The organism is Dyella lipolytica (assembly GCF_030160075.1).
Lineage (GTDB): Bacteria > Pseudomonadota > Gammaproteobacteria > Xanthomonadales > Rhodanobacteraceae > Dyella_B > Dyella_B lipolytica.
The window spans coordinates 1,645,635-1,868,571 of the sequence record NZ_BSNQ01000003.1 but is presented as its reverse complement, the minus strand read 5'-3'; the positions used below and the strand labels follow the sequence as shown (position 1 = coordinate 1,868,571).

At 60.2% G+C, this 222,937-nt stretch carries 228 protein-coding genes (2 of these 228 only partly in view); 113 read left to right on the top strand and 115 right to left on the bottom strand.

The annotated features are described in order from the left end of the window. Positions 1-33: the start of a P-II family nitrogen regulator gene (locus QQL64_RS09915; protein ID WP_284398769.1), read on the bottom strand. It extends 306 nt beyond the left edge of the window; 33 of the gene's 339 nt are visible here — the first part of the coding sequence; its start codon is at positions 31-33; its stop codon lies beyond the left edge, outside the window. A gap of 254 nt (positions 34-287) precedes the next feature. On the opposite strand from QQL64_RS09915, the gene QQL64_RS09910 reads away from it, so the two are divergent. From QQL64_RS09910 to QQL64_RS09885, 6 genes are all read left to right on the top strand, one after another. Next, positions 288-749 carry an SUF system Fe-S cluster assembly regulator gene (locus tag QQL64_RS09910; RefSeq protein WP_284398767.1) on the top strand — a complete coding sequence of 154 codons (462 nt, stop codon included), beginning with the start codon at positions 288-290 and terminating at the stop codon, positions 747-749. After that, entirely contained in the window at positions 746-2,212 is a 1,467-nt protein-coding gene (sufB, locus tag QQL64_RS09905; protein ID WP_284398764.1) for a Fe-S cluster assembly protein SufB, read from the top strand. The genes QQL64_RS09910 and sufB overlap by 4 nt, the downstream gene beginning before the upstream one ends. Continuing rightward, complete coding sequence (locus QQL64_RS09900; protein WP_284398761.1) at positions 2,209-2,685, top strand: lysozyme inhibitor LprI family protein; 477 nt, start codon at positions 2,209-2,211, stop codon at positions 2,683-2,685. Before sufB ends, QQL64_RS09900 begins: the two co-directional genes overlap by 4 nt. Before the next feature lie 64 nt (positions 2,686-2,749). Further along, positions 2,750-3,523 (top strand): Fe-S cluster assembly ATPase SufC, encoded by a 774-nt coding sequence (sufC, locus tag QQL64_RS09895; RefSeq protein ID WP_284398760.1) that lies wholly within the window; start codon positions 2,750-2,752, stop codon positions 3,521-3,523. Next, on the top strand, positions 3,520-4,833 hold the full coding sequence (sufD, locus tag QQL64_RS09890) for a Fe-S cluster assembly protein SufD (protein ID WP_284398758.1): 1,314 nt from the start codon (positions 3,520-3,522) through the stop codon (positions 4,831-4,833). The genes sufC and sufD overlap by 4 nt, the downstream gene beginning before the upstream one ends. An 8-nt stretch (positions 4,834-4,841) precedes the next feature. Then, positions 4,842-6,089 (top strand): cysteine desulfurase, encoded by a 1,248-nt coding sequence (locus QQL64_RS09885; protein ID WP_284398755.1) that lies wholly within the window; start codon positions 4,842-4,844, stop codon positions 6,087-6,089. 17 nt (positions 6,090-6,106) lie between these two features. Here QQL64_RS09885 and QQL64_RS09880 read toward each other — a convergent pair whose 3' ends face one another. From QQL64_RS09880 to QQL64_RS09870, 3 genes are read right to left on the bottom strand one after another with little or no spacing between them, the layout of a single operon-like run. Continuing rightward, positions 6,107-6,556 (bottom strand): hypothetical protein, encoded by a 450-nt coding sequence (locus tag QQL64_RS09880; RefSeq protein ID WP_284398754.1) that lies wholly within the window; start codon positions 6,554-6,556, stop codon positions 6,107-6,109. Further along, the gene (locus QQL64_RS09875) at positions 6,553-7,125 is read right to left on the bottom strand and encodes an RNA polymerase sigma factor (RefSeq protein ID WP_284398752.1); all 573 of its coding nucleotides are present in this window, start codon (positions 7,123-7,125) and stop codon (positions 6,553-6,555) included. The genes QQL64_RS09880 and QQL64_RS09875 overlap by 4 nt, the downstream gene beginning before the upstream one ends. Positions 7,126-7,175: 50 nt before the next feature. After that, positions 7,176-7,511 carry a hypothetical protein gene (locus QQL64_RS09870; protein WP_284398751.1) on the bottom strand — a complete coding sequence of 112 codons (336 nt, stop codon included), beginning with the start codon at positions 7,509-7,511 and terminating at the stop codon, positions 7,176-7,178. 208 nt (positions 7,512-7,719) lie between these two features. Here QQL64_RS09870 and QQL64_RS09865 point away from each other — a divergent pair, with 208 nt between their 5' ends. From QQL64_RS09865 to QQL64_RS09855, 3 genes are read left to right on the top strand one after another with little or no spacing between them, the layout of a single operon-like run. Further along, positions 7,720-8,076, top strand: a complete 357-nt coding sequence (locus QQL64_RS09865; RefSeq protein ID WP_284398749.1) for a hypothetical protein — start codon at positions 7,720-7,722, stop codon at positions 8,074-8,076. Between the two features lie 58 nt (positions 8,077-8,134). Continuing rightward, entirely contained in the window at positions 8,135-8,683 is a 549-nt protein-coding gene (locus QQL64_RS09860) for a GNAT family N-acetyltransferase (protein ID WP_284398747.1), read from the top strand. Then, positions 8,680-8,997 (top strand): Rieske (2Fe-2S) protein, encoded by a 318-nt coding sequence (locus QQL64_RS09855; protein ID WP_284398744.1) that lies wholly within the window; start codon positions 8,680-8,682, stop codon positions 8,995-8,997. The genes QQL64_RS09860 and QQL64_RS09855 overlap by 4 nt, the downstream gene beginning before the upstream one ends. Before the next feature lie 13 nt (positions 8,998-9,010). Here QQL64_RS09855 and QQL64_RS09850 read toward each other — a convergent pair whose 3' ends face one another. Genes QQL64_RS09850 through QQL64_RS09835 form a run of 4 tightly spaced genes read right to left on the bottom strand, consistent with a single transcriptional unit; the run spans position 9,011 to position 13,300 of the window. After that, positions 9,011-9,931, bottom strand: a complete 921-nt coding sequence (locus tag QQL64_RS09850) for an efflux RND transporter periplasmic adaptor subunit (RefSeq protein ID WP_284398741.1) — start codon at positions 9,929-9,931, stop codon at positions 9,011-9,013. Further along, positions 9,928-10,692 (bottom strand): ABC transporter ATP-binding protein, encoded by a 765-nt coding sequence (locus tag QQL64_RS09845; RefSeq protein WP_284398739.1) that lies wholly within the window; start codon positions 10,690-10,692, stop codon positions 9,928-9,930. Before QQL64_RS09845 ends, QQL64_RS09850 begins: the two co-directional genes overlap by 4 nt. A gap of 2 nt (positions 10,693-10,694) precedes the next feature. Continuing rightward, positions 10,695-11,828, bottom strand: a complete 1,134-nt coding sequence (locus QQL64_RS09840) for an ABC transporter permease (protein ID WP_284398738.1) — start codon at positions 11,826-11,828, stop codon at positions 10,695-10,697. Then, on the bottom strand, positions 11,828-13,300 hold the full coding sequence (locus QQL64_RS09835) for an efflux transporter outer membrane subunit (RefSeq protein ID WP_284398736.1): 1,473 nt from the start codon (positions 13,298-13,300) through the stop codon (positions 11,828-11,830). The genes QQL64_RS09840 and QQL64_RS09835 overlap by 1 nt, the downstream gene beginning before the upstream one ends. 193 nt (positions 13,301-13,493) lie before the next feature. Here QQL64_RS09835 and QQL64_RS09830 point away from each other — a divergent pair, with 193 nt between their 5' ends. Further along, a complete protein-coding gene (locus QQL64_RS09830; RefSeq protein ID WP_284398734.1) occupies positions 13,494-14,195 on the top strand; it encodes an HAD-IB family phosphatase in 702 nt (233 codons plus the stop codon). A gap of 77 nt (positions 14,196-14,272) precedes the next feature. Then, positions 14,273-15,682 carry an aspartate aminotransferase family protein gene (locus QQL64_RS09825; protein ID WP_284398730.1) on the top strand — a complete coding sequence of 470 codons (1,410 nt, stop codon included), beginning with the start codon at positions 14,273-14,275 and terminating at the stop codon, positions 15,680-15,682. 109 nt (positions 15,683-15,791) lie between these two features. On the opposite strand, the gene QQL64_RS09820 is transcribed toward QQL64_RS09825, so the two are convergent. Together QQL64_RS09820 and QQL64_RS09815 are read right to left on the bottom strand one after the other, a co-directional pair. After that, positions 15,792-17,195 carry a sensor histidine kinase gene (locus QQL64_RS09820; RefSeq protein WP_284398727.1) on the bottom strand — a complete coding sequence of 468 codons (1,404 nt, stop codon included), beginning with the start codon at positions 17,193-17,195 and terminating at the stop codon, positions 15,792-15,794. Further along, the gene (locus QQL64_RS09815) at positions 17,192-17,866 is read right to left on the bottom strand and encodes a response regulator (RefSeq protein ID WP_284398721.1); all 675 of its coding nucleotides are present in this window, start codon (positions 17,864-17,866) and stop codon (positions 17,192-17,194) included. Before QQL64_RS09815 ends, QQL64_RS09820 begins: the two co-directional genes overlap by 4 nt. A 238-nt stretch (positions 17,867-18,104) precedes the next feature. Here QQL64_RS09815 and QQL64_RS09810 point away from each other — a divergent pair, with 238 nt between their 5' ends. Together QQL64_RS09810 and QQL64_RS09805 are read left to right on the top strand one after the other, a co-directional pair. Beyond that, entirely contained in the window at positions 18,105-20,330 is a 2,226-nt protein-coding gene (locus QQL64_RS09810; protein WP_284398719.1) for a M1 family metallopeptidase, read from the top strand. After that, positions 20,330-21,241, top strand: coding sequence for a hypothetical protein (locus QQL64_RS09805; protein WP_284398717.1), 912 nt, complete (start codon positions 20,330-20,332; stop codon positions 21,239-21,241). The genes QQL64_RS09810 and QQL64_RS09805 overlap by 1 nt, the downstream gene beginning before the upstream one ends. Before the next feature lie 2 nt (positions 21,242-21,243). Here QQL64_RS09805 and QQL64_RS09800 read toward each other — a convergent pair whose 3' ends face one another. From QQL64_RS09800 to QQL64_RS09785, 4 genes are all read right to left on the bottom strand, one after another. Beyond that, on the bottom strand, positions 21,244-21,816 hold the full coding sequence (locus tag QQL64_RS09800) for a HutD/Ves family protein (protein ID WP_284398715.1): 573 nt from the start codon (positions 21,814-21,816) through the stop codon (positions 21,244-21,246). Next, a complete protein-coding gene (locus QQL64_RS09795) occupies positions 21,813-22,352 on the bottom strand; it encodes a GNAT family N-acetyltransferase (RefSeq protein WP_284398713.1) in 540 nt (179 codons plus the stop codon). The genes QQL64_RS09800 and QQL64_RS09795 overlap by 4 nt, the downstream gene beginning before the upstream one ends. A 6-nt stretch (positions 22,353-22,358) precedes the next feature. Next, positions 22,359-22,829: an SET domain-containing protein-lysine N-methyltransferase gene (locus tag QQL64_RS09790; RefSeq protein ID WP_284399731.1), complete on the bottom strand. Its 471-nt coding sequence runs from the start codon at positions 22,827-22,829 to the stop codon at positions 22,359-22,361. An 88-nt stretch (positions 22,830-22,917) separates the two neighbouring features. Then, positions 22,918-23,268, bottom strand: a complete 351-nt coding sequence (locus QQL64_RS09785; protein ID WP_284398710.1) for a ComEA family DNA-binding protein — start codon at positions 23,266-23,268, stop codon at positions 22,918-22,920. 233 nt (positions 23,269-23,501) lie between these two features. Here QQL64_RS09785 and QQL64_RS09780 point away from each other — a divergent pair, with 233 nt between their 5' ends. From QQL64_RS09780 to QQL64_RS09760, 5 genes are all read left to right on the top strand, one after another. Beyond that, complete coding sequence (locus QQL64_RS09780; protein ID WP_284398708.1) at positions 23,502-24,926, top strand: M20 family metallopeptidase; 1,425 nt, start codon at positions 23,502-23,504, stop codon at positions 24,924-24,926. Positions 24,927-24,933: 7 nt separating this feature from the next. Beyond that, complete coding sequence (locus QQL64_RS09775) at positions 24,934-25,623, top strand: YggS family pyridoxal phosphate-dependent enzyme (RefSeq protein ID WP_404601024.1); 690 nt, start codon at positions 24,934-24,936, stop codon at positions 25,621-25,623. A 270-nt stretch (positions 25,624-25,893) separates the two neighbouring features. Next, positions 25,894-26,592, top strand: a complete 699-nt coding sequence (locus QQL64_RS09770) for a C40 family peptidase (protein ID WP_284398702.1) — start codon at positions 25,894-25,896, stop codon at positions 26,590-26,592. 101 nt (positions 26,593-26,693) lie between these two features. Beyond that, positions 26,694-27,347, top strand: coding sequence for a rhomboid family intramembrane serine protease (locus QQL64_RS09765; RefSeq protein WP_284398698.1), 654 nt, complete (start codon positions 26,694-26,696; stop codon positions 27,345-27,347). 70 nt (positions 27,348-27,417) lie between these two features. Beyond that, positions 27,418-28,785, top strand: coding sequence for an amino acid permease (locus QQL64_RS09760; RefSeq protein WP_284398696.1), 1,368 nt, complete (start codon positions 27,418-27,420; stop codon positions 28,783-28,785). Positions 28,786-28,796: 11 nt separating this feature from the next. Here QQL64_RS09760 and rapA read toward each other — a convergent pair whose 3' ends face one another. The 12 genes from rapA to QQL64_RS09700 all read right to left on the bottom strand — a co-directional run bounded on the left by rapA (position 28,797) and on the right by QQL64_RS09700 (position 47,303). Further along, a complete protein-coding gene (rapA, locus tag QQL64_RS09755; RefSeq protein ID WP_284398693.1) occupies positions 28,797-31,637 on the bottom strand; it encodes an RNA polymerase-associated protein RapA in 2,841 nt (946 codons plus the stop codon). An 80-nt stretch (positions 31,638-31,717) separates the two neighbouring features. Beyond that, positions 31,718-32,215, bottom strand: a complete 498-nt coding sequence (locus tag QQL64_RS09750; RefSeq protein ID WP_284398687.1) for a type IV pilin protein — start codon at positions 32,213-32,215, stop codon at positions 31,718-31,720. A gap of 17 nt (positions 32,216-32,232) precedes the next feature. After that, the gene (locus QQL64_RS09745; protein ID WP_284398685.1) at positions 32,233-36,510 is read right to left on the bottom strand and encodes a PilC/PilY family type IV pilus protein; all 4,278 of its coding nucleotides are present in this window, start codon (positions 36,508-36,510) and stop codon (positions 32,233-32,235) included. Between the two features lie 17 nt (positions 36,511-36,527). Then, positions 36,528-37,100, bottom strand: coding sequence for a pilus assembly PilX family protein (locus QQL64_RS09740; protein WP_284398683.1), 573 nt, complete (start codon positions 37,098-37,100; stop codon positions 36,528-36,530). A 31-nt stretch (positions 37,101-37,131) separates the two neighbouring features. Next, the gene (locus tag QQL64_RS09735) at positions 37,132-37,875 is read right to left on the bottom strand and encodes a PilW family protein (RefSeq protein ID WP_284398680.1); all 744 of its coding nucleotides are present in this window, start codon (positions 37,873-37,875) and stop codon (positions 37,132-37,134) included. Between the two features lie 3 nt (positions 37,876-37,878). Next, positions 37,879-38,412 (bottom strand): type IV pilus modification protein PilV, encoded by a 534-nt coding sequence (gene pilV / locus QQL64_RS09730; RefSeq protein WP_284398678.1) that lies wholly within the window; start codon positions 38,410-38,412, stop codon positions 37,879-37,881. Further along, complete coding sequence (locus tag QQL64_RS09725; RefSeq protein WP_284398676.1) at positions 38,409-39,020, bottom strand: GspH/FimT family pseudopilin; 612 nt, start codon at positions 39,018-39,020, stop codon at positions 38,409-38,411. The genes pilV and QQL64_RS09725 overlap by 4 nt, the downstream gene beginning before the upstream one ends. 227 nt (positions 39,021-39,247) lie before the next feature. Further along, the gene (locus QQL64_RS09720; protein ID WP_284398674.1) at positions 39,248-39,934 is read right to left on the bottom strand and encodes a Fe2+-dependent dioxygenase; all 687 of its coding nucleotides are present in this window, start codon (positions 39,932-39,934) and stop codon (positions 39,248-39,250) included. 14 nt (positions 39,935-39,948) lie between these two features. Next, positions 39,949-42,129: a TonB-dependent receptor gene (locus QQL64_RS09715; RefSeq protein ID WP_284398673.1), complete on the bottom strand. Its 2,181-nt coding sequence runs from the start codon at positions 42,127-42,129 to the stop codon at positions 39,949-39,951. Positions 42,130-42,414: 285 nt separating this feature from the next. Then, on the bottom strand, positions 42,415-44,541 hold the full coding sequence (locus QQL64_RS09710; protein WP_284398668.1) for a M13 family metallopeptidase: 2,127 nt from the start codon (positions 44,539-44,541) through the stop codon (positions 42,415-42,417). Positions 44,542-44,832: 291 nt separating this feature from the next. Further along, on the bottom strand, positions 44,833-46,593 hold the full coding sequence (locus QQL64_RS09705) for a M14 family metallopeptidase (protein ID WP_284398666.1): 1,761 nt from the start codon (positions 46,591-46,593) through the stop codon (positions 44,833-44,835). Between the two features lie 44 nt (positions 46,594-46,637). Further along, a complete protein-coding gene (locus QQL64_RS09700; protein WP_284398664.1) occupies positions 46,638-47,303 on the bottom strand; it encodes a DUF502 domain-containing protein in 666 nt (221 codons plus the stop codon). Between the two features lie 161 nt (positions 47,304-47,464). On the opposite strand from QQL64_RS09700, the gene QQL64_RS09695 reads away from it, so the two are divergent. Next, positions 47,465-48,271, top strand: a complete 807-nt coding sequence (locus QQL64_RS09695) for a glucose 1-dehydrogenase (protein ID WP_284398661.1) — start codon at positions 47,465-47,467, stop codon at positions 48,269-48,271. Here the strand turns inward: QQL64_RS09695 and QQL64_RS09690 are convergent. Beyond that, positions 48,268-48,720, bottom strand: a complete 453-nt coding sequence (locus QQL64_RS09690) for a DUF4442 domain-containing protein (RefSeq protein WP_284398657.1) — start codon at positions 48,718-48,720, stop codon at positions 48,268-48,270. The two genes, QQL64_RS09695 and QQL64_RS09690, sit on opposite strands and share 4 nt — an antisense overlap. A gap of 88 nt (positions 48,721-48,808) precedes the next feature. Continuing rightward, positions 48,809-49,672 (bottom strand): thioredoxin, encoded by an 864-nt coding sequence (gene trxA / locus QQL64_RS09685; RefSeq protein ID WP_284398654.1) that lies wholly within the window; start codon positions 49,670-49,672, stop codon positions 48,809-48,811. 95 nt (positions 49,673-49,767) lie between these two features. Here trxA and QQL64_RS09680 point away from each other — a divergent pair, with 95 nt between their 5' ends. The 8 genes from QQL64_RS09680 (at position 49,768) to nadD (ending at position 58,326) form a co-directional block, all read left to right on the top strand. Continuing rightward, a complete protein-coding gene (locus tag QQL64_RS09680) occupies positions 49,768-50,415 on the top strand; it encodes a paraquat-inducible protein A (RefSeq protein WP_284398651.1) in 648 nt (215 codons plus the stop codon). Beyond that, on the top strand, positions 50,412-51,035 hold the full coding sequence (locus QQL64_RS09675) for a paraquat-inducible protein A (RefSeq protein WP_284398648.1): 624 nt from the start codon (positions 50,412-50,414) through the stop codon (positions 51,033-51,035). Before QQL64_RS09680 ends, QQL64_RS09675 begins: the two co-directional genes overlap by 4 nt. Then, a complete protein-coding gene (locus tag QQL64_RS09670; RefSeq protein ID WP_284398645.1) occupies positions 51,028-52,707 on the top strand; it encodes a PqiB family protein in 1,680 nt (559 codons plus the stop codon). The genes QQL64_RS09675 and QQL64_RS09670 overlap by 8 nt, the downstream gene beginning before the upstream one ends. Next, positions 52,704-53,321, top strand: a complete 618-nt coding sequence (locus tag QQL64_RS09665; protein WP_284398640.1) for a PqiC family protein — start codon at positions 52,704-52,706, stop codon at positions 53,319-53,321. The genes QQL64_RS09670 and QQL64_RS09665 overlap by 4 nt, the downstream gene beginning before the upstream one ends. Positions 53,322-53,437: 116 nt before the next feature. Continuing rightward, entirely contained in the window at positions 53,438-56,071 is a 2,634-nt protein-coding gene (leuS, locus tag QQL64_RS09660) for a leucine--tRNA ligase (RefSeq protein WP_284398638.1), read from the top strand. A 4-nt stretch (positions 56,072-56,075) separates the two neighbouring features. Then, positions 56,076-56,666: an LPS-assembly lipoprotein LptE gene (locus QQL64_RS09655; RefSeq protein WP_284398635.1), complete on the top strand. Its 591-nt coding sequence runs from the start codon at positions 56,076-56,078 to the stop codon at positions 56,664-56,666. A 5-nt stretch (positions 56,667-56,671) separates the two neighbouring features. After that, positions 56,672-57,682: a DNA polymerase III subunit delta gene (holA, locus tag QQL64_RS09650; RefSeq protein WP_284398633.1), complete on the top strand. Its 1,011-nt coding sequence runs from the start codon at positions 56,672-56,674 to the stop codon at positions 57,680-57,682. Continuing rightward, a complete protein-coding gene (gene nadD, locus QQL64_RS09645) occupies positions 57,679-58,326 on the top strand; it encodes a nicotinate-nucleotide adenylyltransferase (protein ID WP_284398630.1) in 648 nt (215 codons plus the stop codon). Before holA ends, nadD begins: the two co-directional genes overlap by 4 nt. Positions 58,327-58,330: 4 nt before the next feature. On the opposite strand, the gene msrB is transcribed toward nadD, so the two are convergent. Next, positions 58,331-58,957, bottom strand: a complete 627-nt coding sequence (gene msrB / locus QQL64_RS09640; protein WP_284398627.1) for a peptide-methionine (R)-S-oxide reductase MsrB — start codon at positions 58,955-58,957, stop codon at positions 58,331-58,333. Between the two features lie 36 nt (positions 58,958-58,993). Continuing rightward, the gene (locus QQL64_RS09635) at positions 58,994-60,718 is read right to left on the bottom strand and encodes a cytochrome c biogenesis protein DipZ (protein WP_284398624.1); all 1,725 of its coding nucleotides are present in this window, start codon (positions 60,716-60,718) and stop codon (positions 58,994-58,996) included. 298 nt (positions 60,719-61,016) lie between these two features. On the opposite strand from QQL64_RS09635, the gene QQL64_RS09630 reads away from it, so the two are divergent. The 7 genes from QQL64_RS09630 (at position 61,017) to QQL64_RS09600 (ending at position 65,502) form a co-directional block, all read left to right on the top strand. Beyond that, on the top strand, positions 61,017-61,541 hold the full coding sequence (locus QQL64_RS09630) for an RNA polymerase sigma factor (RefSeq protein ID WP_284399729.1): 525 nt from the start codon (positions 61,017-61,019) through the stop codon (positions 61,539-61,541). Between the two features lie 5 nt (positions 61,542-61,546). Then, complete coding sequence (locus QQL64_RS09625; RefSeq protein ID WP_284398622.1) at positions 61,547-62,197, top strand: NrsF family protein; 651 nt, start codon at positions 61,547-61,549, stop codon at positions 62,195-62,197. 75 nt (positions 62,198-62,272) lie between these two features. Continuing rightward, on the top strand, positions 62,273-63,343 hold the full coding sequence (locus tag QQL64_RS09620) for an NAD(P)H-dependent flavin oxidoreductase (RefSeq protein ID WP_284398620.1): 1,071 nt from the start codon (positions 62,273-62,275) through the stop codon (positions 63,341-63,343). Between the two features lie 138 nt (positions 63,344-63,481). Next, positions 63,482-63,826: a ribosome silencing factor gene (gene rsfS / locus QQL64_RS09615; protein WP_404601025.1), complete on the top strand. Its 345-nt coding sequence runs from the start codon at positions 63,482-63,484 to the stop codon at positions 63,824-63,826. A 13-nt stretch (positions 63,827-63,839) separates the two neighbouring features. Then, complete coding sequence (gene rlmH, locus QQL64_RS09610) at positions 63,840-64,310, top strand: 23S rRNA (pseudouridine(1915)-N(3))-methyltransferase RlmH (protein WP_284398616.1); 471 nt, start codon at positions 63,840-63,842, stop codon at positions 64,308-64,310. A gap of 61 nt (positions 64,311-64,371) precedes the next feature. After that, positions 64,372-64,845: a GNAT family N-acetyltransferase gene (locus tag QQL64_RS09605; protein ID WP_284398615.1), complete on the top strand. Its 474-nt coding sequence runs from the start codon at positions 64,372-64,374 to the stop codon at positions 64,843-64,845. Positions 64,846-64,923: 78 nt separating this feature from the next. Next, complete coding sequence (locus QQL64_RS09600) at positions 64,924-65,502, top strand: Maf family protein (RefSeq protein ID WP_284398613.1); 579 nt, start codon at positions 64,924-64,926, stop codon at positions 65,500-65,502. Between the two features lie 4 nt (positions 65,503-65,506). Here the strand turns inward: QQL64_RS09600 and QQL64_RS09595 are convergent, their stop codons facing one another. Continuing rightward, on the bottom strand, positions 65,507-66,322 hold the full coding sequence (locus QQL64_RS09595) for a CPBP family intramembrane glutamic endopeptidase (RefSeq protein WP_284398612.1): 816 nt from the start codon (positions 66,320-66,322) through the stop codon (positions 65,507-65,509). 11 nt (positions 66,323-66,333) lie between these two features. After that, on the bottom strand, positions 66,334-66,726 hold the full coding sequence (locus QQL64_RS09590) for an MAPEG family protein (RefSeq protein ID WP_284399728.1): 393 nt from the start codon (positions 66,724-66,726) through the stop codon (positions 66,334-66,336). Between the two features lie 113 nt (positions 66,727-66,839). On the opposite strand from QQL64_RS09590, the gene ypfJ reads away from it, so the two are divergent. Together ypfJ and QQL64_RS09580 are read left to right on the top strand one after the other, a co-directional pair. After that, a complete protein-coding gene (ypfJ, locus tag QQL64_RS09585) occupies positions 66,840-67,703 on the top strand; it encodes a KPN_02809 family neutral zinc metallopeptidase (protein ID WP_284398611.1) in 864 nt (287 codons plus the stop codon). Between the two features lie 51 nt (positions 67,704-67,754). After that, a complete protein-coding gene (locus QQL64_RS09580) occupies positions 67,755-68,120 on the top strand; it encodes a YkgJ family cysteine cluster protein (protein WP_284398609.1) in 366 nt (121 codons plus the stop codon). A gap of 7 nt (positions 68,121-68,127) precedes the next feature. Here QQL64_RS09580 and QQL64_RS09575 read toward each other — a convergent pair whose 3' ends face one another. Both QQL64_RS09575 and QQL64_RS09570 read right to left on the bottom strand, forming a co-directional pair. Next, positions 68,128-68,910 (bottom strand): anti-sigma factor family protein, encoded by a 783-nt coding sequence (locus tag QQL64_RS09575; protein ID WP_284398607.1) that lies wholly within the window; start codon positions 68,908-68,910, stop codon positions 68,128-68,130. Further along, complete coding sequence (locus tag QQL64_RS09570; RefSeq protein ID WP_284398605.1) at positions 68,897-69,469, bottom strand: sigma-70 family RNA polymerase sigma factor; 573 nt, start codon at positions 69,467-69,469, stop codon at positions 68,897-68,899. The genes QQL64_RS09575 and QQL64_RS09570 overlap by 14 nt, the downstream gene beginning before the upstream one ends. 128 nt (positions 69,470-69,597) lie before the next feature. Here QQL64_RS09570 and QQL64_RS09565 point away from each other — a divergent pair, with 128 nt between their 5' ends. Next, positions 69,598-70,533, top strand: a complete 936-nt coding sequence (locus QQL64_RS09565; RefSeq protein ID WP_284398603.1) for a metallophosphoesterase family protein — start codon at positions 69,598-69,600, stop codon at positions 70,531-70,533. Beyond that, positions 70,530-70,892: a cupredoxin domain-containing protein gene (locus QQL64_RS09560; RefSeq protein WP_284398601.1), complete on the top strand. Its 363-nt coding sequence runs from the start codon at positions 70,530-70,532 to the stop codon at positions 70,890-70,892. Before QQL64_RS09565 ends, QQL64_RS09560 begins: the two co-directional genes overlap by 4 nt. On the opposite strand, the gene QQL64_RS09555 is transcribed toward QQL64_RS09560, so the two are convergent. Together QQL64_RS09555 and QQL64_RS09550 are read right to left on the bottom strand one after the other, a co-directional pair. Beyond that, positions 70,879-71,688, bottom strand: a complete 810-nt coding sequence (locus QQL64_RS09555; RefSeq protein ID WP_284398600.1) for a DODA-type extradiol aromatic ring-opening family dioxygenase — start codon at positions 71,686-71,688, stop codon at positions 70,879-70,881. The two genes, QQL64_RS09560 and QQL64_RS09555, sit on opposite strands and share 14 nt — an antisense overlap. A gap of 108 nt (positions 71,689-71,796) precedes the next feature. Next, a complete protein-coding gene (locus QQL64_RS09550) occupies positions 71,797-73,653 on the bottom strand; it encodes a DEAD/DEAH box helicase (RefSeq protein ID WP_284398599.1) in 1,857 nt (618 codons plus the stop codon). Positions 73,654-73,761: 108 nt separating this feature from the next. On the opposite strand from QQL64_RS09550, the gene QQL64_RS09545 reads away from it, so the two are divergent. After that, complete coding sequence (locus tag QQL64_RS09545) at positions 73,762-74,511, top strand: SDR family NAD(P)-dependent oxidoreductase (RefSeq protein ID WP_284398597.1); 750 nt, start codon at positions 73,762-73,764, stop codon at positions 74,509-74,511. A gap of 43 nt (positions 74,512-74,554) precedes the next feature. Here the strand turns inward: QQL64_RS09545 and QQL64_RS09540 are convergent, their stop codons facing one another. Continuing rightward, complete coding sequence (locus QQL64_RS09540) at positions 74,555-75,880, bottom strand: DEAD/DEAH box helicase (protein WP_284398596.1); 1,326 nt, start codon at positions 75,878-75,880, stop codon at positions 74,555-74,557. 182 nt (positions 75,881-76,062) lie between these two features. Between QQL64_RS09540 and QQL64_RS09535 the strand changes: the two genes are divergently transcribed. Together QQL64_RS09535 and QQL64_RS09530 are read left to right on the top strand one after the other, a co-directional pair. Beyond that, on the top strand, positions 76,063-77,295 hold the full coding sequence (locus QQL64_RS09535) for an MFS transporter (RefSeq protein WP_284398594.1): 1,233 nt from the start codon (positions 76,063-76,065) through the stop codon (positions 77,293-77,295). Positions 77,296-77,332: 37 nt separating this feature from the next. Then, the gene (locus tag QQL64_RS09530) at positions 77,333-77,818 is read left to right on the top strand and encodes an FKBP-type peptidyl-prolyl cis-trans isomerase (protein WP_284398592.1); all 486 of its coding nucleotides are present in this window, start codon (positions 77,333-77,335) and stop codon (positions 77,816-77,818) included. Positions 77,819-77,888: 70 nt separating this feature from the next. Here QQL64_RS09530 and QQL64_RS09525 read toward each other — a convergent pair whose 3' ends face one another. The 6 genes from QQL64_RS09525 to QQL64_RS09500 all read right to left on the bottom strand — a co-directional run bounded on the left by QQL64_RS09525 (position 77,889) and on the right by QQL64_RS09500 (position 82,687). Next, positions 77,889-78,320, bottom strand: coding sequence for an organic hydroperoxide resistance protein (locus tag QQL64_RS09525; protein ID WP_284398591.1), 432 nt, complete (start codon positions 78,318-78,320; stop codon positions 77,889-77,891). A gap of 4 nt (positions 78,321-78,324) precedes the next feature. Further along, on the bottom strand, positions 78,325-78,783 hold the full coding sequence (locus tag QQL64_RS09520) for a MarR family winged helix-turn-helix transcriptional regulator (RefSeq protein ID WP_284398590.1): 459 nt from the start codon (positions 78,781-78,783) through the stop codon (positions 78,325-78,327). Positions 78,784-78,865: 82 nt separating this feature from the next. Next, positions 78,866-79,435, bottom strand: a complete 570-nt coding sequence (locus tag QQL64_RS09515; RefSeq protein ID WP_284398589.1) for a C40 family peptidase — start codon at positions 79,433-79,435, stop codon at positions 78,866-78,868. Positions 79,436-79,497: 62 nt separating this feature from the next. Further along, a complete protein-coding gene (locus QQL64_RS09510; RefSeq protein ID WP_284398587.1) occupies positions 79,498-80,802 on the bottom strand; it encodes a TonB family protein in 1,305 nt (434 codons plus the stop codon). Between the two features lies 1 nt (position 80,803). Continuing rightward, positions 80,804-81,190, bottom strand: a complete 387-nt coding sequence (locus QQL64_RS09505; RefSeq protein ID WP_284398585.1) for a BlaI/MecI/CopY family transcriptional regulator — start codon at positions 81,188-81,190, stop codon at positions 80,804-80,806. Positions 81,191-81,277: 87 nt separating this feature from the next. Continuing rightward, a complete protein-coding gene (locus QQL64_RS09500; RefSeq protein WP_284398583.1) occupies positions 81,278-82,687 on the bottom strand; it encodes a hypothetical protein in 1,410 nt (469 codons plus the stop codon). A gap of 33 nt (positions 82,688-82,720) precedes the next feature. Between QQL64_RS09500 and QQL64_RS09495 the strand changes: the two genes are divergently transcribed. The 4 genes from QQL64_RS09495 to QQL64_RS09480 all read left to right on the top strand — a co-directional run bounded on the left by QQL64_RS09495 (position 82,721) and on the right by QQL64_RS09480 (position 86,612). After that, positions 82,721-83,980, top strand: coding sequence for an NAD(P)/FAD-dependent oxidoreductase (locus tag QQL64_RS09495; protein WP_284398581.1), 1,260 nt, complete (start codon positions 82,721-82,723; stop codon positions 83,978-83,980). A gap of 40 nt (positions 83,981-84,020) precedes the next feature. Next, a complete protein-coding gene (gene gorA, locus QQL64_RS09490; protein ID WP_284398578.1) occupies positions 84,021-85,367 on the top strand; it encodes a glutathione-disulfide reductase in 1,347 nt (448 codons plus the stop codon). Between the two features lie 24 nt (positions 85,368-85,391). Then, positions 85,392-86,171, top strand: a complete 780-nt coding sequence (hutG, locus tag QQL64_RS09485; RefSeq protein ID WP_284398576.1) for an N-formylglutamate deformylase — start codon at positions 85,392-85,394, stop codon at positions 86,169-86,171. A gap of 186 nt (positions 86,172-86,357) precedes the next feature. Further along, positions 86,358-86,612, top strand: a complete 255-nt coding sequence (locus QQL64_RS09480; RefSeq protein WP_284398573.1) for a hypothetical protein — start codon at positions 86,358-86,360, stop codon at positions 86,610-86,612. A gap of 63 nt (positions 86,613-86,675) precedes the next feature. On the opposite strand, the gene QQL64_RS09475 is transcribed toward QQL64_RS09480, so the two are convergent. The 7 genes from QQL64_RS09475 to asnS are packed head-to-tail and all read right to left on the bottom strand — an operon-like array spanning position 86,676 to position 92,620. After that, positions 86,676-87,104 (bottom strand): RidA family protein, encoded by a 429-nt coding sequence (locus tag QQL64_RS09475; RefSeq protein ID WP_284398571.1) that lies wholly within the window; start codon positions 87,102-87,104, stop codon positions 86,676-86,678. Continuing rightward, on the bottom strand, positions 87,101-87,769 hold the full coding sequence (gene can / locus QQL64_RS09470; protein ID WP_284398568.1) for a carbonate dehydratase: 669 nt from the start codon (positions 87,767-87,769) through the stop codon (positions 87,101-87,103). Before can ends, QQL64_RS09475 begins: the two co-directional genes overlap by 4 nt. 10 nt (positions 87,770-87,779) lie before the next feature. Next, positions 87,780-89,231 (bottom strand): aldehyde dehydrogenase, encoded by a 1,452-nt coding sequence (locus QQL64_RS09465; RefSeq protein ID WP_284398566.1) that lies wholly within the window; start codon positions 89,229-89,231, stop codon positions 87,780-87,782. A 55-nt stretch (positions 89,232-89,286) separates the two neighbouring features. Continuing rightward, the gene (locus tag QQL64_RS09460; protein ID WP_284398563.1) at positions 89,287-90,078 is read right to left on the bottom strand and encodes an SDR family oxidoreductase; all 792 of its coding nucleotides are present in this window, start codon (positions 90,076-90,078) and stop codon (positions 89,287-89,289) included. 8 nt (positions 90,079-90,086) lie between these two features. Further along, positions 90,087-90,413, bottom strand: coding sequence for a hypothetical protein (locus QQL64_RS09455; protein ID WP_284398562.1), 327 nt, complete (start codon positions 90,411-90,413; stop codon positions 90,087-90,089). After that, positions 90,410-91,207, bottom strand: a complete 798-nt coding sequence (locus QQL64_RS09450; RefSeq protein WP_284398561.1) for a MalM family protein — start codon at positions 91,205-91,207, stop codon at positions 90,410-90,412. Before QQL64_RS09450 ends, QQL64_RS09455 begins: the two co-directional genes overlap by 4 nt. A 12-nt stretch (positions 91,208-91,219) precedes the next feature. Further along, the gene (asnS, locus tag QQL64_RS09445) at positions 91,220-92,620 is read right to left on the bottom strand and encodes an asparagine--tRNA ligase (protein ID WP_284398560.1); all 1,401 of its coding nucleotides are present in this window, start codon (positions 92,618-92,620) and stop codon (positions 91,220-91,222) included. Positions 92,621-92,728: 108 nt separating this feature from the next. Here asnS and QQL64_RS09440 point away from each other — a divergent pair, with 108 nt between their 5' ends. The 7 genes from QQL64_RS09440 to radA all read left to right on the top strand — a co-directional run bounded on the left by QQL64_RS09440 (position 92,729) and on the right by radA (position 98,819). Next, positions 92,729-93,055, top strand: coding sequence for a HesB/IscA family protein (locus QQL64_RS09440; protein WP_284398557.1), 327 nt, complete (start codon positions 92,729-92,731; stop codon positions 93,053-93,055). A 183-nt stretch (positions 93,056-93,238) separates the two neighbouring features. Beyond that, positions 93,239-93,667, top strand: coding sequence for a 30S ribosomal protein S6 (gene rpsF / locus QQL64_RS09435; RefSeq protein WP_284398555.1), 429 nt, complete (start codon positions 93,239-93,241; stop codon positions 93,665-93,667). A gap of 14 nt (positions 93,668-93,681) precedes the next feature. Beyond that, complete coding sequence (gene rpsR, locus QQL64_RS09430; RefSeq protein WP_074552179.1) at positions 93,682-93,912, top strand: 30S ribosomal protein S18; 231 nt, start codon at positions 93,682-93,684, stop codon at positions 93,910-93,912. A gap of 140 nt (positions 93,913-94,052) precedes the next feature. Then, positions 94,053-94,502, top strand: coding sequence for a 50S ribosomal protein L9 (gene rplI, locus QQL64_RS09425; RefSeq protein WP_284398553.1), 450 nt, complete (start codon positions 94,053-94,055; stop codon positions 94,500-94,502). Positions 94,503-94,719: 217 nt separating this feature from the next. Further along, on the top strand, positions 94,720-96,111 hold the full coding sequence (locus QQL64_RS09420; protein ID WP_284398551.1) for a replicative DNA helicase: 1,392 nt from the start codon (positions 94,720-94,722) through the stop codon (positions 96,109-96,111). 164 nt (positions 96,112-96,275) lie between these two features. Beyond that, the gene (gene alr / locus QQL64_RS09415) at positions 96,276-97,364 is read left to right on the top strand and encodes an alanine racemase (protein ID WP_284398548.1); all 1,089 of its coding nucleotides are present in this window, start codon (positions 96,276-96,278) and stop codon (positions 97,362-97,364) included. 75 nt (positions 97,365-97,439) lie between these two features. Further along, positions 97,440-98,819, top strand: coding sequence for a DNA repair protein RadA (radA, locus tag QQL64_RS09410; protein ID WP_284398545.1), 1,380 nt, complete (start codon positions 97,440-97,442; stop codon positions 98,817-98,819). A 9-nt stretch (positions 98,820-98,828) separates the two neighbouring features. Here the strand turns inward: radA and QQL64_RS09405 are convergent, their stop codons facing one another. Next, the gene (locus QQL64_RS09405; RefSeq protein ID WP_284398542.1) at positions 98,829-99,638 is read right to left on the bottom strand and encodes a cytochrome C assembly family protein; all 810 of its coding nucleotides are present in this window, start codon (positions 99,636-99,638) and stop codon (positions 98,829-98,831) included. 199 nt (positions 99,639-99,837) lie between these two features. Between QQL64_RS09405 and ffh the strand changes: the two genes are divergently transcribed. The 5 genes from ffh (at position 99,838) to rplS (ending at position 103,308) form a co-directional block, all read left to right on the top strand. Further along, positions 99,838-101,220 carry a signal recognition particle protein gene (gene ffh, locus QQL64_RS09400; protein WP_284398539.1) on the top strand — a complete coding sequence of 461 codons (1,383 nt, stop codon included), beginning with the start codon at positions 99,838-99,840 and terminating at the stop codon, positions 101,218-101,220. A gap of 129 nt (positions 101,221-101,349) precedes the next feature. Beyond that, complete coding sequence (gene rpsP / locus QQL64_RS09395) at positions 101,350-101,604, top strand: 30S ribosomal protein S16 (protein ID WP_284398536.1); 255 nt, start codon at positions 101,350-101,352, stop codon at positions 101,602-101,604. 2 nt (positions 101,605-101,606) lie between these two features. Then, positions 101,607-102,122, top strand: a complete 516-nt coding sequence (gene rimM, locus QQL64_RS09390) for a ribosome maturation factor RimM (RefSeq protein WP_284398535.1) — start codon at positions 101,607-101,609, stop codon at positions 102,120-102,122. A 13-nt stretch (positions 102,123-102,135) separates the two neighbouring features. After that, a complete protein-coding gene (gene trmD / locus QQL64_RS09385) occupies positions 102,136-102,924 on the top strand; it encodes a tRNA (guanosine(37)-N1)-methyltransferase TrmD (protein WP_284398534.1) in 789 nt (262 codons plus the stop codon). Positions 102,925-102,942: 18 nt separating this feature from the next. Continuing rightward, positions 102,943-103,308, top strand: coding sequence for a 50S ribosomal protein L19 (gene rplS / locus QQL64_RS09380; RefSeq protein WP_284398532.1), 366 nt, complete (start codon positions 102,943-102,945; stop codon positions 103,306-103,308). A gap of 92 nt (positions 103,309-103,400) precedes the next feature. Here rplS and QQL64_RS09375 read toward each other — a convergent pair whose 3' ends face one another. Continuing rightward, positions 103,401-105,455 (bottom strand): GGDEF/EAL domain-containing response regulator, encoded by a 2,055-nt coding sequence (locus QQL64_RS09375; RefSeq protein WP_284398531.1) that lies wholly within the window; start codon positions 105,453-105,455, stop codon positions 103,401-103,403. 137 nt (positions 105,456-105,592) lie between these two features. Further along, on the bottom strand, positions 105,593-106,663 hold the full coding sequence (gene epmB, locus QQL64_RS09370) for an EF-P beta-lysylation protein EpmB (protein WP_404601026.1): 1,071 nt from the start codon (positions 106,661-106,663) through the stop codon (positions 105,593-105,595). Between the two features lie 221 nt (positions 106,664-106,884). Here epmB and efp point away from each other — a divergent pair, with 221 nt between their 5' ends. From efp to QQL64_RS09330, 8 genes are all read left to right on the top strand, one after another. Next, on the top strand, positions 106,885-107,451 hold the full coding sequence (gene efp / locus QQL64_RS09365) for an elongation factor P (RefSeq protein WP_284398528.1): 567 nt from the start codon (positions 106,885-106,887) through the stop codon (positions 107,449-107,451). A 142-nt stretch (positions 107,452-107,593) separates the two neighbouring features. Then, positions 107,594-108,925: a TRZ/ATZ family hydrolase gene (locus tag QQL64_RS09360; protein WP_284398526.1), complete on the top strand. Its 1,332-nt coding sequence runs from the start codon at positions 107,594-107,596 to the stop codon at positions 108,923-108,925. Between the two features lie 29 nt (positions 108,926-108,954). Beyond that, complete coding sequence (locus QQL64_RS09355; protein ID WP_284398525.1) at positions 108,955-109,209, top strand: YciI family protein; 255 nt, start codon at positions 108,955-108,957, stop codon at positions 109,207-109,209. Between the two features lie 27 nt (positions 109,210-109,236). Then, positions 109,237-109,989, top strand: coding sequence for a bifunctional 2-polyprenyl-6-hydroxyphenol methylase/3-demethylubiquinol 3-O-methyltransferase UbiG (gene ubiG / locus QQL64_RS09350; RefSeq protein WP_284399727.1), 753 nt, complete (start codon positions 109,237-109,239; stop codon positions 109,987-109,989). Further along, positions 109,986-110,660, top strand: a complete 675-nt coding sequence (locus tag QQL64_RS09345) for an HAD family hydrolase (protein ID WP_284398523.1) — start codon at positions 109,986-109,988, stop codon at positions 110,658-110,660. The genes ubiG and QQL64_RS09345 overlap by 4 nt, the downstream gene beginning before the upstream one ends. Beyond that, a complete protein-coding gene (locus tag QQL64_RS09340) occupies positions 110,657-111,514 on the top strand; it encodes a squalene/phytoene synthase family protein (RefSeq protein ID WP_284398522.1) in 858 nt (285 codons plus the stop codon). Before QQL64_RS09345 ends, QQL64_RS09340 begins: the two co-directional genes overlap by 4 nt. A 110-nt stretch (positions 111,515-111,624) precedes the next feature. Then, positions 111,625-112,575 carry a GTP cyclohydrolase FolE2 gene (gene folE2 / locus QQL64_RS09335; RefSeq protein ID WP_284398519.1) on the top strand — a complete coding sequence of 317 codons (951 nt, stop codon included), beginning with the start codon at positions 111,625-111,627 and terminating at the stop codon, positions 112,573-112,575. Between the two features lie 81 nt (positions 112,576-112,656). After that, the gene (locus tag QQL64_RS09330; protein WP_284398516.1) at positions 112,657-113,106 is read left to right on the top strand and encodes a YbaY family lipoprotein; all 450 of its coding nucleotides are present in this window, start codon (positions 112,657-112,659) and stop codon (positions 113,104-113,106) included. A gap of 43 nt (positions 113,107-113,149) precedes the next feature. On the opposite strand, the gene QQL64_RS09325 is transcribed toward QQL64_RS09330, so the two are convergent. After that, positions 113,150-114,487 carry a dihydroorotase gene (locus tag QQL64_RS09325; protein ID WP_284398514.1) on the bottom strand — a complete coding sequence of 446 codons (1,338 nt, stop codon included), beginning with the start codon at positions 114,485-114,487 and terminating at the stop codon, positions 113,150-113,152. Further along, positions 114,477-114,692, bottom strand: coding sequence for a membrane protein insertion efficiency factor YidD (gene yidD, locus QQL64_RS09320; RefSeq protein ID WP_284399725.1), 216 nt, complete (start codon positions 114,690-114,692; stop codon positions 114,477-114,479). The genes QQL64_RS09325 and yidD overlap by 11 nt, the downstream gene beginning before the upstream one ends. Before the next feature lie 170 nt (positions 114,693-114,862). Between yidD and dksA the strand changes: the two genes are divergently transcribed. Next, complete coding sequence (gene dksA / locus QQL64_RS09315; protein WP_284398511.1) at positions 114,863-115,930, top strand: RNA polymerase-binding protein DksA; 1,068 nt, start codon at positions 114,863-114,865, stop codon at positions 115,928-115,930. Positions 115,931-116,021: 91 nt separating this feature from the next. Here the strand turns inward: dksA and QQL64_RS09310 are convergent, their stop codons facing one another. Next, complete coding sequence (locus tag QQL64_RS09310; protein WP_284398509.1) at positions 116,022-116,450, bottom strand: SufE family protein; 429 nt, start codon at positions 116,448-116,450, stop codon at positions 116,022-116,024. A gap of 41 nt (positions 116,451-116,491) precedes the next feature. After that, positions 116,492-117,868 carry a cysteine--tRNA ligase gene (gene cysS / locus QQL64_RS09305; RefSeq protein WP_284398507.1) on the bottom strand — a complete coding sequence of 459 codons (1,377 nt, stop codon included), beginning with the start codon at positions 117,866-117,868 and terminating at the stop codon, positions 116,492-116,494. 235 nt (positions 117,869-118,103) lie between these two features. Between cysS and QQL64_RS09300 the strand changes: the two genes are divergently transcribed. The 12 genes from QQL64_RS09300 to QQL64_RS09245 all read left to right on the top strand — a co-directional run bounded on the left by QQL64_RS09300 (position 118,104) and on the right by QQL64_RS09245 (position 130,738). Continuing rightward, entirely contained in the window at positions 118,104-118,664 is a 561-nt protein-coding gene (locus QQL64_RS09300; protein ID WP_284399724.1) for a glycine zipper 2TM domain-containing protein, read from the top strand. A gap of 304 nt (positions 118,665-118,968) precedes the next feature. Then, complete coding sequence (locus QQL64_RS09295; protein ID WP_284398506.1) at positions 118,969-119,976, top strand: N-acetylornithine carbamoyltransferase; 1,008 nt, start codon at positions 118,969-118,971, stop codon at positions 119,974-119,976. Positions 119,977-119,998: 22 nt separating this feature from the next. Next, a complete protein-coding gene (locus QQL64_RS09290; protein WP_284398504.1) occupies positions 119,999-120,631 on the top strand; it encodes an FMN-binding negative transcriptional regulator in 633 nt (210 codons plus the stop codon). Beyond that, a complete protein-coding gene (locus QQL64_RS09285; RefSeq protein WP_284398502.1) occupies positions 120,621-121,097 on the top strand; it encodes an OsmC family protein in 477 nt (158 codons plus the stop codon). The genes QQL64_RS09290 and QQL64_RS09285 overlap by 11 nt, the downstream gene beginning before the upstream one ends. A gap of 41 nt (positions 121,098-121,138) precedes the next feature. After that, entirely contained in the window at positions 121,139-122,335 is a 1,197-nt protein-coding gene (locus QQL64_RS09280) for an argininosuccinate synthase (RefSeq protein ID WP_284399721.1), read from the top strand. Next, positions 122,332-123,432 carry an acetylornithine deacetylase gene (locus QQL64_RS09275; RefSeq protein WP_284398499.1) on the top strand — a complete coding sequence of 367 codons (1,101 nt, stop codon included), beginning with the start codon at positions 122,332-122,334 and terminating at the stop codon, positions 123,430-123,432. Before QQL64_RS09280 ends, QQL64_RS09275 begins: the two co-directional genes overlap by 4 nt. A gap of 37 nt (positions 123,433-123,469) precedes the next feature. After that, positions 123,470-124,735, top strand: a complete 1,266-nt coding sequence (locus QQL64_RS09270; RefSeq protein ID WP_404601027.1) for an acetylglutamate kinase — start codon at positions 123,470-123,472, stop codon at positions 124,733-124,735. Between the two features lie 6 nt (positions 124,736-124,741). Continuing rightward, on the top strand, positions 124,742-125,695 hold the full coding sequence (gene argC, locus QQL64_RS09265; RefSeq protein ID WP_284399719.1) for an N-acetyl-gamma-glutamyl-phosphate reductase: 954 nt from the start codon (positions 124,742-124,744) through the stop codon (positions 125,693-125,695). A 39-nt stretch (positions 125,696-125,734) separates the two neighbouring features. Then, positions 125,735-127,039, top strand: a complete 1,305-nt coding sequence (gene argH / locus QQL64_RS09260) for an argininosuccinate lyase (protein ID WP_284398497.1) — start codon at positions 125,735-125,737, stop codon at positions 127,037-127,039. Then, positions 127,036-128,208 carry a glutamate 5-kinase gene (gene proB / locus QQL64_RS09255; RefSeq protein WP_284398496.1) on the top strand — a complete coding sequence of 391 codons (1,173 nt, stop codon included), beginning with the start codon at positions 127,036-127,038 and terminating at the stop codon, positions 128,206-128,208. The genes argH and proB overlap by 4 nt, the downstream gene beginning before the upstream one ends. After that, complete coding sequence (locus tag QQL64_RS09250) at positions 128,205-129,461, top strand: glutamate-5-semialdehyde dehydrogenase (RefSeq protein ID WP_284398495.1); 1,257 nt, start codon at positions 128,205-128,207, stop codon at positions 129,459-129,461. Before proB ends, QQL64_RS09250 begins: the two co-directional genes overlap by 4 nt. Before the next feature lie 197 nt (positions 129,462-129,658). Further along, a complete protein-coding gene (locus tag QQL64_RS09245) occupies positions 129,659-130,738 on the top strand; it encodes an acyltransferase family protein (protein WP_284398493.1) in 1,080 nt (359 codons plus the stop codon). A gap of 18 nt (positions 130,739-130,756) precedes the next feature. Here the strand turns inward: QQL64_RS09245 and kynU are convergent, their stop codons facing one another. From kynU to QQL64_RS09215, 6 genes are all read right to left on the bottom strand, one after another. After that, positions 130,757-132,046, bottom strand: a complete 1,290-nt coding sequence (gene kynU / locus QQL64_RS09240) for a kynureninase (protein WP_284398490.1) — start codon at positions 132,044-132,046, stop codon at positions 130,757-130,759. Between the two features lie 62 nt (positions 132,047-132,108). Beyond that, a complete protein-coding gene (locus QQL64_RS09235; RefSeq protein WP_284398489.1) occupies positions 132,109-132,630 on the bottom strand; it encodes a hypothetical protein in 522 nt (173 codons plus the stop codon). Then, the gene (locus QQL64_RS09230; RefSeq protein WP_284398488.1) at positions 132,627-133,661 is read right to left on the bottom strand and encodes an amidohydrolase family protein; all 1,035 of its coding nucleotides are present in this window, start codon (positions 133,659-133,661) and stop codon (positions 132,627-132,629) included. The genes QQL64_RS09235 and QQL64_RS09230 overlap by 4 nt, the downstream gene beginning before the upstream one ends. A gap of 79 nt (positions 133,662-133,740) precedes the next feature. Beyond that, entirely contained in the window at positions 133,741-135,846 is a 2,106-nt protein-coding gene (locus QQL64_RS09225) for an FUSC family protein (RefSeq protein ID WP_284398487.1), read from the bottom strand. Between the two features lie 120 nt (positions 135,847-135,966). Then, complete coding sequence (gene efpL, locus QQL64_RS09220; RefSeq protein WP_284398486.1) at positions 135,967-136,530, bottom strand: elongation factor P-like protein EfpL; 564 nt, start codon at positions 136,528-136,530, stop codon at positions 135,967-135,969. A gap of 59 nt (positions 136,531-136,589) precedes the next feature. Continuing rightward, the gene (locus QQL64_RS09215; protein ID WP_284399717.1) at positions 136,590-137,357 is read right to left on the bottom strand and encodes an SDR family NAD(P)-dependent oxidoreductase; all 768 of its coding nucleotides are present in this window, start codon (positions 137,355-137,357) and stop codon (positions 136,590-136,592) included. A gap of 252 nt (positions 137,358-137,609) precedes the next feature. On the opposite strand from QQL64_RS09215, the gene QQL64_RS09210 reads away from it, so the two are divergent. Next, positions 137,610-137,951, top strand: coding sequence for an RcnB family protein (locus tag QQL64_RS09210; protein ID WP_284398485.1), 342 nt, complete (start codon positions 137,610-137,612; stop codon positions 137,949-137,951). A gap of 65 nt (positions 137,952-138,016) precedes the next feature. Here QQL64_RS09210 and QQL64_RS09205 read toward each other — a convergent pair whose 3' ends face one another. From QQL64_RS09205 to QQL64_RS09175, 7 genes are all read right to left on the bottom strand, one after another. After that, entirely contained in the window at positions 138,017-138,592 is a 576-nt protein-coding gene (locus QQL64_RS09205) for a GNAT family N-acetyltransferase (RefSeq protein WP_284398484.1), read from the bottom strand. Then, positions 138,589-139,182, bottom strand: a complete 594-nt coding sequence (locus QQL64_RS09200) for a YdeI/OmpD-associated family protein (RefSeq protein WP_284398482.1) — start codon at positions 139,180-139,182, stop codon at positions 138,589-138,591. Before QQL64_RS09200 ends, QQL64_RS09205 begins: the two co-directional genes overlap by 4 nt. 12 nt (positions 139,183-139,194) lie before the next feature. Then, positions 139,195-139,680: a GNAT family N-acetyltransferase gene (locus tag QQL64_RS09195; protein WP_284398481.1), complete on the bottom strand. Its 486-nt coding sequence runs from the start codon at positions 139,678-139,680 to the stop codon at positions 139,195-139,197. A 67-nt stretch (positions 139,681-139,747) separates the two neighbouring features. Continuing rightward, positions 139,748-140,644: a hydroxymethylglutaryl-CoA lyase gene (locus tag QQL64_RS09190; protein WP_284398479.1), complete on the bottom strand. Its 897-nt coding sequence runs from the start codon at positions 140,642-140,644 to the stop codon at positions 139,748-139,750. Positions 140,645-140,671: 27 nt separating this feature from the next. Continuing rightward, on the bottom strand, positions 140,672-142,669 hold the full coding sequence (locus tag QQL64_RS09185; protein ID WP_284398478.1) for an acetyl/propionyl/methylcrotonyl-CoA carboxylase subunit alpha: 1,998 nt from the start codon (positions 142,667-142,669) through the stop codon (positions 140,672-140,674). Positions 142,670-142,769: 100 nt separating this feature from the next. Then, positions 142,770-143,279 (bottom strand): cupin domain-containing protein, encoded by a 510-nt coding sequence (locus QQL64_RS09180; RefSeq protein ID WP_284398476.1) that lies wholly within the window; start codon positions 143,277-143,279, stop codon positions 142,770-142,772. Between the two features lie 17 nt (positions 143,280-143,296). Next, positions 143,297-144,091: an enoyl-CoA hydratase-related protein gene (locus QQL64_RS09175; RefSeq protein ID WP_284398474.1), complete on the bottom strand. Its 795-nt coding sequence runs from the start codon at positions 144,089-144,091 to the stop codon at positions 143,297-143,299. Positions 144,092-144,228: 137 nt separating this feature from the next. On the opposite strand from QQL64_RS09175, the gene QQL64_RS09170 reads away from it, so the two are divergent. Genes QQL64_RS09170 through QQL64_RS09160 form a run of 3 tightly spaced genes read left to right on the top strand, consistent with a single transcriptional unit; the run spans position 144,229 to position 146,608 of the window. Next, the gene (locus QQL64_RS09170) at positions 144,229-144,471 is read left to right on the top strand and encodes a FeoA family protein (RefSeq protein ID WP_284398472.1); all 243 of its coding nucleotides are present in this window, start codon (positions 144,229-144,231) and stop codon (positions 144,469-144,471) included. After that, positions 144,468-146,309 (top strand): ferrous iron transporter B, encoded by a 1,842-nt coding sequence (feoB, locus tag QQL64_RS09165; RefSeq protein ID WP_284398470.1) that lies wholly within the window; start codon positions 144,468-144,470, stop codon positions 146,307-146,309. The genes QQL64_RS09170 and feoB overlap by 4 nt, the downstream gene beginning before the upstream one ends. Continuing rightward, entirely contained in the window at positions 146,306-146,608 is a 303-nt protein-coding gene (locus QQL64_RS09160) for a DUF6587 family protein (RefSeq protein ID WP_284398468.1), read from the top strand. Before feoB ends, QQL64_RS09160 begins: the two co-directional genes overlap by 4 nt. Positions 146,609-146,646: 38 nt before the next feature. On the opposite strand, the gene QQL64_RS09155 is transcribed toward QQL64_RS09160, so the two are convergent. From QQL64_RS09155 to QQL64_RS09145, 3 genes are all read right to left on the bottom strand, one after another. Next, positions 146,647-148,254: a carboxyl transferase domain-containing protein gene (locus tag QQL64_RS09155; protein ID WP_284398466.1), complete on the bottom strand. Its 1,608-nt coding sequence runs from the start codon at positions 148,252-148,254 to the stop codon at positions 146,647-146,649. A 158-nt stretch (positions 148,255-148,412) separates the two neighbouring features. Beyond that, a complete protein-coding gene (locus QQL64_RS09150) occupies positions 148,413-148,784 on the bottom strand; it encodes a hypothetical protein (protein WP_284398464.1) in 372 nt (123 codons plus the stop codon). A 147-nt stretch (positions 148,785-148,931) separates the two neighbouring features. Then, positions 148,932-150,116, bottom strand: a complete 1,185-nt coding sequence (locus tag QQL64_RS09145) for a thiolase family protein (RefSeq protein ID WP_284398462.1) — start codon at positions 150,114-150,116, stop codon at positions 148,932-148,934. A 229-nt stretch (positions 150,117-150,345) separates the two neighbouring features. On the opposite strand from QQL64_RS09145, the gene QQL64_RS09140 reads away from it, so the two are divergent. Further along, the gene (locus QQL64_RS09140; RefSeq protein ID WP_284398460.1) at positions 150,346-153,207 is read left to right on the top strand and encodes an autotransporter serine protease; all 2,862 of its coding nucleotides are present in this window, start codon (positions 150,346-150,348) and stop codon (positions 153,205-153,207) included. 71 nt (positions 153,208-153,278) lie between these two features. Here QQL64_RS09140 and QQL64_RS09135 read toward each other — a convergent pair whose 3' ends face one another. The 22 genes from QQL64_RS09135 to QQL64_RS09030 form a co-directional block, all read right to left on the bottom strand. Further along, on the bottom strand, positions 153,279-154,436 hold the full coding sequence (locus QQL64_RS09135; RefSeq protein WP_284398455.1) for an isovaleryl-CoA dehydrogenase: 1,158 nt from the start codon (positions 154,434-154,436) through the stop codon (positions 153,279-153,281). 136 nt (positions 154,437-154,572) lie between these two features. Then, positions 154,573-155,007, bottom strand: a complete 435-nt coding sequence (locus tag QQL64_RS09130; protein ID WP_284398453.1) for an excinuclease — start codon at positions 155,005-155,007, stop codon at positions 154,573-154,575. Between the two features lie 93 nt (positions 155,008-155,100). Beyond that, on the bottom strand, positions 155,101-155,829 hold the full coding sequence (gene fabG, locus QQL64_RS09125) for a 3-oxoacyl-ACP reductase FabG (protein WP_284398449.1): 729 nt from the start codon (positions 155,827-155,829) through the stop codon (positions 155,101-155,103). Further along, positions 155,822-156,289 carry a hotdog family protein gene (locus QQL64_RS09120; protein WP_284398447.1) on the bottom strand — a complete coding sequence of 156 codons (468 nt, stop codon included), beginning with the start codon at positions 156,287-156,289 and terminating at the stop codon, positions 155,822-155,824. The genes fabG and QQL64_RS09120 overlap by 8 nt, the downstream gene beginning before the upstream one ends. Further along, the gene (locus tag QQL64_RS09115; protein WP_284398446.1) at positions 156,286-157,476 is read right to left on the bottom strand and encodes a beta-ketoacyl-[acyl-carrier-protein] synthase family protein; all 1,191 of its coding nucleotides are present in this window, start codon (positions 157,474-157,476) and stop codon (positions 156,286-156,288) included. Before QQL64_RS09115 ends, QQL64_RS09120 begins: the two co-directional genes overlap by 4 nt. Then, positions 157,473-158,192, bottom strand: a complete 720-nt coding sequence (locus QQL64_RS09110) for a class I SAM-dependent methyltransferase (protein ID WP_284398444.1) — start codon at positions 158,190-158,192, stop codon at positions 157,473-157,475. The genes QQL64_RS09115 and QQL64_RS09110 overlap by 4 nt, the downstream gene beginning before the upstream one ends. Beyond that, a complete protein-coding gene (locus QQL64_RS09105) occupies positions 158,189-158,650 on the bottom strand; it encodes an acyl-CoA thioesterase (protein ID WP_284398442.1) in 462 nt (153 codons plus the stop codon). Before QQL64_RS09105 ends, QQL64_RS09110 begins: the two co-directional genes overlap by 4 nt. Further along, the gene (locus QQL64_RS09100) at positions 158,640-159,608 is read right to left on the bottom strand and encodes a lysophospholipid acyltransferase family protein (protein WP_284398436.1); all 969 of its coding nucleotides are present in this window, start codon (positions 159,606-159,608) and stop codon (positions 158,640-158,642) included. Before QQL64_RS09100 ends, QQL64_RS09105 begins: the two co-directional genes overlap by 11 nt. Further along, positions 159,605-160,240: an ApeI family dehydratase gene (locus QQL64_RS09095; RefSeq protein ID WP_284398434.1), complete on the bottom strand. Its 636-nt coding sequence runs from the start codon at positions 160,238-160,240 to the stop codon at positions 159,605-159,607. Before QQL64_RS09095 ends, QQL64_RS09100 begins: the two co-directional genes overlap by 4 nt. Beyond that, entirely contained in the window at positions 160,237-160,782 is a 546-nt protein-coding gene (locus QQL64_RS09090) for a COG4648 family protein (protein WP_284398432.1), read from the bottom strand. The genes QQL64_RS09095 and QQL64_RS09090 overlap by 4 nt, the downstream gene beginning before the upstream one ends. Continuing rightward, positions 160,770-161,039, bottom strand: a complete 270-nt coding sequence (locus QQL64_RS09085) for a phosphopantetheine-binding protein (protein ID WP_284398430.1) — start codon at positions 161,037-161,039, stop codon at positions 160,770-160,772. Before QQL64_RS09085 ends, QQL64_RS09090 begins: the two co-directional genes overlap by 13 nt. Beyond that, the gene (locus tag QQL64_RS09080; RefSeq protein WP_284398428.1) at positions 161,036-161,842 is read right to left on the bottom strand and encodes a lysophospholipid acyltransferase family protein; all 807 of its coding nucleotides are present in this window, start codon (positions 161,840-161,842) and stop codon (positions 161,036-161,038) included. The genes QQL64_RS09085 and QQL64_RS09080 overlap by 4 nt, the downstream gene beginning before the upstream one ends. Continuing rightward, positions 161,803-162,549, bottom strand: coding sequence for a beta-ketoacyl synthase chain length factor (locus tag QQL64_RS09075; protein ID WP_284398427.1), 747 nt, complete (start codon positions 162,547-162,549; stop codon positions 161,803-161,805). The genes QQL64_RS09080 and QQL64_RS09075 overlap by 40 nt, the downstream gene beginning before the upstream one ends. Before the next feature lie 163 nt (positions 162,550-162,712). Further along, complete coding sequence (locus QQL64_RS09070; protein WP_284398425.1) at positions 162,713-163,936, bottom strand: beta-ketoacyl-ACP synthase; 1,224 nt, start codon at positions 163,934-163,936, stop codon at positions 162,713-162,715. A 31-nt stretch (positions 163,937-163,967) separates the two neighbouring features. Further along, complete coding sequence (locus QQL64_RS09065; RefSeq protein WP_284398422.1) at positions 163,968-166,331, bottom strand: MMPL family transporter; 2,364 nt, start codon at positions 166,329-166,331, stop codon at positions 163,968-163,970. Then, positions 166,328-166,939, bottom strand: a complete 612-nt coding sequence (locus QQL64_RS09060) for a LolA family protein (RefSeq protein WP_284398421.1) — start codon at positions 166,937-166,939, stop codon at positions 166,328-166,330. Before QQL64_RS09060 ends, QQL64_RS09065 begins: the two co-directional genes overlap by 4 nt. Next, positions 166,927-167,709, bottom strand: a complete 783-nt coding sequence (locus QQL64_RS09055; protein ID WP_284398419.1) for a glycosyltransferase family 2 protein — start codon at positions 167,707-167,709, stop codon at positions 166,927-166,929. Before QQL64_RS09055 ends, QQL64_RS09060 begins: the two co-directional genes overlap by 13 nt. A gap of 20 nt (positions 167,710-167,729) precedes the next feature. Continuing rightward, positions 167,730-167,987, bottom strand: a complete 258-nt coding sequence (locus QQL64_RS09050; RefSeq protein WP_284398416.1) for an acyl carrier protein — start codon at positions 167,985-167,987, stop codon at positions 167,730-167,732. A gap of 323 nt (positions 167,988-168,310) precedes the next feature. After that, entirely contained in the window at positions 168,311-169,414 is a 1,104-nt protein-coding gene (locus QQL64_RS09045; protein WP_284398414.1) for a Glu/Leu/Phe/Val dehydrogenase dimerization domain-containing protein, read from the bottom strand. A 234-nt stretch (positions 169,415-169,648) separates the two neighbouring features. Continuing rightward, on the bottom strand, positions 169,649-170,617 hold the full coding sequence (locus tag QQL64_RS09040) for a TraB/GumN family protein (RefSeq protein WP_284398412.1): 969 nt from the start codon (positions 170,615-170,617) through the stop codon (positions 169,649-169,651). A gap of 250 nt (positions 170,618-170,867) precedes the next feature. Beyond that, on the bottom strand, positions 170,868-171,224 hold the full coding sequence (locus QQL64_RS09035) for a hypothetical protein (RefSeq protein ID WP_284398410.1): 357 nt from the start codon (positions 171,222-171,224) through the stop codon (positions 170,868-170,870). A gap of 144 nt (positions 171,225-171,368) precedes the next feature. After that, positions 171,369-171,698 carry a hypothetical protein gene (locus tag QQL64_RS09030; protein ID WP_284398408.1) on the bottom strand — a complete coding sequence of 110 codons (330 nt, stop codon included), beginning with the start codon at positions 171,696-171,698 and terminating at the stop codon, positions 171,369-171,371. On the opposite strand from QQL64_RS09030, the gene QQL64_RS09025 reads away from it, so the two are divergent. The 3 genes from QQL64_RS09025 to QQL64_RS09015 are packed head-to-tail and all read left to right on the top strand — an operon-like array spanning position 171,688 to position 173,525. Then, on the top strand, positions 171,688-171,972 hold the full coding sequence (locus tag QQL64_RS09025) for a hypothetical protein (protein WP_284398407.1): 285 nt from the start codon (positions 171,688-171,690) through the stop codon (positions 171,970-171,972). The two genes, QQL64_RS09030 and QQL64_RS09025, sit on opposite strands and share 11 nt — an antisense overlap. Further along, positions 171,969-172,574 carry a TetR/AcrR family transcriptional regulator gene (locus QQL64_RS09020; RefSeq protein ID WP_284398405.1) on the top strand — a complete coding sequence of 202 codons (606 nt, stop codon included), beginning with the start codon at positions 171,969-171,971 and terminating at the stop codon, positions 172,572-172,574. The genes QQL64_RS09025 and QQL64_RS09020 overlap by 4 nt, the downstream gene beginning before the upstream one ends. Positions 172,575-172,592: 18 nt before the next feature. After that, positions 172,593-173,525 carry an alpha/beta hydrolase gene (locus QQL64_RS09015; RefSeq protein WP_284398402.1) on the top strand — a complete coding sequence of 311 codons (933 nt, stop codon included), beginning with the start codon at positions 172,593-172,595 and terminating at the stop codon, positions 173,523-173,525. A 124-nt stretch (positions 173,526-173,649) separates the two neighbouring features. Here QQL64_RS09015 and QQL64_RS09010 read toward each other — a convergent pair whose 3' ends face one another. Next, positions 173,650-174,915, bottom strand: a complete 1,266-nt coding sequence (locus QQL64_RS09010; RefSeq protein ID WP_284398399.1) for a dicarboxylate/amino acid:cation symporter — start codon at positions 174,913-174,915, stop codon at positions 173,650-173,652. 187 nt (positions 174,916-175,102) lie between these two features. Between QQL64_RS09010 and QQL64_RS09005 the strand changes: the two genes are divergently transcribed. The 4 genes from QQL64_RS09005 to QQL64_RS08990 all read left to right on the top strand — a co-directional run bounded on the left by QQL64_RS09005 (position 175,103) and on the right by QQL64_RS08990 (position 182,686). After that, a complete protein-coding gene (locus QQL64_RS09005) occupies positions 175,103-178,723 on the top strand; it encodes a methylmalonyl-CoA mutase family protein (protein ID WP_284398396.1) in 3,621 nt (1,206 codons plus the stop codon). Positions 178,724-178,815: 92 nt separating this feature from the next. After that, positions 178,816-181,002: an ATP-binding protein gene (locus tag QQL64_RS09000; protein WP_284398393.1), complete on the top strand. Its 2,187-nt coding sequence runs from the start codon at positions 178,816-178,818 to the stop codon at positions 181,000-181,002. A gap of 95 nt (positions 181,003-181,097) precedes the next feature. Continuing rightward, positions 181,098-181,784, top strand: a complete 687-nt coding sequence (locus QQL64_RS08995) for a hypothetical protein (protein ID WP_284398390.1) — start codon at positions 181,098-181,100, stop codon at positions 181,782-181,784. Positions 181,785-181,987: 203 nt separating this feature from the next. Beyond that, positions 181,988-182,686 carry a hypothetical protein gene (locus QQL64_RS08990; RefSeq protein WP_284398388.1) on the top strand — a complete coding sequence of 233 codons (699 nt, stop codon included), beginning with the start codon at positions 181,988-181,990 and terminating at the stop codon, positions 182,684-182,686. Positions 182,687-182,806: 120 nt separating this feature from the next. On the opposite strand, the gene QQL64_RS08985 is transcribed toward QQL64_RS08990, so the two are convergent. The 5 genes from QQL64_RS08985 to QQL64_RS08965 all read right to left on the bottom strand — a co-directional run bounded on the left by QQL64_RS08985 (position 182,807) and on the right by QQL64_RS08965 (position 188,338). Further along, positions 182,807-184,219, bottom strand: coding sequence for a short-chain fatty acid transporter (locus QQL64_RS08985; protein ID WP_284398384.1), 1,413 nt, complete (start codon positions 184,217-184,219; stop codon positions 182,807-182,809). A 132-nt stretch (positions 184,220-184,351) separates the two neighbouring features. Then, positions 184,352-184,642 (bottom strand): hypothetical protein, encoded by a 291-nt coding sequence (locus tag QQL64_RS08980; RefSeq protein ID WP_284398382.1) that lies wholly within the window; start codon positions 184,640-184,642, stop codon positions 184,352-184,354. 250 nt (positions 184,643-184,892) lie between these two features. Then, entirely contained in the window at positions 184,893-185,876 is a 984-nt protein-coding gene (locus QQL64_RS08975; protein WP_284398379.1) for a plasmid partitioning protein RepB C-terminal domain-containing protein, read from the bottom strand. Next, positions 185,873-186,751, bottom strand: a complete 879-nt coding sequence (locus QQL64_RS08970) for a plasmid partitioning protein RepB C-terminal domain-containing protein (protein ID WP_284398377.1) — start codon at positions 186,749-186,751, stop codon at positions 185,873-185,875. Before QQL64_RS08970 ends, QQL64_RS08975 begins: the two co-directional genes overlap by 4 nt. 18 nt (positions 186,752-186,769) lie before the next feature. Further along, a complete protein-coding gene (locus tag QQL64_RS08965) occupies positions 186,770-188,338 on the bottom strand; it encodes a recombinase family protein (RefSeq protein WP_284398375.1) in 1,569 nt (522 codons plus the stop codon). A gap of 401 nt (positions 188,339-188,739) precedes the next feature. On the opposite strand from QQL64_RS08965, the gene QQL64_RS08960 reads away from it, so the two are divergent. The 3 genes from QQL64_RS08960 (at position 188,740) to QQL64_RS08950 (ending at position 190,153) form a co-directional block, all read left to right on the top strand. Beyond that, on the top strand, positions 188,740-188,946 hold the full coding sequence (locus tag QQL64_RS08960) for a hypothetical protein (RefSeq protein WP_284398372.1): 207 nt from the start codon (positions 188,740-188,742) through the stop codon (positions 188,944-188,946). Between the two features lie 67 nt (positions 188,947-189,013). Next, entirely contained in the window at positions 189,014-189,727 is a 714-nt protein-coding gene (locus tag QQL64_RS08955) for an XAC2610-related protein (protein ID WP_284398370.1), read from the top strand. 135 nt (positions 189,728-189,862) lie between these two features. Continuing rightward, a complete protein-coding gene (locus tag QQL64_RS08950; protein WP_284398368.1) occupies positions 189,863-190,153 on the top strand; it encodes a HigA family addiction module antitoxin in 291 nt (96 codons plus the stop codon). Between the two features lie 118 nt (positions 190,154-190,271). On the opposite strand, the gene QQL64_RS08945 is transcribed toward QQL64_RS08950, so the two are convergent. Then, complete coding sequence (locus QQL64_RS08945; protein WP_284398367.1) at positions 190,272-190,715, bottom strand: DUF2141 domain-containing protein; 444 nt, start codon at positions 190,713-190,715, stop codon at positions 190,272-190,274. A 359-nt stretch (positions 190,716-191,074) separates the two neighbouring features. On the opposite strand from QQL64_RS08945, the gene QQL64_RS08940 reads away from it, so the two are divergent. Further along, positions 191,075-191,575, top strand: coding sequence for a hypothetical protein (locus QQL64_RS08940; protein ID WP_284398363.1), 501 nt, complete (start codon positions 191,075-191,077; stop codon positions 191,573-191,575). 138 nt (positions 191,576-191,713) lie between these two features. Here the strand turns inward: QQL64_RS08940 and QQL64_RS08935 are convergent, their stop codons facing one another. Further along, positions 191,714-192,010, bottom strand: coding sequence for a hypothetical protein (locus QQL64_RS08935; protein WP_284398360.1), 297 nt, complete (start codon positions 192,008-192,010; stop codon positions 191,714-191,716). A 504-nt stretch (positions 192,011-192,514) separates the two neighbouring features. Between QQL64_RS08935 and QQL64_RS08930 the strand changes: the two genes are divergently transcribed. Then, on the top strand, positions 192,515-193,252 hold the full coding sequence (locus tag QQL64_RS08930; RefSeq protein WP_284398357.1) for an rRNA pseudouridine synthase: 738 nt from the start codon (positions 192,515-192,517) through the stop codon (positions 193,250-193,252). 22 nt (positions 193,253-193,274) lie between these two features. On the opposite strand, the gene QQL64_RS08925 is transcribed toward QQL64_RS08930, so the two are convergent. Both QQL64_RS08925 and QQL64_RS08920 read right to left on the bottom strand, forming a co-directional pair. After that, positions 193,275-194,129 (bottom strand): PA4780 family RIO1-like protein kinase, encoded by an 855-nt coding sequence (locus QQL64_RS08925; RefSeq protein WP_284398354.1) that lies wholly within the window; start codon positions 194,127-194,129, stop codon positions 193,275-193,277. Positions 194,130-194,353: 224 nt separating this feature from the next. Then, positions 194,354-195,256: a hypothetical protein gene (locus tag QQL64_RS08920; RefSeq protein ID WP_284398352.1), complete on the bottom strand. Its 903-nt coding sequence runs from the start codon at positions 195,254-195,256 to the stop codon at positions 194,354-194,356. Positions 195,257-195,512: 256 nt separating this feature from the next. Here QQL64_RS08920 and QQL64_RS08915 point away from each other — a divergent pair, with 256 nt between their 5' ends. Then, entirely contained in the window at positions 195,513-196,067 is a 555-nt protein-coding gene (locus QQL64_RS08915) for a hypothetical protein (RefSeq protein WP_284398349.1), read from the top strand. A 90-nt stretch (positions 196,068-196,157) separates the two neighbouring features. On the opposite strand, the gene QQL64_RS08910 is transcribed toward QQL64_RS08915, so the two are convergent. After that, on the bottom strand, positions 196,158-196,706 hold the full coding sequence (locus QQL64_RS08910) for a hypothetical protein (RefSeq protein WP_284398346.1): 549 nt from the start codon (positions 196,704-196,706) through the stop codon (positions 196,158-196,160). Positions 196,707-197,041: 335 nt separating this feature from the next. On the opposite strand from QQL64_RS08910, the gene QQL64_RS08905 reads away from it, so the two are divergent. Continuing rightward, complete coding sequence (locus QQL64_RS08905) at positions 197,042-197,965, top strand: M14 family metallopeptidase (RefSeq protein WP_284398344.1); 924 nt, start codon at positions 197,042-197,044, stop codon at positions 197,963-197,965. Between the two features lie 120 nt (positions 197,966-198,085). After that, a complete protein-coding gene (locus QQL64_RS08900) occupies positions 198,086-199,078 on the top strand; it encodes a Gfo/Idh/MocA family protein (RefSeq protein ID WP_284398343.1) in 993 nt (330 codons plus the stop codon). Between the two features lie 78 nt (positions 199,079-199,156). On the opposite strand, the gene QQL64_RS08895 is transcribed toward QQL64_RS08900, so the two are convergent. Beyond that, on the bottom strand, positions 199,157-199,555 hold the full coding sequence (locus tag QQL64_RS08895) for a carboxypeptidase-like regulatory domain-containing protein (RefSeq protein WP_284398342.1): 399 nt from the start codon (positions 199,553-199,555) through the stop codon (positions 199,157-199,159). A gap of 593 nt (positions 199,556-200,148) precedes the next feature. Between QQL64_RS08895 and QQL64_RS08890 the strand changes: the two genes are divergently transcribed. From QQL64_RS08890 to QQL64_RS08875, 4 genes are all read left to right on the top strand, one after another. Next, positions 200,149-201,378: an alkaline phosphatase family protein gene (locus QQL64_RS08890; protein ID WP_284398340.1), complete on the top strand. Its 1,230-nt coding sequence runs from the start codon at positions 200,149-200,151 to the stop codon at positions 201,376-201,378. After that, complete coding sequence (locus QQL64_RS08885; protein ID WP_284398337.1) at positions 201,375-201,623, top strand: hypothetical protein; 249 nt, start codon at positions 201,375-201,377, stop codon at positions 201,621-201,623. The genes QQL64_RS08890 and QQL64_RS08885 overlap by 4 nt, the downstream gene beginning before the upstream one ends. A gap of 116 nt (positions 201,624-201,739) precedes the next feature. After that, positions 201,740-202,474 (top strand): hypothetical protein, encoded by a 735-nt coding sequence (locus QQL64_RS08880; protein WP_284398335.1) that lies wholly within the window; start codon positions 201,740-201,742, stop codon positions 202,472-202,474. 120 nt (positions 202,475-202,594) lie between these two features. Beyond that, on the top strand, positions 202,595-203,887 hold the full coding sequence (locus tag QQL64_RS08875) for a hypothetical protein (protein ID WP_284398333.1): 1,293 nt from the start codon (positions 202,595-202,597) through the stop codon (positions 203,885-203,887). 79 nt (positions 203,888-203,966) lie between these two features. On the opposite strand, the gene mddA is transcribed toward QQL64_RS08875, so the two are convergent. Further along, the gene (gene mddA / locus QQL64_RS08870; protein ID WP_284398329.1) at positions 203,967-204,743 is read right to left on the bottom strand and encodes a methanethiol S-methyltransferase; all 777 of its coding nucleotides are present in this window, start codon (positions 204,741-204,743) and stop codon (positions 203,967-203,969) included. A 256-nt stretch (positions 204,744-204,999) separates the two neighbouring features. On the opposite strand from mddA, the gene QQL64_RS08865 reads away from it, so the two are divergent. Together QQL64_RS08865 and QQL64_RS08860 are read left to right on the top strand one after the other, a co-directional pair. Then, positions 205,000-205,530 carry an OsmC family protein gene (locus tag QQL64_RS08865; protein WP_284398327.1) on the top strand — a complete coding sequence of 177 codons (531 nt, stop codon included), beginning with the start codon at positions 205,000-205,002 and terminating at the stop codon, positions 205,528-205,530. Between the two features lie 11 nt (positions 205,531-205,541). Beyond that, positions 205,542-206,516, top strand: coding sequence for an AraC family transcriptional regulator (locus tag QQL64_RS08860; RefSeq protein WP_284398325.1), 975 nt, complete (start codon positions 205,542-205,544; stop codon positions 206,514-206,516). Between the two features lie 66 nt (positions 206,517-206,582). Here QQL64_RS08860 and QQL64_RS08855 read toward each other — a convergent pair whose 3' ends face one another. The 3 genes from QQL64_RS08855 to QQL64_RS08845 all read right to left on the bottom strand — a co-directional run bounded on the left by QQL64_RS08855 (position 206,583) and on the right by QQL64_RS08845 (position 209,918). Further along, positions 206,583-207,785 (bottom strand): serine hydrolase domain-containing protein, encoded by a 1,203-nt coding sequence (locus QQL64_RS08855; RefSeq protein WP_284398323.1) that lies wholly within the window; start codon positions 207,783-207,785, stop codon positions 206,583-206,585. A 481-nt stretch (positions 207,786-208,266) separates the two neighbouring features. Beyond that, entirely contained in the window at positions 208,267-209,121 is an 855-nt protein-coding gene (locus tag QQL64_RS08850; protein ID WP_284398322.1) for an alpha/beta fold hydrolase, read from the bottom strand. 104 nt (positions 209,122-209,225) lie between these two features. After that, positions 209,226-209,918: an alpha/beta fold hydrolase gene (locus QQL64_RS08845; RefSeq protein ID WP_284398320.1), complete on the bottom strand. Its 693-nt coding sequence runs from the start codon at positions 209,916-209,918 to the stop codon at positions 209,226-209,228. Positions 209,919-210,073: 155 nt separating this feature from the next. On the opposite strand from QQL64_RS08845, the gene QQL64_RS08840 reads away from it, so the two are divergent. Together QQL64_RS08840 and QQL64_RS08835 are read left to right on the top strand one after the other, a co-directional pair. Beyond that, positions 210,074-210,703 (top strand): CGNR zinc finger domain-containing protein, encoded by a 630-nt coding sequence (locus QQL64_RS08840; RefSeq protein ID WP_284398319.1) that lies wholly within the window; start codon positions 210,074-210,076, stop codon positions 210,701-210,703. Between the two features lie 96 nt (positions 210,704-210,799). After that, entirely contained in the window at positions 210,800-211,342 is a 543-nt protein-coding gene (locus QQL64_RS08835) for a hypothetical protein (RefSeq protein WP_284398317.1), read from the top strand. Between the two features lie 31 nt (positions 211,343-211,373). On the opposite strand, the gene QQL64_RS08830 is transcribed toward QQL64_RS08835, so the two are convergent. Together QQL64_RS08830 and QQL64_RS08825 are read right to left on the bottom strand one after the other, a co-directional pair. Beyond that, positions 211,374-211,586: a DUF3820 family protein gene (locus tag QQL64_RS08830; protein WP_284398315.1), complete on the bottom strand. Its 213-nt coding sequence runs from the start codon at positions 211,584-211,586 to the stop codon at positions 211,374-211,376. A 70-nt stretch (positions 211,587-211,656) separates the two neighbouring features. Then, complete coding sequence (locus QQL64_RS08825) at positions 211,657-212,457, bottom strand: class I SAM-dependent methyltransferase (protein WP_284398313.1); 801 nt, start codon at positions 212,455-212,457, stop codon at positions 211,657-211,659. A gap of 153 nt (positions 212,458-212,610) precedes the next feature. On the opposite strand from QQL64_RS08825, the gene QQL64_RS08820 reads away from it, so the two are divergent. Next, positions 212,611-213,183 carry a 2'-5' RNA ligase family protein gene (locus tag QQL64_RS08820; RefSeq protein WP_284398311.1) on the top strand — a complete coding sequence of 191 codons (573 nt, stop codon included), beginning with the start codon at positions 212,611-212,613 and terminating at the stop codon, positions 213,181-213,183. Positions 213,184-213,255: 72 nt separating this feature from the next. Here QQL64_RS08820 and QQL64_RS08815 read toward each other — a convergent pair whose 3' ends face one another. Together QQL64_RS08815 and QQL64_RS08810 are read right to left on the bottom strand one after the other, a co-directional pair. Further along, a complete protein-coding gene (locus tag QQL64_RS08815; protein WP_284398309.1) occupies positions 213,256-214,065 on the bottom strand; it encodes a restriction endonuclease in 810 nt (269 codons plus the stop codon). 329 nt (positions 214,066-214,394) lie between these two features. Next, positions 214,395-214,865, bottom strand: a complete 471-nt coding sequence (locus QQL64_RS08810; protein WP_345782635.1) for a winged helix-turn-helix transcriptional regulator — start codon at positions 214,863-214,865, stop codon at positions 214,395-214,397. A gap of 314 nt (positions 214,866-215,179) precedes the next feature. On the opposite strand from QQL64_RS08810, the gene QQL64_RS08805 reads away from it, so the two are divergent. The 6 genes from QQL64_RS08805 to QQL64_RS08780 form a co-directional block, all read left to right on the top strand. Continuing rightward, positions 215,180-216,052, top strand: coding sequence for an NmrA family NAD(P)-binding protein (locus QQL64_RS08805; RefSeq protein WP_284398308.1), 873 nt, complete (start codon positions 215,180-215,182; stop codon positions 216,050-216,052). 123 nt (positions 216,053-216,175) lie between these two features. Continuing rightward, entirely contained in the window at positions 216,176-216,553 is a 378-nt protein-coding gene (locus QQL64_RS08800) for a DoxX family protein (protein WP_284398306.1), read from the top strand. Positions 216,554-216,893: 340 nt separating this feature from the next. Then, positions 216,894-217,607: a hypothetical protein gene (locus tag QQL64_RS08795; RefSeq protein ID WP_284398303.1), complete on the top strand. Its 714-nt coding sequence runs from the start codon at positions 216,894-216,896 to the stop codon at positions 217,605-217,607. Positions 217,608-217,917: 310 nt separating this feature from the next. Continuing rightward, positions 217,918-220,866 carry a TonB-dependent receptor plug domain-containing protein gene (locus QQL64_RS08790; RefSeq protein WP_284398301.1) on the top strand — a complete coding sequence of 983 codons (2,949 nt, stop codon included), beginning with the start codon at positions 217,918-217,920 and terminating at the stop codon, positions 220,864-220,866. 504 nt (positions 220,867-221,370) lie between these two features. Next, entirely contained in the window at positions 221,371-222,078 is a 708-nt protein-coding gene (locus tag QQL64_RS08785) for a YceI family protein (RefSeq protein WP_284398300.1), read from the top strand. 51 nt (positions 222,079-222,129) lie between these two features. After that, positions 222,130-222,937, top strand: the 5' portion of a protein-coding gene (locus QQL64_RS08780) for an SPFH domain-containing protein (RefSeq protein WP_284398298.1). The gene runs 62 nt beyond the window's last position; 808 of the gene's 870 nt are visible here — the first part of the coding sequence; its start codon is at positions 222,130-222,132; its stop codon lies beyond the right edge, outside the window.

Here is a 222,937-nt window from a genome sequence, read left to right as displayed (position 1 = left end):
GAAGGGCTTGATGATCGCGGTAATCCACTTCATGCGCAGTTGCTCCCCTTAGGACGGCTTTGTTGCGATACAGCAGAATGCATGCCAGCGGCGGCGTTACGTGAAGGAACCGCGCTGTTGAGCCATTCCATGGGAAGCGCCGGACTCGGCATAGACTTCGATAGCGGCCAATCTGGTGCGGTCTTCGTTCCATCATGGTGCAAAGGCCTGCGCTGAATCCGAGGTCGGATTGACCGCCCCGCGCATAATCTGTACCATTTTAGTCTGGATTAACGCGGTGCCTCCCCATGTTCCGTGTCAGCCGACTGACGGATTACGCCACCGTGGTGATGACCTGCATCGCCGCGCACCCTGACGACGTCCTCAGCACAGCTCAGATCGCCGAAGAAGCCCACCTGGAATTGCCCACTGTCAGCAAATTGCTGAAGTCGCTGGGGCACGCCGGGCTGGTGGATTCCTTCCGTGGCGTCAACGGCGGCTATCGCCTGGCGCGGCCGGCGCACGAGATCAGCGTGGCCGAGATCGTGGAAGCGATGGAAGGTCCGCTCGGCATGACCGAATGCAGCATCAGCGAAGGCCAGTGCGAGCGCGAAGCGCAATGCAGCGTGCGCGGCAGCTGGCAGCGCATCAACAACGTCTTGGATAACGCTCTGCGCACGATGAGCCTGGCCGACATGCTGCACCCCGCTGCGCACCCGACCGTCACCACCGTCGCGCTTACCGAAGTGAAAGGCAGGACCGCATCATGACCATCGAAAACGATAGCCCCGCCGTGCTGCGCGACAACGCCGATGTCGCGGCCGCGCTCGGCCGTCGCTACGAAGCCGGTTTCATCACCGACATCGAAACCGACAGCCTGCCGCCGGGCCTGTCCGAGGACATCGTGCGCCAGCTGTCGGCGCTGAAAGGCGAGCCGGAGTGGATGACCGAGTGGCGCCTCAAGGCATATCGCCACTGGCTCACCATGCCGACACCGCATTGGGCGAAGCTCAACATCGGCGCGATCGACTTCCAGGCGATCAGCTACTACGCCTCGCCGAAGAATCGACCGAAGTCGCTGGACGATGTCGATCCCAAACTGCTGGAAGCCTACGACAAGCTAGGCGTGCCGTTGCACGAGCGCGCCAAGCTTGCCGGCGTTGCCGTCGATGCCGTGTTCGATTCGGTCTCGGTGGGCACCACCTTCCGCAAAGAGTTGGCTGAAGTGGGCGTGATCTTCTGCTCGATGAGCGAAGCGATTCGCGAATATCCGGAACTGGTGCAGAAATATCTTGGCAGCGTGGTGCCGACCGGCGACAACTACTTCGCTGCATTGAACTCGGCGGTGTTCTCCGACGGCTCGTTCGTGTTCATCCCCAAGGGTGTCCGTTGCCCGATGGAGCTGTCCACTTATTTCCGCATCAACGCCGGCCACACCGGCCAGTTCGAGCGCACGCTGATCATCGCGGAAGAGGGCGCTTACGTGTCCTACCTCGAAGGCTGCACCGCGCCGATGCGCGATGAGAACCAGCTGCATGCCGCGGTGGTGGAACTGGTCGCGCTGGAAAAAGCGAACATCAAGTATTCGACGGTGCAGAACTGGTATCCGGGCGACGAGGAAGGTCGCGGCGGCATCTACAACTTCGTCACCAAGCGTGGCGATTGCCGCGGCGATGATTCCAAGATTTCGTGGACCCAGGTGGAAACCGGTTCGGCGATCACCTGGAAGTATCCGAGTTGCGTGCTGCGTGGCGATCGTTCGGTGGGTGAGTTCTACTCGGTGGCGCTGACCCATCATCGCCAGCAGGCCGACACCGGCACCAAGATGATCCACATCGGCAAGGGCACCAAATCCAAGATCGTGTCCAAGGGCATCAGTGCGGGTCGCAGCTCAAACAGCTACCGCGGCCTGGTGAAAGTGGAGAAGGGTGCCGAGGGCGCGCGCAACTACACACAATGCGATTCGCTGCTGATCGGCAAGAAGTGCGGCGCGCATACCTTCCCGTATATGGAAGTGAAGAATCCCACCGCCATCGTGGAACACGAGGCGACCACGTCGAAGATTTCCGACGACCAGCTTTTCTACTGCCGCTCACGCGGCATCGGCGAGGAAGACGCCGTGTCGATGATCGTCGACGGTTTCTGCAAGCAGGTGTTCCGCGAGCTGCCGATGGAGTTCGCGGTCGAAGCGAAGAAACTTCTCGAAATCTCACTGGAAGGGGCGGTCGGATGAAACGTTCGATAGCGATGTGGGTAGTCGTTTCTGCGCTGGCAATGAGCGGCGTGGCTACTGCCGGTACTGCGCCGGCATCGGCCGCAACAGCGGCGTCCGCTTCGAGCGGCGACACGTGCATGGATCATGCGCAGTCGCAGGCGGATATGACCGGGTGCGCCATGAAGAGCCTGGACGCCGCGGACAAGGAACTCAATCAGGTCTACCAACAGGTGCTTCGCAAGTACGCCAAGGACACGGTGTTCATCGCCAAGCTCAAAACCGCACAGAAAGCGTGGCTGGCGTTTCGCGATGCCGAGCTGGCGGCGCGTTATCCCGATAACGACAAGAGCAACTACGGCAGCGTGTACCCGATGTGCGCCGACAACGAACTCGAAGGGTTGACGCGCAAGCGCATCGAGGAATTGCGCGGATGGCTCAAAGGTACGCAGGAAGGCGATGTCTGCGCCGGCTCGTATCAGGCAAACAGTTAAGACTGAATCTCAAGGCACGGCGATGGCCGGTGCCCAACAGAAAGCGACATGCTCAGGAAGCGACATGCTGAAGATTGAAAACCTGCACGCCCGCGTCGAGGGCAAGGACATTCTCAAGGGACTCAGCCTCACGGTGAACCCCGGCGAGATGCACGCCATCATGGGGCCGAACGGCGCCGGCAAATCGACGCTAGGCAATGTGTTGTCCGGTCGCGAGGGTTATGAAGTGACGGCAGGTTCCGTGACCTTCGAAGGGCGCGATCTGCTGGCACTGGAGCCGGAAGAACGTGCCGCCGCTGGTGTGTTCCTCGCGTTCCAGTATCCGGTCGAAATTCCCGGCGTCAACAACACGTACTTCCTGCGCGCGGCCCTCAATGCGCAACGCAAAAAGCGCGGTGAAGCAGAGCTGGATTCCATGCAGTTTCTCAAGCTGGTGCGCGAGAAGCTGAAAATCATGCAGATTTCCGACGAGCTGCTGCATCGCGCCGTCAACGAAGGCTTCTCCGGTGGCGAGAAGAAGCGCAACGAGATTTTCCAGATGGCGGTGCTGGAGCCGAAGCTGGCGATTCTCGACGAGACCGACTCCGGCCTCGACATCGACGCGCTCAAGCAGGTGGCACAAGGCGTGAACGCATTGCGTTCGCCGGATCGCGCCTTCCTTGTCATTACGCACTATCAGCGCCTGCTCGACTACATCGAGCCGGACTTCGTGCACGTGCTTTCCGACGGCCGCATCGTGGAAAGCGGCGACAAGACGCTGGCGCTGAAGCTTGAGGAACACGGCTATGCCTGGGTCGCGGAGCGCGATCCGGCACTCGCTTCCGAGGCGCGTGCATGAGCCAGTCCCCGGCCCCGGTACCTTTTGTCGACGGGCTGCGCGCCGCCGCTGATCTGCGTCTGCCCGGCAGCGGTCATGCCTGGTTGGACGCTGCGCGGCGCGAAAATCTCGACGCTTTCATTGCGGCTGGTTTACCCGATACACGCGCGGAGGCATGGAAATACACCGCGTTGCGTGCGCTGAGTCAGCGTCGCTTTGCATGGGGCGACCACACGGCCACATCACGCGCCATCGACCCGAAAATACTGACGCTCCCGGGCGTCGACGGTCCGCGACTGGTATTCGTCAATGGTGTGTTTCGCGCCGATCTGTCGCGGCTCGACACACTTCCCGCTGGCCTTACTCTTCAGCCACTTTCGCAGGTGCTGGAGCAGGACCCGGAGCCGCTGCGTTTCGCGCTGAGCCGCCATTACCGCGAAGCGAGCGATGCTTTCGCCCGGCTCAATGCTGCGCTGGCGGGTGATGGCGTGGTGCTGCGCGTTGCCGCGGGCGCAAGGATTGGCAAGCCGGTGCATCTGTGTTTCGTGGGCGCGTCGGCCGATGGCGATCTTGCGTGGCATGCCCGCAACGTCATCGAGCTCGGCGAAGGCGCCGAACTGGATCTCGTCGAACACCACCTGTCGAACGCCCCGCAGAAGCACCTGGCGACCTTGGTCAGCGATATCGTTTTGCAGGACCGCGCCAAACTGCAGCACATGGTGTTACAGCATGCGTCCGAAGACAGTACGCTGATTCGGCACGGCAGCCTGCATATGGGTGCGAAGTCGCACGCCGCACTGCATGTGTTGGAACTCGGGGGCGGGTTGGTTCGCCACGATGTGCATGCCGAGCTGCGCGGCGACGAGGCGCGCCTGGATACGCGAGGCGTCTTCGTGTTACGTGGACGTCAGCACGTCGATACGCAGCTGGCGATTCGTCATCAGGCGCTCAATACGGCGTCGGAATCGATCTGGCGCGGTGTCGCCGATGAGCGTGCACGCGGCGTGTTCCGTGGCGCCATCGTGGTCGCGCAAGGTGCCGACGGTAGCGATGCGAGCCTTAGCAACAAGAATCTGCTGCTTTCGTCGCAAGCCGAAATCGACACCAAGCCGGAACTGGAAATCTACGCCGACGAAGTGAAGGCCGCCCACGGTGCCACGGTGGGTCAGCTCGACGAGCGCGCGTTGTTTTACTTGCGTTCGCGCGGCTTGCCGCATGCCGAAGCGCGTGCGCTGCTTACGACGGCATTTTGCCGCGCCGTATTCGCATCGCTGCCGAACGAAACCCTGCGCGAACACTTCTCTAGCGCCCTGCTCGCGCATCTGCCGTGAACCCTGTCATGAATGCCAAGCCACTCCAGCCTTCCGCCGATTTCGATGTGCAGCGCATACGCAGGGATTTTCCGTTGCTGGCGCGCACAGTGCACGGCAAGCCGCTGGTGTATTTCGATAACGCCAACACCAGTCAAAAGCCGTTGCAGGTGATCGAGGCGGTCGACAACCACTACCGCGAACACAATGCAAATGTGGCTCGCGCTGTGCATCAGCTGGGCGAAGAAGCTACGGCCGCCTACGAAAATGCGCGCGACAAATTGGCTACTTTTATCAACGCTGGATCGCGCGAAGATGTGGTGCTGACTTCGGGCACTACACAATCGATGAACCTGGTGGCTTACAGCTACGCGTTGCCGCGCCTGAAACCAGGCGATGCGATTCTGACTACGGTAATGGAACACCACGCCAATATCGTTCCGTGGCAGCTGGTTGCGGCACGCAGCGGCGCCACCGTCAAGGCGGCGCCGATCGATCAACGCGGTGAGCTGATCGTCGAGAAATTCTTTGACATGCTGACGCCGGAAGTGAAACTGGCCTGCGTCACGCATGTCTCCAACGTGCTCGGTACGGTGAATCCGGTACGCGACATCGCGCGCGAATGCCGCCGACGCGGCATTCCTTTGCTGGTAGACGGTTCGCAGGCCTTGCCGCACCGCCCCGTGGATGTGCAGGCGCTGGGCTGCGATTTCTACGCACTGACCGGACATAAGATGCTGGCGCCGACCGGTACCGGTGTGCTGTGGGCGAAGCGGGAGCACTTGCAGGCGATGCCACCATTCTTCGGCGGTGGCGAGATGATTCGCGAAGTGCGCTTCGATGGCACCACCTTTGCCGAGCCGCCGCACAAGTTCGAAGCGGGAACCCCGAACATCGCCGGTTTCGCCGGCGTAGGCGCGGCGATCGATTACTACCAGTCGCTTGGCTTTAGCGCGATCCGTGCGTGGGAACACGAACTACTCATCTACGCCACCGAGCGTTTGCGAGAGATTCCAGGCCTGCGCATCTTTGGTGAGGCGGCGGAGAAAGAGCCGGTGATCTCCTTCCTCATCGAAGGTGCACAGGCCACCGACATGGCCACGTTGCTGGACCTGGAAGGCGTGGCAGTGCGTTCGGGACATCATTGCGCGCATCCGCTGATGCAGTTCTACGGTGTTCCTGCCACATTGCGGGCATCGCTGGCCTTCTACAACACGCGCGAAGAAGTCGATGCTTTCGTTGCTGCCTTGTTGAAAGTGCGCAAACTGCTGATGTAACCGCGCAGGCTCTCCCGTCAACGTGGAGTGGATCCTCGTGCGAGAATGAGCCTGTCCAAAGCGGCTGACAAGGCAATGCAGACAGCCAGTAGCAGCAGCCAGGGATTCATCAACGCATGCGTCGGTAAGACGGCGCGGATGAGCTGCAGCCATTCCTGACCATGGAACGCGGTAAGCACGACCAGCACCGCTGCCAGCAGACCCAGCAGCGTCACGCTCAGGCATAACTCGAGCCGCATGTCGACTGCATTACGGCGGCGAGCCTGAGCAGCGACCTGGTCGGCGAAGTCGAGCGGCAACGATTCGTCTAACGGTTGCCGCAGCATACGGGCGACGATGCGATAACGTGAAACGGCCGCGTCATCGGTGGGGTCGAGGCTGAGCCGTTCCGCGTTGACAGCCTGTTCCTGCAGTGCCCATTCGCGTTCTGCGGCTTCATCGTGCGGTGATCGTGGTTCGTGGTTCATGACGGCACTCCGTTCACAGACTCGAGCATTTCACGCAGGCGCAGACGTGAGCGAAACAGGTGGCTCTTGATCGTGCCTGCTGCCAATCCTGTGATGTTGGCGATCTCGCCGATTGGCAATTCATCGAGATGATAGAGCGTCAGCACAGTGCGTTGCAGAGGCGGCAGCGCCTCGATGGCAGTGTGAAGACGCGAGGCGATGTCGCTGTCAGCGTAAGCGGTCTCGAGATCGAAGCCGTCGCCGATATTTTCGACCAGGCAGGGCGAATCGTCATCCGATGGAGGGTCGACCACGGCAATACGTTTGCGTTCCAGATAACGCAACGCAACGGTGTAGGCGATGCGGCCGATCCAGGACTTTAACGCGCTTTCGTAACGATACTGTCGCAGGTTCTGGTGCACGCGCAGGAAGGTGTCCTGGCACAACTCGCGGGTATCCTCGGGGTGGTGAACCATGCGATAGATAATGTGCCAGCACAGCTGCTGATGCTCGCGCACGAGCCGCTCGAACGCGCCAGGCGCGTTCGCCAGTACGGCATCGACGATCGGGCGATCGGAGAAGTGGTTCATGCAGTGCGTAGGTTCGGCAACACTCGGCTGGCCGGATGCGGACCGATCGATTAGCTGAGACGTTGGGCGATCAGGAAATAGATCAGTGAGCCCAACCCGAAGGCGCCGATTAGTACGGCTATCGCGCCGGGGGTAATGGTCGTCCAACCCGAATACTGAATGGCTCCAAAGCCCAATCCCTCCAGCAAAAGTACTAGCCCCCAACGCAAGGATGCCATTCGGCCGAGATGATCCTCGCCTCGCACGATGGACTCGATCAGCTCTTTCGAGTCACAAGCCTGCAACATCTTGATGCGCACTCGCGCGTTGACCAGCAATTTGATGGCATACGTAATGCCGAAAGTGATGCAGACGAAAAGCGTCAGTGGGACCAAATCGTGTTCCATGATGTCCTCCCGGATTCTCAAGCGCCGCTATGGGCGTCTATAGGGACATAGATACGCCCAGCCGCGCAACGGTTGCAGCCGAGGGCTATGCAACTGGATTCCGTTTTCCTGCATCTATCTAGTTGCGTCTCTCTAAATCGAGGTGCCGAACGATGGCGTGATGTCATGCCATCGCGGGCCTTGCTGCGCCTTTTAAAAGGAGAACATCATGCGCTCGTGGACACTTGTCGTTTTACTCGCGTGTCTTCCGATGATTGCGACCGCTGAATCCCGTCACAGCATCAAGGTTATTAACGATACGCGGAACAGGATTGTCGCCTTTGCTATCGCACCTACCGGCAGCAGTCGCTGGATCAATGTAGATTTTGGGGATCGTCCGTTCGACTCTCAGCTTGCCGTCATGCTCGAGTGGCACGACGACGACGTTTGTTTGCGCGATTTCCGCGCGATGTTGTCGGATGGCCGCATGATCGTCGCCCAGGGCTTCGATGTGTGCCGCTTGCACGTCTATCGTCCGGGGTTCTGGTTCTATAACGGTAGGCAGGGCGGTATGCGCTTGCCGTGAGTGGTGCTTGGGTGGGGGCTATCTATGGCTGGTTGCGTAGGCGGATTATCATTGACCGATGATCTCCGATATCGCTCCTGTCTTCCGTGCGGCCGATCAGGCCGATGTAGCGGCCGTAGTTACGCTGGTCGAGTCCGCCTATCGCGGTGAATCCGGCCGTCGTGGGTGGACCACCGAGTCCGATCTGCTCGACGGGCGGCGCACCGATGCCGAACTGGTAGCCGAACTGCTGACCAAACCCGACAGCATGGTGCTGCTGGCGACTATCGATGGCGCGCTGCGCGCCTGCTGTCACATCGAACGGCACGAGGATTCGGCCTACTTCGGCATGTTCGCCGTCGATCCACCCTGGCAGGGCAGCGGCCTCGGCCGGCGGGTGTTGGCGGAAGCAGAACGAATAGCGCGCGAAACCTGGCACTGTCGCACCATCCATATGACGGTGATCGACCTGCGCAGCGAGCTGATCGCATGGTATGAACGGCGTGGTTATCGCCGTACCGGCCAATACAAGCCGTTTCCTTATGGGGAGGAACGCTTTGGTGTTCCGCGCCGCGACGATCTACGCTTCGAATTGCTGATCAAGGATTTCCCGGGAGCTGCCGCATGAGTGAGGCGTGGGTGGAAGTAGGCACGCGTTCGGAGCTGTTGCCGGGCGAATACAAAGTGGTTTGGGACGGTGATACGGCTATCGCCGTGTTCAACATCGACGGCGATCTGTATGCGGTGGAAGACATCTGCACGCATGACGGCGGTGAACTGGCCGGAGGCGACGTCGTTGGTTTCGAAGTGGAATGCCCACGCCATGGTGCGCGGTTCGACCTGCGCACGGGCGCACCGACTTGTCCGCCCGCCTATGAGCCAATCGCCCGTTTTCCGATTCGTGAAAGCGATGGATTGATCTGGACGCGCGACGATCGCTGATGTGCGACGTCGCTCAGTGCGACGCAGTCGTCTGCTTGGGATCGAATTTCACCATGACACGCTGCCCAATGCGCAGCGTCGTCGCAGGCGGTTGATCGAACGACAGCACACATTCCACTGTGCGCGAATTGGCGCGCACCTGCGGGTCGTCTTCCAGCGTGCTGGCGCCGAACACGTCGCCGATACGCAGTACATGTGCCTTCAACGGGGCCAGGCCGCTACCGCTGTCGTCATCCACTTCGGCCGGCATGCCGTCATGCACGACACCGACGAAGGATTCGTTGAGCTCGGCGCGCACGATGCGCGGCGAATCCGGTAGCAATACGAAGATCGGTCCGGCCGCCGGCGATACGGAAGCACCGGGTTGCACCATGCGTTGCACGATCTGGCCGTCGATCGGAGCGCGCAAGCTGCGTAGATCGAGCTGATAGCGCGCGCCGGCGACTTTCTGCGCGGCAAGCGTAGCGGCGGCGTGTGCATTGTCGAGCTCGGCCTGTATTTGTTGCGCATTTTCCGTCGCGTCATCCGCGCTCTGGACGTCGCCTGCACCGGCCTTGGCGGCCTGCTGCAGTCGGGATGCGCGCAAGTTGGCGGATTTCACCCGTTCTTCCAGTGCACTGGCCTGGGCACTGGCTTGCTGTTGTTCGGCTAGCGCAGAGTCGAGCGCCAGCTTGGCCGGCTCGACGTTGAGTTGGACGAGTAACTGTCCTTTGTGCACGTGATCGCCTTCGTGTGCGCCAACGCTGACGACAATGCCTTCACTAGGCATGGCGAGCTTGAGTAGGCCGCCTTCGATGTCGATGCGTCCGCGTGCAACGGCGACATAAGCCGGCGTCGTCGTGCTAGTGGTCGCCGGCGCGTCGTCATGCGAGCAGCCGGCCAGCAACGTGGCCGCGAGCAGGGCGAGCGGAAGGCGAAGATCACGCGGATTCATGCAGAGGGCTCCTTGGCCTCGAGCGTGGTGGATAACGATGCCGGCGGGACATGGTCGCTCAGAATCCGGCCATCTTCCATCGCTAGCACCCGATCGGCATGGCCGACCAGGCGCGGGTCGTGACTTACGCAAAGCACGGTGGTGCCGTGATTGCGGGCGATGCGATGCAAGATATCAATCACGATCTGGCCGTTCGCGGAATCCAGTGAGCTGGTCGGTTCGTCGGCAAACAGCAATTCGGGCTCCTTCGCCAACGCACGCGCGATGGCCACGCGCTGCTTTTCGCCGCCGGACAGTTCGGCGGGAAGCAGTCGCATGCGCGGCCCAAGGCCGACCTCGTCCAGTGATTCGATGGCGCGTTTGCGTGCGACGCCTTTGGGTAGGCCCATGTAGCTCAGCGGCAGCTCCACTTGTTCCAGCGCGGTCAGTGCGGGGAAAAGGTTGAACCCTTGGAACACGAAGCCGGTGTGCTGCAGGCGAAAGTTTTCCAGCTCGCGCATGCCCATGCCGCCGAGTTCGTGTCCCAACGCGCGCACGCCACCGGCATCGGCCGGTTGCAGACCGCTCAGGATCGCCAGCAACGTACTCTTGCCGCAACCCGATGGACCTGAGATCAACGTGAGTTCGCTCGCGCGCACGTCCAGCCACAGATCGTGCAGGACGACGCTCTGGAGACGCCCGGAGACGAACGACTTGCGTACGCCGCAGGCTTGCAGCGTCGTCGATGTCGAAATGGAGGGCGTGTTGGTGGCCGTGGACATGCTTATCTCAGCAGACTCGCCGGATCGGCGCGCCGTAGGCTGCGCATCGCAGCGAGTCCCGACACGATCGCCAGCGCCATGCTGAGCGCCATGCAGAGTGCGGCGGTGATCGGATGCAGTTCCATCGGCACGCTGCGGTTGCGCGCAATGATCAGCATCAATGCTCCGATCACGATGCTGCAGATAAGCCCCAACGCACCGACCCAGAAAGCCTGTTCCATGACGACCTTGCGCAATGAGCCGCGGCCGACACCGAGCGCATTCAAGGTGGCGTATTCCCGGATCGAGCCGATCACGGCAGCGATCAAGGTCTGGCTGGTGATCACCGCGCCGACCAGGAAGACAATGCCAGCGAGGAAGAGCACGCCCGCACCGGCGCCGGTATCGAACATCCAGTACAGCTGCGACTGGCGCGCAAAATCTTTGGCCGTCCAAACGGTGTAAGGCCCGAACGTATCCTGTCCGCTCAGGCGCTTGGCGATCATTTTCGCCTTGGATGGATCGCGCAGCTTGGCGACGAAGTAGGTCGTCATGCCCGCGGCTGCGGGATCCAGGTCGAGCACGCGCGCGGTGTCGAGCGAAGCGACGATGTTTACGCCGCCCAGCGCGCGCAGTCCACTGCTGACGCCGACCACACGCACGCGCTGGCCGTTGATGGCTGCAGTATCGCCGATATTCACGCCGAGGCTGTCGAGGTCCGCCTTGTCGACAATCACCGCGCCTGGCTCATTCAAAAGAGCACGCAGTGCTGGGGGTAGGGCGTGCGAGAACATCATGCCGTCGGGACGCGGATCGATGCCGGATACGAACACAGAGACACCGCCGGTGTCCCGCGGGCCGCGCCAGTCGGCATCGACCCAACGGAAGGGTTCTACCTTGGTGACGTCCGGATCCATGCGAAGTCGCATCGCGACGTCCTCGCTGATCGGACGTCCGAGGTTGACGCTCTGCGTACCCGGATAGCTCGCCCACAAATCGGCGGAGGAGCCGGTAATATAGACGCTGGCGCTTCCAAAAATGCCCAGCACCAATGCCGCTTGCAATAGCTGCAGCAGGCCAGCGAATCCGACGGCGAGAATCGCCGGCAGGAAGCGGCGCCATTCGTGGATCAGTGTTTTGCGCGCCAGGGCGACCATTACCGGGCGTCCTTCGCGTGCTTGGGGGCGTCGTAGTCTGCAGCGACGTCGACGGGCGGCAAGGGCGCGCCACCCAGTGCCTTGTAGAGCGATACATAGGCGAGATCGCGTTCGGCCCGGGCCGAAACCAGTGCGAGCTGCGCATTCTGCTGCGCAATCACTGCATCCTGCAGTTCTAGCGTGCTGCTAAGGCCTAGGCTGCGACGCTTGTCTAGCGCAGCGGCGTTGCCATCGAGTGCTTGCGTCACTTGTTCGGCAGCGGTTTCGCGCAGATGCAATTGCTGCAAATCACCCATGGCGGTTTCGGTTTCGGCCACGCCTTGCAGTACCGCTTGCCGATAGGCATAGACCGCCGCTTGCAACTCATGATCTTTGGCGTGCGCCTGAGCTATACGCATGCCCCAGTCGAACAGGGGCATGTCCACGACCGGGCCGATGGAGAAGATGCCTTCGCCGGAGTGGATCACGCGGCGGTGGGCCAAAATGTTCAGCGACCAGTCCAGCGAACTGCCGAGACCGATATGCGGATAAACGTCGGCGCGACTGATGCCCGCTTCGCCTGCGGCACGCAGCACGTCGGCTTCGGCGAGGGCGATTTCGGGACGCGTCCTGAGCAAATCAGCAGGTGCGCTGGTCATTTGCCAGCTGCCCAGCTGGGGCTGCTGGCCACCTTCTTCCAGCCATGCCGGATCGGGTTCACTCTGACCTAGCAGCACGGCCAGTTGCTGGGCGTTGGCGTTGATGGCGCGCTGAGGATCGGTAAGCGCGGCGTCGGCGCGGGCGACTTCTGCTTGCGCGTTAGCGACGTCGACCGGCGACACCAACTTGAGGCCAGCGCGGACCTGTAACAGCCGCAGCTTTTCGCGGTCCGCATCGCGCACGGCCACTAGCAGCCGCGCTTGTTCCTGCGCAGTGCGTAATTCAACCCAGCAGCGCACGACTTCGGCGACCAGCGTGACATACGTCCCCTGCAACTGCGCGCTTGCCGCATCGAGATTGCCGTTAGCAAGGCGGTGGGTGCTCTTGAGAGCGCCGAATAACGGCAGTTCCCACAAGGCGTCGAATCCAGCGATGAAATACGACGCGCTCGCGTCGGGCTGGATGACTTGGTTGGTATCCGCCCGCAGATTAGGGAGGTACTTGTCGTTGGTGTGCTTGTAAAGCGTACGCACGGCCAGCAGGCGTTCGGAAGCGGCGGCCACGTCCAGATTGCCATCCAGAGCGCGTTCGACGAGGGCATTCAAGGCCGGATCATCGAAGGCATGCCACCAGTTGTGCAGGTCCGGTTGCGCCGGGTTCGCGGTGGCAGCCGAAGCGTTGCGCCAGGTTTGCGGCACCGGCGGCTTCAAGGCCGGCAGCGGCGCGGCAGAACAGCCCACGAGCAAGGTCAGGACCAGCGCAGGGAGCAGACGTAGGCCAGCCATCGGCAAGTGGCTGATACGGATGGGATGGCGCAGGGTGGAATCGTGCACGGGCTAGGAAACCGTTTATGAAGCGTGCAAACCGTAAGCATAGCCGGTCAAGCCAAGCTTTGGCTTACCTGGGCCAAGAGCCTGCCTAAGGTCTCAACGCGGGCTACTCGGAGACCTTAGGCAGGCCCTAAGAAAGGGGACCGAAAGGGGTCACTTGCAAAGATGCTCGTTACCTATTGCCGGAGTGGCGTGCGTGACTGCCTGGAACATCCTCTGCGACTTTGACGGCACCATTTCCGTCGAAGACGTGATCGACTCGCTGCTAGACCGTTTCGGGCGCCCCGGATGGGAAGCGCTGGAACAGGACTGGCGTGCGGGCCGCATCGGCTCACGCGAGTGCATGAGCGGGCAGGTGGCCTTGCTGGACATGCGTCAGCAGGAGCTGGACGCGCACCTGGACGGCCTGTGGATCGACCATGCGTTTCCTGCGTTCGTCGCCCGCGCCCGTGAACTGCAGACGCCGATCCGGGTCGTCAGCGATGGCCTGGATTACGCCATTCACCGCATTCTGGGTCGCTATGATCTGGACAATCTTCCGCTGGCGGCCAATCACCTGGCCCCGGCCACGCCGCCGCGTCAATGGCAGCTGACTTCGCCGTTCCAGGCCGAAGGCTGCCGCAGCGGCACCTGCAAATGTGCCTGCGTGGCGCAAGCTCGCACGGGTGGCGCGAAGACCTTGCTGATCGGCGATGGTGCGTCGGACTTCTGTGCTGCCGACCAGGTCGATTTCGTGTTTGCCAAGCATCGCTTGATCGAGCATTGCCGCGCGGCGGGCATTCCTTATGTGCCGATCACCGGCTTCGAGGATGCGCTTGAACTGTTGCCTCGCCTGCTCGACGGCAGTCTGTTGGCCGAGCATCAGCCGCACGTGCTGCCTGCTGCTGCAGGCTTTTAATGCGTTGATCCATGAACGCGAAGATCAAAAAGCGGCCATGCACGGCCGCATTCTTTAGTTAACCAGGCCTTGTCCCCATGAACGCTTACGACCCCAACGCCGCAACCGGCGTGATTCCTGACGCCCAGCTGCTGGCCGACGAAGCGCAATACAGCTCTTTCGGCGATACCGTGCACTACGTCGATCCGCCGAAGATCTTCCGTCACGGCGAAGGCAGCTGGATGTACGACACCGCCGGTGTGCCTTTCCTCGATCTGCAGATGTGGTATTCGGCCGTCAATTTCGGGTACGGCAACAAGCGCCTCAACGACACGCTGAAGCGCCAGATTGACGTGCTGCCTCAAGTGGCCAGCCAGTACCTGCACCAGACCCGCATCGAGCTGGCCAAGACGATTGCCGTCGACGCGCAGCAGAAGTTCGGTCTGAAGGGCCGCGTGCACTTCAACGTGGGCGGTGCGCAGGCGGTCGAGGATTCGCTGAAGCTGGTGCGCAACTTCAAGAACGGCAAGAGTCTGATGTTCGCCTTCGAGGGCGGCTACCACGGCCGCACGCTGGGTGCATCGTCGATCACTTCCAGCTATCGCTATCGCCGCCGCTTCGGCCACTTCGGCGAGCGCGCGATGTTCATCCCGTTCCCGTATCCGTTCCGTCGCCCGAAGGGCATGACGCCGGAAGAATATTCGGATGCCTGCGTGCGCCAGTTCGAGCGCTTGTTCGAGACCGAATACAACGGCGTGTGGGATCCCAAGGTCAATCAGGCCGAATACGCTGCGTTCTACGTCGAACCGATCCAGGGCACGGGCGGTTACGTGATCCCGCCGAAGAACTTCTTCCGCGACTTGAAAAAGGTGTTGGACAAGTACGGCATCCTGATGGTGGTCGATGAAATCCAAATGGGCTTCTGGCGCACCGGCAAGCTGTGGTCGATCGAGCACTTCGGCGTGACGCCGGACATCATCGTGTTCGGCAAGGCGCTGACCAACGGCCTGAATCCGCTCTCCGGCCTGTGGGCGCGTGAAGAGATGATCAACCCGACCATCTTTCCGCCGGGCTCGACGCACTCCACGTTCAATTCTAATCCGCTTGGCACGTCGCTCGGCCTCGAAGTGATCAAGATGGGTTACGAGCTCAACTACGAGAAAACCGTCGCCGAGAAGGGTGCGCACTTCCTCGATGCGCTGAAAGATCTACAGAAGCGCCACAAGGAAATCGGCGACGTCGATGGTCTGGGTCTGGCACTGCGCGCCGAGATTTGCACTGACGACGGCTTCACGCCGAACAAGGCACTGTTGGACAAGATGGTCGACATCGGTCTGGCCGGGGATCTCCAGCATAACGGCAAGAAGATGGGCCTCGTGCTGGACGTGGGTGGCTGGTACAAGAACGTGATTACGTTCGCGCCGTCACTCGACATCACGCACGAAGAGATCGACCTGGCTGTCGCATTGCTAGATCAGCTGCTGACCAAGGCAAAGAAGGGGATGTAATTCCACGGGTGCGGGCGTCTGGACGTCCGCATTCGGAAAACGGTTGTTGTCGATTTTCCCATGCAGGGGAAGCTGGCAAACCCGGCGGCGCTTAGGCGCCGCCGCTTTTTTATGCGACGCGCATCGACGGGAAAACGACTTCAACCCGCAGGCCGCCCTGGCTGCCGGTCATGTAGCGGACGCGCGCGTTGTGCCACTCCGCTATGCGTTGCACGATAGCAAGCCCAAGGCCGCTACCTTCCTCTTTGCTGCCGGGAACGCGGAAGAAGCGTTCGCCCAAACGTTCGATCCACGATGGTGGAACGCCTGGCCCGTTGTCTTCGACAGCGAGACATATCTCAGTACTTTCCCGCGTCAACGACACTGTCATCAGGCTGCCGCGTCCGGCGTAGCGCAGACCGTTGTCGATGAGGTTGTCCAGCATTTCCTGCAGGCGGTGACGATCGCCATCGACCCATAACGGCCCCGCAGGGCCGTCGTAACCTAAATCGACGTCGGCGGCCAAGGCTTCGTGCACGCGCTGACCCACCAGTTCGGGAATGAGGGTCGCCAGATTGAGCGGTGCAGAGTCGCCCGCTTCATGCACGGTGGTTTGCGCGCGGGTCAGAGCAAGCAACTGACTGGATGTGCGATTCGCGCGCTGTATCAATCGCTGGATATGAGTCAACGCGTCCGAGATCGTCTCGGGGTCGGAGCTGGCCTTGGCGCGTTCGGCATGTACGCTAAGGCCGGCCAATGGTGTACGCAGTTGATGTGCGGCATCGGCGATGAATCGTTCGTGCAAGGCCAGCATGCTGCGCAGACGCGCGAACAGACCGTCGATGGTACGTGTCAGCGGCAGAATTTCCACCGGCACATTGGCATCGCCGATCGGTGCGAGATCGTGTTCGCGATTCGCGAGCTGGGTGGTTAGCGGATCGAGCTGACGCAAGCCGGTACGTACGCCAAACCAAACCAGCATGAAAGCCGCAAGAATCAGCAGCGTTTGCGCGGGAATGCTAAGCAGAAGGATCTGCCTCGCTTCCTTGTGACGATCCCGCAAGGTTTCGGCGACGGTGACTTCCAGTTGGTCGCCTGGATCACGCGTATTGGTCATCAGCAGACTTGCCGCGCGCAGAGAGCGCTTATCGATCTGCACGTCGTAGAGCTGCGGTTGCTTACCGTCGCCGGTGAATAATCCCCCCGGTGGTTTCAATACGGGATTGCCGGCAATCAAGCCATGCTTGGCGCTGAAGACGCTGAAGTAGTTGCGCCCCTCCGGTTCGTATTCCAGCAGGAACTGCGCCTGAGACGTGACGCGGCCATCCGGACTTTCGGTGGCCATCATCTGCACCAGGGTCTGGGTGTCGTTGATGAGGTTTTCGTCGTGCACGTGATTGGCATAGATCAACGCGCCGACGTAGGTGATGAGACTGTTGAACAGCAACAGCATCGTCAGCGGTACCAGCAAGGTAGTCAGCAGGCGCCTGCGCAGACTTTGGCGTCCCTCGCGCCACAGCATGCGCTGGTTCATGCTTCCTTGACCTCTTCCAGCAGATAGCCGAGGCCGCGGATGGTACGTACTTGTGTGCCGGAGTCGACCAGTTTGCGGCGCAGCCGGTAAATGGCGATATCCAAGCCGTTGTCGGTGAGTTCTTCGTCCCAGCTGCACAAGGCTTCGATCAGCTGCGCGCGACTGGTGACGCGGTCAGGACGCGCTGCCAGTGCTTCAAGCAGGCCGAATTCGCGTGCGGTGAGTTCGAGCGCGGTGTCGTCGACCCAGGCGCGGTGACCGGGCAGGTCGAGGCGCAGGCGCCCCAGTGTCAATTCCGGAGCACCCTGTGTGGTATAGCGGCGCAGCAACGCGCGCACGCGCGCTTCGAACTCCGCCAGGGCGAAAGGCTTGACCAGATAGTCGTCTGCGCCGAGATCCAACACACGCACCCGTTCGCGCAAGCCTTCGCGCGCGGTGATGACTAGCACTGGCAGGCCGCTTCCACGCCGACGCACCCGCTGCAGTACTTCACTGCCGTCCAGTCCCGGCAGGCCCAGGTCGAGCACCAGCAAGTCGTAAGGCGTGTCTTTCAGCGCCGCGTCTGCGCGAATGCCATCGGCCACGTGATCGACGGCATGGCCGCCCTGGCGCAACGCAGCACTGACGCCTGCGGCAATGGAAGGATCATCTTCGGCAATCAAAATACGCATGATTCGCTGGTCTCTTCAGGCCCGGTCCACCGAGGCTTGTATTTCCATAGTTTTCAGCATCTTCCATTGTGCTGCATGAATGCCGCTCGCCGGGTGCTGGCAGCTTAGCGCCTACGGCCAAGAATGCATGAAGTTGTGGGCAAGTCGGCATGTCCGATGCCATGGCCGTGACCTATGGCCGATGCTCCATCAGTATGCTTGGCTCAGGCTCGGCAATCATCTTGAGGGGAGAGGACGGATGAGGTTAGCAACGAATAGAGGCGGCCCATGGCTCGCCGCGTTGATCGTGTTGTGTTCCTGGGGAGCAGGCGCTCAGGCGCGGACACCCGATACGAAGCCACAGCCGGCTGCCGCGGCGACGGTTGCGGTGGCGGAGGATATTCCGTTCGCCCCGGCGCACGACACCATCATCACCCAGCAGAGCGCTACCAACGCGTGGGGTGGCGAACGCACCGGCAATGAGCCGACGCTTTCCGACCGCGTCGTGAGTTACACCATCGATGCCGATCTGGATGCCGCGAAGCACGCGGTGACCGGCAAGGAGCACATGACCTGGCGCAATCGCAGCGATCGCGATGTGCGCAGCGTGTACTTCCATCTTTATCTCAACGCTTTTCAGAACGAAGGCAGCACCTTCTTCACCGAGCGCAAGGTGCTGACTGCCCATGGTCAGTCGCGCGGCGCGGCGGTACTCGAGAAAGGGCAATGGGGCTGGGTCCGCTTGCAGCAGGTGCAGCAGGGTGGCACCGCACTGAAGTGGAGCTTCGTGCACCCCGATGGCGGCCCCGATACCGACCAGACCGTGGTGCGGATCGACCTGGCGCAGCCAGTGCCTGCGGGCGGCACGCTCGCGCTGGATATCGATTTTCTTAGCCAGTTGCCGCGTGTTGTGGAGCGCACGGGGTGGTGGGGCGATTTCAATCTGATTGGACAATGGTTCCCGAAAATCGCCGTGCTGGAGTTGCCTGGCGAACGCGGCGCCACACAGGTGCGTTGGAATGCGCATGAATTCCACTTCAGCAGTGAGTTCTTCGCCGACTTTGGCCTGTACGACGTGCATCTGACCGTGCCGAGCGATTACACAGTCGGCGCTGTCGGCAAGTTGCAGGGCACCCCGGAACAGAAGGACGGTAAAACGACCTATCACTTCGTGCAGGGCGATGTGCACGATTTCGCCTGGGTGGCCGCCAAGGGCTTCAAGACGCTGGATGGCACGTATGAAGGACCGGGCAGCCCGAAAGTGGCAGTGCGGGTGATCTATCCGCCGGAATACGAAGGCAGCGCCGCGCCGACCTTAAAGTCGAGCATCGATGCCATCGGCTATTTCTCCAAGACGCTGGGGCCGTATCCGTACGAAACGTTGACGGCGGTCGTTCCGCCCTACAACGCGGACGAAGCGGGTGGCATGGAATACCCGACCTTCTTTACGTCCGAGGGATTCAAGAAGGTTGAGCCCGACACCTATACCCAGATGCTCAGCGATTTCGTCAACATCCACGAATTCGGTCATGGCTACTTCTACGGCATTCTCGCCTCCAATGAATTCGAGGAGCCCATTCTTGACGAGGGCCTCAACGAATACTGGGACAACCGCATGTTGCGGGAGCGCAAGCAGGATCTCGTCGTCGCCACGCCGCTCATGAAATGGCTGGGTATTACGCCGCACATCAGCGGTTTCGACTTCGAGCGCATGACCGCGACCCTGAAACATCCCGCCGATCCGCTGGCACAGAACAGTTGGGACCGCCTCTCGGGCACCAGCTACGGTACGGTGTATTCGCGCACCGCCACAGCGATGCATGATCTGGAAGAACGGTTGGGTACACCCGCGTTGGAGAAGGCATTTCGCCTGTATTACCAGCGCTGGCGCTTCCGTCACCCTTCGGTCGCCGATCTTCGCGCTGCGCTGATCGACAGCTCCGGCAATGCCAAAGATGTGGATGCCATCTTCAACGAATACGTTTACGGCACCGGCGTCATGAAAGACAGCGTTGCGGATATCGACACCTATGAAGTACTCCCTCAGGCAGGCGTCACCTGGAAAGACGGAAAGCAGGTCGAGATCGTTGGGAGCGATCTGGACAAGCAGGTCGACAAGCAGCGCAGCGATTGGAACAAGGCGCATCCGAATGCGAAGCCCGGCGCGCCCGGACCTTTCCCCTGGCACAGCACGATTACGGTGACGCGTGACGGTGTGCCCGCGCCGGAGTTGCTGCGAGTGAACTTCGAAGATGGCACGCATGAAGATGTGTCATGGAACGACGATCGCCGCTGGGCACGTTTCGATTTCGTCAAACCCAGCAAAGCGGTATCGGCCGAACTCGATCCCAACCAGCATAACTATCTGGACATCAAGCTCAGCGACAGTCTAACGACCCATTCCGATGGTGCAGCCTCACGGCGCTGGACGGCGGATGTAGCAGCCGTACTGCAGACCCTCTACTCCATGCTGGTGACCCTGTGATGGCCAACAACACATCCCGTTCTGCGGGCCTTGGTGCCCTGCTGTCCGCCATGCTTGCCGCTGTGCAATGGCGCCTGTTGTTGCTGTGGTTGCTGATCATGCTGATACCGGCGACGGTGGTGGCGTGGCCGTTGCTGCATATGCTTGGTGGCATGCTCGATTCCTCCGTGCATGCGGCGCAATGGGCGCAGCACTTCAGCGCAGCGATGTTTACCGATGTGATGTTCTCGCTGAGCGATCATGCCGAGTGGTTCGGCGCAACGGCGATGATCGGCTTGGTGCTGACCTTGCTGCTGTCGCCATTCCTGGATGGCATGATCGTAGGCAGTGGCCGCGCTGAACGCGTGTTGGGCTTCGGCGCGTTGCTGCAGAACGGTCTGATCGAATACGGCCGCATGTTTCGCCTGATGCTCTGGTCGCTGCTGCCGTACGCGCTGGTGGCAGCGGTGGCGGGATTGGGCATGCACCTGGCCGACAAGCATGCCGAAAAAGCGGTGCTGGAATCACAGGCCGATAGGTATGCCAGTGTCGCGCATTGGGTCTTGCTGGTCGTGTTTGTGTTGATTCAATCGATCGTGGAGTCGGCGCGAGCGGCCTTCATCGCCGATACCACTTTACGGTCGGCGATGCGTGCGCTGTGGCGAGGTATTCGGCAGTTGTTCCGACGCCCATTGCGAACGCTGTTGTTCTATGTGGTCGTAACGCTGATCGGTTTGGTGCTGGCGTCGGTGTTCGGCGTGGCACGTGTCCACGTCACCGCGTTTGGCCTCTTCGGCTTCGTGCTGGCGATCGTGCTTGGTCAATTGATCGTGCTCGCGATCGGCTGGATGCGGACGGCACGCTTGTTCGCGCTGGCTGACGTGGCTCGGTCCGTAGTGCCCGGTCCCGGTCCGCAAGCGGAATATCGATAAGCTCAGTGCGCGGTGGCAAGTTGGATCAGCACCAGCTCGCCACCGCCTTCGATGCGTACCCGTTCGCCGGGCTGCGCATCGATCCATAGGCTCGATCCGGCATCCATGGCGATGCGTTCATCGTCGGCGTGCACGTCGGCGCGGCCACTCAGCAAATGCACGAACCAGCGCCATTGCGCCCGTAACGGTAGCCACATGCTGCCGTTCAAGGGGCGCGCGATTAGCGCGCCTTCAGTCGCACCGCGCAGCATCAGATTGAATGCGCGGGTAGGGCCTTCCGGTAATGAGGCATGCGGCGCATCGGCGCCGTCGAAATGCGTGACGGACAAGCGCAAAAGCAAAACGTCGCGGCCATCGTCAAAGTGCAGCTGTAGTGGTGCATCCAGTGCAACGAACTGGCGGCGAGTGTCAGGGTAGGGAGAGAACGTACACGCCTGTGCGATATCGGCAATGCTCAGTCGCCATTGCCAGTGCGTGTCGTCCGGTCCATTGGCGATAACCGTGGTGGTACCGGCGCCATTGGCCCATGCCTGCGTGCGCAGGGATGTGACTGGCACCAGGCTCAGTCTGCTCACGCGAAGGCGCGACGGGACTCGCGATGCGGCGGATAGTAAGCGAAAACGTGGTTGTCGCTGCCGAAGAAATCGATGTCTTCGATATGTTCGCCGCCCAAGCGCTCGGCGACGCGATCGGACGCATCGTTGCCCACACGGACCATGCTAATCACGCGCTGCACGTGCAGTTGTTCCCAGGCGAAATCCAGTACCGCAGCACCGGCTTCGGTGGCGTAGCCGTGATGGCGGTGTTTGGGCTTGAGCATCCAGCCCATTTCGATATCCGGCCAGCCTTCGGGGTGCAGCAACCCTGCGCGTCCGATGAACTCGCCTGTCGATTTCAGTTCCAGCGCCCACATGCCGTAGCCGCGCAGTTGCCAGTGGCCGATCAGCATAGCCAGCGAACGCCATGCGTTGGTGCGGTCTAGCGGCAGACCGTCGCCGATCCAGCGGGTGCTCTCCGGGTCGGCGAGCATCGCGGCGTAGTCATTGAAGTGGCGTTCGGTGAGCGCCGTCAGACGAAGGCGCGCGGTTTGCAGGGTGGGAATGTTGATCATTGCGGATCAGTCAGCGAGGTTTGCGCTATCCAGCACACGGGCCAGTGCGCGGGTCGTCGTCATCAGACTCTCGTACCAGGGCAGACCTACGATTCTCTCACCACTGGCGGTGTCGATAAAGTCTTCGGCCTGGCCAGGGGGTAGCAGGTGCCGGTAGTCCACCGTGATCTCCGTGCCGGCGGGCAGGTCGTGTAGAGCGAAGACGAAACCCAGATGCCACAGGCCGGTGGGTTCGAAGCTGTGATTGATGAAGCACTCGTCGGGCCAATCCGGCGAGAAGGTGTAACGGTCTTCGAACCAACGGGCGCTGGCATACATCTGCTCGGGCTTGGACAGCAGGTCGTCCAGCCGGTACGTGTGTTCGATGGTGTCGGGGGCAGTGATGATCCGGCCTGCGCTGACGGGTTCGTCCAAAAATAGGCCTTTGCCGGCACCGCTAATGCGGGAGGCGTCGATACGGTAGCGCGGAACGATCATGGCGACGGGCATGGCAGGCGGTGGAATCCGCGCGGAGTGTAGCGCAAGCGGTACGGCCCGCCATGGGCCGTACCGGCAAAGTGCTCGATCAGTCTTCCGCTGGCGCCGTGGCGGGTTTCGGTTTCTTGGCGTGCTTGGGCTTGGCAGGTGTCTCCGCGCTTGGCTTTGCGCCTTCGCCGGAAAGCAGGATGGCGTCGTGGTTGCGCTGTAGCGTGGCCGGGCCGATTCCCTTGACCTGAGTCAGGTCATCGACGTTCTTGAACGGGCCATGCTCCTCGCGAAAGGCCACGATGGCTTTCGCCTTGCTTAGTCCGACGCCATCGAGCGCATTGGCGATGGTGGCGGCGTCCGCCGTGTTGATATTGACCGGCGTGGCAGCGAAAGCCGGCAGAGCAAGCGCCAGCGTCAAGCCGACGATGGCGGCGATTCTACGAAACATAACGGTGTCTCCCTGGATGAATGAAGGCGGCGTTTCCGGCGCCGCGATATCACTTTGCGCCGCGTGTCCCATCGCGGCACAGTCGGCGCAGCGCGTGTGGCTGCACTCGCATAACGCCAGCGCGAGCGTGGGCATCGGGCTGCAGACATTGTGGGTTGTGGCCTGAGGTCGCTCACGGGCTCGACAAGCCGGGGCTGTTAGAATGGCTTTTTGACCTTTTCGATGGAGTCCGTATGGATACTGCGCGTATTACCCGCTACATCAGCGATCTGTGGGATGCCGAAATCGTGCCCCAGCTGATGGATTACATCCGGATTCCCAACAAGTCCCCGATGTTCGACAAGGATTGGGTGGCGCACGGCCATATGGATGCCGCCGTGAAGCTGATGGAGACCTGGGCGCGCACCAAGCTGCCGCTGTTGCCCGGTGCCACGCTCGAAGTGGTGCGGCTGGAAGGGCGTACGCCGCTCATCTACATCGAAGTGCCCGGACAAAACGACGACACCGTGGTGCTGTACGGCCATCTGGACAAGCAGCCCGAAATGACCGGTTGGTCCGACGGTTTGGGTCCGTGGACGCCGGTGCTCAAGGGCGACAAGCTCTACGGCCGCGGGGGTGCGGATGATGGCTATGCCATCTTCGGTTCGCTCGCTGCGCTGCTTGCGCTGCGGGAGCAGGGCGTGCCGCATGCGCGCTGCGTGATCATGATCGAAGCCTGCGAAGAATCGGGCAGCTACGACTTGCCCTATTACGTGGATCATTTGGCCCAGCGCATCGGCAACCCCTCGCTGGTGGTGTGCCTGGATTCCGGCTGCGGCAATTACGATCAGCTATGGCTGACTACCTCGCTGCGCGGCATGACCGGCGGCGAGCTGACGGTGCAGGTGCTGGAGGAGGGCGTGCATTCGGGTGATGCGTCCGGTGTCGTGCCGTCCAGCTTCCGTATCCTGCGTGACTTGCTGTCGCGCCTGGAAGATCAGGAAACGGGCCGGATCAAGCCGAAGGAGCTGTATGCGGAGATTCCGCAGCAGCGCATCGACCAGGCCAAGATCTCGGCCGAAGTGCTAGGCAAGGCCGTCTACGAGAAGTTCCCCTTTGTCGAAGGCATGCAGCCTGTGACGGAGGATCTCACCGAGCTCGTGCTCAATCGAACCTGGCGTCCGCAATTGGCGGTAACCGGCGTCGATGGCATGCCGCCTCTAGAGAGCGCCGGCAACGTGTTGCGTCCCAAGACGTCGGTCAAGCTCAGCCTGCGTGTGCCGCCTACGCTCAATGGCGCCAAGGCAGGTGAGTTTCTGAAAGAGCTGCTGGAGAAAGATCCGCCCTACGGCGCCAAAGTCAGCTTCAAGCTGGAAAAAGATGGCAGCGGCTGGAACGCACCGCAGCTGTCGCCGTGGCTGGAACAGGCCGTAGCCGATGCGTCGCAACACTATTTCGGCGCGCCGGCGGCGTACATGGGCGAGGGTGGCTCGATTCCCTTCATGGGCATGTTGGGCGGCAAATTCCCACAGGCGCAGTTTCTGATTACTGGCGTGCTGGGGCCGCATTCCAACGCGCACGGCCCCAACGAGTTCATCCATATCCCGACCGGCAAGAAGGTGTCGATGGTGGTGGCCGAAGTGGTGGCGCGGCATTTCCAACAGGCCGCGCGAGGCTGAGACATTGATCGACGCCACGCAACTGGCCGCGAATTGGACGACAGTCCGCCGGCGGGTCGATGAGGCTTGCCGCGCCGTCGGACGCGATCCCGCGGAAGTAAGCGTGCTGCCGGTCAGCAAGACCTTCGGGCCCGACGCCGTGCGTGTGGCCGTGGCGTTGGGTTTGCGCCGTTTCGGCGAGAACAAGGTGCAGGAGATTCGCGACAAGGCCGCGGCGCTCGCTGATGACAGCATCGAGTGGGTGGTGATCGGCCACCTGCAAACCAACAAGGCCAGGGACGTCGCGCGACTGGCCAGCGAGGTGCAATCGCTGGATCGGCTGGAGCTGGCCGAGGCTTTGCATCACCGGCTGCAGATCGAGGGTCGAACCTTGGATGTGTTGGTGCAAGTGAAAACCGCGCGGGAAGAGACCAAGTACGGCCTGCCTGGGGCGGAGCTAGCCGCTTTCCTGGAGCGTTTGCGGGCCTTTCCCACCCTTCACGTGCGCGGTTTGATGACTCTTGCGACGCTTTCCGAAGACGCCGGAGAGGTACGGTCCTGCTTTCGACAATTGCGCGAACTGCGCAACCGCTGTGCTGCTGCTGGGCATGACTTGCCACGGCTTTCAATGGGTATGAGCGCAGATTTCCCGCTGGCTATTGCCGAGGGAGCCACCGAGGTACGTATCGGAACGGCCATTTTTGGCAGCCGCTCCTAAGACCCGGCTTGTGCGTTTTGTCTCAATTCGGCGTAAAGATTGCGAAAATTTTAAAATGGCCTTGGTCGGCAATCTTCGGCAAAGCAAAATTTACTGTTTAAATTCAATGTATTGTGCTTATATCTTGTGACCATTGGACTTTCCAAACGATAGAGTTCAGTTAACTTCATCCGAACATGCGGCCGGTGTTGCTTTGTTACCTTCACTGCTTCGTCACGGTCGCCCCGAGGGGGCGGCGACCGGATTAGTAACCGCCCAGAGATCCTCCGCATGCCAAAAACGCGACTTGTACTCGCCGCGCTTGCCTCGGCCATGTGCTTTTCCGGTACAGCCCTGGCAGCCACTGATGGCGGCTTGCAGGCACAGGTATCGGCCAAGATCTCTTCTTCGTTGCTCAGTCCGCTGTCCGCCTTCACCCCCGCGCCCTCGCTGGCGCAGTCCACTCTTCCCACGCAGTTGCCCATTGCAGCCCTAGCTCCCGCCAAGACTGCCGAGGCCGGCCAAGCACTTGATGCCGACCAGTTCAGCGATGCCAAGCTGGGGCAGGATCTACGCGACACGTTGATCGGCCTTGCCATGCAGCTGCGCAATGTGCGCTATGTGCGCGGCGGTCACGATCCGTCCACCGGCTTCGATTGCAGCGGCTTTGTGCGTTACGTGTTCGAGCGCGCGATCGGTCTGCAGCTGCCGACCAATTCGGCGTCGCAGTACCTGATCGGGCATATCGTTCTGCGCAATGACATGCAGCCCGGCGACCTGGTGTTCTTCCGCACCGCCGGCCGGCACGGCAAAGGTCGCGTATCGCACGTTGGTATCTATCTCAGTGACGGGCGCTTTATCCACTCGCCGCGTCATGGCGAATCCGTACGCGTGGACAGTCTTTCAGATAGCTACTGGGCGAAGCGCTTCGCGGGCGCCCGCCGTCCGGATGCCATGGCCCAGATCAATTCGGGCACGCATAGCGGCTAACTCCCCTCGTTGTAGCGATCTTTAGCGAAAGGCCACCCACGGTGGCCTTTTTGTTGGGCTGGTCGTGACTGATACTACCGAGGCATCCAAACGAGGTTCCCATGCCGACCAATTTGCCGCCGGTTACCCGCAACTTGCTCATCGCCAATGTCGTGGTGTTTCTGTTGCAGCAAGTGATGAACGATCCCTTGATCGCGCACTTTGCGTTGTGGCCTTTAGGACCCGATCAGCTGACGCAGATGACGGATGGCAGCACCATAGCTATTGGCTTTCGGCCATGGCAGTTGGTGACATACGCGTTCATGCATGGCGGTTACATGCACATCTTTTTCAACATGTTCGCACTGTATATGTTCGGTGGGACGATCGAGCGGACGTTCGGTTCGCGTAATTTCACGGTGTACTACTTCGTATGTCTGCTGGTCGCTGCGTTGGCCCAATTGGTGGTGGTGAAGTACTACACGCATGGCTTCGAACCTACACTGGGTGCGTCCGGCGCCATCTTCGGATTGCTGCTCGCGTTCGGCATGCTGTACCCGCAAGAAAAACTCATGCTGATCTTCCTGCCCATTCCGATACCGGCGTGGTTATTCGTGATCGGCTATGGCGCCGTGGAGCTGGTGCTTGGCGTTACCGGCCGGCAAGCGGACGTGGCGCACTTTGCCCATCTCGGCGGTATGCTGGGTGGCTTTTTGATGATCGAGTATTGGCGTGGAAAGTTTCCGATTAAACCCAAGCGCCGGTTGATGCGCTGAGCTCGACGAAACGATAGAAAACCGTTTCTCCGAGACTCTTCCAACATTTTTACACGCACAGGCGGAGTCCATGACCCAACATCTGCAGCGCCGATTGACCTCGCGTCTCATCACCTTCATGGCGCTGGGCATGGCCATCGGCACCGGCCTGTTCCTCGGCTCGGCCAACTCCATCATGATGGCCGGTCCGTCCGTGATCCTGGCGTACATGTTTGGCGGCTTGATGATCTACATCATCATGCGTGCTCTGGGCGAAATGGCCGTGCACGATCCGGTCGCCGGTTCGTTCAGTAGTTATGCGCATCGCTACCTGGGACCGTTTGCCGGGTACCTCACTGGCTGGAATTACTGGCTGCTGATGGTTGGCGTGGGCATGGCCGAGAGTACTGGCGTCGGCATTTATATGAAGGAATGGTTCCCCGACTTGCCGCAATGGATCTGGGTGTTCGGCAGCGTGGTGATGATCGGCACACTCAACTTGATGGCTGTGCGCGTTTACGGCGAGATGGAATTCTGGTTCACCATGATCAAGGTGGTGACCGTGGTGCTGATGATACTCGGCGGTGCTGGCATGATCTGGCTAGGCTGGGGCAACGGCGGCCAGCCCTTGGGCTTGAGCAACCTGTGGAGTCACGGCGGCTGGTTTCCCAACGGGGTAAAAGGCATGGTGCTGGCGTTGCCGATCGTGGTGTTCGCCTTCGGCGGCATCGAGACCATCGGCATGGCAGCTGCCGAGGCGGAGCAGCCGGAGCGCAACATTCCACGCGCGGTCAATTCGGTGCTCTGGCGCATCATGATTTTCTACGTGGGCGCGCTGTTCGTGATCATGGCGATCTATCCGTGGAATCAGCTCGGCACGCAGGGTAGTCCGTTCGTGACCACCTTTGCGAAGCTTGGCATTCATCAGGCGGCGGGAGTGATCAACTTCGTAGTCATCACCGCGGCGCTCTCGGGTTTCAATAGCACCACGTTCAGCGGTAGTCGCATGCTGTACAGCCTGTCGCACAAAGCGCAGGCGCCTGCGGTGTTTGGCAAGGTGAACGAACATGGTGTACCGACGCGCAGCGTGCTGGCGTGCCTGGCGTGTCTGGTCGTCGGCGTGCTGCTTAACTACCTGGTGCCCGGACGCATTTTCGCGATGATGATGTCGATCCTGTCCTTCAACACCGTGTGGACCTGGTCGATGGTGCTGATCGCTCATTTCAGCTTCCGCCGCCGCTACGGCGCTACTGCATTTCCATTGCGCGGTTGGCCGTTGAGCAGCGTGGTATGCCTGGCGTTCCTGATGTTCGTAGTGGTGATGCTCGGTTACAGCCCGGATACGCGCGTGGCGCTGTATGTCGGCGCGGCATGGGTGGTGCTGTTGAGCGTCGCTTACGTGGTGTTCGGCATCGGGCGGCGCATGAATCTCGCCGCCAACGACATGAATGCTCTGTAGTTTGGAGTTTGCTAGCGCAGCGCGAGGAAATCCGGACTCACTACAAAGCGCACAGCGTCAAGCCGCAAGCGTGCTTGCGGCAGCACGCCGAGCAGGGCAGAACGCTCATGCTCGACGCTGGCGATTTCAGCTTCGCTGATCGAAGGGTTGATGTCGCGCAACGCATGCAGGCGCGCGAGCTCAGCATCCAGTAATTCCCTAGCCTCGGTTACCGCAGACGCGATGCTACTCTGCGCACGCAACGCGGCGGCGGCTTCGGCCTTCTCCAGCATCGGCGGCACGAGTTTGGCGAGGAATTTGCGGTAACGCGATACTTCGATATTGCGCTCGCCGGCTTTGCGTACGGCGATATCACTCGGTTGAAAGTTGGAGCGCTCGGCAAGCCGGGTATCGATGGTCGCCACGATGGGTTGTGTTGGCAGGAAGCGTTCGGCGTCGAGGCTGCGCTCAGCTACGCATTCCAGCACGTAGACGGCTTGAAGCAGTGCGCTGCGCGGTGGCAGCGCGTCATCAACCATGAAGGCGGCGTTGCCGCGTTCACTGGAAAGCGCCAGCTCCATCGCACCCACGATCATCGGATGGTCGAGCCTCAATAGCGGCAAATCCTCGCGCGAGAGCGCAGTATCGCGGGCAAAAGTAATGGACAGCGGACCTTCGCTGAAGCCCGGCAACGCATCTGTGGACAGATATTGCGGATCGAGCAACAGCACTTTGCTGCTGAGTTCCTCGACATGAATGCCGAAGGATTCGAGCAAGCGCTGTTGGAACGCATCGCGTGACGGGTCGTCGTCTTCGCGACGAAACGCTTGTGCAAGCTCTTCGGAGTGCGGGTCGCGACTTGCCGCCAGTTCGAGCAGATGATCGCGACCGGCGCGGATCAGTTCGGCCATCTGTTCATGGCTGGCGCGCGTCTCGGCAAGCAGCACATCCAGCTCCTGGTCGCGCTGATCGTCGCCGCGCGCATGTTCGTCGGCGAGTCGAGCTAGCGGCTCGCCGAAACGGCGCAGCAGCTCGCGCCCGTCCGCTGGGCTGGTGCGGAAAGCGTCGACGCCTTCGTCGTACCAGCGTGCCAGCACGTGTTGCGCGCTGTCGGTGGTGGCGATGATGTGGATGCTGATGTCGTGTTTTTGACCAATGCGATCGAGACGGCCGATGCGTTGCTCGAGCAGGTCGGGGTCGAGCGGCAGGTCCCACAACACAAGACGATGGGCGAACTGGAAGTTGCGACCCTCCGAGCCGATCTCCGAACAGATCAGCAAACGCGCGCCATCGGCCTGCGCGAAGTAAGCCGCATTGCGGTCGCGCTGCACGATCCCCAAGCCTTCGTGGAAGCGAGCGATACCTGCGCCGGTGCGTGTGCGCAACGCTTCTTCCAGCGCGAGTACCTTGGCTTGGCTACGGCAGATCAGCAGGAATTTGTCCTGTGGGTGTGCCTCCAGCAACGCAACGAGCGTGTCGACGCGCGGATCGCTGGTGTAATCGAGTTCAAGCGCGGGCACCGGTTGCTGGATGTCCGCGTGGAATTCGGCAAGCAGCGTCTGACGCGTGTTGTCGTCCAGGCGCTCGGCGTCAATCAACTCCCATTGCGGCACGCGTTTCGGAAAGCCGCCGATGCCTGCACGACGATTGCGGAACATCGAGCGGCCGGTGCCGTGACGATCGATCAGCGCCGCCAACAATTCGCGGCTGTGTTCGGGTTTGGTCGTGTCGGCCAGGCAGGCCTGCAATGATGCATCGCTCTCGAAGGCCTTTTGCAGCTCTTGCAGTTCGGTAGGCTCGAGCGGCACGCGTTCCAATAGCTTGTCGGCTACGTGTGAAAGCGATTGGAAGTGCTCGGCTTCCATCAGGTATGTATCGAGATGGTGATAACGCTGCGGATCGAGCAGACGCAAACGCGCGAAGTGTCCGCTGCGTCCCAATTGTTCCGGTGTGGCGGTGAGCAAGATCACCCCGGGGGTGGCTGCGGCGAGCTGTTCGACTAAGGTGTAGCGCGGGCTGGCGGCCTCCGGCGTCCAGGCCAGGTGGTGTGCTTCATCCACGACCAGCAAGTCCCAGCGGGCGTCAAGCAATTGTGAAGCGCGTTTCGGGCTGTGCTCGAGAAAGCTGAAATCGGCGATTACCAGCTGCTCGTCTTCGAACGGATTGTGGCCGCTATCGGACTGCTCGACGGCCTCGCAACGTTCTTCGTCGTAGATCGCAAAGCTCAGGTTGAAACGCCGCAACAGCTCGACGAACCATTGGTAGACCAGTGTATCCGGCAACAGCACCAGTACACGCGATGCGCGGCCCGTGGCAATCTGGCGCGCAATGACCATGCCTGCTTCGATGGTCTTGCCCAGACCCACTTCATCGGCCAGCAGTACGCGCGGTGGATGCCGCGATGCGGCAATGCCGGCGACGCGCAGCTGATGCGGTACCAGCCCAATGCGCGCGGAACCTAGTCCCCAGGTGGGCGAGCGTCGCGCGTCGGCGCGGCGTTTCAAGCCTTCCAGGCGCAGCTCGAAATGATGGGTTGGGTCGGTGCGTCCGCCGATTAGCCGATCGTCGGCCTGGCTGACGCTCTGCTCGTCATCAAGCTGCCCTTCTTGCAGCTCGCGGCCTTCGCCACGGTAGACCAGCAGACCTTCACGTTCCTCGATTCGCTCCACCAGGAAAGCGATTCCCTTGCCAGCCACACGCTGTCCGGCACGAAATTCGGCGCGGACGAGCGGGGCGGAGTCCATTGCGTAGGGGCGCAGCACGCCGGATTTGGCAAACAACACCTGCACACCGCGCCCTTCGACGCGAAGTACGGTACCCAAACCGAGCTCGGGCTCGGCGGTAGAGATCCAGCGTTGACCGGGTACGAACATCAGGCAGCCGCAATACGTAGGGGTTGCCGATTATCCGCGCAACGGTTCGTGCTGGCTACGTCCCGTTGAGTTTCTCCCGCTTACCAGCAGTTGACCCCACCACCCGACGTCGTTCCTTGAGCTGTCTGTACGCCGACGTTATTGATTGAGTACGTACCGCATACATCATTGGCCTGAGAGCCTTGTGGCACAGCCGTTGCCGTATACGACGTTGCGGTGGTGGCGGCCCCGGCCGGCGTAATCGCGACTTGGTAATAGTCTTCGCCGGTGTTGTTAGGTACTTGGATGGCATTGTTGGCGACGGTGCTATAGCCAAGGCTCGCCATTTGTAGGGTGTAGTAGTTGTTGGTGGAATAGTACGTTTCTTCGCGCCGCGCCAAGTCGAGCAGTGCCGACTTGGCGGACGATTCGCGCGATTGCCTGATCTGCCTTTGGTAAGCGGGCAGCGCAATGGCAGCGAGAATCGCAACGATAGCCACCACAATCATCAATTCGATCAGCGAGAAGCCATCGTGATGACGCCATGTCGCACGCGTTGAGCGATGATGAATGTGTGCTTTGTCGAATATCTTAGCCATTGCTGATTCACCTTGTCTCAATGCAGTTGCAGCCATGTCAGCCGCTGGCCGCTTTGTCCGCCCGGAGGATTGATCTGATTGACCGTGCCAGTACCTGTAATGGTCTGGTTGACCAGATAAGGATGGCCGTTCGCCGTCACCACCGACGGGCTACCCACCGCATTGAGCGCGATGCCGCTGATGGAACCACTGATCACGTTGCCTGTGGTATCGAAGAAGAACGAGTTGGTGAAACCTCCGCCCGTGGCCGGGTTCAATGCCATGGTCCAGCCGGCGGCCGTGTTCACCGAACAGGTCAGCGGTGAGTTGTTCGCCGGGATCGTCGTATTCACGATAAAGGCGCCTTCGGACTCGATCGGGCTGTAGATCACCTGCTCGGTCTGGTTGCTGGCGCCAACCCAGGGTACGCCGGTGAAGCCTGGCAGGCTCAGATACCAACCGTACGACGTACCGGCCGCCGAAACGGTAGTGCCGCTCGAATTGACCGTGGTGCAGGTCGTGCCAACCAAACACACCGTGTTTTCGCTAATCGTGCGGTAGCCAAGGATGGCGGTAGAGCCGGATGCGGTCGTGGTGCTGGTGACAGTCTGTTGTTGCAAGCTGCTTTGCGTAATCGGCGTGGATGCCGTAGGGGCGCCGGACGCTCCGACCAGGCCGGCATAGCTGGAACCTGCCGTGCCCGCTACACCCAAGTCCCAGTCCCAGATGCCGTACAACGTTTGCGGTCCGGCCGAATAGACGGCACCGGAAGACACCGACTGCGGCGTGGTAGAGCCGGTGCCAAATTCCACCAGCACATAAGGTGTGGAAGAGCTGGAGCTTGGTTCCAACGTCGAGACCACAACCAGCTGGGTCGTAATCGGCTGGGGGCTGATAACCGTATAGGTGGTGGTATTGCCGCTGGTCGTACTGGTGGTGCCGTATCCATAGGTGGATTGTTGCGATACGGATACCGGCCCCAGGATGGTGATCGTCGGCGATGACGTGGTGGTGGTAGTGGTACCACCGCTGGTTGTCGTGGTGGTGGTGTACACCGTCTTGATCGCCGGTGTAGTGAACAAGGGAGTGGGCGAGCTGTTGCCGAAGTTGGAAACGGACCAGCTGGCAGGGGTGCTACTAGTCAGGTCAAAACGCCACACGTTGCCATAGGCATCACCGGCATAGACGTAGTCGGTAATGTGATCACCGTCGAGATCGACTGCAGAGATATAGCCAATACCGTTGGGGTTGCTTGTACTGCCCACGCCTGTATCCAGGAAATAGACGCCGGACGTTGCACTGCTGGAGGCATTGATGTTGCCGTTGTTGATAGTCATCACATAGATGCCGGCATGGCCCGTGACGCTGTTGAAGCCGTTGCCGAAGATAATGGCCCACTGCCCGTTGTGCAGGCGGCGGATCTGTGGCGTGCCGACGGTCTGGCCGAGATCGTCGCCACACAAGCTGGTTGAAGTGTCGTTGGCACACGCAAGTGTGGTGGCCACCGTGGTGCTTGCTGGCGTGCTTCCCGAGGCGGGAGTCGTGGTTACTGCCGTGCTCCACTCACCCTTCACGCTACCGGTACCCCAGGGCGATGCGCCGCCTGAACCAAGATCCGTGATATCTAGGGCGAAAATGGCATTGCCCCCGGTGCCCAGGCCGCTCACAAGCCACGTATGCCAGCCATTGTTGTAGAACAGGTCGCCGGTACCCGGCGTGGCATCCACGAAGAAGTTGTGCGCGTAGTTCACCGAGGAGTAGTCCAGCGTCGAAGTAGCGGCGTTGTGGATCGTCGCCAGCACGGCTCCCGGTATGTAGGCAAGCACCTCATGGCCATCGTTGTAAGTGCCGTCCGCACAGAGGTTGGTGCCATTGGACGGGGCGCACGCGTAGGTGCCGTCGGACTTGTAGTAGCCAGTTTCAAAACCATGCATGAAGCCGTCGTTCGCACCCACGTAGACCACGTTCAGGCGCGAAGCTTCGTTGCTGGCGAACGTCCCATAGGTGGTGGCGCTCGTCGCGTTCTCCGGCATGGTGGCTGAGGGGTAAAGCAGATCGGACCACGTATTCGGATAAGGCGTCACGGGCGGCCCTACCCAGGTCGGGCTGGAGTCGATGATGTCGCCCAGCACGCTGTTACGAGCACGGAAATTGTCATACGAGCCCGCTGCATTGGCTACAGACGAACCCGATACGGTGACCTCGTTGGTGCGATCGCCCCCCAGATAGTTGACGCGATCCTGCGCTACCTGACCGGCGTTCGCGACGGAGTCGTTGGCGCCCAGCCATGCCTGTTCGTTCGTTGTCAGGCGGCCCCAGTTAAAGGGGGCGGCGCCCGGACTGCTGGCATTGTCGTTCGGTCCACCGGTCCAGGTAACCATGCTGCGGCTAGTTTGCGCAGTCATGCTGGTTGCGCCGGTCGCCGCGCAGCTGCCGCCTGTCAGAACACAGGATGCATCCCAGTTCGCTATCGAGGCGATCGATACCGTGCCGGTGCTGCTGTTGTAGACCAGATTCTGCGAATCCAGCTCGCCCCACCAGTTGTTGGGATGGTAGTAAGCCAGGTACACCTGCGTACCGGTTTGCACCTCACCCGTTTGCTGCACGTTGATGCCTGCCGAGCTGGCAGACACGTCCGCGGGTGTGGCTTGGAAGCAAGTGATCTCGTGAACATTTTCACTACCACCGGTAGAGCCGCCAAAGCCAAACAAGAAATTGGCCGGCATGGCGCCGTTGGTCGAGGCAATGCTTTGCGAGGTCAGGACTGGCACATAACTGCCGCCGTTGTAGCTGTACCACAGGCTTAGCAGGCCGGTCTGGGTAATCTGCAGCTTGTAGGCAATAGGTGTCGCCGCCGAACGTGTGAGTGCACTTTCGTTGGCGATGGGCGTGGTGCTGGGCAGGTTTACATACGCGTTGGGAATGGCTGCGTAATCGGGAAATGTTGCAGTGTTTGTATTCGTGGGTGTGTTCGAAGACGTCGATTCTGTAACCGGGTAGTACTTGCCATTGACCAGCACGAAAGGCGGACCACTGGTACCGTAATACCCGTCATCGTTGGTGGTCGACGTGCCGCCTACTGTCGCACTCGGCACACTCGGAGTCGCACTCGAAGACGGTTGGCTATAGGTGTACGTAGTTGTGGTGACGGAAGTTTGTGTATTGCAGGTATATGTCTTGCCGTTGCTGTAAGTCACCGAAACCTGGCCAGACGTATTGACACTGGGTGCTACCACTGAGGTCTGCTGATAGAGCGGCGTTCCGCCAGCGATAGCAATAGCTGTCCCGTTGGTAGAGCCGGCGCCACCGATGGTGGTGTTCGCCGGCTGGGCGCCGGCGCAGGCTTTCGTGTTGTTGTTGCTATTGGGATTGGTTGGGGTGTACGTGTAGGTGGTAGAGACAAGGGTCGTGTAATAGCCGTTGGGCTGATACGTATAGGCGAACGTGTACTGGGTTGGCCCGGTCGTCGTGTAGCTGTAAGTGCCGCCGTTCTCGCACGTGTTTTTCACGTCATTTTCAGTGGCGTTAGGGTTGAGCGCCTGCAACTCACTCAGGTAGACGTTGCCGTAGCCGCGCAAACCGATACGCTGCGGCTGATACTGCTGACCGTTGCCACCATTGCTGTTAGTTGCCATCTGACCGGTGGCCGTGTTGTCGCCGGTATAGCCGCTTTGGTAGGCACCGTTGAGGAAGTTGCCGAATTCGTCCATGCCCAGGCCGAGATACGCACCCACCATGCCGTCATGAGGGTTGTTGGTGTTCGAGCAGCTGTAGCCAAGGCTGCCGCCGAACGCGCCAATTTGTGGGGCATAGGTGGTCGTGCCGCCGCTAGTGGTGGATGCCACCTTGGAAGCATCCAGCAGATAGAAGCCGATACCATCCGCGCCGTCGCCCGCTCCACCGCCGCGGTTGCCGCTGTAGGCATAGGTGGTGAAAGTGACCTGGATGCCTTGGCTCGACGAAAAAGGTGTATTCGAAATAATGGCGCCACTCTGGTTGCCATAGCAGGTGCCACCGGAACCGCCGGCGCAACCGTTGGTCAGGCGCAGCGCACCACTGCCCACGGGGTCGACGTTGCCGGTCAGGCCGGCCTGGGTTTGGCTGCCGTAGTAGGCCAGCCCATTGCAGGCGGGAACGGTACCGGTGCCGCTACCGGCCGTCAGGCACGCGCCGTGGGACGGGATCCAATTAATGGTGGCCGACGCACCGGTAAAGCTGTCCTGCACTACGTTCGAGGTTTGCGCGTTGGCTACGGGCAACCATGCGGTAAGACCGATGAGTGCGAGCCAGCTTGCGAATATCCGTGTGGTTTTCATGTTATTCGACCCTGTATTTATGGCCCGCAGGACAGGCACTTGGTGCCGGACGACAACTCATAGGTGCTCTGCACCACCGACACCGCGCTGGCTGTGCTGCCATAGCTCAAAGCGGTTACCTGGTAGATCTGGCCAACACCGCCCGGTGCTGCGCCAAGGAATTGGAGGTAGTACTGCGGATTGCCGTAGTACGTATTGCTGCCGCCAGTCGTCGATATCGCGATGGCCGGTTGCATGCTGGTGTAAGGCGCGTAGCTGCTCAGTGTCATGGCAGCACCGGCCGACGTGGGGGCGGTGATGCTGTACGCGTTCGAGCAGATTGTGAGCGTGCTCAGCTTGCCTGCGCAGGCGGTCGTGGCCGGGAGGGCCGCCGAGTTTTTCACCAGCACGTATTCGGCGTACTGCAGCGTGCTTTGAGCCAGTTGGAAGGCGCGCCCTTTTTCCTTGGTGTTCGAGGCGACGTTTTCCTGCACGGTAAAGTTGTGATAAAGGCTGACGGCCAGCAGCGTCATCACGATCAGCATCAGCAGGCTCGCGATCAGCACAAAGCCGCCTTCTTTATGTGACCTGATTTTAGGGTTGCTATGCATGGGGGTTCTCTTGAGCATCATTGCGCGGCTATCACTTCGCCGTTTGCGTCAACGAAACGATTCGGGTAACCGTCGGTGTCGTTGACGCTTGTCCCGGTTGTCCGGGTTGGCCAAACAGCGGGTTGAGAAACGTGAGCTGCAAGTTGACCGACTGCACATAGCTCCACAGTGCATTGGCCGTCACCTGATCGGCTGTAAGGTATTCGGTGACCGAACTGTCGTGCGTGGTGGAGATGCCGTAGTACACCACGAAGGTCTGGACACCCGGCACGATCGGCAGTCCCGCCTGGCCGTTGACCGAGCAAGTCAGATTGTTGCTGGCGTCGATCTTGAAAGTATTAGTGACTAGCGTGCGGGCGGTGTCGGTCTGGCCCAGGCAATCGAGCGTGTTGCCCAGGTTGTTGTCTGCCATGAAGCGCACTTCCAGCGTGTCGTTGCCCGTCGTCGGATGCGTGCCGTAAACCGACTGCCCCGCTACGGTGAACGGCGAAGTAGCCGTAAAGACGTTAGCTTGTGTATAGGCTGGGCTGGGTGGATTGGTGCCATAGTTCGCCGCTACGGGATAGTAGCCCGCCGATTCCACCGTATTGCCCAGGATAGTCAGCGCCATTCGCTCGTTGTCCTGCAACTGCGCCATCTTGTTTTGCGCGCTGAAGGTCTGGCGTGTCTGGAACCACACGGTGAACAGGCCGGCAAGCAGAAAGGTGCCGATGAGAAGCGCAATCATCAGCGAAATCAGACTCAAGCCGCGTTGTTTACGGAGATGGATATTCATGGCTTAGATCTGGTTGAGCAGCGTGTAGGACATCTGTGTCGTAGCGGCCGCGTTGGCGGTGCCGCTGTTGAGAGCGGCCGCCGAGTTCTGTGTCCAGGTGATCGTAATGCTGCAACCTACAGGAGCGCTTCCTGTGCAAGTGATACTGCCCTTGGCACCAGGAACCTGGGTCAGCAATTGGTTTGCCCATTGCTGCAGGTCATAGCCTGCCATGTCGGTGTACGAGCAAGTAGCGGTGCTGCAATTGGCACCCGAGTAGGTGGGCGGGTTGCCAGTGTAGGTGAGGTTGTTGGGCGTACCAGTGACGGTGAAGGTGGGCGACGTGATGCCCCAGTAATCGGGGTTGGCGGTCATGGCATCGGCCAGACTTCGCGCCTGGATCACCACCATTGATTCGGTTTGCGAACCGTGCGTGCTTGATAGCGCCGTTGCTTGCATGGCAGCCAGACCAAGCACGCCGATAGAAAGAATCACCAGTGCAACCAGCACTTCCAGCAAGGTGAAGCCACGCATCCGATGGGGAGTAAGAATAATCATGGACAAGACGCCTGCTGTTGGTTCTGTTCGGAATCCACGGTCATGGTCCCCGCCTCGGACACGATCACGCAGCGGTGCCAGGTCGGGTTGTTGGTGGCGTCGTGCAAGGTCAGCGTGCCGGTGTTGGTATCGCTATTGTTGGCGGTGGCGCCGAAGCTGGTCGTGCCGCCCATGCGGTTGAAGGTGATGGAATTCAGTGTCCCGCCGGTGGTAGAGAACACCAGGGTGTCACTGCTGGTGAAGGGGCCGTGGGCGCGCAGCAGGGTGTCACCGGTGGCAGTGCTGAAGGTCTGATTGCCGGCGACATCGATGAAGGCAATCCACCCAGTGTTCCACTCGGCGCTGTTATTACAGGTGGGGGTGGCGCTAGTGGGCGCGGCCGATGCGCAGATAGTGACCGTCAGACCTTGCTTGACTGCCGCGGAGCGCGCCAATTCGATGTCGGTAGACAGATCGTTCATCTCGCCGGCCATCCGGTTCTGGGTCATCAAACCCTTGTAAGACGGGATCGCGAAAACCGAAATGATGGCAACGATGACAATCACCACCATCAATTCGACGATAGTGAAACCACCTGCCGGCTTGCGATGCCTGCACACCGTACTCATGAACTAGCCCCCGTCTGGCACGTGAGTTGACGTGCCAATTCCCTACCGGACAGGTCCGGCGCCCCTGACTCCCTCAACTGCTTAGGGAACCGTAAAGACGGACCCTCAGCTTAAGATGATTATCTTGTAGGTAAAGTCTGATTTGAACGACCGTTCATCGGCGGAAGGGCGCCGTTCGTCGTTGGAACTTTGATGGTGATCAACAAAATGGCTGGCCCTGGGCGGGCTTAGACCTCCGACCACATCCTCAAAAGGTTGTGGTAACAGCCGGTAAGCCGTGTGCGTGCGGCTTCATCGGCCTGCGTCGCGGTGAGCTGCTGGATGGCGTTATCTAGGTCAAAAAGCAACGTGCGCTGTCCATCGTCGCGCACCATGCTTTGCACCCAAAAAAAACATGCAAGGCGAGTGCCTCGTGTGACAGGGCTCACACGGTGCAGGCTGCTGGCCGGATACAGAATCATGTCGCCGGCGGCGAGCTTGACGGTCTGCGTGCCGTAAGTGTCTTCGATCAACAGCTCGCCGCCGTCGTAGCTATCTGGCGGCGCGAGGAACAGTGTCGCGGAAAGATCGGTGCGGATTTTCTCGCCGGTGTCCGGCAATAACCGCACCGAACCGTCGACATGGCTGCCGAAGTGCATGCCGCTTTGATAGCGATTGAACATCGGTGGATAAACGCGATGGGGCAACGCCGCGCTGATGAACAATGGGTGCCGTTCCAGCGCGGCTAGCACGACATGGCCCAGCTCAATCGCCAGGGCAGAGCCCTCGGCGATTTGCTGGTTCTGCTTTACGTGTATGCCTTGGTGCCCCGCAGTGACGCGTCCGTCCACCCAGGGCGCGTTATCGGCGTCGAGTTGTCGACGGAAGTGTGCCAGTTGTTTGCTGTCGAGCAGGGCGGGTATATGCACCAGCATTTAGCCGTACTCCATCAGAACTTGTACGTGAACGTCACCATTTCGGTGCGGCCGATGCCTGGCACCGAACGGCCACCATCCGACGGGATCAGCGCGTCGAAGTAGTGCTTGTCGGTTAAGTTGAGCACGTTGAGACGAATGTCGTAGCTAGGTTGATGGTATGCCAGCGTGGCGTCCCAGCGCGTATAGCCACCTACGCTGACCGTATCCGTATTCGCCGCGTAACGCTGTGACATGTAGGTGGGACCGCCGCCGGCCTCCCAGTGCTGCGCGAAGGTATAGGTGGTCCACGTCGTGAACGTGTTGCGCGGCGTGTTGGCGGGCACGTTGCCTTGGGTGCCGTCCAGCGCTTTGATGATCCTACCGTCCATGTGGCTATAGCCGGAGAAGATCTGCCAGTTCTTCGTAAGATGGCCGATGACGCCCAGTTCCGCACCGCGCACGCGGATATTGCCGTCCAGCGCGTATTCGCCGGACGAAGTTTGGGTGCGTGCGTTGGTTTGTTCCAAGTTGTACAGCGCGGCGTTGATCGACAGCATGTCGCCCAGCAGGTTCCACTTGCCGCCAATTTCATACGAGTGGTTTTTTTCTGGCGCCAGGTTCTGCGTACCGTTGGTGAGCGTGAGCTGTTCCAACGATGGATCGAATGACGTGCCGTACGACGCATAGTAGGACTGCGTTTCGCTCGGCTGATAGATCACGCCACCGCGCACGCTCGTGAAATACACCGTCTGCTGCGCGTAAGCCGGTAGCGAGACGGTGTTGCTGATGTGCGCGTCGAATTCGTCGCGGCGCACGCCGGCTACTACCATCCATTGATCGTTAAAGCGGATAGTGTCGTTCGCATATATCGCGGCAGTCTTGCCGACGGATTGCGCATAGTTGCCTACCGTGGTGGTGACGTTGGCCGGCGTGGCTTCCTGTACAGGATTCAGCAGCGAAAGCAGCGGCAATCCGTTTCGCGTATAGGATTGGTTGTTGTAGGTTTCGCGCGAGAGCTCCATGCCGGTAATGAGCGTGTGCTGCAAGCCACCGGTATCGAACTTGGTCACCAGGTCGGTCTGGCTGTCGATGGTCTTGTCGTGAATCACGCGGTCGTGGCTCGCAAGCTGTACGTACAGATCTTGCAGCGGCAGATTGGTCGGGTTGCCCAGCGTCTTGTTGAGCGTTATGCCGCCTGCAGTCACCACGCTGTTGGCAGCGGTCTCACGCGCATCGGTCGTGTAGTCGCTGTATTGCAGCTGCGAACGCAGGCTTACGTAGTCCGAGAATGTGTGTTCAACGCGCGCGTTGAATTCGTTGACGCTCTGGTTGGTACGGTCGTTGGTGAGTCCGTACCAATTTTTGTCGTTGACCTGGGCCGGACGTCCGTTGATGGGCGGCAGGCCGTAGTCGGGCATATCGTGATTGCGCTGGATCAGCGCGGATAGTGTGATTTGCGTAGGCGTGCCGATGCCGAAGCGCACCGATGGCGCGATGCCATCGTCCTGGTTCTTGGCTACGTTTCGCGTGGAGTGCATGTCTTGGCCATACACGTTCAGTCGCACGGCGGCGGTGTCAGATAGAGGCTGGTTGAAATCGGCCGTTGTGCGATACCGATCGCTGCTTCCCACGGTGGCCGTCACTTCGCCGAACGCTTTCAGCTCCGGCTCCTTGGTGACCTGGTTGATCACGCCGCCGGTGGAGCCACGGCCGAACAGCATGGAGGAGGGGCCTTTGAGTACTTCGATGGCCGATAGGTCGAACGTGTCGCGGTAGTACTGACCCGGATCGCGGAAGCCGTCCAGATAAATATCGGTGCGTGCAGTGAAGCCGCGCAAATTGATGTTGTTGCCGATCTGTCCGCCTTCGGCGCCACCGATGGTGATGCCCGGCACGTTGCGCAAGGCGTCCTGCAATGAGGTCGCACCTTGCGCATCGAGCAGATCGCGGTTCACCACCACGATGGATTGCGGAATATCGCGCAGAGAGGTCGGTACCTTGGCGCCCACGGTGGATGCGTCGGCATCGTAATCGGTGCCCACCACGCTGCCGGTGACGTGTACCGAACTCAGTGTTTTCGGATGTCCGGTCGTTTGCGGCGTGCTGGATGTATCACTGGCCTGGGACGTTGTTTGCGCGTGGGTGACCGCGGGAAGGGTGAGGGCCAGTAGCAGGGCGGTTTGTAGGGGTGTAGCGCGGAAGTTAGCGGGCATAGTGGCGAGTCGATGAGGTGGAAACGCCCGAACACGGTGGTTGGCTCGCTTGAGTAGGTCGTTGGAGTGGCACTCCACGACCAGCCTCAATCCCGCTTGCTGCCCGACACGGCTGGGTCTAGTAAATAAGAATCGTTCCTATTATCACATGCAGTTACAGACTTGTGAAGCTTCCGTAGGAAGGGACAGGCCGCGGCGGAGGAGGAAAGAAAAAGGCCCCGCATTCGCATGCGGGGCCTTTCGCCTTTCAAATCGCGGTAATCAACCCGCGAGAGGTGGGGCGGCTTACCAGATCTTCACCTGCTTATCGCCGGCACGAACCATCGGATCGGTCGGCTTGCACTGGAACGCCTCGGCGAACGCCGGCATGTTCGACGGCGCACCGATGGCGCGCAGCGACGCCGGAGCGTGCGGATCGGTGTTCAAGCGCAGCTCGGCGGTCTTCTCGCGCATGTTGTTGCGCCATACGCGGGCCCAGCTCAGGAAGTAGCGCTGGTCCTGGGTATAACCGTCGATCTTTTGTTGCGCTTCGGTCGGGTTGTTCTTCAGCGAGTTCTGCAGTGCGTCGTAGGCCACGTTGAGGCCACCCAGGTCGGCGATATTTTCGCCCAAGGTCAGCTTGCCGTTGACGTGCAGATCAGGCTTGTCTTTCAGCGGGGCATAACCGTTGAACTGATCGACCAGCTTGCCGCTGCGTGCCTGGAACTGCGACTTATCTTGCGCCGTCCACCAGTCGGCCTTGTTGCCGTCGCCATCGAACTGCGAGCCCTGGTCGTCGAAGCCGTGGCTGGATTCGTGACCGATCACCGCGCCGATACCGCCGTAGTTGATCGCGTCGTCGCCATTCGGATAGAAGAACGGCGGCTGCAGGATCGCGGCCGGGAAGTTGATCGTGTTGGTGCTCGGATCGTAGTAGGCATTGACCGTCTGCGGTGTCATGCCCCACTCGGTGCGGTCCGTCTTCTTGCCGATATGGCCGATGTCGTAGTCATAGTTGAATTTCGCTGCGGCCATCACGTCGCCGTAATAGTCGCCCTGCTTGATATCGAGGCCGTCCCAGCTGCGCCAATGATCGGGATAGCCGATCTTCGGCAGGAACTTGTTCCATTTGTCGATCGCCTTCTGCTTGGTGGCGTCGCTCATCCAGTCCGAATGCTCGATATGTTCCTTAAGCGCTTCGCGCACGTTGGTGACCAGTTCGCTAGCGCGCTGCTTGGCTTCAGGCGTGAACTCCTTGGCCACATAGAGCTGGCCGAGCGCTTCGCCCATCGAGGTGTTGACGGTGTCCAGCACGCGCTTCCACAACGGCTTCTGTTCCGGCTGACCGGAGAGGGTTTTGCCGTAGAAGTCGAAGCGGTTGTCCTGGAACGCGGTGCTGAGGTAGGGCGCAGCATCGTCGATGGCGTGGAAGCGCAGGTACGCCTGCCACTGCGAAATCGGCGCCGACGCGAGCAGCTTGTCGAACTCGGTGAAGAACTTCGGCTGCGACAGCGAGAAACCCTTGTCGATGGTCAGCCCCTGGGCAGTGAAGAACTTTTCCCAGTTGAAGTGCGGGGTGACCTTGTCGGCCTGCGGCACGCTCACGAAGTGGTACTCGTTGTCGAGGTCGCGCAATTCGGTGGGCGACAGCGAGGCCTTGGCCAACTCGGTTTCGAAGGCCAGCACTTCATCGGCCTGCTTCTTCGCATCGGCATCGGACACGCCGGTGAGGGTCAGCGACTTCACGATGTACGCCTTGTAAGCGTCGCGCAGTTCGGCCTGCTTCGGGTCGGTGTAGTAGTCGCGCGTGGGCAGGCCCAGGCCGGACTGTTGGGCGAAGCCGATCTGATTGCTGGCGTCTTTGAAATCGGCGCCGGAGCCGAAGTTGAACACTTGCTGGTCGCCATGACTGAAGCTGTCATTGATAAACGAGACGACGTCGGCGGTGTTCTTCAATGCGGCGATCTTGTCCAGCTTCGGCTTGAGCGGATCGAAACCGGCCTTGTTGACGGCGTCCTGATCCATGCCGGCCTGGTACAGCCAGCCGATCTTCTGATCGATCGAGCCTGCTTGGGCCTGCGCGGCATTCTTGGCGGCGTTCTCGACCAAGTCGTGCTGGGTGTTGAGGCTCTGCTCGGCGAGCTGGTTGAAGGCGCCCCAGCTGGTGTGATCCGAGGGAATCGGGTTCGCGGCGATCCACTTGGCGTTTACGAAGCCGTTGAAGTCCTGGCAAGCGTTGATGCTGCTGTCCAGTTCGTTGGCGTCGAAGACGCTGACCGGTTTGGCGGCGCTGGCGGTGGTGGAAGCGGCTGCCGGTGCGCTGGCCGCGGGGGCCGGTGCCGGCGCGGCGGCCTGTTCCTGTTTGCCGCAGGCGGCAAGCGCGAAGGTGACGCTCGCGGCGAGTATGAGCGGCTTCAAATGCTGGTAGGTCATGAATATCCCTCTGAAGGTGTCAATAAATCGCCCGCAGGCGTTACCGGTCGTGCTGGCCGCTCCCGTGGACTCTCCCCTTCACGGCCATGACTTCCCAAGCTAGGTCAAAGGTCATGGGCTACACAGTGTCAAAGGTAAGGGGGGGGTGTAGGAGTCCAGGGTGTCGGGTTGTGCGTCGATACCGAAATTTTGGTGCCAGGATCGGGGGCGTAACTCATTCCGGTCTGAGCCGATGCGCTTTGCCATAGCGGAGCTCGCCAATAACGGTGCAACAGGGGGTAGCACCGCCGGTTACTTGGTTCCCAAAATAGCCAACTGCGCGGCGTCGAGTCGCAACACCGGATAAGCCCCGACGCGTTGCACGCCATACCAAGGGGAGCGTTGGAAAAAGAAGTTCAGCCGGGCGTGGCTATCGACGGCAAAAGCCGGATCGTCATGCAGCTTCTGCTCGAACTCGGCCTTCAGCTTGGGATCCTTCGCCATCATGTCGCGCGCCAGTTTTTCCAGCACGCGCGGTTCGCCGTATTCCTTGATTTCGAAGATAGCGTTGAGATAGCCCCAGCGCAGCAACGAATCGGGCGCCTGTGGTTCTAGCAGCGCGATGGCGACATTGGCCGCGCGCTGGTTCATCGGCACGACGATGGAGCCTGGCGACAACGTTACTTCGATGGGTACTGCGCGCAGCGTAAAGCTGTGCAGCATCAGATGACCTTCGAACGGTTCGTTAGCCCATTGCGGCTCGCCGAGTTGGTACGCTTCGGCATCGACTTCCTTCATGGGATGTCCGATGCGGCGATAGGCGATGCCATGAGCATCGAGCTTCTGGATGATCGAGGTCCACTCTCCAGGTACAACGTAAGCGGCCGGAGGCGAGATCGACAGATCGGGTAACAGGCCGTTCCAGTTGTCGATGCGATACGTTTGCGGTTTGGTCGGGTCGTACTGGATCCAGATGTCGTTGGATACGTCGCTGTGCGCTTGGGTAAACGCATAACCCTTCAATGCGAAGGGTGTGGGCGTGGAATCGGGTTTGAAGGTCAGCGGCACGAGTGCCTTGGCATCCTGCGCGCGGGCGATAGTGTCGGCGTCGGCCTTGCTCGTGGCGGCGAGCAGTGCGGCGGGATCGCGGTCGATCTCTTCAAGCAGCACGCGCAACAGGTCATAGACCGCATATACACGCACCGCATACGACTTGAGCATGTGTGTTTCGACGAGCAACGCGGGGCGGTTTTGTAGCGCGGCGTAACCGGTGGAGAAGCGCGGTCCGGAACCGAAGTTCTGGATGCCTTTGCGAGGATCGCGACCGTCCTTGAATTCCAGATAGATGGAGGCGAGATGGCCGTGCTTCTCATAAGCAGGTATCGCTTCGTCGACAATCGTTTTGTGCTGCCAGGCGGCAACGGCTGGATCGAGCTTATGCGGGTCTTCGGTATACCAGGTCAGGTCGTACTGGTAATCGGCGCCATCGGTGGTGTGCACGTCGACCAGAAAATCCGGCAGCCATGTTTGCCACAGTTTCAGCCACGCCAGCATTTCCGGAGCATCGGCTTTGATGTAATCGCGGTTGAGGTTCAAGTATTGCGACTGGCCGCGAAAGCCCATGCTGTCCGGGCCGTTCTGGTTGATGCGGTTGTAGGGCGAGCTGTACTCGTGGCCATCGACGCTGAAGACGGGAATGTAGACCAGCACCACATGATCGAGCAGGTGCGCGTATTTGCCGGTGACGGAGATATCGCGCAACAGCATCAGGCCGGCGTCCTTGCCTTCGATCTCGCCAGGATGGATGCCCGCCTGCACCAGCACGATGGGTTTGTGCGCAGCGCGCGCTGCGTCGGGTGTGAACGTGCCGCCATTGCTGGCAATGACCACCGTCATGGGGCGCCCTTGCGGCGTGACGCCAAACGTCTCCAACTTGATCTTGTTTGGCGCCGCCTGTTGCAGCTGTTGCAGGTAGGTCAGCGTTTGCAGATAAGTCGGCGTGGTGCGGAAATGCGCAGCTTCCGCGGGCGTGGTCCAGTCCGTGTCGTGTGGGCCGGCGGCATGCGTGCTCATGGCGATAGCTCCCAATAAGAAAGACATCAACACGCGACGCTTCGTCATGTACGATCCTCAGATAGTGCGGCAGGCGGCGCCGGCAACGTATCGGGAGCCACAGCGCCGCCGGAAATGATGAAGGCCATGGCCTGATCCATAGTCCAGTCGGTCGGTGTCAGTTCTTCGACGGGCACTACTTCCAGATAACCGCCGGTGGGATTGGGAGTGGTGGGGATATAGACAGCCGCCATTTCCCGACCTGTGCCTTCCTCGATCATCACGCGCGTTACAAAGCCGACCACTTTCATGCCTTTGCGCGGAAAGTCCACCAGTACCACGCGCTGCACGCCGCTGGGTTTGTTTTGCAATACGGCCATCAATTTCTTGGTGCCGCCGTAGATGGTCTGCACCAGCGGGATACGTTGCAGCAACGTGTCGAAAGCATGAAACAAGCGCTGGCCGATCACTCGGTTGGCAAGGAAGCCGATCAAGTACAGCGCGATCAGCGTCAGCATCAGGGCAAGCACGAAAGTCGGCCACGTCTGGTTGAGCTGATTGGCGGCCTGCGGCGCCACAAAGCCCAAGGTGCCCAGGAATGCGGAAACCAGCGGCGCGCCCATGCCCGCCAACAGGCCGAGGACAAACTTGAAGACCAGCCAGGTGATCCATAACGGCATCACGGTCAGCAGTCCGGTGAAGAGATAGCGCTTAAGACGTAACCGCGGCATGGGGGTATCTGGCGGAAAAGGTGGGGACATCCATTGTAGGGAGTCGCGAGAGGTCAAGTAATAAGGATGTGCTCTCGGTTAGCAAAAAACATAACTCGTGCTTGAGCAGATCGCATGCTTCGAATGAGAATGGTTGTCCAACGCGCTAACAGGGGAAGCGCATGCGTCGTCTTGAAGGCAAAGTGGCATTAGTCACGGGTGCTGCGCGCGGAATCGGCGAAGCCATCGCGCGCGTGTTCGCCGCGGAGGGAGCGCAAGTCATCCTCAGCGATATCCGCGATGCAGAGGGGCAGGCGGCGGCGAAGGCCATCGGGGCAAATGCTTCTTACTGTCACCTCGATGTGCGCGTCGAACTCGACTGGAAGCGCGTCATGGTGCAGATCCTGCTCGATCATGGCCAGCTCGATGTGCTGGTCAATAATGCAGGCGTGACCGGGTTCGAAGACGGCATGCGACTGCACGATCCGGAGCATGCAACGCTGGAAGACTGGCATGCAGTCCACCGCACCAATCTCGATGGCGTCTTTCTGGGTTGCCGGCAGGCGATTCGTGCGATGCGCGAACAAGGCCGCGGTTCGATCATCAATATTTCGTCGCGCTCCGGCTTGGTGGGTATCCCGGCCGCGGCGGCTTATGCTTCGTCAAAAGCTGCCGTGCGCAATCACAGCAAGACGGTGGCTTTGTATTGCGCGGAGCAGGGGTTGGCGATCCGCTGCAATTCCATTCATCCGGCAGCGATTCTTACGCCGATGTGGGAGCCGATGCTAGGCCGCGGCCCGGAACGTGAAGCGAACATGCGCGCCTGCGTGCACGACACGCCGATGCAGCGCTTTGGCAAACCGGAGGAAGTCGCCGCGCTGGCGCTGCTGCTGGCTTCCGACGAGGCCGCTTATATGACAGGTACCGAGCTCAACATCGATGGCGGCATTCTCGCCGGTTCGGCGGCCATGCCGGCGATGGAGGCCTAACGCTCTCGCGGTTTTAGTCGCACGTAGATTTGCTTGCGTACGATCGCCACTACTTCGCCTGCGGCCGTTTTTAGCTGTACTTCGAACCAGCGCAGCACTTTCTCGCCATTCGCAGCGGCGGTGCGCAGCTCATCCAGTACGCCCGGTTCCAGTTTGAAGTGGGCGTAGACATCCGCGCGGCCCGGTGCGACGAAATCGATCGCGCCGGCTTTGTCCCACACGTAATGGTCTTTACCCAGGTGCTGGATGATCAGCAGCATCCAGAATGGATCGGCCATGGCGAACAAGTTGCCGCCGAATTGGGTGCGCACGTAATTGCGATTCCACGGACGTAGCCGCAGCACCACGCGCGCGTCGGTGTAGTCGTCATCCAGGCTCAGCACACGGATGCTGTTGAACAGGAACGGCGGCCACAGGTTGAGCAGGCGGCGGAAGGTGGAAGCGCGCATTGGAGGCTCTCGCGGAAGAGTGCATGCAGCCTACCATACTCATGCGTATGGATCACTCCCTTCCGACTATGAGAGGGAGTGCATTCGTTTAGAACAGCAGCGAGGCCATCTTGCGGCGGTAGCGGCCCACCAATTCGGCGTCGTCGAGCGTGTTGAAAGCGGCCAGCAGGCGTTTCTTGGCCTGGCCATCGTTCCAGTCGCGCGCGCGTTCGAGCAGCAATAGCCAGTGATCCAGGCCGGCGGCAGGATCGTTGCCCAACAGCAGGCGCACGCCGAGCAGATCGTGCGCTTCCCAATCCTGCGGGTTGGCCTGCACGCGTTGCTGCAGTGTCTCGAGCGCTGGGGTGCCTTCAAGCGATCGAGAAAGATCAAGCTGGCTGCGCAGACGAACTGCGCGTGTATCGATGGCGAGATTGGCGGGCAGGGCGTTGAGCTCGGCTTCAGCAGCGGAGGCGTGGCCGGCTTGTGCCAGCGCTAGCGCCAGGTCGAGCTTGAACTCGGGGCGGTTCGGTTCGGCGGCAATCTGCTGTTGCAGGCGATTGATCGTTTGTTCGGGTGATTCAGCTGGCGTTTCTTGGGGTGTTTCATCGATGTCGCCATCGATCGGTTGCAGATGACGCGAGAGAAATTCGCGCAACTGACCTTCGGGTAGTGCGCCGGCGAAACCATCAAGGATCTGGCCATCTTTGACCAGCATCACGGTCGGAATGCTGCGAATGCCGAAAACACCTGCCAATTCCTGGTTCTTGTCGACGTCCACTTTGCCCAAGCGAAATGCGCCGTTGTATTCGACGGCCAGCTTTTCCAGCATAGGGCCCAGTGATTTGCAGGGGCCGCACCAGGTCGCCCAGAAATCGACCAGCACCGGGGTCTTGAGCGAGGCCTGCAACACCTCCGCCTCAAAGTTGTCCTGGTCCACATCGAAAACGTGCGCGGTGACGGTGGCGTTCACAGTAACTTCCCAAAGAAATATCCCACCCAGATCGGGGCGCGAAGCAGCATATCAAGTACAGGCACGGTTGCCGCGGATTTGCGAGAATTGCCCGTATGAACCCGCCACCTTCCGGCATCGAGCACGCACGCAACGCCTTGGTTTCGACGCTGCTGATCTGCGAGCACTGCGACACGGTGTATCGTCGCCGCCCACTGGCATGCGGCGACGTAGCGCGCTGCGCACGCTGCCATGCGGTGCTGGAGCGGCATCAGCGGATCAGCCTGAATACGATGCTGGCTCTGGTGCTGACGGTGATGGTGGTGTTCGTGCAGGCGAATGTCTGGCCGATCATGACGCTGGGCTTCAACGGCGAGCAGATACATACCACCTTGTGGGGCATCATCGCCATGATGTGGCAGGAGCACTCGCAGGTGGTGGCAGTGTTGGCGGCTGCGACGTTGTTCTTCTTTCCGCTGTGCAAGATGCTGCTGTTGGGTTGGCTGCTCATTTACGGGCGCGTAGGACGGCGTGCACCGGGGTTCCGGCCACTGATGGTGACGTTGCACTACCTCGCGCCGTGGACCATGAGCGAAGTATTCGTGCTCGGTGTGCTGGTATCGATCGTGAAGGCGCATCTGTATTTCGACGTGACGCCGGACGCGGGGGCGTTCGCGTATGCTGCGCTGGCTGTGTTGATTACGATCTTTTCCGGCATCGATTTGCGTCAGCTGTGGGAAAAGATCCCGGAGACCGCGCCATGAGCGCACTGCCCCGCGCGCACGAACTGGGTTTGATCGGCTGTCATATTTGCGGTCTGGTCTGCCGCGATACGCAAATGCCGGATGCAGCCTGCCCGCGTTGCGGCGGCTCGCTGCACCGACGTGCACCGGGTAGCCGTGCGCGCACATGGGCGCTGCTGATTGCCGCATTCATTCTGTACATTCCGGCTAACTTCCTGCCGATCATGCGCACGGCGAGCCTGGGCGATGTGGACGACAACACCATCCTCAGCGGCGTGGTCGAATTGTGGGTGAAGGGTTCGCCAGATCTTGCGGTAATCGTCTTCACGGCGAGTATCGTAGTGCCCATGCTGAAGTTCCTGGTCCTGGGCACGCTGCTTTTGAGCGTGCACTGCGGTACCAACTGGGCGCGCACACAGCGCGCCAAGCTGTACCGGCTGGTAGAGTTCATCGGTTATTGGTCCATGCTGGATGTCTTCGTGGTATCGCTGCTTACGGCGCTGGTGCAGTTCGGCTTCTTCAGCCAAGTGGAGCCGCTACCTGGCGTAGTGTATTTCGGCCTTACCGTGGTACTCACCATGCTGGCCTCGATGAGTTTCGACCCGCGCTTGATATGGGATTGCAAGGAAGAAGATGACTGACGAAACCAAACCGAATGTCGGGAACGATCTGCCCGAACCCGTGGTGCGGCGTCGTCGTGTCAGCGTGTCGCTGATCTGGCTGGTGCCGATCGTGGCGGCGTTGATTGGCCTGTCGCTGGTCATCAACGCCTGGGTGCAGCGCGGGCCGGTCATCACCATCAGCTTCCAGACCGCTCAGGGCTTGGAGCCCGGGAAAACCGTGGTGAAGTACAAGGACGTGGTGATCGGCAAGGTAACCAAAATCCACTTGAGCCCGGATCACCACAAGGTGATCGTCAAGGTCGATCTGGAAAAGAGTGTTGCCAACATTGCCGTGTCGGACACGCGCTTCTGGGTGGTGCGTCCGCGCATCGGGCTGGGTGGCGTGTCGGGTATCGATACGCTGCTGTCGGGTTCTTTCATCGGCGTGGATGTCGGCGACTCCAATCAGCCGCAGACGGATTTCGTCGGCCTGGAGACTCCGCCCTCCGTCACCCACGATGCGCAAGGCAAGAGTTTCACGCTGCACGCAAGCGATCTGGGTTCGCTCGATATCGGGTCGCCGGTGTATTTCCGGCGTCTGCAGGTGGGTCGCGTAGCCTCCTACAGGCTCAACGATGACGGCAAGGGTGTGTCGGTCCAGATTTTCGTGGAAAGCCCGTACGACAAATTCGTAAGCACCGACGCGCGCTTCTGGAATGCCAGTGGGGTAGATGTGTCGCTAAGCGCTGACGGCCTCAAGCTCAACACGCAATCGTTGGCAACGGTGCTGGCCGGTGGTGTGGCTTTCCTGGGTTCGCCGGGCCCGCACGCGACGACGACACCTGCCGCCGAGGACGCCAGCTTTACGCTGTTCGATACCGAAGCCACCGCGATGGCTCCGCCGGATGGCGAACCGCATTACATCCGCATGCGTTTCGATCAACCGCTGCGTGGCCTGGCGGTCAACGCGCCGGTGGAGTTCCTGGGTATCAACATCGGCAACGTTGTATCCATCCGCATGGACTACGACGAAAAAACCGAGCGGTTCCCCATCTACGTGGGCGCGGTGATCTATCCGGATCGCCTCGGTGCCGCACACCAAAAGCTGGTCACCCTGGCCAAGTCGAAGGGTGACAACGACGATCTCTCCCACATGATGGGCACCTTGATCGAGCACGGTCTGCGCGCGCAGGCGAGGAGCGGCAATCTGCTCACCGGGCAGCTCTATATTTCGCTAGATTTCCTGCCGAATGCGCCGAAGGTGGCCTACGATCCGAACACGCGCCCGCTGGAAATTCCCACCGCGCCGGGCAGCTTCGACAAGCTGCAGGAACAGTTGGCGCAGATCGTCGACAAGGTCCACAAGATTCCATTCGACAGCATCGGCAACAACCTCAATCAGACGCTGGCCGAGCTCAATACGACGCTTAAACATGTCAATGGCCAGGTATTGCCGGAATTCCAGAACACGCTGAAGGGTGCCAACCAGACCTTCGGTGTGGCGAACGACGCGCTGTCGGCTGATTCGCCGCTGCAACAGAATCTCGGCAGCACGCTGCAAGAACTGCAGCGCATGGCGCGTTCGTTGCGTGTGCTGACCGATTATCTGAGCGCCCATCCCAGTGCGCTGATCCGCGGTCGAGGTGAGGATGCGCCGCCACCGGATACCGGTTCGCCCGCCGTCAAGCCGCAGCAAGGGAGCAAGCCATGATTCGTGTGCGACATCTGATGGCGGCATGTGCTGCGCTGCTGCTGGCGGCTTGTGCGTCGGCACCGACGCATTACTACACGCTGATCCCTGCGCCGGATAACGCACAGGCCGAAGGCTCTGCGCCGCCGGCGAGCTTCCAGTTCGAATTGCTGCCGGTTGGCATTCCCGCGCAGGACGATGTGCCACAGCTCGTTGTGCGCCAGGGAGGCCAGGCGGTCGCCCTGCTCAACGGCGAGCGCTGGATCGCACCGCTGGCGGACGATATACGCGGTGCGCTCTCAGTCGATTTGTCGCGCCGGCTCAACGCACAAGACATCAGCAGCGGGTTGCCGGTGGATGGCAAACCGGTGTTGCGTATCAAGGTCGACCTGCGCCGTTTCGATTCTTCGCCCGGCAGCTACGCGCTGATCGAAGCCACCTGGACCGTCCGCCCGCTGAAAGGCACAGGCAACGTCGTGTTGACCTGCAGCAGCCGGATCAACGAGGACGTCGGACAGGGCTATGAGGGGTTGGTGGCGGGCCACCAGCGGGCGCTGAGCGAATTAGCCCAGCAGATCGCAAGCGTCGCCCCGGCCATGGCGGTGGGTACCGTCCCGGCATGCCCAGTCCGGTGATGCGCGCCCCGGTCCGGGTCCAAGCTCCAGGCCATTTCTGCTAGTCTGCCGCGTTCAATGCAGTGCATGGCGATGGACGCCATGAGCTGCCGAAAAACGCATAACGGCGCCGGATCATGCAGGACATTCAAGACCAGGGTTCCCACAACGACTACAGCCCGCAGGTGGTGGAATCCGCCGCGCAGCAGTATTGGAATGCGCGCGGCGCATATGAGGTGAAGGAGGATCCCTCCCGACCCAAGTTCTACTGCCTCGCCATGCTGCCGTACCCCTCCGGTGCACTGCACATGGGGCATGTGCGCAACTACACGATTACCGATGTGATCAGCCGCTATCAGCGCATGAACGGCAAGAACGTGCTGCAACCGATGGGCTGGGATGCATTCGGCTTGCCGGCGGAAAACGCGGCGATCAAGAACAACACCGCGCCGGCCACGTGGACCTACAAGAACATCGACCACATGCGCGACCAGCTGAAATCGCTGGGTTACGCCATCGACTGGTCGCGCGAGTTCGCCACGTGCCGGCCGGAGTATTACCGCTGGGAACAGCTGATGTTCACCCGGCTGATGAAGAAAGGCCTGGCCTACCGCAAGAACGCGGTGGTGAACTGGGATCCGATCGACCAGACCGTGCTGGCCAACGAACAGGTGATCGACGGACGCGGCTGGCGCTCCGGCGCGCTCGTGGAGAAGCGCGAGATCCCGCAGTGGTTCCTCAAAATCACCGACTACGCTCAGGAACTGCTCGACGGTCTCGATACGCTGCCCGGTTGGCCGGATGCAGTGAAAACCATGCAGCGCAACTGGATCGGTCGCAGCGAAGGGCTGGAAATTCATTTTGCGGTGGAAGGCGAAGCCGAGCAGCTCACCGTATTCACCACGCGTCCCGACACCTTGATGGGCGTCACCTTCGTGTCGATCGCCGGCGAACATCCGCTGGCACTGAAGGCCGCGAAGAGCAATGCGAAGCTGGCGGCGTTCCTGGATGAGCTCAAGCACGGCGGCATCTCCGAAGCCGAGCTGGAAACGCAGGAAAAGCGCGGCATGCCCACCGGCCTGTACGCGATCCATCCGATCAGCGGCGAGAAAGTGCCGGTGTGGGTGGCCAACTTCGTGCTGATGGGCTACGGCACCGGCGCGGTGATGGCGGTGCCCGGTCACGATGAACGCGACTTCGAATTCGCGCACAAATACCGGCTGCCGATCAAGCAGGTGATCGCCGTCGACGGTGCGGATGCCGAATACGATCCACAGCATTGGAAAGAGTGGTATTCGGACAAGACCCGCGCGGATATGCGCGTGGTCAATTCCGGCGATCTCGACGGCAAGAGTTATCGCGAAGCGTTCGATTTCCTCGCCAAAAAACTGGAAGCCGGCGACAAGGGCGTGCGCCGCGTCAACTGGCGTTTGCGCGACTGGGGCGTCAGCCGCCAGCGCTACTGGGGCTGCCCGATTCCGGTGATCTACTGTCCCAAGTGCGACGCGGTGCCGGTACCGGAAGATCAATTGCCAGTGGTGCTGCCGGAAGACGTGGCGTTCTCCGGCGTGCAATCGCCGATCAAAGCCGACCCCGCCTGGCGCAAAACCACCTGTCCGCAATGCGGTGGCGCGGCGGAACGCGAAACCGATACCTTCGACACCTTCATGGAGTCGAGCTGGTACTACGCGCGCTACACCAGTCCGGGTGCGCAAGGGCAGGTGGACGAGCGTGCCAACTACTGGCTGCCGGTGGATCAATACGTCGGCGGCATCGAACACGCGATCCTGCATCTGCTGTATTTCCGCTTCTATCACAAGCTGATGCGCGATGCGGGCATGGTGAAGTCGGACGAGCCGGCCACCAACCTGCTGTGCCAGGGCATGGTGATCGCCGAAACGTTCTACCGCGAAAATGCGGACGGCTCGAAGGATTGGATCAATCCCGCCGACGTCGAAATTCATCGTGACGACAAAGCGCGTGTGGTCGGTGCGGTGCTCACATCTGACGGCAAGCCGGTGCAGATCGGCGGCATCGAAAAGATGTCCAAATCCAAGAACAACGGTGTCGATCCGCAAACGATGGTGGAGAAATTCGGCGCCGATACCGTACGCCTGTTCTCCATGTTCGCCGCACCGCCGGAGCAGTCGCTGGAATGGAACGAAGCGGGCGTGGAGGGCATGGCACGCTTCCTGCGCCGCTTCTGGCGCGAAGTCACCACGCATGTCGGCCAGCCCGATCACCCGGAAGTCGATCCCGCCGCGCTCGACGCCGGGCAGAAAGCGCTACGCCGCCAGCTGCACGAAACCATCCAGAAGGTCAGTGACGATTTCGGTCGTCGCCACGCCTTCAATACGGCGATCGCCGCCTTGATGGAGTTGCTCAACGCACTGGGCAAATTCACCGATCAAAGCGACCAGGGTCGCGCGGTGCGCCACGAAGCGCTGGAAACTATGGTGCTGCTGCTCAATCCGGTAGTACCGCATGTGAGCCACGCGCTATGGCAGGAGCTCGGTCATCCCCAGCGCGTGCTGGACGATCAGCCGTGGCCGAAAGTCGATGCCGATGCGCTCGTGCGCGATTCGCTGACCCTGGCCGTTCAGGTCAACGGCAAGCTGCGCGGTACCATCGAGGTGGCCGCCCACGCGTCGAAGGAAGAGGCCGAGGCTTTGGCGCGTGCGCTTCCGCAGGTGGCCGCCTTCCTGGAAGGACAGGCCGTGCGTAAAGTGATTGTTGTTCCAGGCAAGATCGTCAACATCGTCGCAGGATGACTTCATGAACCGCATGCTGAAAATTGTCTCGCTGCTGCCCGTGCTCGTGCTCGCCGCATGCGGTTTCCACTTACGAGGTAGCGCCGCTTTGCCCAAGGGTATGGAGCGCGTGCATCTCACGGTCGGTGGCGGTGGCGATCTGCAGCGCAAGGTGGCCCGTGCGTTGCTCGCATCCAACGTCACCGTCGAGGACGAGAGCGGCCCCGGGATCGCGGAACTGCATATACCGACCCAGATCTTCTCGTCGCAGATACTTACCGTCAACGGTGTCGCACAGGTCACCGAATTCGCGGTGCACTACCACGTTGTGTTCAGCGCGCAGGATGCGAATGGCAAGACCATCGTTCCGAGCGAAACCATCGATCGGCAACGTGAATACAGTTACCAGGCGAGCCAGCCGGTTGGTACGCAGGCCCAGATCGAAGCGATCGAGGGCAGTCTGATCGATGACGTGGTGCAGTCCATCCTGTTCCGTCTGCAGGCGGTCAACAAACACGGCGAGGCGGCTGCGGCGCAGGCAGCGGGTGCCGGACCGTCGTCCGCCAGTTCGTCGCAGACAACGCCGCAACTCGCGCCGGCCAGCTCGTCGTACTGAGTCGTATGCCCCTCAACCACGCGCAGTGGCAGAAAGCACTGGCTGCGAACAGCCTCAGCCCGGTGTATCTGCTGGCCGGCGAAGAATTGCTGGTGCTTGAAGCGGCCGATGCCCTGCGTGCTCAGGCGCGCAAGCTCGGTTACACCGAGCGCGAGGTGCTCGATGTAGGCGCGCATTTCGACTGGGACGACCTGGCACGGGCTGCCGCCGGCATGTCGCTGTTTGCCAGCCGCCGCCTGCTCGATCTGCGCTTGCCGACGGGGCGTCCCGGCACCGAGGGCGCCAAGGCGATCACCGAATTTTGCGCAAACCCACCGCCGGATGTGAGCCTGCTGATCACTGCGGTGGAATGGAGCAACAAGCACGAAGGCGCGTGGACGCGGCAGATCGACAGCACCGGAACCGTCGTAGTGTTCAACGCGCCGCGACCGAACGAGTGGGAATCCTGGATTGGCGCACGGCTGGCCTCGCGCGGTCTCGCCGCGGCGCCCGAAGCCATTGCACTGCTGGCCGAACGCGTGGAAGGCAACTTACTTGCCGCCGCGCAGGAAATCGACAAGCTAGTTGTGCTGCATGGGCAGGGGAAGATCGATGCGGTCGAGATGGAGCATCTGGTCGCCGACAGCGCACGCTACGATGCTTTCAAACTCACCGATGCCGCGCTTGGCGGCGACGGCGCGCGCGCATTACGCATTCTGGATGGCTTGCATGCCGAGGGCGATGAACTGATCGCGCTGATGGGTTGGATCGTCAATCAGTTGCAGCTTGCCATGCGACTGGCTAACGCCCAGGACTTCGGCGCGCAAGCGCGCGCGGAGCGACTGTGGCCGGCGCGGGAGCAACTTTTCCGCAAGGCGCTGCGCCGCGCGCCGCGCGAGCACTGGATGCAATGTCTGGCGCGCGCCGCACGCATCGATCGTATCGCCAAGGGACGCGAGGGCGGCGACGCATGGCTGGAAGCCCAGCGATTGATCGCGGCGATCGCCGAGCCCAGGGCGGCGCAGGCGCTGGCATGAAACCGCTCGCGATTTTTGGTGGCACCTTCGATCCGATCCATATCGGCCATCTCAGTGTTGCCTGGGAAGCATCCGAACAGCTCGATGCCGAAGTGCGACTGATGCCAGCCAGCGTGCCGCCGCATCGTTCCTCGCCCACCGCCAGCGCCGAGCAACGCGTGAACATGCTGCGTGCCGCCCTGCGCGGTCAATCCAGACTGACGCTGGATACGCGCGAGCTCGATCGCAGCGGTCCTTCCTATACGGTGGATACATTGGACGAACTGCGCAGCGAGTTCGGCGAGCGTCCGCTGGTGTTGTTGCTCGGCGCAGATGCGTTCGCGGGTTTGCGCAGCTGGCACCGCTGGCGCGATCTATTCAGCATCACTCACATTGGTGTGATCAATCGGCCCGGTGTCGAGGCGTGCATACCCGTGGAGCTTGAGCGTGCGGTGGCGCCGCGACGCACAGACGACCCTGCGGTCATCCGAGGGCAACCGGCGGGCAGGGTGATCGAATTGGCAGTGACGCCGTTGGAAGTGTCCGCTACGCGCATTCGCGAGTTGCTCGCAGCGGGACGTGATCCGCGTTATCTGCTGCCGGCGGGTTTGTTCGACGATCCGGCGCTGCTCGCACCTTATCGCGAGCAGCATTCACCACGGTAAGCCCTTAGCTCACGCGAAAGGCCACAAACCGCAACGCCACCGAATTCATGCAATAACGCAGCCCGGTCGGCGCCGGGCCGTCGTCGAATACGTGTCCCAAATGGCTGTCGCATCCCGCACAGCTGACGGCGGTACGAACCATGCCGAAACTGGTATCGCTGGTTTCGATCACATTTTTCTTTGCAATCGGCTGCCAGAAACTAGGCCAACCCGTACCGGAGTCGAATTGTGTCGCTCCATTGAACAGCGCCGTATCGCAACCGACACAACGATAGAGACCTTTGCTGTTCGGCTTCTCATGCGGACCGCTAAAGGCCATCTCGGTACCCGCGCGGCGCATGACATTAAAAGCCTCATCCGAAAGACGTTGATGCCACTGCGCATCGCTCAACACCAGTTTGCGGACCTGACAGGTGCCAAGATGATGGCCATCATCATCGGCGAAACATTCCAGCAGCAGATCCTGCGCAGGCGCTGCTGTGCCAGTTGCCGCTGCCATGACGCCATTTCCTTTGTTGCCGAACAAGCGCTCGGCCGATAAGCCGCCTAGCGCCAGCAAGCCGCCACCGCCAAGCGCCGCAAACAGAAAGCGACGGCGATCCATGGCTTTGTGATCGAACGTGGATGTCATATGAATCTCCTGTTTGCTTTGTGATCGTTCGCGCGCTCAGCCGAAGGTGAAGGCGTAGGCGCGTACGTTCGGATCGAGGAAAGTGATTTCGAACACGCGCTCACCCGTGCCATGCGCCTGGCGCACCAGTTGGTAGAGCCGTTGTTCGGTTACGGTGCCGTTACCGTCGGGATCGGTATCCGCGCCGTGGTCGGCACCGGGGGCCTTGCCATCGAGAGTGATGCGGAAACGCACGGGTTTGCCGTCCATGCCGGGTCCCAGCACCAGGTGCAGGTCACGACCGCGGAAGCGGTAGACGATGCCGCCATCGGGCTTGTCGAGGGATGCGCTCTGTTCGTGCACGGTCCAGTGACCGTTGAACGCCCATTGGTTGGCCTGCAGCGCATCAGGCGCGCGATAGTTCCAGCTGTCGTCATGCGCAATCTCGCCCCCTGCGAAATTCGCACCGCGTGCGTAGCCTACGTAGGTTTCGGGCGAGCGATTTGCATCGTTGGAGCCGGCGGCTTCCGCACCGGATGCGCCAGGTTGCACGTAACCACCTGGCAGATCCTTGTAACCGGCATCGGTCAGCAAGCGGCGAATCATGTCTTCGCTGCCGGCATAGTCGCCTTCGCCGAAGTGGTGAGAGCGAATCTGACCTTGAGCGTCGATGAAGTAGTGCGCCGGCCAGTATTCGTTGTTGAAGGCTTGCCAGATGGCGTAGTTGTCGTCCATCGCCACCGGATAGGTGATGCCAAAATCCTTGATCGCCTTGGCTACGTTGTCGGGGTCCTTTTCGAACGCGAACTCCGGCGAATGGACGCCGATCACCACCAGGCCGTGATCACGATACTTCTGCGCCCAGGCGTTGACATAGGGCAGCGAACGGATGCAATTGATGCAAGAGTAGGTCCAGAAATCGACCAGCACTACTTTGCCGTGCAGCGATTCGGGCGACAGCGGCGCACTGTTGAACCATTGCGTGGCGCCGGACAGCGAGGGGAATTCCCCTTCCATCGGCAGTGCTTCGCCTGCTTTGAGGACAGGCGCCGCGGCAACCGTCGCGGGACGCACGGCGTCGATAAGTTTCTGCTCGATGCCGCTCGTGCTCGCCAGCGACACACGCGTCAACAAACCCGTATCGACACCCAGCGCGATGACTGCCACGCCGCCTAGCACTAATACACCCAGCGCGCGCCGCACCCATTCGCCGGCACCAAGCGAGCGTTTCATCAAAGCGAACACGCGGCCGCCCACCACCAGCGCAAGCGCCAGCGAAACCGCAGCACCGCCGGCATAAGTAAGCAGCAACAAGGTGGTCTGCACGCTGGCTCCCTGCAGTGCGGCACCCGTCAGCAGCAGGCCAAGAATCGGTCCGGCGCACGGCGCCCATAGCAAGCCGGTAGCAATACCCAATCCCGCCGCCGACCATGGCGAGTCGCTTTGCGTATCCGAATGTTTGGTAAGCCGGTTGCCCAGGTTCACGAATGGACGGCTGATCCACTCGGCGAAGTGCGATGAAAGCAGAGTAAGGCCGAGTATCGCCAGCACCAGCAGCGCAGCGTATCGCCCGTATTGATTCGCACGCACCGCCCAGCCGCCGCCTACCGCCGCCAGCGTCGCCACCAGCGCGAAAGTCAGCGCCATGCCGATCAGCATCGGCAATCCATTGCGCGCGAAAGGTCGATCGGCACGCGCGAACACAAACGGCAATACAGGCAGGATGCATGGGCTGAGAATGGTCAGCACACCACCCAGAAAGGCAAGGATCAGCAGAATCATGAGTCGGCTCGTTGATGCGGCTACTGGTGAGTATTCGTACAGGAGGGTGGCGCGGTTACGCCAAGTGTGCGGCACCGGTAACCCGAAGTAACCGAATCCGACCTTTCAACGAATGAACATCTGTAGCGCCAAGCACGGATCAGCCATGTCCCACACCCTGACCTTCAACACCTTGACCTTTGGGGATACGTGGGTACTACTACGCGAACTCCCACCCAGGGTTTCGGGTATCGATAAGGCCGTGCCAACCGAGTCCACTAGCGCCACCGATCAGGCTGACCGGCAACGGGCGGCGTGGATGGCTGCTGCGCAGGCCGGCGATCAGCGCGCGTATGCGCGTTTGCTGACCGATTCGGTGTCGTTGATCCGCGCAGTGGCGCGACGGCAGGGTGTGCCGGTGGATACGCTGGATGATGTCGTGCAGGAGACCCTGCTCACGGTGCATCGCGTTCGACATACGTTCGATCCCTCGCGTTCCTACGACGCCTGGTTGTCGGCCATCGCCAGCCGGCGTGCCATCGATACGCTGCGCAGCCACGGTCGCCGCGATCGGCGCGAAGTGCATGACGAATTCGCTCTCGACCACCATGCGGACCGTGATGACGCTAGCGCAGGAGCCGAGCGCGAGCAGGAAGCGACACGTTTGCGCGAGGCGATCAAAACCTTGCCGCCGGGTCAGCGCGAAGCTGTCGAACAGCTCGGTTTGAAGGAGCAATCGCTGGCCGAAGCGGCCGAACGCACCGGTCGCAATACCGGTGCTTTGAAAGTAAACCTGCATCGCGCGCTCAAAACGCTGCGCGATCGATTGCACGGAGAATCCTAGTTCCGATGTCCGACACATCGCGCCATGAAGCCCTGATCGACACGCTCGGTGCCGAGCTGATGCCGGTGCGGCGTCTGCTGCCGCCGTGGCGGCGCACGCTCGGCTGGCTGTTGGCGGTGGCGCTCGTTGCCGTGGTGCTGTTCATGCATTACGGCGCAGGCACCATGCTACGTCGTTGGGACGCAGCACCGGACCTTGGCTGGGCTGCCTGTGGTGCGGCGATCACCGCGATTACCGGGGCGCTGGCGGCGTTTGTGCTCGCGGTGCCCGGGCGTCCTATCACATGGGCATGGCTGCCCGTGCCGAGTGCGCTACTGTGGATCGGCGCCAGCGGCCTGGGCTGTTTGCGCGCCCACATACCCGGCATGCCCGTGCTGGATCTGCATGGTGCCAACGATTGCCTGATCTTCATCATCAGCTTCTCGATTCCGCTGTCGGGCCTGATGATCTGGTTGTTGCGTCGCGCCTGCCCACTGCGGCCGGTGTTAACGGCTGTCATGGTCGGCCTTGCCAGCGCGTCTGCATCGGCGAGTCTGCTGGAGATCTGCCACAACTTCGATGCCGCCGCGACCGATCTGCTGATGCACGCGCTAGCGGTAGCGATTGTGGTGGTGGCCAACATGATCATGGGTGGACGGCTGCTATCCAAAGCGTGAGCGTTTCAGCGGCGTGAATGCATTGATTACATCGAATCGGAAATACTAGGGACTCCCCAAGCCAGGACGTCCTCTATGCCTTCCTCGCTGCTGCATCGCCTCGGTATGGCGCACCCTTTGATTCAGGCCCCCATGTCCGGCGCCAACACGCCGGCACTGGCGGCGGCGGTCAGTCGCGGCGGCGGACTGGGTTCGCTCGGTGTGGGTTATACCGAGCCGCAGGCCATCCTCGATCAAGCGGCACAGGTGCGCGCGCAAACCGACAAGCCATTTGCCCTCAACCTGTTTGTCATGCCGGATACGTTCGAGGTCGATGAAGCTGCCGTAACACGTGCGCGCGAACGTCTGGACGCACTGATGGAACGCGAAGGCCTGGCGGTGCGTACCAGCCGCCCGCCGCACTGGGCGCCGTCGTTCTCCGATCAATTCGCGGCACTTTGCGAAGCGCGCCCGGCGGTGGCGAGCTTTGTCTTCAACCTGATCACGCCGGCGCAGCTGCGCGAACTGCGCCGGCGCGATATCTATGTCATCGGCACCGCCACCACCGTGGCCGAAGCACGCGCATGGGCCGAACTGGGTGTCGATGCCGTATGCGTGCAAGGCGCGGAAGCAGGCGGCCATCGCGGTACGTTCCTGCATCAGCCGGAAGAGGCGCTGATCGGACTGTTCGCCTTGCTGCCGTTGACGGTGCGCGCCGTCGATATCCCGGTGATCGCGGCAGGCGGCATCATGGATGGCCGCGGCATGCTGGCGGCCGAGGTACTGGGCGCGGCCGCCAGCCAGATCGGCACGGCCTTCCTCACCTGTCCGGAATCCGCCGCCGCCGACGCTTGGAAGCACGACCTGACGCAGGCCGAGGACCACCGCGTCGGCACCATCCGCAGCTTTTCCGGTCGCGCCGCGCGCGGTTTGCAGAACCGTTACACCCAGGCGATGCATCCCTATGAAGCAGAACTGCCGGCATACCCCGTTCTGAACGCGCTAACCGCCCCCCTGCGCCGTGCCGCTGGGCAGGCCGGGCGAGGCGATCTGGTCTCCGAATGGTGCGGTCAGGCCGCCGGCTTGGTGCGGCCGATGCCTGCCGCGGAACTGGTTAACGTGCTGATGGATGAGTACCGGGCGGCCCGTAAACAAATTGTCGCTTGACGTAGCGTTATAGCTAGGCGGATATACTTCACCTGCGCCATCCCGCGCAGCCGATACGCCGCGAGGCCCTAACTCTTGACCACGACTACTACGCGCCACAACAAGGCCGGCCACAACAAGGCCGTCACCACGGCCACCCTGCGTAAATCTGTTATCTCCGCACTCGAAGACCTCAAGGCCAAAGACATTCGTGAGATCGATGTCCGCGGCAAAACCTCCATCGCCGACCTGCTCGTGATTGCTTCCGGCACCTCGGCACGCCACGTCAAATCCATCGCCGACGAAGTGGTCAGGTTCGCCAAAAAGGCGGGCGTGATGCCGCTGGGTGTCGAAGGCGAACAGGAAGCGGAGTGGGTGCTGGTGGACCTGGGCGACGTCATCGTGCACGTGATGCTGCCGCGCATCCGCGAGTTCTACGGCCTGGAACGTTTGTGGACCGTCAACGACCGCGACACCCAGGGCGAAGCCGCCCTCGCAGGTTAAACAACATACCGGCATGCGTGCCCGCCTGATCGCCATCGGCGAACGCATGCCCGCATGGGTAGCAGAAGGGTTTGCCGAATACCGCAAACGGCTGTCCCACGATTTGCCCCTCGAACTTGTCGAACTCAAGCCTGGCACACGCGGCAAGGGTCGCGATGATGCGCGCGCCATGCAGGACGAAGGCGCGGCGATACTCGCTGCCCTACCTCGCGACATCCATGTGATTGCGCTCGACGGCCACGGCAAGAGCTGGTCCAGCGAAGAACTGGCCGAACAACTCGCCAAATGGCGCATGGCTGGACGCGATCTGGCGTTCCTTATCGGTGGTCCCGATGGCCACTCGCCCGAAGTGTTAGCTCGTGCCGATCAAAAGTGGTCATTGGGTCCGCTGACGCTCCCGCATATGCTGGTTCGGCTGGTGTTGGCCGAGCAGCTTTACCGCGCTACGACTTTACTCGCCGGCCATCCTTACCATCGCGCGTAACGGCAAGGCAGCGTAAGCGTTCGTCGCGAATCGGTATCACTGCATCGCAAGCGGAGTCGGTATGAGTTTTCAGATTCGCCAGGCCACCATTCACGATCTCGATGTTTTAGTGCCGCTGTTCGACGGCTATCGGCAGTTTTACAAGCAGCCATCCGATCCGGCGCGTGCGCGTACGTTTCTTGCCGAGCGCTTCGCGCACCACGAATCGCTGATTCTGTTGGCTTGCGATGAACGTGGCGATGGCCTGGGTTTCACCCAGTTGTATCCATTGTTTTCATCGGTACGTACAGTGCGTACTTACTTGCTCAACGATTTGTTCGTTGTGGTCGAGGCGCGTAGGGATGGCGTCGCAAAGGCTTTATTGATCGCCGCCGCCGATTACACGCGCGCACTAGGAGCGGTCAGCCTGTCGCTATCCACTGCGCGGGATAACGCTCCTGCGCAGGCGCTCTATGAGTCGTTGGGTTGGCAGCGTGATCAAGAGTTTTGCGAGTATGGGTTGGTGCTTAAGGATGCTCTGATCAATGCTACGTAGGCGGCATTTGCCGTTAAGGTCCAAATCAAGGCGCCTCCTGCCGCTATGCTTGCACCCGACATCAAACGGGAGCCGCCCATGCTTTACCTCGCCTCGCAGTCGCCGCGCCGCCGCGATCTGCTTGGACAGCTCGCTGCGACATTTTCCGTACTGGATGTGGACGTGACGGAACAGCGAGCTATCGACGAATCGCCGAAGGATTATGTTCATCGCGTTGCGCACGACAAGGCGCGTGCGGGTCTTGCGTCGCTCGATGCGAATCAGCGCACGGATGCCATCGTGCTAGGTGCGGATACGGAAGTCGTGCTGGATGGGGATGTGTTCGGCAAGCCGCGCGATGTTGCGGATGCGACGGCGATGTTGCATCGCTTATCGGGACGCACGCATGAAGTGATTTCTGCGGTGTGGTTGGTCTGTGCAGACCGCGAGCTCGGAGATGTCTGCGTGTCGCGGGTGCGTTTTGCAAAACTCGACGAGGCCTCGATTGCCGCGTATGTCGCAAGCGGCGAACCGTTCGGCAAGGCTGGCGCCTATGCCATCCAAGGACGCGGTGCGACCTTGATCGAACATCTGGAGGGCAGCTATTCCGGTGTGATGGGGTTGCCGTTGTTCGAGACCGCGCGCTTGCTGAGAAACTTCGGCATCGTTCCGCTTTAGCGATTCACGCAGCGGCGAACAGAGCAACCAGTGCAAACAGGTTGTAGACGCCGTGCGCGAGGATCGCAGGCCACAGCGATGCCGATTTCAATCGCAGCCAGCATAGGGCGGCGGCAAGCAGGATCAGATTGGGCAGCGCGTACCACTGAAAATCCAGGCCGCCCAAGTGGACCGCACCAAACAGTACGGCGCAGATCGTTACCGATAAACCGGTCGATAGACGACGCATCAGCGCAGACAGCAGCACGCCGCGGAACATCACCTCTTCGATCATGGGGCCAACGGTGACGGCCACGATCGCGAGCGGCAGGCGCAAACTGCCGGATGCTTTGCGGCTGAGTTCCTCGACGTTCTGTGTGATCTCATGCCCGTGCGCCAGCCACTGAGTGAGGACGCCGCCCAGCAGCGGCATTACCAGGCCGACCAGCAACGCGAGCGCATACCAGTTTGCTGCGATCGGCGCATTCAGTCCAAAGCCCGGCGGCCGCGGCAACAACCATAACGATGGCCAGGCGCGTCGCACTGCGGCAAGCATGATCAAGGTGATCAGCGGCAGAGCCACGATCACCAGCAATGCGTTGCTGTCGGGCTGCTGTAGCAAAGTCATCACATGCCGCTGCACGTCGGCATGCGGCAGATCGGGATGACGATACCTTTCCAGAAGGCCGACCACGAAACTGACCAATCCGCCGGCTGCAAGCTGCAACAGAAAGTAAAGCAGGATCAAGCCGAGCGCATACACCACGCTGGGTGCTTGCACCGCGCCAGCCATGGGCGAAGTCGGTGCCGGATCGCCCGGCTTGATCGGCAGATCGGCCATGATGCGCTGCTTCAGCCCGCCACCATCGCGCGGCCTAGCCCCATCACCGCCATCACCACCAACGCGGCCCAGCCGAGCATGCCGAGCATGTATCCCGGCCCGCGCTTGCTGGCGTCGCGCAGATAAGCGCCCGCGTACCAGACGCGACCCACGATCCAGATCAGGCCCGCGACGCCTGCCCACAGGCCATAGCCGTAATGCGCCGCCAACCAGAGCGCCGGCAGAAACATCACCGTGCTTTCCAGGGTGTTCATCTGCACCCGATACGCACGCTCGAAGGCAGGATGTCCGCTGGTCGCCGGGGCCTCGATGCGATATTTCCCCCGCGCCCGGCCCACCGCGTACATGGTGCCGAACTGCAACAGGACGGTTAGCAGGGTGACCAGGGCGGGCAGGTTCTGAATCATGATTTCGCTCATGTGAAAGGGTGATGCCACTGTAGCTTTTTGGTGCCATGCTGTGGGGGATGGCCGGAGCGGCCGGCCGACTGTTTCATGACGCGCGCGTCGGGGGAGTTATGGACTGGCAGAAGGGCGAACAGAGTCAGAATGTCGAAGTCGATAGCGGCGGTGGCGGTGGTGGCCGCGGATTCGGCGGAGGAGGGCGCTTGGGTATCGGCGGCCTCATCATCATGGCCTTGCTGGGCTGGATCTTTTTCAAGAACCCGCTGGCGTTGCTGGATCAAAGCGGAGGACAGCCGGGCGCTTATGCACCCAACAGTCAACCGGCGCAGGTGGATCCGCAGCAGAAGTTGTTTGTCGAAAAGATTCTCGGCTCGACCGAAACAACCTGGAACGGCATTTTCAGCAGCATGGGTCGCACCTATGTCGATCCGAAGCTCGATCTTTTTAGCGGCGGCGTAAATACGGCGTGCGGCGCGGCCTCCACGGCTGTCGGTCCGTTCTACTGCCCAGGTGACCAGAAGGTTTATCTGGATCTTGGCTTCTTCCAGGAGCTGGATACGCGTTTCCATTCCAGCGGCGATTTCGCGCGGGCCTATGTCATTGCGCACGAAGTAGGACATCACGTGCAAAAGCTACTGGGTGTATTCGACAAAGTCGCCCAGTTGCAGCGGCAAGGCGCACCGATGGAAGGCGCGCAGGGTTTGTCGGTGCGGCAGGAATTGCAGGCCGACTGTTTTGCCGGGGTGTGGGCCAATCGCACGCAACAGCGCTTGCAGTGGTTGCAGCCGGGTGATGTGGAGTCGGCGCTTAACGCGGCAAGCCAGATCGGCGACGATACCTTGCAGCGCGAGGCACGCGGTACGGTGGTGCCGGATTCGTTTACGCATGGCACGTCGGCGCAGCGAGTGCAGTGGTTCAAGACCGGGTTGCAGAGTGGCGATATTCAACAGTGCAATACGTTCGATGGGCCGGTCTAAGCAAGGTCTGACCCCTCCCCTGCACGCAGGGGAGGGATATACGCGGTCGTTATGACTCACCCATGTTTGCGCTTCGGCGCCTGTTGCGCCCATTTCCGTGTGGCTTTCCATTGGTCCGAAGCCGACATCGCTATGGCTGGCGACGTGCCGCCTGCACTTACCGAGAAACTCGATCCGCATCGTCTGGTCATGCGCGGCACGCAGGCGTCGCGTCCTCGTTGCGTAGCCCTGGTTGGCGCCGTCGGTCAGGAAGCGCATTGCGGTATCTATGCGCAGCGCCCCTCGGTGTGTCGCGAAGTGCAGCCTTCCTGGGAGTTCGGCACGCTGAGTTCGCAATGCGATAAGGCACGCGTTGCGCATGGGATGTCGCCACTGACGCCGCAGGATTGGGTCGACTACGTGCCGACGGATTCCTGAGTCGCGATCAACGCATCGGCGGTGTTGCTGCGTCGTTTTGGAACGCGAGCACGAATTGCTGAAGTTCACCCTCGTTGACGTCGGAGACCGCAACGTAACGCATGTTGCTAGCGGTCCAGCGGATGACGTTATAACCGCGCCACTGAGATGCTTCCTCCGACGAGGCAGCGGATGAATCGGGCCATTGGTAGAGATTGATGATATGCAGATGTCGCTTGTAGATCAGTGCGGCGACGCTGTGCCCATCAAGCGCATCGAGCCGCCCACCCACCAGCGGGAAACCTTCGCCGGCCAGATCCTTCACCTTTGGCGAAAAATCGAGCTTGCCGTCGAACCACGGCTTTACCGTGTGCTGATCGGTAGAGACGACATCCATCAGATGCTCTGGCTGCATGGAACGGATGTGACTGGAGACTGCCTCGCCGATGACCTGATTCGTTTCAGCATTGCGCTGCGAGGATGTGTAAACCCACAAGGGTGCGGCGAGTAGCAAAGCGGCTGCAAACCCTGCTGCCATCGCCAGGGCGGTAGGTGCGCGACGCACTGTCACGCGATTTCGCGAAGGTGCGGGCATCGATGTCGATGTTGACCACTGTTCGCGTAGTGCGCTCGGTGCACGCCGGTAAAGCGACGGCTGCTTCAGCGACTTGTGCAGCTGAACGTAGTCGGCATAGTTGGCCGCGCAGCTGGCGCAGCCTTGCATGTGTCGGGTAATCGCCACGCTCTGCGCGGCGTCCAGCTCATCATCGAGGTAGGCATGCACGAGCAGCCTGGCGTCATTGCACATCATGACGGCGTGCCTCCGTGGAGTGGCGGGTCAGTTCGGCTTTCAGTCGTTCTCGCGCACGCGCGAGTCGCGACATGACGGTGCCGATCTTTTGTCCGGTGATCGAAGCGATTTCTTTGTAGGAGCATTCTTCGAGTTCGCGCAGCACGATCGCTTCGCGCAGCGGATGGGGCAGATTTTCCAATGCAGCTTGCAACGATCCGATGTCCATGGCGATCAACGTTCGGGCTTCCGGCGAGGGTTGCTCGTCGACCAGGGTGTGTACCTCATCGTCGAAGGTTTCGTGCAACGCGTCCGGTGGCGTCTTCATGCGCAACGAGTAGTACGTGTTGCGCACGATGGCGAGCAGCCAGACGCGCGCATCGCCACCGTGGAAGCTGTCGAAGTAGCGAAACGCACGCAGCATGGCTTCCTGCGCCACGTCCTGGGCATCCGCATCGTCGCGCGCCAGCCAACGCGCCAGGTTGTATGCAGCATCCAGGTGCGGCAGCACGTGCGCTTCGAAGCTCGCGCTTCTGGCGGCGTGCGGGTCCGGCGGAATGCGGTGAAGGTCGGCTGGCATAAGAGGTATTACCGCTATGGCCGTGACTTTATTCCCTATGCGGAAAAGCCGGAATAGGCCGAGGGGAAGTTCGGTAAAGCAGGTGAGGGCGGCGCGATGGCTGCTCGATCCCAGCGGAGTAACCGATCATGCAAGATACCCATGAAAACGAAATCGATGGCCGGCGGCAGTTCCTCAAGTGCATGGCCTGGGCCGGGGCCGGCACCCTTTGGCTGATGAAGAGCGGCGTGCTGCAGGCGCAACCGCTGGGCGATGGTGCAGCCGCCAAGGATGCCAGTTTCAGTTTTGTGCAGATCAGCGATTCGCATATCGGCTTTCACAAAGCGCCGAACATGGATGTGGCGGCCACGCTGCGCCAATCGCTGACGCAGATCAATGCCCAGACAACGCGTCCGGCCTTTGTGCTGCACACGGGCGATCTGACGCACCTGTCCAAGCCCGAGGAATTCGACACGCTGGCCGGACTGATGCAGGAGGCGCACGTGGGGCGTACGTTCTATGTGCCGGGTGAGCACGATGTAATCGGCGACAACGGTGCGGAATTCTTTCGTCGCTTTGGCGAGCGGCAGCAGTCAGGCGGTTGGTACAGCTTCGATCAGGGCGGCGTGCATTTTGTCGGCTTGATCAATGTGCTCAACCTTCGTGCTGGCGGTCTGGGTTCGTTAGGCGCCGATCAGCTGGCTTGGTTGAAGAACGATCTTGCCGGCCTGTCGCCCGACACGCCCTTGGTGGTCTTTGCGCATATGCCGCTGTGGCCGTTGTATCCGTCATGGGGCTGGGGCACCGACGACAGTGCCGAAGCGCTGACTTATTTGCGGCGCTTTGGATCGGTCAGTGTGTTGAATGGGCATATCCACCAGATCCAGCAGAAGGTGGAAGGCACCATTACGTTCTACACGGCACGCTCGACGGCCTATCCACAACCGGCGCCGGGTGTAGGGCCGGGGCCTGGACCGTTGCAGAGCGTGACGCCGGAAGCCTTGCATCGTTACTTGGGCATCCGCGATGTGCGTCATGTACGAGGCGCCCATGCGCTGGCGGTGACCGATGAGGTGCTGTCATGAGTGCCATCGCCACACGCAGGCTGGGATGCGCCTTGATGATCATGATGGCGCTGTGCGGTATCGGTCGAACTGCTGTCGCTGCCGATGCATCCTCATCGAAAGACGCGAAAGCGTTTCAGATCGAGATACGCAACTTTGCCTTTGCGCCGAAGACACTCACCGTGCCGGTGGGTGCTCGTGTGGTGTGGACCAATCACGACGAGGAGCCGCATGTCGTCACCAGCGCCGGTTCGCTGTTTACGTCATCGAAAGCGCTGGATACCAGCGACTCTTACGTCGTGACGTTTGCCAAGTCGGGAACGTATACCTACTACTGTTCGATTCATCCGATGATGGTGGGCACCATCATCGTGCAGTGACTGCGGTTTCCTGGGTATCGAAGCGATAGATATCCATGGCCAGGAAACCGAGATCGATGCCGGCATCGATACGTTGCGCACCGACATGTTCGCCGGCGGCGCCGAGTGCCACATAGAGCGGCAGCAGATGTTCGTCCGTGGGATGCGCGCGCTCGGCGAATGGCGCCTGGCGACGGTAGTCGAGCAGGGCGTCGACGTCGCCAGCCGCCAGCTTCTGTTCGATCCAGCCGATGAACGGACGCACGTAGGGCGCTTCGCGTTCTTCACTGTAGCCGGCGCGGAGGTCGTGCAGGTTGTGCGTAATGCTGCCCGAACCGATCACCAGCACGCCTTGCTCGCGCAGCGGAGCGAGCGCTTGTCCGACCGCGTATTGGTGTGCCGGTCCCAGGTTGGGCTGGATCGATAACGGTACGACTGGAATGTCTGCTTGCGGATAAAGCAGGCGCAACGGCACCCAGGCGCCATGGTCGAGGCCGTGTGCGGGATCGAGCGCGGGCGCGAGATCTGCTTCTGCGAGCAACCGCATGACTTGTGCAGCGACGGCGGGCGCGCCCGGCGCCGGATAGCGGATCTCGAAAAGCTCGCGTGGAAAACCGTAGAAGTCGTGAATGGTTTCAGGTTGCGCCGCACCGCCAACCGTGGGCTTGTGCGCCAGCCAGTGTGCCGTCGCGATCACAATCGCCTTGGGGCGAGGCAGCGCCGCGGCAAGTTCGGCCAGCCGCTCGCCGACCCGGCCCGGATGGAGGGCGGTCATCGGCGAGCCGTGCGAGATGTAGAGGCTGGGCAGTGCGTTCATGGCGGCCACTTATGCGGTTCGATACCGCACAAGTATGGGCCGAAGCGTGGCTTTTCAGCGGTGGAAAAGCGAAACGCAGTGTCGCCTTGCTGAAACGACTCGCGTCGCTTACTTGCGACGCGGTGGCTTGCCGCCGCCATGCCCATGCGGGCGCGGTTTGTCGCCGTGACCTCGCGCATGAGCAGGCTTGAACCCGGGCCCGGATTTGCGCGGCGGACGTCCGCCGGCATCGTCATCGCTGCCCTTCCATTCGGCGATGCGTAGCATTTGCTGGTTCACCCACACCTTTTTCAGATGCTCGAAGATTTCGGCGGGCATGCCGTCGGGCAGATCGATGAGGCTGTAGTCGCCGCGGATGCTCAAGCGGCCGATGTATTGGCTTTCCAGTCCGGCTTCATTGGCGATGGCGCCGATGATATTGCCGGGTTTTACGCCATGCTCGTGACCCACTTCGATGCGATAGGTGCGCTTGCCCGCTTCGGTGGCATGGGGGCGAGCCTGGCGTGGTGCGGCATCGCGCGGTGCTTCGTCGCGATGGCGCGGCTCACGGGCCGGACGACGGGTGTCGCCTTCGTGGCCGTGGGTGGGGCGCGCATCGCGTTCGCGCGTATGTTCGCGTTTTGCCGGCGGCTCCAGCAGCAGCGGGCGATCGCCCTGGGCCAGGCGCGCCAGCGCCGCGGCGATTTCGATCGCCGGGATGTTGTGTTCCTGTTCGAATTGCTCGATCAGCTGCTGGAATTGTTCCAGTCCGCCGACCGCAAGCGTGTCGCTGATGTTTTGCTTGAAGCGTTCGATGCGACGGTCGTTCACCGCTTCGACGGTGGGCAATTTCATTTCGTCGATTGGTTGGCGCGTGGCGCGTTCGATCGCGCGCAGCATGCCTTTCTCGCGCGGCGTCACGAACAGGATCGCATCGCCGTTGCGCCCGGCACGGCCGGTGCGACCGATGCGGTGCACGTAGCTTTCGGTGTCGTAGGGAATGTCGTAGTTCAGCACGTGACTGATGCGTTCCACGTCCAGGCCGCGCGCGGCCACGTCGGTGGCGACGAGGATGTCGAGCTTGCCTTCCTTCAGTTGCTGGATCACGCGTTCGCGTTGCGGCTGCGCGATGTCGCCGTTGATCGCGGCGGCGGCGAGGCCACGCGCCTGCAATTTTTCGGCGAGCTCCTCGGTGGCCTGCTTGGTGCGTGCGAAGATGATCATCGCGTCGAACGGTTCGGCCTCGAGGATGCGTGTCATCGCGTCCAGTTTATGCATGCCGCTTACCCACCAGTAGCGTTGGCGGATATTCGCTGCGGTGGTGGTGGCGGTCTTGATGGTGACTTCTACCGGATCCTTGAGATGACGCTGCGCGATCTTGCGGATCGGCGTCGGCATGGTGGCGGAGAACAATGCCACCTGACGCTGCGGCGGTGTGGCCTGCAGCACTTTCTCGACGTCGTCGATAAAGCCCATGCGCAGCATTTCGTCCGCTTCGTCGAGCACCAGGAAGCGCAGCTCGGAAAGATCGAGAGTGCCCTTATCGAGATGGTCGATTACGCGGCCCGGCGTACCGACGATGAGATGCACGCCACGGCGCAGTGCATGCAGCTGCGGACCATAACTCTGGCCGCCGTAGATCGGCAGCACCTGGAAGCCCGGCATATGCGCGGCGTAACGCTGGAAGGCTTCAGCCACCTGGATGGCCAATTCGCGCGTCGGCGCCAGCACCAGCGCCTGCGGCTTGCCGGGGCGCATATCGATGCGGGAAAGGATGGGCAGCGCGAAAGCGGCTGTCTTGCCGGTGCCGGTCTGCGCCTGGCCGAGCACATCGCGCCCTTCAAGCAAGGGCGGAATCGTCGCCGCCTGAATCGGCGAGGGCGATTCGTAGCCTACATCGGTCAATGCGCGCTGTATTTCTGGCGAGAGCGCGAGCGCAGAGAATCCAGCAGAAGCCGGAGTGGTGTCGGGAGACGGGGACGACATGGGAGAACCTCGACGTGGCATGCACGAAGGCATGCGGGAGAATAGTAGCTATTGTAACAGCCTGCATTGACCCTACCCTTGACGGGAGTTATCCATCGGGAAGTCAGTATGCAAAACCGCCTGAAAAACCGTGTTGCATTAGTGACGGGGGCTTCCTCGGGTATCGGGGAAGCCACCGCATTGGCCCTGGCGGAGCAGGGTGCGAAGGTAGCGATCGCGGCACGCCGCGAAGACCGCCTTCGGCAGCTCGCCGCCAAGCTGTCCGAGCTCGGCGCAGAACCGCTGGTGCTGGTTGCGGACCTCGCGCGTGAAGCGGAAGCGCAACGCATCGTGAAAGACACCGAAGCGCACTACGGCCGTCTAGACATCCTGGTCAACAACGCCGGCGTGATGTACCTCGAACCGGTGGCCGAAGCCGATCTCGGCCGCTGGCGCAGCATGCTGGAGTTGAACGTGCTGAGCCTGATCGCCTCCACACAAGCCGCTCTGGCCGGCATGCGTGCGCGCCGTGACGGGCACATCGTGAATGTGTCGTCCGTGGCGGGTCGCGTCGCCAACCCCAACTCGGCGGCTTACGCGGCCACCAAGTTCGGCGTGGTTGGTTTTTCCGAATCGCTGCGACGCGAAGTCTATAAGGACAATATCCGCGTCAGCGTGATCGAGCCGGGCATGGTGGATACGGAGTTACGCGATCACATCGGTCATGCCGCAAGCCGCCAGGCCGTGAATGCGCGAGCAGGCGAGATGCGTCAGCTGCAAGCCGAAGATATTGCCGACACGATTCTATTCTGCGTGACCAGACCGGATTACGTGTGCATCAACGAAGTGCTGTTGCGGCCAACGGATCAGGAACGCTGACATCGAAAGTTGGGGTGAGCAAAGCAAACCCCAACTTATGCGATTACGCCTTCGCCGCCGGTCTACGACCGCGCGGACGACGCTTGCGATTACCTAGTGCATGTTCGCCGCCGCCATTGTTCTGCTGCGCATGGGCATGCGGGCGATGCGACGCGCCGCCTTGCCGCTGCGGACGTGCCTGAGGCTGACGCGGTCCTTGCTTCGGACGCGGTGCGTGAGCATCGAGGCGCAGCGGTGACGAAAGCTCGAAGCCGGGCACTTCGTTGATCGCGATGTCCTGCGCCAGCAGCTTGCGGATATCGCGCAGCAAGCCCGATTCCTCATGGCTTACCAGCGACAGCGCCAGGCCGTCGGCACCGGCACGGCCGGTGCGGCCGATGCGATGCACGTAATCTTCGGCCACCATCGGCAGATCGAAGTTGATGACGATCGGCAGCTGATCGATATCGATGCCGCGTGCGGCGATATCGGTAGCGACCAGCACAGTCACGCGGCCGCTCTTGAAATCGCTGAGCGCGCGGGTGCGAGCGTTCTGGCTCTTGTTGCCATGAATGGCTGCCGCGCGCATGCCGGATTGTTCCAGGTACTTCACCAGTTTGTCGGCGCCGTGCTTGGTACGGCTGAACACCAAGGTCTGGCGACGGCTGTCCTGGCTCAGCACATGCAGCAGCAGATCGCGCTTGCGGGAAGCGTCGACCGGATGCACCTCATGGCTCACCGTAGTAGCCACGCTATTGGCAGGCGTCACCGAGACTTCGCGCGGCGCATGCATGAACTGCATCGCCAGCGACTTGATCTCCGACGCAAAGGTGGCCGAGAACAGCAGCGTCTGACGCTGCTTCGGCAGTGCGCTGATGATGCGCTTGAGCGAGGGCAGGAAGCCCATGTCGAGCATGCGATCGGCTTCGTCCAACACCAGCACTTCGATACCGCTCAGATCGAGCGTGCGTTGCTGCATGTGGTCGACCAGTCGACCTGGCGTGGCGATGACGATGTCCACACCGCGACGCAACGCCTGGATCTGCGGGCCCATGCTGACGCCGCCGAAGATCGTCGCGCTGCTGACGCGTAGATGCTTGCCGTAGGCGCGCAGGTTATCGTGGATCTGTGCTGCCAGTTCACGCGTCGGGGTAAGGATCAGTGCGCGCGGGCGACGGGTCATGGTTTGACCGGCCGTTGACATGTGCTGCAACAAGGGCAGCGCGAAGGCAGCCGTTTTACCGGTGCCGGTCTGCGCCGCGGCGAGCAGGTCGTGACCTTCCAGCACCACCGGAATGGCGCCGGCCTGAATAGGGGTGGGTTCTGTGTAGCCTTGTTCGGCAAGCGCGCGCAACAACGCAGGGGCCAGGCCCAGCGATTCGAATGACATGAAAAACTCCTAAGTGCAACCCGGAGCGTTCATTCAGAACCGCGTTGCTGTGTGGGATATGGCGGATCGTGCCGCCTCGGCAAGGTATAGCCGAACTGCAAGTATACACGATTGACAGCTTCCCGTCCGGTAGGCAAAAACGGCGTGATAGCCTCCTGCGATTGCGAAAACGGAGTTCCTGCATGTCCATCCTGTCCGCCCTGCGCGAGTTGAACCACGAACAACGGCATACCGTGCTGGCGAGTTTCCTAGGCTGGACGCTGGATGCTTTCGACTATTTCATGTTCACGTTCGTGATCGTCGGCATCGCGAATGAATTCCATGTAGACAGAACCGAAGTCACGCTGGGTGTGTTGCTCACACTTGCAGCGCGTCCTGTCGGCGCCTTGCTGTTTGGTCGTTTGGCCGATCGCTACGGGCGTCGGCCGGTGCTGATGATCGACGTGATTCTGTTCTCGCTGTTCGAATTGGCGACGGCGTTTGCGCCATCGATCACGGTATTGCTGGTGCTGCGTTTTCTGTTTGGCGTGGCGATGGGCGGCGAGTGGGGCATTGGCGCGTCACTGGCGATGGAGTCCATTCCAGCCAAATCGCGCGGTCTGGTATCGGGTCTGCTACAGAGTGGTTATCCCTGTGGATTTTTCCTCGGTGCGCTGGTGAACTGGCTGCTCGTCGATCACATCGGCTGGCGCGGCCTGTTCGTGGTAGGTGCGTTGCCGGCGTTGCTGGTTCTCTATATCCGGCGCAAGGTGCCGGAATCGCCGGCATGGGAGGCCAGTCAGGCCGAGCACGGCAAACGCAGTCTGCGCGAAGCCATGCGCGGTCATTGGAAGCTGGCGATTTATCTGATGTGCCTGATGGCGGCGTTCAACATGTTTAGCCACGGCTCGCAGGACATGTATCACACGTTCGAGGAAATAAACCTGCATCTGCCGACCGGATCGAGTGCGGCGTTTGTGTTGGTCGCGATGCTCAATCTTGGCGCCTTGGTGGGCGGCATCTTCTTCGGTGCTTGGTCGGAGAAGATCGGCCGCCGTCGCGCCATGATGATCGCGGCGTTGCTCGCTATTCCGGTGATACCGCTGTGGACTTACGGTGGTTCCTTGCTGCTGTTGGGGCTTGGCGCCTTCCTGATCCAGGTGATGGTGCAGGGGGCGTGGGGCGTGGTGCCGACCCATCTCAACGAGCTGTCGCCGGATGCGGTGCGCGGCACGCTGCCCGGCTTTGCCTATCAGATGGGCAACCTGATCGCAGCCGGCACAGCGACGGCGCAATCGTGGCTGGCAGCGCAGCATGGCGTCGGGTTGCCGCTGGTCATGTCGCTGTGGATCGCCGCCGTGGCGGCACTGCTGGCGCTGTTGGTCTGGCTGGGCCCGGAGGCCCGTGGCGTGGGCTTCGGCAAGACGGACAGCTGATAGAATCGTCGCTTTAGCTTCTACCGAGAGACAGACAATGAAGGCTGGCAAGGACAAGGTCATCGCATTCCACTACACGCTTACCGTGGAGGGCGAGAAGGTTGAAAGCTCGCACGAGAGCGGGCAGCCGTTGTGGATTCTGCTTGGCCACGGCCAACTGATCCCTGGACTGGAAAAAGCGCTGGACGAACATGGCGCCGGTGACACGCTGCAGGTCGAGATCCCGCCCGCCGAAGGCTATGGCGAGCGTCAGGAAGGCCAGATCCAGCGCGTGCCGAAGAAATATTTCCAGCAGGGCAATCGCCTCAAGCCCGGCATGGTGACCGTGCTGTCGCTCAAAGAGGGTGGTCAGCGTGCGGTGACGGTGCATAAGGTCGGCATGAGCACGGTCGACGTGGATCTCAATCATCCGATGGCCGGCAAGACGCTCAACTTCGACGTGACGATCCAGGAAGTGCGCGACGCCACCGAGGAAGAAATCCAGCACGGCCATGCGCATCCGCCGGGTGCTGCGGCGCACTGAGTTTTCTCAGGTCATGTACAACACAACGGCGCCCTTGGGCGCCGTTGTCGTTTACTGCCGAGTCGAAAAATCAAACCAGGCTGATCTGCACATCCACATTGCCGCGCGTGGCGTGCGAATACGGGCAGATGTCGCGATGGGCGATATCGATCAGCTCCTGTGCCACGGCACGATCGATACCGGGCAGGCTCACTTCCAGCTTCACCGCGATGCCGAAGCCGGTGGGCTCACGCGGGCCGATGCCGACGTGCCCTGTCACTGAGGCTTCCTTCAGGGTCACTTTCTTCTCGCGTGCCACATAGCGCACCGCGCCTTCAAAGCAGGCCGAATAACCGGCAGCGAACAGCTGTTCCGGATTGCTGCCGTGGCCGCCCGGGCCGCCCATTTCCTTCGGCACCTTCAGATCGAAATCCAGCACGCCGTCACTGCTGTGAATATGGCCTTCGCGGCCACCTTTTGCGGTGGCGGTGGCGGTATAGAGGATTTTGGTTGGATTGCTCATGGTTTCAGTCTCTTTCGTCAGTGGGGACGGCTAGCTGAGCCGCCAGGGATTTGAGTTCGTCACGCAAATGCTTGAAAGCGTCGGCGGAAAGGCAAAGGCGCTCAGCCATACAACGAGGCACATCCTCTGCGCGTTCGTGCAGCTTATGTCCGGCTTTGGTCAGGGTGATTTCTACTTCGCGCTCGTCGCTTTGACGGCGACGGCGGCCTAACAGGCTGGCCTGTTCCAGGCGTTTGAGCAGTGGGGTGAGGGTGCCCGAGTCCAATTGCAGGCGTTCGCCGAGCTCACGCACGGTGAGCCCATCGCGCTCCCACAACACCATCATCACCAGATATTGCGGGTAGGTGAGATCCAATGCATCGAGCAGCGGGCGATAGACCGCTGTCATACGGCGCGAAGCGGCGTAGAGCGCGAAGCAAAGTTGATCGTCCAGAAGCAGTGATGGCTTGATTCGAGCTTTCATGAGGAAAAGCATAGTACGAAATTTAATTGTGCACAATATAAATTTCGTGAAAAAGAACCAGTGATGCATTTAACGAAGGGAATCAATCCAGTAGCCGCTTGCCGTAGGCGAAGTGATCGCGCCAGTACGGGCCGTCGATATCGTCCATGCGGACCGTGCCGCCACTGTTAGGGGCATGCACGAAACGGCCTTTGCCGACGTAGACGCCGACATGGCTGATGCCGCCGCCGATGCTGAAGAAAACCAGGTCGCCGCTCATCAGGTCATCCATGCGCCGGACTTTGAGCCCGTCGATCGACGCCATGTCGCGCGAGCTGTGCGGCAGTGTGATGTTGGCGGCGTTGCGGTAGATGTAATCGACCAGACCGCTGCAGTCGAAGCCGCCTGCTGGCGTATTGCCGCCCCAGTGGTAAGGCGTGCCGACCAGGGCCATGGCGCGGAACAGCACGTCGTTGGCAGTGCCTACGGAGTTTTCCGGTGCACGCGCCGGCTCGTCGGCGAGTTCCGAATGCGAGGGTTTGTACGTGGTTTCGCGTCGTGGTGCGCCCGCGCAAGCAGCGAGTAACAACAGCACGCCGGCCAGTGCGGCCAGGCGCAGCACTGTTCCGAACGATCGGTGTTTGTCCGTATCCTCGTTGCTGGCCTGAGCCATAAAAAAACCTCGGCGTGGTTTGCGCCGAGGTTATAGCAAATCAATAGCTTGGATGGAAGTTTTCAGGTATTGGAAGAGGTGGGCGGTGCAAGTGGAGCGGGTGGCGGAGGCGGCGGAGGCATCATGCCGCCCGGCGGTGGTGGCGGAGGCGGAGCTCCAGGCGGCGGCGCCTGTGGCAACGGGCTCAGGCTGAAGTACACGGGTACCTGCACCCATCCTTCCACCGCCTTGCCGTTTTGCATTTTCGGATTGAAGTGCCACTTCATGGCGGCATCGCTGGCGGCTTTTGCTAACTCAGGCGAAGCGGTGGTGACCTCGCTGACAATATCGATCTTGCGTGGAGTGCCATCCGCGCCTATCAGCATTTTGAGCATGACCAGGCCTTGCTCACGATTTTTGATGGCGTCCGGTGGGTACGGCGGCGGTATCGCCGCGTTGAAATGCACATCTTGGGTTGCCAACGTATCAGCCGATGTTTTGGCTGCGGTTTGCGCCATGGCTGCACTGCTGATGAGCAATGCCGTCAATGCGACGTAACCAAGTCGGCGGCGCCAGGTTCCACAGGGTTGGCGGCTTATCATGATGAGACGCTCCTTTAGTTGTGGCTCCGCGAGCCAGGGGATCATTGCCGGCTGTGCATCCACACCGATGCTGCGCATCAGGGTCTGGGCATAGCGAAGTTCTTGCTGTGGCGCTGCACGCAGCACGCTTTCATCGCAGGCGAGCTCCTGATCCAACTGGAAGCGCGGTAGCGCGAGCCAGGCCAATGGATGGAACCAAAGCAGTACGAATGCGCATTCGCCCAACAAGCTCCACCACGCATCGCCGCGCCGCAGGTGACTGCATTCGTGGCGCAGCATGATGTCGCGTGAATCGATGTCGTAGCGTTCCAAAAAATCCACAGGCAGTAACAGCCGCGCCCGTGGTGCCCACATCACAGCGGGACCTGCTGGGTGTAGCCATATCCGACGCGTGGCTAGTGCAGGATGTTCGGCGAGCAGGAGACGTTGCATGGCATCCGGCATGGCTTGGCACGCGCGTGCCAGCCGCAGGTAGCGGGCGCCCCGTTGCACGACGCCGCAGACGACGCCGAGAAGCCAGATTGCAATAAGCCACGCACATGTACTGGCGGGTAAGTCAGATGTTGCGGCGAATGTTTGCGAAGGCAGGGCGGCGATCATGGGCTGCACCGACCAGGCCGGCATGGGCGTCGGCAACCATGGCATGGCAGCTAGCAGCAGTGGCAAACACCACAACGTGAACGCTGGTCCGGCGCCAAACGCGCGACGCATGGGTTTGCGCAGTAACAACACCATCGCCAGTCCCAGCGTCGTGGCAAGCAGCATTTGCAGCAGCATCGCGTTCATGTCAGCGCCCTTTTCGTTCGATGGCATCGACCAGCTTGCGCAATTCCGCAACGTCCTTCGCGGATAGTTTTTCGTGCTGACTGAAATGCGCGAGCAGGGGCGCAACGCGGCCGCCGAAAACTCGATCGAGCAGGCTGTGGCTTTCCTGCGACTGCCATTGCGCACGACTCAGCAACGGGGAGTAGAGGTAACGGCGACTGTCGCGGGTTGCTTCAACGGCACCTTTGCCCAGTAGACGGTTGAGCAGGGTGCGGATGGTTTTCTCGTGCCAGTCGCTGTTCAACTGGACGGCAGCGACGATTTGCTCAGAAGTGAGCGGCGCATCCTGCCAGAGCACTTCCATGACGCGGCTTTCAGCTTCGCTGATGGGAACAGTGGTCTGCGGCATCGGACGGCTCCTCTTGGATTACATGTGTAGTCTTGCGACTAAATTACACACGTAATTCGAAAGGCGCAAGTCCCTTTATCGAGCGGGTCAGTGTGGAGGGACGTCAATCTCTCGCTGGGACAAGGTTGTGCCGCTGGCATTCCAGGCGCGTAGGCGGTAATGCCCCGGATAGAGATACAGCACGTTGTGCGCGCGAGTGTGCACCAGGGTGTAGCGGTCGGCTGGAATGGAGGTGTCCGGCTCGCCGGGATAGTAAGCGTCGATCACGCAGGGGATCTGTCCGGTACATAGATCGGCGTTGATGGGATAGGTGACGCGTCTGCCGCCCAGCGTCAGCCATTTCGGCCGTTGGTCGGCATCGAAGGGGGGGCGAGGCAGCACGACCATGCGGCGCATCTCGTCGGCATTTTTCAGACCGTTGGTGTCGAGATCGCTTTCGTCCGCGGGTGGCAGAATGACGGTAATGTCGTGTTGTCGTGGATCGGAGCTCCATATCACCCCGGTGCCGCGCTCGCGCAGGGCGATCGGGACAGACGAGGGGAAACGCAAGGCGAGGGCGTCGTAAAAGCCGAAGTCGAGCCCACCGACCGCGACGTCCCGAAACTGCACTTGGTCGACGCAGAGCGGGTCGTAGCCACTGAGGTGTTTCAGCAGCATGCCCATCGGCTGGATATCGTCGCCCAGGTTGCCGACGGCTTTGTCGATGTGCGAGTAGCCGGCGTGCACGAACAGCTTGGCCTGCGGATCCTTCGCGAACACCTTTTCGTAAAGCGTCTGCGCTTGTTCGGTGTCGCGGTTGTTGATGGAGGCCGAATCCGAATCATAGGGCACGATGATGTAGCCAAGCTTGATCGCTTGCCGCACGATTTCGCCGTATAACGGTTCGAGCAGGTATTCGCTGCCCGACGCATCGGTGGCGTAGCCGCGGTGCATCAGGTCGGTGTCTTTCTCGCTGAGTGCCTCGGCGGCAAAGTAGCGAAAACCCAGCGCGCGCAGGCGCGGCAGCAGCGCCAATGTCAATTCGCGGGTATGCGCATCGTGATGCGCTTCATTGATCATCACGATGTGGCGTTGGGCGGCCAGTTCGACGACGGCGTCAGCAGCATCGACGCTGCGCCATTCTTCGCTACGCGGCAAAGCCCCGGATTTAGGAGGCGCGAGACGGTTGTCGAACGGGAAGGCCATCGCAGCTTCGTTGTATAACCCCAGCTCACTATCTACCGTGGCGAGCAACTGCCTGGCGAGCGATTTGGTGTTGTTGTCCAGCTGGGGTATGACCGCGGTCAAGTAGTCGTAGCGTGCTAGACCGTTCGGTGCGGCCCCGAAGTGGGTCAGCACTTCCTGCGCGGAAGGGGCGGGCTGCTGCGCACGCGCACTGGTTGCTGCCAGTAGCACGGTCGTGCAGAACAGGCACATCACCATCGGTAAACGCATCGGCATGGGGAAGATGTCGTAGTTGCGCGGCCCCAGCCTGCGACGTTGTTGGGCTTCGCGCAAGTACCCTTTGGGCAGGATCGCTACAATGGGCCGATGGATGCTTCCCGTAGCGATGTATTGATCCTTGGTGGTGGCGTAGTCGGCCTGTCCTGTGCGCTGTATTTGCTCAAGGGCGGCACCGGCGTGCGTGTGCTGGAGCAGGGCACGCCCGGCTGCGGTAGTTCGCACGGCAATTGCGGCACCATTACCCCCAGCCATGCCGCGCCCTTAGCCATGCCGGGCATGCTGGGCGTGGCGCTACGGTCGATGCTGCGGGCCGATGCTCCGCTATATCTCAACCCCCGCTTCGATGGTCCGCGATTTCGCTGGCTAATGGGATTTGCGCGGCACTGCAATTGGCGCGATTTTCATCATGCTGCGAAAGCCCGGGCAGCCATCCTGCAACGCTCCCGGCATTTGCTAGGCGATCTGATCCGCGGCGAGAAACTGAATTGCGAATTCGTCGAAGAAGGCGTGCTTTACGTCTATCGCGGCGCTGCACAATTGGCTGCGGACGAGCGTCATCATGCGGATTTACTCGATCGCCTCGGCATTCCGGTGCAGCGTCTGCGCGGAGATGAAGTCGAGCGCATGGAGCCGGCACTGAAACCGGGCGTGCAAGGCGGGCTATTTCATCCGGAGGACGCGCGGCTGCGTCCGGATCGTTATGTCGCCGAGCTAGCCCGGCTGGTGCGCGAGCACGGCGGCATCATTGAATCCGGAGCCAGGATCGAGCGTTTCGAAACGGATGGACGCCGTATCACCGGCGTCGGCACCAGTCGCGGCGATTTTGCCGGCGAACGCGTGCTAATGGCGCTGGGGGCCTGGTCGCCGCTGCTGGGGCGTCAGCTCGATTTGCGCTTGCCAATGCAACCGGGCAAAGGTTATTCACTCACCTACACGCGGCCTGCGCTCGCGCCGCGCCACGCACTGGTACTCCGAGAAGCGGCCGTGTGCGTCACCACGTGGGAAAGTGGTCTTCGTCTTGGCAGCACGATGGAATTTTCAGGATATGCGGAGGGGCTCAATCGCACGCGCTTGAATGCACTGCGACGCGGCGCCGCCGAAGGACTGCATGAGCCGGAGGGGCCGGAGCTGCAGGAGGAGTGGTGGGGGTGGCGGCCGATGTGCGTGGACGAAGTGCCGATCATCGGCCCCAGCACGCGCTGGTCGAACCTGCATATGGCGACGGCGCACGGCATGCTGGGCGTGAGCATGTCGGCGGCGACCGGCGAGCTGGTCGCCGCGCAAATCCATGGAACGACGCCCGCATTCGATCCAGCGCCTTATGCACCGGCGCGCTTCGGTCTGTAATGAGACACGGTATCCAGCCTGCCCACCAAGGAAATGGACGATGAGCGAACGCTTCGATCTGATCGTGCTGGGTGCGGGTTCCGGTGGATTGAGCGCTGCGCAGCATGCGGCACGGTTGGGTGCACGGGTTGCGTTGTTCGACCCTGACGCGCTTGGCGGCACCTGCGTAAATCGCGGTTGTGTACCGAAGAAAGCCATGTGGTACGCCGCACACATGGCGGATATGCATCGCCTGGCCGCCGATGTCGGCTTTGAAACGGCGCCGATGCGATTGGACTGGGCGCGCTTTCGCCGATTGCGCGATCAATACATCGCCGGGATCCGCGATCGCTATGCAACGCGTCTCGAAACAGCTGGTATACGCGTGCTATCTGAAGCGGCTCGTCTGCTTTCGGCTAATGCTGTGGTGACGGCGTCAGGCTTGCACGCAAGCGCGCCACACATCGTGATCGCCACCGGCGCGCGACCCTACCGCTTGGATGTGCCCGGCTTCGAGCTCGGCATGCTATCGGACGACATCTTCATGCTCGATGCGCCACCCCGGCACATCGCCATCGTCGGCGGCGGCTATGTGGCCGTGGAGTTCGCCTGCGTCATGCGTGGGCTGGGATGCGAGGTGGATTTGCTGGTCCGCGAGAATCTGCTGACGGATTTCGATATCGAGCTGGTCGAAGCGTTGGCTGCGCAGATGCAGGCGCACGGCATCCGGATTTTGCGCCATACACGCGTAAAAGCTGCTCGTGGCCAGCCCGGTGTCATTACGCTGGAAACGACAGACGGAACCGCGCATGGCCCATACGATGCCTTGCTATGGGCCGTCGGTCGCGTTCCGAGTAGCGGCGACATGGGATTGGAACAGCTCGGTGTGGCGTACGACGAACGTGGTCACGTGCTGGTCGACGCATTTCAGAACACCAGCGTGCCGGGTATCTACGCCGTGGGTGACGTGACCGATCGCAAAGCCCTGACACCAGTCGCCGTGGCAGCGGGCCGCGCGCTGGCCGACCGCTTGATCGGCGGCCACTTGGAGGCAAAGTTCGACGACAGCGCCATTCCCAGCGTGGTCTTCGCGGAGCCGCCGCTGGGCATGGTCGGCCTGACTGAACAACAGGCGCGCGCTCGGTATGGCAATGACGTAAGCGTACACAGCGGTCGCTACACCCCGCTGATATGGATGGTCGCGGGTCGCTCGGAGCAAAGCGTGGTTAAGCTGGTTTGCGTGGGCGCCGATCGCCGGGTGGTCGGCATCCACGTGCTGGGGCCGGGCAGCGACGAACTGCTGCAAGGTTTTGCGGTGGCCTTGCAGAAAGGCTTGTATTGGCACGATCTGAAGGCGGCGATTGCCATCCATCCCACCGCTGCCGAAGAGCTGTTGTTGCTGCGTTGACGGCGGACGGTACACACTCCTGGGATGGAGACCTTCACCCTTACCCGCGGTAACGTACCGCTGCTGATCAGCCTGCCTCATAACGGCAGCTACATTCCTGATGTATTGGCCACGCGGCTGCATCCGGGCGCGCGTCGCTCGCCCGATACCGACTGGCACGTCGCCCAGCTGTACGAACCGCTAGCCCAAGAGCTCGGCGCGAGCTTGCTCAAGCCGGTGGCGTCGCGCTACGTGATCGATCTGAATCGTCCGGCAGATGGGCATGCCCTCTACCCTGGGCGGCGTGAAACCGGCCTTGTGCCGACGATCGGTTTCGATGGTGAGCCGCTCTATTTGGATGGCTCGGAGCCCGATGCAGACGAGATCCTTCAACGGGTGGATACGTGGTGGCGCCCTTATCACCTGGCGTTGGCGCAGGAAATCGCGCGGCTGAAATCGGAACACGGCCGCGTGGTGTTGTGGGAGGGTCACTCCATTCGCAGCCGGGTGCCCATGCTATTCGAGGGACGGCTGCCCGATTTCAATCTGGGCACGGTCGATGGTGCCAGCTGTGGTGCCGACCTCCAATGGAGCCTCACGAACGTGATGGAAGCCCAGTCGCGCTATGACTTCGTGCTCAACGGCCGCTTCAAGGGCGGCTATATCACTCGCCAATACGGACAGCCGGGCGAGGGCATCCAGGCCGTGCAATTGGAATTGGCCCAATGCCAGTACATGAACGAAGAAAACTTCGTCTGGGATGCGACCAAGGCGCCGATGGTGCAGGGCACGATCCGTCAGTTGCTGCAGCAATGCCTGGTCTGATCGGTCAAAGGCGAGATGGAAAGGCTGGCGCGGGCGCTTTGTTTAAATTGTCACCGGTTTTGCACGATTTCTTGCTGCCGTTCAGTTCCAGTATGCCGAGAACGATGCATTGTTAAGTCGCCACGCCGCCCGCGTTTGCCGGGTTCCGGCCGGGTCCGTGGCAATCAAATCTCGAGGCTCATGATCATGATGCGTAAACTTGCGATCGCTTCCCTGCTCGTTGCGGGTGTGGCCCTCTCCGGTTCGGTGCTGGCTCAGGACCAGACGGCTCCGGCTCCGACTCCGGCAGCAGCAGCGCCTGCAGCAGCGTCGAGCACGGCGACCCCGACCACCACCAAGCACCACAAGAAGTCGTCCTCGACCAGCCACAAAAAGTCGCACAAGAAGGCCGCAACCGGTACAGAACCGGCTTCCGCGAGCACCGCTGGCGGCGCGAAGTAATTTTTGTAGCTCGATCGGTATACCGAGACCCCGGCCGGCGCTGCCTGCTGGGGTTTTTTTGTGTCAGCTCGCCGAACGAGGTAGCACCGCGATGCATTTGAGTTCGATCGCAATCGGCGTAGGCAATGCGCTGATGCCCAGCGTGGTGCGGCAGGCATCGACGCCTGCAAAGTACTCGGCGTAAAGACGGTTGTAGACAGGAAAGTCACGCGCCATGTCGGTCAGGAACACCGTGACATCGATCAGATGCTCCCAGCGTGCGCCGCTGGCCTCCAGCACGGCCCGCACATTGGCGAATACCTGCCGGCACTGCTGCTCGATGTCGTAGCTGGTCAGTCGCCCTTCGGCGTCGTAGGCATTGCCGGGAATCGCATTGCTGCCAGGCTGCCGTGGACCGACACCGGAAAGAAACAACAGGTCGCCGACGCGCCGCGCATGCGGATAAGCGCCGACCGGTGCCGGGGCGGCATCGGTGCGCACCACGTCGCTCATCGCGGTTCCTCGACGTGACAGATCAGCTCATGCAAGGCTTGCTCATAACTTGGGCGCAGCGACTGACGCGAGTCGACGTGCATGCCCAGATCATGCATATGCCCGTTGAACAGGCTGTAGCACCAAGCATGCACGGAAAGTGGCTGTCCGCGTTCCCACGCTTCCATCACGACGGTGGTCTGGCAGACGTTAACCACTTGCTCGATGGCATTGAGTTCGCACAGTCGTGTATTGCGCAAGGACATGGAGCCAAGCGCGGAGAGCTTGTCGCTGTGCTTCTGGGCGACATCGCTGACATGTCGCAGCCAGTTGTCGACGAGGCCAAGCCGGCGTTCGTCGAGCACCGCCTGCACGCCGCCGCAGCCGTAGTGGCCGACGACGATGATGTGCTCCACCTTCAGCACGTCCACCGCGAACTGGATGGCGCTGAGGCAGTTGAGGTCCGTGTGCGAAACCACATTGGCGACATTGCGCTGCACGAAGATTTCGCCGGGCGGCAAGTCGACGATCTGGGTAGCCGGCACACGCGAGTCGGAGCAACCGATCCACAGGTATTTCGGCGATTGCTGCTTGGCCAGGCGCTCGAAGAATTGCGGATCGGCCTTCGTTACCGCGGCCGACCAGCGGCGATTGCTGTCGATCAGATTCTGCAATGGACTGCTCAAAGTATTTCCCTCAATAACGAATGCAGATATTGCGTGGTTCAGTAAAGAACCGCAGCGCTTCTGTGCCGCCTTCGCGACCTACGCCCGATTGTTTGCTGCCGCCGAACGGCGTGCGCAGATCGCGCAGCAGCCAACAGTTGATCCATACGATGCCGAACTCCAGTTGCGCGGCCATGCGATGCGCACGCGACAGGTCGCTGGTCCAAAGCGAAGCGGCGAGGCCGTAGCCGGTGCCGTTGGCGATGGCCAGCGCTTCGGCCTCGTCATCAAACGGTATGAGCGTGACCACGGGGCCGAAGATTTCCTGCTGATTGGTGAGCGTGTCATTCGACAACCCATCGATGACGGTGGGTGCGACGAACCAGCCCGAGGCACAGCGGCCGGCCGGCGTTAGGGCATGACCGCCAGAAAGAATTCGTCCGCCCTCGTCACGCGCCTGGGCGATGCAATGCATCACTTTGTCGAAATGTTCGCGGGATACCAGGGCGCCGAGGTCACTGGACGATTCCTGTGGATCGCCGACTCGCAAGGCGTTCACGCGCGCAAGGTAGCGTTCTCGGAACGTTTCATAGATCGAGCGTTGCACCAACAGGCGCGAACCGCACAGACAGATCTCGCCCTGATTGGCGAAACCGGAGCGTACGATGGTGTCGAGGTTGTCGTCGGAAAGCTCGGCATCGGCGAAGACGATGGCCGGATTCTTACCGCCCAGCTCCAGCGATACTTTCTTGAAATGCGGTGCCGCGGCAGTAGCAATGCTGGCGCCCGTGCGCGTGCTCCCGGTGAAGGACACGGCTTTGATGGCTGGATGTTCCACGATGGCCTGGCCGGTGTTTGGGCCGCGACCATGCACGATGTTCAGCACACCCGGCGGAAATCCGGCTTCGATGCTCAGCTCGCCAAGCAGCGCAGCAGTGCAGGGCGTGATCTCGGAAGGCTTGGCGACTACCGCGTTGCCGCTGGCTAGCGCGGGAGCGATCTTCCACGTGAACAAGTACAACGGCAGATTCCACGGGCTGATGCAGCCGACGACGCCGAGAGGACGTCGCAGGGTGTAGTTGATCGCACCGGTTTCCATCGCATGCGATTCGCTATCCCAGGCCATGACCGCGGCAGCGAAAAAGCGTAGGTTGGAAACGGCGCGTGGAATATCCAGGCGTCTGGCGAGTGCCACCGGCTTGCCGCTGTCGCGCGACTCGAGCGCGGCGAATTCATCGAGCCGTGCTTCGATCAGATCGGCGAGTCGATGGAGCAGGCGAGCACGTTCGTCGGAAGGTGTCGCCATCCATCCTGGCGCAGCCTTTTGCGCGGCCTGTACCGCCGCTTCGACATCGGCGGGAGTGGAATCGGGACATTGCGCGAATACTGCGCCGGTGGCTGGCTCGTGGATGTCGAGCCAGTGGTTGTCCCGGGGCGCCTGCAGGCGGCCGTCAATCAGATTGGCGAGGCGGGTGCTTGGCATCTGCGCAAGCTTAGAACCTGCGCGTCCCGATTGCACCGAACGCACGCGTATTGGATCAGCTCAGCGCCCGTGTGCGGCCGCCGTCTACCGCAATGCTTACGCCGTTGACGTACGCGGCAGCGGGTGTGCAAAGGAATGCAATAACCGCAGCCACTTCGCCCGGTTCACCGAAACGGCGCGCGGGAACCGCGGCGGCCATTTCCTCCGCCAGCTCCCGCTCGCTGCGCCCGCTCTTTTTCGATTGCACGGCCAGCAGGCCGTCCAGTCGCGCCGTGCGGGTATAGCCGGGCAGCACGTTGTTGACGGTGATGCCGTCGGCGGCCAGTTCGCCAGCCAGCGTTTTCGCCCAGGCCGCCACGGCGGCACGGACGGTGTTGGAGACGCCAAGCCCGGGAATCGGTTCCTTCACCGACGTGGAGATGACATTGACTAGCCGGCCATAACCGCCGTCGCGCATACCGGGCAGCACCGCTTGCAGCAGCACCTGACCGGCCAGCAAATGCTGTCGGAATGTACTTTCGAAAGCGGCCGTTTCGGCGCTATGGGCAGGTCCCCCGGGCGGACCGCCGGTATTGTTGATGAGGATCTGTACCGGACGAGCGGCGACGATCTCGGTAGCGATAGCCTGCAGACCGTTCGTGTCCTGCATATCGACGCTGCGCCAGTCGTGGCGTTGCGCAGAGTGCTTGCACGGCAGACTGTTGGCGACGGTCGCAAGCTGATCGGCTGAACGTGCCAGCAACGTGACATCCGCCCCCAGCTCAGCCAATTCGATAGCGGTCGCCCGGCCGATGCCTTGGGATGCGCCACACACCAGTGCGTGACGGCCGCTGAGGTTCAAATCCATGCGATCTCCTAGGGACGGCTGAACCATTGAAGGGCGAGCGCTGCGACCCAGCACGCCCAGGCTACCCACTGAATGTAACGCCAGATGCGCCACAAGCGCGTGATCGCTGCGTCGTCGATGGCGGCAATGGCCGGCGAGCGCAGCACGTGTTGCATGCGCAGCCACAACTGCGGCCCATGCGCAGCCGGACCGCTGCCCGTGTCAACAATCACTTTCCAGTGTTGCGGATAATCGTCGCGCAGCCGCTTGGCAATGCGAAACGGCAGTACGGCGTGCGTGATGAAGCATACGAGGCCGATCAGCAGCAATCCGATATAGACCGCAAACGGAATCAAAGACTGCTCCAACTCAAATGGGCGGGAAGATCCGTGCGCAAGGAATGCAGCAGGCCATCGCCCTGTGGGGCCTTGCCGCATACGGCCCGATTCACCGCTTCGGCATAGGGTTTGTCCATCATGCCGACCCAGACCGTGCCGTCGGGACCATGCTGGATCTTGTAGCTACCGCCGGTGCTAACGGCTGCGGGTGTGTTGCCGCTACCCGTCGTGGTGAACGTGCTGGCGGATTGTTCCCAGTACGTGTTGTCCGATTGCTGTTTGCCGGAGCTATACACCACCAGGTAACGCGCGCGCTTGTCGGTGATGATGACGCTGCCGAACGCACCGCTGTCGCTGTTGCTCCAGCCCATGTATTCGCACAGTTTCACGTCCTGCGAATCGATCGGCTGAAACGCATCATCGAGCTGCACCACGCTAGGTGCGAACAGATAGCTGGAGCCCATCACGGAGCGACCGATGAGTTCCGACTTCAGTGCGACCTTGTAGGGCAGCTTGGCATCGACCGGCAGTACGAAACTCAGAAAATAGCTGCGCACGCCATTGATGGCCGCCACGGGGCTGCCGTTACCGAGCACAAATTGCTGCGGCCGCCAGGGCAGGCGGTCCTGGTAGGAGAAGTCGGCAAAGCTCGTACAGCAAGGCGTTGCCTGATCAAGCTGTTTTTTCGCATCGGCCAACGTCTTGGGCGGTGGACTTTGCGGCAGCAGCGTGGTCGGCAACGGCAGCTTGACGCTATGGCAAGCGCCAAGCAGGAGCATGAGAACAACGGTAAGTAGTAGTCGAAGGCGCATCGGGGAAATCGATCAGAATTCGGCACTCCCTGCCGCGCGTGGATAGGGGATGGCATCGCGGATGTTCGATAGCCCGCATACGTATACCAGCAGGCGTTCGAAACCGAGGCCGAAGCCGGCATGGGGTACGGTGCCATAACGACGCAGGTCACGATACCAGCCATAAGTGGCGGTATCGAGACCAAACTTGGCCATGCGGCGGTCGAGGTAATCCAGGCGTTCCTCGCGCTGGCTGCCACCGATGATTTCGCCGATGCCCGGCGCGAGCACGTCCATCGCCGCCACGGTTTTTTCGTCGTCGTTGAGGCGCATATAGAACGCTTTGATCTGCTCGGGGTAGTTCATGACTACGACCGGACGGCCGACGTGTTTCTCCGCCAGGTAGCGTTCGTGTTCCGTTTGCAAATCCACACCCCAGGCAACCGGGAAGTCGAACTTCTGGCCGGACTTTTTGAGGATCTCGATGGCATCGGTGTAATTGATGCGTTCGAACGGCTGGGCGATAAAGGTTTCCAGCCTGCTGATGGCTTCTGGCAGTACTCGCTCGGCGAAAAATGCCATGTCGTCAGCGCATTCTTCGAGCACCGCTTTGAAGATCGCCTTGAGGAACGCTTCCGCACAATCCGCATCGGCAGCGAGATCGGCAAAGGCGATTTCCGGTTCCACCATCCAGAACTCGGCCAGATGGCGCGGCGTGTTGGAGTTTTCGGCGCGGAAGGTCGGGCCGAAGGTGTACACCTTGCTCATCGCCAATGCGTAGGCTTCGACGTTGAGCTGACCGGACACGGTGAGGAAGGCTTCGCGGCCGAAGAAATCCTTGCGGAAATCGATCTTGCCTTTCTCGTCGCGCGGCAGATTGGCCAGGTCCAGCGTGGACAAACGGAACATATCGCCAGCGCCCTCGGCATCCGAGGTGGTGATGATCGGCGTGTTGATCCAGAAGAAGCCCTGCTCGGTGAGATGACGATGGATAGCCATCATCATCGTGTGGCGCACACGCGTGACGGCTCCGAACAGGTTGGTGCGCGGACGTAAGTGGGCGACCTCGCGCAGGAATTCCATCGAGTGTTGCTTGGGCTGGATCGGGTAGGTTTCCGGATCGTCGACCAAGCCGGTAACGGCCACGCTGTCGGCTTGGATTTCGAACGCCTGGCCCTTGCCTTGCGAAGGCACCAGCGTACCGGTGACGATCACGCCGGCGCCGGCGGTGAGATGTTTCACCTCGCTCTCGTAGTTACCCACAGTAGCCGGCACTACGGCCTGAATCGGATCGAAGCAGGAGCCATCGGTAACATTTACAAACGACAGGCCCGCTTTGGAGTCGCGGCGGGTGCGTACCCAGCCGCGGACTGTCACCTTGCTACCGGCGTCGAGTTTGCCGGAAAGAGCCTGTTTGACGCTGACCACCGTCATGGATTGAAACTCCTAGGAGAGGCGCCCATGTATGTAGGGCGTTAAGGCAAGCGGGCATGATAATGTAGCCGTTGCCTGCACTGCGACATGCAGGAAGTGCTGACCTTTATGACTATTTCCATTACCGCCTCCGCCAGTCAACGCATGCGTCAGTTCCTGGCACAGACGCCCGCGGCCGCGGGTGTTCGTTTCGGCGTGAAACGTACCGGCTGTTCGGGATTCGCCTATGTGGTGGATCTCGCCGATACCGTGAGCAGCGACGATCAGACGTTCCAGATCGATGGCGTGCCGGTGATCGTCGATACCAAGAGCCTGGCTCTTGTCGACGGCACCGTGATCGATTTCCAGCGCCAGGGGCTCAATGCCAGTTTCGTGTTCCACAACCCCAATGCGACCGGGGAATGTGGCTGCGGGGAAAGCTTTACCGTCGGCTGAGCACGGTCCATCAGCATATTTCCGCCCAAATCCATTCAGATCAGCTACTTGCGCTGATTGATTGATTTCACTTAGAATTCCGCTTCTGTCTATACCCCTAAGGGCATAGGCAGTCTCTTGCCTCACCGTATCCGCGGGAGGCTGCGAGGCCCGTAAGGGTCGCATCCATAAGGAGTTTTCCCAATGACCTTGCGTCATTACGAAGTAGTGTTTCTGGTCCACCCTGACCAGAGCGAGCAGGTTCCGGCGATGATCGAGCGTTACAAATCGCTGATCACGGCCGACGGCGGCAAGATCCACCGCCTGGAAGACTGGGGCCGCCGCCAGCTGGCGTACCCGATCGTGAACCTGGCCAAGGCTCACTACGTCATGCTCAACATCGAAGTGAGCCAGAACGCGCTGAACGAACTGGAGTCGGGCTTCCGCTTCAACGACGCCGTGCTGCGCCACCTGGTGGTCAAGCGCGACGAGGCCGATACCGAGCAGTCCTTCATCCTTAAGAGCAAGGAAAAGGATGACGCCAAGTCCTCGCGCCGCCGTGACGACGATTCCGATGGCGATGACCGCCGCGTGGGTCGCGCCGATAGCGACGACGTTGAAATCGAAGACTGATAGGAGCCCAAGCCATGTCCAAGTTCTTCCGCCGCCGCAAGTTCTGCCGTTTCACGGCTGAAAACGTCAAAGAGATCGACTACAAGGATCTCAACACGTTGCGCCAGTACATCACTGAGAACGGCAAGATCGTTCCCAGCCGCATCACCGGCACCAAGGCTCGTTACCAGCGTCAGCTGGCCACGGCCATCAAGCGCGCACGCTTCCTGGCGCTGCTGCCGTACACCGACAACCACGACGTTTAATCGATCGTGAGCCCTTCTCCTTTGCGGGAGAAGGGCGTGCTCCAACCCTCTCCTCGTTTAGCAGGAGAGGGGTAACACTTCGGACAACCGTCCACGGCTGCGCTGGGCCACACCGGTGCTAACGAATTTAAGGAACCACCATGGAACTCATTCTTCTCGAGAAAGTGCGCAACCTCGGTAACCTCGGCGACAAGGTCAAGGTGAAGCCGGGCTACGGCCGCAACTACCTGCTGCCGCAGGGCAAGGCCGTGCGCGTGAACGCCGAAAACCTCGCCGCGTTCGAAGCCCGTCGCGCCGAATACGAAGCCAAGGCCAACAAGCTGTTGACCGACGCCGAGTCGCGCAAGGCCAAGCTGGTCGACGTGTCGGTGACCATCTCCGCCAACGCCAGCCCAGAAGGCAAGCTGTATGGCTCGGTCGGTCCGCGCGAGATCGCCGATGCGCTGCAAGCCGCGGGCCACGACATCCATAAGGGTGAAGTGATCCAGGGCGAAGGCCCGATCCGCCACATCGGCGAATTCGATGTGCTGATCGCTCTGCACGCCGACGTGCAGAACACCGTCAAGGTGATCGTGGTCGGCGAGAAGTAAGCCGCTACGCCATCTTTGGATGGATACAGACGGGCGCCATATGGCGCCCGTTTGTTTTCGCGATGAGGCGGGGGCGTTTTTATCCACGCCCGTTCACAACATATCCACAGCATTGCCACAGACTTGTTGTCTTACCGTCTGAGACGCTGTTGCGTATGCTCACTAGCCGTGCCTGCCGATGCGGTCTGTGCGCCTTTCCTTGCTACAGGGAATGTCCATGTCCTTTGTACCTGAGCGTAAATCCAACAACAGCGCCATCGAAGCCCTACGCGTGCCGCCGCATTCCATCGATGCGGAACAGGCCGTGCTCGGCGGCCTGATGCTGGCCGCGGATGCGCTGGACAAGGTCGCCGACAAGCTGGGTGAGCAGGATTTCTATCGCAAGGATCATCGGCTGATCTGGCGCGCCATCAGCGAGCTGGCCAACAAGGGCATGCCGTGTGATGCGGTGACACTCGGCGATTGGTTTGAGACCAACGGCCTGGCCGAGATGGTAGGCGGCGCCAGCTATCTGGTGGAGCTGGCCAATGCCACGCCGAGTGCTGCGAACATCGCCGCTTATGCGGAGATCGTGCGCGAGAAATCCGTGCTGCGCCAGTTGATCGATGCAGGCACCGCGATCACCGAAGACGGCTATCGACCGGAAGGTAAAGGCGTGCAGGAGGTGCTGGAAAGCGCCGAGCAGCGCGTGTTTCACATCGCCGAATCCGGCGCACGTGGGCGCAAAGACACCGTGTCGATGCGTGAAGCGGTGAAGGATGCCTTCCGTCTGCTGCATGAGCGCTACCAGAACCGTGGCCAGCTCACGGGCATCTCCACCGGTTTCACTGACCTGGACAATCTCACCTCGGGTTTGCAGCCTTCGGATCTGATCATCGTCGCAGCGCGTCCGTCTATGGGCAAAACCGCGTTTTCGTTGAACATTGCCGAGGCGGCAGCGTTACGCGCCAAAAAGCCGGTCGCCGTGTTCTCGATGGAAATGTCCGCTTCGCAGCTGGCGTTCCGTCTGATTTCCTCGGTGGGCCGCATCCATCAGCAGCACTTGCGCAATGGCGATTTGGCCGAAGAAGACTGGCCGCGCGTCACCAATGCGATCGCGCTGCTGTCCGAGGCGAAGATTTTCATTGACGACACACCCGGCCTGTCGCCGGTGGAACTGCGCTCCCGAGCGCGTCGTCTGCACCGCGAACACGGCGGTCTGGGACTGATTGTGATCGACTACCTGCAGCTGATGCAGGTGCCGGGCAACAAGGAAAATCGCGCGACCGAAATCTCGGAAATCTCGCGTTCGCTAAAGGGCCTGGCGAAAGAACTCAATGTGCCGGTGATCGCGCTTTCCCAGTTGAACCGCTCGCTGGAACAGCGCGCGGATAAACGGCCGATGATGTCGGACCTGCGCGAATCGGGCGCTATCGAACAGGATGCCGACGTGATCATGTTCATCTATCGCGACGACTACTACAACAAGGAATCGCCGGATAAAGGCCTGGCCGAGATCATTATCGGCAAGCAGCGTAACGGCCCGACCGATATGGTGAAGCTGACCTTCCTTGGCCACTACACCAAGTTCGAGAACTACAGCCCGGACAGCTACGTCGGGCATTTCTAAGCGTCAGCCTTCATCTGGCGATGTTGCCTGCGCTTTGCCATCGCATTGCCCTGATCTACAGTCCGGTAACCGCTACCCTATGATTCAGTGGGCATGGGCCTCCGGCTCGTCGCTCGTATGCGCTTTCGCGTTTCGGAAGCGCTGGTTTTGAACAAGCCAGGACCATGAGCCGTACTACCGTCGCTACCATTCATCTCGGCGCGCTGCGCCACAACCTCGAGCGGATCAGGGAGCTGGCCGCGCCGGCCAAAGTCATGGCCGTGGTCAAGGCCGATGCCTATGGGCATGGTCTGGAACGTGTTGCGCGTGCCTTGGACGGCGCTGCCGATGCGTTCGCGGTTGCATCGCTTGGCGACGGTTTGCGGCTGCGCGCCGCCGGCCATCGACAGCGCATCGTAGTGCTGTCCGGCCCGGACCAGGCTGGCGATATTGCCGAGATGCAGCGTCTAGGTCTCGATGCAGCGATTCATCACGAAAGCCAGTTGCATTGGCTATCCGAGACATCGCCTACGCGCGGACGGCTGCGCGTATGGATGAAGATCGATAGCGGCATGCATCGGCTCGGTTTCGCACCCGAACGCGCGGCGACCGTACATGCACAACTGGCGACGATGCCCGGCATCGATCCAGATATCGGCCTGATGACGCATTTCGCGGAATCGGAAGTGTTTGACGGCGAGCGCACACGGCAGCAAATCGAACGCTTTCGCAACGCGACATACGGCCTGTCCGGGCCGCGTTCGCTCGCCAACTCTGCCGCAGTGCTGGGCTGGCCCGATGCACGCGCGGACTGGGTGCGCACCGGTGGAATGCTTTACGGACTCTCCGTGGTGGACGGCAAGAGCGGTGCGGATTTCGGCTTTCGAGCGGCGATGACGCTGTCTACTCGCTTGATCGCCATCAACACCATCGGACGCGGTGAGCGCATCGGCTACAACGGCCTGTGGGAATGCCCCGAAGACATGCCGGTCGGCGTTGCCGCCGTCGGTTATGGCGACGGTTATCCTCGCAGCGCCGCTGCCGGCACGCCGGTACGAGTCGGCAACCGGTGCGTGCCATTGATCGGACGTGTGTCGATGGATCTCATCACGCTCGATCTGCGCGATGCGCCGGAGGCAAAAGTCGGTGATCGCGTCGTGCTGTGGGGGCCGGAATTGCCGGTAGAGATCGTCGCTGCGCAGTCGGGTACGATCAGCTACGACCTTACCTGCGGCATGACGCGTCGCGTGTTGTTCGTCGAAGACGACGCGTGAGCGGAACCGAACCGTCTCGCTGCATGCGACCGCGGCACGCTAAGCTGCATCCATCGATATCACGCTTATAACGCCATGGCCAAAGCCAAAACCGCCTATGTCTGCACCGATTGCGGTGCCGAACACACCAAGTGGCAAGGCCAGTGCGTCGAATGCAACGCGTGGAATACGCTGTCCGAGTTCGTTGTGCAGTCGGCGCAGAAATCCGTCGCGGCCGCGAGGCAGGGCGGCTATGCGGGCGCAGCTAACACCGTGCCGCGCGTGACCGCGCTTACGGATGTGCTTATCACGGCGGAGTCGCGCACGCTGACCGGTATCGGCGAACTGGATCGTGTGCTTGGCGGTGGACTCGTTGAGGGATCGGTAGTGCTGATCGGCGGCGACCCCGGCATCGGCAAATCGACTCTCCTGCTGCAGATGCTCGGCAAACTTGGCGAAAAACTTTCCAGTGTTTATGTCACCGGCGAGGAGTCGCTGGCGCAGGTCGCTTCGCGTGCGCAACGCCTCGATTTGCCGTTGCAGCCTTTGCATGCACTGGCGGAGACGGGCGTTGAGCGCATCCTCGATCAAGTCGCCGCCACGCGGCCGCGTGTACTGGTCATCGATTCGATCCAGACAATCTGGACCGAACTGCTCACGGCGGCGCCGGGCTCGGTGAGCCAGGTGCGCGAATCGGCGGCGCGGCTCACGCGTTTCGCCAAGGAAAGCGGCACGTCGGTCTTTTTGGTCGGCCATGTTACCAAGGAGGGCGGTATTGCCGGCCCGCGTGTGCTTGAACACATGGTGGACGCCGTGCTGTATTTCGAAGGCGACTCCGGTAGCCGCTTTCGGGTGCTGCGCGCGTTCAAGAATCGTTTCGGCGCAGTAAATGAGCTGGGCGTGTTCGCCATGTCCGAGAAGGGGCTGCGTGAAGTACCCAATCCGTCGGCGATCTTCCTGTCCGCGCATAGCGGTCCCACGTCAGGCAGTGCAGTGATGGTCACGCGTGAAGGTACGCGACCGCTGCTGGTGGAAGTGCAGGCGCTGGTCGATCAATCCTCGTTGGGTAACCCGCGGCGCGTGGCGTTGGGTCTGGAGCAGAACCGTTTGGCGATGTTATTGGCGGTGTTGCATCGGCACGGTGGCGTGGCGGCCTACGACCAGGACGTATTCGTCAACGTCGTCGGTGGTATTCGTGTGCAGGAAACCGCCGCGGATCTTCCGGTGCTGCTGGCGGTGCTGTCATCACTGCGCGATCGGCCGTTGCCGGAAAAGACGATCGCCTTTGGCGAAGTAGGGCTGTCCGGTGAAATCCGTCCGGTACCCAATGGCGAGGAGCGATTGAAAGAAGCGTCCCATCACGGATTCCAGCGCGCGATCGTGCCGAAAGCCAATGCGCCGAAGAAAGGGCGTGTCGGCGAGATGGAAGTCATCGGCGTAGAGCGTCTGTCGCAGGCGATCGACGCCTGTCGGTAAAAAAACGGCTCAATCCACCGTACGGTGCAGAATCACTTCCAGTACGAACTTCGAACCGAAGAACGCCAGCGCCAGCATACCCATGCCGATCAGCGTGAGGTTCACCGCGCTGCTTCCGCGCCAACCGTGCCGCCAGCGCCCATAGAGCAGGGCGCCAAACACCAGCCATGCGACGATCGACAGCACCGTCTTGTGCACCAGGTGTTGGCCGAACAAGTTGTCGACGAACAGGATGCCGGTCAGCAAGGTCAGCGTAAGCAGCATGAAACCTGCGCCGATCAGTCGGAATAACAGGGATTCGGTCAGCGTCAACGGCGGCAGTGCGCTTAACCACGGCCCCAGGTGACGATGCCTCAAGGCCCGTTCCTGTATCGCCAGCAGAATCGCCATGGCCGCCGCAATCGAGAGCACGCCAAAGGCCAGCAATGCCACGGTGACATGCAGCTTTATATGCCAGTCCATCGACAACGGTAGGGTCGGCGGCGCCAGGAAACTATCGACCCATAGCAGCAGCGCGCTGAGTGGAAAAACAATCACACCAAGCGTTGCGACCGGACGGGTGATATTCACCAGTAGGGTCAAGGCCGACACGACCCACGCCACTAGCGAGAGCGCCGAGAAAAAATGCAGGTCCAGCGCACCGCGATGCATCGCAAGCAGCCCCGCCGCATGCGCCAATACCGCCAGCGTTGCGATCGCTAAGGCGGGACGCGTCAGTGTCGTCGGCGTGGTCTTGCCGCTGCCGAACAACGGGCGCGCCAACAAACCGCTGGCAAGCAGGTAGCAGGCGATGGCGAAGATCGAAAGGGCGGGCAGCATGGCGAGGGAGTTTGGCACAGGGTGCGGATGGCGTGAACGCGGCGAATCGTCAGGTTCTAGAGGTTGAAGCCGATCCATTCGTCGCCGAAAGGATGGTCTGCTCGATTTCGCTGCCTTCCCAAGACGCCGGGTCTCTGTCCCGAGCGTTGCTGGAAGGTCTGGTATATTCAGCGGTCAATCCTGCAACTTAGCTTCCGCCATGTTCGAATCACTCAGCCAACGCCTCTCCACCACCGTCAACCGCCTGCGCGGCCGCGGTCGGCTGACCGAGGAAAATATTCGCGAGAGCTTGCGCGAGGTGCGCATCGCGCTGCTTGAGGCGGATGTGGCTTTGCCAGTAGTGCAGGCATTGATCGAGCGCGTGAAAGTGCGTGCGGTCGGTCAGGAAGTGCTCAAGAGCCTTTCGCCGGGCCAGGCGCTGGTAAAGGTGGTCAGCGACGAGTTGACCGTGCTGATGGGCACCGCGAACACCGAATTGAACCTTGCCCAACAGCCGCCCGCCGTGGTGCTGATGGCCGGTCTGCAAGGTGCAGGCAAAACCACGACGGTAGCCAAACTGGCGCGCTTCCTAACCGAGCGCAAGAAGAAGCGCGTGATGGTGGTGAGCTGCGACGTTTATCGTCCCGCCGCCATCGAGCAGCTGCGTACGCTGGCCGAGCAGGTTGGGGTGAAGTTCTTCCCATCCGAAGCGGGCCAGAATCCGGTGGATATCGCCAAGGCGGCGATATCTGCGGCACGCAAGGAAGTGATTGATGTGCTGCTGGTCGATACCGCCGGCCGTCTGCACGTCGACGAAGCGATGATGGCGGAGATCAAGGCGCTGCACGCTGCGGTCACGCCGATCGAAACCTTGTTCGTGGTCGATTCGATGACCGGTCAAGACGCCGCCAACACCGCCAAGGCTTTCAGCGAGGCGCTGCCGCTCACCGGTGTGGTGCTGACCAAGACCGATGGTGACGCCCGCGGCGGTGCGGCGCTCTCGGTGCGCTACATCACTGGTCGTCCGATCAAGTTCCTTGGCGCCGGCGAGAAGACCGACGCGCTGGAACCGTTCCATCCGGACCGCATCGCCCAGCGCATACTCGGCATGGGCGATGTGTTGTCGCTGGTCGAAGAAGTCGAGCGCAAAGTCGATCAGGAAAAGGCGCAGAAGCTCGCCACCAAGGTGATGAAGGGCAAGCGCTTCGATCTCAACGATATGCGCGATCAGCTCGAGCAGATGACCAATATGGGCGGCCTGGCCGGCCTGATGGACAAGCTGCCGGGCGTCTCCGGCCTGCCCGAGAACGTGAAGTCCAAGGTCAACGACGGCGAAATCAAGCGTATGGTCGCCATCATCAGTTCGATGACCAAGAAGGAACGCCGTCATCCGGATTTGCTGAACGGATCCCGCCGCGCCCGTGTGGCGCGCGGCTCCGGTACGCAGCCCGCCGACGTCAATCGCCTGCTGAAGCAGTACATGCAGATGGAAAAGATGATGTCCAAGCTCTCCAAGGGCGGCGCCAAGGGCCTGATGCGGCAGATGCGTGGCGCCATGAAGGGCATGGGCGGGATGGGAGGCGGGTTCCCGCCGATGCGCTGAGGCGCGCCGGCTGACTCGCGGATGAGCTAACCCCTTCCTTTTTCCCCAGATTTCATTAAAATGTCGCGTTTACCGCGTCCGTTCTAGGGCGCGCTTGCCGGCGATGCTGGCAATTCTGGAGCTTTTACTATGGTTAAGATTCGTCTTTCGCGCGGCGGCGCCAAGGGCCGTCCGTTCTACCACGTCGTTGTGACCGATCAGCGCAATAAGCGCGACGGCCGCAGCATCGAGAACTTGGGCTTTTACAACCCGACGGCTTCGGGCAAGGACAAGCGCCTTGAACTGAACGTCGTACGCGTTCAGGAGTGGGTGGCCAAGGGCGCTCAGCTGAGCGACAAGGTTGCTTCGCTGGTGAAGGAAGCCGGTAAGCAGCAGGCTGCCTGAGCATGACGGCATCCGGTCGGCGCGTCCTGGTGGGACGCATCGTCGGGTTGTACGGCGTGCAGGGCTGGCTCAAGGTGGAATCCTGGACTGAGCCGCGCACGCAGATCTTCAAATACCAGCCCTGGCTGCTCTCAACGGCGCCGGGCCAGGAAACGGAGATCGCAGGTATCAACGGTCGACCCCAGGGCAAGGGCCTTATCGCCAAATTGCCTGAGGTGGACGATCGGGACGGCGCCGCAGCGTTGGTTGGGCAAGACATTTACGTCGCCCGCGAACTGCTGCCGCCGCCCGGCAAGGATGAGTATTACTGGGTCGATCTCGAAGGTCTCGAGGTCGTCACCACGGAAGGCGTAGCGTTGGGACGGGTGAGTCATCTGTTCGCAACCGGCGCCAATGACGTGGTGGTCGTAAGGGATGGCGAGCGCGAGCGGCTGGTTCCTTTCGTCCAAGGTGTTTATGTGCGTTCGGTGGATTTGTCCGACGGGCGCATGGTGGTGGACTGGGACCCTGAGTTCTGAGATCGAGGGTCCGATGCGCATCGATGTCGTCACGCTGTTTCCCGACTTCATGCGTCAGTGCGCCGCCGTCGGTGTCGTAGGACGCGCGCAGCAGCGTGAGCTGTTGCAGGTGGAAACCTGGAATCCGCGCGATTACGCCACCGACAATTACCGTACTGTGGATGGCCGCACCTGCGGCGGCGGCCCCGGGATGGTGATGTTAGTCGAGCCTTTGCGTGCAGCCCTAAAAGCCGTACGCGAAGCAGCACCGGAACCGGTGCATGTGATTTACCTCAGCCCGCAAGGAACGCGGCTGACGCAGGGTAGGGTGGAAGCGCTGGCGAAACTGCCGCGCATCGCTCTGCTCTGCGGGCGTTACGAAGGTGTGGACGAGCGTCTGCTGGCGCACGAGGTCGACGAGGAGCTTTCCATCGGCGATTATGTGCTGTCCGGCGGTGAGCTAGGTGCCGCGGTGATCATCGATGCCGTGGGCCGCTTGCAGGACGGCGCGTTGAACGACGCGCAATCGGCCGAGCAGGATTCGTTCTCGAACGGTCTGCTGGACTGTCCGCACTACGCGAAGCCGGTGCATGACGCACTGGGAGATGTACCGGAGGTGTTGCTCTCCGGCGATCACGCGGCGATTCGCCGCTGGCGCCTGAAGCAATCGCTGGGACGGACCTGGCTGCGGCGTCCCGATTTGTTGGCGCAGCGCGCGCTGGATGTGCAATCCCGTGCGCTGTTGGATGAATTCCGTCGTGAGCATGCTCAACAGGAGCGGGCACGGCAAAACGATGCGGCCGATGAAGACCGCAATCATTGAGAAAAGACAGGTGTTGCCATGAACAAGATCATCGAACAGTTCGAAGCCGAGCAGATCACCCGCCAGCTGCCGGAATTCGGCCCTGGCGACACCGTGATCGTCAACGTGAAGGTGAAGGAAGGCAATCGCGAGCGCGTTCAGGCGTTCGAGGGTGTCGTCATCGCCAAGCGTAGCCGCGGCCTGCATTCGGCCTTCACCGTGCGCAAGATCTCGCACGGCACGGGCGTGGAGCGCGTATTCCAGGCGCACAGCCCGAGCATCGAGTCGGTGCAGGTGAAGCGCAAGGGTAAGGTGCGCGGTGCCAAGCTGTATTACCTGCGTGGTCTGGAAGGCAAGGCTGCCCGCATCAAGGAAGACATCGGCGCTTCCCTGTCCGGCGATTGATCCGGCGCGTTACGGCGCAACGAAAAAACCCGCGGATTGCTCCGCGGGTTTTTTTATGGGTGTGCGCTAGCCGTCGGTTCGACATGTGCCCATCAGACAGTGACTGCCAGCCGCTGCGGCTCCTGCAGGAAGTTGCCCTGCACGAAATCCACGCCGCAGGCGAACAGCAGCGACGTGCTGGCTGCGTCTTCGACCCATTCGGCGACCGCCATGCGTTTCATCTCATGGGCCTGCTGGCAGATCTCGGAGATTTTCTTCTGGTTTTCCGGGTGCTGCGGCAGATCGGCCATGAAACTGCGGTCGATCTTCAGATAATCCGCGTTGATGTGGTTGAGCAACTGGAAGGAGTTGAGCCCTGAACCGAATTGCTCCAGCGCAAAGTAGCCGCCGAGCTTTTTCCACGCGTTGATGAATTCCTGCGCCGGACGCAGCATCGTGACCACCTTGCTTTCGGTCATTTCCAGCACCAGTCGGCCATTTTTCAGATTGGCCTGCTTAAGCACACGATCGAGCCACGGCAACAGCGTGCCCTGCTGTTGCAACGAGTCGGCAGTCAGCTTCACGAAGAAGGTCGTGGGCAAGCCCGATCGTTCACGTGACTTGAGCGCAATGATCGCCTGGCTCAGCACCCAGCGATCGATCTCGGCGTTGAGACCGTGCTTTTCGGCGATCGGCATGAAGAAACCGGGCAATACTTCGCCCTGCGGACCGTTCATGCGCAGCAGGATTTCCGAATAATCGCCCTCGGCGTCCTGCAGGCTGATGCATTGCTGGTGGTACAGCACGAATTCGTTCTGCGTAAGCGCCTGGCGCAGCAAGCCCAGCCAGTTGCGCTCGCGCTCGGCATCGGCCTTTTCGCGCGCAGCAGGATCGTGCAGATCGCTGCGATTGCCGCCCTGGCTCTGCGCGCTGCGCAGGGCCTGGCTGGCCTGGTTCAGCAGCATCTCGGTATTGGCGTTCTTTTCGCCTAGCAGGCTGCCACCGATGCTGACGGTCAACGTGATCGACTGGTTGCCCAGATCGAAGATCTCGCGCGAGATCGCCTGCTGCAGGCCGCCGATCCATTCGCGGATCGCCTCATCGCTGTCGGTGCGCAGGATGACGCCGATCGTATGTTCGGCCAGCAGACCAGCAACATCTTCCTGGCCCAGCAGCATGCTCACCCGATGGGCGAAGGCTGCCAGGAGTTCGTCGGCCTTGCCCAGGCCGACGCCGCTCACGATGTGGGCCCAATTGTCCGGCTCGATCAGCAACAGACTCTGGCCCTTGCGTCCCTCGCTCGCGGCGGCAACAGCGTTATCGATGAATTCCAGCGTACGCGCACGGTTAAAGAGCCCGGTCACCGGATCGCGTTGCAGCTGTTCGACCAGGGCTGCATCGACCTGCTGGCGACGGAACACGATTTGCAGGCAGGCCTCGCCTTCGAAGGTGGCGTGTGCGAATTCGGCTGTCGCAGGAAAGGTGGTGCCGTCGGCGCGGCGGGCATGCAACTCCAGCCGGTACTCCGCTTTCTCGCCGCGCGACAAGGCGCGCAGGAGGTTCTTGAACGCCTCCGCGTCGGCGGGACCGATCAGATCCAGCACCGGCAAGCCGAGCAGGTCGTCGTAATCCTCGTAGCCGAACGTATCGAGGTAAGACCGGTTGGCGCGCACGTGCATGCCTTCGTGCACGTAGGCGATGGGATCGTTCGACGAATCGAGCAGCGCATCGCAGCGGCGTTCGGATTCGCGTAGCGCCGATTCGAGCCGGCGCACTTGCCGGCGTGTGTTGAGCGAATCAAATTCGCGTTTGATCACCGCGATCATCTGTTTGGGCTGGCTGCGGGAGCCCACTCCCTGCACGCCGTCCTGGAACATGTCTGCCACGCTTTGGTCATCGATCTTGGTCACGCAGGTGATCAGTGCGATGTCGCGCGAGCTGGCATCGATCTGCTGCGCGACGCTGCGCAGCGGCAGGCCATTCACGCCGGGATTGAACAGCACGAGGTCTGGGCCGAGTTCTTCCAGCGCTGAATGGATCTGTTCGGGGGTGGTCGCTCGCGCAGGGCGGACCGCGATGCCCGCATTGCGTAATAACGTGATGATCTGTTCCGCGTCCTCGACCGAATTTTCGATGAAGAGGATCTTGATAACGGAGTCTGTCTTCATGGGTGCGTCGTGCTTCCTTGGATAGGGCCGCTCACGAGGAAGATGTCCGCGGGCTAGCCGGCACTACCTATCCGTTTTAACGGATTCTGCACGGACTCGCCAGCGTCAATTCACACATTGGTGACGAAGTGCATGGGTCAGAGCGGCCGTTTGGACGGATCGCCGCCTACTTCGCGGACCAGTTTGGGCACAAGGTAGCCGGGCAAGCGGCTGCGCATGTCCTCGACCAGCGATTGCGCCTGGGCATCGGTTACTTCGAAATGCGCCGCGCCCTGCACGCGATCCAGCTGGTGCAGATAATAGGGCAGCACGCCGGCGGCAAACATCCGCTCGGATAGCGCAGTCAGCACGCCCGCATGGTCGTTGATCCCGCGCAACAGCACGGACTGATTGAGCAGCGTCGCGCCGGCTTCGCGCAGACGGGCGCAGGCCGCATCCACGCTTTCGTCGAATTCGCTGGCGTGATTGGCGTGTAACACCACGACTTTCTGCAGCGGCAACGAACGCAACCATTCGACAAATGGCGTATCGATTCGCTCCGGCAGCACGACCGGCAAGCGCGTATGGATGCGCAGGCGAGTGACGTGAGTGAGCCCAGCCAGACCTTGGCTGAGTTCCTCGAGCTTGCCCGTCGCTAGCGCCAGCGGGTCACCGCCGGACAGGATCAGCTCGTTGATCGACGTGTCCTGCCGCACATGTTCCAGCGCCTGGCGCCACTGGCCGGCCGCGGCTATTTCATCGCCATAAGGAAAATGCCGGCGGAAGCAATAACGGCAATTGATCGCGCAGCTGCCGCTGGCGATCAGCAAGGCACGGCCCTGGTACTTATGCAGGACACCTTGCGCTTCGCGCGCCGCGAGGTCGCCCACGGCGTCGACAACGAAGCCGGGCACCCGCTCCAGCTCGGCCAGTTGGGGTAGCACCTGCAACAGTAAGGGGTCGCGTGCGTCGCCAGGACGCATGCGCGCCACAAAGCCACGCGGTACGCGCAGCGCGAAGCCGGCGTCTTCGATCGGCAGGCGATCGGCCAGGTGGCCTAGCTCGAGCACTTGGAGCAGCTCGCGACTGTCGGTAATCGAGTCGCGCCAGAGCTGCCGCCAGTCTGCCAAAGAGCCTGCTTTCCTATTCCAGGTATCTCGCGTTGCGCCTGACGGCCCCTCAGGCGCAACCCGAAGGGCCGGGTCTGTTTGCACGCAATCCTGCGTCATCACTCGGTTACGTATTGACATACGCGCCCTCGTTCTTCCTTGTCTTGCGCGCAAACAGCTCCCGGCGCGAGATACCTGGAATAGGAAAGCAGGCTCTGGGCGATGTAATGCGGGCGCCGGGGCTTGCGGTTATCATGTACGGCCTTATGCGGGCCTCATGGCCCCTGAAACACCCATTTTAACCGCTGAAGGCAGCGGTTTTCCTTATTGGAGCGAAATGCATGGCCAGTTACGGTCTCAACGACGTCAAGAACGGTGTGAAGATCATCGTCGACGGCGATCCCTACGTTATCGTCGAGGCGGAGTTCATCAAGCCGGGCAAGGGCCAGGCCTTCACCCGCATCAGGATCCGTAACCTGCTCAACGGCCGCACCACGGAAAAGACCCTCAAGTCGAGCGAATCGTTCGAAGGCGCGGACGTAGTCGATACCGACATGCAGTTCCTCTACAGCGACGGCGAGTTCTGGCACTTCATGCAGCAGGAGTCGTTCGAACAGCATCAAGCCGACGCGGCCGCCATGAGCGATGCCGCCAAGTGGCTGAAGGGTGAGGAAGAGTGTGTCGTAACCCTGTGGAACGGTCGTCCGATCTCGGTGCAGGCACCGAACTTCGTTGAGTTGAAGATTGTCGAGACCGATCCGGGCCTGCGTGGCGATACCTCCGGCGGTGGCGGCAAACCGGCCAAGCTGGAAACCGGTGCCGTGGTGCGCGTGCCGCTGTTCGTGAACCAGGAAGAGATCATCAAGGTCGATACGCGTTCCGGCGAATATGTCAGCCGCGTGAAGTGACGAACCGGTGCGCAAACTTTGGTTTGCGCTTTTGCCAGTTTGTCATCGCAGTGCAAACCGGAATGACGGGCCAAAATCACCGGGGCGGGCATCGTAAGATGTGCCGCCCCATCTCGTATCACTCCCCGCAAGGCGAACACCGATGAGCCAGAACGCTCCGCAGACCGTCGATCTACTTATCGAGGCCCGCTGGGTCGTGCCTGTCGAACCGCACGACGTGGTGCTGGAACATCACTCGCTAGCCATCAACGGCGATCGCATCGTCGACATACTCCCGATCGCGCAGGCACGCACCGCTTATGCGCCGCGCGAGCGTGTCGAGCTGGGCGAACACGTGCTGATCCCCGGCCTGATCAACACCCACACGCACAACCCCATGACGCTGATGCGCGGTCTCGCCGACGACCTGCCGCTGATGGTCTGGCTGCAACAACACATCTGGCCCGTTGAGGCCAAAGTGATCGGCCCGGAGTTCGTGCGCGACGGCGTGGAGCTGGCGGTCGCCGAGATGTTGCGAGGGGGTACGACCTGCACCAACGAAAATTACTTCTTTCCCGACGCGATGGGCGCGACTTACCGAAAGCTTGGTTTTCGTGCCGTAGTCGGATTGCCGGTGATCGAATTCCCAACCGCCTGGGCCAGAACACCAGACGAATATTTCGAGCGCGCAGGCGAAACACACGACAGCTTTCGCAGCGATCCGCTGATCCGCACCGCGTTCGCGCCGCATGCGCCGTATACGGTGTCGGACGAATCGTTCGAGCGCATCCGCGTGCTGGCCGATCAACTTGATATCCCCGTGCACCTGCACCTGCACGAAACCGCGCATGAAGTGGACGAGGAGCGAAAAAAAACCGGCTTGCGTCCGTTCCAGCGCTTGCAGAAGCTTGGGTTGGTCAACGACCGTCTGATCGCCGTGCATATGACGCAGCTTACCGAGGGCGAGATCGCCGCTTGTGCCGAAGCCGGTGTATCCGTGGTGCATTGCCCCGAGTCCAATTTGAAATTGGCTTCGGGCTTTTGTCCGGCGGAAAAGTTGCGCAAGGCCGGCGTGAATCTTGCGCTAGGCACAGATGGTTGTGCGTCCAACAACGATCTGGACATGTTCGGCGAAATGCGCACCGCAGCACTGCTGGCCAAAGCGGTAGCTGAAGATGCGGCTGCATTCGATGCCGGCTATGCGCTACGCTCGGCGACGATTCATGCAGCGAAGGCACTGGGTCTCGAAGCCAGTATCGGCTCGATCGAAGCCGGCAAGCAGGCGGATCTCGCTGCGGTACGGCTTAGCGATCTGGAAACCCAACCGTTGTTTCATATCGTTTCGCAGCTTGTCTATGCAACGGGACGCCACCAGGTCAGCGATGTATGGATCGCCGGCAAGCGCAAGCTGGCCGCCCGCGAGCTGGTCGACATGGATACGGCCGGCATCCTCGCCCGCACCCATGCCTGGCGCGAACGCATCGCTGCAATCTAAACGTCATACGGATCTTCACCGGCATCGACATGAATCGTTATCTCGTCATCCTCCTGCGCCGCCCGCACTTCGACCCTGCCGTGGTGACGTTGCACCAGCAGTTCCTGGAAGACTTGCGCGCGCAAGGACGCAATGAGATGTCCGGTGCATTTGGCGACAAGTCCGGCGGTGCCTATTTGCTTCGCGCCGAATCGATGGAAGAGGCGATCGACATTGCCCACCGCGATCCGGCACACACCAGCGGCGGCTGGGACATCACTGTGTACGCATGGCATGCGCACTAAGCTTGGCGAGTCACCAGGAGCACGATGATGCATACGACAAATGCGAATCCCTCGCAAAATCCCGCACATCCGCGTGCGGACTCCTCAAATGTCAGCCACGATGAAATCGCCCGCTTCGACAAACTGGCCGCGCGCTGGTGGGATCCTGATGGCGAATCGCGACCGCTGCACGACCTCAATCCGGTGCGTGCCGCCTACGTGGCCGCACGCGTGCCGTTGCGCGGGGCAAAGATCGCCGATGTCGGTTGCGGTGGCGGCCTGCTGAGCGAAGCGCTGGCGCGTGCGGGTGCCGATGTAGTCGGTATCGACCTTGGATTGAAAGTCATCGAGATCGCCCGGCTGCACTTGTACGAATCGAATCTCAAGGTCGATTACCGCAAGCAGTCCTCCGCGGAACTGGCGGCAGCCGAACCGGCCAGTTTTGACGCGGTGTGCTGCATGGAGTTGATCGAGCATGTGCCCGATCCGGCTGCCTTGGTGCAGGATTTGGCGGCGATGCTCAAGCCGGGCGCACGCTTGTTCATGTCCACCCTCAATCGCACGCCGGTGGCGTTCGGCGCGGCTATCCTCGGTGCCGAATACATCACGCGCATGCTGCCGCGTGGAACGCACCACTACTCGCAATTCCTCAAGCCTTCCGAGCTCGCGCGGCTACTTCGTCAAGCCGGGCTGGAACTGGAGGATGTCAGCGGTCTCGGCTACAACCCGCTCAACCGCAAGGCGTGGCTAAGCCGAGTTACGGCCGTCAATTATCTCCTGTGCGCACGCAAACCAGCATGAAATCACTACCCGAATCGCCGCAAGGTGTCTTGTTCGATCTCGACGGCACCTTGCTGGACAGCGCACCGGATCTGCACGGAGCATTGGTCACGTATTGCAGCGAAGTCGACGCAACGCCGCCGCCGTATGCCATGGTGCGCGAGGTCGTCTCGCGTGGTTCGCGCGCCATCCTGCGTTGCGCTTTCGACGAAAGCGACGAAGCGCTGCTGGAACGCATGCCGCGTTATCTCGAGCTGTACCACTCGATGATGTCCCGGCATACGCGCCCATTCGAAGGCATCGTCCCGCTGCTCGATGCGCTTGAACATGGTGGGCTGGCATGGGGCATCGTGACCAACAAGCCCGGTTATCTCACCGATGATCTGGTGCATCAGATCGGGTGGAGTGATCGCGTCTGCGCGGTGGTGTCCGGCGATACCCTGCCGGTGCGCAAACCCGATCCCGCACCGGTATTACTAGCCTGCGAACGCGCCGGACTCGATCCCGCGCGCTGCCTATTCGTCGGCGACGATCGCCGTGACGTGCAGGCCGGTCGCGATGCCGGGCTGTACACCGTCGCCGTGCATTGGGGTTACCTCGATGGGGGCGATCCGCGCGCCTGGGGTGCCGATGCGGTGCTGGAACATCCGCGCCAGCTCGGTGAACTGCTCAAGCTGAAGGTTCCCGCGTGAGTCATGACGTTGTCCAGCACGGTGCGCTGCAGAGCTATGTCGACAAATGGCTGGCCGTGCAGCCGCAGCAGCGGATGGCGTTGGTTTTCGTAGAGCCCGACAAGTATCCGGGACACGTTGCGCTTGCAGCGCTGGAGCAAGAGTTGCTCTCGGCCGCATATGGCATCCGTGAGCCGCAGGTCGCCGCCACCAAGCTCAATTGGTGGGCAGAAGAATTGAGCGGCGCCGCAAGCAGTGGTGGCAGACATCCTTTAACGCGTGTGTTGTTCGACGATGAACGCGCACATGCGATGCCGCAGGAACGCTGGTTGGCACCGGTGCTGGCCGCGATGGCCCAGCTGGAAGAGGGCACAGCGGTAGATTTCCCGGCACAGCTCACCGCGGCCTCTGCGTTGCACGGTGCGCTGGCGACTCTCGAGACCGCCTGGTGGTACGGCGAAGCCGCATCGCCAGTACGCGCCACACGTGTGGCGACCTTGAGCCACCTGCTATATGCGCTGCGCCGTCTGCAGGACGATGCCGAGCGAGACCGCCTGCCGCTGCCCATGGCGCGGCTCGCCCGATTCAGCCTTAGTCGCACGGGGCTGCGCGAACGCAGCGAGGCTCGCGATCAGGCCATCAAGGCCCAGCTGGACGATCTGCAATCGACCTGGCGCGACGCGGCCGACCTCCCCGGTCCACTCAGCGTATTCCGGGCGTTGGAAGCGGGTCAGGGCGAACGCCTCGTGCGCAAGGCGGCACGCGCGGGCGAACCACTGGTCGTGTTGCAGCAAGGCGCACCGGATGTTGGGTTTTGGGCCACCTTCCGCGCCTGGCAGGCCGCGCGGCATTGGCGAAAGCACCTGGACAGCTGACCCCGGCAAGACGCACTGTTTCTTGCACGGGCCTGTTGCGACGCGGAAAGCTGCCCCAACATAGGTGTGTCTCGCGGCGGTCGATCGCCCGGTTGTTACAGGAATACCCCATGCATAGCCACGAAAACACCGTTCGTCTGATGCCCGATGTCGCCACCCAGGCACAGCCGCATCTGGCCGGCGCGCTGGATTGGGTGGGGATGGACGGCATCGAGGTGCCAGTGCGCTTCGACGCCGGCGACGGCGACGTGCAGCGCTCCAGCGCCCAGGTCGGCGCCTTCGTCAATCTCACTCGCCCGGACCGGCGCGGCATTCATATGTCACGTCTGTATCTGTTGGTAGACGAATACCTGAGTGCGAAGACGATCGACGCAGGGATGCTCGAATCCTTGCTGCGCGCCTTCCTGGAATCGCACAAGGATCTGGCCGACCGCGCGCGCGTCAGCATTCGTTTCGACCAACTCGTGCGTCGCGCCGCGTTGCGTAGCGAGAACAGCGGCTGGCGCGCCTATCCGGTGTCCATCGAGGCCAGCCTGTGTGCCGATGGTTTCCGCATGGAACTGGGTACGGAAGTGGTGTATTCGTCCACTTGTCCCGCCTCGGCGGCCTTGTCTCGCCAGCTTATCCAGGAACAGTTCGCCAAGGATTTCGACGCGAGCAAGCCGCTGGATCACGCCGCCATTCTGGCCTGGCTGGGTAGCGAGAAAGGTATCGTCGCCACGCCGCATGCACAACGCAGCGTCGCGCGCTTGCTGGTGCGCTTTGTCGACGGTGCGCCGTTGAATCTGATCGACCTGCTCGATCGCGTCGAGCACGCGTTGGGCACGCCGGTGCAGACCGCGGTCAAGCGCGAAGACGAACAGGCGTTCGCACTGGCCAACGGCAGCAACCTGATGTTCTGCGAAGACGCCGCGCGCCGCATCCAGCGTGCACTCGATGCCGATAACCGCATCGCGGACTTCCATGTTCGTCTCGAACACCAGGAAAGCCTGCATCCGCACGATGCAGTGGCTTACGCGAGCAAGGGCGTCGCCGGCGGATACGGTGCCGAGCGACCCTGATTCCTCCATGGACGCGGAACGAATGCAACGATTTATCGCGCAGCATGAAGGTGCATTGCGCGGCGTAGACAAGGAGTTCGTATGAAGACTCGTTATGGCCTGCTATTGATCGGCGCGCTCGTGCTCGCCGGATGCAGCTGGATGCCGCATTTCGGTAAAAGCGCAACACCGAACGACGATGCAGCGCAAAAGCAAACGCTGATGAAATCGATAACCGGCGAGGTCGATTTCGATCTTCCGCAGCCGCTTCCCGCCGATGCGTACCTGGAAGTGACCCTTTCCGATGTCAGTCGGCAGGACGCACCGGCTCGCGTCATAGCTAAAGATCGCATCTCGCCGGTCGGCGCGTCGCCCGTGACATTTGTGTTGAGCTACGAGCCTGCGGATCTGCAAGATGGGGTGGATTTCGCCGTATCGGCGCACATCCAGCAAGGCGGTCAGCTAGTGGCTTTCAACGATAGCCGCGTCAGCGTGCTGGGCCGTTCCGGCAACAATGGTCCGGTGCGTGTCGTTTTGGCGGAGGCGCATTGAGCGCATGCGCTGACCCTTGTCGTAGGCCAGCGCATGACCATTCCTATCGATCAAAAGCCAAACGTTGACCGCGTACGGTTTCGTCGACGCGCGAACCGTCCCATACGCGTTGCCCGTTGACGAAAGTGGCGACTATGGAACTGCTGAAGGTAAACCCTTCGAACGGCGACCAAGCGCACTTCGACAACACTTCTTCGCGCCGCACGGTATGCGACTTGCGTGGATCCACCAGCACCAGATCGGCCGCGTAGCCTTCGCGCAGAAAACCGCGTTCGTGCACGTCGAACAACGTGGCCGGGGCATGACATACCGCCTCGACGACGCGTTCCAACGTTAGCTTGCCTTCGGTCACCCGTTGCAGCGCCGCTTGCAGCGCGAATTGAACGAGGGGCAAGCCGGAGGGCGCTTTGTCGTAGAGCTGACCTTTTTCTTCCAGCAGATGTGGTGCATGGTCGGTGGCAAGCACATCGATGCGGCCGTCGGCCACGGCCTTGATGATGGCCTCACGGTCGGCAGCCGTCTTGATCGCCGGGTTGCACTTGATCAGAAAGCCCAGCCGCTCGTAGTCGCGATCGTCGAAATGCAGGAAATGCACGCAGGTTTCGGCCGTGATCTTCTTGCCCTTGACCGGCCCGGGCTGGAACAGCGCCAATTCGTCGGCGGTGGAAATATGCAGCACGTGCAGCCGCGTACCGTGCTTCTGCGCCAGCGAAATCGCCAGCCGGGTCGATTTGATGCAGGCTTCACGCGAACGGATCAGCGGATGCTCGCGCGCCGGAATATTGTCGCCGTAGGTCTCGCGCGCCCTGGCGTGCAAGGCATCGATCATCGGTGTGTCTTCGCAGTGCGTGATGATCGGCGTGGGTGCTTCGCGAAAGATCGCGTCCAGCGTTTGCGGGTTATCCACCAACATGTTGCCCGTGGATGCGCCCATGAACACCTTGATGCCCGGCGCGGCTTTCGGATCCAGCGCGCGGATCGCATCGAGATTGTCGTTGCTGGCGCCGAGGTAGAAGGCGTAGTTAACCGCCGAGGTTTCGGCGCCACGACTGTATTTTGCCTCTAGCGAGTCGCGATCCAGCGCCGGCGGCTTGGTATTGGGCATCTCCATGAAGCTGGTGATGCCGCCCGCGGCACAGGCGCGTGATTCATGCGCGATGTCAGCCTTGTGGGTGAGGCCGGGTTCGCGAAAGTGCACCTGGTCGTCGATCATGCCGGGCAACAGCAACAGCCCGGCCGCATCGATCACCTGCTCGCCCGGACGCGCGTCCAGGCCGCCGCCGATGGTCTCGATATGGCCGTGCTTCACGCGCAGGTCGGCGTAGAAACGGCGCCCTTCGTTGACCAGTTCGGCATTCTTGATCAGCCAGTCAGTGGACATCTGGTTCTCCATGGTTACGGCAGCGGGGGAAATGGAAGTGTTCGGGCACCGGATCTTCTCCCCCTGCACAAAGCGGCTGACAGCGTAATATGCGCCATCCGGCAAGCAGACTTCCACGCCAAGGACCGAAGCGGGACACGGCAACCCGTGCATAATCGGAGCAACTGGGGTAAAAGCGACAACGCTGTCCGAGCAAGGGGCTCATGAAGCGCTTGTAGAGGTTGAGCAGGAAAAGGATCAATCGACTCACGGCATTCACGTTGCCGAAACTGCCTGTGGCACCCAATGCCACAAGTATTCCAGAAGGAAGGTTGCCGGTGTTAAGGGTATTGGGCTATAACACCCGGCCGCCACGGCCAAAATGGGTGAAGGTAAATGGCGAAAACCACGCGTAATCCGACCGCCGCCAAGAAAGCTCAGCAAGGGAAGGCTGCGGGTAAAGGCAACGATGCCAAGGTCAGCAAGGCCAAGGTCGTCGCCAAGTCGTCCGCGAAGACATCCGCGCCCGTGAAGAAGGCCGCGGTCAAGAAAGCACCGGCGAAGGCCGCCGCCAAGAAGGCGCCTGCCAAGAAGGTCGTCGCGAAAAAAGCCGCCAAGCCTGTCGTCAAGCCGCAGCCGAAGAAAAGCGCTCCGGTCAAAAAGGCCGTGGCCAAGCCTCAAGCCAAGCACGCCGCGCCCGCCAAGCCGGCACCCGTCAAGAAAGTCGCTGAAAAAACCGTCGTAAAGCCGGCAGTCGTCAAGCCGGTCGCCAAAGCAGCTCCGGCACCCGCCAAGCCGGCCGTAGCACCCAAGGCGCACACCCCTGCGCCGACCGTAAAACCTGTAACCGCATCACCCCAGGCCGCCCGCCCCATTGTGGGCAAGGTGGCTAGTGCCGTCGGCCCGACGGCACCGCGCGTGGCAAGCGCCACGGCGCGCCACACCCCTACTCAGAAACAGAAGACCCCGCAGTCCTCAATGAATAGCACCGCTACAACTCTCGACAATGGCGTAACCCGCGAAGACGGCCGTTACGCACTACCCACCACGGTCAATATTGACCTGCCGAAGGGTTATCGCCCTTCGAATGACGAGGAGTACATGAATCCTCGCCACCTCGCTTATTTCCGCAACAAGCTCCGCGAGTGGCGCGATCAGCTGGTGGAGGAATCCCGCCAGACCATGGAAAACCTGCGCGACGAAGTGCGTGATGTCGGCGACGAAGCCGAGCGCGCCACCCGCGAAACGGAAAACTCGCTGGAGCTGCGCACCCGCGACCGTTACCGCAAACTGATCTCCAAGATCGACAAGGCCCTGCGCCGCATCGAAGAAGGCCGCTACGGCTTCTGCGAGGAAACCGACGAGGAGATCGGTCTGGAACGGCTCGACGCCCGCCCGATCGCCACCCTGTCGCTGGACGCGCAGGAACGTCGCGAGCATCTACAAAAGCAGATGGGCGATTGAACCGGAATGCCTAGGCGTTTTCGAATAACCAGAACCCCGCCATCGTGCGGGGTTCTGCGTTGAGGTCTGGACTCGCCCCGCGGGCGCTGCCCTACAGTTTTTCGGCGGCGTACGCTTTCAGCTTCGCCAACATCGCCGCCAAGCCGTTCGAGCGCGTGGGCGACAGATGCTTGGCCAAGCCGATTTGCTGGATAAACGCAGGTTCGGTGGCGACGATCTCCGCGGCGGAGCGGTCGGAGTACACACGCAACACCAGGGCGATCAATCCCGAGACGATGGCCGAGTCGCTGGTGGCGTCGAAATGCATGAGCGAAGCGTCGCCGCTCGGCACCAGCCACACCATGGATTGGCAACCGTGCACGCGGTGCGCCTCGGTTTTCCAGGCATCGGGGAAGGGCGGCAGCTGTTTGCCGAGGTCGATCAGGTATTGGTAGCGCTCGGTCCAGTCGCTGAAGAAGGCGAATTCTTCGGCGATATCTTGCTGGGCCTGGGCGGCGCTGACGTTGGCAATCGTATTCATGTGTCTATTATCGCGCGGTTCGCCTTAGCCGGGCCGAACCGTCAATGCTTCGAAACGCTCCAGCGTGTGCCCTGAGCCCCATCTTCGATCACCACACCCATGCCGCTCAGCTCCTTGCGGATGGCGTCTGCTCGAGCGAAATCACGTGCCGCACGAGCCGTACGGCGCTCCTCCAGCAGGGCTTCGACGCGATCGGCATCCACGGCGCCGCCGCTGGCGCGCTTGAACCACGCCTCCGGATCGTCCTGCAACAGGCCAAGCACGGCACCGCCGCCGAGCAGGGCGGCTTTGGACGCGGCCGTGGGCGTTTGCCGCGCGGCATCGGCGAGCACAACGAGTTCGGCCAGCGCTTGCGGCGTATTCAGGTCGTCGCACAACGCTGCTTCCAGGCGCTCGGGCACCGGCAGCGGCTGATCCGGATCGAGGGCGATATCGCTCAGTTCGCGCAATACGCGATACCAGCCATCCAGGGTGCTGATCGACTGTGCGATGGCGGCGTCCGACCAGTCCAGGGGCTGGCGGTAGTGGCCGCGCAGCAACAGCAGGCGCAGCGCTTCCGGCGGATGCATCTTGAGCAACTCGTGCACGTGCAGCACGTTGCCCAGCGATTTGGACATCTTGCGCCCGTCGAAGGTGAGCATGCCGTTGTGCAGCCACCACCGCGCGAACACCTTGCCGCCGTGGGCGCAGGTGGACTGCGCGATTTCATTCTCGTGGTGCGGAAACACCAGATCCACGCCACCGGCATGGATGTCGATGGTTTCGCCCAGGTGCGCGGCGCTCATCGCCGAGCACTCGATGTGCCAGCCGGGTCGGCCGCGGCCCCACGGGCTGTCCCAACCAGGCAGTTCGGGAGTCGAAGGTTTCCACAGCACGAAATCGGTGGGATTTCTCTTGTAGGGAGCGACCTCGACCCGGGCGCCCGCGATCAGCTCATCGGTATCGCGACCCGATAGCGCACCGTAGGCGGGATAGGAGCCGACGTCGAATAGCACATGCCCTTCCGCCGCATAAGCATGCTCGCTGGCAATCAAGGTTTCGATCATCGTGATGATCTGGCCGATATGCGCGGTGGCATAAGGCTCGATGTCCGGCGGCGAGATGCCCAGCCCGGCCATGTCTTCCTTGTAGGCCTGGCTGAAGCGTCCGGTGATGGTTCCGATCGGCACGCCTTGTTCCAGCGAGGCGGCGTTGATCTTGTCGTCGACGTCGGTGATGTTGCGTGCGTAGACCACGCGCGGGTGGTGCCGGCGCAAGAGCTTGACCAGCACATCGAACACGACCGGACCGCGCGCATTGCCGATATGCACATAGCTGTAGACCGTCGGCCCGCACAGGTACACCGTCACCCGGTTCGGATCGAGCGGCGCAAAGGGCTCGAGGCGACGGCTGAGGCTGTTGTAGAGCGAGATCGGCATGATGCGTGGTCCGAGGGTGGTGGCGCGGGTTAGTCGGTCATCTTATCAAGGTCTTGCGGCACAGCTGTGTGCATGTATGGGAACCTGTGTCCTGAAGACTGTGAGCGGAGGCCGTGAACAGCTCATTTAGTTACGGCAGTTCTAAGCCTGGATTCAGCGTGCGTTTGCTGCAATCCCACTATGCGCAAATGGCGCTTTTCATGCCCCCTTGTGGAGGTTATCTGTGAACAGAAAGATGCTGTTGGTTCCCCTGCTTGCACTCGCCGTGGTATCCACCGGCGTGATGGCGCAGGACGGCGGTTATGGTTATCCGCCGCCACCGCCCCAGGGAGCCGGTGCGCCTCCGCCGGGTGCTGACAATGCGCACTATGCCTGGGCCGATGTGTTGCGTGTGGACCCGGTCTACGGAGTGGCGCGTACCGCAACGCCAACGCAGCAGTGCTATGACCAGCAGGTGGTCCAGCAGACACCCAGCAACAAGGGCATCGGCACGGTGCTGGGCGCCGTCGTTGGCGGCGTGCTCGGCAGCACCATCGGCCATGGCCGTGGCAACACGGCCGCCACCGTGGGTGGCGCCGTGGTCGGTGGCGCGGTCGGCAACTCGGTGGCCAGCGGGGGTAGCTCCACGGTTTCCAACCAGACCGTCTGCCAACCGGGGACCCAGGTCAGTGAGCAGCGCCAGATCATCGGCTACGATGTCGAGTATCGCTATCACGGCGATGTCTATATGTCGCGTCTGAGTTACGACCCCGGCGAGCGTCTGCGCGTGCGGGTGAGCGTTTCGCCGGCGGACTGAACCGTCGAACGTGCCTTCCAAAGGCGACCGTTGCCCTAGGCACGGTCGCCTTTAATTTTTTGTTGCACGGCAACGAAGATCCAGTCATGATTAAAGTTCAACCACCCGGAAGCCCCATGTCCGCAGCCGTCTATACCGCTACCGTGCTTACCAGCGCCCGCATGGCCGCTGGCATGACATCGCGTGCGCGTCGACCGCTGGACCGACATTCGGCCGGGTAGGCTGTCGCCACGTTGCATGTGTATACGACGACTAAACCCGGCCTTTGCGCCGGGTTTTTTGCTTTTTCGGACTGGAGTCAACGATGTCGCTTCGTCACTTTCTCACCACGCAGGATTACAGTCGCGCCGACATCGACGCGTTGCTGGAACAGGCCACTGCGTTCAAGCGCTCGCCGCGCGGTCAGCAGCTTGCTGGCAAGTCGGTGGCGTTACTGTTCTTCAATCCGTCGATGCGTACGCGCACGAGTTTCGAGCTTGGCGCGTTTCATCTGGGTGGCCACGCCATCGTGCTCTCGCCCGGCAAGGATGCATGGCCGATCGAATTCCGCCCGAACGTCGTGATGGACGGCGAGGCGGAAGAACACATCGCCGAGGTCGCGCGTGTATTGAGCCGCTACGTGGATCTCATCGCAGTGCGTGCCTTTCCGAAGTTCCAGGACTGGTCGGTTGACCGCGAAGACGCCGTGATCAAGGCGTTCGCCCAACATGCCACGGTGCCGGTGATCAACATGGAAACGATCACTCACCCGTGCCAGGAGCTGGCGCACGCGCTGGCGCTGAAAGAACGGTTCGGGGATCTCACCGGCCGCAAGTACGTGCTTACCTGGACCTACCATCCCAAGCCGCTGAACACAGCGGTAGCCAATTCGGCTTTGCTGATCGCCACCAAGATGGGCATGGACGTTACGTTGTTGTGCCCAACACCCGACTATGTGCTGGACGAACGCTACATGGCGTTCGGCGCGCAGAACGCTAAGGAAAACGGCGGCTCGCTCAAGGTCAGCCACAACATCGAGGAAGCCTATCGCGGCGCCGATGTGGTCTATGCGAAGAGCTGGGGCGCGTTACCGTTCTTCGGTCATTGGGAGAACGAAAAGCCGATCCGCGACGCACACAAGCATTTCATCGTCGACGAGGCGAAGATGGCGCTGACCAACAATGGCGTTTTCAGCCACTGCCTGCCGTTGCGCCGGAACATCAAGGCAACCGATGCGGTGATGGATTCACCCGCTTGCATCGCCATCGATGAAGCCGAAAACCGCCTGCATGTGCAGAAGGCGGTGATGGCCTCACTCATCGCACAGCGATAAGCGATAGAGGTACGGACACGCCATGTACTTGCCTGGATCTTTTCACGAAACCCGCGTCGACGTGCTGCACGCACTGATTCGCGATTACCCGTTTGGCACCATCGTCATGCGTGGCGCCGAGGAGTTGGTTGCCAATCATCTGCCGTTCGAGCTGATCAGCGACAAGTTGCTGCATGGCCATGTCGCGCGTGGCAACGAGCTAGCGAAGGCGGATGGCGCGCAAGTGCTGGTCATCTTCCAGGCTGCCGACGGCTACATCAGTCCCAACTGGTATCCGAGTAAACATGAGACAGGCCGTGAAGTGCCGACCTGGAACTACGCCGTCGTACACGTGCACGGCCGCCTGCGTGTCACGGACGACAAAGTGTGGTTGCGCCAGTTGCTCGAAAGACTGACCGAACGCCATGAAGCCGACCAGCCGAAACCCTGGCATGTCAGCGATGCGCCGGAGGATCACATTGAAAAAATGCTGCGCGCCATCGTCGGCATCGAGATCTCGATCGACCGCATCGAGGGCAAGTTCAAGCTGAGCCAGAATCATCCCGATGCCAATCGCGCAGGCGTTCTGCAAGGGCTGAACGCGCGCGCGGGCCGGCGCGACAGCGAGCTGGCGGATTTGATGCAACAAGCCGAGGAGCGTCGCGATGGGACATAAGCAGCATCAGTATCCGGTCGAAGTGGTATGGACCGGCAATCACGGCAACGGCACGAAAACGTACCAGGGTTACGGACGCGAGCACGAAGTGCACGTTGTCGGCAAACCCGTCATCGCCGGTTCGTCGGATGCCGCCTTCCGTGGCGATGGAACGCGGCACAATCCGGAAGACATGCTGGTTGCCGCGCTATCCAGCTGTCACATGCTCTGGTACCTGCATTTGGCGGCTGTCGCCGGTGTCGTTGTCACTGCGTACGTCGACACGGCCATAGGCACGCTGGTGGAACGCACAGACGATGGTCGCTTTACCGACGTCGTGCTACGCCCACGGGTGACGATCACGGCCGAGAGCGACCCTGTTCGTGCCGCGAGTGTGCACGAGGATGCCCATCACGCCTGCTTCATCGCCAACTCCGTCAATTTTCCGGTGCGCTGCGAACCGCGCATTGTCATCGAATCTGTGTAAACCCCTTTCTCTTATTAATTAGTAACCCTTTTGGACGACGCATCATGAGCAAAGATATCGTTCTCGCCTTTTCCGGTGGCCTCGACACGAGTTTCTGCATCCCGTATCTGCAGCAACGCGGTTGGGCTGTGCACACTGTGTTCGCCGATACCGGCGGCGTCGACGCCGACGAGCGTGCCTATATCGAAGCGCGCGCCAAAGAGCTGAAGGCGGCCAGCCACGTCACCGTCGATGGCGGTCCGGCGATCTGGAATGGCTTTGTGAAACCATTCGTATGGGCAGGCGAGGGTTATCAGGGCCAGTATCCGCTGCTGGTTTCCGACCGTTACCTGATCGTGGATGCCGCGCTGAAGCGCTGCGCGCAGCTGGGCACCAAGGCGATCGCACATGGCTGCACCGGCATGGGCAATGACCAGGTGCGTTTCGACCTCGCGGTGAAAGCGCAGGGCGATTACGAGATCGTGGCGCCGATCCGCGAAATCCAGAAAGAACACACCGAGGTGCGCGCTTACGAGCAGAAGTATCTCGAGGACCTCGGCTTCGGCGTGCGCGCCAAGCAGAAGGCCTACACCATCAACGAAAACTTGCTCGGTCTGACCATGTCCGGCGGCGAGATCGATCGTTGGCAGGCGCCGGGCGAAGGCGCCGTAGGCTGGTGCAAGCCGCGTGCCGAATGGCCATCCAAATCGCTTCGCCTGAAGATCAGTTTCGTCGATGGCGAAGCCGTTGCGCTGGATGGCGAAAAGATCGACGGCCATAAGATGCTGGCCAAACTCAACAACCTTCTGGCGCAGTACGGCGTGGGTCGCGGCATCTACACCGGTGACACCACCATCGGCCTGAAGGGACGTATCATTTTCGAAGCGCCAGGCCTCACTGCGCTGCTCGTCGCGCATCGTGCGCTCGAAGAGGCTGTACTCACCAAACAACAGAACCGCTTCAAGCCCGAGGTGGCGCGCAAGTGGGTGGAGTTGGTTTATGAAGGTTTCTTCCACGACCCGCTGAAGACCGATCTGGAGGCCTTCCTGGCGTCGAGCCAATCGCAAGTCAACGGCGACGTGATGCTGGAGACGTCGGGTGGCATCGTCAATGCCGTTGCGATCGAGTCCAAGCACATCCTCAACGCCAAGGGCGCGACTTATGCGCAGGCCGCCGACTGGGGTGTGGCCGAAGCGGAAGGCTTTATCAAACTGTTCGGCATGAGCAGCACCTTGTGGGCCGAGGTCAACCGAGGATGAGCATGCTGCTCGAAGCGACGTTGACGCATCTGAAAGCGCTGGTCGGCTACGACACACGCAATCCGCCGCGTGCGATCGGCACCGGCGGTATCTTCGACTATCTGCGCGAACAGCTTCCCGGCTTCGACGTGACGGTTACCGATCACGGCGCGGGCGCTGTGACGCTCTACGCCGTGCGCGGTAAGCCGAAGTACCTGTTCAACGTGCACCTGGATACGGTGCCCGATTCGCCGCACTGGACGACCGATCCGCACACGCTGCAGGTCATGAACGATCGCGCTATCGGTCTCGGTGCCTGCGATATCAAGGGTGCCGCGGCTGCCTTAGTTGCGGTAGCGAATGCGAGCGAAGGCGATATGGCCTTGTTGCTGACTACCGACGAGGAAGCCAACGATCCGCGCTGCATCGCTGCCTTTCTGCGCGAAGGTCATCCGTACGATGCCGTCATCGTCGCCGAGCCCACCCGCGGAGAGGCCGTGCTCGCGCATCGCGGCATCCATTCCGTGCAGATGAGTTTTGCGGGGCAGGCCGGTCATGCATCGGGTGAACAACGTCCCAGCGACAGCGCCTTACACCAGACGGTGCGCTGGGGTACAGCGGCGCTCGATTACGTCGAACGCCAGGCGCACGAGCGTTTCGGTGGCCTTACTGGGTTGCGTTTCAACATCGGCCGTGTCGAGGGTGGCATCAAGGCCAACATGATCGCGCCGACCGCCGATGTGCGATTCGGTTTTCGTCCGCTGCCGAGCATGGATCCAGACCGGTTGCTGGAGACCTTCCGCAGTTTGGTGGAGCCGCAACCAGTGACCTATACCGAGCTTTTCCGCGGTGTATCGCTGCCGGCTGGCGATATCGCCACGGCAGAAGCGCGACGCCTTGCGGCACGCGATATCGCCGACGAGCTGGGCATATCGGTGGGAAACGCGGTGAATTTCTGGACCGAGGCCGCGCTGTTTTCAGCGGGCGGTTATATCTCGTTCGTATATGGGCCGGGCGATATCGCCCAGGCACACACCGCCGACGAATGGGTCGCGCTCGACCAATTGCAGACGTATGCCGCAACCATCTACGAGATCGTGAACCGTGGAATCGCATAAAAACACTCGCCAGACCATTGTGCGCCTGCTCTCCGCCATGGGCAGCGCCAAGGAAATCCAGCAGTACCTCAAGCGCTTTTCGCAGCAGGATGCCAAGCGCTTCGCCGTAGTCAAAGTCGGCGGTGCGGTGCTGCGCGATGAACTGAATGACCTGACGTCGTCGCTGACCTTTCTGCAGCAAGTGGGCCTCACGCCGATCGTTCTCCATGGTGCAGGTCCACAGCTCGACGAAGAACTCCAGGCTGCCGGCATCACCAAGCAAACCGTCAACGGCTTGCGCGTGACATCGCCCAAGGCGCTGGGCATCGTACGCCGTGTTTTCCAGCAACAGAATTTGCGTCTGGTCGAAGCCCTGCAGGCGATGGATACGCGCGCTACGTCAGTGCCATCGGGCGTGTTCATGTCCAATTATCTGGATAAGGACGTCTACGGCATGGTAGGCAAGGTCGACAGCATCAACCTGGCGCCGATCGAGGCCAGCTTGCGCGCCGGCTCCATACCGGTGATCGCCAGCCTGGGCGAGACGGATGAAGGTCAGTTCCTCAACATCAACGCCGACTTCGCCGCCAACGAGCTGGTGCGCATGCTGCAGCCCTACAAGATCGTGTTTCTTACCGGCACCGGTGGGTTGCTTGACGATCAGGGTCGCATCATCGACTCGATCAATCTCAGCACGGAGTACGATCACCTGATGTCGCAGCCGTGGATCAACGGCGGCATGCGCGTGAAGATCGAACAGATCGCGGACTTGCTGCAAAGCCTGCCGCTGACGTCCTCGGTATCGATCACTCGCCCGGCGGAACTGGCGAAAGAATTGTTCACGCACAAGGGTTCGGGCACGCTGGTGCGTCGTGGCGAGAAAGTCTTCCGTTTCGAAAGCTGGGAAGGTGTGGATCGCGCGCGCATGCGCACGCTGATCGAATCGAGTTTCGGCCGCAAGGTGGTCGATGACTACTTCGAGCGCACCACGCCTTACAGAATCTACGTCAGCGAAAACTATCGCGCGGCGATGATTCTTACCGACCAGGACGGCCTGATTTATTTGGACAAGTTTGCCGTGCTCGACGACGCGCAAGGCGAAGGTCTGGGCCGCGCGGTATGGCTGGTGATGCGCGAGGAAAATCCGCGCCTGTTCTGGCGCTCGCGTCATGGCAACCAGATCAATCATTTCTATTACGCCGAATCGGACGGTTGCTACAAGCAGGAACGCTGGAAAGTGTTCTGGTATGGCTTGGACGACTTCGAAACGATTGCGCGCTGTGTCGACCACTGCGCTGTGCGGCAACCGACCCTGGTGGACTGAATCGTGATGACAGCATCGAAGAAACGCATTGGCATCGTCGGCGCACGCGGGCATACCGGCGCGGAATTGATTCGACTGGTTGCCGCCCATCCGGCGCTTGAGTTGACTTATGTCTCCTCCCGCGAGCTGGACGGACAGCGGGTCGATGCGCATGTCGCCGAATACCATGGCGACCTGTGCTACAGCTCGCCGGCGCACGAAGCATTGCCGGGCCTGGATGCTGACGTTGTCGTGCTGGCTTTGCCGAATGGCAAGGCGTCGCTCTGCGTCGAGGCGTTCAATGCTGCAGGAAAAGATCCGGTTATCGTGGATCTCTCCGCGGACTACCGTTTCGACAATCAATGGTATTACGGTCTACCGGAACTCACTCGCGGCAAGTGGCGCGGCGAGAAACGCATCAGCAATCCCGGCTGCTATGCCACGGCCATCCAGCTGTCCGTCGCACCGCTCAAGGATGTGCTGGCCGCGCCGCCGGTGTGTTTTGGCGTCTCAGGCTATTCGGGCGCCGGCACGACACCTTCGGATAAGAACAATCCGGAGAAACTGCGTGACAACCTGATGCCGTATGCGCTGACCGGGCACATGCATGAAAAGGAAGCCAGCCGGCATCTCGGCATCCCGGTGGAATTCATGCCGCATGTCGCGCCGCACTTCCGTGGTCTGACTGTTACCACCAATCTTTATCTTGCGCGCTCGCTTAAACGCGACGAGGTGCAGGCACGCTTCCAGCATGCTTATGGCAGCGAGAAGCTGGTGCACGTGCTGGATGAGGCGCCGTGGGTGAGCCAGATCGCGGGCAAGCATCATGCCGAGATCGGTGGTTTCGCGATGTCAACCGATGGCAAGCGTGTCGTCGTCGTAGCCACCTTGGACAACCTGCTCAAGGGTGCTGCCACGCAGGCCATGCAGAACATCAATCGCGCCATTGGCGTGGACGAATACGCATCGATACCGGTCTGACCGAAAAATGTTGAGTTGCGCATACAAGAGACAGAATCCATGAGCGATCTTCTTTGGCAAAAAGCCGGCGTCGAAACCAACGCCAAAATCATGAAGTTCCTGGCAGGCGACGATGTACTGCTTGATCGCGAATTCTTTCTGCATGACATTACCGCCAGCAAGGCGCATGTCGAAGGATTGGCTCATATCGGCGTCGTCAGCGCACAAGAGATGCAGGATCTCAAGCGCGAACTGGACGCGCTGGCGGAGGATTTTAGTGCGGGCCGCTTCGTGCTGGATGAGCGCTACGAAGACGGCCATTCGGCCATCGAGGCGCGATTGACCGAGCGTCTCGGCGATGCGGGCCGTCGCGTGCATACCGGTCGCAGCCGCAACGACCAGATCCTGGTGGCAACACGCTTGTGGCTGAAGGACAAGCTCTCTGTCCTGGAAACGGATTGCCGTTCGATTGCCGAAGTATGCCTGGAACGTGCTGCGCAATCGGCACTTCCGTTGCCGGGCTACACCCATCTTCAGCGCGCTGTGGTTTCGTCTACGGCGATGTGGTTTGCTGGCTTTGCCGAGGGATTTGTCGACAACGCCTGGCGCGCCCGGCAAACCGCGGCATGGATAGACGCCAATCCACTGGGTACCGCGGCCGGCTATGGTGTCAACCTGCCACTCGACCGTGCGCACACCACACAAGCGCTCGGTTTTGCGCGCATGCAGATTTCGCCAATCTATGCGCAACTCTCGCGCGGCAAGTTCGAGATGGCAGTCATGGAAGCGCTGGGCAGCGCCATGCTGGATGCCCGTCGCCTGGCCTGGGATCTGTCGTTGTTCACCACCGCGGAATTCAATTTCGTGACGCTTCCGTCGGAATACACCACGGGCAGTTCGATCATGCCCAACAAGCGCAACCCGGACGTCGTGGAACTGGTGCGTGCGTCGTATGCCACGGTAGCTGCCTCGCGCTGCGAAATCGAACAGCTACTGTCGTTGCCATCCGGCTATCAGCGCGATCTGCAGTTCTCCAAAGGCTCGTTGTTTCACGGCGTCACCCATGGACTCGCTGCACTCGAACTGCTGCCGGATCTGCTCGCGCGCATGCAATGGAACGAAGCAGCCATGCGTGCCGCGATTGAGCCAGCGATGTATGCCACTGATGTGGCGATCGAACAGGCAGCGGCAGGCGTACCGTTCCGCGAAGCCTATCGTGCCGCGGCGCAGGCAGCGACTGAAGCCGGGCAAGGGCGTACCCCTGAATCAAGTCTGGCGGCGCGTACGTCCGCCGGTGCCGGCAACGACTTGCGATTGGATGCGCTGAAGTTACGCCTTGCCGAGATGAAACCCAGCATCCGATGACGGTATCGACGCACCTGCTACCCACTTGCGCGTTGCCAGCCTGGCGACGTGCGGTACTTAAAGTCGGCAGTAACCTGCTAGCCGCTGATGGTGGCGGATTGACTACGCGCTACGCACAGGCGTTGTCGGCGTTTATGGTGGCCAGCCATGCTGCGGGTCGCCAGATAGTGCTGGTTTCCTCCGGCGCGGTGGCCGCTGGTCGTGCGCTGATGCGCGAACATGCAGCGGTCAGCGGCGATCTCGTCGCGAGGCAGGCATTGGCGGCGCTCGGTCAGGCACCCATGATTGCGTTGTGGCAAGGGCTATCCGATCGACCGGTGGCGCAGGTGCTGCTCACCCACGACGACCTGCGCAATCGCCGGCGTTATCTCAACGCTCGTGCCACGTTGCGAGAATTGCTCGCATTGCGGGTGCTGCCGGTGGTGAATGAAAACGATACCGTAGCGGTGGATGAACTCAAGCTCGGCGACAACGACAATCTTGCCGCCATCGTCGCCGCCTTAGTGGATGCGGACCTTCTGCTGATCGCCTCTGACGTGGATGCGCTTTACAGTGCCGACCCGCGTCGCGACCCAACCGCCGTACCTGTCGGCCACGTGCCACAGTTGACGCCGGAGGTGATCGCGATGGCTACCGACAGCGGTACCGGCGTCGGCACGGGCGGCATGCGAACCAAACTGCAGGCTGCCGCCAAGGCGGCCGCTGCCGGGATTCCCACAGCGCTGTTCGGTGGACGCGGTGCGGCGACGGTTAAGGCGCTAGAGCAAGGCACTTTGCACGGCACCCTCATCGATGTCGCTGGCAATCGGATGCAGGCCCGCAAATATTGGTTGCATCATGCGCCGGGCGGCAACGGACATATCCGTGTCGATGCAGGCGCGGCGCGTGCGCTCCTCGGCGGTCGCGCGTCGCTGTTGCCCGGCGGTATTCTTGAGGTGGCAGGCGAGTTTCATCGCGGCGATCTGGTCGATATCGTCGACGCGGACGATCGGGCCATCGCACGCGGTCTGTGTCAGTACGGCGCATCGGAAGTACGTCGCCTGGCCGGGCACCATAGCCGCGACATCGAGTCATTGCTCGGCTACAGCTACGGCGCCGAGATCGTGCACCGCGATGATCTGGCCACCCGCACCGACCCTGAGACAACGCAAGGAGGGCTGGAAGCATGAGCGAGATTCGCAGCTTGGCGCTGGCGTGCCGCGACGCGGCACAGACGATGTTTGCGCTCGACAGCGAGGCCAAGCGCAGTCTGCTGCACGATATGGCGGCTGCGCTGGAAGCAAACAGCGACGCTATCCTTGCCGCGAACGCGCGCGATTTGCAGCAGGCGTCTGCCAAGGGTGTACAGGGAGCGATGCTGGACCGTCTGCGTCTGGACCAGGCACGCGTGGCAAGTATCGCCAGTGCCGTACGTGAGATTGCTGCACTTCCCGACCCCGTCGGTCTGGTCACGCGCCGGGAAACGCGTCCGAACGGTCTGGAAGTCGAGCGTGTGCGTATACCGCTCGGTGTCATCGCCATGATTTACGAAGCGCGCCCCAACGTCACAGCCGATGCCGCGGCGCTGTGCCTGATGGCTGGCAACGCGGTGATCCTTCGCGGTGGTTCGGAAGCACTGCACTCGAATGTGGCCATCGCCACGGTTCTGCGCGATGTGCTCGCAAGACACGACATTCCCGCCGCTGCGTTGACGCTGATCGAAGATCTGCGCCGTGAAACCATGATCGAGTTGCTGCAGCTGACCGACATCGTGGATCTTGCCATCCCGCGCGGTGGCGAAGGCCTGATCCGCTTTGTCGCCGAACATGCGCGCGTACCGGTGATCAAGCACTACAAGGGTGTTTGCCATCTGTACGTCGATGCGTCGGCGGATGAAGCGTTGGCGCTGAACCTGCTGGTCGATGGCAAGACATCACGGCCGGGTGTCTGCAATGCGCTGGAAACGCTGCTCATACATCGCGACATCGCCGAATCGTTCTTGCCGAACGCTGCGCGCGCGCTCGAGGAACGCGGTGTCGAACTGCGTGGATGCGAGCGGTCGCGCGCGCTGGTGCCCGGCATGCGTACAGCCAGCGATGAGGACTATGCCGCCGAATTTCTCGACCTCATCCTCGCTGTGCGCGTGATCGACGATCTCGGTGCAGCGATCGGACACATCCAGCGTTTCGGCTCCGACCATACCGAAGTCATCGTCACGCGCGACAATGCCGCCGCGCAACGTTTCGTGCAGGCGATCCGGTCGGCGGTCGTGATGGTCAACGCGTCATCGCGTTTTTCCGATGGAGGCGAACTCGGCCTAGGCGCGGAAATCGGCATATCGACCACGCGACTGCATGCCTACGGGCCGATGGGGGCGGAGGCATTGACCGTAGAGCGCTTTGTGGTGCGTGGTTCAGGACAAGTCAGGCATCCGCAGCACTGAAGCTGAGGATGTTTGCCGGATACAAGCCTTGCCGGTTGGTCATGGTCCGGGCTCAGTTTTCGGGCCTTTGTTTCGCGATCTACCTCGACAAGAGCTGAATTGGCGACGCGCAAAACTGGCGCTTTTGGCGGCGCAACTTGACTTGCGGCGCAAATTCCAACATCAAGAGATGGCATGTTCTAAGGGGATTTGACCAAATGTCATCCAGCGGTGCGACAAATAATTTTGATTTTATTCGGATCGCGGCGGCCACCATGGTCGTTTTCTCGCACCAATACGCGCTTATTTCCCAGCCGGAACCAAGACCTTTTGGATTGTTCACATTGGGGACTTTAGGTGTCCTCATATTTTTTTCAACGAGCGGTTATCTCGTGATGCAGAGTTGGGAACGAGATCCGCACGCATGGCGATTCATCGCCAGACGGTTGCTGCGTATATGGCCCGCGCTCGCCGTCGTTACGTTGTTCGCAGTGCTTTGCATAGGTCCGATTTTTACTACCCTAACGTTCCATGACTATTTCCGCGCCAAGGAAACATGGGGATATTTCTCGCACCTGTATCTACGGACAACCCCTAACTTGCCGGGACTTTTCGAAGGCAATCCCATACATGTCGTCAATGGTTCCTTATGGACCATCCCCATTGAAGCCCAATGGTACGGCTTGCTGCTGGCTGCGGGAATGTGTGGACTGTTGCGCCCTCGCTTTCGCTATTTCCTCTTGGCAATGGTCGCGTTATACGCTGCGTATATTTATTTGATATTCGATGTGCAGCATAACCCGCTCAGTGCGTTTCCGTTCCGCAAGTTCGGATGCGAATACGGAACGTTCTTTTGCTACGGGGCGGTTTTGCATTGCATGCGACATGCATGGGTCAACAGGGTCATGCTGACCTTCGGCTCTCTGCTACTACTTGCATGTCTCCTTGCGGTTTCAAACCATCAATACGCGGCGGTGTACGTATTGCTGCCTTTTATAGTGATCTGGTTGGGAAACAAATCTACGCCGGTACTAAAGCGTGCGGGTCGCTTTGGGGACTTTTCCTACGGCATTTATGTTTATGCGTTCCTGATGCAGCAGCTAGTGGTCTCGGTGATGGGCATCTACCGACCGTATCTGCTGGTCTTGTTGATCTCGTCAGCGGGTACGATGATTTGCGCCGTATTGTCGTGGCACTTGGTAGAGCGACCCTCACTTGCGCTCAAGCGTTACTTGCCCAAACAGTCACTAGTCGACGAACGACTTACGCGGGTAACCACTCCCAGTGCTACGGGATAGTTGGGCTGAACCGATAAGTTACGCGCGGGTTTGGCTCGCATGCCATTTCTTGGTTGCTTCCGAAAAAGCCAGGCAGTCCGCAAAACGGTTATAAAGCGGCGCAGGCGAAATGCGGATCACATCCGGCTCGCGCCAGTCGCCGATGATGCCGTGCTCGGTGAGATACTCGAACAGTGTACGCCCTTGCGTGCGGCCACCCAGCACGCGTATGGAAAGTTGCGAGCCGCGGCGCTCGGTTTCCATCGGCGTGACGATGTCGAGCACATCGTGAAGCTGGCTGCGCACCAGCCATTCCAGGTACCCAGTGAGTTGCTGCGATTTTTCGCGCAAGCGCGACATGCCGGCGCGATGGAAGATTTCCAGCGAAACGCGTAGCGGCACCAGCGCCAGGATCGGCGGATTGGAAAGCTGCCAGCCATCAGCGCCGGGCGTGGGCACGAAGTCGGGGCCCATCTGGAATCGCGTGGTCTTGTCGTGCCCCCACCAACCGGCGAAACGCGGCAAAGCGGCGCGTGCGTGGCGTGCATGCACGAAGGCACCGCCAACCGCGCCCGGGCCACCGTTGAGATATTTGTAGCTGCACCAAATGGCGAAATCGGCGCCGCTGTCGTGCAGGCGCAAGGGCAGGTTGCCGACAGCGTGGGCAAGGTCGAAACCCATCATGCAGCCATGCTTGTGTGCGAGCTCGGTAATGGCCTTCAGATCGAACGCCTGGCCGGTGCGATACTGCACACCCGGCAACATGACCAGCGCAATGCGCGAGCCGTGCTCAGCCAGCGCGCGTTCGATTGCGGCCATCGAAATAGTGCCGTTGGGCTCGTCTGCTTCCAGTTCGATCAGGGACAGTTTGGGACTGAAACCGTGGTAGCGGATCTGCGATTCCACCGCATAGCGATCGGTGGGGAACGCACCGGCCTCGATCAGGATGGCGTGACGGTCGGGGGTCGGGCAGTAGAAGCTCACCATCATCAAGTGAAGGTTCACGCCCAACGTATTCATCGCTACGACTTCATCGGGCTGCGCACCGACTACTTCGGCGAGGTGGTCGCGCACGAATTCGTGGTAATCCATCCACGGCAGGCGGCCTTTGAAGTGGCCTTCCACACCCAGTTCGCCCCAGTAATTCAACTCCGCATTCACTGCCTCGCGCACGGCGCGCGGCTGCAGACCCAGTGAGTTGCCGCAGAAGTAGTGGCTTTCGCCATGCTCGTGCGGTGGGATCAGAAATTCGTCGCGAAAGGCGCGCAGCGGATCGGCGGCGTCGCGGGCGTGGGCCCAGGCGGCGGTGGCTTCGTATGGTGCGGACATTGAGGCATCCCAGCGGGAAACGAGGCAACGTCGCGCCACGGTAAAACCGAGGCGCGATCAGTTTATGTGTTCAGCGTGGCAGCAAGGTTGCTGCAACCTTTATCGAAGGACATGGCCCAGGCCTGCCCGGCTTGGCTCGACGACGGACGTGCGCAGCGCAGCTGGATAGCGTGACCACCGCGGAACCAGTAACGCTCGACGTAGGTGTACGGCGTGCCGCTCTCGCTGGCGGTATAGACAAAGCTGTTCTCATCGCCCGACTTGCTGCTGCCCGGCGTGTAATTCTTCAGATTCTTGGCTTTGGCGACCGCGCCGCCGACGTAGTCGTTGAAATCCTGCAGATTGGCCATCTGCTTCACCGTCACGCTGACGCGCGCCAGCGTATCGTTCGCGCTCGGCGACGGATCGGGAACTTGGAATACGCGCACTTCCGGATCGCCATCGATCTGCATGATCCCGACCCAGTTGGGCGGCGTGCTGAAGTGCACGTTGCCCGACGCCATGCTGACGTCGTCGGCTTGGGCCACGGCGATGCTGGCCAGTGCCAGCACGGCGGTCACCATCATGTAGCGCCTGAAATTCATGCGTGCTCCTGAGAATGTATATCGGAAATAAAGCGCTGGCGCGGCAATCCCAGCCATTCCAGCGCGGTGCCGTGAAACAGGCGGGCGCGGTCCGGGCCGTCCAGCTTCAGCGACTCGATGCCGCTGCCAGGCTCCTGCTCCCCCAGCGGGAAAGGATAGTCGGTACCGAGCATCACGCGGTCGACACCGGTCACATCCAGCAGATATCGCAGGGCCTGGGGATCGTGTACGCAGGAGTCGAAGTACAGACGCTTGAGGTATTCACGCGGGTTGCGCGGATTGTCGGTGGCGACCAGGTCCGGGCGCATGCGGAAGCCGTGCTCGATGCGGCCGATGGTCCACGGGAAACTGCCACCACCGTGCGCCAGCATCACGCGCAGCTTCGGCAGCCGCTCCAGCACCCCACCGAAGGCCAGGCAGCAGGCGGCGCGCGATTGTTCGGCCGGCATACCCACCAGCCAGGGCATCCAGTATTTGGGCATGGTGGCTGCGCCCATCATGTCCCACGGGTGCACCATCACCGCTGCACCCAGGTCGGCGGCAGCCTCGAAGAACGGGAACAGCTCGGGCGCGTCCAGGTTCCATTCGTTGCAGTGCGAACCGATCTGCACGCCGCACAGTCCCAGTTCGTCGATGCAGCGTTCCAGTTCGCGGATGGCCAGCTCCGGCGACTGCAGCGGCACGGTGCCGATGCCGGCATAGTGCTTGGGAAAATCGCGGCAGACCTGGCCCATGTGATCGTTGAGATGCCGATGCAAATCCAGCGCCTGATAGCCCGGCGCCCAATACGAAAAAAGCACGGGCACGGTGGAGATCACCTGCACGTCCACGCCAAATCGTGCGTAGTCGTTGATGCGGTGCTGCGGGTCGAAGGAGGAGTCCCACACCTCACGAAAGAACTTGCCGTCCTTGTAGATACGGTGCCTGTCGTCGGTATGCGTCATCACCGGAAAGGCGTCGTTGCCGTATTTGGCGGCTAGATTCGGCCAATCGCGGGGAAGGATATGGGCGTGGGTATCGATCTTGAGCATCGGCCCATTGTATCGCGTACCCGGATCGCGGGCCTTGATCAATTAAGGCTGGTGCTGTCTACGCCTCGATTTGCGTTAATCAGGGATGAACCCGCCGGTCGCCGTATGCCGTTGCCGACTCCTGTGGGCCGCGCCCCACCACATGCGACAGGGTATTGATGTTGTCGACCAGGCGGTCGCTGATGCGCGCGAGCTGCTCCGCCCGGGTCCGGTCGTCGGCCATGGCAAGCAAGGCGGACAAGCTGCGCTGCAACTGGCGCAATTCCGGCACAGTCTGCGGCACCTGGTTATCGCGCAGCGCGCCCGCCAGTACGTGCAGCTGAGACGCGGCACGGTCGATGAACTGGGTGACTTCCGTCTGCTCCGGCAAGCTGTCGCAGTCATGCAGCAGAGCCTCCAGCGTCATGGCGGTGCGTGCGAGACGATTGCCATTGAGGAATAGCGCATTGGCCAATTCCAGCAAGGTCAGCGGTGTAGCCGGCTCGGCTTGCATGCGATCGAGCGATGCTTGCGCGTTGGTGCGCGCGGTGCGGGCGGTGGTACGTGCTTCGCGATGGGTTTCGCGCCGATCCGGTCTGGCCAGTGCATGCAAATAGTTCGCGTAGGCATCGAGCATGTCCGACAAGGCGGCTCGTGCGCGTGCGCGTTCCCAGGTCGGCCATGCCACGTAGGCAAGCAAGGCCATGCCGCTGCCCAGCGCGGTGTTGATCACGCGATCCATCACTGCCGCGCCGGAATTCACGCCCTCGAACGAAAGCAGGATTACCACGGTACCCGTCAACGCTGCGACCGCGATGCCATAGTGCGCGGTGGCCAGGTAACGGAACATCATGCAGAGCACCGCCATCAGCGCCAGATGCGTCCACGGATCGTGCGGCGTGATGTGCAGCAGGGCCGTGGTCAGCACCAAGCCGAGAATCGTGCCCACCACGCGCAGCAGGCCGAAGTTGAACGTGGCCGCGAAGTCGGGGCGCAGTACGATGGCCGCCGTCATCGGCAGCCAGTAGCCATGCGGCAGTTGCCACACGCGCGACACGAGCAAGGCAAGGCTAAGACACACCGCACAGCGCATCGCATGGCGAAACGCGACCGAGTGCAAGGTGAGATTGGCGCGCAACGCGGCGATCGCCGAGCTGCCGCGCAATGCCCTGGGCAAACGCGTTTCAGCGGCCGCGGCGCGTTGTTCGCCGCGCGTGCCGGCCCAGTTTGCGTTGCGCACCGCAGCGGCCAACTGACCGGAGAGTGCATGGATGTGCGCGGCGACGCTATCGGTGCGCGCGTTGCCTTCCAGTAGTGCGCGTTCGCTGGCCTGAAGTGTTTGCAGTGCGCGCTCGGCACGTTCGGGCGAGTCCCCGGTATCCAATGCATCGGCGATGGCGGCGAGCACGCGCTCTGCATCGCTGCGGAACATCGCATGGATACCAGCCGCCGCATGCATGTGGGACATCGCTACCAGTTCCAGCCGGACACGCTCGGCCAGCTCCAGCAACACGGCAAACGCTTCCATGGCACGCCCTCGTGCATGATGGCGTCCGAGCAGCGTTTGCTGGAGCGTGGTCATCGCTTCGGTGAGCGCGGGCACATCGGCATCGTCTTGCGCGTGTTGTTTTGCGAGCGCGGCGAGGCCGCGATATACGGTCGCCAAGGCGTGGCGCTCCGGCCCGTAGCGCTGCAGCGGCCATGCGGCGACCGAGAACAGCGCCAGCAGCAAACCGCCGGCGAAGATCAGCGACGCGCCTATCAAGGCGGGTTCGAGTGTCGTTGGCGTGGCCGCCGTGATCACCAGCAGGATCATGCTGGTCATGCCCACACGCGCGATGTCGGTGCCGAACACGACCAGCAGGCCGCCCACAAAGCCGAATGCCGTCGTGGCCAGGAGGATCGGCACCAAATCGCCACCGATCAGGAAGCCACATAGCGAAGCGAGTCCCGCCGCCAGCGAGGCCAGAAAAAGCTGCCACAAACGTTGGCGATACGGACCTGGCTGATCGGAGAACATCGTATCCAACGCACCCGCGCCGATCGCGAGCCCGGCTTCCGCGTGGCCGGTCGCCATGCCGATGCCTAATGGCAACACCACAGCTGCGGTATTACGCAAGACCACGGACAGCGGCACGTCCGGCCGCTTGGTCGTGGTCAGGCTTTGCAGCACGCTAGCGCGCAGCGAATAGGGTCGGGTGGACATGGTGGGCAAGGAGGCCGGGGGTAGCGTGATTCTGCATCACCGGCGCAGCCGCTGTCCTTACTCCGGAAAACGAAAACGGCGCCGCAGGAACGGCGCCGTCCGTGTCAGAGCGGAAAAGAATCAGGCGCGGCCGGCAAATTCGCCAGTCAGCGTATTCACCCACACCTTTTCGTCATTGGTGATGTATTCAGGCACCTGGATTTCGATACCGGTTTGCAGCTTGGCCGGCTTGGTGCGCTTGGTGGCGCTGGCACCTTTCAGTTCCGGTGCGGTATCGACGACGGTCAGTATCACGCTGGTCGGCACCTGCAAGCCCACCGGCGCATCGTCGATCACCTGTACGTAGTAGCCTTCCACGCTTTCGACGATGTAGCCGGCGTTGTCGCCGATCAGCACTGCGTCGAGTATGTACTGCGTGTAGTCCTCGGCGTCCATGAACACGTAGGCGTCGCCGTCCATGTACGAGAAATTCGCCGCGCGTCGTACCAGATCCATTTCCTTGAGTTCGTCATCGGCGCGCAGGCTCAGGTCGAACTTGCGTCCGCCCGGAATCGAATACAGCGTAAAGCGGAACGTGACGTTGCCGCCGCGCGCCGTCGGCGAGCTGCGTTCGATGTCGCGTACCTGGTAGACGATGCCTTCGTGTTCGACCACGTTGCCTTTCTTGACGTCGGAAGCTTTCATGAATGAGGACCAGAGATTAGTGAATTTGGAATCAGGACGGGAAGGGCAGCCTTTCCGCTTTATTTCGGTTGCAAGCGAACCGCGCCATCCAAGCGGATCGTCTCGCCGTTGATATAGCGATTGCCGAGGATAAAGGCCACGGTGGTCGCGAATTCGTCCGGCTTGCCCAGGCGCGAAGGGAAGGGGATCGATGCCGACAACGATTCCTGCACTTGCGGCGGCATGCCATCGACCATCGGCGTCCAGAAAATGCCCGGTGCGATCGTCGCCACGCGAATACCGAAGCGCGATAGCTCGCGGGCCATCGGCAAGGTCATGCCCACCACGCCGCCCTTGGACGCCGAATAGGCGGCTTGGCCGATCTGCCCTTCGAAGGCGGCCACGCTGGCCGTGTTGATGATCACGCCGCGCTCGCCGTCTTCACCGGCTTCGTTGCTCTGCATCAGGGCCGCGCCGGCCTTGGCCACGTTGAAGCTGCCGACCAGGTTCACCATCACGGTCGAGGCAAAGATGCCTAGCGCCATGGGGCCTTCCTTGCCCAGCATGCGGCCGGCGCCCAGGATGCCCGCGCAGTTCACCACCACGTTCAGGCCGCCGAGCGCGTCGCGGGCAGCCGTTACATTGGCCGATACGCCTTCTTCGGAGGTGACATCGGTGCGGAAAAAGCGCGCACTGCCGCCCAGTGTCTTGGCCGCTTCCTGACCCTTTTCCTCGTTGACGTCGAACAGCGCCACCTGGCCGCCGTTGGCCACCAGGTGTTGAGCCACTGCGTGGCCGAGACCGGAAGCACCGCCGGTGATGATCGCCTTGACCTGATTGAGCTGCATGGTAATGACCTGGAAACTAAAAACCGACATGGTAGCGCAGAGGCTCCCGGACTGAGACCGCGCCTGAATAGGAAAGGCCTTTGCTACGGAATATTCACGCAGCATTCGTGAGGCTGACGCAATCTTGTCGTTCGCATCACGGCCATGGCTTTGAGGCGGCGCCAAGCTGATCAATGGATTACGGCACCGGCCACAAGGAGGGTGGGCCCATGCGATTCCCAGGCAGTTCTGCCATTAAATGAGGAGTACGTCATGAAGAAACAGCTAGGAATGATCGCCGTCTGCGGCGCTCTATTGGTCTCGTCGCAATTCGCATTGGCCCAGGGTTATCGCCCCGGGCCGCCGGGTCCACAGCCCGGACCGAGCCGCTATCACGGCATGTACGACCAAGGCCGGCATGAAGGCTGGTACAAGCGAGGCGGGTACGTTCCCCGGACCTATCGCAGTAGCCGCTATGTGGTCAACGACTGGCGTCGTTATCGGCTGAGGCCGCCGCCGCGTGGGTATCAGTACATTCGCAGCGACAACGGTGACTTCCTGCTGGCGGCCATCACCACCGGTGCGATCATGAGCATCATCGCCGCCAATCACTAAGGGTTGGTCGTTCCAAAGATCTTGCGGCCGGATGCATCGAAGCATGCATCCGGCCGCAAGCGTTTTCACCGACCCGTTTGCTGCAGCAGCTTTTGCAAGGCCGCCGATTCGAGCAGCGATGAAAAGGAAGGCAGGGGGACCGGAGGATTCGCAGGTTCCTGCAATTCCTTCTGCCAAACACCGACGTCCCACCACTGACCGAGCTTGTAACCGGCCTTGCGCCATAGGCCAGCGGACGTGAAACCCATCGCTTCATGCAAGGCAACACTCACCTCGCCGGGCATCGTGATGACGCCCACGGCCTGGTTGATGCCCTGCAATCGCATCGCCTCAAGCAGCACGCCATAGAGCGTACGCGCGATACCGCGACGTCGCGCATCGGCGTGCACATAGATGGAGGTCTCGGCAATCCAGTCGTAGGCGGCCCGTTCACGAAAACGAGTCGCGTAGGCGTAGGCAAGCACCTCGCCGTGCTCTTCCCACACCAGCCAGGGATAGTGCTGCAAACGGGTGAGGATGCGCTGGCGCATCGCCTCGATACCGGGAAGCTCAGTCTCGAAGGTGATCGCACTATCGGTGATGGCTGGAACGTAGATCGCGTGGACAGCAGCAGCGTCGTTGGCGTGGGCGATGCGGATCATTTCATGTATTTCCAGTTGCGTTGCTTGCCTTCGGCTAGCCATTCCAGCGCTGTGGTGATGCGCTTTTGCCGCGTGGCATCGGTCTTGGCCTCAGTGATCCAGTCTACGTATTCCCGTTGCGCGCTCGGACTGAAGCTCTCGTAGGTGTCGCGTGCTGCGGCATGCTTCGTCAGCAGTGCGGCGAAATCGGCCGGTGTTTTCGGTGGCGGCTTGCGCGCGGCCGTAGGGCGCTTCTTTTTTATACCGGCGTCGTTCAATGCCATGGCCTTGCGGATGTAGTCGGTCATGGCTTTCTTGTTCGGCAAATCCTTGATCGTGGTGATCTTGCCGAACTGGCCCATGCCTTCTTCGGCCTCTGCGCCCACTACTTCTTTTCGCTGCCAGAAACCGAAACCGCAGTGCTGCTTGAACGCGGCCATCGAACACATCATCGCGCCCTTGTAGCCGAAATGCGGAAAGCCCCATTTCAGACCTTCTTCCACCTCGGGACAGGCCGCGTGTACGACGGCGCGGATATGTTCGAGGATGGGTTGCGCAAAGTTGGCGGATTTCGCGATATAGGCATCGACGCGTGGATCGCGGTTGGCCATGACACATCCTCGCTATAGATCGCGGATAAAGAAACGGTCGCAGCTGAAGTGCCCGGTGCCGCCCATGGGCGCATCCAATGTCACGAATCCATGCTTCCGATACAGCGCTTGCGCTGCATCCATGCCGGTAAGGGTTTCAAGATAGCAGCGCTTGAATGCGAAGCCTCGCGCCGTGTCCAGGCAGCGTTGCATCATGCTCGCACCCGCGCCGATGCCACGCGCTTCGGGTAGAAAGTACATCTTGCGTAGTTCGCAGACATCGGTGGCACCCCCTTCCAGCGGCGCTACGCCGCCGCCGCCGATGATCGTGCCCGCGCGCTCCACTACAAAGTACGCGCTGCGCGGTCGCGTGTAGGAGGCGTGCATGTCATCGACTTCGGCATCGTGGATGGCGAAGCCGGGACCGTCGGCGCCGAATTCGGGCATGACGGTGCGAATGATGGCGGCTACCGCAGCGTTATCGCGCGGTTCGATGGGGCGGATAAGAAAGTCGCGCATGGAAACGAACTCAGCGGGGAAGCCGTCAGCGTAATTGGCCTGTGCGGTAACGCAACCGTGCCGATGGTCAGGCCGCCGTGCGCGCCCGTGTCACGCGACTGGCGGTCGGTTTGTTGAGCTGCGCGGCTAGCCATGCGCCGGTCGCCACCAGCAGATCCAGATTCACGCCGGTTTGCATGCCCATGCCGTGCAGCATGTACACCACGTCCTCGCTGGCGACGTTGCCGGTGGCACCCTTGGCGTAAGGGCAGCCACCGGTGCCGGATACCGCGCTATCGACCACGCGCACGCCTTCTTCCAGGCAGGTGAGGATATTGGCCAGCGCTTGGCCGTAGGTGTCGTGGAAGTGCACGGCCAAGGCGGGCATTGGCACTTCTTGCGCTACCGCGTGCAACATGGCGCGTGCCTTGGCCGGAGTGCCGACGCCGATGGTGTCGCCCAGCGAAATTTCGTAGCAACCCATTTCGTACAGGCGTTGCGCCACGCTGACCACATCGGCCACCGGCACGTCGCCCTGGTAAGGGCAGCCGAGAGCGGTGGAAACATAGCCGCGCACTTTTACGCCGTCGGCCCTGGCGAGCTCCATGATCGGCGCGAAGCGCACCAGCGAGTCGGCGATCGAGGCATTGATGTTCGTGCGGTTGAATGCTTCCGACGCGGCAGTAAACACGGATACTTCGGTCGCGCCGGCCGCACGCGCATGCCGGTAACCCTGTTCGTTCGGCACCAGTACGGGATAGCTCACGCCCGGCACCTTGCGAATGCTGCGAAACACTTCCTCGGCATCGGCCAGCTGCGGCACCCAGCGCGCGCTGACGAAGCTGGTGGCTTCGATGGTTTTCAGGCCGGTGGAGGAAAGTCGGTCGATCAACGCGATTTTTACATCGGCCGGCAGCAACGTCTTCTCGTTCTGCAGCCCGTCACGGGCGCCGACTTCGACGATGCGAACTTCAGAGGCGTTCATGCGAAGCTCCTGCTACCGGGCGGCAGTTCATGACTTGAAACGAACGAGCACGGCGTCTGCTTCCACGAACTCGCCCTGTGTTGCGCTAACACTCTCAATGGTACCTGTGCGCGGCGCCTTCAAGGCCAGCTCCATTTTCATCGCTTCCATCACCAGCAGTTCCTGACCTTCCTCGACGTTGTCGCCGACCTTGGCCTTCACCAGCACGATACGGCCGGGCATGGGCGCAATGATCTGATTACCGCCGCTACCTTGCTTGGATTCCCAAGCGAACGCCGCGGCGCGAACGAAGGCGTAGCGCTGGCCCTCGCTGTCATGCAGCGACACGCGTTGTGCGTCCGCGCTAACCGCAAGGTGAATTCCTTTGCTGTCGAAGCGAGCGCTGAGAGTCTTGCCGTCGTGGCGTGCGCCTTGCACATCGCAACGCGACTCGCCATGTTGTAACTGGTACTGACCGTCATGACCATGGGCCTCGATTTCATAACGCTGATCACGCAATGAAAGCGCAATGATGCGCTTACCCGCGTGGCCAATACGCCATGCATCGGCACGTGACCAGGGCGAGTAAGGATCGCCGCTGTTCATGGCACCTGTGGCCACCGCGGCTTCGTCGTGGAGCAAGGCGGCGGTGGCGGCGGCGAATAGCGCATGGTCAGAGGGTGCCGTGTCACCGGTAAGAAATTCGTCAAGATGACGATCCAGATAGCCGGTGTCGATGCGTCCTTCGACCACTACCGGATGCCGCGCCAGTCGTTCGAGGAAAGCGATATTGGATTTCGGTCCGACGATGTCGCATTCGGCCAGCGCTTCGCGCAGACGCTGTAACGCCTGGGTGCGGTCGATGTCGTACACGATCAGCTTGGCGATCATCGGGTCATAGAAGATCGTCACCGTGTCGCCTTCGACAACACCTCCATCAAGGCGCACGTTACGCGACGGTGCAGGCAGATGCAGCGTGCGCAACTTGCCGGAGCCCGGCAGGAAGTTCTGGTCCGGATCCTCCGCATACAAGCGCACTTCGATCGCATGTCCGCGCGCATGAACTTGATCTTGCCGCAACGGCAATGCCTCACCGGCCGCAATGCGCAATTGCCATTCCACCAGATCGAGGCCGAGCGTTTCCTCGGTGACAGGATGCTCTACCTGCAGGCGCGTGTTCATTTCCATGAAGAAGAACGTACCGTCCTGCGCCACGATAAATTCGACCGTACCAGCGCCGACGTAATTCACCGCCTTGGCGGCGGCCACCGCCGCTTCACCCATCGCCTGGCGACGGTCCGGCGTGAGGAAGGGCGAGGGTGTTTCTTCCAGCACCTTCTGATAGCGGCGCTGTGCCGAGCACTCGCGTTCGTTCAAATGAATGACGTTGCCATGCGTATCGCCGAACACCTGAAATTCGATATGCCGCGGATGTTCGACGTAACGCTCGAGAATGACGCGCGTATCGCCGAACGAACTGGCTGCCTCGCGCTGCGCCGAGGCCAGCGCATCGGCAAATTCCTTTTCGGCACGCACAATGCGCATGCCCTTGCCGCCGCCACCCGCTGCGGCCTTGATCATCAGCGGAAAGCCGGTCTTGCGCGCCTGTTCGGCGAGAAACGCCGTGTCCTGGTTGTCGCCGTGATAGCCAGGTACCAGCGGCACCTGGTGATGTTCCATCAGCGCCTTGGCCGCCGCCTTGGAACCCATCGCGTCGATGCTTTCCGGACGCGGGCCGATAAAAGCGATGCCGGCATCGTTGCATGCACGCGCAAAGCCGGTGTTCTCGGAAAGAAAACCGTAACCGGGATGAATCGCCTGCGCGCCGGATTGTTTTGCAACATCCAGAATCGCATCGCCACGCAAATACGAATCGGCTGGACGCGGGCCGCCGATCGGCCATGCCTCATCGGCCAGGCGCACATGCTGTGCATCCTTGTCCGCTTCCGAATACACCGCAATCGTGTGAATGCCCAGGCGGCGGCAAGTGCGGATCACGCGGCAGGCGATCTCGCCACGGTTGGCAATCAGTACGCGCTCGAACATGCGGAATCCTTGCGGGTGATGCGGGGCTGCAAAGCCGATAAAACTAGCAGATTTGCGTGTACTAGCCGATGCGCGGCGCAGCATGGCCGCGCATCGCCGATCATTCGCCGTCCCAGTAATCCAACGACTCCTCGGGCCGACCGATCACGCGCACCGGCATGGCATCCGTCGGATCGCCGAACGCGGCGGCGAGGTACTTGCCGGAATCGGGGTATTCGCAAATTTCTACTTCGGACTTGGTGCTGAGGGAAAGGTAGCGAAGTTCGACGTCGCCGGTATTGATGATCTGATGCGCGGTTTCCGGGCCGCCGGGCGGGCAGGCGATGACGTCGCCGGTGCGGATTGGATAACGCGCGTCGCCGTAGCGCAGTTCGCCGCTGCCTTCGAGGATGAAGAACATCTCCTCATCCGCGCGATGGCTGTGGAACGGACAGTAGCGTTTACCCGGTGCGACGGCGGTGAGGCGGTAACCCAGCTTGCGCGCGCCGATGCGGCTGGCGATCTCGCCCCAGCGCTTGTCGTAATGCTGTGCGGTGTCGCCTTTGGGAAGCCGTGCTGGGTCGCCGGTTTGGAGGACGACGTCGGCGATATTCAAGATGGGTTTGATCATGGCGAAAGTTTCCGCAGTCAGTTGTTGACGTTCCACATCGGCGCACGTTTGTCGAGAAATGCGCTCAGTCCTTCCTGCCCTTCTGCGGAAACACGCAGTCGCGCGATCAACGCCGCGTTGTCGCGATCGATGCGTTCGACAGACTCTTCTGTAAGACCATAGATGCCGAGCGCCAGTCGCTTTGCTTCGTGCTGCGCTGTTGGGCCGGCCTTGGAGAGCAGCTTGAGCATTTCGTGCACCGTGTCATCCAGATAATCGGCGGGTACGGCCTGGTGCAGCAGGCCGATCTGTTCGGCCATCTCGGCATCGAAGATTTCGCCGGTAAGGAACAGGCGCCGCGCGTTGCGCAGGCCGATGGCGGCGATCACATAGGGCGAGATCACGGCGGGCACTAAACCTAGCTTCACTTCGGTCAGGCCGAATTTGGCGGTGTCCACGCCGATGGCGATATCGCAGCAGGCGATCAGGCCGACACCGCCGCCATAGGCCGGGCCGTTGACGCGGGCGATGGTGGGTTTCGGCAAAAATTGAAGCGTGCGCATCAGGGCGGCAAGGCGCAGGGAGTCCTCGCGGTTTTCCGCCTCGCTGGCCTTGGCCATGCCGCGCATCCAGTTGAGGTCCGCACCGGCAGAGAAGCTGGCGCCGACGCCGGTCAGCACGACGACGCGTACCGCCGGATCGCTTCCGGCGGCCTGCAGGGCGGCGGTGAGGTCGGCGATCAGCTGGTCGTCGAAGGCGTTGTGCACCTTCGGACGGTTTAGGCGGAGTTCGCGGATGCCGGTATGGTCGGCGATCTGTACGGCTTGGCTCATGGGGGCGTCCTTGGCAGCAAACCGGGGCATCTTAACCATTGGTTGTTAAGGATAGTGGCCGGGCTGTACGACCGGCTGTACTAGATGCGAAAAGAGGTTACAATGCGAACCATTCTTATTTAGAAGCATAACCAACCGTGCGCCTGTCCGACCTGCCGAAAGGTGCTTCTGCCGTGGTTGAACGAGTCGATGACATCCACCCCAACGACCTGATCGCGCAACGCCTGCGCGACCTGGGTTTCGTCGAGGGCGAACGGGTGCGGCTGGTGGCGCGCGGGCCGGTCGGCGCCGATCCGCTGCTGATCCAGATCGGCTCCACCCGCTTCGCCCTGCGGCGCAGCGAGGCGGAGCGGGTAACGGTGCTGCAGGAGGTTGCATGAGCACCGGCACGCTGCGCATTGCCCTGGTAGGCAATCCCAATTGCGGCAAGACCGCCTTGTTCAACCAGCTCACCGGTGGCCGCCAGAAAGTGGCCAACTACGCCGGCGTCACGGTGGAGCGCAAGGAAGGGCGGTTCACTGCACCTTCCGGTCGTGTCCTGCAGATCCTCGATTTGCCGGGGACCTACAGTTTCGATGCCGCCAGTCCGGATGAGCAGATCACCCGCGATGTGCTGGAAGGCAATTATCCCGGCGAAGCCGCACCGGATCTGATCATTTGCGTAGCCGACGCCACCAACCTGCGACTGCATCTGCGTTTCGTGCTGGAAGTGAAGCGTCTCGGCCGGCCGGTGGTGCTTGCATTGAACATGATGGATGCGGCACGTCGTCGCGGCATCGTCATCGATGTGCCGGAACTGCAGCGTCGGTTAGGTTTGCCGGTCGTCGAAACGATTGCGGTACGGCGTGGTGGTACGCGGGCCTTGGTCGAGCGTGTCGACGGCACGTTGCCGGAGGCGCCGCAGGCACTGCCTGATGATGCGGCCAGCCGCGCCGATCTACATGCCGAAGTGCGTGAACTGCTGGCGGCGACCGTCACGATGCCGCGTGCTACGGCCGCGATCGACGATGCGTTGGATCGCTGGGCGCTGCATCCGGTGTTCGGTTTGGCGATCCTAGCGGTCGTGATGTTTCTGGTGTTCCAGGCGGTGTACGCCTCCGGCAAGCCGATGAGCGATGCGATCGGCGCTGGCTTCAGCTGGCTCGGTGTGCATGTGGCCGCGATCCTGCCTCCAGGACCGTTGCAAGGTTTGATCGTCAGCGGCCTGTTCGGCGGCATCGGCACGGTGCTCGGCTTTCTGCCGGTGATTTTGGTGTTGTTCTTCTTCATCCTCATGCTTGAGGAATCGGGCTATCTACCGCGCGCAGCGTTTTTGCTCGATCGTCTGATGGTGTCGGTGGGTTTGACCGGGCGTTCGTTCATCCCGTTGCTGTCGAGCTTCGCCTGCGCCATTCCCGGCATCATGGGCACGCGCAGCATTACCGATCCGCGCGATCGCCTGGCCACCATCCTGGTGGCGCCGCTGATGACGTGCTCGGCGCGGCTCCCGGTTTACGCGTTGCTGATCGGCGCGTTTATTCCCGCGCACCGCGTGTTCGGCGTCTTCAACTTGCAGGGTGTCGTGCTGTTCGCGTTGTACGCCGCTGGCATTGTCGGGGCGATGACGGTCGCCTGGGTGATCAAGCGTATCCGTCGCGACAAGAGCGAGCATGCGCTGCTGATGGAATTGCCGTCGTATCGCATGCCGCAGGCACGCGACGTCGCGATCGGTCTCTGGGAGCGCGGTGCGATCTTTCTCAAGCGCTTGACCGGTGTGATCCTGGCGTTGACCGTGCTGATGTGGTTTATCTCCACCTTCCCGGCACCGCCGGCCGGTGCCACCGGTGCGGCCATCAACTACAGTTTTGCCGGCTACCTTGGCCGTTTCCTGCAGCATCTTTTCGCGCCATTGGGCTTCAACTGGCAGATCAGCCTGTCGCTGATTCCGGCTTTCGCCGCGCGTGAAACTGCGGTAGCGACGCTGGCGACCGTTTACGCCGTCAGCGGCGATGCGCAAGCCGGCGGGCTTGCGCACGCGCTCACCGCCAATTTCTCGCTGGCTACGTCGCTATCGTTGCTGGTGTGGTTTGCGTTCGCGCCGCAATGCATGTCCACGCTGGCGGTGATTCGCCGCGAAACCAATTCCTGGCGCAACGTGGCGATCTCTTTCGGCTATATGTTTGTATTCGCTTATGCGGCCTCGTTTGCCACTTATCAGGTCGCGAGGTTGTTCCTGTGAGCACGAGCCTGCTTGTCCAGTACGTGGTGATCGGCGTGGTCGTGTTGGCCAGTGCGCTGTATGCCTTTCGCAAGCTGGCGCCGCTGCTGACCAATCGCTGGCTCGCCGCAGCATCGATCCATTTCAGCCAGCCCGGGCATAGCGCGTGGTTGCGTGCGTTCGGGCATCGTCTGCAACCGAAACAGGCGACGGGCAGTTGCAGTGATGGATGCAGCACGTGCGGTGCCTGCGGTCCAAAGCGGCCCGCTGCCGCGCATGGCGAAGCCATGCCTCTGGAATTTCGCCCGCGCCGGCATTGATGTGCTGCCTTTCTCCCCTCGGGAAGAGAGGCAAGGGATCACATGCGGAATACGCCGTAGCGTTGCGGTTCTATCGGTGCATTGAGCGAAGCGGAAATCGCCAGGCCAAGCACGCGACGCGTATCGACGGGATCGATGATGCCGTCGTCCCATAGCCGCGCGCTGGCGTAATACGGATGGCCCTGGCGTTCGTACTGCTCGCGGATCGGCGTCTTGAATGCATCTTCTTCTTCAGCGCTCCAGCTTTTGCCGGAGGCTTCGATGCCGTCGCGTTTCACCGTCGCCAGTACGCTGGCCGCCTGCTCGCCGCCCATCACGCTGATGCGGGCGTTCGGCCACATCCACAGGAAGCGCGCACCGTAGGCGCGGCCGCACATGGCGTAGTTGCCGGCACCGAAGCTGCCGCCGATCACCACGGTGAATTTCGGTACGTGCGAACAAGCCACGGCGGTAACCATCTTGGCGCCGTCCTTCGCGATGCCGGCGTTCTCGTATTTCTTGCCGACCATGAAACCGGTGATGTTCTGCAGGAACACCAGCGGTACGTTGCGCTGATTGCACAGTTCGATGAAATGCGCGCCCTTGAGCGCGGATTCGGAGAACAGAATGCCGTTGTTGGCGATGATGCCGACAGGGTAGCCGTGGATATGCGCAAAACCGCACACCAGGGTCTTGCCGTAGCGTGCCTTGAATTCGTGGAATTCGGAGCCGTCGACAATGCGTGCGATCACCTCGCGGATGTCGAACGGTCGGCGCGTATCTTGCGGAATCACGCCGTACAGTTCTTCAGCCGCATAACGCGGTTCGACCGGCGGGCGCAGCGCAAGCGGCATCGCTTTGCTGCGGTTGAGGCTGGCTACGATGTCGCGGGCGATCGACAGTGCATGTGCGTCGTTTTCCGCATAGTGGTCGGCCACGCCGGAGATGGATGTATGCACGTCCGCGCCACCCAGGGCTTCGGCATCCACCACTTCGCCGGTGGCGGCTTTCACCAGCGGCGGACCACCGAGAAAGATCGTGCCCTGTTCGCGCACGATGATGGTTTCGTCGCTCATGGCCGGTACGTAAGCGCCACCTGCCGTGCACGAGCCCATCACCACCGCGATCTGCGGAATGCCGAGCCCCGACATGCGCGCCTGGTTGTAGAAGATGCGGCCGAAGTGTTCCTTGTCCGGAAATACCTCGTCCTGCATCGGCAAAAACGCACCGCCGGAATCGACCAGGTAAATGCACGGCAGGCGGTTTTCCAGCGCCACCTCTTGTGCGCGCAGATGCTTCTTGACCGTCATCGGAAAATACGTGCCGCCCTTCACCGTGGCGTCGTTGGCGACGACCACGACTTCGATGCCGCACACGTGACCGATGCCGGTGATGATGCCGGCGGCTGGCGCCGCATCGTCATACATGCCGTGAGCAGCCAACGGCGAGAGCTCGAGGAAGGGCGAGCCTGGATCGAGTAGGGCGCGGATGCGCTCGCGTGGCAACAGCTTGCCTCGGGCCGTGTGTTTCTCGCGGGCTTTGGCACCGCCGCCTTCGGCGCTACGCACCATTTCGTGATGCAGGTCATCCACAAGGGAGCGCAGTTGGGTACTGCTGGCCTGGAACTCAGGGGAGCGGGGATCGATCTGCGAGGTGAGGACGCTCATGGTTTCGTCATGCGACCGTCTGGGCAAACTGTGGATGATAACGGTGTGGGTCCATCATCTGTATAACGACCCATTACGTTGGCGTTTTCATACAGAAGCGCCCATAAAAAAACCGGCCGCCAAGGGCGGCCGGTTTCCTTGAAGCCTGGACCGAAGGATTAGTTACCCTTCGTGGCGTCCTTAGCTGCAGTTGCGGCAGACTTGGCAGCGTCAGCGGCCTTGTGGGCAGCGTCGGAAGCGTCGGCAGCTGCGCTCTTCATCGCATCGCCAGCGCTCGGGGCGGCGGTGGAAGCCGGAGCGGCGGCCGGAGCAGCAGCGGTGGAAGCCGGGGCAGCAGCCGGAGCAGCAGCCGGGGTAGCGGCCGTGGAAGCGGCAGCGGCCTTCTGAGCCTGGTCGGCAGCCTGCGAAGCAGCCTGCTGGGCCTGGTCAGCCGACTTCTGTGCGTCCTGCGCAGCATCCTGCGCGCCATTGCTGCAAGCCGCCAGCAGCGCGACAAGCGCGGAGGCGAGTAGGGTACGCGTGAACTTCATGATGGATCTCCTTAGCCGTGGAATGCCAATTGGCGGATTATTAATAGCGCTTTCGCTTTAACAACGCTACCTGTTTCAACGAACTACTTTATACCGCATTAAACAACCGGCTAGTTTTTGATCACCAGCCAGTTCTTGAGGCGGAGCTTAATCCAAACGTTCCACGGCGATAGCAGTGGCTTCACCGCCGCCGATGCACAATGTTGCAATGCCGCGCCGCAAACCGCGGGTTTTCAGTGCGTTAAGCAAGGTGACCACCAACCGGCTACCGCTGGCGCCGATCGGATGGCCAAGTGCACATGCACCGCCATTGACGTTGAGCTTTTCGTGCGGGATGCCGAGTTCGCGCATGGGTGCCATGGCCACCACGGCAAAGGCTTCGTTGACCTCGAACAGGTCGACATCGCTCACCTTCCAGCCGGCCTTGTCGAGCACTTTGCTGATCGCCGAGACCGGTGCGGTGGTGAACCACTCGGGTTCTTGCGAGTGAGTGGCATGGGCAACAATACGTGCAAGCGGCTTTATCCCACGTGCTTTGGCATCGTCCGCCGACAGCAGTACGACGGCTGCTGCACCATCGGAAATGCTCGACGAACTGGCAGCGGTAATGGTGCCGTTTTCCTTGCGAAACGCCGGCTTGAGCGAGGGAACCTTGGTGATGTCCGAACGGCCCGGCTGCTCATCGGTATCGACCTGCACGTCACCCTTACGACCGGATACGGTCACCGGCACGATCTCGCCGGCGAAAGCACCCGAAGCCTGCGCGGCCTGAGCGCGCTTCACCGATTCGATGGCGAACGCATCCTGCTCTTCGCGGCTGAAGTGGTACTTGTCGGCACACAGTTCGCCGAACACGCCCATCGCCTTGCCGTCGTACGGATTGGTCAGGCCGTCCCAGGCCATGTGGTCGACCAGCTGGCCGTCGCCATAACGAATACCGGTGCGCGCGTTGACCATGTGCGGTGCATTGGTCATCGACTCCATGCCGCCGGCGACAACCACGGCAGCCGAGCCGGCCTTGATCAGATCGTGACCAAACATGATGGCCTTCATGCCCGAGCCGCAGACCTTGTTGACGGTCGTGCAGCCCGTTGCTGCGGGCAGTCCCGCCTGCAACGACGCTTGGCGAGCGGGGGCCTGGCCGAGATTGGCGGGAAGTACGCAGCCCATGATCACTTCGTTGACATCCCCGGCGGCAATGCCGGCTTGTTCGAGTGCAGCGCGAATGGCGGTGGCACCGAGCTTGGGGGTGGGCACGCCGGTGAACTGGCCAAGGAAAGAGCCGATAGCAGTGCGCTTGGCACCTGCAATGACAACGCTAACGTCCGACATAAGGGTCTCCGAAGGAGCTTTGAGGCGCACCGCGCCTGGGGAAATAACTTGCGAATTATCGCAGCCCTTGACGCAAAGCACCAAACCTATTTTTTCGTGAGAAATCACGCGCTCCGGGGTTCTTTCATTGTGACAAACTTGGTCAATAAGCTATAGGCGGAAACGTCGATTCACGTGGCGTTTTTCCGGTAGATGGTGGGGACCAACATAGCGAAATGGGGTAGGTGTTATGGCAACCGGAATGCAGGTGGGGCGTCGTCGTGAAGTGGTCGTACTGATCTGTCTGGCGTTGGGACTGAGTGCGTGCGGGGGAGGGGGCGGAAATGGCAATGTCAAGCCATCATCGACGCCATCGCCCGCTCCCACCAGCAATGTTCCAACGCCGCCCATCGATGCCCAGTTGTCGCTAACCAATACCTACGCGGCACAAAAGCAGGGTTATACCGGTGCCGGCGTCGTCATCGGCATCGTCGATAGCGGCATCATGCCGAACAATCCAGCTGTTGCCGGGCGTGTGTTGCAGGAATTTATCGACGTCGATCCAACGACCAACAACGTCAACATTCCTGATGTCGTCGGTCACGGCACATGGGTGTCGGAAATTGCCGCTGGGGCGCCCTTCGGTCAGTTTGCCGGCGGTATCGCTCCCGGAGCCAGTCTGGTCTCGGCGCGCATCATCGACGACAAAGCGCCTGACGATAACGGATCAACGCCACCCACGCCGGTAACCGGATCCGATGCCGTGCCGCTGGGTCAGGTAAACCAGCAGCTGATCAGCGTCGGCGTGAAGGTGATGAACAACTCTTGGGGCGGCATCTCGTGGAGTTCCACCGATACGGCCACTACGCAAGCGTTCGACGCCGCCTACACACCATTCGTCGTGAACAACGGCGGTTTGGTGGTATTTGCGGCTGGCAATGATTCGCAAGCCAGTCCGAGCACGATCGCTTCGCTGCCTACCGTCGCGAATGATGCGAATCTTCAAAAAGGCTGGCTGGTCGCGGTGGCGCTGAACAGCAATAACCCCACCCAGCTCGACAGCTATTCGAACAGATGCGGCACCATTGCGATGAACTACTGTCTCGCAGCGCCGGGTGATGTGATCGTGCTGGACAAGGACACGCTTGCCAGCACGACTAATCCCACGTACTACATCGTGGAAGGCACATCGTTTGCGGCGCCGGAAGTGTCTGGTGCTGCGGCGTTGGTATGGCAGGCTTATCCGTACTTCAACAATGATCTGGTGCGGCAGACGTTGCTCGGGACAGCGACTCCCTTGGGCGGCTCGCAGCCGAATCCGACTTTCGGTTATGGCGTGCTCAATGTCGGCGCCGCGGTGAACGGGCCAGAGCAGTTCAACTGGGGCAATGTCACCGTTGGTTTTACCGGTACGTCGAGCTGGAACAATCCGATTTCTGGTGCAGGCGGATTGATCATGAATGGCCCCGGCACGCTCACCCTTAGCCAGCCCTCCAGCTATATGGGCGGTACGACGGTGGGCGGCGGTACCCTGAATGCCGTGTCGCTCAACTCGAGCGTCAACATTGCATCCGGTGCAACGCTAGCGATTACGGGAAATTCTGCGGGGTCTTCGAAGCCCCTGATCAACGGCTCGGTGAACAACAGCCAGGGCACGTTGGTGGTTGGCAGTACCAATCTCACGATGACGGGGAATTACTCGCAGTCTGGCGGCAGGTTCGCGCTGTCGTTGGGATCCGCGTTGCAAGTGACGGGGAGTGCCACGCTTAGCAATACTCCGACCTTGTACGTGTATGGTGCCGATTCTGGTTATCAGATGAATTCCAGGACCATCGTACTGTCGGCGACCAAGGGTCTGACGGGAGTGTTCAATAACACGGTTACGTCGGCACCTTCGGTAGTTCTGACGGCGACGCCTGGTTACGACGCAAACGATGCGTACCTGAATGTGACGCAGGTGAATGTCGCCAACATCCAAGGCTTGCCTTACTCGGCAGCAACCTATGCCGCGGCAGAACGTGTCCAGGGTGCTTTCAATACGGTTAACAATGTGATTCAGAGCGGCGCCGCGGCGCAGCCGTTGCCCAGCAGCTTCATAAGTGCGGCGGGGAGCATTCAGCAGACGCAGACCGTCGCCGCCATGCAGCAGTCGTTGAACAGTCTTTCCGGCCAGATGTACGCGGCCAGTGCAGCGATGACGTTCGAGGCCATCGACGCCGATACGCGCGCACTGTCCGATCGCTTCGACGCCCTGCTCGACAATCCGCAGATGTACAACCTCAACAAGTTCCAGAGCTGGAAGCAGAACCTGGGATATCAGGGCAGTATGTCGCGTAGCGGTTACGACAGCCTCGGCTTCCAGCTCAACGGTTTCATGGTCGGCGGTGATCGTGGTTTGGGTAATGGTGGCGTCGTCGGTTATGCGATCAGCCAGAGTCAAGGGCTCGGCAACCTCGAACAGAGTGCGGAACAGGGCTTCAGCCGTGCGCTGGAAGGCATGATTTACGGCGGCTTCGTCCAGGGCAACTGGTACGCCATGGGCCGATTCGGCGTTGGCAGCGATTGGCAAGACACCCGCCGCGAGCTCGTGCTGGGCGGCCAGACGGCTGGTGTATCGAGTTTCAGCAATGGCCGTTACGACGTGGCTTACAGCGAAAGTGGCTATCGCTTCAATGTTGGCAACTGGAAACTCACGCCGTACGCCGATCTTGAGTATGCCAACGTCGAGCGCGATGGTTTCAACGAATTGGGCGGCGACGGCTTCGGATTGATGTCCGGCACACAGACGATCCAGCGCTGGCAGGGTGGCCTGGGCATGCGCGGTTCACGGCAGTGGATCATGGCCAACGGAACAAGTCTGAGCTTGCAGGCGCGATTGCTATGGCAGGACGCGTTCGCGATGCATGGTGTTTTACCCAACGCCAGCTTCACTGCCTTGCAGCAATTCTCTCCGATCGAAGGCATTGGCTTGTCGCGTTACGGCAGCGTCGCCGGATTGTCGCTGGATTGGCGATTCTCACCGCGTTCGAATTTGTCGTTTGGTGTCGACGAATGCAATGCGCAGCACGAGCGAGCGACGATGGGTACGCTGAACTACAGTCTGCGTTTCTAGACAGGCTGCGTCCGGAAAACAAAAAGGCCCGCCAATGGCGGGCCTTTTTTATCGCTGTTTAAGGTCGTGAATTACGCTTTACCGTGAAACAGCTCGCGGCCGATCAGCATGCGGCGGATTTCATTGGTGCCGGCGCCGATCTCGTAAAGCTTGGCGTCGCGCAGCAAACGTCCGGCAGAAAATTCATTGATATAACCATTGCCGCCCAGAGTCTGGATGGCTTCCAGTGCTACTTGCACGGCATTCTGCGAGGCGTTGAGCAGGCAAGCCGCCGGATCGATGCGCGACTTCACACCGGCGTCGAATTCCTTCGCCACCATATAGGCAAAGCCGCGCGAACTCTGCAGCTTGGTATACATGTCGGCGATCTTCGCCTGCATCACGCCGAAGGTGCCGATCGGTGCGTTGAACTGCTTGCGCTCGCGCACATAGGGCAGGGAGATATCCAGCGCTGCCTGCATCAGGCCGATCGGGCCGCCGGACAGCACCAGGCGTTCCGTATCCAGGCCGCTCATCAGCACGCGTACGCCTTCGTTCACTTCGCCGACGATGTTCTCGGCGGGAATCTCGCAATCCTCGAACACCAGTTCGCAGGTGTTGGAGCCGCGCATGCCGAGCTTGTCCAACTTTTGCGCGGTGCTGAAACCCTTCATGCCTTTTTCGATGATGAACGCGGTCATGCAGCGACTGCCCGCCACGCGCGGCGCGGTACGCATATACACCAGCAGCACGTTCGCATCGGGGCCGTTGGTGATCCACATCTTCGAGCCGTTGGCCACCCACACGTCGCCGCGTTGTTCCGCCTTGCAGCTCATCGAGCCGACCACGTCCGACCCTGCGCCCGGTTCGCTCATCGCCAGCGCACCGACGTACTCACCGGAGCACAGCTTGGGAATGTACTTGCGACGCTGCGCTTCGTTACCGTTGTGGAAGATGTTCTGCACGCACAGGTTGGAATGCGCGCCATAGGAAAGACCCACCGAACCGGAGGCGCGAGAGATTTCCTCCATCGCCACCATGTGCGCGAGGAAGCCCATGCCGGTGCCGCCGTATTCCTCGGGAACGGTGACGCCGAGCAGGCCCATGTCGCCCATCTTGCGCCACAGATCCTGCGGAAACAGGTTCTCGCGATCGATATGATCGGCGCGCGGCGCGATCTCCTTTTCCGCAAAGGCGGACACGCTTTCGCGCAACAGATCGATCTCTTCACCGAGCGGGAACGGACGCATTACAAACTCCGGGGAGGGGAATCAGCCGGGTCATTGTAGCGCAGCGGCCTTTTCCGACCCTGACGCGGCGCATCAGCCGATGGCGGAACCCCTCTCCAACCCTCCCCCGTATGCAGGGGAGGGACAGACCCCAGGCTTACTGCACCTTCGCCAGCTTGGCTTTCAGGATCACCCCGGACATCAAAAAGCCGACATGGCATTCGTAGTTCTGACTATCGCGGTATTCATTGCCATAGTCGCTGACGATATCGACCACGGCGTTGGCGCCGGCTCTCTCCGCCTGCTCCTGCAGGCCGATCAGTGCCGACTGCAGCGCCCAGTCGCAGGTGGCCTGGTCCTGCTTGCCGAATGCGTTGGTCTTGCGATTGACCATGACGTCGTTCATCACCGTGACCTGGCCGCTGGGCTTGTTGTCGGCCAGATAAAACTTGACGGTGCCATCCAGCTTGCCGCTTTGGGTGGCAGCTGCGACGGCATTCTGGAAAGGAAAGTGCACGATCTTGTCCGCGGCAAACGTAAGGCCGGGAGCGGCTAGCAACAGCGTGGCAAGGAACAGAGTCTTTGCTTTCATGTGCGTCGATCTCCTCGGTTGAGAGTACGTAGCGAACTCAGAGCCGCTAACAAAACGTAGCGAGCGGCCGCGCAGTAGTTTTGTTAGTGGCTCTCAGCAAAGTCCGCCATTCACTGCCAACACCTGGCGCGTAATGTAGCCGGCTTCCGGACTGACCAGAAACTGCACCGCCGCAGCAACCTCGTCGGCGGAGCCTGCGCGCTGCATCGGGATCACCTTCATGATCTCTTCCAGCGGCAAGTCGTCGCTGGTCATGTCCGTATCGATCAAGCCCGGCGCAACACAATTGACGGTGATCTTGCGCTTGGCCAACTCCACCGCCAGCGCCTTGGCGGCGCCGATCACGCCGGCTTTGGATGCGCTGTAATTCACCTGTCCGCGATTACCGATCAGGCCGGATACGGACGTGATGCAGACGATACGGCCAGCGCTGCGACGACGGATCATCGGCATGATCAGCGGATGCAGCACGTTGTAAAAACCATCCAGGTTGGTGCGCAGCACCTGATCCCAATCGTCGCCGGTCAGCGCGGGAAACGCGCCATCGCGGGTCAGGCCGGCATTGCACACCACGCCGTAATAAGCGCCATGTGCAGCGACATCCGCCTCGAGCGCGGTAGCGCAGGCTGCGCGATCCGCGATATCGAATTGCAGGATGCGCGCGTTGCGTCCGAGTTCGTGGATCGACGCGAGCACCTGCTCGGCTTCGTCGCGCCGGCTTCGACAATGCAGAACTACGTCGTAGCCGGCCTTGGCTAAACGCAACGCAATAGCGCGACCGATGCCGCGGCTGGAGCCGGTAACCAGAATGGTTTCAGGCATGAGGCATTTCTCCGGCAACCTGTTTGAAAAAAGCATCCGCATCGCGTGGTCGGTAGACGGTCAGGCGTGCTTCGGCATGTATGTCGGGCGCATCGATGCGGCAAGTAAAAACACCCATGCCGTGTTCGTCGTGAAACGATCGTATCGCTTCCACGTGCAAACGACTGCCAGGAGGAAACGCATCGACGTTGCATTGATAGTGCCGCGTGCCGAGCAGGAAACCCAGCTGCACCGGCTGCTGATCGGCCTGCGCGCGACAACCGGCCCACGCGGCGATGCTTTGCGCCATCAGCTCCACGCCCACCCACGCGGGCAGGCAGCCATCGTCCTCTACAAACAAGCCGTCCGGTCGCACTGTTTTTATACACACGATGCGGTCGGTTTCGATCTCCTCGATGCTGTCGAGCAGGATCATCTCGCCAGCATGCGGCACGACCTCGGCGATCGGCCATGGCTTCATGCCGGATCTCCAAGGATCAGACTGCTGTTGTTGCCGCCGAACGCAAACGAATTGCTCATCAGGTAACGCCGGCCACCGGCAGGCAGGTGATCGCCCGCTTGCACGAAGGCGAGCGATGGAAGTGCAGGATCGGCTTCGCCGTCCCAGACATGCGGGGGCAGCCGCCGTTCTGCGCGGTCGTCGGCAAGGCTCAGCCAGCAGAAGGCCGCCTCGAGTGCGCCTGCTGCGGCCAATGTGTGACCGGTCAGCGACTTGGTGGAAGAGCAGGGTACGGTTTGCCCGAACGTGGCGGCCACCGCCAGGCTTTCCATGCTGTCGTTGTGCTCGGTCGCCGTGCCGTGCAGGTTGATGTAATCGATCTGCGCGGCGTCGAGGTTCGCGTTGCGCAACGCATCTTGCATGGCTTTCTGCGCACCGGTGCCTTGCGGATCGGGCGAGGACATGTGATACGCATCCGAACTGGCACCACCTCCGAGCAATTGCACCGGACCTGCCTCGCGCGTCATCAGAAACAGTACCGCCGCTTCGCCGATATTGATGCCGCGACGATGTTGGGAGAACGGGTCGCAGCGTTGCATATCCACCGCTTCCAACGCATGGAAACCGTTGATCGCCAGCCGGCACAGCGTGTCCACGCCGCCACACAGCACGGCGTCGCAAAGTCCTAGCCGAAGCAGTCTTTGTGCGCTGAGCAGTGCACGCGCGCCGGAGGTGCAGGCTGTGGAAATGCTGTAGCACGGGCCGGCAAGTTCCAGCCATTCGGAGAGAAATGCCGCAGGCGCGCCCAGTTCCTGATGCGAATAGCGGTAATCCGCGGACCATGCGCCATCACGGCGATAGGCTCCGATACCTTGCGTCGCCTCTTCGATGCCGGTGGTGCTGGTGCCGAGCACGACGCCGATGCGCGCATGACCGTAGCGTTGGATCGCCGCGCGGATATCTATTTCGATTTCCTGTGCCGCGGCGAGTAGCAAGCGGTTGTTGCGATTGTCGCGTCGGTCGGCCAGTGCGGCAGGTATCGGTGGCAATTCCGCGTGCACACTGCCCAGCGGCGGTGCATGGCCGGGAATCCAACCTTGCTCGGCACGAATGCCGCTGGTGTCGCCTGCGAACAATGCACCGGCGATGGCGGACTTGCCCGCGCCGAGATTGCAGATGACACCTAGCGAATTCAAATACGTATTCATACGGTTTGCGGTTTACGCACAGCAGCGTTTACCAAGGTTTCCTCGCGCTGACCGGGTGGCGGTGGCGCGCGCAAACCCCAGCGTTCCAACAGGCCGAAATCCTTGGAGCGGCTCCACCACAGATAAGGGAAGGAGACGTTCTGCGCGCCGAAGACAAAACCCTGCTGGCGCAGCATGTCCAAATACTCTTCCGCACTCCTTTGCACGTCCATCGGATGCCGGAAGAACCAGCGGATCACCCAGGTATCGATATAAGCCTTGGTGGATTCGGCAAACAGCAACAAGCCACCGTTTTTCAGCACGCGCCAGAACTCGGCCAGCGCACGCTCCTGTTCCACCAGGTGATGAAAAGTCTGATGGCAGAACACGATGTCGATGCTGGCGTCCGGCAACGGAATCGCCGCGCAGTCAGCGGTCAGCACCTCCACGCGTATGCCTTCGCGCTCGGCTTCCGCTTCGGACAGGCTAATGCTGTGCGGATCGGCATCCAGCCCCAGCATCCGCGTCGGCTGGAAAGCGTCGTGCAACAAGCGGAACGATTTGCCCTGGCCGCATCCCACATCGAGCAGGCTGCCGCCTTGCGGCAACGGCTCGCCGATCAATCGCTTCAAGTCGTTGATCGCCACGCGCAGCACATGGTGCTGCCAGGTGTGGCTGCGCAGGAAATGGAACCCGATACGGGTTTCCTCGACATAAGTAGGGCTGGCGTAATTCATGTCGCGACCGAAGAAGAAGGGTTGTGCGAAACATCGTGCAGTCGGCGTTCGACCGCGTCGGTGAACACTTCGGGCGAGACCAGCTGCATCTCGCCGTTGGACAGCTTCACCGCTACCTGCACCGAACTGGCGCGGGTAAGGCGCTGGCCGCTGGCGGCATCCTGGATCAGATAGTGAATCAGCAGCCGGTTTTGCCACTCGACAAGATCGGCACGCACGGTCAGGTGCTGGCCGAAGCGTGCCGCCTGCACATAGCGCAGTTGCAGATCGATCACCGGCCACGCGTAACCGGAGGCTTTCATCTGCGTGTAGTTGTGGCCGATGTCGTCGAGCAGGGCGCAACGCGCCACTTCGAGGTATTTCACATAGTGCCCATGCCAGACCACGTCCATCGAATCGACGTCGAAAAACGGCACCACCATGTTCACGGTCGTGTGTAGTACGCCACTAGTTCGCATCGGTGGCCTCCGGCTGGGCGGGTTGCCAGTACGCGTAGAAATTGAACCACTGCTGCGGCGCCATCAAGCACTGTTGCGCAAGATGATCGGCGTAACCCTGCACCCAACCCTGGATGGTGGCATCGCGCCGGCCGCGTTCCCAATGGGCAGTATCGAGGAAAGGATCGAGGTGGATTTGATAACGACCGTCCACTTTCAGACAGCACAGCAAATTCACCGGGCATTGCAATAGACCCGCCAGCAGCCACGGCCCTTGCGGGAACGGCGCCGCGTGTCCGAGGAAATTCACCATCACGCGCCGACCGTCGTGCAGCGGTACGCGATCGCCGGCGATCGCCAGCCATTCGCCGCGTTCCACTCGTTGTGACAAGTCCAGCATCATCGCCGTATCCAGTTCGCTCACTTGGATAAGCCGCATGCTGCGATCGCCGGCTTCGCCCAGCAAGCGATTGAACTGCGCCACGTGGCGGTTATGCACCAGTACGTTGAGCGGCACCTGCTCGCCGAGCTCCGCCATCGCGCGGCATACATCCGGATTACCCAGGTGCGTGACGACCAGGATCTCGCCGCGCCCGCCATGCTGGCTGTGCAACAAGCGTGTGCGTACGCCGGATGGATCGACCAGCGTTACCTGTTCAAAGCGCAGGCGGCCGCGCCACACATCGAGGCGGTCCAGTAGATTGTCGGCAAAGGCGATGAACAGGCCGAATACGCTACCCAATGTCGGACGCAGCGACGCGTTGCCGCTCCAGTCGGCCAGATAACTCTGGTATTGCCGGATATTGCGTCGCGCGCTACGCGCCGACGCAAAGAAATACAACACGATCAGATACAGCACCGGTGTCAGCAGCCGACGCCCGAACACGCGCACACTGAACGCGGTAAGCCGCATCAGGATAAGGCTGCCGCGCTCTTTATGGGCGGACCAGTGACGTTCCTGCACAACCTGCTCGCTCATCCTACGGCGCTCCATGCCAAACGACCCGAAGAATACGCCTTGTCGCCATAGCGATAGGCGAAATGCAATTTGTGGCGTATCGGATCATGACGCAGCGTCAGATCGGCGCGGTCGCCAGGGCGCAGCAGTTGTTGGAACTTCAGTGCTTCCATCGCATGGCAACGCAGCGGCGTACCTAATAGCGAAGCGGCGAAATCCAATGCCCAGGCCACTTGTACCGCACCTGGTAGCACCGGTGCTTGCGGGAAGTGGCCCGGAAAGTAAATCAAGTCGAGTGGGATACGCAGCGCCAGCGTCCACACACCGTCGTGTTGCTGTTCGTCCAGTGGCAAGGTGTCACGCGGCAACGGTGCATGCAGCAAAGCGTCGACCTGTTGCGGCGACACCAGAGTGGGCATCGTGTCGAACAGTCGCCACACGAACGGCGAACCGGTATATCCCGCCGCGTTCACGTGCGCTTGCAAAGTATCCACCACACGCTGTCGACCTTGACGGCATAGCGCATCGATACCTTCGTCGTTGAGCGCGAGCAAGGCGCCCGGTATATCCACTCCGGCATAGCCGCAGCACGCATCGTCCACCCACGGGTGGGCGCAAAGCTGCGTGGCGAAGGGCGCTAGGTTCACACTCACGCCACGCTCCGCAAGCGCCGGCGCAGCAGCCATTCGCCGATGAACAGCGTGCCCATGATGAAGTAGACCAGCAGACCGTTGTAGAGCGTCCACCATGACAACGGCGCCCAGAGCGTCAGCACCGCCGACATCACCCCATTGAACACAAAGAATCCCACCCAGACCCAGGTGACTTTGCGCGTGTAAGGAATGGCAGCATCCGGCAGATCCGGCTCGCGCACGCGCGCGATGCGTTCAACCAGCGGCGGTCCGTAGACCAAGCTCAAGCCAAACGCACACAACAATAAGGCACTGATCAGCGTGGGATACCACCGCAGCAACGTCGCCTCGCCACTCAGCGCAAGCAACGCGCAATACACCAACGCAGCGCCGAGCATCCAGCGTCCACCCGGTTGTTTCAGCAGATACGGCGCGCGGATCAACCAGATCGCGCCGAGCACCAGCGCGAACATAGGCGGCGGCACGCGATCCATGCCGAAATAAACCACGAACGGGTAGAGCACGCCCGCCAGCGGTAAGAGGATAGAAGTCAGTTTGCGCATGCGTCCCGCTGTGCCTGCACGAAGGCGGCGAGAGTGGCGACGGTGGTGAAATGCTGGCGCGCATCCTTGGAGTCGGAAGCGATGCGAATGTCATAGCGCTTCTGCAGCGCCAGCGCCAATTCCAGCGCATCCACCGAATCGAGGCCAAGCCCTTCGCCAAACAGCGGTTGGTCGGGTGGAATGTCGTCGACGGTGACATCCTCCAGGTTGAGGGTGTCGATGATCAGTTGGGCGATTTCCTGCTGCAAGGCATTCACGCTGAAAGCTCCTTGAGGAAAAGACGGTGCAGATGTTCGTTGAGCCGGCGCGAAGCGATCGGCTGCGGTGCATCGGCAGTGAAAGATTCCGGTGCAATGTCCTGGCCTACGCGCAAAGTCACGCGCACGCGTCGCGCCGGAATGCGATACCAGGGCTCGGCCTTGGTAAGTGTGGTGGGTTTTACCGCGATGAACACCGGCGTGATAACGCGTGCGCCGCGCAACGCGATCGCCGCGGCGCCGCGGTGAAACACCGGCGGCATGCCTGGTTTGGTTCGCGTGCCTTCGGGAAAGACGATCAAGGTCTGGCCTTCACGCAACGCGTCGGCTGCCTGCTCCAGCATGTCTGGACTGCCGTTGTTGCTGACGTACTCCGCTCGCCGCACCGGGCCGCGCGTAAAGGGATTGCGCCACAAGCTTTGCTTGACGATGCAGTTGGCGTCGCGGATGTGCGCGATCAGGAACACCACGTCGATCAGCGACGGATGATTGGCGATGATCATCTGGCCGGGGCGTCCCAGTCGTTCGGCGCCTTCGAAGTCATATATCAGCACGCCACTGCGATACATGAATTGCACGTGCAGATAAAACGCCTTGCTGATGGCCGCGCGTGCGCGCCGCCTGCGAACGAGCGCGTCGCCCGGCAGCAATCCAAGCAGGGGCAGCACGATCAGCCGTAGTACCAAGCCGCCCAATCCGAACAACGCGAAACTCATGCCGGTGGCCAGCAGCCGCCAGAGGTAGTTGCCGACGCCGGAGCGCCTTACGGGATTCGCTGCCAAATCCATCGACGCGTTTTCCAAGGGTGTTCCAGTGTGCCATCCCGCGCATGCAGGGCGCGCACGAGATCCAGCGCGTGCGGCCATGCACCGGCTGCGGAATCCCCGCGATTCGGCTCCAGGCGCAGTTGCCAGCGTTCGTTGGTCCGCGTTTCAGCGCGCGATTCGATTCCTGCGACTCTCAACGCAAGAGCATACGAAAACGGTACATCGTCGATCCAGTCGTCGTAGGCGGCGGGCGGGCGCTCTTCCGCGATCACGACCAGCACCGCGGGCACACCTTCGCCGAGCAACGCGGCCGCTTCCACCATCGCATGCTCGAAGGTATCGGCCTCGCCGGCGATGGCGACCGACTCGCCACGTTGACCGCGCAAGATCGACCACTGCCCGGCGATCGCGTTATGCACCGATAGGCCGAATTGCGTAGGCGACAGCGGCTGCTCGTCGGCGACCTCGCTGAGCAGCGCAAAGGTGCGCGGCGTTTCGCCGTGACGCGAAGCAAACACCAGCGGTAATTGTTCGTGTTCGCCGCACAGCGGCCAGGCCACGTGCAGCGTCATGCGCGCAAGCCGGCTGAGCCGGCGGCGTTGCATGGCGGGAAGGAAGTCGCAGGTGGGTTGCGCATCGTCATCCGGCACAATGACGGGATGCTTGGCCCATGCCTGCCAGGCTTCGTCGGTGTCCAGCCCCGGCGCCCATGCGCGCCATTGTTCGATGCGGAAGTCCATCATGCAGAGGCCCGCGCGCCTTGCTCCTCCCCCTGCTTGCAGGGGGAGGTTGGGAGGGGGTTAGGCTTTTTCGTATGCGTGACGAACCCCTCCCCAACCCTCCCCTGCAAGCAGGGGAGGGAGTTCGCACTAAGACGCGCGTGGTGTTGGGGAGGGTGCTTGAACATCACTCGCACGCCTTGAAGATCAGCGACGTGTTGATACCACCGAACGCGAAGTTGTTATTCATCACGTAACCCGCATTGATCGCGCGTCCAGGCCCGATGATGTAATCGAGTTCAGCGCAAGCCGGGTCGGGTTCGTTGAGATTGATGGTCGGCGCAAACCAGCCATCGCGCATCATCTGCACCGCCCACCACGATTCCAGCGCACCGCAGGCGCCGAGCGTGTGGCCGACATAGCTTTTCATGGAGCTGATCGGCACGCGTGCACCCAGCACATTGGCGGTGGCGTGGCTTTCCGCGATGTCGCCGCGATCGGTCGCGGTACCGTGTGCGCTGACATAGCCGATAGCGTCCGGCGATAGCGACGCATCCTGCAACGCAAGCAGCATCGCTGTTGCCATCGTCTCGCTGGTGGGCTGAGTAATGTGATTGCCGTCGGAGTTGCAGCCGAAGCCAACGACTTCCGCATAGATGCGTGCACCGCGTGCCCGCGCGTGCTCGTATTCCTCCAGTACCAGCGTGGCGGCGCCTTCGCCCACCACCAGGCCGTCGCGGCCGCGGTCGAACGGGCGGGGCGTCAGTTTGGCTTCGTCATTGCGCGTGCTGGTGGCGAACAAGGTATCGAACACCGCCACGCCGGGACCGGAAAGTTCTTCCGCGCCACCGCACAACATCAACGTCTGCTTGCCTTGCTGGATCGTTTCATAGCCGAAGCCGATGGCCTGGCTGCCCGACGTGCATGCGCTGGATGTCGGGACGATGCGTCCTTTCAATCCGAAGAACACTCCGACGTTCACCGCCGTGGTGTGCGCCATCATCTGCACATAACTGGTGGCGGTGACGCCTTGCATGGAACCGGTTTCCAGCATGCGCCCCATCACGCGTACGGGTTCGATACTGCCGCCGGACGAGCCGTAAGCGACGCCCATGCGGCCATCGCCAATGCTGGTATCGCCGTGCAAGCCCGCATCGCGCAGTGCGCGTTCGCTGGCGGCGACCGCCAATTGCGCTACGCGGCCCATCGAGCGCAGATGTTTGCGCGGCCAGTCGGGCAATTGGAAATCATCGACCGGGCAGCCCAGTCGACTATTCAGCGAATCGAAGAAATCCCACTCCGGCATGGTGCGCACGGCATTGCGGCCTTCGCGCAGGCGCGGTTCGATCTGCGACCAGTCGTGTCCCAGTGGCGTGATGCCGCCCATGCCGGTGATAACGACGCGCTTCATCGACAAATGCTCCGTGCGAAGTGAAAAACAATCATGAGGAAGTCATCCGATACGCCACACTGGTCGGCACCAGCAGCGCGGTAAAACCAATACCCAATAGCAGGGTGAGTCCGAAGTCGCGCAGCGCCGGCATGGAACTCAACGCCAGCAGGCCGAACGACAACAAAGCAGTCATGGCCGAGAGCAGTACGCTGGCATACATCGCGCCGGGACGATGCGTAACATGCGGCTCGCCTTCGCGCAGGAACACCGCGTAATTGGCGCCCACGCCCAGCACCAGCATCAGCGCCATCCAGTGAAACAGGGTGAGTGGCTGCTGCAGATAACCGAGCATCGCCAGTGTAAAGCCGATACCGAGCACCGGCGGCGCGAGCACGCGCGGCACATCGCGCAGGCCGTAGCGCCAAGCGAACACCGGCACGATCAGCACGATGGCGGCCAGCAGCCAGAGGCTGGCGTAACGGCGGTAGCGGCCGAACAAATCGGAGATGCTGGCCGGTTTGTCGACCAGTGTAACGCCGGGCAAGTCTGCAGCGGCTCGCTGCAACAGCGTGCTTTGCGCATCGCCTTGCGGCAAAACCAGCGAGGCGGCGCCCGCATGCGTGTCGTCGCCCATCCACAGGTAACGGAAAGGCGTGGCCAGCGGGCTCTTCAACCATGCCTGCAACGTAAGCGGCGCGCCGGGCCATGACTGCATCCACCGCTCCATATCCTCGCTGCGGAAGCCCGCGCCGCTCAGCCATTGGCGCATGCGGTCGGGCTGCGCAAAGAGAGGGGCCAGCAGCGCTTGGTTGGCGTGCTGGCGTTGCAACGAGGGCACCATGCCGGCCAGACCGAGCCAACCTTGCAATTGACCTGCATCGACCATGCCCTGCAGACGCTGCTCCAGTGCTTCCTCGCGTTGCAACACCTGTTCTTCGTCGACGCCCTGCACCAGATAGAACTGCGTGCCGTTGCCGAGACCGGTGATGTCGCGAATCTGCGCTTCCTGCGCGGCAAGCGCCGCGGGCGGCGCGACCAGCAAATGCACATCGTCGTCATGACGCAGTTGTCGCCAGCCGGGAATGGCCAACAACAGCAGAACGGCAGCAAGCAGCGCGCCGCGATATCCCGATGCCAATCGCGAGATAAGGTTTTGCAACGCCAAGGCGCCGCGAACAGAAACGGCGGAAAGCGGCTTGGCGCTACGCTGCAACAGTGCAGGCAGCAACCAGAACACACTGAGGCAGGCCACCGTCATGCCCGTCATCGCGAAACAGGCCATCTGCCGTAACGCGGAGAAAGGCACCAGGCCAAGCAGGGCATAGCCAAGCAACGATGTGCCAAGCGCCAGCAGCAACGCAGGACGCACCTGGCGCAGACCTGCGCGCGGTTCCCACGCATCGCCGGCGTTCGCGCGCGCGCTGAGATACTGGATGGAGTAATCCACCGCTTCACCTAACAGCGCGGCACCGAATACCAGCGTAAGCAGATAGATCTGCCCGAACACCAACACGCTGACCGTGGTAGCAGCGACAACGCCGACGCCGGTCGAAAGAAACGCCAGCAGCAATGGACCTGGCGAACGGAACACACCTAGCAACAGCAAGGCGATGCCGATCGTAGAAATCAGCCCGACCATGTGCACGTCGTGCTCCGCACCTGCACGGGCGGCGGCGGCATAAAACAGCGCGCCGGTGCGCAGAACGCGAGTACCGGGTTGATCGCGCTCGATGGTGCGTTCGGCTTGATCCATGGCGCTCAATGCGCGTCGTTGGATGACATCGTCATACGACGAACCGTTGAGCGTGGCGGTCACCAATACGTAGCTGCCATCGTCGCGATGCGCCGTCAGCAGATTGTCCTCCGGCACCAGCGGCGAGCGGCTCCAGGGTTGCTGATCCATCCAGTGCTGCAGCCAGCCGAACGGGTCGTCCTGCAGGCGTGTTCCCACGCCGGTGACGAAAGGTTCGTTCACGCGCTGCGCCAGCGCTTGCGCCGGGTTGTAGCCAGGTTGCGCGAGTGCCGTGCGGTCGGCGTCGGTGAGCAGCATGAAACGATGCGCGAGGTACGGCGTTACCAGTTGCTGCAGATCGAAAGGCGGCAGTTCCGCCGTGACCGACGCAAAGACACTGTCTTGCGCCAGGGCGTGGCCGAGTTCGCGCGCCGCCGCCTTGGCGCGATCGTCATCGGCATGGGCCACCAGCAGGATCACCCGATCGCCATTGGCATGCGCCAGCCGTTGCGCGGCGACTTCGGCAAGCGGGTTGCGTTCGGTGGCCGGCAGCATCGCCAGCAGATCGGTCTGGATCGGTGAGCGGCCACGGCCGAACAACAACCATGCGCCGAGCAGGATCATCAGCAGTGTCGCCACAGCAAACCAACCTGCGCGCAGCCACAGTGCCGATCGGTTCATGGCAGGCCGAGCGCGTGCTTTTCCAGCGCAGTCAGCGGGCCGGCGTCACGGGTGTCGGTCATGCGGATATCGGTTTGCGTGCCGTCCTGCATATCGATGCGGATGCCTTGCAGAAACGCACCGCCGTCGAGCTGGATGCCATGCAGTACTTGCGCCACGCGTGCTTGTTTGGGCGTGAAGTGCAAGGTCCACTGTGCGGCCGTACCTTCCGCACTGACGTTGAACTGGCGCAACACCGCATCGAGCTGACCGGCCAGCATCGACTGCAGCATCTGCGAAATCTGGCTGACCCCGCGTTCGCTTCGTACCGGCTGCACATTACCGTTCGCATCGATGCGCGTGGTCTTGCTACCGGTGAGCGCCAGCGTTTCCTGATACGGCTGCTGCACCTGCCAGAGCATGCCGTGGCCGGTGACGAACACCAGCTCTCCGCTGCTGTTTTGCGGTTGGGTCAACGCAGGGTTCTGACGTTGCTGCGTAAAGGCGGCGCGCACTGCCGTGTGCTGACTCAGTTCGCCCAGCACGGTGTGCAGCAGATCCGGCGATGCGCTTTGCGCATGCAGATTCAGGCTCACACAAAGCAGCAATAAAACGATCAGGCGGCGCATGCGGCTCTCCGGCGCTTGCGCCACAGCAGGATCGGCGCGCGCGGCAGCATGCCCAGCAATAGCCGCGTATGCATGGCGGAAATGCGCAGGTTGTCGTGCAGCATGCGGAAGTGCGAAAGGCCGTTCTCCGGGTAGATCACCCGCGTCGGCAGATTGCGCACCGGCACGCCGCGCCAGATCAGGCGCACGGCCACTTCGGTATCGAAGTCCATGCGCGCGGGCAGGGGCGCGCGATCGATTTCGGCGCAGGTCGCTTCCAGCGGATAAAGCCGATAGCCGCACATCGAATCGCGCAGCGTGAACGACAGCGTCTCCAGCCACACGCATACGTGGGTGACATAACGTCCATACAAGCGCGCCCGCGGCACGCTGTCGTCAAACAGCGGCTCACCGCAGATCAATGCCTGCGGATCGGCACGGCCTTCGGCGAGAAAACGCGGCACATCGCCGGCATCGTGCTGGCCGTCCGCATCGATCTGCAGTGCATGGGTGTAGCCGGTATCGCGTGCCGCGATCAACCCGGCCGTCAGCGCGCGGCCTTTGCCGCCGTTGCGCGGCAGGCGGATCAGCTGCACCGCCGGTTCGCTGGCGGCCAGCGCCTTCAGCACGGCCCGCGTGGCGTCGTCGCTGCCATCGTCCACGATCACCACCGGCAAATCATGCGCACGCAATGCATGCACCGTCGCGGCGATGGTGTCTTTGTGGTTGTAGATCGGAATCAGCGCGCAGGGCTGAAAGTCTTCCTTGGGGAATGCTGGCGCATGCGGCATGAAATACGGCCCGCCAGCGTTCAGCGGGTCAGCAGCGCGCGCACGGTGGCGACCACGTCGCCCACGGTCCGCACGTTCTTGAAATCCTCGGGCTTGATGCGCATGCCGGTCATGTCCTGCACCTGGATTGCCAGGTCGACGGCATCGATGCTGTCCAGCTCCAGGTCGGTGAACAGGTGCGTATCGAGCCCGACCCGCGACGGATCGATTTCGAAGGTCTCGCGCAGCACATCCTTCAGCCTGAGCAGGATGTCCTCATCGCTGATCCCGGTTTCCATGATTGCGCTCATACACACCAGCCTACTTCTGCCGCTTCGTGTCCTTCATGGACACCCTCATCATCGGCCATGCGCCTGCCGTATAAAAGTGCGGCAAAGCGAACGGCAGCCGGATGAAGCATGGGCCGTGAAGAGTTTCGATTTTCCCTAACCCGTGGAACGGGTCCCCCTGAAGCTTTGCCAACCTAAGCAAAGCCTTACAGCACATTTCTTGAAGGGGCAGTCTAGCAGAACTGTGACAGATTCGGGTTTCCGAGGTATGGCACGGCCATAAAAAAACGCCGACCAGAGGCCGGCGTTTTTCAACACCCGACGGTGCAGTTTTACTGCCCGCGCATGCGACCGGCAAAGCGCGGCGCGCCATTGCCCATGTGCGGCAGCTTGATCTTGCCGATGGACGCGATGCGTTCCTCAGCCAGACGGTCCGCAGCCTTGTAGGTCGGCACGTTCTCGGTCTTGCTGATTTCGAAGATGCGACCCAGGTTGTAGTAGATCGTGCGCATCATGCGCATCGCACGTTCGCGGTTGTAGCCGTCGATTTCCAGCGACACGTTCATCACGCCGCCGGCGTTCACGGCATAGTCGGGCGCGTACAGCACGCCGCGACGCTGCAGCTCGTCGCCGATCGAATCGGTGGCAAGCTGGTTGTTGGCCGCGCCGCAGATGATCTTCGCCTTGATGCGGTCGATGGTCTGCTCGTTCACCGTGCCGCCCAGCGCGCAGGGCGAGTACACGTCGGCGTCGACGTCGTAGATTTCGTCCAGGCCCACGGCTTCGCAACCCAGCTCATCCACGCAACGCTGCACGGCGTCCTTGTTGATGTCGGTGACGAACACCTTGGCACCCTGTTCGCGCAGCAGCTTGATGAACTCGCTGCCCACGTGGCCGGCACCCTGCACGGCGTAGCTGTACTTGCCCACGTCTTCGTTGCCGTGCCTGAAGTTCAGCGCTGCCATCAGGCCCTGCAGCGTGCCGTAGGCGGTGAACGGCGACGGATCGCCCGAACCGCCATGCACCTGATGCACGCCGGTCACGTATTCGGTTTCGCGGAACACATATTCCATATCGTTGACGTCGATGCCCACGTCTTCGGCCGTGATGTAGCGACCGTTGAGCGAGTTGACGAAACGACCGAACGCGCGGAACAGCGCTTCGGATTTATCTTTCGACGGATCACCGATGATCACCGCCTTACCGCCGCCCAAGTTCAGGCCGGCCACGGCGTTCTTATAGGTCATGCCGCGCGACAGGCGCAGCACGTCGTTCACCGCATCCTGCTCGGTTTTGTACGGCCACATGCGCAGGCCGCCCAGTGCTGGGCCCAGCACGGTGTTGTGGATCGCGATGATGGCCTTCAGGCCCGCGTCCTTGTTATGGCAGTAGACGACTTCTTCGTGGCCAGTTTTGGCGATGGTTTCGAAAATCATTGGAACATGAACTCCACGTATGACGGTGCCGGGGATAGCACCCGTTGTTGGACGCGTTCGGCCCCGCCAAGGACCTGGCGCCTGAAACTCAAAGCCCCAGCAAGAGGCTGGGGCGAGGAGTTAGCCCACTAAGTTTAATACGACTCCCAAAGGGGGTTCTGATGCGGCGCAGCAAAGGGGCGGTCGACCCGTTGTTTTGCTATAGGGCGACAGGCTCCGGTGCGAGCACCCTAATCATTCGGTCGGCGCTTCCACGACGTAACCGTCCGATTGCAGCACGCTCAGGTAACCGTTCGACGCGAGCAATTGGTCTATGGGCAATACGGCGACAGTCTGGGTGTCTTGATCGAGTGCACGCTCCGCGATAGAGATCCAAGACTTTTCGACTCTATGTTCGATGTCCTCGAGGCCGAGCGCTTTCGCAAAGGGGGAGTCGTCGACCGTCGACAGGCAAGCATCCTGTTGCGCTTGCGCAAGCACGGATTTCAGCGTGTCGATATCGCCCGTCGCCCAGGCATTCGCGCGTGCCGTCGTTTGGGCAAGATCCTGGTCGAGAGCATCCAATATTTGGCCTAAGCAACGTTGATCGTCCATGGACTTCTTGTCCAACGATCGAACGGAGTCACCTGGATCGCTCAGCATCAATCGATACGACGTGTCGACGATGTCGACCCTGTCGCGCCTGGCCTTCTTGTAAATCGTCCTCTCCAAACCATACTGATCGACGAGACCATGATGCTTGAGAGCGGACTCATACAGCTCGCGACCGGCAAAGATCGGGCGCATGCGTTCCACGCTTTCATTGCCAGGTAGATAGTTGGCTTTTTGCATGCGCCAGTGTCGATACAGTTCCGGTGTCAGCACATCCTGCAAGGTTTGGTCATTCGGATTGTTTTTCATGTCGGACTTCGTTGGCATCAGCATGCTTCGGAGGAAGCCTGTCTGCACGCCGATCTCCAAACTGGGTGCTTTCAGTACCGCTTGCGATGTCGCGATCCGATGTTCGACCTCCGCGGACTTCCACTGCATGTTCTTGGGCACGGGGGAAGTAAGTCCGAGTATCCACATGACGTGATCGCCCTTACTCACTTTCCACAAAGCCGGTCCCGGCAGCACGCCGGTAACGACCACCGGTGCAAGTTTGGGAATCGTGTTTGACGGCGGCAACGGCGGGGGCGAGGACTGTGCGTGAGCAGTACACATCGAGCAAGCCAGAAGACACATCCCGTACAGATAACGATACCGGCTGTTTCGCAGCTGCATTTTTTGAACAGCGCGTTGACCCTTGAGGAACATGGCAAATCCCTTTTGCGAATGGCCTTGCCGGGCAGTTTGCGCATAAATGCATGGGACGCCAGTGCTATGGCGCGTAACGCATCGGACTCGCGATGTCAGCCACAAAAAAACACCCCGCCGAAGCAGGGTGTTTGGGTCTTGCCAGGTACGTAAGGAATCAGCCGCTAACCCACACGCCAGCGCGGAAATGCCAGCCATCGCGACCCTGTTCCCAATGCGGATGCTGGTAGTGGTAGCCGCGACGCTCCTGCTCCCAGTGACCATGGACAGCGACATAACGGCCGCCTTCCCAGTGCCAGTAACCGCGAGCCCAGACAAAGCCCTCGCGCGGCGGCGGAATCACTTCCACGACTTCCTGCGGCGGCGGCTGCGGAGCCACCACTTCGACGTAGGTTGGCGCCGGTGCCGGACGTTCGACATACACGGGACGAGGACGTGGCTGTTCCACCACGCAACCCGCAGTTACTGCAGTAAGACCAGCCAAGGCAGCCACAGCTGCAAGACGTAATGACATGGAAGATTTCCCCAGGTGAATGTGGACCGAAGATTCTGTCGATCCGATCAGATAGGTGGATTTAAAACCGTCGCAAGTTTAGTCGGCACTTAGGCCAACGATACCTGCGCTCCATCGCGAGATGAAGCGCAGGTTGTTGCGAGATCAGCGACCCCAATAACCGTCGCGGCGGTGCCAGCCATCACGGCCCTGCACCCACGAGCCGGGGTAGTAGCGATAGCCCGGACGCGCACGCACCCAGCTACCCGGTACCCACACGTGGCGGCGCCAACCCGGATTCCACTGCCAGTAACCGGGTGCCCAAACCCAGCCGCGTCGCGGCGGCGGAACGCGTTCGAAACGCGGCGGCGGAGGCGCCACGCCAATGCCGACCCCGACCACAACCTGCGCGGTCGCGGGTGGTGTGTAACTCACGCTGGCCAGCGCAAGGCCAATGCCTGCTATCAGTGCCAGTTTGCGGGTCATGCTGATCATGGTGTCCTCTCCAATATTGTCCAATTCAAAAAGCAGCCGCAGTAAGCGGCTTGCAGTACGGGAAACGCAATCGTATTTGCCGATGTTGACGCTATTGCTTTCGCTCGTTCAGGTAACAGCAGAATTACTTGCGATGCGCGGCGCACGTGACCTTGTCTATGCACCCATGCCGGTGAATCCGCAACTCTCCGCAAGCGGGGTAGGGATGATGGATGGCGGTCGCCTCACATGGGGCTGGAATAATACGAACGGTCGTGCTATTTTCGCCTCATGAACGCTGTCACGACCCCCAGTAAAGGCGCCGCCACCCGCGAGCTGATCCTCGAGCATGCCTACCAGCTCGCCCGCCACGACGGCCTCGAAGGTCTGTCCATCGGCGCCCTGGCACTGGGCGTGGGAATGTCCAAAAGCGGCGTTTTCGCCCACTTCGGTTCTCGCGAAGATCTGCAGCTTGCCCTGCTGGACGCCGTCTCCACGCGCTTCATCGAGTTCATCATGCTACCGGCGCTGAAACAGCCGCGCGGCATGCGACGTCTGCGCACCATGATCGAGAACTGGGTCGAGTGGGGGCACATCCACCAGAGCGGATGCATCTTGCTCAGCGCCGCGGTGGAGTACGACGGCCGTGCCGACGGCGCCTTGCGCGAGCGCGTGCTGAAACAACAATCCGACTGGCGCCGCGAATTGGCGCGCGCCGTGAGTTTGACGATGCAAGTCGGTGAACTAGGCCCCGACACCGATCCCGAGCAACTCGCCTTCGAAATCTACGCCTTGATGCTCGGCCTGCATCACGACGCGGGTCTGTTCGGTTTCGAACAAGCCAGCTCTCGCACCTGGAAAGCACTCGACCGTCTATTTGCCAGTTACCAGCCCTGAACCCCCAGGAGCCCCATCATGAAGCGCCAGACCGCTCACTCACGCCATCACTCATCGCGCCACACGTTGAAGCTCGGCGCAGTACGCATCGGTTTCGCCGTCGGTAGCCGCTTGGCACCGGAGCGCACGGTGGATCGCGCCGCGCGTCTGTTCGCTACACCCTTCGCGAGCAGTCGTAGCCGTGCGCGCGCCGCGCAACCCGATCGCGACATGCAACGCGGACAACTGCAGATCGGCGGCGAATCCATCGCAACCTATGTATGGGGCGATCCCAGCACGCAGCCGTATGCGTTGCTGGTGCATGGTTGGTCCAGTTTTGGCCTTCGCTACTTGCCATGGGTAGCGAAGCTGCGCGCGCTAGGTTTTGCCGTCGTCAGTTTCGACCAGCCCGGTCACGGCGACAGCAGCGGTCGCTTCTGCACGCTGCCCGATTGCATCGCCACTATTCGCGCGGTCGGTCAACACTTCGGCAACGCCGCGCTTGCCATCGGCCATTCCATGGGCGGCGCAGCCGTGACGCTGGCGCAAAACGAAGACTGGTATGCAGAGCGATTGGTGGTGATTGCGCCGGCCGCCGATATCGAAGCGGCCGCACACCGTTTCTTCCGTTTCGTGCATCTGGGCCAACACCTGCGCGAACCTTTCATGGCGTGGTACGAACAACGCACCGGCATTGCTCCGCGCGATCTGGCAGTACACCGCCACCTACCCATGCTCGGTCAACCAGGCCTTGTGGTGCACGATCTGGACGATCGCGAAGTGCCGTGGGAAGAGGGCGAGCGTTACGCCCGTTTCTGGCCCGGCGCACGCCTGCTCACCACGCAAGGGCTAGGTCATCACAAAGTGCTGGATGCACCAGAAGTGCTCGAGGCCACACTCGCTTTTCTGCGCGGCGAAAGCGTAGGCAATCGCGTGGTGGCATCACCCAATTTGCCCTACGGTCTCGCCTGACCGCGAGTGAACTCCCTCCCCTGCTTGCAGGGGACGGCTGGGGAGGGGTCGAGCACTTGCCTCAAACATCCCCGCAAGAGTTCACCCCCTCCCGACCTCCCCCTGCAAGCAGGGGGAGGGGTTATCAAGCTCGGTTGTAGTACTCGAGATCGAGCACACCTTCCGACTTCGCCACCATCACCGCGGTGACGGAGTCGCCGGTGACGTTCGCCGCCGTGCAGCACATATCCAGCAAACGGTCCACCGCCGCAATCACCGCGACCACTTCCAGCGGCAACCCGACCGAGGTGAGCACCAAACCCATCACCACGAGTGCGGCACCGGGAATACCCGCCGCGCCAATCGACACCAGCGTGATGGTCAGCACCACCGTCACCAGCTGCGAGAAAGAAAGCGCAATGCCATACGCATGGCTGGCAAAAATCACCACCGTGCTGAGATAAACAGCCAGCCCCGACATATTCACCGTCGCACCCAGCGGCAACACAAAACTGCTCACGCGCGGATCGACACCCAAACGCCGCTGCGTATTCTCCAGATTCAGCGGCAACGTGGCCGCGCTGCTCGCCGACGAATACGCAAACAGCTGCACCGGAATCATCTTGCGCAGAAACGGCAGCGGATTCAGCCGCCACAGCATCAGCATCGCGCTGCATATAACGATCATGAAAAACAGCATCACCACGTAGTTCACCGCCACCAGCGAGCCTAGGTGCCCCAGCACCGAAAACCCGTGATCCGCCGTGACATACGCCATCAAGCCGAACACACCGATCGGCGCAAACTTCAGCACCATGTCGATCAGCTTGAACACCACCGCCGACAAACTCTCGAAGAACCGCCGCACCGAGCCGGCCGCGTCGCCCGCCAGATTGATCGCCAGCCCAAAGAAAATCGCAAACACAATCGTCGGCAACAGCGCGCCTTCCGCGAACGCCTTGAATGGATTCGACGGAATCGCACTCATCAACGCATCCTTGATGCTGGTGGAGGCCGGCGCCGTAGCGCTAGCAGCACCAGCCGTCAGGCCAAAACCCGCGCCCACGTTGAACACCTTCGCGACACCCAGGGCCAGCACGGTGGCCATCGCCATCGACACCGCGTAGATCGCAATCGACTTCCACGCAATACGCCGCATCGCCGCCATATCCGACAGCGACATGATTCCGCACACCAGCGACACGAACACCACCGGTATCACGCACATGCGGATCAGCGACATAAAGATGTCGCCCAGCGGCTGCAGCACTTTTGCGGGCTCGCCAATGAAATGCCCGACTGCCAGGCCGAGAATCATCGCAATCAGAATCTGATGCCACATCTGTAGACGCGGCAAACGGCGCGGAGTCGTGGGGTCGGCGGCCGTAGGGAGTGGAATGGTCGATTGCATCGGTGACATTTCCTTGTGAAAGGCGCATACACGCGCGATCGGTGGAAAGCCTGGAGCAATGCTGGGTCTATCTTAGGATCAAACGCGCCGCCCGGCGCAAATACCGCCAACGATCGGGTAATCCCGAGCGCTTAACGGCCAACCCCACTAGAATGATGGGGTTCGCTCATCCGTTGTCGGAGTCCCCATGAGTTCCCCCGCCAAGCACGTCCCTGCCACCGCCGCGCAGGCCGAAACCAGTCCACTGCGCTTTGTCACGGCCGCCAGCCTGTTCGACGGCCACGATGCCGCCATCAACATCATGCGCCGCATCATTCAGTCGCAGGGCGCGGAAGTCATTCACCTGGGCCATAACCGCTCGGTGGAAGACGTGGTTCGTGCTGCACTGCAAGAAGACGCCGACGCCATCGCGCTGTCCTCCTACCAGGGCGGCCACGTCGAGTACTTCAAGTACATGGTGGACATGCTCAAAGAGAAGGGCGCCAGCCACGTGCGCGTGTTCGGTGGCGGCGGCGGCACCATCACGCCGGAAGAAATCCGCGAGCTGCAAGCCTACGGCGTGGAGCGCATCTACCACCCCAACGACGGCATGAAGCTCGGCCTTACCGAGATGATCGAAGACGTGATGCTGCGCGCCGGCAACGCCGCCGCCCAGCGCGAGCAGACCGTCGCCTTCGTGCCTCCCAAAGTAAGCATCGACGACGAAAACAGCGTCGGCCACATGCTCTCCGCTATCGAAGAAGGCAAGCTCGGCGACGCCGAACTCACGCGTCTGCGCAAGGAATGGTCGCTCGCCGGCAAACACACCCCCGTGCTCGGCATGACCGGCACCGGCGGCGCCGGCAAATCCTCCGTGGTGGACGAACTGCTGCTGCGCTTCCTGCACGCCTTCCCGCAGATGCGCATCGCCGTGCTCGCCGTCGATCCCACGCGTCGCCGCAGCGGCGGCGCCTTGCTCGGCGACCGCATCCGCATGAATGCGCTGCGCAGCCATCGCGTCTACATGCGCTCCATGGCCACGCGCCGCCAGCACGCCGCCACCAACGTGGTGCTGCACGATTGCGTCAACTTCTTGAAGAGCCAGCCCTACGACCTGGTGATCGTCGAAACCGCCGGCATCGGCCAAAGCGATTCGGAAATCGTCGACCTCGTCGACTTCCCCGTCTACGTGATGACCAGCGACTACGGCGCCGCCAGCCAGCTCGAAAAAATCGACATGCTCGATTTCGCCGAACTCGTGGTACTCAACAAATTCGACAAACGCGGCGCCGAAGACGCGCTGCGCGACGTGCGCAAACAGTGGAAGCGCAACCGCACCGCCTTCAGCCTGAAAGACGAAGACGTGCCGGTGTACCCCACCATCGCCAGCCAGTTCAACGATCCAGGCGTCACCTGGATGTTCACCAACCTCTGCCGCCTGATGCGCAACAAGCTGCATCTTGAACCCTCCCCTTCCAGGGGAGGGCAGGGTGGGGTCGCTCTTGCTTCAAATTGCGATTTCAAACCGAACCTCGACACCACCCTGAAAGAACCACGCGCCACCGTGCTGATCCCCGGCGCCCGCGTGCGCTACCTCGCGGAAATCGCCGAGCAGGGCCGCGGCATCAACAGCGAGATCGAACGCGAAGCCGAATTCGCCAGCAAAGCGCAGCACTACTACGAATCGCTAAAAGACCTCGGTGACTCGAAACTCCCACGCGCCCTCGAACGCTACGACCACGACGACCTCCACCCCACCTCACACTCCCCCGTCGTCCCGGCGAACGCCGGGACCCAGTCAAGTAATGCGCGCGAAGCGCACAACTCAGACGCAAAGACACTGGATCCCGGCCTACGCCGGGACGACGACGTCGTGGACCGCACGCTAGTTCTACTTCGCCAACGCTACAACGCCGCCCTACGCGAACTCAGTCACGAAGCCATCCACCTGCTGCGCGATTGGCCTGCGCGCTACGAGTCCGTCACCGCCGACGTCAACGAATACAAAGTCCGCGACAAAACCATCCGCGTCGAAAACTACCGCGACTCGCTCAGCCACCAAAAAATTCCGAAAGTCTCGCCACCCAAAACCAAAGACTGGGGCGACCTGCTGCGCTTTCTGATGCGCGAAAACCTCCCCGGCCATTACCCCTACACCGGCGGCGTGTACCCATATCGCCGTAGCGGCGAAGACCCCACCCGCATGTTCGCAGGCGAGGGCACACCCGAGCGCACCAACCGCCGCTTCCATTACCTGAGCCAAGGCGGTGCCGCCACACGCCTCTCCACCGCCTTCGACTCCGTCACCCTGTACGGCGAAGACCCGGCACCGCGCCCCGACATCTACGGCAAGATCGGCAACTCCGGCGTCAACGTCGCCACGCTCGACGACATGAAGAAGCTGTACTCCGGCTTCGACCTCAGCGCGCCCAGCACCTCCGTATCGATGACCATCAACGGCCCCGCGCCGATCATCCTCGCGATGTTCATGAACACCGCGATCGATCAGAACGTAGAGAAATACCTCAAGGCCGATCCCACCCGCTGGGCCGCCGCCGAAAAGCGCATCGCCGAGCTCTACGCCCACGGCAAGCGCCCGAACTATTCCGGCGACCTGCCCAAAGGCAACGAAGGTCTCGGCCTCGGCCTGCTCGGCGTGTCCGGCGATCAACTGGTGGATGCGCAAACCTACGCCACCATCAAAGCCGAAACGCTCAGCAACGTGCGCGGCACCGTGCAAGCCGACATTCTCAAAGAAGACCAGGCGCAAAACACCTGCATCTTCAGCACCGAATTCGCACTGCGCATGATGGGCGACATCCAGCAGTACTTTGTCGACAACAAAGTGCGCAACTTCTATTCGGTCTCCATCTCCGGCTATCACATCGCCGAAGCCGGCGCCAACCCGATCAGCCAGCTCGCCTTCACGCTCAGCAACGGCTTCACCATCGTGGAGTACTACCTCGCGCGCGGCATGAACATCGACGACTTCGCGCCGAACCTAAGCTTCTTCTTCTCCAACGGCATGGACCCGGAATACACCGTTATCGGCCGTGTCGCCCGCCGCATCTGGGCGCGCGCCATGCGCGAACGCTACGGCGCCAGCGCCCGCAGCCAGATGATGAAGTACCACATCCAAACCTCCGGCCGCTCCTTGCACGCGCAGGAAATCCAGTTCAACGACATCCGCACCACGCTGCAAGCGCTGTACGCACTGTTCGACAACTGCAACAGCCTGCACACCAACGCCTACGACGAAGCTATCACCACGCCCACCGAAGAAAGCGTGCGCCGCGCCGTAGCCATCCAGATGATCATCAACAAAGAACTCGGCCTCAACTTCAACGAAAACCCGTGGCAGGGCAGCTACGTGGTCGACGCCCTCACCGACATCGTCGAAGAAGCCGTGTACAAAGAATTCGAAGCCATCAGCGAACGCGGCGGCGTACTCGGCGCCATGGACACCATGTACCAGCGCGGCAAGATTCAGGAAGAATCGATGTACTACGAACAAAAGAAACACGACGGCAGCCTGCCGCTGATCGGCGTCAACACCTTCCTGCCCAAAGACCACGGCGGCGAAATCGCCACCGAGATCGAACTCATCCGCAGCACGGAAGAAGAGAAAGGGCAGCAGATCACCAACGTCAAAGGCTACGGCGACGCACGCAATACGTTGGCGCCGGAGAGCCTTAAGGTGCTGCAGAACACCGCGCGCGAGCGGAAGAATGTGTTCGAGCAGTTGATGGAGGCGGTGAAGTACAACTCGCTAGGCCAAATCAGCCACGCGTTGTATGACGTGGGTGGGGAGTATCGGCGGAATATGTAGCAGAGTGTGAGTAGTCTGCGAAAACGCCCGCGCAAGCGGGCGTTTTCGTTTAGGTATATATTCAAAAAAATCTCCACAGGGGGAGGTTCCAAATGAAATCAAGACCTTTGTCGCAGAGGATGCGATTTGGATTTCTTTTGTTTGAAGTAGTGATTTTATGCTTTGTGAGTTGGCTGGTCTTTGGCCATATCTTTCCGCCAAATGGTGACAAAGGCTTCTGGTTTTACGTTGCCCTCCTCGGCCTAATTTTGGGAAGCCGGCTTGACACTCCATTTTTTGTTAAGCCCTCTGATGTCGTGCTCTATGCCGCGCCCGCAGCGATCGCGTTGGCGCTAAGCAATAATTGGGTAACGTGGGGAAGCGGTGAGCAAGTAGCCTTTGTTGTCGCAATGAGCTACGTAATTGGTGTTGCCTTGATCGCTGCGATTGCAATTATTTCGCTTGGATTGCACGCGCAGCTGGCTGAAAAAACATCAGCTGTTGCGAAATCGCTGTCGGAGGTTCTGGGTACACCAAGAGCAATCTTTACCGTTGTGATCATATTTGCCTTGTATGTCTATCATCGCAACTCGGCGAAAGAGATTGGTTTGATTTCGCTGGCCTGGGTGATTGTTGGAGTTCTATCGCCTCTTGATGGATTAGCTCGTTTATTTAATAGGCTCAAGGAAATATTGAAAGGCGATGCGGCATTCGTGACTGGTGGCGCGGTAGTCGCATACCAGACTCCAGGTCTCATTCTTTGCCGAAAAAGTTTAGGTTCCGCGTTGTCGCCTGGTGATTTTGTCGTCGTGAATGATCCTACGGGGGAGCCGAAAATATGTGCTGCGCTAGACTACGTTGGTCGAGATGATGGTGTGTTGCTTAGGCTGGTAGAGATATCTTCGGCAAAAATTAATAAATTATCCCAGCCTAGAGTTTTGGGTCTTCAGAAAAACGAAGTGGCGCTGATATCACGAGAATGTCTAGATAAGCCCCTGGATGAGCGATTCTCAAACGTCGATTCTTTAGTTGGAATCGTCGCAGCTGATACTTCTCTCGAAAAGCTTTTCTTTGAAGTTTCGAGGGACGAAAGTTTGGAGGAAGGGCGACTTGTCGAAGTTTCGGTGTCACGTGAGACAGTTACATATCAAATAGTGAACGGTCTCACTCGAGAGGAGGTCGTTCAACAGAAGAATACGCATGGGTATGCCAGGGCACAGGCTCAGAAGATAGGTATATGGGACCCAGGAGCGAAGCGATTTGTTGCATCAAAGTGGCTTCCCCGCCCCAATTCCCCGGTTTATTTGAGGCTTACCGATCATTTTGTTCCGGAAAGGAGTGCGGTTGGTCATTTCCCAGGAACAAACTACCCAGCTTCGATACGAAATATCCATGAATTGGTTACTCATAACACAGCAATCTTGGGCATCCTCGGTGTTGGTAAAAGTATGCTTGCTATTGAGCTAGTGGAGAGAATGATGGCCGAGGGAATTAAGGTCATCTGCTTAGATCTTACAAATCAATATTCCGTTGAATTGGATAGCTATCTAGATCGTGCGCACGAGGATAAGTGCTTAAGGATGATCGCGGCAGCGGGAGAGCGTGATCGCGAGGCCTATGCGGAGAATCCGGAAGATGGCGGAAGTCTTAACAACATCCGAGAAGCAATCTCTAACGATCTGCGCGAATTTCTAAGCGTAACCAGTGGGAAAATGCTTAAGATTTACAATCCGGCGCAGGTTACTGGCAGTAAACAAATGTCGGAAGCCAAAACCTATCAGGAAAGAGGGCAATGGAAGCGTGGTGCCGCGCTGTGGAGCGTGACGTCAGTGGAGATAACGAGGATTGTCTCTGAGCTTGCGCTGCAACTCCTGCAAGATCGGATGTCGGATCAGGCGAGGGTTTGTTTGGTCTATGAGGAAGCGCATTCACTTGTGCCTGAATTTAGTTCCGTTGCAACGCCTTCGGACCGCGAAGCTACCAATGGCACGGCAAGGGCAATTCTTCAGGGGAGAAAGTATGGGCTTGGATGCCTGCTTATCACTCAGCGAACTGCAAATGTCACTAAGACAATCTTAAATCAGTGCAACACTATATTCGCTATGAGGACCTTTGATGAAACCGGCAAGGAGTTTCTCTCAAATTACATTGGTAGAGACTATGCCAGCTCCCTGTCAACTATCTCGGAAAGGCACGCGGTTTTTTTTGGCAAGGCATCGAGCTGTGAGAATCCTATATTGATTCGGCTGAATGATAGAGAGGATTTCAGGAGAGTGTTTAGCTCACAGCGTCATGAGTGACCGCAGGTGTGGGATGGGACTGTATTTTGGTCAACATGACCCATTTGTGTTGGCTTAACCTGATGTGTTTAGCTGCACTAGCTAAAGGGTAGGGTATGAATACCGATCCAGTTTGCAGCGTTTCGCGGCACCTCGGGCATACTTTTTGGCCATGGGATATTGCTCGCTGGTGGCTTTCCCTGACGTCTTCAGATCAAGGTGCGTGGGTTGCGGGGGTAGGGGCATTTTTGGCCGCGCTGGCGGCCGTTTTGGTAAGCGACACAGAAAGGCGTCGTCGAAATCGTCAGCGTAATGAGCTTGCTCGGATAGCAGCCTCATATATGTACACCGATATCCAAAAGATTGTTATCCATGCAGTGCACATGCGGCGCTGGCTTGACGAACTAGCGGATATCCCTAACGGCCAACCGTATGTAGATCCAATGCAGCGAATAGCAGTGGCTGTTAAGACAATTAAGCCTATATTCGACCGCATGGCACTCGAAAGGATCGCGATGCTACCGCCCAAAGTTGGAGTTGAGCTAGCGCAGTCCGTTGGCGGGTTTCCTTTTCTATGTGACGCAATCGACTCAACAATTTATGAGCTTGGGATCTTGACGCGCCCTCTAGACGAGCGTCGCGTCGATTTGCGTGATCATGCACTGATACTTTCCAATCCCCTAAATGGGATTGTGTGTTTTCTTGAGTGGTTTGGTTCTGAATTTCCGGATGATCGTGAAAGTGGGCCGGATGAAGCGATAAAACTGATCAAGGCTGGCTCAGCCAATCGCACCACGCAGTGATGAACAAGACCCGCGAAACGCTAAAGGGGGCCAAACCCTAAAGGGGGCGGAGGTAGTTAAAGTAACTTAACTACTTCTGGCCCTTTTCCGAGGCCTTTTGGCCGGCATTGAATGTGGCTGCGACTTCCTCATGTTATTGATTTAAGTCGGTGGCCGCCTTCATGTTAATTTATTGAATATCAAAAAAAGGATAGAGTTTTTTCTTGTCATTTAAGAATGAGTCTGCCTTTTTTATAGGGAAAAAGATGCAGCAAGAGGATTTGTTGGTCCAGAAGATCGAAAAAGTTTTGCTCAAATTTGAGCCGGTTGCAAAGACATGGGTCAAGGAAGGGCCGCGAACTTTTGCACATTTCCAGGATGGCGTCGCACTCGCGGCACTTTCGGTGGAAGTGTGCGTGCTCGTGGATTACGTTTACGGACCTAACCACGACATAGCAAAACGTATTAAAGGCGTGGCAACATTGCGCAGTTTGACGCACCTACGTGCGGCTGAGGGTATGTTGCGAGGCACGATCGAGGCTATTAGAGGAGGCCTTCTCGCTGATCTTCGTACGCAGATTCTTGTTGACGTACAGTCCGATTTCATTGAGGCGGCAAGAAACGCCATAGCTGAGAATGCCAAAGATGTTGCGGCCGCTCTTCTTTGCATCGTTCTTGAAGACTCAGTTAAGCGTCTTGCGATCAAACATGGACTTCAAAGCCTTGCCAATCAAGAATTCAGCATAGTGACTACTGAGCTTTTCAAAGAAAACAAAATTACGAAAGCCACCAAAGGTCAACTGCTGGCGTACAAAGATCTCAGGAACGCCGCACTTCATGCTCAGTGGCACGAAGTATCTGTTGAGACAGTCAACGCCCTCCTGTATTTCCTGCCAGGCTTTATTGAGCAACACGGCGTGTAAATTGCCTACCGTTAAATCATGCGTTAAGCACATCGGGATTGGCGGCAATACGGTTGTAGATGATTCATCGCAGAAAGGGGAGGGGGGCAGAGTCATTTCCATCTGCAGGGTAGCTCTCACTCAAGGCATCATCGGCGGTACATAAGTAAGCGTACGGCCAAGCAGCCACAACAGGCCCAGCACCAGTGGCACATGCACCAGCATCTGCATGAAGGTGAAGCCGACCACATCGCGCGCCTTCAACCCGAGCACACCAAGCAGCGGCAGCATCCAGAAGGGGTTGATCAGATTCGGCAGCGCTTCGGCGGCGTTGTAAACCTGCACGGCCCAGCCCAGATGCACATGCAGGTCGTTCGCTGCCTGCATCACGTAGGGTGCTTCGACCAGCCACTTTCCGCCGCCCGATGGCACAAAGAAACCAAGCACGGCGGAGTAAGCACCCATCACCAGCGTAAATGTGTCGGTGGAGGCGATGTGCACGAACATCCCGGACAACCGATGCGCCAGCGTTTCATCGCCGAAGCCCGGTGCGTGCGTAAGTAATGCCGCGATACCGCCATACAGCGGAAATTGGATCAGCACGCCGGCCGTACTCGGCACCGCACGCGACACCGCATTGAGAAAGCTACGCGGCCGCCAGTGCAGCACCAGGCCAACGGTGAGAAACAAAAGGTTGTACGTGTTGAGATTCGCAATAGCCGTCACCGCCGGCTTGCTCGCGAATTCATAAGCGAGCCAGCCGAAACCGAGCAGTCCGATCAGCAGCGACAGCAGCGGGCTGTATTCCAGCCACTCGCCCGGCCGACTGCGCGGCGGTAGTGCCGGTGTGGCTGTTTCCGTCACGCCAAAATCCTGCGCGGTGCGTGCATTGTCTTTCGATGGCGCAGTGAACCAGCAGATCAGTAGCGACACCGCGATTAGCACACTCGTCAGCGCGATCGACTGCCACAGAAAAATCGTCTGACTGAAAGGCAGCACACCCGTGATCTTCAACAACCCCGGCGGCATGCTCGCCGGGTTCGCCTGCAGCTGCGCAGCCGACGAAGACAATCCCATCGCCCACACGGCGCCTAGGCCGAGATACGCCGCGGCGCCTGCTGCGCGGTAATCCATGTGCAATTCTTCGCGTCGTGCCAGCGCGCGCACCAGCAGGCCACCAAACACCAGAGAAAAACCCCATGACAGCAACGACGCCAGCATGCTGATCAATCCGACATAACAGATCGCACCACGTCCACTGCGCGGCACACGCGCCAGAAGATCGATAAGGCGTGCAACCAGCGGTGCCGTGGCCACGACATAACCACCGATCACCACAAACGCCATTTGCATCGTGAATGGGATCAGGCTCCAGAAGCCGTCACCGAATGCACTCACGGCGGCCTTCGGCGTGGCGCCAAAACCCAACGCTGCCAGCGCGACCACCAGCACCCCCAGCGCCGCAAACACCCATGCGTCGGGAAACCACCGTTCCGCCCACAGGGTGCATTGCATTGCGAAACGCGCCAATCCTCGTTCGTTGTCCTTATGCATTGCCGGTTCCTCCCAGATATCTGACGACATGATGAGAGGTGCCAGTCGTGCGGGCAATTAGGCGAAGGTCTTAAAACGTTGCCAGAGAAAAGAGGTCAGAGTCATTTCCGAAGCACGACTCTGACCGGTACTTTAGTGGCTTGTGACCCAGCCGTCCCCGATCTGCTCGAAGCGTACATGGGCCGCTTCGGTGGAGCCTGCACTCATTTCCATAAGCGTTTCGACGCCTTTTAGCGCAAGCGTTAGCGAGCGCGCGTCGACGCAGGGGGAGAGTTGTAGTGCATTCCGCATGAGATGGACGATACCTTGAGCGCATTCCAGCAGCATGTAGGAATCACTCAGCAGGTCGAGCGGGCTGCCGACGGGGGCAGGGTAGTAACTGGTTTGGAGGGTGAGCCAGGCTCCTGGGGCTTTCTCTTTCATCGAACGCTCCTTTGCGCGACGGGTAGCCGCCACCCGCACGAGCGCGGGCGGCGGACGTGCCAGGGTAGGAAACCGGTACCACGAGACCCGGCCAGGCCGAAGCCTGCCCGACACGCCCGCCATGAACGCGGGAGTGCTAGCGCAAAGAAAAAGCGCCGGTCGGCGCATTGCGCCGTGGTAAATCGGGTTCCTACACCCGGTCGCTGATTTGGCAGCGACGGGGCAAAACTAAAGCGCACCCACTCCAACGTCAAGCTAAAGGTTGTCGGTGAACCGCCCTTTTGGATGTTGGTTTCATGCCGGTTATTGAGCCCGCAATGGGATTGGCGACATTTAAGCTGCTGATTTCCGCGATGGACTGAAATTCGGCGAGGAAATCGGGCCGGTTCTTGCCTAGCCATGCGCTGATAGGGGAGTTCCGCAACAGCTTGGCGAGATAGGTCTTCGTCACCGTGAGAGTCAGGTTATCGATCCCGTAGCCTTCTTCCACGGAGCGCGTGCGCTGCTGAGTTGTCGCGAGTTCCCGCTCCAGACGTGCGATGTCTTCGCGGGTCACGTTACTGAGTACGCTCTTGGTCATTCGCGCTGGTGTTAGCTGGTCGGGTGGCGTTGCCGCGAGGAGAGCCCTGGCGAACACGACGGTGTAGTTACTCTGTCCGACCATCAGCTCCGCCGCCTCCGTCTGTCGGGGTGGGGTCATGTGTTTGATCAGTTCGAAGATCACTAGCGGGCAATGTTTGTCCTCAAGCAGTCGCGCCACTTCGGGACAAATGCCATCCAGCAAGCGAATGCGGCGGCGTACCGAGACGGGCTCCAGGTCGAGCGCCTGGGAGATTCGCTCCATCGATACTCCACGCGACACAGCACGCACAATCATGTGATGTTCTTGCACGGGAGCAAGGCGGTTGACGTGCTTGTTATACGTATAGGCCTCTTCATCGGTCGCCACGAGGCATTCAACCTCGGTGATCTTGCGATCCTGTAGAACATGCAGGCGTAGAAGACCGTCGAGCAAAAAATACGTTTCGCTATCGCTTGGGTTGGGTACGACCACCGGGTATTCCACGAAACCAATCGCGTCGAAGGATGCCCTTATTTGATGGTAGCGCCGGCTTTGCTTGATCTCTTTGTCGAAGGCCTTAAGAGGAATGATGTTCTTCACCGCTATGACGCGGGTTTGGCTCTCGAAGGCGGCGGCTAGGGCTCTGGGAGAGTGGTGAGCGGAATCGTTCATGGCGCACCGCCTGAATTCAGTCGCTGGGATAGTGCGAGGGGAAGGGTGTTTAATCCTTCTTTCTCGACGAGATCCATGAAATCCTTATCTTCGCGTAGGGTCGAAAGAGCCTGGACCACGAACATGACTTTGCTGTGCGTAAAGTCCAACTTCCGCTTCATCAGAGTCTGCTTTTCAACTTCCTTCCGGTAGATCTCCCGTAAATAGCTAGGCGTGAGTCGAGGCTGACCCACGGACTTTCGGCCAGTTTTGTGGGTGGCTTTACCGTATTGGGCGCGTTGTTGAAGAATCTTGCGAACGGCACTTAGCTTGCGCCCCTTCAAGCCTTGGGCGTATGCATCGGTCAGCGCTTGTTGCTCCCCCGGCTCATCGCTACGTGAAATATCCACGGCTAAGGCAACGGGCATCAGACCCAATTCGACGGCGTCTACAAGGCGCTCTTCGCCATGGTTCATCAGCTGGGTCAACATATTGACCCAGCTGTACGTCACCCCAAGTTTGGTTGCGATAGCGCTTTCGCCGTAGCCGCGCTGCCTAAGCGTTTCGATGGCCTTCATCAACTCACGAGCCGACGGTGTGCGTCTTGCGATGTTTTCGACAAGACCCATCAACAAGCAGTCGTCTTCCTTGGCATCAACGACGAACGCAGGGATCTCAGGCCAGCTCAACTGCATATAGGCTTCAAGCCGGCCCTGACCGCACACAAGATCGAATTTGGTGGGTGAATCGGCCTCGTTACTTCGAGTCACGGTGATGGGGCGCTTTAGGCCCACCAAAGCGATGTTATCGATCATCTGCTGATGAATACGCCGATTTCGCACCCGTGGATTGGGCACGTTAATGTGCTTCGTCGGATTCATGGTGACGGTATGCATGAATGGCCCTCCTTCGGGTCAGGGCAACTTGGCTAATGGCCCCCTTCTGGCGATATCGAGCAATGGTTCCAGCGACTGGAACCGATAGGTATCGATACCTAGTTCGTTATGGTCCTCGGCCAACGCAATAACGCGGGCAGGTAGATCGATGCCCGGAAAGATGTAGTAATCCATCGCAGTTCTGTTATCCGGCCCTACACGCATGATGACGGCGATATCGCACTCGGTCGGGTAGCACGGCCAGGATCGCCAACGAGGTATGCGGCCACACATGTCATAGCGACGCGCGACAGCTACCCAAAGCGTGAGTTCGTCGTTGATGATCAATAGCCGATGATGGTCTCGGATAGCTACGCTAGCCCCGGCGCCTTCAAGGGCAGCGCAGAGTTGCTCAACGAAATCGTGGTGCACCTGCCGGCGCTCACGATTGATATGAACATATGCATGTTGTTTAGTGGGTTGAACGCCAATCAATGCGTAGGCGTCAACAAGGCCTTTAAATCTGGTTTTATAGGTGGCTGCCTTTGGCATATTCGCTTGAGCGTTGATCAGTGGTGCGCTGAGATAACCTTCCTTTTCGAAGAGTTTGCGAAGGTCACTTAGCATCAACTCTTTGGGAAAGCGCTTGGCCTTCTCGGCGAAAATAGCTTTTGCTTGAACGAATAACGCTGATGAAATAACTGCCTCAAACGCACCATCGTGGCGAACCCACGTATCAGGGCTGTTTACTTGGCGCCGATGCTTTAGCTTAAAAGAGGTTCTGTTGTAGACACTATTTCCGATGTACTTCTCGTTGGTGAGCACACTTCGTATGGTCGTTGGTGTCCACGTCCGCCCTAAATCAGTGCAGACGCGCTCGCCGTTTAGTTGTTCGGCGATATAGGCCATCGTGCAGCGCTGCCTCACGAACATGTCGTAGATACGCATGACCACGGCTGTTTCATTAGGCGGCCCTTGAACGAGCTTTACGTGTTCTGTCCTGAGATTTTTTACCTCTCCACGTTTGAGTAAAAGCTTGGGCCTACATCGTTCGTCCAGTAGCTGGCGCCTAAGGCCGAAGCCAGCGGTACCTCCCTGGTGAAAGCCAAGGCGGATCTGTCGGGATTGTCCATAAAAGACTTTGTTGGACAGTTCACGACTATATTCTCCAGCCATCCAGCGCTTGATGCTCTTCATCAGCGTAGACGCCGGTGTGCCGTCGTTTTCGAAAGGCTCAGTGCAATACTCGACGTTAACGCCAGCGCGGCGGCAAAGAAATTCGTAATACGCGCTCTCATCGGCATCTTGAAAGCGTCCCCAACGGCTAACGTCGTAGACCAAGAGGGAAGTGAAAGGTAGCGGGCTTGCTTGAACGTCTTTCAACAGTCGCTGCAATGCGTGACGACCAGTGAGCCTGAGTCCGCTCTTGCCGTCGTCCGCGTAGGTCCGAACGATCACCATGCCATGCGCAGCGGCATAGGCTTCATTAACGCTACGCTGGTTCTCAGTAGAGTATTGCTGATGCTCCGTAGACATCCGCACATACTGCGCAACGCGGATGACTTCACCCTCGCTGTTGGGTTCGTACGAATAACCCAACGTACTCATTGCCCAGGTCCATTGCGGATTCTGCGGCGAATCGGTCCGCCACCAATGGACCCATCGAAGGCATATGTCAATCGAATTCGAAATTTCGCGCGTCTCAGTCAGGTCGTGACAGAGATTAAGGGCGCCTCATCTATGTTGGACGGTGAAGACGTACAGCAAATCAAGATATCCGCTGATGTCTTTGTTTTGGATTTCGCACCATCCTAAGCAGGTCCACAGGGTCTGCCCCCTTGCACTCTGTGGGCAACCCTTGAGCTGGATCACCCCCTGGTCAGCTCAACCCTAAGGCCCCCGCAAGGGGGCCTTTTCCATTTCGCGCCACCACAATTTGTGTGGCCTACGGGCGAGGTCATGCCCATCCATAGTTCGTCGCATCATTATCCCGATAGAGCAGGCCCACCATGAGCGAAATCGTATTCCTGGTTGAAAACGCCGCAGATGGCCGTCTCACTGCACGTGCGCTCAATCACTCCATCTATACAGAAGCTGACACCTACGAGGAGCTGCGTGATCAGGTTCGCGAAGCAGTCCGCTGTCATTTCAAGCAAGACCAGCACCCAACCATGATCCGCCTGTACTACGTCAAGGATGAGGTGCTCACAGTGTGAAGCTCCCTTGAGCTAAATAAACCACGCTCTGCGCCGTCAGGGCTCAAACGCAACGGAACAGCCACAGATGAAATACGCGACGATCATTTGGATGACTTCATTACTCCCAGTCCATGCGTGTGCGGCCGACACGTCCAGAGCGCCAATTAGCGCGAGCGCCTCGCTTACAAAAAATGAGCTAAATGTCGCCGTAGACGGTGTGACGCTAAATATGAAAGCAAATGGCTGCAGCAGCTTTACCGGTGAGATATCTCTATGCAACAGCGGAGTGCAGCTGACCATCACTAATTCATCTGCAAACATCAATCAGGTGATCAGGCCAAGTGCAGTATTCATAAGCAACAAGTACACGTTGTATGACGGTCCGTTAACTGAAGGTGGAGAGCGTGGCACTTATAGCTTTTTACTAAGTGACGTTAACGGCGATGGGAATGATGACCTAATTGTGTGGACGGGTCGAGATGGCGGATACGGAGGGCCTTCGTTTGATGTGTATTTATTCAATGCCGCTGAACACAAATATGTCTACAGCCAAGCGTATTCCGATCTGACAGTTGGGAGCATCAGACTCTTTACTGTCGAAAACGGAAAAGTTAGGACGATTGTTAAGGATGGATGTTGCACTCATATTTTTGAAACGTATCAAGTTGAATCTGATGAACCTAAATTAATCGAGCGAGTTACGGAGAGTGCTTCGGAAGGCTCGGACAAGATCATTGTAAAAACAGAGAGATTGATTGGCGATCGGATGACGGTGGTGCGAATAGAAGCAAAAGATTGAGATGGAGAAGAAACGGGGTCAGAGTGCTTTTTCAATGTATCGAAATGCACTCTGACCCCTTTTATTTCGCTGGAATAACGGGGATGCCTACGACGTGGAGATCGTCGATTACCACTGAAGTCTATAGAGTCGAGCATGAAAACCTTACCCAATATCCATCCCGGCGAAGTACTGCTGGAAGAATTTCTGGTTCCGTTAGGCATAAGCCAGAATGCGCTTTCGCGTGCCGCAGGTGTTTCACCGCGGCGCATCAATGAGATCGTGCTTGGTAAGCGCAGCGTCACAGCGGACACGGCGATTCGCCTTGCTGTCGCGCTGGGTACTACGGAACGATTCTGGCTTGGTCTGCAGGCCGATTACGATCTTGAAGAAGCGCATCGGGCACTCGGCAAGAGCGTGAAGAAAATCGAGCGGCTAGCTGCCTGAGAACCAATAAAAAGGGACATAGTGCTTTTCAAAAAAAGAAATGCACTCTGCCCTTTTCTCATTATATTTTTTTTCGATGACGTCATCTGGCTACAACGTCATCGGATCATCTATCCCTTCATATGCCGTGTTTGAGATGTATCAAGACAGTCGTGTTTTGCTTTGCAACCGTGAACTGCACTTCCTGGAAAGTCGGCATGCGCATCACGGAGGGATTGTTGCTGAAGCCGTAGCCTTCTTTGGGAATCCCAAACAAATTGGTGCGCAGCTTGCCGCTGTTGTCTTCGTCTTGGTACACGCCGAGTCCGTAAGTACCGGGTTGGATGTCGCTGAAGGTGTAGCTCACTGCACCCACCGCTGCTTTGACATTGCCCATGGCGGTCGCTTTGGCTTTGTTGTTCCAGGCGGCTTCCGAACCGTCCAACTCAAGTCGTACCGTGCCGTTGGCATTGCGTAGGCCGTCCACGGTGACGGTGATATCCGCAGCACGTGCAGAAAACGACAGCATGCACATAACGATGCCCGCCAATACGGCGGGCCGATAAATGGATTCAACAGACATACGCACCCACCTCCTTGCATTGTTTGAGGGATGTGCGGATGAGATGCATGGGAATCACATAGGGTTGCACGCGCTGTGTAGCGTGCTTCTCTATGCCATTAGTCATGGCATATGCCATTCGTCATGGATAGAAAATCTGAGTGGAAAAAAAAGTCAGACCACTTCTCTTATCTCTCGACAAATCACACACATACTCGACGAATGGTGTGCACAAAAATCGACAACTCGGAAACGAGTTGAATGTCGTTACTTGCCTTTAACGAACTTCGTCCATTTTGTTTCGGCTTTTGTTCCGTTTTGTTTCTCTTGTGCATTCCAAAATTATTTTACGGACATAGGCGTCCGTTTGGGAGCCCACTATGAAACGCCTGATTATTGCCTCGACCGTCGCGCTCGGTCTTGCCTGTGTCGGCAGCACCAGCGTCGCCCAAAACCAGACCCAAGCCACCAATTTGCAAAACTTCACAGTCAACGCACCAGCGGTGCAATACGAGACCTACTTCGTCAACTTGCCCATGGGTTACGGATTGGAGGCCCTAGTCGGCAACACGCACCGGCAGTACGTACAAGCGGAGCGTGCGGCCGAGGGGTCGGAAGCCCTACGGAAGCAGGGCATGGCTTCGCGGCCGTTCGTCGCTGTGGCTATCGACAACTCCGATGGGCCCGGTGTGGCGAAACGGTTTGTGCTGAGCGACTCCGCCCAAAATACGGTGGCTGTCGTTGATGTGTATTGCAAGCGGGCCGCACCGGAAGGCAAACGCTGCCGGTTGGTTTCTCGGCTGGGTCAGGCCAACGCATTGGCGATAGCGGTGCCACTTACCGGTAAAGCAAGAAGGGGCCAAAGTGCTCTTCAAATATAGAGCTGCACTCTGACCCCTTTTCTAAGATGGACTGATGTTCGTTTCCGACTGCGATTTCAGTCGGCCGTTGCAACACCCATAGACTGCGGCATGTGATCTACGGATGGGACGCGAGCGACGCTCGCGTCCCACATCCCTCTAATCCGGACAGTTGCACGTGGCGTACCACTTACCGTCTTCGCCTTGGGTCGGCCCCGTGCAATAGCACCCTTGCGCGGCCAGATCGTTGAGGTGGTTGTTGCAAGTATCATAATCCTCTGAGGTGATGTCGAAGGTGCAGGCGATGGTGGTCGTGCCCCCGCCGTGCACTCCGTTATTGCCCCCGCCCTTAATCGTCAAGTCGACCTCAGCGGTGGTGTCTCCGAGATCCTTTCTCAAACCGCGTGCCGTATGCAACGCGTGCCGCAGGTTTGCCGTATGACCTTGTTTGTTCATGATCTGGCCTCCCGTGGGTGGCGGACGCAAGCAGCGTCAGCCAGGATGCTTCGTATGGACGATTTTGCGCTCGTTCCAGCGCGACTTCAGCCCAGCGGATCGCGGGCGTCCCTATGCCTTCCATGACAGCTTTTTAGCTTTATCGACGTTGGCCGACATTGGAAATCCGATTCCGATGATCCCTTTGCTGCTTATCCAGCCTGGATAAACAAAAGCAGATGTTGAGCTTGGGACCCTGGTTGCAACGTAAAGCTTTCGCAAGAAGCAGAACGCATTCGAGGTTTTTGCTTTGCGCAGCCATTCGACTATACGCCGCCAAAGGCTCCTAAAAAATGCCGGCAGCGCACCGAATTCTAAAAAAGAGAAGTAGAAGAAAAGAGGGGCTGGAGAGGGCGAAAGGGGACAGAGGTAATTAAGTCGCTTTAACTACCTCCGTCCCCATTGTTGGCGCACCGACGGCTTCCCGGTCGTTACACTGCTCGTCTCGTTTCCACGGTTATTCCCATGTCCGCTCCGGTTCGACTTTCCCATCGTGTCTCCGAACTGTTCGGCCTTTCGCGCGCCGAAGCGGAGCAATTTATCCAGAACGGCTGGGTGTCGGTGGACGGGCAGGTGATCGAGATGCCGCAACACAAGGTCACCGTCGAGCGTGTCGAACTCGACCCCGACGCTCGCCTGGAGGCGGTGGAGCCGGCCACGATCTTGTTGCATAAGCCAGCGGGCTTTGACGCGAGCAACGCTTACAAGCCCGTCAGCACCTTGGTGACGCCAGCGACACGTTGGGTCGATGATCCCAGTGGCGAACGTCTGCTTCGGCGTCATTTCCATCGTTTGACATCGCTGGTGCCGTTGGAGGCCGAGGCCAGTGGTCTGATGGTGCTGACTCAAGACGGCCGGATATGGCGTCGCCTGACCGAGGATGCTGGCCTTATCGAGCACGAGTACATCGTCGAAATCAGCGGCGAAATCGCACCCGACGGTCTGCGTCGGCTCAGCCACGGCCTGAGTTTCAACGGGCGTGCGCTGTCACCGTGCAAGGTCAGTTGGCAGAACGAGACTCGGCTGCGCTTCGCAATCAAGGGTGTGCAAGACGGACAGCTGCGCGATATGTGCGTGCAGGTCGGGCTAGGCGTGGTGTCGATTCGTCGATTGCGCATCGGCAAGATCGCGTTGGGCAAGGGGCCGAATGGCGCGATGCCGCCGGGGATGTGGCGTTATCTGCCGGTGGGCGAGAAATTCTGAGATCGAGGCGCGTCGGCGCTTTCTAATCTTCCGCTGCCGCCTCGCGGCCCTGCTGTCGGATCAACCATTCTTCACGTGCATCATTGATGGACTGGCGAATGCTGTCGAGATCGACCTCGCTTTCGTCTGGCGTGAACTCGCCCGTGAGTTCCGTATCGGGTCGCAGTTCGCCGGCTTGGAACAGTGCCCACATTTCTTCGCCGTACCATGTGTCCAGCAGCTCGGGTGCCCAACGTCCAAGATGTGCAGTGAGGTTGTTGACGTCACGCAGCAGCATCGTGCGCGCCGCATTGTTGCCACCGGCACTGACGACTTGCGGGAAATCGATCACCACCGGCCCATCCGGACCGACCAGTACGTTGTACGCGGACAGATCGCCATGAATCAGTCCGCAGCACAGCATCAGTACCACCTGCCGCACCAGCACGCGATGGTATTCGCGCGCCTGTTCCGCACTGAGTTCAATCTCACCTAGACGTGGCGCGGAGAAGCCTTCGGCGTCGGTGACCAGTTCCATCACCAGCACGCCGTGGAAATAGCCATACGGCTCAGGCACACGCATGCCGGCGACGCGCAATTGGTAGAGCGCATCGACTTCGGTGTTCTTCCAGGCTACTTCCTGCTGCTTGCGTCCGTACTTGCTAGCCTTGCCGATCGCACGCGCTTCACGGCTGCCTCGTACCTTGCGACCTTCCTGATACTGCACGCGTTGCTGGAAGCTGCGCTGTGCCATGTCCTTGTAGACCTTTGCGCAGCGTACTTCGTTGCCGCTGCGGACAACGTACACCGCCGCTTCCTTGCCGCTCTTTAGCGGTCGCAGCACTTCATCAATGACGCCGTCATCGATCAGCGCCTGCAAGCCTTGAGGGGTCTTCACGGTATCTCTGGGGGGCAGTTGGCGCTGCGAGAGCGGCCATTAACTGCACATCATCTCATTTTCGGGCAGATCTCGCCATCGTGAGATGGGCTTGGGTGCATACAGGGACCCTGGCCTGGCGCATGCAAACGTCCAAAAGAACGGGGTCAGGTAGTCAACCTGACCCCGTTGCTTAAACCAGCAAGGGCGGCCGTGGCCACCCGTATGCGAACGGATAACGTGAATTAAGCAGCGACGGATTCAGCCATTCCCGTCGCGACGTCGTCGCCGCACACGTCATGCCACAGGTGATACATCACTCCGAACATCACCGCGAACACCATGAGCGCGAAAGCGATATAGAGCGGAATGATCACCACGAATACCAGCCATCCGCCGACAAGCTTGCCAAGCAGAGCGAGCAAAAGGGCAACGAGTCCAAAGGCGATGGCCACGACGATCCAAGCAAGTACGAGGCTCACTGCAAGCACGAGCAGCGGCAGCAGGTTCTTCAACGCGCCGATCACGCCGTCGCCGACCGCACCGAACACGCTGCGGTTGCGGAGTGCCACCTGGCCAAGGCCGATCGAATAGAAACCCATCATGAAGAGAATGAGCACCATGAACAGCAGGATGGTGATCCCAAAGCCGTCGGGCAACGCCGTCGGCGGCGGCAGATGGTTGGCCTGTGCGGCGATCGCCTGCATGTACCAGCTGACGACGCTGCGCCCAGTCGTCGCAATGACGATGGCGAACATGGCGAGGTAGATCGCCAACTGCAGCAGTCCATAGCCGATCAGGCGCAACGCTTTGCCCTCTAGATAGGGCTTGAAGACATCACGTGCACGGGCGGGCAGCCCGCGCTCCGCCTCGTCGATCACTTGTAGGTAGCCCGCATAGAGCGGCAGGGTAAGCAGACTGAACAGCATGGATATCGCCATGATCCAACCGAAGGTGGTCGGTGGCAGTGGTGTACCTCCCTGCATCGCATGAATTTGCATGGGTAGTGTGATCAGCGATGGAATCATCGCCGCCAGCAGCACAAAGGCCGCCCCGCCGAGCAGTGGCTTTTTATGGCGAAAGCCCACGCTGATACCGCGCGTAAGCCAGCCAAAGCCGGCCGACGGTCCCCTGGATCGTGTAGTCATGGTGTCTCTTCGCTGATGATCGGCGCCCCCGCGCCGTGCAGGCCGAGCATAGCAAGCTCGCCGGGTTAGAGTCCCTTCTTAAAAAGGAGGCAGAATGCTTTCTCTAGATAGAAATGCACTCTGACCCCTTTTTTCTGGCCTGGCGCCCCCCTTTTTGGGTCTCCAAAAAAGCAGTTTGGTATCCTTCCTGTCTCGTAGCGATGGCACTTCCAAGGCTTGCAGAGAGTCAGTCATGACCATGCGTACACGCGCTCTTTTGGCAACGATGATGCTGTTGGCGGGATGCGCCGCCGACCCGTCCATCGAGGTAAAACATCGCGTTCCCCACGGAAGCACGGTTGCCGTGGTGATGTTCCAGGATTGCGATATCGCGAATCAGGCGGATTGTGCCGGCTCCGGGACGACTGCCAGTTCGATCTTTGTCCGCGTACTTTCGCAAAAGCCGGGTCTGCACGCCGTTTCGCTGCCAAGACCCGTGGGAGCCAACGCACAGCTCGCTGACGATGCAGCGGTCGCTTACGCCAATAAAAAAGGCTACCGGTATGTCATCAATGGCGAGGTCCAGAATTACTACCGCACCGGGCTGGTGGGACTTCACTCGGATCGCGCAGGTATCTCGGTGCGTGTGCTGAGCGTAAAGGACGGGCAGGCGATATCGAGTTATACCTACCAAGAGAAGTCAACGACCCATCTCACGACGCCCGATGACATGTTGGAAGACATGGCAAAGCAGTTGTCTAATGCCATCGTCACCGAGCCAAAGAAACAGCACCAGGGCGAATTTCTGTTTTACAAGGGAAATGGCAGCTGAGTTTGAAGAATCGTTGTGGCGCCATCCCCAAAAAAAGCCGGAGGTAGTCAAAGTCGCTCAACTACCTCCGGCGTTTTTCGTGGGACATGTCTAATGAGTGACGATGCTGTGATTTCCCAGCAGCCTCACGTCTGGGCCTGGAGCTTGCCGGTTGGTGGCTGTCGTGGCGGCGTTCTTGGGCAGATCGACGAGATATCCGTTGATTACCACATTGAATGCCAAGAACGATGGCGTGTAGCCGGCGAACGCCGGCCCTACCTCTAACGTATCCGCATAGATCGTCGTCGGATACGACGCATAAAACTGTGTTGGATCAGCCGTTGCAGGGTTGGGTCCAAAGTAATTGTAGTTGAAGCCGGCTGTGCCAAGCTCGGAAGCAAGGATGACGATGGGTTGCACATAGGCGCCAGTCGTTGTTGCAGCACCTGACAAACTCACTTGTTGGACAACTAGCCGCTTTCCGGCCGGAATGCTGACAGGTGTGAAGACAAAATTGTTGATGTTGACTTCCACAGTCACTTGAAAGGCGTCTTTTGCAATATCCGTATTGGTCTGTGCTCGCACATTCGAAGGTTGGATTACTGCGAGTGCGCCGAGTAGTACAAAGATACCGGCGAGAAAGCTGCGACTGATTTTCATGTAAACCTCCCAGGTTTAATGAAGGACGTGACGATTCATGTCGAACGAGATCACCTTTTTGACGCAACAAACGGCCGCATGGTCCCGCCAATATCTATGGGCGTCAACGTGTAACACGCTTGATACAGATTGCCTGTCATGGAAGGAAATGCGGGATCGACACCGCCATGCATAAGAGAAAAAGTGGCCATAAAGAAAAAGAAGTCGAGGTGCTTTCTTAAGAAGAAAGCATGCACACGGATCCTTTTCTTTTTCGCGAATAGGTAAGATTGCTCCGTTCTTGGAGGGCTGAACGCAACGGCCCGTGTGACGAAATGTGAGGCACAGGAAAAAGCATGGACAACATAGACGTCGGTTACCCCATTGGTGAGGTGGGGCAGGCCTGGGGCAAAGCGGAAAGAGATGAGTGGCTTTCGCGGCAGGTTCGCCAGCGCAGCTATGAAACAGATGTGCTCGGCGCGATCGACCCGCTTCGTTCCCGTTTCGACGTGACGGAATATGGTCGACTTGATTACGCCCAGGGCAGTTTCTCGCTGTTTGCCGTTCGTACCCGTGATTGGCAGGATGATCTTCCCGTCACGCTGGTCACCGGTGGCGTGCATGGTTACGAAACGAGTGGCGTGCATGGTGCGCTTCGCTTCGCCGAACAACACATGGGTGACTATGCTGGGCGTGCAAACATACTGGTCGCTCCGTGTATCAGCCCATGGGCCTACGAACGTATCCAGCGTTGGAATCCTGATGCCATCGATCCGAACCGTTCGTTCCAAGAGAACAGCCCGTCGGGTGAGTCGGCGGCCTTGATGCGGCTGGTTGCGCCGTTGCGCGGTCGCTTCCTGATGCACATCGACCTGCACGAAACCACCGATAGCGACGAAACCGAATTCCGCCGTGCGCTGGCCGCGCGCGATGGCAAAGTATTTGAACCGGGTGAGATACCGGATGGCTTCTATCTGGTCGACGATGCCGAGAACCCCCAGCCGGCGTTCCAGCAATCCGTGCTGGCGGCGGTGTCGCAGCTGACGCATATCGCACCGGCGGACGCAAAGGGCGAGATCATCGGCTCGCCGGTGGTAGCGCCGGGCGTGATCGAATACGCGCTGAAGAAGCTTGGCCTGTGCGCAAGCATCACCGCCGCGCGTTATACGACAACCACCGAGGTTTATCCCGATAGTCCACGTGCCACGCCTGAGCAGTGTATTCAGGCACAGGTCGCGGCGGCGCGTGCGGCCATTGATTACGCGTTGGCGCATGGCTGAGAAAAAAGAGCGGGTTCACTTGTCGCGGAGCTAGGCGCGCGCTTAAGCCGCAGTTGATCTGCTTCTCGTTGGGTCACACCGATAATATGCGTAAGTTGTAGGACATGAACGGAGATGCACGTGCAGCAAGTCATTCGGTGGGGAATTCTCGGGACTGGGGTGATTGCACATAAATTTGCGGCAGCTTTACGCAATGTGCCAGGAGCAACATTGGCCGCTGTTGCTTCGCGTACCAGCGGCAACGCAAAAGCGTTTGGAAGGGATGTCGATGTAAGCCGTTGTCACGGTTCGTATCAGGAACTGGCGGACGACGCCGAAGTCGACGTTATCTATGTCGCGACCCCACATCCGCAACATGCAGAAAATACGCTGATGTGCTTACAGGGTGGCAAGGCCGTCTTGTGCGAAAAGCCGTTCACGATGAATCTGCGTGAAGCGCGTGCTGCGATTGAATTGGCACGCCAGAAGAACCTGTTCTTGATGGAGGCCATGTGGACACGATTCCTGCCTGTGGTTGCCGAAGCCAAGCGCGTTATCGCGTCGGGCGAGATAGGCCGGGTGCAACAGTGTCATGGCGATTTCGGGTTTGCTGCAAACGACGCGTCGGCACATCGTTTATATGACCGGGATCTTGGCGGCGGTGCATTGTTGGATGTCGGTATTTATCCGCTTTCTCTGGCTGCCTATTTTCTTGGTGCGATTGATTCTGTAACAGCCGTCGCCCAATTAGGCGACACCGGCGTCGACATGCAAACGGCGTTTACATTGCAGCATCGAGGCGGCGCTGTGTCTTCCTGCGCTTGCGCTATCAACGCGCAAACGCCCACGGAATTGACCATTGCAGGCGATCTCGGTTATTTGCGGCTGGAGTCGCCGTTCTATGTAAGCAATGCGCTGACGGTGGTATTGGCGAACGGAGAAAGACGCACGATACCGTGCCCTTATATCGGTAACGGTTACTGCCTTGAAGCGATGGAAGTGACGCGTTGTCTGAGAGAAGGTTTGATAGAAAGTCCCGTCATGAGCCACGACGAATCGCTGGCACTCATGACCTGCCTTGATCTTATACGGGAGCAAATTGGGCTTACCTACCCGGCCGATCTGAACGTGTAACGCCGCGCCTGACCCTATCAAAGCAAAAAGACCCGTCTGTCGACGGGCCTTTTTGTTTCGGTGTTGCTATGTGCGCGATCAGCGAGCAAGCGATGCCGTGCACTGATCGTTGTCACAAGCAAAGTCCACTTCGGATGCAACGCCCACGAAAAGCGGAACGCCAGGCAGGCTGGCAAGCGTCTTGCCATCCTTTTCCAGCGACACAACGTAGGTTCCCGGTCGCAGCGAGGAGAGAGTGTAGCGACCTTTGCTGTTAGCGGTGCCATGACGGGTAGTGCCGGTATCGCTGTGCGCCGTGATGGTGGCGCCATCGGTGGGAGCCTTGCCGACGATTTTGGAGTCGGTGTCCTGCGCATGGGCAGCGCTGAATGCCATGGCGCCAAATGCACCCACGGCGAGGGCCGACATGAGCTTGGACGCGAAGCGGAACCCGTGTTTCTGGTGGCGATTGACTTCGTATTTTTTAATGATGTTCATGTTTTTGCTCGTGGATTTGTGGGGATTCAGACACACCAAACCGTTCAACGCTCGCGCGGTGATGGGTTGGACGATCTATGTCAAAGCAGCGTGGGGACACTGCTAATGTCCTTGCTTTCCTTGTTAACTGCAGCGTCTCTTCCAGTAACGCCTGAACTTGCCAGCCCCATTCCAAATAGGTGCCACGGTCTTTTGGATGGTCGACGGCGACAATAGGTTTAAATTAGCAGAGAGGTGTTACACAACTCATGTGAAGGTCGTAATGCTTTGACCCAACGCGAGCACAATTCGTGCCCTTGTTTCTTCTTCTCTGCCATGTTGCCGAGAGATTTCAGCTAATGGCTCGAGACTACGTTTCCGCTGGCCCAAACTGTATCTAGGCCGGAAGTCATGGCGCCAAGGATCGGTGGCTTTGTTCTCGATTTACGGCCGTCAAGAGAAGTCGGGTTTGGGGTGCGTGGTGGTATTAAGGCGCAAAGTGGTTTAAAGCATTTGCCTGTTCTTAAGCACCGCTGCTTGTCACTCGAGGGCGGCCCGAATCACAAACCTGACACCGCGAATCCTTAGGGGGCCCAGTGAGCGCAAACCCAACCATGGCGTCCACATCAGTTCAGGCTCGTATCCAGCATGTGTTTGTGCTGATGCTGGAGAACCGGTCGTTCGACCATCTGTTTGCACTGTCGGGCATACCCGGCATCACCGCCGCGACGTCCACGAACACTAACGCCTACGGTGGTGTTGCATACCCATTCGGCGGCAGTGCGCCCGACCAGATGCCTACCGATCCCGGGCATGAATTCACGGACGTGGTCGAGCAACTGTGCGGCGCTGGCGTCCATTTTCAGGCGGGCCAGGCTTACCCGACGGTCGACAATTCCGGTTTCGTCTCGAACTACGCGACCACCCAATCCGAAGGCCCGCCGCCACAGGTGGCGGATGTGGGCAAGGTCATGCAAGGTGTCGATCCCCGTAGCCGGTCACCTTCGCTATACCAGTTGGCGAGCGAGTTCGTGCTTTGCGACAGCTGGCACTCGTCGCTGCCTGGCCCAACCTGGCCGAACCGATATTTCCTGCATGGTGCATCGTCAGCCGGACTGGATCATTCGCCTACCTCTGCCGAAATGGATGGGTGGGAGTTATGCGATGGTTTTCATTACCCAAAAGGCTCGATCTTCGACGCGCTGGGTGAGGGCAACTATCGCCTGTACCAAGATCAGTCGGGCGCGTTGTTGGGGCATGTGCCGCAGATCGCGTCACTCAAGGGCATCAGTTTTTTCGACGTCGATGACCTAGCGCATTTCGAAGACGATCTCGAAACGGGATATACCGCTCGTTACACCTTCATCGAGCCGGGCTACGGTGACATCGTGCACAGCACGTACGCGGGCGGTAGTTCGCAACATCCCATGGACGGTCTGTCGGGCGGCGATCAACTCGCAGCCCGCGTCTACAACGCGATCCGCAACTCGCCGCTGTGGGAAAGCAGCTTGCTGGTGATCCTTTACGACGAGCACGGCGGCTTCTACGACTCCGCCAAACCCGGCGTGGCGACGCCGCCTAATGATGGTGCGGATCCAACGCTCAACACGAACGGATTCCGGTTCGATGTCTATGGCGTACGTGTGCCGGCGATTGTCGTGTCGCCTTGGGTGGCGTGTGGTTACGTCGATCACACGATCTATGACCACGCATCGACGCTTGCCACCATCGAGCGCCTGTTCGGCCTATCGCCGCTGACCGACCGCGACCGTAATGCGAACGATGTGCTTTCCTTGATCACAACAACGTGCCGCGCGGACTGCTCGGAAAGGATCGGACCATGATCCAGACATCTTCCCCGGACCCGCGCGACGAAGAACCTTTGCGCGACGGCACCAGCTTGATGGCTTTTCTGCACATCATGAGGAAAGCCCATGCGGAACTGATTGGACGAGATCAGGCGCATCAACGCTTTCGCCAAATGCATACGCGTGGGCACGCCAAGGCATACATCGAGGAGCTGATGCCGATGTTGATGCAGGAGCGCGACAAGCGGAGGCAGCGGAGGAGAGGGGCCATTCGTCACTGAGGTAGCGGGTTGATTAATTGCCTCTGAAAAACGGGAGTAGTTCAAAGTCGTGTTGACGGTTGCTGGGCACTGCCTCACGATGCGCCTATCGCATCTGCCGAATACAGGGGGCGGCCATGGAAGGGATGTCGCATGCGGCGTCTGCCACGATGGTGGGAGCGGGCGTAGGGGAGGGCGAACCCAGGCTGCCCGAGTCTTTTAGCTTTGCGTGGCTGGAAGCGCTTATCGCCGAACACACGCAGGGCAACGATGATCCGTTAACGACTAAGCTGGATCGATTTGCCGTTGCCGGAGCGATTCTTTTCGGCGCCCTAGGTGTGCTTGGTGCGCTGCTACTGCGCAATCAGCTTGGTCTGCGCATACTGCAAATCGGTGTCGTGCTGGAATGCCTTTGCATGGCCACCCTTCTCGCGAACGCCGGTTGGCAGGCATGGCTTGGCTACCGACATCAATACGAAACCTTTGCGCGAGAACTGGACCAACAACTAGTGCAATACAACGTCGTCGTGGATGCCGTGTGCCGTTATCCGCTCCACGTTATTGCTGCGCAATTGCGTTATGTCAGCGACCGAAAGTCCAGATTCATTTACCGCCATGGCTTGCTTAGCGGCGGCATAGATAAGTTGGGCATCCTGCCATTGCTGTTAGCCATGTATCTGCAGTTCAAGGATTGGTCGTTCGGAGACTGGAAGGGAATGCTCGATCATATTCACTGGATAGGCGCTTTTCTGCTAACGATGTTGCTCGCTACCTACCTTGTTTCATGGTGGGGTGTTCGTGCGAAAGGACGTCTTGATCTTTACGAGATGGTGTTGACGGAAGCGTCGATACGCAGCGGTGACGCGTTTTGATCAAGTGCGAAAACGGATCGGACATAGTTAGATGACAGGCGCGTCGCTTAACTAACTCTGTCCTCTTTATTCGTGTCTGCAAGTGGCATGGTGTTCACGAGAACAAAAGGATGAAGCCTTATGAAGCAGGTGCTTATCAGTTTCACTGTCTTGATTGCGCTCTTAGCCACCCCAGTTGTCTCGGCGCAAGTGATGAGTCTTACGGGTAGTGTGATGACACTTACGAATAATGCCCTCACACCAAATAATCCTGTGGGTGCAGGAATATTTTCCGCCACCAGCACCAGAACCGGTGGTGTTGGTTCGTATGGAAACTTCCTTTCGGCATACACAGTCACGGCTGCAACACCGGGGTCACAGTTTGACTCTGGTCTAACAAGCTGGGTGACTCATGAAAACTTGACCGGTGGACAGGTCTTCGCCGGGTGGTTCGGATCGAATACGCCGGCTGGGTATCTTAGTCAAACCTATAGTGGCGGTGCAGCCATAGGCTTGGAGATCAATGTCGGAAACCGTTGGAGGAATTTCATGTATCAGAGTGATCTCGGATACACAAACTATACGGTCGGATTGCAGATCGTACCCGACGTGCTTCCATCGGCAGATGGTATCAATCAGGTCCCGGTGACGATTTCGGTAGCGTCACCGGCTGTCGTTACGTTAGCGAGTCATGGTTTTACGGCAAATATGGGCGTTTCGTTTGGCGGAACGGGCACATTGCCAACCGGTATAACAGCCGGAACAACGTACTACATTCTTTCGGCCGGCCTCACACCAAACACATTCGAGATTTCTTCAACCCTTGGTGGATCGCCGATCAACACCACGGGCTCATTTGTAGCACCCATCGACGCACTACCGTCGTACCCAGGGGATTTTGCAGAAGCCATCGGAGCATCCGTTCATGGCCACCAGTGGTGGACAGGAACGCTTATACGAAGGGACACAATCGCCGCTGGAGGTGTGGCTCATCAAGATTACGGTGGATCGGTGTCAGTGGATGCGCCTGCCGCATGGGCACAAGTAAGCGGCGATTGGGTGACCGGGCTCGACCTCAGTGCGGGAACTTACTCATCTACCTATGCAATCAAGCTTCCAGATCTAACCGGTATTCTCTTCGGTAGCACTTCCTCCATTTATGACAATGGAGGAACCATGTTCGTTGCCGCACCGACACAAGTGCAAGGAACATTGAAGGCAACAGGGTCAATAACCGGCACCTTTGTTCGTCCGATCATGACAACACTTGCATCGCTTTCCTCCACTGTAGATCCATCGCCGCAAGCCGGAGATCAGGCGGCAATTTCTGATGCGGTGGCCTGTACAGCTAACTCGCCAGTAACCGGTGGCGCATCTACTTCGTGCGCGGTTGTCTATAGCGGGACGCAATGGAAGGCAGTCGTTTCGCATTGAGCAAGGTCCAGAAAAATAGGGAGCGACGTATGCATAGCGACCTCCCCTACTGCACATAGGGGAGGGAATGCGGCAAGAGTTATCGCGAATGAAGCGTCGGTGTTGATGGCTTGTTGTCATAGTTTTTCTGGTGCGTGGTCCACGGTATCAGCATGGAAACGCGCTGCTGGTATTGGCGATATTTTTCGCCGAAAGCTTCTGCAAGGTCGCGCTCTTCAAAGTGCACCGCGATGAGTATGTAAGTCGTCATGGCAGAGGCAAACAGCAGATGGCCTACCGTCATCAGCGGAGTTGCCCAGAATGAAATGAGGAAGCCGAGCAGCAGCGGGTGACGCACAGCGCGGTAGAAGAGGGGAATACGGAATCCGATCGGCGTGTACGTTTTGTTTTTAAGGTTCAAATAAACCTGACGCAATCCGAAGAGATCGAAGTGATTGATTAGCACGGTGCTGGCCAGAACCAGTGTCCACCCCAGTGCGAACAGTATCCATAGCACCAGTGACGCAAGCGACGACGGCACATGCCATACCTCACGCGTCATGGGCATCCATAGCGCGAACAGGAGGAGCAACGTCAGGCTCGCCAGCAGCACGTAGCTGCTGCGCTCGATGGTTTGCGGCACCCAGCGCGTCCACCAACGTTTAAAGCCTGGCCGTGCCATGACGCTGTGCTGGATGCCGAACAACGCTACCAGCACCAGGTTGATCGCTATCGCCTCTGCGGAGGGCGCCGGCGATCCGGTATCGATGGATTTGGGAACCACCAGATTTCCGACGAAACCGATCATGTAGAGAAACGTGATGAAGAACGCGAGATAGCAAACAACACCATAGAGAAAGCAAATCAAGCGAGTCATACAAGAACCTCCCCGTCGACATTGGCGGTGTACGTGGTCCGACCCTCAGCGAGCTGCCCGCCGGGCGACGTACGACAACCCGGCGGCCGCGCTGACTGGGTACGCATTTGGGTGTACTGTGGCGTCTGCCGGTCAGCCGCGTCCTATCCGCGCGTCGCCCTGACCTGCTCAACCGTCCGGATGCTCGGCATGCCGGAACAGCCTCAGGGGATTAGGCCGAACACGTTCACGCACGGGTTTGGCGGAGGGCGTCGCCATGGTGCAGGGCATCGCGGAGGCTGTGCAGCGCGTCAGGGCTGTACTGCAACGTCAGCCTCAAAGAGGTCTTCAGGATGACACGCCGGCCACGGCGCATTGGCAGCATGGCCTGCGAGTCGTTTCCCGCCATCCCAATGGTGCGCAGGTGTTGACCGATATGCCTGCGGAGATAGGTGGCAGCGGCGACCAGATGACACCGGGCTGGCTATTCAGGGCCGGCGCAGCATCCTGTCTTGCCACCTGCATCGCGATGAACGCGGCCGCAGAAGGCATCGTGCTGACCAGGTTGGAGGTGTCGGTGCACAGTCGTACCGATACGCGCGGCTTTCTCGGCATGGTCGATGGCAACGGTGAACGTGTCTCTGCCGGGCCGTGCGACATGGAATGGCGCATTCGCATCGATGCACAGGGTGTTACATCGGGACGGCTACGCGAACTGGTGGAAAGGAGCCGCCGTTGCTCGCCCATCGCGTGTGTCGTGGAAGGCACGTTATCTACGCACGTGCATATCGATGCAAACATCATCTGAGCCTTGCGAAAATGGATGCGCTATCGGAAATCCTTCGCGTCGTACACATGGTCGGCGCCATCTTCATCCAAGCGAGATTCACGGCGCCATGGTGCTATCAGTCACCCCGTGCCGATACCGTAGCGCCTCTGCTCGAACCCGGTGCCGAACGTGTTGTGATCTTTCACTTGATCACCGAAGGGACGTGTTTTGTAGAGTTGGATAACCAGCCACCAACATCTATCTCTGCAGGAGATGTCGTGGTTTTTCCGCGCGGAGATGCGCATCGCATGAGCTCCCAACCGGACCTGACGCCCGGCAAGGGCTCGCCGTTGCACGAGGTGTTGTCTCGCCGACCACGGCTGCTTTCATACGGTGGTGGCGGGCCGACGACGCGCATCATCTGCGGCTATCTGGCGTGCGATGCACGTCTGGCGCATATGCTGCTGGGCGGACTGCCGCCGCTTGTGCACGTCAATCTGCGTGGATCGAACGCGGGAGCCTGGTTGGAAACGTCGGTTCGTTATGCATTGAACGAAGCGCGTTCGCCCAGGCCCGGCGGGGAAGGGGTGTTGGCGAAGCTGGCCGAAGTCCTGTTTATCGAAGTCTTGCGTCTTTACATGAATGATCGGCACGACGATCGCACCGGATGGCTTGCGGGTTTGGCGGATCCCATCGTAGGCGCCGCGTTGAACGCGTTGCACACACACCCCGCCCATGCCTGGTCGCTGGATGAGCTGGCCAATGCGGCAGCCACGTCGCGCTCTGTACTTGCCGAACGCTTTCACCAGCTGGTTGGAAGCACGCCGATGCAGTATTTGACGCAATGGCGCATGTTGCTCGCTGCCAATCTGCTGTCTCGAAGCAACGCCACGCTTGCGCGCATTGCCGAGGATGTGGGCTACCAGACGGACACGGCATTCAGCCGCGCGTTCCACCGCGAATTTGGCCTGCCTCCCGCGACGTGGCGCCGCCGTCAGTCGGTGAGAGATCAGCAAGTACGCTAGAAGAAAATGGGTCCAGAGCGGACTGCGCCCCTTTGCGCATTCACGCTGAGGCCGTCGCGGCATGTGTCACGGTTTCGTTGCCGTGATCTTGTTTTCAGAGGCTGCCGCATGAATCGACATCGCCATCGTTTTCAGCGCACCCTCCGTGCCTTGGCAGGTGTCGTTAGCTAACAGCACAAATCCTTGGTGCTGCTTCGGATAAAGCACCATCTGACTGGATGTGCCAAAGCTCCCGCCGCTGTGCCACACGATGGGTTGGCCCTGGTCGATTTGCAGGTGCCACGCCATCGCTTCGCCATCGTCGGCGGTGCCAATGAGTCGCTGATGCGAAAGACGAATCGCGGGGTCTTGGGTATCAAGCTGCCAGCGCAAATACTTCGCCATGTCTTCCGTGGAGGAATACAAACCCCACGCAGCGCCGGCATTTTGGGGGTGGTAGGGAGCGAGCCGGCCATCGCGGTCGTAACCGGCAACGAGGCGTGATTGTTCCGCGCTATCCAACGTCAATCCGGTCGAGGTCATGCCTAGAGGCTGGGTAATGCGTTGCTGTACCAGCGCCTCGAAGGACTTTCCATAGACGTTTTCCAGGCCCAGACCGATCACCTGGAACCCGGCGTTTGAGTACGCCTGATTTTTTCCAGGCTCGCTGCGCAGCGCGACACTGTGCAGCGCCATCAGAAACTGATCGCGGCCGAATCCTTGGTTGAGCGCGATCAAGCGAGCGGGCAGCGTCGCGTAGTTCTTTTCCGCATAGATAGCATCCGTGTCCGGGATATCGCGCGGCATGCCCGAATAGTGGGTGAGCAGCGTTCGCAGCGTGATGGGTTTTCCATCCAAAGCTAGGTTGCTGTGGTTGCCCGGCAGAGCGCTACGAAAATCGCCGTCCACACTCATGCGGCCATCAAGCACGGCTTGTGCTGCCAGTGTCGCCGTAAAGGTCTTGGTGACGGAAGCCAGTTCGTAAACGCTCTGCGAAGTTGCTAGTTCGGCCTTGGTGCGAGAGGTCGAGCCGTAGTCGTAGAAATGGGACCGATTGCCATCCACCACCACCAGCGAAAAACCCACATGACAACGATTGCGGAAGAAATCGCTGGCTGCCTTGTCGACAACGCTATCCAACGCAGAGCGATGGAGGTTGTCGCTCGGTATCGTGGTAATCGCAGCAAGCGTTGATGACGCTATGAAGGTACACAGCAGTGCGAGCGCGCAACTAACCCACGTCGTACCCCACTTATCGACTTTTGCTTCCAGCGATCTCATCGAATGCATGAGCTCTCCATTTCAGATCAGGCGGCGAGGCGAAAAGCGCGACAAATGGGGTCATCGGTGTTCAGAGATAACGCAACGCAATGCGTATGGCGGTTTAAAGCAGCAGGATCGATTACAGCAACATGGCACTGATCGTCGACACACAAAGCACGATGCAGGCGGCGAAGAAGCTGTTCAACATGATGGTTTCGAATTTCATGGCGGTTCTCCGTTGAAGAGGTGTGAGGCTTTCGATGTTTAGGCTGCAAAGCCCGTGCCATCCGCGCCAACCTCTAAAAAACCGCATTCCTAAGCCATTTTTCGATATCCCGGCAAACGCATAAGATTGTCCGCGGACAGTTGTCCGCACTGTCCGGACAGTGTGTGAGAAGGGTGTTTAGGTCGCCTGATCGAATGAACAAAACGGAGGCAGACGGGGCTGCCTCCGATTCCAGGAACAGTTGAACGAATCGTGTGGTCCGACGTCGCCGTATACGTGGGTTCAGTGGGTAAAGAATTCGCGGATGGCGTCCGCTATCTCTTTCGTATGGGTTTCCAGTGCGAAGTGCCCGGTGTCGAAGAAACGAACGCGCGCGTCCGGGATGTCGCGCTTGAACGATTCGGCGCCCGGCGGAAGGAAAAACGGATCGTTCTTGCCCCATACGGCGAGAAAGCGCGGACGATGATGGCGAAAATACGCCTGGAATGCCGGATAAAGCGCTACGTTGCTTCTGTAGTCGAGGAACAGATCCAACTGCACGTCATCCGCTCCCTCGCGCGCCAGGTAGTGGCTGTCCAACGCGATGCCATCGGGCGATACCAGGGATTCATCCGTCGTGCCGTGCGTGTACTGCCAGCGTGTCGTTTCCGGGGTAAGAAATCCGCGCAAGGCTTCGCGGTTGGTATCCGAAGGGTTTTCCCAGTAGGTGCGGATCGGAGTCCAACCGTCGCTCAGGCCTTCTTCGTAGGCGTTGCCGTTTTGGGAAATGATTCCAGTGATGCGATCCGGGTGTTTAACGGCGATGCGGAAACCCGTCGGTGCGCCGTAGTCGAACACGTAAATCGCAAAGCGATCGAAACCCACGACTTCGGTAAAGCGATCGATGACGTTGGCGATATTGTCGAACGTGTACGTGAAGCGGTCGCGTGACGGCATGTCCGATAGTCCGAACCCGGGCAGATCGGGTGCGACGATATGGAAGTGCTCGCTCAGCAACGGAATGAGGTCGCGAAACATATGGCTGGAACTCGGAAAACCGTGAAGCAGAAGCAACTTCGGTTTTGCGGTGGAACCGGCTTCCCGATAGAAGATGTTCAAGCCGTCGACATTGGCACGGCGATAGCGAATGGCAGACATGTGAGTTCTCCTTGGCGATGAACTAGGTTTTAGAGGGGCAGGGGTGATGTGGTTTTCGCCGAGCGGATAGCGTGTACTGCGCTCAGCGAACTGACGAAAGGCGATCAAGCTTCGGACTGTCGCAATGCGTCGATGATGATTTTCTCGACGAGCTCTGGAGCCGTAAGGCTTGGCAAGTGATCGACAGGGTGCGAGCTCACGTGAGCCTTCATGCGCGCGGCCATGAAGCGCTGCGTCTTTTCGGGAATCATGTGGTCGTGCTCCGCGACGAGATACCAGGTGGGCACGGTCTTCCAGAGCGGCTGGTCGACGGCAACGGTGATGCATGCCGGCGAAATGGGAAGCTGCGCTGCGGCGAGTGCGCTTTGTTCCCGCTCCGTCGCGTGTTGCGCGAACGCGGTGGCGAATGCTTCCTTCGGCAACCGAATCCATCCGTCGCTGTCGGGAGCGAGTTTCGGTGCTTTGTCGTCGTGCTCGTAACGGTAGAACACGTCCGCCACTGTCTCACCCTGATCGGGCGCCAAGGCGGCGATGTAGACCAGCGCTTTGACCTTGTCGCTACGTGTCGCGGCTATGACGGCGCCGGCATACGCATGGCCGACTAGAACCACCGGCCCATCGGTCCGTTCCAGAACCTGGTCCAGCGCCGCCACGTCATTGCCGAGTGACGAAAGTGGGAGGCGGAAGGTAACTGTCTTAATGTGCTTTGACTGGAGTAGGTCAACGGCTTTGGCCCAGCTGGACTCGTCTGCCCATGCCCCATGGGCTAGGACGACTGTTGCGGCGTTTGCGTTCATTTTCGGCGCCTCCTGGGCGGCATTTTTGGCGGATTAGCTGGCGGCACGCCTTGAAATGAGAGTAACCGCCTAAATCTTCTCAAGGAGGTTATTCCTGCATGAGTAACTTGTCAACAGCCGTCAAGGCGGTTACTTTGGCTTCCAGGAGACAGCCCATGACACAGTCGATGCCCGCCCTTTTCCTCGCCGATTCGCCCGGCCTGGATTTCCTCAATTCGGTCGCGACGGTGGTGGATGTGCCGGTCGATTGGCTCGAAGACGGAGAAGGTCTGCTGAGTTGGCTCCAGCAGGCAGACTTGGTGCCCGACGAGATCGTCGGCTCGATACGTGCGCGTGCCATTCCGGGAGAGATCGACCGCATCGCGAGCCAGGCGCGGACGCTCAGGGAGTGGTTTCGCACATTCGTCCGTGAACGCAGGGGTCGATCACTGAAGACCGCTGACCTCGGCGAACTGGAACCGCTTAACCAACTACTGAAACGCGATGATGGATACCGTGCGATCGTTGCGCGACCGTCAGATGAGTCTTCCGTACTGCACTTGATTCACACGCGACGTTGGGCGTCGCCGGAAGCGCTCCTGCTACCTATCGCGGAAGCGATGGCGCGGTTGGTCTGTGATGAAGACTTCTCGTATGTGAAAGCGTGCGAGGGACCGACATGCACATTGCTGTTTGCCGATCACACACGAGGACACGCGCGCAGATGGTGCAGCATGGCCAATTGCGGCAATCGTGCGAAACAAGCCGCTCATCGGCTTCGCAATAAGCCATTGGTGGACGTGTAAGCGGTATGAGGTTGAACTTTTATCAGTCGACCTGACCGTGTCAATCGGTCGTAAACTCTTTCCAGAATCGACGTCAATTTTTCCAAGGGGGAATGTATGAGCGCCCGATTGTGGTTATCCGCAGGTGTCTTATTGGTTGTGTGTTTTTGGCTATACAACGTCAAACACCATCGTGCTGAAGTGCGGGCACAACAAGCGCAACAGGCAGCGGCTGCTGATCCCGCTACTGCGGCGTCCCAAAGCGAGCCGGAGCCGAATCCGCAACGCAACGCTTCACCGGTGGTGCACGGCCTTCCAACCAGCAAAGACACCGGTGATCTGGCCATGGAGTGGAATGTCTGGGTCATGGACGAGCGAATTACCGAACATGGCGACGCTTCTCAGATCGAGGGGCGGCTTCCCGGACTCACGGCTGAAAGGCAAAAAATTGCCGACATGTCGATGCACGATGCCTGCGCGCAGGCCACTCAGGAAGCCGAAGTGTCTTCGATGGATGCGGATATCGTCTACTTCAAAGCCAAGATGGACGATTTCAACACGCACACTTTCGAATCACAGGACGAGCGAGACGCGGCTCAGCGCGCCAAAGACGCCGCCGACAACGCCGATCATATGGCGATGCAATGCGTCACGCCGTAGATTCCAATTTACGTCTGCGGTCAAAGGATGGTTAACGCTTTCGCAGCGGATCGAGCAGCGGCTTGAGTCCGTTGTGATCGAGCTCGAGCATTAGCGCCAGCAAATGACCCAGCTCACCGGGTGGAAAACCTTTGCGTGCGAACCAGGCAAGGTAAGCGCCGGGCAGGTCGGCGATCAGGCGACCTTGGTATTTGCCGTATGGCATGGTGACGGTGACCAGTCGTTGCAGATCTTCCGGTTTCATGTTGCTTGACTCGGATTGCGCGGCGTTATTCGGCAAACCGCCGCGCGATCCGCGAATGCCTTTGAATGCATCAGGGTTTCACAAACTTCAGCGTCATGCGATCGGACTCGCCAATGGCTTTCATCTTGGCGTGCTCGTCGTCGGGGCCGGCCAGATCCGGTGGCAGACGGTGGATGTTGATGTCTTCCGGGTCGTTGGGGTTGGCATTGATCTCCGACACGCCAGCCACGCGGAAACCGGTCTTGAGCGCCAGTGTGATCAGATAGTCCTCGGGGATGCGATGCAGTGCGGCGGCGGTCAGCACGGGGGCGGCGAAGGGCTTTGCACGATGCTCGGTAAGACCGAACACACCGCCCGGCTTGAGCACGTCGAATGCGGCCTTGAAGACGGCTTCGAGGGTGTCAGGGCTGTCGATCAACCAGTCGTGGGTGTTGCGGAAAGTGAGCACCATGTCGGCGGAGTTGCTGGGCCCCAGGTTCACTTGATCGGGTGGCGCAAACGGGATCACCTTGGCGATATGTCCGTACACCGCCGGATCGGCTTTGAGCTTGGCGCTGAACTTCTCCGCTTTCGGTGACGCAGCTTCGATCAGATGACCACGCGCGGAAAGGAAGGGCGCGAGGATCTCGGTATACCAACCGCCGCCCGGTGACAGTTCGATCACGGTCATGTCCGGCTGGATGCCGAAGAACTGCAAGGTTTCGATGGGGTGGCGGTATTGATCGCGCGCTTTGTTCGCCGCCGAGCGCCACTGGCCGTTGACTGCTTGTTGCAGTGACGCAGTAGTGTCCGGCGGTGTCGTGCTGGCGATGGCGGGGAGCGCCAATGTGCCGGCAAGCAGGACGAGTAGTTTGCAGATGCGGTGGAACATGGCTCGACCTCCTGGCGAAGAGTGACCAAGATTACGCCGAAACAGATACCGTGAGGGAGTTGACCAAAGCAGGTTCAGCGTGCAATTTCACGGGCTTGGAAAGTCCAGCGTTCCTCCTCCACCACTATTCAACCAGCAGCCATCAAGAAAAAAATGTCCCAAGGATCATTGCCCGGCTTCGAGCCCGCTAAACCCACCGATCGACTCTTCCTGGCGATATTCCCCGATGCGCAACATGCCGCTCGACTGGCAGCACTCGCCGCCCAGCATCTTGCCGATCATCGTTTAGGAAGTGGCGCGACGGAAACGAGCCGCCTGCATGTCACGGTGTTTGATCTCGGCGATTACACCGAGCTACCGCCCGGGCTGGTAGCCAACGCAACTGAAGCGTTATCGCGCTTGATGGCAAAGCCCTTCACCATCCACTTCGATCAAATCGGCAGCTTCAGCCGTCAATCGATTGGTCCGCTCGTGCTTACCGCGAGCAACGGCAACGAAGAACTTCACGCATTGCGCAAGCAGCTGGCCACGCATCTGCGCGCTTCCACCTTGGGGCGGTTGACCCACGGTTCTTTCACGCCGCATATGACTGTGGCTTACAAAGCGATCACGATTCCCTTCCGGAAGATCACGCCCATCGCATGGCCAGCAGGAGAGGTCGTACTCATCCATAGCCTGTTGGGCCAGACACGGCATATTCGCCTAGCCGGAAAACAGTTGGGATAGCCCTCGGCCCGGTTCGCCAGAGCCGACAATGCGTGGTGAATACATTGCGGACATCAAGCTAGTTACCAACAATTACGATACGCGCGTGCCATGACATGCCGGATAGTCCGAGCATCCCCAAAACGTCTTCCCACTTTTTCGATTAGTTCTCTGCACCATGGCGCGTGCGCATATCGGGCAAAGTGGTTCAGCGCCTGAAGCCACTTCTGGCTCTTTCGCTACTTTATGTCGGGTGGGCGAGAGTTTTTGGCTTTCTCGCACCATCTCAAGCAGCGCGTTTCCATGGACCAACTCGATGGGTTTACCCTGTGCAAATGCCTGGGCATCGTCCGTGTAGCTGCCGATAGCCACTATCTTTACCGCGTCGGCGTGATGATGGCCAAGCAACCCGTACATCTCGCGCACAACCTTTACATCGACGAGTCTGTTACGCCATTGCTTGCATTGAACCAGTGTTATCGCGCCGTCTTTGCGCAAGATGAGGTCGATGCCACCGTCGGCACCGCCTAAACCTGTTTCGTGCACCAAGTAACCTTGCCGTCGAAAGGCTTCGCCAACCAGCATCTCGAACTCACGCCAATCGATGGCGCGCAGGCTGTTTAAACCGGTCTGTGCTGCCAGCAAGCGTTTACGTCTAAGGCCATCGACGTAAGAGACCAGTGCAGCGATCCAGCACGCGCCCAGTAACAACCAGGCAACGGCGACACTTGGGTCATGGTTGAGTTGCTGTTCGATCGCCCGCTGGCTGGGATTGCCGAGCGTGGAGGCCAGCCAGGTGAATACATAGCGCACGCCGACGTAGCTGACGATCCCCAACACGATGCAAACCGGCCAAGGCAGTCGGGAAAGCTGTTCGATGCCGCTGTCTTTACGCCGTGCCACAACTGCCCCCTGCGCGTTCCATCACGCCGCGTGATTTTTTATCTGCGTGACTTCAAGCCACTCCAAACCTCGGTATAGGTAAGCAGGATTTGAGCCAGAAGCGGTTCCTTCGCGTTTGAGGGGAGGTCTTGCTTGTTTTCTAGGGGGTTATCGAACTATCTGCCGCTTGCCCCAGAGGGGGCAGCACGTTGGCCGAGCTGCGAATGGACGCACAGGAATAGTTAGATGACTCATTGCGTCACATTCATTGAAACGGTCGGAGCCATGCTCAGCCAATGACTCTGGCTGGCCAGGTTTTGGGGGCTAACGACTCACGCGGTCCCCATCTCCTAGCGGCGCGCGTGGGCACCGGTCGATATCTTTCCAGCGAGTCGAGTAGAAGAAGCCTGACGCGAGGCATCGCCGTGCGTGCTGTCAAAGCGGGCGCGTGCTGCGTGGATGTCACCATAGCAACGATCCGCCCAATCGATGAGGCCCGCCATCGGTTCCAGCAGCGATTGGCCTAGCGGGGCCAGACGATATTCAACGCCCGGCGGCTTGGTCGGAAAGACATGGCGGGTGATCAGTCCATCGCGCTCCAAATCGCGCAAGGTCTGGGTGAGCATGCGCTTGGAAATGTCATGGACAGCGCGGTGAAGCTCGCCGAAGCGGTGCGGTCGCATCGCGAGAGCCATGATCATGAGCATGCTCCATTTGTCGCCGATGCGGTCGAGCACGTCGCGCACCGGGCAGCAGACGGACTGGGACTCGCCCAACGGATATCGGCTAAATCGTTCGATGGCGCTCAATGCGTTGCTCATGCGGAATTCCTCGACATCTGCTGGTTACTAAAAACTGCCTCCTTACGGCACGAGGAGGCGGTCTCTATAGTAGACCTACCCCAAGCAAATAAGTCTCCCGCTTACGGAGTCTTCATGTCTCCATCTGTTCCCGCGCGCTTTCTCGTCACTGGCTCCGGCATACAGGCGGATCACGCTTGGAGCGGCTTCGCCGTCTGACGATTGAGCGCGGCTATGGCTTGGAATCACTAACTCCAACTAAAGCGTATCGGCAGAAATTCCTGCCTGTTAGTTGGCCTTTACGTACATAAATCCTAAAGATCAGGAGAACGCTCATGTTTTTAGTCATGGGAATTACGGGAAAAGTCGGCGGTGCAACCGCAAAACATCTGTTAGCGCAAGGCAAAGAAGTACGCGCGCTGGTCCGGAATCGTGAAAAGGCGGCGAAGTGGGCCGACGAAGGCGTGCAACTGGTCGACGGTGACTGGAATGATTCGGCAGCCATTGAGATGGCGCTTAAAGATGTCGAAGGCGCATTTGTCATGTTGCCATCGGAATGGGCGCCTTCGCCTGATTACAAAGAAGCGAAGGCGGTGATTGCAAACTACGTCGGTGCGCTTGCCAAGGCAGCACCGCCGCGGGTGGTAGCACTCTCATCCATGGGTGCGAACAGAACCAGCGGGCTGGGGATGATCACGGCTTTGTCGCTTCTGGAGCAAGGATTTCGCGACCTGCGATTGCCGATCGCCTATGTACGCGCCGGCGGCTTTTTCGAAAACTTCCTCTACGGTTTGCATGTTGCCCAAGGTGGCACGCTCCCCGTCTACTACAACCCGACAGATCGCAAATCGACCATGGTCGCGACGCATGACATCGGCGCCGAGATCGCAGCGCTTCTGACCGGGCCGGCATGGTTGGGGCATCGGGTCATCGAACTCGGCTCGATGGTCAGCGCAGATGAAGTAGCGACGCAATTGGGTGAAGTCTTGAAGATCGACGTCAAAGCGTTTGCTATCCCGCGCGCCGGGTGGCCGGCAGCGTTCGAGCAGCTCGGTATTCCGAAGGGCCACACGGGACCGGCCGAGGCGATGTTTGACGCCGTCAACTCAGGCTGGATGAAACTCGGGGTCGAGGGTACGGAACACGTCCCAGGCACGACGTCCGCCCACGATGTTTTCGCGGCGGCACAGAAGGCTGCTGCAGCGTAGGTCCGCGGATCAGCGATCGATGCGACTCTCGGAATCTATTCCGATAGTCGCATCCGTCGCGATTTTGGCAGAGAGTCCAAAACAGCCGTTCCCTTAGCAAACTCGTCATGACAGGTCGTACCAATGTCTAAATTCTCTTGGCGCCAAGTCTTACCGTTAGTCCTTGCCGCGTTCTTCGTCGTGGGTTCGTTCACCAACATCTTCGCTCCGGGATCTATCTACCAGGAATATCTCGCATGGGGATATCCGCGCTGGTTCCATTTCGTCACCGGATCGCTGGAACTCACTGCTGCCATTCTGCTTTTCCGGGCGTCGAGTCGCCTGTTAGGCGCGGCGCTGGGTTGCACTGTCATGTGTGCCGCCGTTGCGACCGTCATCATCCACGGCGAATACGCCCACGCTGTGCCACCACTCGTCGCGGCAACATTGTCATTTCTGGTCGGCTGGATAAGCTGGCGCAAACGGCTCATCGAGACTGACAGCACTAACCGACATGCTTAGTTATTGCCGTTTGCGTAGACGCTAATCGTGTGACGCGTCCACATCGTTTTCGCAGCCATAAGCCGCATGCTCATAGATGACATGTCGAATGGCATGCCTTCGGCTCATGCGACGTTCCCGTGAGCTCGAGTAGCACGAGGCTTTCGAGTTCCGCCGTGGGATGACGTCAATCCCCATCGGCCCCGCATACGTCGGTACGACAAGCGGGGCGAATGTCGATTTGTCGGTCCCTCAATCGTCGTTCAAATGCAGGGTATTTGTTGGGCCAGAGCTCAGTCACGCCCGGCAGGCCGGAGCGCGCCCGAACGCCCTACACGGTAGTGAACAAGGGAGCAGAGAGATGAATAAAAAAGTGCTTTTTTTCAGATATTTAGCTGTGCCATGCACGTTTGCCGCACTGGTTATGAGCGCAGCCGCCCCGGCTCAACAAGCGGCGACTAGTTACCCCCGCATGGCGCCGCTTTCCCAATACCTGATATCTGACCGCGCCAAGGAAATAGCGCTGGCAAGAAGTGCTGCACCTGCATCGATTTCCGACCAAGCCACCGTCCTGGTCCTCGAGCCGCATGGCTACGTGACGGCAGTCGAAGGCAAGAACGGCTATGTGTGCGCGGTCGAGCGAGGATGGATGTCCCCCTTCGATGCTCCCCAGTTTTGGGATCCAAAATTACGCGGCCCGATTTGCTTCAATCCAGAGGCCGTCAAATCGATCCTACCGATGACGTACAAACGGACGGCCTTGGTGATAGCCGGGCGTTCCAAAGAGGAAATCAAAAAAGACATCGAAGCGGCGCTCGCGACAAAACAACTGCCGCCACTCGCACCCGGGGCGATGTCTTACATGATGTCCAAGCAAGGGTTTCTGGATGACAAGGCGGGTCACTGGATTCCGCACCTGATGTTCTATACCGCCACCAATGTGGATTGGGGTGCCGACCAGACAGGGTCACCCATCATGCTGAATCCACAGTTTCACGGCGCTCCTGAGCCCGTCAACGTGTTCATGATCCCCGCCGGCAAATGGTCCGACGGTACCCCCGCGCCGAGCATGTAAGAACCACCAACCAATAAGAACCAACAACCAAGGGAGTTAGCAGGCGTGTAATCACACTCAAAGTAAAAAGGGAGTATCTACCTTGAACATACGACATCAAAAAATGGCAGACGCCATACGGATGGCGTTGGTACTTGGGAGCTGTGTATTGACGACGGTGGCAGCGGCACAAACCGCGACTTCCGGACAACAATCCTCCGCAACAAGTACCCAGACAACTCCTTCAACAGCATCACCTTCGCAGGCAAATACGCAGTCACAGGCAACACAAGCGCAAAACGCGAACAACCCGCCATCCACACAGAAAACCGTGACGTTGCAGGGAATAACCGTCACCGGCTCGATGATTCGCAGCGTCGATGTGGAAACGGCGCAACCCGTTACTGAACTGACGCATGAAGCGCTTCAACAACAGGGCTTTGTGAGTGTCGGTCAGATCCTGCAGAACGTTTCCTCTGTGGGCTCTTCGGGTACCAGCACTCAAAGCGCATTGGGCAATATTGTTGGCCAGTACGTAAGCTTGCGCGGCCTTGGTGCGCCGCGCACACTGGTGTTGGTCGACGGTCAGCGCTGGACCACGGATATTTTCGGCCAAACCGATCTAAGCACGATCCCCAGCTCGATCATCGATCGCGTTGAAATTCTGCAGGACGGTGCTTCGGCGATTTATGGCTCCGATGCTATTTCCGGCGTGGTCAACATCATCACTAAAAAAGATTTTGATGGTCTACAACTCGATACGTACAACAGTATGTATTCACCGGAAAACGACGGTCAGTCCAGCCAGTTCAGCCTCACTGGCGGCAAGAAGTTCTCCAGAGGTTCGTTCCTGGTCAACATGACCATCCAAAACACCAATGGGCTGAACGCGAACGATCGCGACTACAGTAAATACGGCTTTTTCAGCTTTGGACCGAACTATCCCCAGAGCCAGGTAGTCCCTTCGCCTTTCGGCACCATCACCGGTGCGCTCAATCCTGCGACAGGCCTGCCGGTGAGCTTGCCGCAATTGGCCAATGGTCCGCTCACCGTCAACATGGGCCAGAACGGACTGGATATTGCCAACTATCACGTCAACACCTTCGGCGCTCAATATCCGTCGCCTTATTTCGACAATGACTACCAAAACTCGGCGTTCCTCGAAACGCTGATTCCGGACAATCGGCTGCGGTCCTATTTTTTGAAAGGCGATTACAAGCTGACCGACCACATCACGGCGACGTTGACCGGCACGTACAACACCAACAGCGCCACCAACAGCACCAGCGGTTATGAACTTAGCTCGCTGACACCGGCAAATGGTGCGCATCTGGCGCAAGCGCTTGGTCTTCCCGTGGGGACATTCCCGGCGGTTTATTTCCCGACACTGTCCTCGCAGAGCTATTACAACCCGTTGCCGGGTAACAATCTTGAATTCTTGTTGCCGCTGCAATATCCCAATCGCTTGACGACGGACAAGGTCAAGCAATACGGCTGGCGTTTTGGCCTGGAGGGTGATTTTTCGCTCGGTGATAGAGGGTTCAACTGGGATGCTGGCTACAGCAATTTCCGATACACCCAATCGAGTTTTGGTCCAGGCAATCTCAATTTGGTCCACCTTGAACAAGCTGTTGGGCCATCTTTCATGGGGCCTGGCGGCGTGGTGGAGTGCGGCACACCGGGCAATGTGATTGCCGGTTGTGTACCGCTCAATCCGTTTTCCGGCGCAGGTGGCATTACGCCAGCCCAAATCAACTATCTGAATATCATTGCCGGCACGCGGTCTTACAGTGTGATGAAAACCGTAAACGTAGATCTGACGGGTGACATGTTCACGCTCCCGCAATCCATGGGTGGTGGTGATGCGACGTTTGCCGTGGGCGCCGATCACCGCGATATCTCCGGTGGCGCCACGCCAGATCTGTATACGCAGCTTGGTCTCAACACCAATCTGCAACAAAACCGCGGCAGTGGCTCCTATGGCCTCAACGAGGCTTACGCCGAAGTGAACTTTCCTATCCTGAAGGACATGCCTGGTGCGCAACTGCTGAACGTCGACCTCGCGCACCGCTTTTCGCGCTACACCAATTTCGGCAACACCAACAACAATCAGTTCAAGCTATCGTGGCAGCCGATTAACGATCTGCTGGTTCGCGCCAGTTACGGCACCGGTTTTCGCGCGCCGGCTATTGCCAATCTGTATGGCGGTAAGTTGCAGAGCTTCACGAACTATACCGACCCTTGCGACGTCAACTTTGGTTTGACGGGTAATGCCGTAGTCCGGCAGCGCTGCGTCAATGGATTTGCTGGGGTGCCTGCGGTCGGTCCCGGTTTTACGCAGCTCAATCCCAATGGCCAGCCGATTCCCGCGCCCGATCAGACCAGCACCACGCCGTTTTTCACCGGTGCCAATTCCAACCTGAAACCCGAAACATCGCGGACCTATACAGCGGGTATCGTATATAGCCCGCATTATCTCAGCGGCCTTAATGTCACCGTCGACTGGTACCGCATCAGGATCGCCAACGTCATCACGTTGCCAACGGCTACCAGCATTCTCGACAACTGCTACTTGTTGGCCGAGACACAACAGTGTTCGCAATTCCAACGTTCGGCGGTAGCAGGTCCGTTCCTGGGGCAAGTGGTCAATCTGCTGCAAGCGCTAGTGAACCAGGGCTTTGTGGAAGAACGGGGCGAAGATCTAAACTTAACCTACTTGTTCCCCGAAACGCCCGTCGGTCGATTCAAGTTCGATTCGACGAGCACCTATATCAATTCGGTGAGGGAGCAGACCGTGCCCGGTGGCCCCATCATTTCCAACACGCTAGGTGCCTACGACACCGTGCTCGGTCCGCTGTGGCGCTTTCGTTCCACGGTCAATCTGAACTGGAGTTACAAACACTTCGGTGCGACCTGGACGATCCGTTACTACTCATCGCTGTCCGAGCCGTGCGTTCCGCCCAACCCGGCATTGAGCCAGTTTCTCCCTTGCAACAATCCCGCTAAGGATTTGGTCAACTCGCCGAATGGATTGAATCGGCAAGGCGGCCTTGCTTTCAATGATTTGCAAGTGAGTTGGGAGGCACCGTGGAAAGGTCGCATCGCGTTCGGTGCCACCGATATCTTCAATCGCAAAGCGCCGCTCTCATACACCGGCGTGTACAGTGTGGCAGGCCCGCTGGGACCCACCGGAACGGATGGCTACAGCGACTATCCCTACAACCCGCAATACGATATTGGACGTGTCATTTACCTCAAGTACGAGCAGAAGTTTTTCTAGTCGCACTTGTCACTCAGCGCTGGCAGCAGGTTGCCGGCGACGAACAGAACAAAGGGCGCGGACGATCCGCGCCCTTTGCGGTTTTAGTGCAGTGAAACACGGCAGTGATCGCTGCCGGCATCACCTTCGACGCTCAATTCGATGCAGTCGCCACACTCTTCGCAGCTTGTTCGATCAGCGCCGCGACAACCTTCGGGTTCGAGACATAGATCGCGTGGCTACCCTTGGTATTCATGGCCGTCGCGTTCGCTAATTTGACTGCTACTGTCGAAAGGCACATCGTATGTTCACCGTCATTGTTGATACTCGGTGAAGCCGCCATATAGCCCCTTGGCTTATGTGTCGATTTGGCTATGAGTCGTTCGTTGCATAGATGGAAGAGTACGCAGCTGAGGCGTACGACACCCGGCACCGACAGGGGAGCGCAAGCTGCGGAACATGAGCGCGACCGACCCCGTTGGCAGCCCTGATCGCGACCTTTCAACTTATACGGAATAACTTGCCATGAACAACACTATCCGAACAGCTTCTCGGCGACTTGCCAGCAGCTCGGTTGCCATCTTGCTCGGTGTGTATTGCACCATGTCCCGTGCTGCCGACTCGCCGGCACCACCCGTCATGCCTCCAGTGACTGCACCACCCGCTGGCGCCTACCAGATCGATAAGGCACACGCGAGTCTGCAGCTTCGTGTTAGCCACATGGGGTTCTCGACTTACACCACGCGGTTTAGCCGCTTCGATGCAACATTGACGTTCGACCCGAGCAACATACCTGCATCCAAGCTCGTGGCCACCATCGACGCCGCGTCGTTGGAAATGGATGCGGCGCCGAAGATGTGCACGGACATCGTGCAAGGACCTCAATTCCTCGACACAAAAAAGTTTCCCGAGATCGTCTTCCGCTCGGAAAAGATTCGAATGACCGGCGCCAAATCGTTTGAAATCGAGGGCACCCTGGATCTGCATGGCGTCACGCGGCCACTGGTTCTAACCGGCACTTACAACGGAGGGTATGCGGGGATGGCCGATATGGACCCTCACGCTCGCGTTGGATTTTCCGCGCATGGAACCTTCAAGCGCTCGGATTTCGGAATGGGATACGGCGTACCCGCTCCGGGCACCACGATGGGTGTGGGCGACTCGATCGACGTATCTATTGAGGCCGAGTTCAATGGACCGCCGTTGTCGACTGCTGCCGGCCAGAGCCACTAGAAAGTGATATCATTTTGATATATAACTAGGCCATCCTGAGGAGGCCTAGTTATGAACGAGCGCAGTGGGTTTTCAATCGCAGGCATTCCATTTATCGCCTTTTGCTTAGTACTAATCGTGTGCGGCATCGGCTTCTTTGCCCATGCGGGCCCCGGTGGTTTGCCCCCGTGGATTGCACTGGTCGGCGTGGCAACTTTCGCGCTTATTGCCTTGTTGCTGAAGGGTTTTTTCCAGGTTGCCCCGAATGAAGGGCAAGTGCTGCAGTTGTTCGGAAGGTATGCGGGTACGGTGCGTCTGGAGGGGCTACGCTGGACCAATCCATTCTGCACCCGGCGCCGGATTTCCCTGCGGGCTCGCAATTTTGAAAGCAGCAAATTGAAGGTCAATGACAGTGACGGAAATCCCATCGAAATAGCCGCCGTCATTGTTTGGCAGGTCGTCGATACGGCTGAGGCGACGTTCTGTGTCGATAACTACGAAAATTTCGTGCAAATTCAAAGCGAGTCGGCGTTGCGTCAGATGGCGCAGAGCTACCCCTATGACACTCACGACGATGGCAAACCTTCGCTGCGCAGCCACGGTGAGGTCATCAACAATCACCTTCGCGATGAGATTCAGGCGAGGCTCGGCAAGGCTGGCGTGCAGATAAGCGAGGCGCGCATAAGCCATCTCGCCTATGCGCAGGAGATCGCCCAGGCCATGCTGCAACGCCAGCAGGCAGGCGCCATCATCGCTGCACGTCAACGCATTGTTGAAGGTGCGGTAGGGATGGTGGGCATGGCGCTGGACAAGCTTCGCACGCAGGGTGTCGTCGATCTCGACGAAGAGCGGAAGGCGGCGATGGTCAGCAATCTGCTAG

Excerpts from the sequence above, each read along its gene's own strand:
- QQL64_RS09910 (WP_284398767.1), top strand. The coding sequence starts at position 288 with ATGTTCCGTGTCAGCCGACTGACGGATTACGCCACCGTGGTGATGACC.
- sufB (WP_284398764.1), top strand. The coding sequence starts at position 746 with ATGACCATCGAAAACGATAGCCCCGCCGTGCTGCGCGACAACGCCGAT.
- QQL64_RS09900 (WP_284398761.1), top strand. The coding sequence starts at position 2,209 with ATGAAACGTTCGATAGCGATGTGGGTAGTCGTTTCTGCGCTGGCAATG.
- sufC (WP_284398760.1), top strand. The coding sequence starts at position 2,750 with ATGCTGAAGATTGAAAACCTGCACGCCCGCGTCGAGGGCAAGGACATT.
- sufD (WP_284398758.1), top strand. The coding sequence starts at position 3,520 with ATGAGCCAGTCCCCGGCCCCGGTACCTTTTGTCGACGGGCTGCGCGCC.
- QQL64_RS09885 (WP_284398755.1), top strand. The coding sequence starts at position 4,842 with ATGAATGCCAAGCCACTCCAGCCTTCCGCCGATTTCGATGTGCAGCGC.
- QQL64_RS09880 (WP_284398754.1), bottom strand. The coding sequence starts at position 6,556 with ATGAACCACGAACCACGATCACCGCACGATGAAGCCGCAGAACGCGAA.
- QQL64_RS09875 (WP_284398752.1), bottom strand. The coding sequence starts at position 7,125 with ATGAACCACTTCTCCGATCGCCCGATCGTCGATGCCGTACTGGCGAAC.
- QQL64_RS09870 (WP_284398751.1), bottom strand. The coding sequence starts at position 7,511 with ATGGAACACGATTTGGTCCCACTGACGCTTTTCGTCTGCATCACTTTC.
- QQL64_RS09865 (WP_284398749.1), top strand. The coding sequence starts at position 7,720 with ATGCGCTCGTGGACACTTGTCGTTTTACTCGCGTGTCTTCCGATGATT.
- QQL64_RS09860 (WP_284398747.1), top strand. The coding sequence starts at position 8,135 with ATGATCTCCGATATCGCTCCTGTCTTCCGTGCGGCCGATCAGGCCGAT.
- QQL64_RS09855 (WP_284398744.1), top strand. The coding sequence starts at position 8,680 with ATGAGTGAGGCGTGGGTGGAAGTAGGCACGCGTTCGGAGCTGTTGCCG.
- QQL64_RS09850 (WP_284398741.1), bottom strand. The coding sequence starts at position 9,931 with ATGAATCCGCGTGATCTTCGCCTTCCGCTCGCCCTGCTCGCGGCCACG.
- QQL64_RS09845 (WP_284398739.1), bottom strand. The coding sequence starts at position 10,692 with ATGTCCACGGCCACCAACACGCCCTCCATTTCGACATCGACGACGCTG.
- QQL64_RS09840 (WP_284398738.1), bottom strand. The coding sequence starts at position 11,828 with ATGGTCGCCCTGGCGCGCAAAACACTGATCCACGAATGGCGCCGCTTC.
- QQL64_RS09825 (WP_284398730.1), top strand. The coding sequence starts at position 14,273 with ATGAACGCTTACGACCCCAACGCCGCAACCGGCGTGATTCCTGACGCC.
- QQL64_RS09820 (WP_284398727.1), bottom strand. The coding sequence starts at position 17,195 with ATGAACCAGCGCATGCTGTGGCGCGAGGGACGCCAAAGTCTGCGCAGG.
- QQL64_RS09815 (WP_284398721.1), bottom strand. The coding sequence starts at position 17,866 with ATGCGTATTTTGATTGCCGAAGATGATCCTTCCATTGCCGCAGGCGTC.
- QQL64_RS09810 (WP_284398719.1), top strand. The coding sequence starts at position 18,105 with ATGAGGTTAGCAACGAATAGAGGCGGCCCATGGCTCGCCGCGTTGATC.
- QQL64_RS09805 (WP_284398717.1), top strand. The coding sequence starts at position 20,330 with ATGGCCAACAACACATCCCGTTCTGCGGGCCTTGGTGCCCTGCTGTCC.
- QQL64_RS09795 (WP_284398713.1), bottom strand. The coding sequence starts at position 22,352 with ATGATCAACATTCCCACCCTGCAAACCGCGCGCCTTCGTCTGACGGCG.
- QQL64_RS09790 (WP_284399731.1), bottom strand. The coding sequence starts at position 22,829 with ATGATCGTTCCGCGCTACCGTATCGACGCCTCCCGCATTAGCGGTGCC.
- QQL64_RS09785 (WP_284398710.1), bottom strand. The coding sequence starts at position 23,268 with ATGTTTCGTAGAATCGCCGCCATCGTCGGCTTGACGCTGGCGCTTGCT.
- QQL64_RS09780 (WP_284398708.1), top strand. The coding sequence starts at position 23,502 with ATGGATACTGCGCGTATTACCCGCTACATCAGCGATCTGTGGGATGCC.
- QQL64_RS09770 (WP_284398702.1), top strand. The coding sequence starts at position 25,894 with ATGCCAAAAACGCGACTTGTACTCGCCGCGCTTGCCTCGGCCATGTGC.
- QQL64_RS09765 (WP_284398698.1), top strand. The coding sequence starts at position 26,694 with ATGCCGACCAATTTGCCGCCGGTTACCCGCAACTTGCTCATCGCCAAT.
- QQL64_RS09760 (WP_284398696.1), top strand. The coding sequence starts at position 27,418 with ATGACCCAACATCTGCAGCGCCGATTGACCTCGCGTCTCATCACCTTC.
- rapA (WP_284398693.1), bottom strand. The coding sequence starts at position 31,637 with ATGTTCGTACCCGGTCAACGCTGGATCTCTACCGCCGAGCCCGAGCTC.
- QQL64_RS09750 (WP_284398687.1), bottom strand. The coding sequence starts at position 32,215 with ATGGCTAAGATATTCGACAAAGCACACATTCATCATCGCTCAACGCGT.
- QQL64_RS09745 (WP_284398685.1), bottom strand. The coding sequence starts at position 36,510 with ATGAAAACCACACGGATATTCGCAAGCTGGCTCGCACTCATCGGTCTT.
- QQL64_RS09740 (WP_284398683.1), bottom strand. The coding sequence starts at position 37,100 with ATGCATAGCAACCCTAAAATCAGGTCACATAAAGAAGGCGGCTTTGTG.
- QQL64_RS09735 (WP_284398680.1), bottom strand. The coding sequence starts at position 37,875 with ATGAATATCCATCTCCGTAAACAACGCGGCTTGAGTCTGATTTCGCTG.
- pilV (WP_284398678.1), bottom strand. The coding sequence starts at position 38,412 with ATGATTATTCTTACTCCCCATCGGATGCGTGGCTTCACCTTGCTGGAA.
- QQL64_RS09725 (WP_284398676.1), bottom strand. The coding sequence starts at position 39,020 with ATGAGTACGGTGTGCAGGCATCGCAAGCCGGCAGGTGGTTTCACTATC.
- QQL64_RS09720 (WP_284398674.1), bottom strand. The coding sequence starts at position 39,934 with ATGCTGGTGCATATACCCGCCCTGCTCGACAGCAAACAACTGGCACAC.
- QQL64_RS09715 (WP_284398673.1), bottom strand. The coding sequence starts at position 42,129 with ATGCCCGCTAACTTCCGCGCTACACCCCTACAAACCGCCCTGCTACTG.
- QQL64_RS09710 (WP_284398668.1), bottom strand. The coding sequence starts at position 44,541 with ATGACCTACCAGCATTTGAAGCCGCTCATACTCGCCGCGAGCGTCACC.
- QQL64_RS09705 (WP_284398666.1), bottom strand. The coding sequence starts at position 46,593 with ATGAGCACGCATGCCGCCGGCCCACACGACACGGACTGGACCACGCCC.
- QQL64_RS09700 (WP_284398664.1), bottom strand. The coding sequence starts at position 47,303 with ATGCCGCGGTTACGTCTTAAGCGCTATCTCTTCACCGGACTGCTGACC.
- QQL64_RS09695 (WP_284398661.1), top strand. The coding sequence starts at position 47,465 with ATGCGTCGTCTTGAAGGCAAAGTGGCATTAGTCACGGGTGCTGCGCGC.
- QQL64_RS09690 (WP_284398657.1), bottom strand. The coding sequence starts at position 48,720 with ATGCGCGCTTCCACCTTCCGCCGCCTGCTCAACCTGTGGCCGCCGTTC.
- QQL64_RS09680 (WP_284398651.1), top strand. The coding sequence starts at position 49,768 with ATGAACCCGCCACCTTCCGGCATCGAGCACGCACGCAACGCCTTGGTT.
- QQL64_RS09675 (WP_284398648.1), top strand. The coding sequence starts at position 50,412 with ATGAGCGCACTGCCCCGCGCGCACGAACTGGGTTTGATCGGCTGTCAT.
- QQL64_RS09670 (WP_284398645.1), top strand. The coding sequence starts at position 51,028 with ATGACTGACGAAACCAAACCGAATGTCGGGAACGATCTGCCCGAACCC.
- QQL64_RS09665 (WP_284398640.1), top strand. The coding sequence starts at position 52,704 with ATGATTCGTGTGCGACATCTGATGGCGGCATGTGCTGCGCTGCTGCTG.
- leuS (WP_284398638.1), top strand. The coding sequence starts at position 53,438 with ATGCAGGACATTCAAGACCAGGGTTCCCACAACGACTACAGCCCGCAG.
- QQL64_RS09655 (WP_284398635.1), top strand. The coding sequence starts at position 56,076 with ATGAACCGCATGCTGAAAATTGTCTCGCTGCTGCCCGTGCTCGTGCTC.
- holA (WP_284398633.1), top strand. The coding sequence starts at position 56,672 with ATGCCCCTCAACCACGCGCAGTGGCAGAAAGCACTGGCTGCGAACAGC.
- nadD (WP_284398630.1), top strand. The coding sequence starts at position 57,679 with ATGAAACCGCTCGCGATTTTTGGTGGCACCTTCGATCCGATCCATATC.
- msrB (WP_284398627.1), bottom strand. The coding sequence starts at position 58,957 with ATGACATCCACGTTCGATCACAAAGCCATGGATCGCCGTCGCTTTCTG.
- QQL64_RS09635 (WP_284398624.1), bottom strand. The coding sequence starts at position 60,718 with ATGATTCTGCTGATCCTTGCCTTTCTGGGTGGTGTGCTGACCATTCTC.
- QQL64_RS09630 (WP_284399729.1), top strand. The coding sequence starts at position 61,017 with ATGGCTGCTGCGCAGGCCGGCGATCAGCGCGCGTATGCGCGTTTGCTG.
- QQL64_RS09625 (WP_284398622.1), top strand. The coding sequence starts at position 61,547 with ATGTCCGACACATCGCGCCATGAAGCCCTGATCGACACGCTCGGTGCC.
- QQL64_RS09620 (WP_284398620.1), top strand. The coding sequence starts at position 62,273 with ATGCCTTCCTCGCTGCTGCATCGCCTCGGTATGGCGCACCCTTTGATT.
- rlmH (WP_284398616.1), top strand. The coding sequence starts at position 63,840 with ATGCGTGCCCGCCTGATCGCCATCGGCGAACGCATGCCCGCATGGGTA.
- QQL64_RS09605 (WP_284398615.1), top strand. The coding sequence starts at position 64,372 with ATGAGTTTTCAGATTCGCCAGGCCACCATTCACGATCTCGATGTTTTA.
- QQL64_RS09600 (WP_284398613.1), top strand. The coding sequence starts at position 64,924 with ATGCTTTACCTCGCCTCGCAGTCGCCGCGCCGCCGCGATCTGCTTGGA.
- QQL64_RS09595 (WP_284398612.1), bottom strand. The coding sequence starts at position 66,322 with ATGGCCGATCTGCCGATCAAGCCGGGCGATCCGGCACCGACTTCGCCC.
- ypfJ (WP_284398611.1), top strand. The coding sequence starts at position 66,840 with ATGGACTGGCAGAAGGGCGAACAGAGTCAGAATGTCGAAGTCGATAGC.
- QQL64_RS09580 (WP_284398609.1), top strand. The coding sequence starts at position 67,755 with ATGACTCACCCATGTTTGCGCTTCGGCGCCTGTTGCGCCCATTTCCGT.
- QQL64_RS09575 (WP_284398607.1), bottom strand. The coding sequence starts at position 68,910 with ATGATGTGCAATGACGCCAGGCTGCTCGTGCATGCCTACCTCGATGAT.
- QQL64_RS09570 (WP_284398605.1), bottom strand. The coding sequence starts at position 69,469 with ATGCCAGCCGACCTTCACCGCATTCCGCCGGACCCGCACGCCGCCAGA.
- QQL64_RS09565 (WP_284398603.1), top strand. The coding sequence starts at position 69,598 with ATGCAAGATACCCATGAAAACGAAATCGATGGCCGGCGGCAGTTCCTC.
- QQL64_RS09560 (WP_284398601.1), top strand. The coding sequence starts at position 70,530 with ATGAGTGCCATCGCCACACGCAGGCTGGGATGCGCCTTGATGATCATG.
- QQL64_RS09555 (WP_284398600.1), bottom strand. The coding sequence starts at position 71,688 with ATGAACGCACTGCCCAGCCTCTACATCTCGCACGGCTCGCCGATGACC.
- QQL64_RS09550 (WP_284398599.1), bottom strand. The coding sequence starts at position 73,653 with ATGTCGTCCCCGTCTCCCGACACCACTCCGGCTTCTGCTGGATTCTCT.
- QQL64_RS09545 (WP_284398597.1), top strand. The coding sequence starts at position 73,762 with ATGCAAAACCGCCTGAAAAACCGTGTTGCATTAGTGACGGGGGCTTCC.
- QQL64_RS09540 (WP_284398596.1), bottom strand. The coding sequence starts at position 75,880 with ATGTCATTCGAATCGCTGGGCCTGGCCCCTGCGTTGTTGCGCGCGCTT.
- QQL64_RS09535 (WP_284398594.1), top strand. The coding sequence starts at position 76,063 with ATGTCCATCCTGTCCGCCCTGCGCGAGTTGAACCACGAACAACGGCAT.
- QQL64_RS09530 (WP_284398592.1), top strand. The coding sequence starts at position 77,333 with ATGAAGGCTGGCAAGGACAAGGTCATCGCATTCCACTACACGCTTACC.
- QQL64_RS09525 (WP_284398591.1), bottom strand. The coding sequence starts at position 78,320 with ATGAGCAATCCAACCAAAATCCTCTATACCGCCACCGCCACCGCAAAA.
- QQL64_RS09520 (WP_284398590.1), bottom strand. The coding sequence starts at position 78,783 with ATGAAAGCTCGAATCAAGCCATCACTGCTTCTGGACGATCAACTTTGC.
- QQL64_RS09515 (WP_284398589.1), bottom strand. The coding sequence starts at position 79,435 with ATGGCTCAGGCCAGCAACGAGGATACGGACAAACACCGATCGTTCGGA.
- QQL64_RS09510 (WP_284398587.1), bottom strand. The coding sequence starts at position 80,802 with ATGAACGCGATGCTGCTGCAAATGCTGCTTGCCACGACGCTGGGACTG.
- QQL64_RS09505 (WP_284398585.1), bottom strand. The coding sequence starts at position 81,190 with ATGCCGCAGACCACTGTTCCCATCAGCGAAGCTGAAAGCCGCGTCATG.
- QQL64_RS09495 (WP_284398581.1), top strand. The coding sequence starts at position 82,721 with ATGGATGCTTCCCGTAGCGATGTATTGATCCTTGGTGGTGGCGTAGTC.
- gorA (WP_284398578.1), top strand. The coding sequence starts at position 84,021 with ATGAGCGAACGCTTCGATCTGATCGTGCTGGGTGCGGGTTCCGGTGGA.
- hutG (WP_284398576.1), top strand. The coding sequence starts at position 85,392 with ATGGAGACCTTCACCCTTACCCGCGGTAACGTACCGCTGCTGATCAGC.
- QQL64_RS09480 (WP_284398573.1), top strand. The coding sequence starts at position 86,358 with ATGATGCGTAAACTTGCGATCGCTTCCCTGCTCGTTGCGGGTGTGGCC.
- QQL64_RS09475 (WP_284398571.1), bottom strand. The coding sequence starts at position 87,104 with ATGAGCGACGTGGTGCGCACCGATGCCGCCCCGGCACCGGTCGGCGCT.
- QQL64_RS09465 (WP_284398566.1), bottom strand. The coding sequence starts at position 89,231 with ATGCCAAGCACCCGCCTCGCCAATCTGATTGACGGCCGCCTGCAGGCG.
- QQL64_RS09460 (WP_284398563.1), bottom strand. The coding sequence starts at position 90,078 with ATGGATTTGAACCTCAGCGGCCGTCACGCACTGGTGTGTGGCGCATCC.
- QQL64_RS09450 (WP_284398561.1), bottom strand. The coding sequence starts at position 91,207 with ATGCGCCTTCGACTACTACTTACCGTTGTTCTCATGCTCCTGCTTGGC.
- asnS (WP_284398560.1), bottom strand. The coding sequence starts at position 92,620 with ATGACGGTGGTCAGCGTCAAACAGGCTCTTTCCGGCAAACTCGACGCC.
- QQL64_RS09440 (WP_284398557.1), top strand. The coding sequence starts at position 92,729 with ATGACTATTTCCATTACCGCCTCCGCCAGTCAACGCATGCGTCAGTTC.
- rpsF (WP_284398555.1), top strand. The coding sequence starts at position 93,239 with ATGACCTTGCGTCATTACGAAGTAGTGTTTCTGGTCCACCCTGACCAG.
- rpsR (WP_074552179.1), top strand. The coding sequence starts at position 93,682 with ATGTCCAAGTTCTTCCGCCGCCGCAAGTTCTGCCGTTTCACGGCTGAA.
- rplI (WP_284398553.1), top strand. The coding sequence starts at position 94,053 with ATGGAACTCATTCTTCTCGAGAAAGTGCGCAACCTCGGTAACCTCGGC.
- QQL64_RS09420 (WP_284398551.1), top strand. The coding sequence starts at position 94,720 with ATGTCCTTTGTACCTGAGCGTAAATCCAACAACAGCGCCATCGAAGCC.
- alr (WP_284398548.1), top strand. The coding sequence starts at position 96,276 with ATGAGCCGTACTACCGTCGCTACCATTCATCTCGGCGCGCTGCGCCAC.
- radA (WP_284398545.1), top strand. The coding sequence starts at position 97,440 with ATGGCCAAAGCCAAAACCGCCTATGTCTGCACCGATTGCGGTGCCGAA.
- QQL64_RS09405 (WP_284398542.1), bottom strand. The coding sequence starts at position 99,638 with ATGCTGCCCGCCCTTTCGATCTTCGCCATCGCCTGCTACCTGCTTGCC.
- ffh (WP_284398539.1), top strand. The coding sequence starts at position 99,838 with ATGTTCGAATCACTCAGCCAACGCCTCTCCACCACCGTCAACCGCCTG.
- rpsP (WP_284398536.1), top strand. The coding sequence starts at position 101,350 with ATGGTTAAGATTCGTCTTTCGCGCGGCGGCGCCAAGGGCCGTCCGTTC.
- rimM (WP_284398535.1), top strand. The coding sequence starts at position 101,607 with ATGACGGCATCCGGTCGGCGCGTCCTGGTGGGACGCATCGTCGGGTTG.
- trmD (WP_284398534.1), top strand. The coding sequence starts at position 102,136 with ATGCGCATCGATGTCGTCACGCTGTTTCCCGACTTCATGCGTCAGTGC.
- rplS (WP_284398532.1), top strand. The coding sequence starts at position 102,943 with ATGAACAAGATCATCGAACAGTTCGAAGCCGAGCAGATCACCCGCCAG.
- QQL64_RS09375 (WP_284398531.1), bottom strand. The coding sequence starts at position 105,455 with ATGAAGACAGACTCCGTTATCAAGATCCTCTTCATCGAAAATTCGGTC.
- epmB (WP_404601026.1), bottom strand. The coding sequence starts at position 106,663 with ATGACGCAGGATTGCGTGCAAACAGACCCGGCCCTTCGGGTTGCGCCT.
- efp (WP_284398528.1), top strand. The coding sequence starts at position 106,885 with ATGGCCAGTTACGGTCTCAACGACGTCAAGAACGGTGTGAAGATCATC.
- QQL64_RS09360 (WP_284398526.1), top strand. The coding sequence starts at position 107,594 with ATGAGCCAGAACGCTCCGCAGACCGTCGATCTACTTATCGAGGCCCGC.
- QQL64_RS09355 (WP_284398525.1), top strand. The coding sequence starts at position 108,955 with ATGAATCGTTATCTCGTCATCCTCCTGCGCCGCCCGCACTTCGACCCT.
- ubiG (WP_284399727.1), top strand. The coding sequence starts at position 109,237 with ATGCATACGACAAATGCGAATCCCTCGCAAAATCCCGCACATCCGCGT.
- QQL64_RS09345 (WP_284398523.1), top strand. The coding sequence starts at position 109,986 with ATGAAATCACTACCCGAATCGCCGCAAGGTGTCTTGTTCGATCTCGAC.
- folE2 (WP_284398519.1), top strand. The coding sequence starts at position 111,625 with ATGCATAGCCACGAAAACACCGTTCGTCTGATGCCCGATGTCGCCACC.
- QQL64_RS09330 (WP_284398516.1), top strand. The coding sequence starts at position 112,657 with ATGAAGACTCGTTATGGCCTGCTATTGATCGGCGCGCTCGTGCTCGCC.
- QQL64_RS09325 (WP_284398514.1), bottom strand. The coding sequence starts at position 114,487 with ATGTCCACTGACTGGCTGATCAAGAATGCCGAACTGGTCAACGAAGGG.
- yidD (WP_284399725.1), bottom strand. The coding sequence starts at position 114,692 with ATGAGCCCCTTGCTCGGACAGCGTTGTCGCTTTTACCCCAGTTGCTCC.
- dksA (WP_284398511.1), top strand. The coding sequence starts at position 114,863 with ATGGCGAAAACCACGCGTAATCCGACCGCCGCCAAGAAAGCTCAGCAA.
- QQL64_RS09310 (WP_284398509.1), bottom strand. The coding sequence starts at position 116,450 with ATGAATACGATTGCCAACGTCAGCGCCGCCCAGGCCCAGCAAGATATC.
- cysS (WP_284398507.1), bottom strand. The coding sequence starts at position 117,868 with ATGCCGATCTCGCTCTACAACAGCCTCAGCCGTCGCCTCGAGCCCTTT.
- QQL64_RS09300 (WP_284399724.1), top strand. The coding sequence starts at position 118,104 with ATGCTGTTGGTTCCCCTGCTTGCACTCGCCGTGGTATCCACCGGCGTG.
- QQL64_RS09295 (WP_284398506.1), top strand. The coding sequence starts at position 118,969 with ATGTCGCTTCGTCACTTTCTCACCACGCAGGATTACAGTCGCGCCGAC.
- QQL64_RS09290 (WP_284398504.1), top strand. The coding sequence starts at position 119,999 with ATGTACTTGCCTGGATCTTTTCACGAAACCCGCGTCGACGTGCTGCAC.
- QQL64_RS09285 (WP_284398502.1), top strand. The coding sequence starts at position 120,621 with ATGGGACATAAGCAGCATCAGTATCCGGTCGAAGTGGTATGGACCGGC.
- QQL64_RS09275 (WP_284398499.1), top strand. The coding sequence starts at position 122,332 with ATGAGCATGCTGCTCGAAGCGACGTTGACGCATCTGAAAGCGCTGGTC.
- QQL64_RS09270 (WP_404601027.1), top strand. The coding sequence starts at position 123,470 with ATGGGCAGCGCCAAGGAAATCCAGCAGTACCTCAAGCGCTTTTCGCAG.
- argC (WP_284399719.1), top strand. The coding sequence starts at position 124,742 with ATGACAGCATCGAAGAAACGCATTGGCATCGTCGGCGCACGCGGGCAT.
- argH (WP_284398497.1), top strand. The coding sequence starts at position 125,735 with ATGAGCGATCTTCTTTGGCAAAAAGCCGGCGTCGAAACCAACGCCAAA.
- proB (WP_284398496.1), top strand. The coding sequence starts at position 127,036 with ATGACGGTATCGACGCACCTGCTACCCACTTGCGCGTTGCCAGCCTGG.
- QQL64_RS09250 (WP_284398495.1), top strand. The coding sequence starts at position 128,205 with ATGAGCGAGATTCGCAGCTTGGCGCTGGCGTGCCGCGACGCGGCACAG.
- QQL64_RS09245 (WP_284398493.1), top strand. The coding sequence starts at position 129,659 with ATGTCATCCAGCGGTGCGACAAATAATTTTGATTTTATTCGGATCGCG.
- kynU (WP_284398490.1), bottom strand. The coding sequence starts at position 132,046 with ATGTCCGCACCATACGAAGCCACCGCCGCCTGGGCCCACGCCCGCGAC.
- QQL64_RS09235 (WP_284398489.1), bottom strand. The coding sequence starts at position 132,630 with ATGAATTTCAGGCGCTACATGATGGTGACCGCCGTGCTGGCACTGGCC.
- QQL64_RS09230 (WP_284398488.1), bottom strand. The coding sequence starts at position 133,661 with ATGCTCAAGATCGATACCCACGCCCATATCCTTCCCCGCGATTGGCCG.
- QQL64_RS09225 (WP_284398487.1), bottom strand. The coding sequence starts at position 135,846 with ATGTCCACCCGACCCTATTCGCTGCGCGCTAGCGTGCTGCAAAGCCTG.
- efpL (WP_284398486.1), bottom strand. The coding sequence starts at position 136,530 with ATGAAAGCTTCCGACGTCAAGAAAGGCAACGTGGTCGAACACGAAGGC.
- QQL64_RS09215 (WP_284399717.1), bottom strand. The coding sequence starts at position 137,357 with ATGCAGCTCAATCAGGTCAAGGCGATCATCACCGGCGGTGCTTCCGGT.
- QQL64_RS09210 (WP_284398485.1), top strand. The coding sequence starts at position 137,610 with ATGAAGAAACAGCTAGGAATGATCGCCGTCTGCGGCGCTCTATTGGTC.
- QQL64_RS09205 (WP_284398484.1), bottom strand. The coding sequence starts at position 138,592 with ATGATCCGCATCGCCCACGCCAACGACGCTGCTGCTGTCCACGCGATC.
- QQL64_RS09200 (WP_284398482.1), bottom strand. The coding sequence starts at position 139,182 with ATGGCCAACCGCGATCCACGCGTCGATGCCTATATCGCGAAATCCGCC.
- QQL64_RS09195 (WP_284398481.1), bottom strand. The coding sequence starts at position 139,680 with ATGCGCGACTTTCTTATCCGCCCCATCGAACCGCGCGATAACGCTGCG.
- QQL64_RS09190 (WP_284398479.1), bottom strand. The coding sequence starts at position 140,644 with ATGAACGCCTCTGAAGTTCGCATCGTCGAAGTCGGCGCCCGTGACGGG.
- QQL64_RS09185 (WP_284398478.1), bottom strand. The coding sequence starts at position 142,669 with ATGTTCGAGCGCGTACTGATTGCCAACCGTGGCGAGATCGCCTGCCGC.
- QQL64_RS09180 (WP_284398476.1), bottom strand. The coding sequence starts at position 143,279 with ATGATCAAACCCATCTTGAATATCGCCGACGTCGTCCTCCAAACCGGC.
- QQL64_RS09175 (WP_284398474.1), bottom strand. The coding sequence starts at position 144,091 with ATGAGCCAAGCCGTACAGATCGCCGACCATACCGGCATCCGCGAACTC.
- feoB (WP_284398470.1), top strand. The coding sequence starts at position 144,468 with ATGAGCACCGGCACGCTGCGCATTGCCCTGGTAGGCAATCCCAATTGC.
- QQL64_RS09155 (WP_284398466.1), bottom strand. The coding sequence starts at position 148,254 with ATGAGCGTCCTCACCTCGCAGATCGATCCCCGCTCCCCTGAGTTCCAG.
- QQL64_RS09150 (WP_284398464.1), bottom strand. The coding sequence starts at position 148,784 with ATGAAGTTCACGCGTACCCTACTCGCCTCCGCGCTTGTCGCGCTGCTG.
- QQL64_RS09145 (WP_284398462.1), bottom strand. The coding sequence starts at position 150,116 with ATGTCGGACGTTAGCGTTGTCATTGCAGGTGCCAAGCGCACTGCTATC.
- QQL64_RS09140 (WP_284398460.1), top strand. The coding sequence starts at position 150,346 with ATGGCAACCGGAATGCAGGTGGGGCGTCGTCGTGAAGTGGTCGTACTG.
- QQL64_RS09135 (WP_284398455.1), bottom strand. The coding sequence starts at position 154,436 with ATGCGTCCGTTCCCGCTCGGTGAAGAGATCGATCTGTTGCGCGAAAGC.
- QQL64_RS09130 (WP_284398453.1), bottom strand. The coding sequence starts at position 155,007 with ATGAAAGCAAAGACTCTGTTCCTTGCCACGCTGTTGCTAGCCGCTCCC.
- fabG (WP_284398449.1), bottom strand. The coding sequence starts at position 155,829 with ATGCCTGAAACCATTCTGGTTACCGGCTCCAGCCGCGGCATCGGTCGC.
- QQL64_RS09120 (WP_284398447.1), bottom strand. The coding sequence starts at position 156,289 with ATGAAGCCATGGCCGATCGCCGAGGTCGTGCCGCATGCTGGCGAGATG.
- QQL64_RS09115 (WP_284398446.1), bottom strand. The coding sequence starts at position 157,476 with ATGAATACGTATTTGAATTCGCTAGGTGTCATCTGCAATCTCGGCGCG.
- QQL64_RS09110 (WP_284398444.1), bottom strand. The coding sequence starts at position 158,192 with ATGAATTACGCCAGCCCTACTTATGTCGAGGAAACCCGTATCGGGTTC.
- QQL64_RS09105 (WP_284398442.1), bottom strand. The coding sequence starts at position 158,650 with ATGCGAACTAGTGGCGTACTACACACGACCGTGAACATGGTGGTGCCG.
- QQL64_RS09100 (WP_284398436.1), bottom strand. The coding sequence starts at position 159,608 with ATGAGCGAGCAGGTTGTGCAGGAACGTCACTGGTCCGCCCATAAAGAG.
- QQL64_RS09090 (WP_284398432.1), bottom strand. The coding sequence starts at position 160,782 with ATGCGCAAACTGACTTCTATCCTCTTACCGCTGGCGGGCGTGCTCTAC.
- QQL64_RS09075 (WP_284398427.1), bottom strand. The coding sequence starts at position 162,549 with ATGATGGACTTCCGCATCGAACAATGGCGCGCATGGGCGCCGGGGCTG.
- QQL64_RS09070 (WP_284398425.1), bottom strand. The coding sequence starts at position 163,936 with ATGAAGCGCGTCGTTATCACCGGCATGGGCGGCATCACGCCACTGGGA.
- QQL64_RS09065 (WP_284398422.1), bottom strand. The coding sequence starts at position 166,331 with ATGAACCGATCGGCACTGTGGCTGCGCGCAGGTTGGTTTGCTGTGGCG.
- QQL64_RS09060 (WP_284398421.1), bottom strand. The coding sequence starts at position 166,939 with ATGCGCCGCCTGATCGTTTTATTGCTGCTTTGTGTGAGCCTGAATCTG.
- QQL64_RS09055 (WP_284398419.1), bottom strand. The coding sequence starts at position 167,709 with ATGCCGCATGCGCCAGCATTCCCCAAGGAAGACTTTCAGCCCTGCGCG.
- QQL64_RS09050 (WP_284398416.1), bottom strand. The coding sequence starts at position 167,987 with ATGGAAACCGGGATCAGCGATGAGGACATCCTGCTCAGGCTGAAGGAT.
- QQL64_RS09045 (WP_284398414.1), bottom strand. The coding sequence starts at position 169,414 with ATGATTTTCGAAACCATCGCCAAAACTGGCCACGAAGAAGTCGTCTAC.
- QQL64_RS09040 (WP_284398412.1), bottom strand. The coding sequence starts at position 170,617 with ATGTGTACTGCTCACGCACAGTCCTCGCCCCCGCCGTTGCCGCCGTCA.
- QQL64_RS09035 (WP_284398410.1), bottom strand. The coding sequence starts at position 171,224 with ATGTCATTACGTCTTGCAGCTGTGGCTGCCTTGGCTGGTCTTACTGCA.
- QQL64_RS09025 (WP_284398407.1), top strand. The coding sequence starts at position 171,688 with ATGCTGATCATGGTGTCCTCTCCAATATTGTCCAATTCAAAAAGCAGC.
- QQL64_RS09030 (WP_284398408.1), bottom strand. The coding sequence starts at position 171,698 with ATGATCAGCATGACCCGCAAACTGGCACTGATAGCAGGCATTGGCCTT.
- QQL64_RS09020 (WP_284398405.1), top strand. The coding sequence starts at position 171,969 with ATGAACGCTGTCACGACCCCCAGTAAAGGCGCCGCCACCCGCGAGCTG.
- QQL64_RS09015 (WP_284398402.1), top strand. The coding sequence starts at position 172,593 with ATGAAGCGCCAGACCGCTCACTCACGCCATCACTCATCGCGCCACACG.
- QQL64_RS09010 (WP_284398399.1), bottom strand. The coding sequence starts at position 174,915 with ATGCAATCGACCATTCCACTCCCTACGGCCGCCGACCCCACGACTCCG.
- QQL64_RS09005 (WP_284398396.1), top strand. The coding sequence starts at position 175,103 with ATGAGTTCCCCCGCCAAGCACGTCCCTGCCACCGCCGCGCAGGCCGAA.
- QQL64_RS09000 (WP_284398393.1), top strand. The coding sequence starts at position 178,816 with ATGAAATCAAGACCTTTGTCGCAGAGGATGCGATTTGGATTTCTTTTG.
- QQL64_RS08995 (WP_284398390.1), top strand. The coding sequence starts at position 181,098 with ATGAATACCGATCCAGTTTGCAGCGTTTCGCGGCACCTCGGGCATACT.
- QQL64_RS08985 (WP_284398384.1), bottom strand. The coding sequence starts at position 184,219 with ATGCATAAGGACAACGAACGAGGATTGGCGCGTTTCGCAATGCAATGC.
- QQL64_RS08980 (WP_284398382.1), bottom strand. The coding sequence starts at position 184,642 with ATGAAAGAGAAAGCCCCAGGAGCCTGGCTCACCCTCCAAACCAGTTAC.
- QQL64_RS08975 (WP_284398379.1), bottom strand. The coding sequence starts at position 185,876 with ATGAACGATTCCGCTCACCACTCTCCCAGAGCCCTAGCCGCCGCCTTC.
- QQL64_RS08970 (WP_284398377.1), bottom strand. The coding sequence starts at position 186,751 with ATGCATACCGTCACCATGAATCCGACGAAGCACATTAACGTGCCCAAT.
- QQL64_RS08965 (WP_284398375.1), bottom strand. The coding sequence starts at position 188,338 with ATGAGTACGTTGGGTTATTCGTACGAACCCAACAGCGAGGGTGAAGTC.
- QQL64_RS08960 (WP_284398372.1), top strand. The coding sequence starts at position 188,740 with ATGAGCGAAATCGTATTCCTGGTTGAAAACGCCGCAGATGGCCGTCTC.
- QQL64_RS08955 (WP_284398370.1), top strand. The coding sequence starts at position 189,014 with ATGAAATACGCGACGATCATTTGGATGACTTCATTACTCCCAGTCCAT.
- QQL64_RS08950 (WP_284398368.1), top strand. The coding sequence starts at position 189,863 with ATGAAAACCTTACCCAATATCCATCCCGGCGAAGTACTGCTGGAAGAA.
- QQL64_RS08945 (WP_284398367.1), bottom strand. The coding sequence starts at position 190,715 with ATGTCTGTTGAATCCATTTATCGGCCCGCCGTATTGGCGGGCATCGTT.
- QQL64_RS08940 (WP_284398363.1), top strand. The coding sequence starts at position 191,075 with ATGAAACGCCTGATTATTGCCTCGACCGTCGCGCTCGGTCTTGCCTGT.
- QQL64_RS08935 (WP_284398360.1), bottom strand. The coding sequence starts at position 192,010 with ATGAACAAACAAGGTCATACGGCAAACCTGCGGCACGCGTTGCATACG.
- QQL64_RS08930 (WP_284398357.1), top strand. The coding sequence starts at position 192,515 with ATGTCCGCTCCGGTTCGACTTTCCCATCGTGTCTCCGAACTGTTCGGC.
- QQL64_RS08920 (WP_284398352.1), bottom strand. The coding sequence starts at position 195,256 with ATGACTACACGATCCAGGGGACCGTCGGCCGGCTTTGGCTGGCTTACG.
- QQL64_RS08910 (WP_284398346.1), bottom strand. The coding sequence starts at position 196,706 with ATGAAAATCAGTCGCAGCTTTCTCGCCGGTATCTTTGTACTACTCGGC.
- QQL64_RS08905 (WP_284398344.1), top strand. The coding sequence starts at position 197,042 with ATGGACAACATAGACGTCGGTTACCCCATTGGTGAGGTGGGGCAGGCC.
- QQL64_RS08895 (WP_284398342.1), bottom strand. The coding sequence starts at position 199,555 with ATGAACATCATTAAAAAATACGAAGTCAATCGCCACCAGAAACACGGG.
- QQL64_RS08890 (WP_284398340.1), top strand. The coding sequence starts at position 200,149 with ATGGCGTCCACATCAGTTCAGGCTCGTATCCAGCATGTGTTTGTGCTG.
- QQL64_RS08885 (WP_284398337.1), top strand. The coding sequence starts at position 201,375 with ATGATCCAGACATCTTCCCCGGACCCGCGCGACGAAGAACCTTTGCGC.
- QQL64_RS08880 (WP_284398335.1), top strand. The coding sequence starts at position 201,740 with ATGGAAGGGATGTCGCATGCGGCGTCTGCCACGATGGTGGGAGCGGGC.
- QQL64_RS08875 (WP_284398333.1), top strand. The coding sequence starts at position 202,595 with ATGAAGCAGGTGCTTATCAGTTTCACTGTCTTGATTGCGCTCTTAGCC.
- mddA (WP_284398329.1), bottom strand. The coding sequence starts at position 204,743 with ATGACTCGCTTGATTTGCTTTCTCTATGGTGTTGTTTGCTATCTCGCG.
- QQL64_RS08865 (WP_284398327.1), top strand. The coding sequence starts at position 205,000 with ATGGTGCAGGGCATCGCGGAGGCTGTGCAGCGCGTCAGGGCTGTACTG.
- QQL64_RS08860 (WP_284398325.1), top strand. The coding sequence starts at position 205,542 with ATGGATGCGCTATCGGAAATCCTTCGCGTCGTACACATGGTCGGCGCC.
- QQL64_RS08855 (WP_284398323.1), bottom strand. The coding sequence starts at position 207,785 with ATGCATTCGATGAGATCGCTGGAAGCAAAAGTCGATAAGTGGGGTACG.
- QQL64_RS08850 (WP_284398322.1), bottom strand. The coding sequence starts at position 209,121 with ATGTCTGCCATTCGCTATCGCCGTGCCAATGTCGACGGCTTGAACATC.
- QQL64_RS08845 (WP_284398320.1), bottom strand. The coding sequence starts at position 209,918 with ATGAACGCAAACGCCGCAACAGTCGTCCTAGCCCATGGGGCATGGGCA.
- QQL64_RS08840 (WP_284398319.1), top strand. The coding sequence starts at position 210,074 with ATGACACAGTCGATGCCCGCCCTTTTCCTCGCCGATTCGCCCGGCCTG.
- QQL64_RS08835 (WP_284398317.1), top strand. The coding sequence starts at position 210,800 with ATGAGCGCCCGATTGTGGTTATCCGCAGGTGTCTTATTGGTTGTGTGT.
- QQL64_RS08830 (WP_284398315.1), bottom strand. The coding sequence starts at position 211,586 with ATGAAACCGGAAGATCTGCAACGACTGGTCACCGTCACCATGCCATAC.
- QQL64_RS08825 (WP_284398313.1), bottom strand. The coding sequence starts at position 212,457 with ATGTTCCACCGCATCTGCAAACTACTCGTCCTGCTTGCCGGCACATTG.
- QQL64_RS08820 (WP_284398311.1), top strand. The coding sequence starts at position 212,611 with ATGTCCCAAGGATCATTGCCCGGCTTCGAGCCCGCTAAACCCACCGAT.
- QQL64_RS08810 (WP_345782635.1), bottom strand. The coding sequence starts at position 214,865 with ATGAGCAACGCATTGAGCGCCATCGAACGATTTAGCCGATATCCGTTG.
- QQL64_RS08805 (WP_284398308.1), top strand. The coding sequence starts at position 215,180 with ATGTTTTTAGTCATGGGAATTACGGGAAAAGTCGGCGGTGCAACCGCA.
- QQL64_RS08800 (WP_284398306.1), top strand. The coding sequence starts at position 216,176 with ATGTCTAAATTCTCTTGGCGCCAAGTCTTACCGTTAGTCCTTGCCGCG.
- QQL64_RS08795 (WP_284398303.1), top strand. The coding sequence starts at position 216,894 with ATGAATAAAAAAGTGCTTTTTTTCAGATATTTAGCTGTGCCATGCACG.
- QQL64_RS08785 (WP_284398300.1), top strand. The coding sequence starts at position 221,371 with ATGAACAACACTATCCGAACAGCTTCTCGGCGACTTGCCAGCAGCTCG.